Source organism: Sphingobacterium athyrii (genome assembly GCF_003071065.1).
GTDB lineage: Bacteria > Bacteroidota > Bacteroidia > Sphingobacteriales > Sphingobacteriaceae > Sphingobacterium > Sphingobacterium athyrii.
On record NZ_QCXX01000005.1, the window covers coordinates 173,014 to 403,699 of the forward strand.

196 protein-coding genes and 2 tRNA genes (2 of these 198 running past the window's edge) are annotated in these 230,686 nt (G+C 40.0%); 80 read left to right on the forward strand and 118 right to left on the reverse strand.

The genetic code is table 11. The features are described from left to right. From DCO56_RS18660 to DCO56_RS18825, 34 genes are all read right to left on the reverse strand, one after another. A protein-coding gene (locus DCO56_RS18660; RefSeq protein WP_108635276.1) for a glycosyltransferase family 4 protein crosses the window boundary here: on the reverse strand, positions 1-968 show its 5' portion. It extends 229 nt beyond the left edge of the window; the window shows 968 of its 1,197 coding nt (coding positions 1-968); it begins with the start codon at positions 966-968; its stop codon lies off the left edge, out of view. Then, positions 965-2,062, reverse strand: coding sequence for a glycosyltransferase family 4 protein (locus DCO56_RS18665; RefSeq protein ID WP_108635277.1), 1,098 nt, complete (start codon positions 2,060-2,062; stop codon positions 965-967). The genes DCO56_RS18660 and DCO56_RS18665 overlap by 4 nt, the downstream gene beginning before the upstream one ends. Next, positions 2,062-2,820, reverse strand: a complete 759-nt coding sequence (locus DCO56_RS18670) for a glycosyltransferase family A protein (RefSeq protein WP_181390615.1) — start codon at positions 2,818-2,820, stop codon at positions 2,062-2,064. Before DCO56_RS18670 ends, DCO56_RS18665 begins: the two co-directional genes overlap by 1 nt. Before the next feature lie 198 nt (positions 2,821-3,018). Then, a complete protein-coding gene (locus DCO56_RS18675) occupies positions 3,019-4,251 on the reverse strand; it encodes an EpsG family protein (RefSeq protein WP_108635279.1) in 1,233 nt (410 codons plus the stop codon). Positions 4,252-4,263: 12 nt separating this feature from the next. Beyond that, complete coding sequence (locus DCO56_RS18680) at positions 4,264-5,298, reverse strand: hypothetical protein (RefSeq protein ID WP_108635280.1); 1,035 nt, start codon at positions 5,296-5,298, stop codon at positions 4,264-4,266. A gap of 9 nt (positions 5,299-5,307) precedes the next feature. Next, a complete protein-coding gene (locus DCO56_RS18685) occupies positions 5,308-6,762 on the reverse strand; it encodes an asparagine synthase-related protein (RefSeq protein ID WP_108635281.1) in 1,455 nt (484 codons plus the stop codon). Between the two features lie 138 nt (positions 6,763-6,900). Next, a complete protein-coding gene (locus DCO56_RS18690; protein WP_108635282.1) occupies positions 6,901-7,734 on the reverse strand; it encodes a glycosyltransferase family 2 protein in 834 nt (277 codons plus the stop codon). Between the two features lie 5 nt (positions 7,735-7,739). Then, a complete protein-coding gene (locus tag DCO56_RS18695; protein ID WP_108635283.1) occupies positions 7,740-9,266 on the reverse strand; it encodes an MATE family efflux transporter in 1,527 nt (508 codons plus the stop codon). A 12-nt stretch (positions 9,267-9,278) separates the two neighbouring features. Next, positions 9,279-10,562 carry a nucleotide sugar dehydrogenase gene (locus tag DCO56_RS18700; RefSeq protein WP_108635284.1) on the reverse strand — a complete coding sequence of 428 codons (1,284 nt, stop codon included), beginning with the start codon at positions 10,560-10,562 and terminating at the stop codon, positions 9,279-9,281. Positions 10,563-10,575: 13 nt separating this feature from the next. Beyond that, on the reverse strand, positions 10,576-11,052 hold the full coding sequence (locus tag DCO56_RS18705; RefSeq protein ID WP_219929419.1) for a serine O-acetyltransferase: 477 nt from the start codon (positions 11,050-11,052) through the stop codon (positions 10,576-10,578). Between the two features lie 94 nt (positions 11,053-11,146). Next, complete coding sequence (locus DCO56_RS18710) at positions 11,147-12,115, reverse strand: SDR family oxidoreductase (protein ID WP_108635286.1); 969 nt, start codon at positions 12,113-12,115, stop codon at positions 11,147-11,149. Positions 12,116-12,132: 17 nt separating this feature from the next. After that, positions 12,133-13,515, reverse strand: coding sequence for a nucleotide sugar dehydrogenase (locus DCO56_RS18715; protein ID WP_108635287.1), 1,383 nt, complete (start codon positions 13,513-13,515; stop codon positions 12,133-12,135). Between the two features lie 6 nt (positions 13,516-13,521). After that, positions 13,522-14,091: an ArsR family transcriptional regulator gene (locus DCO56_RS18720; RefSeq protein ID WP_181390617.1), complete on the reverse strand. Its 570-nt coding sequence runs from the start codon at positions 14,089-14,091 to the stop codon at positions 13,522-13,524. Positions 14,092-14,295: 204 nt separating this feature from the next. After that, positions 14,296-14,778, reverse strand: a complete 483-nt coding sequence (locus DCO56_RS18725) for a hypothetical protein (protein WP_108635288.1) — start codon at positions 14,776-14,778, stop codon at positions 14,296-14,298. 355 nt (positions 14,779-15,133) lie between these two features. Further along, positions 15,134-15,607 (reverse strand): hypothetical protein, encoded by a 474-nt coding sequence (locus DCO56_RS18730; RefSeq protein ID WP_146191084.1) that lies wholly within the window; start codon positions 15,605-15,607, stop codon positions 15,134-15,136. Positions 15,608-15,870: 263 nt separating this feature from the next. Continuing rightward, positions 15,871-16,869, reverse strand: coding sequence for a mannose-1-phosphate guanylyltransferase (locus tag DCO56_RS18735; RefSeq protein ID WP_108635290.1), 999 nt, complete (start codon positions 16,867-16,869; stop codon positions 15,871-15,873). A 4-nt stretch (positions 16,870-16,873) separates the two neighbouring features. Next, complete coding sequence (locus DCO56_RS18740; protein WP_108635291.1) at positions 16,874-17,296, reverse strand: adenylyltransferase/cytidyltransferase family protein; 423 nt, start codon at positions 17,294-17,296, stop codon at positions 16,874-16,876. A gap of 12 nt (positions 17,297-17,308) precedes the next feature. After that, positions 17,309-17,788, reverse strand: coding sequence for an adenylyltransferase/cytidyltransferase family protein (locus DCO56_RS18745; protein ID WP_241254892.1), 480 nt, complete (start codon positions 17,786-17,788; stop codon positions 17,309-17,311). A gap of 130 nt (positions 17,789-17,918) precedes the next feature. Continuing rightward, positions 17,919-19,037: a non-hydrolyzing UDP-N-acetylglucosamine 2-epimerase gene (gene wecB / locus DCO56_RS18750; protein ID WP_108635292.1), complete on the reverse strand. Its 1,119-nt coding sequence runs from the start codon at positions 19,035-19,037 to the stop codon at positions 17,919-17,921. A gap of 95 nt (positions 19,038-19,132) precedes the next feature. Further along, positions 19,133-19,654 carry a 3'-5' exonuclease gene (locus tag DCO56_RS18755; protein WP_108635293.1) on the reverse strand — a complete coding sequence of 174 codons (522 nt, stop codon included), beginning with the start codon at positions 19,652-19,654 and terminating at the stop codon, positions 19,133-19,135. Positions 19,655-19,704: 50 nt separating this feature from the next. Next, on the reverse strand, positions 19,705-20,826 hold the full coding sequence (locus tag DCO56_RS18760) for an MraY family glycosyltransferase (protein WP_108635294.1): 1,122 nt from the start codon (positions 20,824-20,826) through the stop codon (positions 19,705-19,707). A 262-nt stretch (positions 20,827-21,088) separates the two neighbouring features. Next, the gene (locus DCO56_RS18765) at positions 21,089-22,183 is read right to left on the reverse strand and encodes a glycosyltransferase family 4 protein (RefSeq protein WP_108635295.1); all 1,095 of its coding nucleotides are present in this window, start codon (positions 22,181-22,183) and stop codon (positions 21,089-21,091) included. A 17-nt stretch (positions 22,184-22,200) separates the two neighbouring features. Then, complete coding sequence (locus DCO56_RS18770) at positions 22,201-23,292, reverse strand: glycosyltransferase (protein WP_108635296.1); 1,092 nt, start codon at positions 23,290-23,292, stop codon at positions 22,201-22,203. Continuing rightward, on the reverse strand, positions 23,289-24,428 hold the full coding sequence (locus tag DCO56_RS18775; RefSeq protein ID WP_181390618.1) for a right-handed parallel beta-helix repeat-containing protein: 1,140 nt from the start codon (positions 24,426-24,428) through the stop codon (positions 23,289-23,291). The genes DCO56_RS18770 and DCO56_RS18775 overlap by 4 nt, the downstream gene beginning before the upstream one ends. Further along, the gene (locus tag DCO56_RS18780; RefSeq protein WP_146191085.1) at positions 24,410-25,369 is read right to left on the reverse strand and encodes a hypothetical protein; all 960 of its coding nucleotides are present in this window, start codon (positions 25,367-25,369) and stop codon (positions 24,410-24,412) included. Before DCO56_RS18780 ends, DCO56_RS18775 begins: the two co-directional genes overlap by 19 nt. Before the next feature lie 307 nt (positions 25,370-25,676). Continuing rightward, positions 25,677-26,690: a glycosyltransferase family 2 protein gene (locus DCO56_RS18785; protein WP_108635299.1), complete on the reverse strand. Its 1,014-nt coding sequence runs from the start codon at positions 26,688-26,690 to the stop codon at positions 25,677-25,679. After that, entirely contained in the window at positions 26,687-27,715 is a 1,029-nt protein-coding gene (locus DCO56_RS18790) for a glycosyltransferase family protein (protein WP_108635300.1), read from the reverse strand. Before DCO56_RS18790 ends, DCO56_RS18785 begins: the two co-directional genes overlap by 4 nt. Before the next feature lie 28 nt (positions 27,716-27,743). Further along, positions 27,744-28,583, reverse strand: coding sequence for a glycosyltransferase family 2 protein (locus tag DCO56_RS18795; RefSeq protein ID WP_108635301.1), 840 nt, complete (start codon positions 28,581-28,583; stop codon positions 27,744-27,746). 5 nt (positions 28,584-28,588) lie between these two features. Continuing rightward, complete coding sequence (locus DCO56_RS18800; protein WP_108635302.1) at positions 28,589-29,674, reverse strand: glycosyltransferase; 1,086 nt, start codon at positions 29,672-29,674, stop codon at positions 28,589-28,591. Continuing rightward, the gene (locus DCO56_RS18805; protein WP_342749299.1) at positions 29,671-31,185 is read right to left on the reverse strand and encodes a lipid II flippase MurJ; all 1,515 of its coding nucleotides are present in this window, start codon (positions 31,183-31,185) and stop codon (positions 29,671-29,673) included. The genes DCO56_RS18800 and DCO56_RS18805 overlap by 4 nt, the downstream gene beginning before the upstream one ends. A gap of 9 nt (positions 31,186-31,194) precedes the next feature. Next, positions 31,195-32,160, reverse strand: coding sequence for a glycosyltransferase family protein (locus DCO56_RS18810; protein WP_108635304.1), 966 nt, complete (start codon positions 32,158-32,160; stop codon positions 31,195-31,197). Next, the gene (locus DCO56_RS18815) at positions 32,157-32,948 is read right to left on the reverse strand and encodes a hypothetical protein (RefSeq protein ID WP_146191086.1); all 792 of its coding nucleotides are present in this window, start codon (positions 32,946-32,948) and stop codon (positions 32,157-32,159) included. Before DCO56_RS18815 ends, DCO56_RS18810 begins: the two co-directional genes overlap by 4 nt. Before the next feature lie 11 nt (positions 32,949-32,959). Next, entirely contained in the window at positions 32,960-34,039 is a 1,080-nt protein-coding gene (locus tag DCO56_RS18820) for a lipopolysaccharide biosynthesis protein (protein ID WP_108635306.1), read from the reverse strand. Positions 34,040-34,043: 4 nt separating this feature from the next. Then, positions 34,044-36,572: an SLBB domain-containing protein gene (locus tag DCO56_RS18825; RefSeq protein ID WP_108635307.1), complete on the reverse strand. Its 2,529-nt coding sequence runs from the start codon at positions 36,570-36,572 to the stop codon at positions 34,044-34,046. A 304-nt stretch (positions 36,573-36,876) separates the two neighbouring features. On the opposite strand from DCO56_RS18825, the gene DCO56_RS18830 reads away from it, so the two are divergent. The 5 genes from DCO56_RS18830 to DCO56_RS18850 all read left to right on the forward strand — a co-directional run bounded on the left by DCO56_RS18830 (position 36,877) and on the right by DCO56_RS18850 (position 41,351). Beyond that, entirely contained in the window at positions 36,877-37,791 is a 915-nt protein-coding gene (locus DCO56_RS18830; RefSeq protein ID WP_108635308.1) for a DUF5106 domain-containing protein, read from the forward strand. 3 nt (positions 37,792-37,794) lie between these two features. Beyond that, the gene (locus tag DCO56_RS18835; RefSeq protein WP_108635309.1) at positions 37,795-38,265 is read left to right on the forward strand and encodes a S24 family peptidase; all 471 of its coding nucleotides are present in this window, start codon (positions 37,795-37,797) and stop codon (positions 38,263-38,265) included. A gap of 131 nt (positions 38,266-38,396) precedes the next feature. Further along, positions 38,397-38,666, forward strand: coding sequence for a PqqD family protein (locus tag DCO56_RS18840; protein ID WP_108635310.1), 270 nt, complete (start codon positions 38,397-38,399; stop codon positions 38,664-38,666). Between the two features lie 21 nt (positions 38,667-38,687). Continuing rightward, a complete protein-coding gene (locus DCO56_RS18845; RefSeq protein WP_108635311.1) occupies positions 38,688-40,316 on the forward strand; it encodes an ABC transporter ATP-binding protein in 1,629 nt (542 codons plus the stop codon). A 126-nt stretch (positions 40,317-40,442) separates the two neighbouring features. After that, positions 40,443-41,351, forward strand: coding sequence for a hypothetical protein (locus DCO56_RS18850; RefSeq protein ID WP_108635312.1), 909 nt, complete (start codon positions 40,443-40,445; stop codon positions 41,349-41,351). A gap of 130 nt (positions 41,352-41,481) precedes the next feature. On the opposite strand, the gene DCO56_RS18855 is transcribed toward DCO56_RS18850, so the two are convergent. The 3 genes from DCO56_RS18855 to DCO56_RS18865 all read right to left on the reverse strand — a co-directional run bounded on the left by DCO56_RS18855 (position 41,482) and on the right by DCO56_RS18865 (position 46,844). Continuing rightward, positions 41,482-43,047 carry a S41 family peptidase gene (locus DCO56_RS18855; RefSeq protein WP_108635313.1) on the reverse strand — a complete coding sequence of 522 codons (1,566 nt, stop codon included), beginning with the start codon at positions 43,045-43,047 and terminating at the stop codon, positions 41,482-41,484. A 156-nt stretch (positions 43,048-43,203) separates the two neighbouring features. Next, complete coding sequence (locus DCO56_RS18860) at positions 43,204-44,412, reverse strand: hypothetical protein (RefSeq protein WP_108635314.1); 1,209 nt, start codon at positions 44,410-44,412, stop codon at positions 43,204-43,206. 23 nt (positions 44,413-44,435) lie between these two features. After that, entirely contained in the window at positions 44,436-46,844 is a 2,409-nt protein-coding gene (locus tag DCO56_RS18865; RefSeq protein ID WP_108635315.1) for a TonB-dependent receptor, read from the reverse strand. 457 nt (positions 46,845-47,301) lie between these two features. On the opposite strand from DCO56_RS18865, the gene DCO56_RS18870 reads away from it, so the two are divergent. Genes DCO56_RS18870 through DCO56_RS18880 form a run of 3 tightly spaced genes read left to right on the forward strand, consistent with a single transcriptional unit; the run spans position 47,302 to position 49,766 of the window. After that, positions 47,302-47,634: a hypothetical protein gene (locus DCO56_RS18870; RefSeq protein WP_108635316.1), complete on the forward strand. Its 333-nt coding sequence runs from the start codon at positions 47,302-47,304 to the stop codon at positions 47,632-47,634. A 3-nt stretch (positions 47,635-47,637) separates the two neighbouring features. After that, on the forward strand, positions 47,638-47,913 hold the full coding sequence (locus tag DCO56_RS18875) for a hypothetical protein (RefSeq protein WP_108635317.1): 276 nt from the start codon (positions 47,638-47,640) through the stop codon (positions 47,911-47,913). An 11-nt stretch (positions 47,914-47,924) separates the two neighbouring features. After that, complete coding sequence (locus DCO56_RS18880) at positions 47,925-49,766, forward strand: PepSY-associated TM helix domain-containing protein (protein ID WP_108635318.1); 1,842 nt, start codon at positions 47,925-47,927, stop codon at positions 49,764-49,766. Positions 49,767-49,836: 70 nt separating this feature from the next. On the opposite strand, the gene DCO56_RS18885 is transcribed toward DCO56_RS18880, so the two are convergent. Then, the gene (locus DCO56_RS18885; protein ID WP_108635319.1) at positions 49,837-51,117 is read right to left on the reverse strand and encodes a replication-associated recombination protein A; all 1,281 of its coding nucleotides are present in this window, start codon (positions 51,115-51,117) and stop codon (positions 49,837-49,839) included. A gap of 331 nt (positions 51,118-51,448) precedes the next feature. Here DCO56_RS18885 and DCO56_RS18890 point away from each other — a divergent pair, with 331 nt between their 5' ends. The 3 genes from DCO56_RS18890 to DCO56_RS18900 all read left to right on the forward strand — a co-directional run bounded on the left by DCO56_RS18890 (position 51,449) and on the right by DCO56_RS18900 (position 55,933). Continuing rightward, entirely contained in the window at positions 51,449-52,546 is a 1,098-nt protein-coding gene (locus DCO56_RS18890) for a tetratricopeptide repeat protein (protein WP_108635320.1), read from the forward strand. Positions 52,547-52,751: 205 nt separating this feature from the next. Continuing rightward, positions 52,752-54,872: a carboxy terminal-processing peptidase gene (locus DCO56_RS18895; protein WP_108635497.1), complete on the forward strand. Its 2,121-nt coding sequence runs from the start codon at positions 52,752-52,754 to the stop codon at positions 54,870-54,872. Positions 54,873-55,102: 230 nt separating this feature from the next. Continuing rightward, the gene (locus tag DCO56_RS18900) at positions 55,103-55,933 is read left to right on the forward strand and encodes a universal stress protein (protein ID WP_108635321.1); all 831 of its coding nucleotides are present in this window, start codon (positions 55,103-55,105) and stop codon (positions 55,931-55,933) included. Between the two features lie 114 nt (positions 55,934-56,047). Here DCO56_RS18900 and DCO56_RS18905 read toward each other — a convergent pair whose 3' ends face one another. Continuing rightward, complete coding sequence (locus tag DCO56_RS18905; protein WP_108635322.1) at positions 56,048-56,455, reverse strand: DoxX family protein; 408 nt, start codon at positions 56,453-56,455, stop codon at positions 56,048-56,050. Positions 56,456-56,694: 239 nt separating this feature from the next. Between DCO56_RS18905 and DCO56_RS18910 the strand changes: the two genes are divergently transcribed. Beyond that, positions 56,695-57,525 carry a universal stress protein gene (locus DCO56_RS18910; RefSeq protein ID WP_108635323.1) on the forward strand — a complete coding sequence of 277 codons (831 nt, stop codon included), beginning with the start codon at positions 56,695-56,697 and terminating at the stop codon, positions 57,523-57,525. A gap of 68 nt (positions 57,526-57,593) precedes the next feature. Here the strand turns inward: DCO56_RS18910 and DCO56_RS18915 are convergent, their stop codons facing one another. Then, complete coding sequence (locus tag DCO56_RS18915) at positions 57,594-58,496, reverse strand: S66 peptidase family protein (RefSeq protein WP_108635498.1); 903 nt, start codon at positions 58,494-58,496, stop codon at positions 57,594-57,596. Between the two features lie 268 nt (positions 58,497-58,764). Here DCO56_RS18915 and metG point away from each other — a divergent pair, with 268 nt between their 5' ends. Then, on the forward strand, positions 58,765-60,834 hold the full coding sequence (gene metG, locus DCO56_RS18920; RefSeq protein WP_108635324.1) for a methionine--tRNA ligase: 2,070 nt from the start codon (positions 58,765-58,767) through the stop codon (positions 60,832-60,834). Between the two features lie 126 nt (positions 60,835-60,960). On the opposite strand, the gene DCO56_RS18925 is transcribed toward metG, so the two are convergent. The 6 genes from DCO56_RS18925 to DCO56_RS18950 all read right to left on the reverse strand — a co-directional run bounded on the left by DCO56_RS18925 (position 60,961) and on the right by DCO56_RS18950 (position 71,894). Beyond that, complete coding sequence (locus DCO56_RS18925) at positions 60,961-61,755, reverse strand: GLPGLI family protein (RefSeq protein WP_108635325.1); 795 nt, start codon at positions 61,753-61,755, stop codon at positions 60,961-60,963. Further along, positions 61,752-64,544: an outer membrane beta-barrel protein gene (locus DCO56_RS18930; protein ID WP_108635326.1), complete on the reverse strand. Its 2,793-nt coding sequence runs from the start codon at positions 64,542-64,544 to the stop codon at positions 61,752-61,754. Before DCO56_RS18930 ends, DCO56_RS18925 begins: the two co-directional genes overlap by 4 nt. 231 nt (positions 64,545-64,775) lie before the next feature. Continuing rightward, positions 64,776-65,216 carry an RrF2 family transcriptional regulator gene (locus tag DCO56_RS18935; protein WP_104384633.1) on the reverse strand — a complete coding sequence of 147 codons (441 nt, stop codon included), beginning with the start codon at positions 65,214-65,216 and terminating at the stop codon, positions 64,776-64,778. Positions 65,217-65,364: 148 nt separating this feature from the next. Further along, entirely contained in the window at positions 65,365-67,008 is a 1,644-nt protein-coding gene (pafA, locus tag DCO56_RS18940) for an alkaline phosphatase PafA (RefSeq protein WP_108635327.1), read from the reverse strand. Between the two features lie 282 nt (positions 67,009-67,290). Then, positions 67,291-70,092, reverse strand: a complete 2,802-nt coding sequence (gene uvrA / locus DCO56_RS18945) for an excinuclease ABC subunit UvrA (protein WP_108635328.1) — start codon at positions 70,090-70,092, stop codon at positions 67,291-67,293. Positions 70,093-70,202: 110 nt separating this feature from the next. Next, on the reverse strand, positions 70,203-71,894 hold the full coding sequence (locus tag DCO56_RS18950; RefSeq protein WP_108635329.1) for a GMC oxidoreductase: 1,692 nt from the start codon (positions 71,892-71,894) through the stop codon (positions 70,203-70,205). Between the two features lie 281 nt (positions 71,895-72,175). On the opposite strand from DCO56_RS18950, the gene DCO56_RS18955 reads away from it, so the two are divergent. From DCO56_RS18955 to DCO56_RS18965, 3 genes are all read left to right on the forward strand, one after another. Continuing rightward, a complete protein-coding gene (locus tag DCO56_RS18955; RefSeq protein WP_245935872.1) occupies positions 72,176-72,718 on the forward strand; it encodes an ecotin in 543 nt (180 codons plus the stop codon). Positions 72,719-73,024: 306 nt separating this feature from the next. Further along, positions 73,025-76,192, forward strand: coding sequence for a SusC/RagA family TonB-linked outer membrane protein (locus tag DCO56_RS18960; protein ID WP_108635499.1), 3,168 nt, complete (start codon positions 73,025-73,027; stop codon positions 76,190-76,192). A 30-nt stretch (positions 76,193-76,222) separates the two neighbouring features. Continuing rightward, positions 76,223-77,710 carry a SusD/RagB family nutrient-binding outer membrane lipoprotein gene (locus DCO56_RS18965; RefSeq protein WP_108635331.1) on the forward strand — a complete coding sequence of 496 codons (1,488 nt, stop codon included), beginning with the start codon at positions 76,223-76,225 and terminating at the stop codon, positions 77,708-77,710. Between the two features lie 190 nt (positions 77,711-77,900). On the opposite strand, the gene typA is transcribed toward DCO56_RS18965, so the two are convergent. The 4 genes from typA to DCO56_RS18985 form a co-directional block, all read right to left on the reverse strand. Then, positions 77,901-79,706 carry a translational GTPase TypA gene (gene typA, locus DCO56_RS18970; protein WP_108635332.1) on the reverse strand — a complete coding sequence of 602 codons (1,806 nt, stop codon included), beginning with the start codon at positions 79,704-79,706 and terminating at the stop codon, positions 77,901-77,903. 78 nt (positions 79,707-79,784) lie between these two features. Next, entirely contained in the window at positions 79,785-80,975 is a 1,191-nt protein-coding gene (kbl, locus tag DCO56_RS18975) for a glycine C-acetyltransferase (RefSeq protein WP_108635333.1), read from the reverse strand. Between the two features lie 290 nt (positions 80,976-81,265). Next, entirely contained in the window at positions 81,266-82,513 is a 1,248-nt protein-coding gene (locus DCO56_RS18980) for an ABC transporter permease (protein ID WP_108635334.1), read from the reverse strand. Between the two features lie 174 nt (positions 82,514-82,687). Further along, complete coding sequence (locus tag DCO56_RS18985; protein WP_108635335.1) at positions 82,688-83,113, reverse strand: DUF2147 domain-containing protein; 426 nt, start codon at positions 83,111-83,113, stop codon at positions 82,688-82,690. Positions 83,114-83,524: 411 nt separating this feature from the next. On the opposite strand from DCO56_RS18985, the gene DCO56_RS18990 reads away from it, so the two are divergent. Next, positions 83,525-83,866: a phage holin family protein gene (locus DCO56_RS18990; protein ID WP_108635500.1), complete on the forward strand. Its 342-nt coding sequence runs from the start codon at positions 83,525-83,527 to the stop codon at positions 83,864-83,866. A 193-nt stretch (positions 83,867-84,059) separates the two neighbouring features. Continuing rightward, positions 84,060-85,955 (forward strand): heavy metal translocating P-type ATPase, encoded by a 1,896-nt coding sequence (locus DCO56_RS18995; protein WP_108635336.1) that lies wholly within the window; start codon positions 84,060-84,062, stop codon positions 85,953-85,955. A 96-nt stretch (positions 85,956-86,051) separates the two neighbouring features. On the opposite strand, the gene pgi is transcribed toward DCO56_RS18995, so the two are convergent. Next, the gene (pgi, locus tag DCO56_RS19000) at positions 86,052-87,701 is read right to left on the reverse strand and encodes a glucose-6-phosphate isomerase (protein WP_108635501.1); all 1,650 of its coding nucleotides are present in this window, start codon (positions 87,699-87,701) and stop codon (positions 86,052-86,054) included. A gap of 206 nt (positions 87,702-87,907) precedes the next feature. Here pgi and prfB point away from each other — a divergent pair. The 5 genes from prfB (at position 87,908) to DCO56_RS19020 (ending at position 93,764) form a co-directional block, all read left to right on the forward strand. Then, positions 87,908-88,991, forward strand: a protein-coding gene (gene prfB / locus DCO56_RS19005) for a peptide chain release factor 2 (RefSeq protein WP_108635337.1) whose coding sequence is annotated in 2 segments (ribosomal slippage) — positions 87,908-87,967 and positions 87,969-88,991 — 1,083 coding nt in all. Because the reading frame shifts where the segments join, the coding sequence is not laid out codon by codon here. Positions 88,992-89,403: 412 nt separating this feature from the next. Beyond that, positions 89,404-90,849, forward strand: coding sequence for a glycosyltransferase family 2 protein (locus DCO56_RS19010; protein ID WP_219929421.1), 1,446 nt, complete (start codon positions 89,404-89,406; stop codon positions 90,847-90,849). 39 nt (positions 90,850-90,888) lie between these two features. After that, on the forward strand, positions 90,889-92,190 hold the full coding sequence (locus tag DCO56_RS19015; RefSeq protein ID WP_108635339.1) for a nucleotide sugar dehydrogenase: 1,302 nt from the start codon (positions 90,889-90,891) through the stop codon (positions 92,188-92,190). Positions 92,191-92,394: 204 nt separating this feature from the next. Next, positions 92,395-92,604, forward strand: coding sequence for a hypothetical protein (locus tag DCO56_RS29090; RefSeq protein WP_146191087.1), 210 nt, complete (start codon positions 92,395-92,397; stop codon positions 92,602-92,604). Positions 92,605-92,819: 215 nt separating this feature from the next. After that, on the forward strand, positions 92,820-93,764 hold the full coding sequence (locus DCO56_RS19020) for a class I SAM-dependent methyltransferase (RefSeq protein WP_108635340.1): 945 nt from the start codon (positions 92,820-92,822) through the stop codon (positions 93,762-93,764). A 297-nt stretch (positions 93,765-94,061) separates the two neighbouring features. Here the strand turns inward: DCO56_RS19020 and DCO56_RS19025 are convergent. Next, positions 94,062-94,133: transfer RNA gene (locus tag DCO56_RS19025), tRNA-Glu, on the reverse strand. 140 nt (positions 94,134-94,273) lie between these two features. On the opposite strand from DCO56_RS19025, the gene DCO56_RS19030 reads away from it, so the two are divergent. Continuing rightward, positions 94,274-96,790 carry a family 20 glycosylhydrolase gene (locus tag DCO56_RS19030; protein ID WP_108635341.1) on the forward strand — a complete coding sequence of 839 codons (2,517 nt, stop codon included), beginning with the start codon at positions 94,274-94,276 and terminating at the stop codon, positions 96,788-96,790. A 158-nt stretch (positions 96,791-96,948) separates the two neighbouring features. On the opposite strand, the gene DCO56_RS19035 is transcribed toward DCO56_RS19030, so the two are convergent. The 3 genes from DCO56_RS19035 to DCO56_RS19045 form a co-directional block, all read right to left on the reverse strand. Beyond that, positions 96,949-99,435, reverse strand: a complete 2,487-nt coding sequence (locus tag DCO56_RS19035) for a TonB-dependent siderophore receptor (protein ID WP_108635342.1) — start codon at positions 99,433-99,435, stop codon at positions 96,949-96,951. A gap of 143 nt (positions 99,436-99,578) precedes the next feature. Further along, positions 99,579-101,507 carry a glucosamine-6-phosphate deaminase gene (gene nagB, locus DCO56_RS19040; RefSeq protein ID WP_108635343.1) on the reverse strand — a complete coding sequence of 643 codons (1,929 nt, stop codon included), beginning with the start codon at positions 101,505-101,507 and terminating at the stop codon, positions 99,579-99,581. Positions 101,508-101,648: 141 nt separating this feature from the next. Further along, positions 101,649-102,797, reverse strand: coding sequence for a methionine aminotransferase (locus DCO56_RS19045; RefSeq protein ID WP_108635344.1), 1,149 nt, complete (start codon positions 102,795-102,797; stop codon positions 101,649-101,651). A gap of 72 nt (positions 102,798-102,869) precedes the next feature. Here DCO56_RS19045 and DCO56_RS19050 point away from each other — a divergent pair, with 72 nt between their 5' ends. Beyond that, positions 102,870-103,550: a peroxiredoxin family protein gene (locus DCO56_RS19050; protein WP_108635345.1), complete on the forward strand. Its 681-nt coding sequence runs from the start codon at positions 102,870-102,872 to the stop codon at positions 103,548-103,550. A gap of 136 nt (positions 103,551-103,686) precedes the next feature. Here the strand turns inward: DCO56_RS19050 and radA are convergent, their stop codons facing one another. From radA to DCO56_RS19065, 3 genes are read right to left on the reverse strand one after another with little or no spacing between them, the layout of a single operon-like run. Beyond that, positions 103,687-105,072 (reverse strand): DNA repair protein RadA, encoded by a 1,386-nt coding sequence (gene radA / locus DCO56_RS19055; RefSeq protein WP_108635346.1) that lies wholly within the window; start codon positions 105,070-105,072, stop codon positions 103,687-103,689. 31 nt (positions 105,073-105,103) lie between these two features. Next, positions 105,104-106,264, reverse strand: a complete 1,161-nt coding sequence (locus tag DCO56_RS19060) for a dipeptidase (protein WP_108635347.1) — start codon at positions 106,262-106,264, stop codon at positions 105,104-105,106. After that, complete coding sequence (locus tag DCO56_RS19065) at positions 106,261-107,985, reverse strand: serine hydrolase domain-containing protein (protein ID WP_108635348.1); 1,725 nt, start codon at positions 107,983-107,985, stop codon at positions 106,261-106,263. The genes DCO56_RS19060 and DCO56_RS19065 overlap by 4 nt, the downstream gene beginning before the upstream one ends. A 172-nt stretch (positions 107,986-108,157) precedes the next feature. Here DCO56_RS19065 and xseA point away from each other — a divergent pair, with 172 nt between their 5' ends. Next, complete coding sequence (gene xseA / locus DCO56_RS19070; protein ID WP_108635349.1) at positions 108,158-109,441, forward strand: exodeoxyribonuclease VII large subunit; 1,284 nt, start codon at positions 108,158-108,160, stop codon at positions 109,439-109,441. Between the two features lie 43 nt (positions 109,442-109,484). Next, entirely contained in the window at positions 109,485-109,712 is a 228-nt protein-coding gene (gene xseB, locus DCO56_RS19075) for an exodeoxyribonuclease VII small subunit (protein ID WP_108635350.1), read from the forward strand. Positions 109,713-109,823: 111 nt separating this feature from the next. Here xseB and DCO56_RS19080 read toward each other — a convergent pair whose 3' ends face one another. The 8 genes from DCO56_RS19080 to DCO56_RS19120 form a co-directional block, all read right to left on the reverse strand. Further along, positions 109,824-110,537, reverse strand: coding sequence for a pirin family protein (locus tag DCO56_RS19080; RefSeq protein ID WP_108635351.1), 714 nt, complete (start codon positions 110,535-110,537; stop codon positions 109,824-109,826). 100 nt (positions 110,538-110,637) lie between these two features. Beyond that, positions 110,638-111,384, reverse strand: coding sequence for an aspartate/glutamate racemase family protein (locus tag DCO56_RS19085; protein WP_108635352.1), 747 nt, complete (start codon positions 111,382-111,384; stop codon positions 110,638-110,640). Positions 111,385-111,442: 58 nt separating this feature from the next. Then, entirely contained in the window at positions 111,443-112,426 is a 984-nt protein-coding gene (locus DCO56_RS19090) for a DUF4973 domain-containing protein (RefSeq protein WP_108635353.1), read from the reverse strand. A gap of 15 nt (positions 112,427-112,441) precedes the next feature. Continuing rightward, positions 112,442-114,499, reverse strand: a complete 2,058-nt coding sequence (locus DCO56_RS19095) for a RagB/SusD family nutrient uptake outer membrane protein (protein WP_108635354.1) — start codon at positions 114,497-114,499, stop codon at positions 112,442-112,444. Between the two features lie 12 nt (positions 114,500-114,511). Continuing rightward, complete coding sequence (locus tag DCO56_RS19100) at positions 114,512-117,670, reverse strand: SusC/RagA family TonB-linked outer membrane protein (protein ID WP_245935873.1); 3,159 nt, start codon at positions 117,668-117,670, stop codon at positions 114,512-114,514. An 11-nt stretch (positions 117,671-117,681) separates the two neighbouring features. Further along, entirely contained in the window at positions 117,682-119,139 is a 1,458-nt protein-coding gene (locus DCO56_RS19105) for an IPT/TIG domain-containing protein (RefSeq protein ID WP_181390620.1), read from the reverse strand. A 923-nt stretch (positions 119,140-120,062) separates the two neighbouring features. After that, positions 120,063-120,386, reverse strand: a complete 324-nt coding sequence (locus tag DCO56_RS19115; protein ID WP_146191088.1) for a hypothetical protein — start codon at positions 120,384-120,386, stop codon at positions 120,063-120,065. 14 nt (positions 120,387-120,400) lie between these two features. Further along, on the reverse strand, positions 120,401-120,985 hold the full coding sequence (locus DCO56_RS19120) for an RNA polymerase sigma factor (protein WP_108635359.1): 585 nt from the start codon (positions 120,983-120,985) through the stop codon (positions 120,401-120,403). Between the two features lie 120 nt (positions 120,986-121,105). Here DCO56_RS19120 and DCO56_RS19125 point away from each other — a divergent pair, with 120 nt between their 5' ends. After that, positions 121,106-121,444: a DUF6249 domain-containing protein gene (locus tag DCO56_RS19125; RefSeq protein ID WP_108635360.1), complete on the forward strand. Its 339-nt coding sequence runs from the start codon at positions 121,106-121,108 to the stop codon at positions 121,442-121,444. Positions 121,445-121,494: 50 nt separating this feature from the next. Next, positions 121,495-123,138: a serine hydrolase gene (locus DCO56_RS19130; RefSeq protein WP_108635361.1), complete on the forward strand. Its 1,644-nt coding sequence runs from the start codon at positions 121,495-121,497 to the stop codon at positions 123,136-123,138. Positions 123,139-123,458: 320 nt separating this feature from the next. On the opposite strand, the gene DCO56_RS19135 is transcribed toward DCO56_RS19130, so the two are convergent. Further along, a tRNA-Glu gene (locus DCO56_RS19135) sits at positions 123,459-123,530 on the reverse strand. 90 nt (positions 123,531-123,620) lie between these two features. Further along, a complete protein-coding gene (gene purD / locus DCO56_RS19140) occupies positions 123,621-124,895 on the reverse strand; it encodes a phosphoribosylamine--glycine ligase (RefSeq protein WP_108635362.1) in 1,275 nt (424 codons plus the stop codon). A 195-nt stretch (positions 124,896-125,090) separates the two neighbouring features. On the opposite strand from purD, the gene DCO56_RS19145 reads away from it, so the two are divergent. From DCO56_RS19145 to idi, 7 genes are all read left to right on the forward strand, one after another. Then, complete coding sequence (locus DCO56_RS19145) at positions 125,091-127,775, forward strand: carboxypeptidase-like regulatory domain-containing protein (protein WP_108635363.1); 2,685 nt, start codon at positions 125,091-125,093, stop codon at positions 127,773-127,775. 39 nt (positions 127,776-127,814) lie between these two features. Next, complete coding sequence (locus DCO56_RS19150; protein ID WP_108635364.1) at positions 127,815-128,579, forward strand: enoyl-CoA hydratase/isomerase family protein; 765 nt, start codon at positions 127,815-127,817, stop codon at positions 128,577-128,579. A 21-nt stretch (positions 128,580-128,600) separates the two neighbouring features. Continuing rightward, positions 128,601-129,284 (forward strand): hypothetical protein, encoded by a 684-nt coding sequence (locus DCO56_RS19155; RefSeq protein ID WP_108635365.1) that lies wholly within the window; start codon positions 128,601-128,603, stop codon positions 129,282-129,284. 34 nt (positions 129,285-129,318) lie between these two features. After that, entirely contained in the window at positions 129,319-131,055 is a 1,737-nt protein-coding gene (locus tag DCO56_RS19160) for a phospho-sugar mutase (protein WP_108635366.1), read from the forward strand. Continuing rightward, positions 131,056-131,598 (forward strand): NUDIX hydrolase, encoded by a 543-nt coding sequence (locus DCO56_RS19165; RefSeq protein ID WP_108635367.1) that lies wholly within the window; start codon positions 131,056-131,058, stop codon positions 131,596-131,598. It abuts the gene before it with no gap. A gap of 78 nt (positions 131,599-131,676) precedes the next feature. After that, on the forward strand, positions 131,677-132,990 hold the full coding sequence (locus DCO56_RS19170; RefSeq protein ID WP_108635368.1) for a nicotinamide mononucleotide adenylyltransferase: 1,314 nt from the start codon (positions 131,677-131,679) through the stop codon (positions 132,988-132,990). A gap of 75 nt (positions 132,991-133,065) precedes the next feature. Beyond that, positions 133,066-133,599: an isopentenyl-diphosphate Delta-isomerase gene (gene idi, locus DCO56_RS19175; protein ID WP_108635369.1), complete on the forward strand. Its 534-nt coding sequence runs from the start codon at positions 133,066-133,068 to the stop codon at positions 133,597-133,599. Positions 133,600-133,722: 123 nt separating this feature from the next. Here the strand turns inward: idi and DCO56_RS19180 are convergent, their stop codons facing one another. Next, complete coding sequence (locus tag DCO56_RS19180) at positions 133,723-134,547, reverse strand: N-acetylmuramoyl-L-alanine amidase (RefSeq protein WP_108635370.1); 825 nt, start codon at positions 134,545-134,547, stop codon at positions 133,723-133,725. A 231-nt stretch (positions 134,548-134,778) separates the two neighbouring features. Continuing rightward, positions 134,779-137,652 carry an aminomethyl-transferring glycine dehydrogenase gene (gene gcvP / locus DCO56_RS19185; RefSeq protein ID WP_108635371.1) on the reverse strand — a complete coding sequence of 958 codons (2,874 nt, stop codon included), beginning with the start codon at positions 137,650-137,652 and terminating at the stop codon, positions 134,779-134,781. A 506-nt stretch (positions 137,653-138,158) separates the two neighbouring features. On the opposite strand from gcvP, the gene ctlX reads away from it, so the two are divergent. Next, positions 138,159-139,112, forward strand: coding sequence for a citrulline utilization hydrolase CtlX (gene ctlX, locus DCO56_RS19190; protein ID WP_108635372.1), 954 nt, complete (start codon positions 138,159-138,161; stop codon positions 139,110-139,112). A 196-nt stretch (positions 139,113-139,308) separates the two neighbouring features. Here ctlX and DCO56_RS19195 read toward each other — a convergent pair whose 3' ends face one another. The 7 genes from DCO56_RS19195 to rpmB form a co-directional block, all read right to left on the reverse strand. After that, a complete protein-coding gene (locus tag DCO56_RS19195; RefSeq protein ID WP_108635373.1) occupies positions 139,309-142,488 on the reverse strand; it encodes a TonB-dependent receptor in 3,180 nt (1,059 codons plus the stop codon). Between the two features lie 174 nt (positions 142,489-142,662). Then, entirely contained in the window at positions 142,663-144,252 is a 1,590-nt protein-coding gene (gene bshC / locus DCO56_RS19200; protein ID WP_108635374.1) for a bacillithiol biosynthesis cysteine-adding enzyme BshC, read from the reverse strand. A gap of 321 nt (positions 144,253-144,573) precedes the next feature. After that, positions 144,574-145,911, reverse strand: a complete 1,338-nt coding sequence (gene rimO / locus DCO56_RS19205; protein ID WP_108635375.1) for a 30S ribosomal protein S12 methylthiotransferase RimO — start codon at positions 145,909-145,911, stop codon at positions 144,574-144,576. 94 nt (positions 145,912-146,005) lie between these two features. Continuing rightward, entirely contained in the window at positions 146,006-146,968 is a 963-nt protein-coding gene (gene ftsY / locus DCO56_RS19210; protein ID WP_077436836.1) for a signal recognition particle-docking protein FtsY, read from the reverse strand. Positions 146,969-147,102: 134 nt separating this feature from the next. After that, positions 147,103-147,270 (reverse strand): DUF4295 domain-containing protein, encoded by a 168-nt coding sequence (locus DCO56_RS19215; protein WP_104384714.1) that lies wholly within the window; start codon positions 147,268-147,270, stop codon positions 147,103-147,105. A 55-nt stretch (positions 147,271-147,325) separates the two neighbouring features. After that, entirely contained in the window at positions 147,326-147,508 is a 183-nt protein-coding gene (rpmG, locus tag DCO56_RS19220; RefSeq protein ID WP_002998409.1) for a 50S ribosomal protein L33, read from the reverse strand. A gap of 77 nt (positions 147,509-147,585) precedes the next feature. Continuing rightward, on the reverse strand, positions 147,586-147,819 hold the full coding sequence (gene rpmB, locus DCO56_RS19225) for a 50S ribosomal protein L28 (protein WP_046672597.1): 234 nt from the start codon (positions 147,817-147,819) through the stop codon (positions 147,586-147,588). Positions 147,820-148,037: 218 nt separating this feature from the next. Between rpmB and DCO56_RS19230 the strand changes: the two genes are divergently transcribed. From DCO56_RS19230 to DCO56_RS19240, 3 genes are all read left to right on the forward strand, one after another. Further along, a complete protein-coding gene (locus DCO56_RS19230; RefSeq protein ID WP_108635376.1) occupies positions 148,038-148,304 on the forward strand; it encodes a signal peptidase in 267 nt (88 codons plus the stop codon). Then, positions 148,288-149,010, forward strand: coding sequence for a DNA repair protein RecO (gene recO / locus DCO56_RS19235; protein ID WP_108635377.1), 723 nt, complete (start codon positions 148,288-148,290; stop codon positions 149,008-149,010). Before DCO56_RS19230 ends, recO begins: the two co-directional genes overlap by 17 nt. Before the next feature lie 246 nt (positions 149,011-149,256). Further along, entirely contained in the window at positions 149,257-149,817 is a 561-nt protein-coding gene (locus DCO56_RS19240; RefSeq protein ID WP_108635378.1) for a DUF805 domain-containing protein, read from the forward strand. Positions 149,818-149,916: 99 nt separating this feature from the next. Here the strand turns inward: DCO56_RS19240 and DCO56_RS19245 are convergent, their stop codons facing one another. Both DCO56_RS19245 and DCO56_RS19250 read right to left on the reverse strand, forming a co-directional pair. Further along, positions 149,917-150,114, reverse strand: a complete 198-nt coding sequence (locus tag DCO56_RS19245) for a quinol oxidase subunit 4 (RefSeq protein ID WP_108635502.1) — start codon at positions 150,112-150,114, stop codon at positions 149,917-149,919. Positions 150,115-150,226: 112 nt separating this feature from the next. Beyond that, on the reverse strand, positions 150,227-150,418 hold the full coding sequence (locus tag DCO56_RS19250) for a cold-shock protein (protein WP_104384719.1): 192 nt from the start codon (positions 150,416-150,418) through the stop codon (positions 150,227-150,229). 162 nt (positions 150,419-150,580) lie between these two features. Here DCO56_RS19250 and DCO56_RS19255 point away from each other — a divergent pair, with 162 nt between their 5' ends. The 6 genes from DCO56_RS19255 to gcvT all read left to right on the forward strand — a co-directional run bounded on the left by DCO56_RS19255 (position 150,581) and on the right by gcvT (position 154,980). Continuing rightward, a complete protein-coding gene (locus DCO56_RS19255) occupies positions 150,581-151,297 on the forward strand; it encodes an SIMPL domain-containing protein (RefSeq protein WP_108635379.1) in 717 nt (238 codons plus the stop codon). Between the two features lie 2 nt (positions 151,298-151,299). Then, complete coding sequence (locus tag DCO56_RS19260) at positions 151,300-151,797, forward strand: DUF4112 domain-containing protein (RefSeq protein ID WP_108635380.1); 498 nt, start codon at positions 151,300-151,302, stop codon at positions 151,795-151,797. Positions 151,798-151,942: 145 nt separating this feature from the next. After that, on the forward strand, positions 151,943-152,311 hold the full coding sequence (locus tag DCO56_RS19265; protein WP_108635381.1) for a DUF4359 domain-containing protein: 369 nt from the start codon (positions 151,943-151,945) through the stop codon (positions 152,309-152,311). A 1-nt stretch (position 152,312) separates the two neighbouring features. Continuing rightward, the gene (locus DCO56_RS19270; RefSeq protein WP_108635382.1) at positions 152,313-152,999 is read left to right on the forward strand and encodes a pseudouridine synthase; all 687 of its coding nucleotides are present in this window, start codon (positions 152,313-152,315) and stop codon (positions 152,997-152,999) included. Further along, positions 152,996-153,817: a DUF6929 family protein gene (locus tag DCO56_RS19275; protein ID WP_146191089.1), complete on the forward strand. Its 822-nt coding sequence runs from the start codon at positions 152,996-152,998 to the stop codon at positions 153,815-153,817. The genes DCO56_RS19270 and DCO56_RS19275 overlap by 4 nt, the downstream gene beginning before the upstream one ends. Before the next feature lie 80 nt (positions 153,818-153,897). Beyond that, positions 153,898-154,980 carry a glycine cleavage system aminomethyltransferase GcvT gene (gene gcvT, locus DCO56_RS19280; RefSeq protein ID WP_108635384.1) on the forward strand — a complete coding sequence of 361 codons (1,083 nt, stop codon included), beginning with the start codon at positions 153,898-153,900 and terminating at the stop codon, positions 154,978-154,980. Positions 154,981-155,062: 82 nt separating this feature from the next. Here the strand turns inward: gcvT and DCO56_RS19285 are convergent, their stop codons facing one another. The 3 genes from DCO56_RS19285 to DCO56_RS19295 are packed head-to-tail and all read right to left on the reverse strand — an operon-like array spanning position 155,063 to position 155,922. Then, on the reverse strand, positions 155,063-155,305 hold the full coding sequence (locus DCO56_RS19285) for a DUF6358 family protein (RefSeq protein WP_108635385.1): 243 nt from the start codon (positions 155,303-155,305) through the stop codon (positions 155,063-155,065). Between the two features lies 1 nt (position 155,306). Beyond that, a complete protein-coding gene (locus DCO56_RS19290) occupies positions 155,307-155,606 on the reverse strand; it encodes a hypothetical protein (protein ID WP_108635386.1) in 300 nt (99 codons plus the stop codon). Position 155,607: 1 nt separating this feature from the next. Next, positions 155,608-155,922: a rhodanese-like domain-containing protein gene (locus DCO56_RS19295; RefSeq protein ID WP_070562591.1), complete on the reverse strand. Its 315-nt coding sequence runs from the start codon at positions 155,920-155,922 to the stop codon at positions 155,608-155,610. Between the two features lie 266 nt (positions 155,923-156,188). Here DCO56_RS19295 and DCO56_RS19300 point away from each other — a divergent pair, with 266 nt between their 5' ends. After that, the gene (locus DCO56_RS19300) at positions 156,189-157,493 is read left to right on the forward strand and encodes a M20/M25/M40 family metallo-hydrolase (protein ID WP_108635387.1); all 1,305 of its coding nucleotides are present in this window, start codon (positions 156,189-156,191) and stop codon (positions 157,491-157,493) included. On the opposite strand, the gene DCO56_RS19305 is transcribed toward DCO56_RS19300, so the two are convergent. From DCO56_RS19305 to DCO56_RS19360, 11 genes are all read right to left on the reverse strand, one after another. Beyond that, complete coding sequence (locus DCO56_RS19305; protein ID WP_108635388.1) at positions 157,490-157,990, reverse strand: GNAT family N-acetyltransferase; 501 nt, start codon at positions 157,988-157,990, stop codon at positions 157,490-157,492. The genes DCO56_RS19300 and DCO56_RS19305 overlap by 4 nt on opposite strands. Continuing rightward, the gene (locus DCO56_RS19310) at positions 157,987-158,559 is read right to left on the reverse strand and encodes a thiamine diphosphokinase (protein WP_108635389.1); all 573 of its coding nucleotides are present in this window, start codon (positions 158,557-158,559) and stop codon (positions 157,987-157,989) included. Before DCO56_RS19310 ends, DCO56_RS19305 begins: the two co-directional genes overlap by 4 nt. A 10-nt stretch (positions 158,560-158,569) precedes the next feature. Continuing rightward, positions 158,570-159,760, reverse strand: a complete 1,191-nt coding sequence (locus tag DCO56_RS19315) for a M20 metallopeptidase family protein (protein WP_108635503.1) — start codon at positions 159,758-159,760, stop codon at positions 158,570-158,572. Positions 159,761-159,773: 13 nt separating this feature from the next. Next, on the reverse strand, positions 159,774-160,232 hold the full coding sequence (locus tag DCO56_RS19320) for an SPOR domain-containing protein (RefSeq protein ID WP_108635390.1): 459 nt from the start codon (positions 160,230-160,232) through the stop codon (positions 159,774-159,776). Between the two features lie 20 nt (positions 160,233-160,252). Then, positions 160,253-163,540 carry a preprotein translocase subunit SecA gene (gene secA, locus DCO56_RS19325; RefSeq protein ID WP_108635391.1) on the reverse strand — a complete coding sequence of 1,096 codons (3,288 nt, stop codon included), beginning with the start codon at positions 163,538-163,540 and terminating at the stop codon, positions 160,253-160,255. Between the two features lie 230 nt (positions 163,541-163,770). Then, entirely contained in the window at positions 163,771-164,640 is an 870-nt protein-coding gene (locus DCO56_RS19330; protein ID WP_108635392.1) for a menaquinone biosynthesis family protein, read from the reverse strand. 82 nt (positions 164,641-164,722) lie between these two features. Further along, positions 164,723-164,983 (reverse strand): hypothetical protein, encoded by a 261-nt coding sequence (locus DCO56_RS19335; protein WP_108635393.1) that lies wholly within the window; start codon positions 164,981-164,983, stop codon positions 164,723-164,725. Then, a complete protein-coding gene (gene surE / locus DCO56_RS19340; RefSeq protein WP_108635394.1) occupies positions 164,973-165,782 on the reverse strand; it encodes a 5'/3'-nucleotidase SurE in 810 nt (269 codons plus the stop codon). The genes DCO56_RS19335 and surE overlap by 11 nt, the downstream gene beginning before the upstream one ends. A gap of 106 nt (positions 165,783-165,888) precedes the next feature. Continuing rightward, complete coding sequence (locus tag DCO56_RS19345; protein WP_108635395.1) at positions 165,889-166,596, reverse strand: hypothetical protein; 708 nt, start codon at positions 166,594-166,596, stop codon at positions 165,889-165,891. Positions 166,597-166,697: 101 nt separating this feature from the next. Continuing rightward, positions 166,698-167,318 (reverse strand): hypothetical protein, encoded by a 621-nt coding sequence (locus tag DCO56_RS19350; protein ID WP_108635396.1) that lies wholly within the window; start codon positions 167,316-167,318, stop codon positions 166,698-166,700. 738 nt (positions 167,319-168,056) lie between these two features. Further along, positions 168,057-169,052: an AraC family transcriptional regulator gene (locus DCO56_RS19360; RefSeq protein WP_108635398.1), complete on the reverse strand. Its 996-nt coding sequence runs from the start codon at positions 169,050-169,052 to the stop codon at positions 168,057-168,059. Positions 169,053-169,255: 203 nt separating this feature from the next. Here DCO56_RS19360 and DCO56_RS19365 point away from each other — a divergent pair, with 203 nt between their 5' ends. From DCO56_RS19365 to DCO56_RS19380, 4 genes are all read left to right on the forward strand, one after another. Further along, the gene (locus DCO56_RS19365; protein ID WP_108635399.1) at positions 169,256-170,413 is read left to right on the forward strand and encodes an ATP-binding protein; all 1,158 of its coding nucleotides are present in this window, start codon (positions 169,256-169,258) and stop codon (positions 170,411-170,413) included. 288 nt (positions 170,414-170,701) lie between these two features. Beyond that, complete coding sequence (kduI, locus tag DCO56_RS19370) at positions 170,702-171,547, forward strand: 5-dehydro-4-deoxy-D-glucuronate isomerase (protein WP_108635400.1); 846 nt, start codon at positions 170,702-170,704, stop codon at positions 171,545-171,547. A gap of 38 nt (positions 171,548-171,585) precedes the next feature. Next, positions 171,586-172,710 (forward strand): DUF4861 family protein, encoded by a 1,125-nt coding sequence (locus DCO56_RS19375; protein WP_108635401.1) that lies wholly within the window; start codon positions 171,586-171,588, stop codon positions 172,708-172,710. A gap of 5 nt (positions 172,711-172,715) precedes the next feature. Beyond that, positions 172,716-173,480 carry an SDR family oxidoreductase gene (locus DCO56_RS19380; RefSeq protein WP_181390622.1) on the forward strand — a complete coding sequence of 255 codons (765 nt, stop codon included), beginning with the start codon at positions 172,716-172,718 and terminating at the stop codon, positions 173,478-173,480. Positions 173,481-173,507: 27 nt separating this feature from the next. Here DCO56_RS19380 and DCO56_RS19385 read toward each other — a convergent pair whose 3' ends face one another. The 9 genes from DCO56_RS19385 to dnaN form a co-directional block, all read right to left on the reverse strand. Next, complete coding sequence (locus DCO56_RS19385) at positions 173,508-174,350, reverse strand: formylglycine-generating enzyme family protein (protein WP_219929422.1); 843 nt, start codon at positions 174,348-174,350, stop codon at positions 173,508-173,510. A gap of 33 nt (positions 174,351-174,383) precedes the next feature. Next, a complete protein-coding gene (locus tag DCO56_RS19390; RefSeq protein ID WP_108635403.1) occupies positions 174,384-175,139 on the reverse strand; it encodes a hypothetical protein in 756 nt (251 codons plus the stop codon). 213 nt (positions 175,140-175,352) lie between these two features. Then, complete coding sequence (nadD, locus tag DCO56_RS19395) at positions 175,353-175,928, reverse strand: nicotinate (nicotinamide) nucleotide adenylyltransferase (RefSeq protein ID WP_104384741.1); 576 nt, start codon at positions 175,926-175,928, stop codon at positions 175,353-175,355. Between the two features lie 8 nt (positions 175,929-175,936). Beyond that, positions 175,937-176,506: a guanylate kinase gene (gmk, locus tag DCO56_RS19400; RefSeq protein WP_108635404.1), complete on the reverse strand. Its 570-nt coding sequence runs from the start codon at positions 176,504-176,506 to the stop codon at positions 175,937-175,939. Positions 176,507-176,508: 2 nt separating this feature from the next. Continuing rightward, positions 176,509-177,384: a YicC/YloC family endoribonuclease gene (locus DCO56_RS19405; protein WP_108635405.1), complete on the reverse strand. Its 876-nt coding sequence runs from the start codon at positions 177,382-177,384 to the stop codon at positions 176,509-176,511. A 27-nt stretch (positions 177,385-177,411) separates the two neighbouring features. Further along, the gene (locus tag DCO56_RS19410; protein WP_108635406.1) at positions 177,412-177,984 is read right to left on the reverse strand and encodes a CAP domain-containing protein; all 573 of its coding nucleotides are present in this window, start codon (positions 177,982-177,984) and stop codon (positions 177,412-177,414) included. A 43-nt stretch (positions 177,985-178,027) separates the two neighbouring features. Continuing rightward, positions 178,028-178,675: a DedA family protein gene (locus tag DCO56_RS19415; protein ID WP_108635407.1), complete on the reverse strand. Its 648-nt coding sequence runs from the start codon at positions 178,673-178,675 to the stop codon at positions 178,028-178,030. Between the two features lie 24 nt (positions 178,676-178,699). After that, positions 178,700-179,362 (reverse strand): DedA family protein, encoded by a 663-nt coding sequence (locus tag DCO56_RS19420; protein ID WP_108635408.1) that lies wholly within the window; start codon positions 179,360-179,362, stop codon positions 178,700-178,702. 14 nt (positions 179,363-179,376) lie between these two features. Continuing rightward, entirely contained in the window at positions 179,377-180,498 is a 1,122-nt protein-coding gene (gene dnaN / locus DCO56_RS19425) for a DNA polymerase III subunit beta (protein WP_108635409.1), read from the reverse strand. Between the two features lie 209 nt (positions 180,499-180,707). On the opposite strand from dnaN, the gene DCO56_RS19430 reads away from it, so the two are divergent. From DCO56_RS19430 to DCO56_RS19460, 7 genes are all read left to right on the forward strand, one after another. Beyond that, the gene (locus tag DCO56_RS19430) at positions 180,708-181,850 is read left to right on the forward strand and encodes a DNA polymerase III subunit (protein WP_108635410.1); all 1,143 of its coding nucleotides are present in this window, start codon (positions 180,708-180,710) and stop codon (positions 181,848-181,850) included. Positions 181,851-181,860: 10 nt separating this feature from the next. Further along, positions 181,861-183,243 carry a PSP1 domain-containing protein gene (locus DCO56_RS19435; protein ID WP_181390621.1) on the forward strand — a complete coding sequence of 461 codons (1,383 nt, stop codon included), beginning with the start codon at positions 181,861-181,863 and terminating at the stop codon, positions 183,241-183,243. Positions 183,244-183,298: 55 nt separating this feature from the next. After that, positions 183,299-183,763 carry a gliding motility lipoprotein GldH gene (locus tag DCO56_RS19440; protein ID WP_165305123.1) on the forward strand — a complete coding sequence of 155 codons (465 nt, stop codon included), beginning with the start codon at positions 183,299-183,301 and terminating at the stop codon, positions 183,761-183,763. Beyond that, positions 183,763-184,812, forward strand: a complete 1,050-nt coding sequence (gene lpxK, locus DCO56_RS19445) for a tetraacyldisaccharide 4'-kinase (RefSeq protein WP_108635413.1) — start codon at positions 183,763-183,765, stop codon at positions 184,810-184,812. The genes DCO56_RS19440 and lpxK overlap by 1 nt, the downstream gene beginning before the upstream one ends. 81 nt (positions 184,813-184,893) lie before the next feature. Continuing rightward, the gene (locus tag DCO56_RS19450; protein ID WP_108635414.1) at positions 184,894-185,262 is read left to right on the forward strand and encodes a hypothetical protein; all 369 of its coding nucleotides are present in this window, start codon (positions 184,894-184,896) and stop codon (positions 185,260-185,262) included. Between the two features lie 387 nt (positions 185,263-185,649). Beyond that, positions 185,650-186,036, forward strand: a complete 387-nt coding sequence (locus DCO56_RS19455; RefSeq protein ID WP_108635415.1) for a hypothetical protein — start codon at positions 185,650-185,652, stop codon at positions 186,034-186,036. Positions 186,037-186,093: 57 nt separating this feature from the next. Next, positions 186,094-186,504: a hypothetical protein gene (locus DCO56_RS19460; protein ID WP_108635416.1), complete on the forward strand. Its 411-nt coding sequence runs from the start codon at positions 186,094-186,096 to the stop codon at positions 186,502-186,504. Between the two features lie 147 nt (positions 186,505-186,651). On the opposite strand, the gene dnaA is transcribed toward DCO56_RS19460, so the two are convergent. Both dnaA and dxs read right to left on the reverse strand, forming a co-directional pair. After that, entirely contained in the window at positions 186,652-188,076 is a 1,425-nt protein-coding gene (dnaA, locus tag DCO56_RS19465) for a chromosomal replication initiator protein DnaA (RefSeq protein ID WP_104384755.1), read from the reverse strand. Between the two features lie 559 nt (positions 188,077-188,635). Further along, positions 188,636-190,564, reverse strand: a complete 1,929-nt coding sequence (gene dxs, locus DCO56_RS19470; protein WP_108635417.1) for a 1-deoxy-D-xylulose-5-phosphate synthase — start codon at positions 190,562-190,564, stop codon at positions 188,636-188,638. A 160-nt stretch (positions 190,565-190,724) separates the two neighbouring features. Here dxs and DCO56_RS19475 point away from each other — a divergent pair, with 160 nt between their 5' ends. Continuing rightward, positions 190,725-191,513, forward strand: a complete 789-nt coding sequence (locus tag DCO56_RS19475) for a segregation and condensation protein A (RefSeq protein WP_108635418.1) — start codon at positions 190,725-190,727, stop codon at positions 191,511-191,513. Positions 191,514-191,628: 115 nt separating this feature from the next. On the opposite strand, the gene thiL is transcribed toward DCO56_RS19475, so the two are convergent. Next, positions 191,629-192,681 (reverse strand): thiamine-phosphate kinase, encoded by a 1,053-nt coding sequence (gene thiL / locus DCO56_RS19480; RefSeq protein WP_108635419.1) that lies wholly within the window; start codon positions 192,679-192,681, stop codon positions 191,629-191,631. A 155-nt stretch (positions 192,682-192,836) separates the two neighbouring features. Further along, positions 192,837-193,832: a quinolinate synthase NadA gene (gene nadA / locus DCO56_RS19485; RefSeq protein ID WP_108635420.1), complete on the reverse strand. Its 996-nt coding sequence runs from the start codon at positions 193,830-193,832 to the stop codon at positions 192,837-192,839. Between the two features lie 2,854 nt (positions 193,833-196,686). On the opposite strand from nadA, the gene nadB reads away from it, so the two are divergent. Both nadB and DCO56_RS19495 read left to right on the forward strand, forming a co-directional pair. Beyond that, complete coding sequence (gene nadB, locus DCO56_RS19490; protein WP_108635421.1) at positions 196,687-198,279, forward strand: L-aspartate oxidase; 1,593 nt, start codon at positions 196,687-196,689, stop codon at positions 198,277-198,279. Between the two features lie 5 nt (positions 198,280-198,284). Next, positions 198,285-198,791, forward strand: a complete 507-nt coding sequence (locus DCO56_RS19495) for a gamma carbonic anhydrase family protein (protein WP_108635422.1) — start codon at positions 198,285-198,287, stop codon at positions 198,789-198,791. A 54-nt stretch (positions 198,792-198,845) separates the two neighbouring features. On the opposite strand, the gene DCO56_RS19500 is transcribed toward DCO56_RS19495, so the two are convergent. The 4 genes from DCO56_RS19500 to apaG all read right to left on the reverse strand — a co-directional run bounded on the left by DCO56_RS19500 (position 198,846) and on the right by apaG (position 205,167). Further along, positions 198,846-200,444 carry an Ig-like domain-containing protein gene (locus tag DCO56_RS19500; RefSeq protein WP_245935874.1) on the reverse strand — a complete coding sequence of 533 codons (1,599 nt, stop codon included), beginning with the start codon at positions 200,442-200,444 and terminating at the stop codon, positions 198,846-198,848. Positions 200,445-200,602: 158 nt separating this feature from the next. After that, the gene (mnmG, locus tag DCO56_RS19505; protein WP_108635424.1) at positions 200,603-202,462 is read right to left on the reverse strand and encodes a tRNA uridine-5-carboxymethylaminomethyl(34) synthesis enzyme MnmG; all 1,860 of its coding nucleotides are present in this window, start codon (positions 202,460-202,462) and stop codon (positions 200,603-200,605) included. A 93-nt stretch (positions 202,463-202,555) separates the two neighbouring features. Then, complete coding sequence (locus tag DCO56_RS19510; protein ID WP_108635425.1) at positions 202,556-204,421, reverse strand: ABC-F family ATP-binding cassette domain-containing protein; 1,866 nt, start codon at positions 204,419-204,421, stop codon at positions 202,556-202,558. 359 nt (positions 204,422-204,780) lie between these two features. Continuing rightward, positions 204,781-205,167, reverse strand: a complete 387-nt coding sequence (apaG, locus tag DCO56_RS19515; RefSeq protein ID WP_104384765.1) for a Co2+/Mg2+ efflux protein ApaG — start codon at positions 205,165-205,167, stop codon at positions 204,781-204,783. A 148-nt stretch (positions 205,168-205,315) separates the two neighbouring features. Here apaG and DCO56_RS19520 point away from each other — a divergent pair, with 148 nt between their 5' ends. The 10 genes from DCO56_RS19520 (at position 205,316) to DCO56_RS19565 (ending at position 215,715) form a co-directional block, all read left to right on the forward strand. Beyond that, positions 205,316-206,026, forward strand: a complete 711-nt coding sequence (locus DCO56_RS19520) for an SAM-dependent methyltransferase (RefSeq protein ID WP_108635426.1) — start codon at positions 205,316-205,318, stop codon at positions 206,024-206,026. A 217-nt stretch (positions 206,027-206,243) separates the two neighbouring features. Next, positions 206,244-207,002, forward strand: a complete 759-nt coding sequence (locus DCO56_RS19525) for an alpha/beta hydrolase (protein WP_108635427.1) — start codon at positions 206,244-206,246, stop codon at positions 207,000-207,002. Positions 207,003-207,021: 19 nt separating this feature from the next. Beyond that, on the forward strand, positions 207,022-207,507 hold the full coding sequence (locus DCO56_RS19530) for a hypothetical protein (RefSeq protein WP_108635428.1): 486 nt from the start codon (positions 207,022-207,024) through the stop codon (positions 207,505-207,507). After that, the gene (locus DCO56_RS19535; RefSeq protein ID WP_108635429.1) at positions 207,497-208,597 is read left to right on the forward strand and encodes a Nif3-like dinuclear metal center hexameric protein; all 1,101 of its coding nucleotides are present in this window, start codon (positions 207,497-207,499) and stop codon (positions 208,595-208,597) included. Before DCO56_RS19530 ends, DCO56_RS19535 begins: the two co-directional genes overlap by 11 nt. Continuing rightward, positions 208,597-209,349 carry a zinc ribbon domain-containing protein gene (locus DCO56_RS19540; RefSeq protein ID WP_077436898.1) on the forward strand — a complete coding sequence of 251 codons (753 nt, stop codon included), beginning with the start codon at positions 208,597-208,599 and terminating at the stop codon, positions 209,347-209,349. Before DCO56_RS19535 ends, DCO56_RS19540 begins: the two co-directional genes overlap by 1 nt. Positions 209,350-209,565: 216 nt before the next feature. Further along, positions 209,566-212,886, forward strand: coding sequence for a S41 family peptidase (locus tag DCO56_RS19545; RefSeq protein ID WP_108635430.1), 3,321 nt, complete (start codon positions 209,566-209,568; stop codon positions 212,884-212,886). A gap of 240 nt (positions 212,887-213,126) precedes the next feature. Further along, positions 213,127-214,050 (forward strand): CPBP family intramembrane glutamic endopeptidase, encoded by a 924-nt coding sequence (locus DCO56_RS19550; RefSeq protein ID WP_108635431.1) that lies wholly within the window; start codon positions 213,127-213,129, stop codon positions 214,048-214,050. Further along, positions 214,025-214,234 carry a putative signal transducing protein gene (locus DCO56_RS19555; protein WP_108635432.1) on the forward strand — a complete coding sequence of 70 codons (210 nt, stop codon included), beginning with the start codon at positions 214,025-214,027 and terminating at the stop codon, positions 214,232-214,234. The genes DCO56_RS19550 and DCO56_RS19555 overlap by 26 nt, the downstream gene beginning before the upstream one ends. Position 214,235: 1 nt before the next feature. Next, positions 214,236-215,036, forward strand: coding sequence for a phosphatidate cytidylyltransferase (locus DCO56_RS19560; RefSeq protein WP_108635433.1), 801 nt, complete (start codon positions 214,236-214,238; stop codon positions 215,034-215,036). 7 nt (positions 215,037-215,043) lie between these two features. Then, complete coding sequence (locus tag DCO56_RS19565) at positions 215,044-215,715, forward strand: DUF2461 domain-containing protein (protein WP_108635434.1); 672 nt, start codon at positions 215,044-215,046, stop codon at positions 215,713-215,715. A gap of 1 nt (position 215,716) precedes the next feature. Here the strand turns inward: DCO56_RS19565 and DCO56_RS19570 are convergent, their stop codons facing one another. Continuing rightward, positions 215,717-216,913 carry an anhydro-N-acetylmuramic acid kinase gene (locus tag DCO56_RS19570; RefSeq protein ID WP_108635435.1) on the reverse strand — a complete coding sequence of 399 codons (1,197 nt, stop codon included), beginning with the start codon at positions 216,911-216,913 and terminating at the stop codon, positions 215,717-215,719. 100 nt (positions 216,914-217,013) lie between these two features. On the opposite strand from DCO56_RS19570, the gene gcvH reads away from it, so the two are divergent. Next, complete coding sequence (gcvH, locus tag DCO56_RS19575; protein WP_104384777.1) at positions 217,014-217,394, forward strand: glycine cleavage system protein GcvH; 381 nt, start codon at positions 217,014-217,016, stop codon at positions 217,392-217,394. Positions 217,395-217,543: 149 nt separating this feature from the next. Here gcvH and DCO56_RS19580 read toward each other — a convergent pair whose 3' ends face one another. The 4 genes from DCO56_RS19580 to mqnB form a co-directional block, all read right to left on the reverse strand. Beyond that, entirely contained in the window at positions 217,544-219,079 is a 1,536-nt protein-coding gene (locus DCO56_RS19580) for an IS1182 family transposase (protein ID WP_108634802.1), read from the reverse strand. A gap of 116 nt (positions 219,080-219,195) precedes the next feature. Further along, a complete protein-coding gene (locus tag DCO56_RS19585) occupies positions 219,196-219,951 on the reverse strand; it encodes a DUF6263 family protein (protein ID WP_108635436.1) in 756 nt (251 codons plus the stop codon). A gap of 103 nt (positions 219,952-220,054) precedes the next feature. Next, positions 220,055-221,041 (reverse strand): pyruvate dehydrogenase complex E1 component subunit beta, encoded by a 987-nt coding sequence (locus tag DCO56_RS19590; RefSeq protein WP_108635437.1) that lies wholly within the window; start codon positions 221,039-221,041, stop codon positions 220,055-220,057. A gap of 123 nt (positions 221,042-221,164) precedes the next feature. Continuing rightward, positions 221,165-221,806 carry a futalosine hydrolase gene (mqnB, locus tag DCO56_RS19595; RefSeq protein ID WP_108635438.1) on the reverse strand — a complete coding sequence of 214 codons (642 nt, stop codon included), beginning with the start codon at positions 221,804-221,806 and terminating at the stop codon, positions 221,165-221,167. A gap of 173 nt (positions 221,807-221,979) precedes the next feature. Between mqnB and DCO56_RS19600 the strand changes: the two genes are divergently transcribed. The 8 genes from DCO56_RS19600 (at position 221,980) to DCO56_RS19635 (ending at position 228,077) form a co-directional block, all read left to right on the forward strand. Then, positions 221,980-222,393, forward strand: a complete 414-nt coding sequence (locus DCO56_RS19600; protein WP_108635439.1) for a 6-pyruvoyl trahydropterin synthase family protein — start codon at positions 221,980-221,982, stop codon at positions 222,391-222,393. Between the two features lie 28 nt (positions 222,394-222,421). Next, positions 222,422-223,051: a GTP cyclohydrolase I FolE gene (gene folE, locus DCO56_RS19605; protein WP_108635440.1), complete on the forward strand. Its 630-nt coding sequence runs from the start codon at positions 222,422-222,424 to the stop codon at positions 223,049-223,051. Positions 223,052-223,292: 241 nt separating this feature from the next. Continuing rightward, entirely contained in the window at positions 223,293-223,928 is a 636-nt protein-coding gene (locus DCO56_RS19610; RefSeq protein ID WP_108635505.1) for an O-methyltransferase, read from the forward strand. 22 nt (positions 223,929-223,950) lie between these two features. Continuing rightward, a complete protein-coding gene (locus tag DCO56_RS19615; RefSeq protein WP_108635441.1) occupies positions 223,951-224,472 on the forward strand; it encodes a glucosaminidase domain-containing protein in 522 nt (173 codons plus the stop codon). Positions 224,473-224,487: 15 nt separating this feature from the next. Beyond that, the gene (locus tag DCO56_RS19620; RefSeq protein ID WP_108635442.1) at positions 224,488-225,321 is read left to right on the forward strand and encodes a glucosaminidase domain-containing protein; all 834 of its coding nucleotides are present in this window, start codon (positions 224,488-224,490) and stop codon (positions 225,319-225,321) included. Between the two features lie 61 nt (positions 225,322-225,382). After that, complete coding sequence (locus DCO56_RS19625; protein WP_108635443.1) at positions 225,383-226,144, forward strand: hypothetical protein; 762 nt, start codon at positions 225,383-225,385, stop codon at positions 226,142-226,144. Positions 226,145-226,167: 23 nt separating this feature from the next. After that, the gene (locus DCO56_RS19630; RefSeq protein WP_108635444.1) at positions 226,168-227,205 is read left to right on the forward strand and encodes a DUF3078 domain-containing protein; all 1,038 of its coding nucleotides are present in this window, start codon (positions 226,168-226,170) and stop codon (positions 227,203-227,205) included. Continuing rightward, the gene (locus DCO56_RS19635) at positions 227,205-228,077 is read left to right on the forward strand and encodes an N-acetylmuramoyl-L-alanine amidase (protein WP_108635445.1); all 873 of its coding nucleotides are present in this window, start codon (positions 227,205-227,207) and stop codon (positions 228,075-228,077) included. The genes DCO56_RS19630 and DCO56_RS19635 overlap by 1 nt, the downstream gene beginning before the upstream one ends. A 212-nt stretch (positions 228,078-228,289) precedes the next feature. Here DCO56_RS19635 and DCO56_RS19640 read toward each other — a convergent pair whose 3' ends face one another. The 3 genes from DCO56_RS19640 to DCO56_RS19650 form a co-directional block, all read right to left on the reverse strand. Continuing rightward, on the reverse strand, positions 228,290-230,005 hold the full coding sequence (locus tag DCO56_RS19640; RefSeq protein WP_108635446.1) for a sodium:solute symporter family protein: 1,716 nt from the start codon (positions 230,003-230,005) through the stop codon (positions 228,290-228,292). A gap of 96 nt (positions 230,006-230,101) precedes the next feature. Further along, on the reverse strand, positions 230,102-230,311 hold the full coding sequence (locus DCO56_RS19645; RefSeq protein WP_108635447.1) for a hypothetical protein: 210 nt from the start codon (positions 230,309-230,311) through the stop codon (positions 230,102-230,104). Between the two features lie 9 nt (positions 230,312-230,320). Further along, a protein-coding gene (locus DCO56_RS19650; protein WP_108635506.1) for a PIG-L family deacetylase crosses the window boundary here: on the reverse strand, positions 230,321-230,686 show its final stretch. 2,088 nt of this gene lie beyond the right edge of the window; only the last 366 of its 2,454 coding nucleotides appear in the window; its start codon lies beyond the right edge, outside the window — the gene reads right to left on this strand; its stop codon occupies positions 230,321-230,323.

Here is a 230,686-nt window from a genome sequence, read left to right on the forward strand (position 1 = left end):
ATAATTGGTTTTCCGGCAGATAATGAATCAAAAAGTTTATTTGGAGAATTCGTATATAAAATTGGCAAATCTAGAAAAGAGACAATAGATACATCCGAAAAGTTTACTATCTCTGATACATCTTTCATCGGAAATTTACCCAAAAATTTCACATTGTTCAAACCATATTCTATCACTTTCTCTTTTAATGTATGCTCCGTCGCCCCCCCTCCAACAAAGAGAAACTCAACGGTCGAGTCTTCGGCAAGTATCTTTGCAGATTCAATAATCGCATGTGCCCCATTGGCTAAGCCTAAAGAACCGAAATGCACAACTTTGAAAGTATCCATATCTAAACCTAGGTCTGATATTTTTTGTAAGTTCTTTTCCCTTGGCCAAAACTCATCTTTTTTTGACATGTTCGGAATCATGGACGTACGATCCTTGGATATATATTTTAAGACACCATCCTCCATACCCGGGGAAAGAGCAATTACATGTTTTGCATTTCTATAAATCGTTTTCTCTAAAATAACGGCTAATTTTCTAATAAATTTATTCTTCAATGCTCCCATTTGAATAGGAACTTCTGGCCAAAGATCTCTTACCTCAAATATGTATGGAATCCTTTTAAACCGTTTTAATAATAAAGCCGGAATTCCAACCGTAAGTGGTGTAGATGTGGCAAAGACCAAATCTATGTCTTTATGCTTTAAAGAATAAAGACTAGCTTTGTATATAAAAGCCATAAAGGATTTTAATCGCGCTAAAATAGACATGCTCTGGCTGTAGCGAATATTAAAATATTTTACTTTTATTCCATCTATAATTATTTCCTGCTCTTCATCGTATAATGAATCATCATCCCCCGCCGTAACAATAGTTACACAATGTCCGTTTTTGATCAGTTCTTGCGCCAACCAATACGACCGAGTTCCTCCGGGTTGTTTGGGGGTCTTAAAGTACTGATGGATGTATAATATGTTCATAATATAGCTTTAATTTCTCCTATTGACTTTTCTAAAGAAAATAATTCTCTAGATACCTTTAAGCATTCATTTGCCATTTCTAAGTAATCATTGTTAGCGTTAAAATCTAAAAGAGAATTTTTTAGCTCATCAAAATCATCATTAAAATAACGACCTAGCTTATAGGAATCGAACAAATCGTCTGGACTGGAATTTAGTGAATAGACAGGAACTCCCCTTAACCAAGACTGTATAAAAACGTTTGAGAAACCTTCGCTTTTACTTGTATTTAAGGTTAGGTATGCCTCCTTCTCCAAAAAATTATTTACAAAACTGTTCTCCTGCTCCCCGAGATATTCTACATTTTTTAATGATTCAATAGTTTCCATCAACTTAAATCCATATTCCCCCTCTTCGATACGACCAATAATATAAAACCTAAAATCTTTTAAATTCTCACATAATTTAGCAAGTTCGAGATATAGTTCCAATCTTTTGACAGGCCTAGAACTTCCAATCCAAACAATACTTTTAATTCGAGCTTGTATTTTGCTATTTAAACATTCATTATAGCTAAAATCCGGAACCGGATGCATATTATAAATCTGTAATACTGGGGCTATCTTTAAATTATTTAATAATTTTGTTTGTTCCCTATTTTGGGTAATAAATTTTGTTGTAGCCAGATTTAATCCATTGAAAAGATATTTCCTTATGTATGTAGAAAGATTTTTACCATCAAACAGTAAACTGTATTTATCTGCTACATGTATATAATGAGGAATTGACCTGTTGTTAGCATATTGCGACAAATGATATGAAAAAGAATTAAGAATTCTTTGGTAGATAGCATCTGGCCTCTCATTTTTCAAAATCCTATTGATTTCCCAAGCTAGCGGATAATAAAGCGTGGCTTTGTTTAATAGCAAGTTATAATTCAATTGATAAACTTTAAATTCATCATGATGAATTACTTCATTAGCTATATGATTATTACTAACTGATATAAAAAAAATATCGTGCTCTTTAGAAAGCTCTTCAGCAATCAATTTTGATTGATATTCCGCCCCCCCTTTTACAAATGGATAATATCCAATAAAAAAGCATAATTTCATTATTTGTTAACCTTTCTTTTACCTTCCACCATACATTTAATTTTCTGCCCGAATGTCAGCTCACTACCAAATTTTTTATAATTTTTGAGCAAAAATATCAAACTGTAAAACATACTAAAATTATTAAATAGAATATTGAAAAGGGCTCCCTTAGAAATAAAATAATCTTTGTTGAACCCTTTGAACCATGAACTTTCACTTAAATCAATATTTAATATTATTGCAGGATAATAGTAAACTTTCAAACCCTTGTCGAGGCAGTCCTTTAAGAATATATTTTCTTCTCCAGATGAAAAGCTCCCCGATCCAGAACCAAAGCGTTCATCAAAATATATATTATTATCTTTTATTGACTGAACTCTAAATGTTATCAAAACAGATGATACTTTTAATATATCAAAGAAACTAAGTCTTCGTGAATTTTTTCCGAAATCATGCAATTTTCTAACATTCGATCCAAAGGAATTCGCCTTAAATATTATTATGTCAGCATCTTGATTTTCGGCATAAGCTTTGTTAATAATCTCTTGATAGTTAGAAACATATGTCAAATCATCATCGGCGATTACACCGATATCACCACTTGCACATTGAATAGCCTTGTTTCTACTTCTACTAAGCCCCTTCTCGTTTAAGCTGACAAATATACTTGAATCTCTTTGATAATTAACAAGGCAATCCGTAGCTATCTGGTTAACTACAACATAATCATCTCCAACATTCATATTTTTTAAGAATGAATCATCAGATCTGTTCATCGTCGAGATTAAAGCTTGTATTTTCATAATTTTTGACATTCTCTCTAAATTCCTTACATTTTTGTCTAACCAAGGTTAAAAAAAACTGGATATTATAATAACCAATTACATAACCTTTTTATAGCATATTTTCCATTCAATCTTTCCTTTAAAACATATAACGGATAAGACACTAATCGTAATAAACTAATCTCAACCCTATGAAGACCAATAAGAAGAAGAATATACCTTTGTCTCAATTATCCCTGGTAAAGATTTATAAAAAATCACCGAATTATAGACTCTATACTCTCTTCCCATAATAAATGACGGAATGATGCTTAACAATACATAGATAATTATCAACCTATAAACGTCTCGAAGTGAACTCCTCACCCTGTATATAGAATAAATGATTAAAAAAGAAATCAAATATATGTAAAGCAAGTGGACTCGGGAAAAGATATATGTTGTTGAAGTAAATATCATGAATCCATGAAACATCAGAAAAAATCTTAAGAACATTCCCTCCCCATTTGAAATTTTCATCACATTTTTAAGCCGATAATTTAAAAAGAAACCCAACATTATTAAAGGGATGATCACCAAAAAAAAACGGAAACCCGCTCCTGAATAAATTGAAGTTTCAACTTCATTCATAATATATGATTCAATTTTTTCGTTGATCAAAAATCCAAATTTACCAAGCTTTGTAAAAGCCAAGGAAAGATTCAATATTATTAGCTTTGTAAAAGGAGAAATTATAACCAATCCCCAATAAATCTTGTTCAATTTGGGCAGCGCTAACATCTGTGATATAAAGTATATTACTACAAAGGGCAATAAAGAAAAATGAATGAATATAGGGATTACAAACAAAATCTTATAAAAAAGTGAAGAGTCTTTAAAATCCTTCAATGAAAGAAGATAAAAGAATACCATCAATGCTGTACCATTTCTTACACCACTAAAAGTCCATGGGACAGTCAGAGAAAAAGACATTAACAACAAAATAATTAAGCAATACCGCTGATATTTTACACCTATAAATCGAAATACCAGATTTTTCAGACTTAAAAATAAAAATAAATAAAAGGGGAAGGCTGAAATAAAGCCAACTATTTGATTATTAAATTTCAGTTTACTAAATAAAAAATACAAAAATTGATAAATATAATCAACACTTGTTTGCTTTGACAATAAGAATAAAAATTGGCCAAATGAATAATACTTGTATTGGTTAAATACCTCTAAATGCCTGATAAAATCAAACCCTTTACCCGGTATGAAAGTATAACCAAAAAATCCAAACCAAAGTGCAATAAAAAATAACAGTACCTCAACCTTTAACCCTTGCTGAAATATTAGCAAGAAACTAATAATACAGCACAAAAAAGGATTAATAAGGAAAATGAGACTTAAAATGATTATTAAAGGAAACTTTGCGTACATATGAACGAAGTTTTAACGGTTCAAATAATACTCATTCAAAGCCATATTGGACAGATATTGAGCTATATTTAGCTCACTTTTTGGTCTAAAGTTAACAAAATCATTTTGCAGTTCTTTATTAAATCGTCCATACATAATAAACCCATCGCTTATATTCATTGTTTTGCTTCCGCCCTGTAAGTACAAACTCATATGATCCTTGTGAAAGCTATTATCATAAAATGCAGTATAAAAGCTTCTTAAGACTTTATTTAGTTTCTTGTTGTATCTTTCTCTATGAAACATATACCCAACTAGAGCATTAGCATGTGGCAAATCTTGTTCAAGGTAATTAGGGGAATTAAGATTTGTATTAACCGACTTCGTACGATTTACATTACCTAATCTTTTAAGCAAAATATCATCAAAATTATCAAATACTATTTTATATTTATTTTTCTTTGTAATCAGATATAGATCGAAACAGATTCGTGCCCAATGAGAGCGCATATGCAAATTTGATCTATAAATATGATCTCTTCCTCTTGAGTACCACTTTTCAAAAATGTTTTTTTCCGTAAAATTCAGAATTAAATTGTAATCGTTTTTATATTTCCTCTTTAAACGAGCGTCATTATTTATTATTAATAAAATTTCGGTGACATATCTCCAGCAATATGACTCGAATAGTGGGTATTCCTTTCCGTCATTTCCACTTTCTGGATGAGAATGATTAGCCCAACCCAAATATTGATCCTTAAATTGACTTTTACCAAATTTATTAGAGGGGTCAGTATGCTGAATCAACTGTTTGATAAGTTTAAGATTGCAATCTAAATAATAATCATCTTTGGTTATCGAATAAATATTGTTTACTGAATTTATAAAGGGCCCTAAAATATATAAATTCCAACTATCCTTGGAACTTGCCAATTTATTTGCCGTAGAATAAAAACTGGTAAAATTATTTTTATATTCCTGCAAACTACTCTTTTGGCTGAGAACCTGAAAATGAAACGCGAATGTCAAACTCACCGTTAGTACTAATATCTTTTGAATTTGCTTCATAATGTACTACTAAAATTTATTAAGAATAAAACGCAATTTATATTTATAAATTTCTTTTAAGGAATTGAAGGAAAAAGTTGATAAGTTCTTATCAAGATCTATCTTCAAATCATTTATTTTAATGAAATCTAACAATAATGCTATCCACAACAACCTCTCTTCATAGCTTAAAGAAGTCTTTATGGGGTACTTTTTACAGTTCAATATAATTTTTTTTATATTTTTAAGATTAAAAATATATGCAGCTATATGTTTATGTTCTTCGATCTTTTCTTCAATGAACTTTAAATAATGACTGCGAATCATCTCCCCATAATCATGATGATTTTTATCATAGATATCAGGAGAACCTTCAGTTTCTGGGAATTTAAGTCCCGTTCTCGCCCATGGGACCTCCAATAGCTGAGGACAATACTTCTCCAACAGGTTTTGGTAAATCTTGTCTGTTCTGTACCTAGGATCGATAGACCAAATATATCCAAAAACTTCCGGTTTACTAAACATTTGATATAACGGAATTTTTTTATTGATAATACTCATGCATGGATTTAGCATTCTGCGCATATAATGCAATTGCATATCCTGTTCAAATTGCTGATAATTTTCAGATTCAGGAAATTTATTATGGTAAAACTCCACATCTTTATTGCAATCATCAAAAATAATCTTGCTAAAATCATCCCGCAACATCCCGCCAACGTTCTTGACTTTCTGTCTAAGATCACCTAAATTTCCCACTTTAATTCCAGAGTATTCCCCTCTTCCAATACTATCACCAAAACTACCAGCCAATACACAGTCAAGCTCTTCATCTCCCACTTTTGGCATAGCATGTAAATGTATTGGGGTAAATTCGCACCCATTTTCCAATGTTAGATTTATATTAATTTTCATTTGATCCAAATCAACGATAAGATGTTTCCATTCCCATTTTAATAGATCTGCTATTCGTTTCGCATATACTACATCCCTGCTTTTTGCAGCCCCCCATGTATAAGCCGTTATTTTCTTTTCACCAAGTCTTCCTTCTTGAATCAAGTTATGAAGAACAGCGGCGACTATCCTACTATCCATGCCACCGGTAAGTAGTATCCCAACATGTTGATGAGGCATCACATAGTCAATGAGTTCCTGCTCTAATAGCCTGTAAAATTCTTTTGAACTTTCCCGTTCATCAATATTTTTATTATTGTGTTTTGGTAAATCAAAAAAGTCCCAGTCTGTATTTTCTAAATTAGGCTTCGCCATCCACGGCGTTTTCTTTATCTCTTTTACTAAAGTGCGATCACCAAATGCATAACCCGTAGATAATATTTGAACAACTGCAGTAAAATCAAGGGTTTTATGGTGTGATGATTTTAGCATACTACTTAGTTCCTTATCTATAAACAAATGACCATCCTTAATTAAGTAATAGGGATTATGGAATCCCAAATTATTACTATTTTCGAATAAACCTTTCATTTTCTATTTCTTCAATTCAATTATATTTACCTCTATTTACTCTTAATTTTTTACGTAAACAAAAAACCTTGATATCAAATTGATTGGTTTTTTGTTTTTGCTTTTTCGAGTACTCTAAATACTCTATTAGAAGCTAATTTATTTGTAAGTCCCGCTATCTATTTTTTTAAAACTCATTAACACCAATCTATATATTGTTCTTAAGCAATTTTTCAAATCCCCCTTCTTTAAGAAAGATATTGATATATTCTTTAATGAGTTTATATGAAATCTTTTCTCTGAAACGGAGCTAAATGTTTGTATTCTCTCGTGAATATTACTCACTGTAGATTTATAATAATTATACTTTGCCTTAGTTAACTTATTCTCAGAATCCATTCTATATATAGCTGTAATAATATTTGATTTGATAAAACGATATTTTCTTCCTATCCTTTGCCATAATTCCACATCTTCCCCTCGGTTAAACCCCAATAGAAAGGTTCCTGACATCTCAAATACTGAACGATGAATACATGCAACAGATGTCCAAAAAAAATAGGTGTGCGCTTCTAAAAAGAAATCCTCAATTACTTTCACTGAATCATCTCGCTCAACAGGTATTTGCTGATTGCTCCTTATATAGGATGTACAAAACACCTTATCCAGAGGATGATATTCAATCATATTAAATAAAACATCTAAGTGATTTTCTAACCATAAATCATCAGCATCCAAAAAACATATAAAGGGACTTTGCGCATTATTAATTCCACGATTTCTAGCAGAAGAAACTCCTCCATTTATTTGGTCTATGATTTTAATTCGATCATCTTTAAATTGTTTAACGACGTGCAAACTCGAATCTGTTGAACCATCATTCACTATCAATAGCTCAAAATCTCTAAATGTTTGATTTAAAACTGACTCAATTGTACTTACAATAGATTGTTCTTTATTATATAATGGAATTACAATAGAAAAAAAACTCATATTAACTATTTTTTATAAACCAAATGAATTAGCTCATTTATTTGGCTTTTCTTCAAATTTATTTTAAGGGCAATAATTAAAAGTATGAGCGCAATAACAGCGATTAAAATCAAACATGGAATAATATGCATACCTATGAGCAAAGGCGTTATTAAATAGCCAATCAAATAAATAGCACAAATAGTGCCCCCTATCCTTAAGGCATTTAGCATCACTTTTCTAGCTGTACCTTTATAAAACTTTGCAAAATACAGACCATTTAAAAAATAACTCTGCAGCACGCCCATTATTAGTCCAACGACTAACATCCAATTAACTATATCTATATTTCCATGGGCATAATAGCCCAAACCATATAAAATCAAAGCATTTATCAGACCTAAAAAAATAGTCATCAAAGCAGGAAACCTCACTTTGTTCATTGCTCTACTACCATATGCAAAAACACCTGCAGATATGTAAAAAGGAGTTAGAGTCAATTTAATCATCAACCACGTATTATATTCAGCAAATCCTTCTCCAAGCCAAGCCTTTAATATAATAGGAGAAAATCCACCTAAAATACCAATCATCACAGCTACTAATACACCAACAGATAAGGAGCGGTCAATGGTTAATTTTTTTACTTGTTCTGTATCTTCATTTGCATATGCAATCAAAATAAGAGGCCCAAATAAACTACTGATAACCATAGCAATAGTTATTGTATAATTACCTAATTCCTCAAAAGCACCTAACACTCCAGACTCATTCGTTGACCAAAATTTATTTACCAGAATGTTATCTATTCGATACAATCCCATATCACCCATTTGCTGGACGATCACCCAGAAAGCCATTCCCCCGACCGCTATTAAAGCAGCTTTATTGAAATGCCTTATCCCTAAAACAACTTTGCCCTCAGAGAACCGATAAAACACAGTAATACTATAAATTAATAGTATTATTTCAGTTATCAAATTAGCTGCACCGACATATTTTACATTGACCTCCAAAGATGTAAACAAAAACAATACAAAGATTAATTTACCTGAAATACGAATGATCTTAACTATATTCAGCAAGTCCAAGCGATTGAAAGCATAAAGAGTAATATTAAATATACTTGAGAACAGAGAAAAAAACAGGCTTAAAATGGTTAACAAAAAGAGCGACTTCGAATCTTCCAATAAATCTGAAGGTATATTGAAAATAAACTCAATATTCTGAACAAAATACCAAAGGGGCAAAATTAAAGCTAAAATCAGCCCTATAAAGATAACGATCGATGTACTAAGATATTTTGAAGCCTCATCGCTTTTATTTTGCCTAAGAGCAATTGAATAAAAACGACTTAACGCACTAGTCAATGATCCTGTTACAACGTTCACATATTGATTAATGATAAGAGCTAGAGGCACTATTCCGTAAGCTGAAATGCCTAAGTTTTTTACTAAATACGGAGTATAAAATAAACCGACAGCTATATTCGCTAATAAACTTAATACATTAAAAATAAGGTTTTTTCTAACTTGCTTTGCCTCTAACTCCATAATAGATTATCCTTACAATCTGCTATCACAGTCTACCAAAATTCCCTTTACATCATAGGTAACCCCGCCCTCTTTAAGATATTGTTTCAAATCCAATTCTAAAAATTCTTGATGAGCGACGGTAAGAATAATTGCATCAAATTTAGTGTCATTAACTAATGACTGATAACTTTTAATTCCATATTCATGCAGTACCTCATTAGGATCAGCCCAAGGATCGAAGGCGACAACCTCCAAAGCGTATTCTTCCAATGCTTTAATAACATCTACGGCTTTTGTATTACGAACATCAGGGCAGTTTTCTTTAAATGTAATTCCCAAATTCAATACCTTTGCACCATTAATTTTAATATTTTTTTTAATCATTATCTTAACCAACTCTGAGGCAACGTATTGTCCCATAGAATCATTTAAGCGCCGTCCAGCCAAAATAATTTCAGGATGATATCCGTGTTCTTGAGCCTTTTGAGCAAGGTAATACGGATCTACACCAATACAGTGTCCGCCTACCAAACCCGGTTTAAAAGGCAAAAAATTCCATTTAGTACCTGCTGCCTCTAAGACCGCATGTGTATCGATATTTAAAATATTGAAGATCTTAGCTAATTCATTAACAAACGCAATATTAATATCTCGTTGGGAGTTTTCAATAACTTTAGCTGCTTCTGCAACTTTAATAGTAGGTGCCAGATGTGTTCCTGCAATAATAACAGATTGGTATACATCATCGACAATTTTGCCTATAGCCGCAGTCGATCCAGATGTTACTTTCAATATCTTTTCTACTGTATGTTCCTTATCACCTGGATTAATACGTTCAGGAGAATAACCTGCGAAAAAATCTTCATTAAATTTTAGTCCTGACACTTTTTCCAAAACCGGGATACATTCCTCTTCTGTAACACCTGGGTATACCGTCGATTCATAAACCACTATATCACCTTTTTTCAAAACTTTGCCAACTGTTTCGGAAGCCTTATACAAAGGTGTTAAGTCAGGGCGATTATTTTTATCCACTGGCGTAGGCACCGTAACAACATAGAAATTTGCATCTTCAATATCCTCTAGTTGATTGGATACATAAAGTCCTTTAGCATTTCCATTATATGGATTCTCTTTAACTAATACAGCCTGAAGGATATCGTCTTCAACCTCCAAGGTTAAATCTTTACCAGAACGCAGTTCGTCAATACGTTTTTGATTAATATCAAATCCCACAACAGGAAATTTTGTTGCGAACAATCTTGCTAATGGAAGGCCTACATACCCTAATCCAATGATAGCTATTTTTTTCATATAATATAAATGTTTAATTTTTTAAGTTCCACCGATTATTGATATACATTCCCAGTTTATCATAATTCAAAACCTTCGCTGGAACTCCTGCGACAGTAGAATTTTCGGGGACGTCTTTTATAACGACTGCTCCCGCTCCAATCGATGAATTACTCGAAACTTTGACATTATTAACGATACAAACAGAAGGGCCAATATATACATTATCCCCTATTTCAGCAGCTTTTCCATGTGCTCCAATGGTGGTAAACTGACTAATGTTAACATTATTTCCAATTATTGCTGTAGGATTAATTATTACTCCTACTCCATGTCCAATATAAAATCCATATCCTATATTCACGGCTAATGGTATCTGAATTCCATATTTTTTTGACATTCTCCAATGTTTATATCTAGCTATAGGAGACAAAAAACCTCTCACTTTAGCCATCCTCCACCAAAATGTATAAACAAAACAGTGATTTCGAACTAAGATTATCTCACTCATAATTTTCAGAAATGACGGAATTTTCCCATATCTTGTATAGTCACTTCTTATATAATCTAAACATTCCTTATAATTGGTATAGTAGGTCATAGTATCATCGTAAATTATCCCAATACCATTTTACTGCTTCTTTCAAACCATCACGAATAACATGAGTAGGCTCATATCCCAACAACTGACGGGCTTTATCTATTGATGCTAACGAATGCGGGATATCGCCTTGTCGATTAGGACCATGAATAATGTCTACATTAGCTATTTCAGAATCATATTCCGTCAAAAATTCTTTAAGATATCCTACTAATTGATTTAAAGTTGTACGATCTCCAACAGCAGTATTATAAACAGTATTGACAGCAGACAAATTATCTGTGATCATCGCTCGTTCATTCATCTGAATAACATTGTCGATATAAGTAAAATCTCGCGAGTAGTCCCCTGCTCCATTAATGACGGGACTTTCGTGTTTCATAAACATTTTAACAAATAAAGGTATCACAGCCGCATATGAACCATTGGGATCCTGACGGCGACCAAAAACATTAAAGTAGCGAAGTCCAATTGTTTCCAAACCATAAGTCTTTGAAAAGATATCGGCATACAGCTCATTTACATATTTAGTAATAGCATAGGGTGACAAAGGTTTACCAATAATATCTTCTACTTTTGGAAGGTTTTCTGAATCGCCATATGTTGAAGACGATGCTGCATATATAAAACGCTTTACACCAGCATCGCGAGCGGCAACCAGCATATTTAAAAAACCACTGACATTTACCTCATTGGTAGTTTGAGGATCTTTGATCGAACGTGGAACTGAGCCTAATGCCGCCTGATGCAACACATAATCTACACCTTCAACAGCGTTCTGACAATCGGCAGAATTACGAATATCCCCTTCAATCAGCTTAAAATCTGGATTATTAGTATGCTGCTCGATGTTATGCCGATGCCCAGTCGCAAAATTGTCTAAAACAACTATTTGGTGACCATTTCCTAAAAAATGTTCGACTAAATTGGACCCTATAAATCCGGCTCCACCAGTAATTAATATCTTGCTCATTATAATTTATAAAGTATTTATTCACCAATAGCATAATAATTAAACCCCAACATGCTCAATTTGTTACGATCTAATAATTTGCGCCCATCAAAAACGAATGCTGGCTTTTTCATATCTTCTTTAACTCTCGGCCAATCATAACATTTGAACTCATCCCACTCCGTCAATATAGCAATAGCATGCGAACCATGCATAGCCTCATAAGGATCGTTGACCACAGTTACCAAACGACGGTTATCTTCCGGAGACCGCGTACCTAAATAATCTAAGTCTTTATAAACTTGTTCTGCGGGAACCTTTGGATCATAAACGATGACTTGCGCCTCTTCTTCCAACAAATGATCTGCTACGTAAATAGCTGCAGATTCACGTGTGTCATTGGTATCCTTCTTAAATGCCCAACCTAAAAAAGCAATTTTTTTCCCATTCACCGTGTTATACATAGTTTGGATAATATTCTCCGCAAAACGTGCTTTTTGATGGTCATTTAAAATAATAACTTGTTCCCAATAATCTGCTACTTCTGTAAGATTGTAAGAACGTGCAATATATACCAGATTTAAGATATCTTTTTGAAAACAAGAGCCTCCAAAACCAACGGAAGCCTTTAAAAATTTGGAACCAATACGGCTATCATAACCGATAGCTCTGGACACTTCGTCTACATTAGCCCCAGTAACTTCACACAATTCTGAAATAGCATTTATTGAGGATACGCGTTGCGCTAAGAATGCGTTTGCAACTAACTTCGATAATTCAGATGACCATAGATTTGTTGTTAAGATACGCTCACGAGGCACCCATGCCTCATACACTTGCACCAAGGCTTCGATCGCATCTGCATCTTCGCCACCGATCAATACACGGTCAGGGTTGTGCAGATCTGTAACTGCGGTACCCTCAGCTAAAAATTCTGGATTAGATAAAATATGAAAATTGACGCCATTGCCGGTATTGTCTAAAATACTCTTTAAAGCAGCAGCCGTACGAACGGGTAAAGTAGACTTCTCCACAACAATCTTATCCGACTTAGCAACAGCAGCAATTTGGCGCGCACATAGCTCGATATATTTCAAATCAGCAGCTTGACCTTTACCTTTTCCATAGGTTTTAGTAGGTGTATTAACCGAAATAAAAATCATATCCGCCTCATCAATCGCTTGCTCTACATTAGTAGAAAAGAAAAGATTTCGTCCACGAGCTTCCGCCACGACGGCATCAAGACCGGGCTCGTACACAGGCAGCTTTTCTAGATCCGTATCATTCCAGGCATCGATACGCGCCTGATTTAAATCGACTACAGTAATAGTAACATTTGGATTTTTCTGTGCAATGACCGACATGGTAGGACCACCTACATAACCTGCACCGATACAAGTTATTTTTTTGATTTCTTTCATTTTATCCTATTCCAGTGAGTTTTTTATTATTTTCTTTTTGTGTTTTTCTTTTTTGTGCGGCAGACTGTCCATTTTTTGATAAAGAACAATCATTCCTTGTTTTTTTTCGACAACTTCCGTGTATACGGTCACGTTCTTACCAAGTATTGTGCCAGCTTTTATTGCCGCCTGGTTTAAATACGCTAAATTTAGATCCTGCCCCTGTACTAGGACTTCGATATGCCCCGAATCCAATCCTTGCGCATAGTCGCCCATCAACGCAACCTCTTCGACATCACCTGCACGCTCCAACACCTTATCAACGAACGCATCAATCCCAAGAAAATTATGGATCAGTCCTTGTAAAGATGTAAACAGTGAATGTTTAATATTTGCACGATAATAAATCTTATGTTCATTATCTTCACGGATCAGATAACCTGCATCGGTCAATTGATTAAGCTCTTTACGAATGGAATTGGTTGACTCTTTAAATTCATCAGCTAATCCACGTAAATAGCCACGATTGCTTGCTGAAACAAAAAATTTGATCAGCAACTTAAGTCTGGTTTTAGAAGTAATCAATGAGTCCAGCATTGGTATAGCATAGATTGAGTAACAAAAGTACTCAATCCAAACGACTCGTGCAAATCAACAAATTGTTATTTTTATCTTAAATATTTCTTAGATTGTCAAACCAAAGAAAATCCACGTGGAACACCTAATGTATATAAAACCAAATCAGTCTTTTAAGGAGCGTCTGCCGGATAGAATCAAAATAAGATTAGAGAACCATTCTGCCTAAATCTCCACGTTTTTATATAAATCAGAAATCAATAATACAGCCGTAAAGACCTCCTGGCGGCTCTGCTCAAAGTGAAGGACTCCAGAAATACGAACGCGTTCTCCTTTTAAATCTCCAATCAAGGCTTTCTTCCTAATCACTTTAAAACGTACCGATACATTAGATTTTGAATCTTCCTTATGCTCAAATGGAATAACTAAAATCTGTTCCAGATTGACATTGAGAGCAGCATGTAAAGGCCGAATCTTTCTGATAATAATATTTTTAAGTTTTTGATCATTGCGTTCGGCCTTGAACACAAAAACGCCACCTTTTGCGTTTCTATCGCCACTATATTGCCCAGGACGCTCCTGAAACATATATTTCACCGTCATGTCCACCACGCGATTAAAACGTTGTTTCTGTTGCTTTTTACGGATAAAAAAACAAATGGTAAATAATAATAATAATAAAATGCAGATTGTTAGGACAGGTGTCATATGGTGATTAGGTTTATGCTCAGCTGATTTTTATCGATTAGTCTTAAACAAATATAGCAATGCCAGGCTATTAACGATTCAAATGAGATACATATGTGATACATAAAAAACGAAATATTTTTACAGATAATTAATAACAATCCACAAACAACATGTTATTATATTATTAACAAATAGTTTTCTTAAAGATTTCGATAAGAAGAATTGTTCCAAATTAAAATATGACCGGGCAAAATCCTATCGGTGGTATTGACCATCGAGCTATTTAACATAGCTCTTTCTAATGATAGCAAAAAGTCTTTTTCTACTTGACAGAGTTATTTTTTCGAAGCCCAGTGCATCCGAGATCAACAGATCAGACCTCGGTCTTTTGATAAAGATCGGAAATAGGTAATGTTGCTATAAATGGCTCAGGTCTATTTTGTTCAAAATTCAAAACCCCAGAGATAGTTACCCGCCCACCGGTTAAGTTTTCAATCTTTGCTGTCCGTCTATTGATCTTAAAGCGAACGGATACATCCGATTTGGTATGATCCATCCGTTCAAATGGAATAACCAAAATTTGCTCCAAATTAACATCTAGAGCAGCATGTAAAGGTTTTACTTTTCGGATAACAATATTCTTCAGCCGTTCATCGTTCCTTTCTGCTTTAAAGACAAACACTCCACTTCGGACATTTCTATCCCCACTGTATTGTCCCGGTCGTTCCTGAAACATATAGCTCACAGTCATTCCGACAAGTCTATTAAATCTTTGCTCTTGTTGTCTTTTCTTCCAGAAAAGGTATCCTCCTAAAAATAAAACAATAAATACGGCTATGATCATCATATCAAATATGTTGGTTAAAATTAAATGACTTAAGTGCTGCACACAAAGGCGCTATTAACAAAACCAAATATCTGATATTACTATTAATTCAACATTAAATCGACCTGGGACAAATAGGGGACATTTAAGAATGCACTCGCAAACAGCCAGCTATGCAGATTAACTTTTTGTTAACAAAGCGCTTTAAGGAGATAGGTTTTAATAAATAGTACAATTCCGAAGCAAAAGAGCCGTTCATAATATGATCCGGCTCTTTCGTTAATCTAGTCAATCAGCTTGGACTGATGGCGTTCTAATGTATTATATATTTTTTTGACGTCCTGCGATTTCTCTTTTTGCAGCACCAAGATAGCGTCTTTGGTGTGAACAAGTATACTATCGCGCAAACCAACAAAGGCAGTATAGACATCCGTACCGATCACCATATTGCCATTTTCATCCACAGGATGCCCTGTCTGTTTTAGATAATCGTACATGGACTCAAAAGACCCAAGATCTGACCATTGAAAACTCGTCGCAACTACGCGAATTTTTTTTGAACGCTCCATTACGGCATAGTCAATGGAAATGGATGGTATCTCTTTTGACAAAGTTAAATCAAGCTCTCCATCCTGGCGATGCTGCCAGGCATTAAAGGCCGTTGCATATACTTTGGGTTCGAAATTCTGTAATTCGCTCAGGAAAGTATCTGCACGAAAACAGAACATCCCCGAATTCCACAGAAAATTGCCCCGCTCAATAAAATCCTCTGCCGTATCCTGATTCGGCTTTTCCCGGAAGGATAGGACCTTATCATCTTTATATTCAATATAACCGTAGCCCGTTTCAGGTCGCGTTGGCTGTATACCAAAGGTCACAATATAACCTTTGTTTGCTTTTTCAATTCCGGACTGAATAGCCTTTGCGTAAGCATCATCACCCACAATCACATGATCCGAGGGTGTAACAATCAGAATATCATCAGGCTGAGCCGCAAAGGCTGCAAAAGCAATTGCCGCGGCGGTATTACGTGGTGTAGCTTCGACAATATCAATGTAGTCTACCTTATTATTTTCCATCACCTCACGGCTCAGCCCATGATTGTCACGGTTGCCCACGACAATGACCTGACCACATAAGGACTGATTGCGCTTAATGGTCATCTCAAACAGAGATCCCTCTTTGAATAAGGAAAGATACTGTTTAGGATAACTCTTACGCGAAAGCGGCCAAAGCCGACTTCCTACTCCTCCCGTTAATACCACATGGATAACTGTACTCATAATATTATTTTTTCTCCGCTTCCTTATCTGCAACGACTTTACGCAAACCGGTACTCGAAAAACGATGTGTACGCTTATTGTAATAAATCTCAATATTTTCTTCGACACAATACAGGCGTCCAGAAAAATCTTTATCGCGGTACTCCTCACCGATAATACGCATATTGATCGGTAAAGCCTTGATCATATCAATCAGGTCCTGCTCGGTCTCGTAAGGGATAATCTCGTCCACATAGCGGCAACCTTCCAACTGAATATAGCGTTCAACAATGGTCTGTGTAGGCTTGGCTTTTTCCGGAGACACCTCCGAAGGATCTGTATTAAGTCCAACAATTAAATAATCACAGTGTCGCTTCGCCTCTTCCAACATCATAATATGGCCCGCGTGCAACAAATCAAATACACCAAAAGTAATTCCTATTTTCATGTCGTTATTTTCTTAAATTGTGGATGATAGATCTGATTTTAAAATGGATTCTTCTTCTAAATTGGCATTTGCCACAATCTTGCGCAAGCCTGAACTCGAGAATCGATGATCGCGGCTATTAAAATAAAGCTCAATCCCCTTTTCCTCACAATAGGCTCTACCGGTAAAGTTCTTTTCCCGGTATTCGTCACCGACAATGCGGACATCAATATTAAAAGAGCGCAGCACATCCTCCAGATCCTGTTCAGTTGCATAAGGAACAATCTGATCCACATATTTGCAGCCCTTAAGCTGGATGTAACGCTCCACAACAGTCTGTGCCGGTTTGTTTTTTTCCGGCCGATCCAACGTCGGGTCGGTCTGCAAACCACAGATCAAAAAGTCGCATTGGCGTTTAGCATCTTCAAGCATTTTGATATGCCCTGCGTGCAAGAGATCAAACGCACTGAATGTAATCCCGATACGCATGCCCTTAGCTGGAATAGTAATCATAATCAAATTGAATATTAAAAATTTATAATAAAACGGCAGTACACCTATACCAAAGATAAAAATTAAAATATGATGCTGCTTTCTGTGCAGGAAGATTTAACGAAAAAATCATGCCAAAGAAAATAGCTTATTACCCTATGTTCTTAATAAAATTTACTATTCTTTTAGATGCTTTGCCATCACCATACGGATTATGCAATTCACTCATTTCTTTATAAAGCTCGAAATTAGACAATAAGTCATTTGCCTCGAACACTATGCGCTCCTTTTCTGTCCCTACTAATATCACAGTACCTGCAACTACCGCTTCCGGGCGCTCTGTGGTGTCGCGCATAACTAACACGGGCTTACCTAAACTCGGCGCCTCTTCCTGTACACCCCCTGAATCAGTGATAATTAGATAGGATTGGCTCATTAGCCAGACAAATGCAGGATAGGTGAGCGGCTCGACCAAATAAATATTACTTATGCCGGAAAGTATATCATATACAGGCTTCCTGATGTTAGGATTTAAATGCACCGGATATATAATCTGTACATCGGTGTTAGTCACAGCAATCTCCTTGAGCGCTTCACAAATATTTATAAAACCCTGACCATGGTTTTCTCTTCGATGACCTGTGACTAAAATAGTTTTTCTTGAAGGATCAAGAATATTTTTAAGAGAGTGTATTTCTTTACTGTCATGATGTTGAACTCGTTCAACGCTATCAACAAGTGCATCAATGACGGTATTTCCAGTCACAAGAATATCACCTTCTGCGACATTCTCAAGCAATAAATTATTTTTAGCCGATTCAGTTGGCGCAAAATGATAATCGCAGATTCTCCCTGTCACTTGCCGGTTAACTTCTTCAGGAAAAGGTGAACTTCGATTATAAGTCCTCAAACCAGCTTCAACATGACAGACCTTTGCTCCTGCATAAAACGCCGCAATGGCTGAAGCCATTGTCGTCGTCGTATCGCCATGTACAAATACATAATCAGGTTTAAATTCTGCTAGAATGTCTTTTAACCCAGTGATAATATCTGCAGTAAGATTATAGAGATCTTGCCCCGGTCTCATTAGATTTAAATCAAAATCAGGTTTAATATCAAAAAAATTTAGTACTTGATCAAGCATTTCTCGATGTTGTGCGGTAACACAGACCTTCGTATCAAATGAACGATCAGATTGAAAGGCCTTCACTAGGGGAGCCATTTTTATAGCTTCCGGTCGGGTGCCAAATATGATTAGATTTTTTTTCATAAAACAAGTTTTCAAGTATCTAAAAATAGAAACTTTGTACAAAAGATGCTTGCCTACAGTCTATTGAGACCAGGACATCTACTATATTTTGGCATTTATACTACTGATGGAACATCAGCATGTCTAAGATACAGATGTGCACATCCGCGCGCATCTGAAAGTGCCTCATGGTGATTCAGTTCAATTCCCAACACTTCACAGCAGGCATTTAAACGGGCAGGCTTAAAACCTTTTTCCTGGTAAATCCTGAAAGTACATTCCCATTTTTCCATTAACCCCAGACTATCATAGGGTAGATTATAGTAATTCATGGTCTTGCGCAAAACGCCACGGTCAAATAGTTCATTATGTGCGACCATAACACGATTATTGATTAAAGGAAAAATACGCGGAAATAATTCTTTAAACGTAGGTGCTGTGGCGGTATCCCTTGCCCTAATACCATGCACACGCGTCGTCTGCCACATATATTGATTTTGAGGAGGCTGGATCAGTGAATAAAATTCCTCCACAATAATTCCCTGCTCCACCACCACCAACCCAATAGCACAGGCGGAATTTTGATTGGCTGTAGCCGTTTCGAAATCTATTGCTGTAAAACTTAATCCTGACTGCATGTTCACTCCTCTTAAAAGTCGAGGTAAAATTAGCTGTTTTTTAGATCATATCAAATGCCGGTATGCAATAAGTCTTCTCGCATCTCCTTTTTAGGCATTTCGATAATCTTGGCTTCCTGGACCAATTTGACTTCTGAAACCAGTTTTCGCGCAGTGTTTCTACGCGCTTTCAACCTGAGAATACGCCTATGACGGATAGCATACTTCTCCTCTCCTTTGATATAGTAATTATTGAAGATATACTGCTTTACGATCAGGTAAAATGCGCTCAGGCCTGAAAGTGTCGTGATAGCAAAAGACCACTGTACGGAAGCATCAAATTGGACAATATAAATTACAGATGCGCCAAGCGCTAATTGGACAAGACCATAGACAGTTGAGACCGATAGGCTGCTATGACCAACTTCATTACTTAACATATGCAGCAGAAATGTACGATGAGGCTCAAAAATATGATACCCTTGATACACCCGACGCGCAACTGACCAACCAATTTCAATGCCGTACACTCCAAGGAAGAGAACATACGTAAAATCACCCGTTTTAAGGATTAATTTTCCCAAGGCAAACAATAGCATAAACGATAATACTGCAGGCCCTACGTCTCCAGCAAAACAGACTGCCTTCTTACGAAAATTAAAAAATCCAAAAACAACTACACCCAACAAGGTATAAATCAAGAAATCCTGTTCGATATAGTTTATCTTCGTATTAACATAAAGTAAAAGCCCCCCCATGATCAACGTACAGAATGCTGTCATTCCGTTGATTCCATCCATAAAATTGTAAGCATTAATGACACCAATGGTGAATACAAATGCCAAAATAAGGTAGTACCAAGGGTAATTGAATACACCAAACTCATAAACCATGAGTAAAACTGATGCGAAATGAACTGTTAGTCTTGCTGTTGGATGTACTCCCCGAATATCATCCAAGAATGAAATATAGGTCAAAAGCGTAAGTCCCAAAAAGAACCAGGGGTACTCAAAATCATTATTAAAAAAATATATAATCGAAGCGACATAAAAAATAATTCCTGCTCCACGTATCGTGACCTTTGTATGGGAAGAACGCTCATTAGGTTTATCAACTATATTAAACCGATCTGCTATTTTTAAATAAAGAAACGCTAAGGCGAAAAGGAATATAAGGGTAAAAATATAAATCATAAAATGTAATTCGTGAGTCAAATAAAGCTGTGCAAATATAATAATTTTAAGTTTTATTTAACAAACGTTAACCACAGTATTTTCGCTACATTAAGAAAATATTTTTTTGTTTTTTTTGCGTGATGTTTGTATACAAAATATTGCTTGTGTTCAAGATTTTCCGCCATACGGGTGAATTAGCAACCTTTACTAGGTTAGGTTAATAGATAAAATACTAAAAAATAGATAGTTAAATAATTTTCAACAATCAAGAGTTTAAGTATCAGCTTAATACTTTTTTCTCGATCTCAACAAATAGCTCCTGTTCAGAGAAGCTATTTTTCACAAACGTAACACCATTATTACCATGCTCTTGTCGAAGTTGTGGGTTTTGATAATAGTATTCAATTGCTTCAGCGATCTGATTGGGTAAAATTTCAGTATATATGCCCGTTACGTCTTCTTGAATAGCATTAATACAGCCAGTACTTCGGGTAGTAATGACAGGAATTCCACTAGCTGAGGCCTCCAATACACCCACAGGAAAACCTTCTCGATACGACGGCAGAATAAAGACGTCCATAGTATTATAACATGGAGCAGTATCTTCCACAAAGTCCAAAAAACGAATCGAAGGACTGTTCTTTATTTTTTGGAGGGTATCTTCCGGAACAGCATCCCTCACTTCCGCGGGTCCAATAATATGAAGATAAACATGTGCTTTGCCAGCAGCAAATTGCAGCCAGCCTTCTACCAGTTCAACCACTCCTTTATCTTTAACTAATCGACCGACATATCCGACTACGAAATCACTATTTTGCTTTGGTCTATATTGAAAACGTTGTATATCTATTCCACTACAGGTTCCCTTTCCCAATACCTTACTTTTGGCCGGATTATTCAATTTGTAGTCGTTAGATAGCCTCTGTAGGGATTCGCTTACGATCACCACGTCTGTAGCTAATGCTCCTACAAATTTTTCAATCATGATCAATAATGCCCTTTTTAATCCTTTGGCTGTCTCAAAAACAACGCCATGTCTAAAAAAAACTCTCTTATCTACTCCCGCTAAATAAGCCGCTGTAATTCCAATAAGCCCTCCTTTTGGCGAGTGTGCCACAACAATCGGGAATTTCTCTTTCCTTATAAATCTTGTCAACCTTATGATGGAGAAAGCATCTTGAATTGGTGAAATAGCCTTTAGAATCGCAACTGGAAATACTTTAAAGCCTTTTTCCTTAGCCTGTTTATAAAGATATTCATCCTCTGTACAAGCCACTGTGAAATCATATCCTTTTTTGGAAAAATAAGAAAATTGATTTCCAAAAAAGTGGTTCACCACAAATGATACGTTAATTACATGCAATACTTTTTTCATTCCTTACGATTAATTTGTCATTTGTTATGATTTTGGCCTAACGTTTTATACAGCATCAGTAATTGATTTACTGTTGTTTTCAAATCATACTGCTTAGCCTTGTCCAGGCATTTTCTCTGAATATTACTATAATAGTCTTTTTCTTCCAACGAGACTATCTTTGACACCAGGTCGGTAATATTTCCCTTTTTAAACAATAACCCTCCGCCATCGACAACCTCAGAAAGGCCAGATACATTTGAAGCTACAATAGGTAATCCGGCAGCCATTGCCTCTACGGCAGCAATGCCGAAACCTTCCCAGTGAGAACTCAAAATGCCGATATCACAAGTCTTGAGCAGCCTGTCTATGTCATTTCGAACACCAATAAATTGAACCCTATTCTCCAATCCAAGATTTAATACCTCCTCCAGCACCTGATTTTTCTGATATCCCTCCCCCACAAGGAGAAGTTTATACCGATGATCTAATCTCGACAAAGCTTTTACAACAGAGCTATGATCCTTTTCTCGCCTAAAACCTGCCACCATAATCAGAATAATGTCACTAGGGAGGTATCCAAATGTAGCCCTATCATACCCTCTAGCCCTAGCAAACTTAACTATCTCAATTCCATTGTAAATCACACAAAGCTTACTCTTATTCACCCCTAAGCTAATCAGTATATCCTTAACCTCTGGGGTTATGCAGATGATTTTTGAATAATGAAGATAAATTATTCGATCTATTATTCTAAATAAAGATGATTTCAATCTTCTATTTCCTGTACTATGCTCAGTAAAAACTAACTTAACATTAGAAAAACTTAAAAATTTTGCTACAGCCGCAAAATACATCGCCGGAAATAGATGCACGTGAACCAACTCATATTTTCGAATAATCAAAATCAGTCGAAAGATATGAATTGGATTATAGATAGAACCTTTAGATAGCGATATAATATTAAGATGCTTGCTTTTTTTTAAATCTTGCAAAAAAGGAGTGTCTTGCCCGTCCAACAATACAATATCTATTTGTAGATTTTCCCGTAATAAAGGGATCATAGAAACCAATAAACTTTCAGCCCCTCCAACACCTAAATTATTGATCACATGAAGTACTTTCATCATTTTTTAAAACTATTATTCAATAATGAGAGACTAGTATTGCCTTTAATTGCGTTTGATTTATTATTGATGCTAGCATCTAATAAAAACTTATTATTTTCAATCTTATCTAATTTATCAATTGGTTTTTCACGAAGTATAACAATATATGCACGATCTTTATTTTTTAAAGCTACTTTATCCAAATAAGAACTGATAATGCTGGATCGAAAATAGTTAGACTGAATATTGACCGGCCGTTCGCTGTTATTGAGCCCGTTGGACCAAAGATAAAAAGATACCCTATTATCTAAAAATCTATTGCCCTTTAATGCGATATTGCCCAACGAATTTTCGATGTGAATCCCCCTATCATACCCACTTATAATATTGCCGTAGATAATGCCATTTTTTGTAAAATCTTCAACTACAATCCCCCCGCGCCCTAGACTTTCAGTATGTTTAAATCCATTGTTGATATTATTATTTAGGATAGCAAAATTATTGCAATCGGACAAGTAAATCCCGTCGCCATAGCTATCTGAAGGCGAATAACCCCATACATTAACAATATTGCAATTTCTAATTTCGACTTTTTGAAATCCTAGTTTACTTACCGCTCGAGATTCCTTATTGGAAATATCAACACCATTTCCATAGAATCCATTGACCTCTATTCCATCTATCTCAACATTTTTTATATTGCTAATACCTACCCCATACGAATGTCGGAGTGAGTTAAAAAACTTATTTTTTTTCCCCAATCCCAATGCAGGACCAATGATTTTAAAGTTTCGCAATAATATAGTCCCTTTTCCAAAACTCTTTACATCGCTCCTTATAAAAAAACCTCGATCTATATCTAAATTGTCAAAAAGGATGCGTGTGGCAACAGACTCTCCTTGAATTGTGACCTTATTATCAACCTTAAACTCCACATTTAATCGTCCATGGCAACGATAATTCCCCTTACCAAATACCACTATAGAATTACTGCATTGTAAAGCTGCCATAAAACAATTATTAATAGCTTCAGTATCATCAGATACTCCGTCCCCCTTAGCTCCAAAACTATTCACATAGAAATGATCTTGGGCAGTACAGCTTTTTAAAACTATTTCGAAGATTATTATTAAAAAAATTATTTTTTTTGAAGGCATCTTTGCGTCTTTAGCACGTAAAACCATAAAATCAAAAATAAAAAGTAATTGATATCTCCGATTCCTTTAAAATTTATTATCACCACAAATAAGCCCAAAAAAACACAAAATTTATCAATTAAAATATCATTTGCCATTTTCCTGATAAGGTATAAACTATAAAACTGCTGAAAGAAAAAAAAGAGTGAGCCTATAACGCCATAATAAAACCAAAGTCTCAGATAACCAATATCAGTGCCCATATAGTATCCACTTCCATCAGTAAATTTTCCGTCGCCTATAATCCACGTCTTGAAATTATCGGGGAAGATATACATTGATTTCATATGCTCAGTTGAACTAGTACTTCCTCCGTCGCCCAAAAAAATCTCAAAAGCATGTACGAAAGCACTCGACTCGGTCAGTTGTGCTATGCCGAGATATAATACCGGAATTAATAAAACTATCAAAAATAAGCACACCAATAGTATTCTATTTTGGGCTCTATATCTCCTTAAAACACCTTTAGAAACGTCAATAAAAGGTGTGTATAGGTAAAAAATAGCTAAGCCAAAACCAATCAAAGTTGTGCGTGCGATAAAAAGGCCAGTCAAAGCAATAAATGCAAAAATAAAAATTTGAAAAAAGGCTCTTTTTTTCGATTTCTCTTGAACAATAAGAACTGCAGAACATAATAGCCCTAATGATGAAACAACTCCGCCTGTAAAAAATGATCCTATTCCTAAACCTATAAATCTCGACTGAAATTCAATAATACTATTAATCACCAATTGCGTATTTTCATCTTGGTTCTGAATCATGTTAATAACGCTGCCAACGCCAGGGAAAACGAAGCCTAATGCCGTTATCAGATTATGAAAAGCAATGGCATAGACAATCAATTTTAAGATATCGATTATTGAAAAATCAGTACCCCAATAATAAAACAATAGCTTCATCATTCCATAGGAAGAAAGCAAGTAGATTAGTGTAAGGACGATATTCTGTACAAACCAAAAATCAAAATGTTTATTTATCAATGACGAAATCAAAATAGGGAAAATGGCTAATACTGTTAGGAGTATTAACTTTAATACTTTATAATTCAAAAATATCTTTCGTTTCCGCAGGATAAAATATACACCTATTAAAGCAATAATCAACCTTGTTCTCAGAACGTAAGGTAAAGGTTTAAAGGAAATATGAAATAGGTATAAAAACGTTAATATTATACTACTTATTTTAAACCATACTTTTGCTAAAGCGCTATTATACATATCTCATTATTCTGATCATCCGTTTGAAAACAGCTAATAAGGTAAATTTATGAAAAAATAATTTCCTAAGCTTTTTAAGCGCCCCACGTTTCATATGAAAAAGAATAATTTTCAAAAATTTCTCGCCAATTGAAGCTTTGAGTGACACCAATGCTATATTCTTATTAAATCTAGCTGTCTGAACCAAAAATCGACTATAATTCAATAAATCGTGAATCATACTGCTACTAATTTCGAGCCTCTCTATTTCTGACGATAATGATAGACTATAATGCAGCTTCGACCAGCTCTCATTCAACACTATTTTATAATCGTTTAAAATAATACGATGAATACCCGAAATTTTGATATATCTATCCATGGCATCATTTGATCCAATGCTAGTTTGACTGTAGGGAAGGACTCGATAATTTAGCAAAAACGTAGGGATGTTTTTTATCTTTCCATATCTGGATAAATCATAGAAAAATTTATAGTCTTCGCAAAATTTATAATCCTTATCGAATTTGATATTATTCTCCCTTACAATATCGCCAGAAAACATGGCTAATGGATGAACAACACTGCTATTGAATAATAATTCGCTTCGCATATCGGCATCCGTAAGTGGATAGTATCTTTTTTTTCGATATCCATCAGGCGAAAAAGCTATTATTCCGCCGGAACACAAAACGAGCTCTTCATCTTCTCTAAATGCATTTAATTGAATTTCAAATCTCTTTGGATGGGCAATGTCATCAGCATCCATACGAGCGATATATTTTCCTTTGCTTAGCTCTAATCCCATATTAAGCGTATCTATCAGCCCCCTGTTCGGCTGATCTATAAAGATGATTCTATCGTCTTTGAATTTCTTAATAACTTCCATGCTATTGTCAGTGGAACCATCATTGATAATAATCAACTCAAAATCGACAAAAGACTGATCCAGAATACTTTTTATAGATTCAAAAACAAATTCATCAGCATTATAGACGGGTAAAATAACGGAAAGCAACTTCATCATACAGCCAGATAATGTTTTAACTTTCCACGAATCATCTCAATATGTTTGACATCATCATAATATTGTTGAAATACCTTCTTAAAAGTCTGGAAGATAAGATTACAGTCGATAGACTTTTCCTCAAATTCCAACAATTTTGTCACTATGGAATCGACGTTCAACGAGTCAAACTTAAGCTCAAAGTTGCCCAGATCAATATTTCGGTCAAAATCTGCCACAGCAGTAGTATAGATAGGAATTACCCCTGCGCTCAGATAAGAATTCATTTTCGTTGGAGTGGATACTTTATTTACTATGTGATTCTTCCTAAGAATAAATCCATATTTATATTTACCTAATTCTTCTTGTAATGATTCAAGAGGCACAAATTTAACAAAGACACCACTAACGTCGACCTCCTTAATAAGTTTATTAGCCCTACCACTGTCTTTTGTCAAAATAGTGAATGTCGCTTTGGGACAATATTGTTTGAACGCTTTGTAAACCTCTAGAGATTCCCTTACACATTGCCAGTTAAGAATTCCTCCTGCATAAACGAAGCTTGCGGTACTATATTTGCCTTCAACCATAAATGAATCTATATTCAAAGGTATATTGTAACAGGGCATAATTGCGCTCCGCTCATTTAAATCTGTCTTATATTTTTTCGCATAATGCTCTTTCATTGCTTGACTAACAAAAAAGAAGAAAACTGGCTTTCTAAGCAAAATAAGTTCCATTAAAAAATATTTAGTTGCTGCAAATCGACTATATAAGCTTCCTTTCCCCATCATTATCCTTTCCTCCGGAGCAACACCTTGGAACCAATGTATAACCTTTCTACACTTACCTGAAACTATAAATGGATCATTAATTCGAATAGTCACGACAATATCTTCGCTATGAATTTCATCGATTGATTCAGCATATAAGACTTCATTAATCTCTTCAATGTTTTTGACCGCACTTTTTATTAAATCACAATAGTAAGCAGTCGCCTCAAAAAGAGCACCCTTTGGCAAATAAAATACAACCCGATTTTTCATTCGTATAAGTAATTAATATTAAAAAGCCTTATCGAACTCTAAGCTTTTGAATTAAGCTATCCCTGAGACAAATAAGAGCACTTAAGATATTTGATATCTCAAAACCAAATGTATTTGTTTTTCTAAAATATAATAGTTTGCTATCTCTCATCCAAACCTTTTTTTTATCACTTAATTCCTCTTGAGACCCGCCTTCCAAATGAATGATTTTACTTTGAGGAATGACATGTACTTCCTTTTTCGCTTTAAAAACTCTGTGCGTAAGCTCAGTCTCTTCGTAATACATAAAAAAATCCTCATCAAATCTGCCCACTTTCATAAACAGTTCCTTAGGAATACAGAGATCCGCTCCCGAAACGTATCCCTTTAATCGGAGTGAGCGATCCTCAAAATTGAACACTAGATTTTTACCAAATTGGAGCTTGGAGAGAAACATAAATAATAGGTTATCAAAATCTCGTAGAATACCTGGAAGACGTCTTTCAAATGAAACGCCAGGTCGTAAATCTACTTGGTATAAATTGCCGCCGCAAATTCCTACCCTGGGATTTCTTTCCATATATTTGTAAAATTCTTTAACAGCGTTATTTAAAAGAAGAGTATCCGAATTTAAGAATAATAAATATTTTCCTTTAGCTATTGTAGCCCCTAAATTATTTCCCGCACCAAATCCTTTATTATGCTGACTTAAAATAAGTTTTACTTTAGGAAAATCAATATTAAGTCGCTCAATAGCTCTATCAGGAGAGCAATTATCAACAACTATAATTTCAAATTCCAATCCGACAGTCTTCTCATAAATAGATTTAATACAATTTACAGTTAAAGTGTAGGTATTATAGTTTACAATTATAATAGAGATATCCATAACCGCTATTTTAAATTCAAATAAATATCATAAACAATTCGTCTCCAATTATATTTCTCGTTTGCATATATCGACATCTCTTGAGCGGCAGGAAGGCTAAAATCATTACGATCAAAACTTAAGATAAGTTTAGCTAATGTCTCATCGTCTTCCGCCTTAAAAAGTCTTCCATAACGCTCATTATCGGTAATATCTCTTGCAGCTGGGAAATCAGAAGAAATAATAAAACAACCATGCGATACTGCTTCAAGCAGAACTAGTGGAAACCCCTCATGTCTAGATGTTAATATAAAAAACTTACATCTCCGATAACAATTCATTAGCTCTTCTCGATCATTTACTTGCCCTTTAAACACTACTTTATCAATTAACCACGGATTTGCTTTAAAATATTCATCGATGGAAGATTGAAAACCATTTTCCAATTGACCAATTAGAAGTAATTTCAAATTTTTAGGATTTGCAGCTTTAAAGGCCTTTAATAAGGTTTCAGTATCCTTTTGATAACTACCTAGACGTCCGACAGTTAATAAGACGTTTTCTTTTTGAAAATGGTCACTGGCTGAAGGAATCAATCCATTTGGTATATGTTTAACGCTAAATTTTCCAAACTCCTGGAACTGCTTAAAATCGTCATAGGATTCTACGCTCAACAAATCTATTTCCCCCATGAGATAATTGAAAAGTTTCCGTTTCCACGACCTTTTGTAAAGTCCGGAAAAATCAAATGTACTATCAAGATCCATTTTAAAATAAAATTTTATTCGGTTGAAAGAGAGCTTCTTAATGAAATAGGCAATAGACAACGAAAAATAATTTGGATGAAACATCATTATGATATCAAACTGTCGAATTTGACATAACAAAAAGAATAGAATATTAGCATAGTTACTTCGAAATATCTTCTTTATCCTCGCATATTTTAATCCGTGGACTTCTGTATCGAGATAAGGAAGATCTTTCGGATCGGAATAAAACGCAATAGTGGATTCAAAATAACCTTGTTTAAACAAAAAGTATGGAATAAGTCCCACATCTTTGGTAAGGTGAACATTTTCTCCCTTAGGAAAAACACATACAATTTTTTTCATCTTACTCCCAGTTTTTTTAACATAAAATCCACCCCTAATTGAATGTCTTTAATATTAAAGACGAAACCCAAAACAACAAACAAAATAACTTCTATCAAACTAATTACAACCACGCGCATTATGTAGGAGTTTATAGAGAATTGATGAAATAAAAGCGAAGAAAGTAATGCTAATCCAATCGTTACTATACCGAGGTAAATGATAAATTTTATAAATAATCTAATTACTAGCGACTTATTATAAGGATAATACGTAAACATAAATATCGCAGCAAAAAGATGAGAAAATAGAATACTAAAAGGAAAAATTTCGACGCCAAACTTATTAACAAGAGTTACATTTAAAATAATAACTGTTAACTGGGTCATTGTACCTGATAATGCATTCATTTTGTTTTTACCAATAGCTAACATACAGGTCCCAAAAACAACGTAAAGAAAAACTGTAAAAGCCGCCAGGGAATAATATTTATTTAGTTTAATAATCTCAAGTAAGGAATCGTGGTCTACGGCAGATTTACCATAAAAAAACATCATTAAATCTCCTGACCCAACAAACATAAAAACACAAAAAAAACCGATTATCAGTAAGCCTAAGCCAAAAGAATCCAAAAAAGACTTATCAAATTCATTTTTATTGTTATTTACATATAAACGTGTTATTGTTGGTGTCAATACCGTTAATACAACACTAGAGATAATTACATTTATCATATCTGGAAATTTCTTTGCAAAATCTATGATAGAAACGGCACCTGTACCAACTGAAGATATCAACTTCTTTTCAACTATGCTATTAATCTGACCTATTAAATATGGCACGAACAGCGGCAAAGCAAACAGAAAAAAAATTCTGAAATATGTAAACTTAGGTCTAAACTTTTTGAAAAGCGGGATTTTTAATTTTTTTATTTTATAAAAGATAAAGAAAATAAGTATAAATAAACTGACCATCGAGGCTACCCATAAAACATATATTCCCAACCTATCTACAAAAAAGACCAATATAAGAATATTTATGATTTGGGAACAAAAACTGGCTATTTCTGGTACAATAAATGAATCAAAGGCATTCAAAATAGATATACCAATTAGAGACGCTTGATTAACAAGTAAAATTGGGGCAACTAAACGTAACATCTCAACCAACTGTTGCCTTCGTTCGACACTATACCCTGTTGATATGATGTCTACAAAGGAATCTGTAAACAAAAATAGTATAAATACTACCAAACATGAGAACAAAAACATGTAAAACAGCAACGACTGCGTAGCTGAAATAGCCTTTGCATAGCCATCTGTTTCTTTTATGGTGACAAATTTTGCTCGAAAAACGTCATTCAAAGGCCCCCAAATCGCAGCATCTAAAGTGAGCACAAGAGAAAAAGATAATAACCAAATATCCTTTTCCATAGATACACCAAAATATTTCGCAATCAAGGTATAAGAATACAGTGATATAGGTATTTTTAAAAGTTTAAGCAAAAACAGAAGAGTGGAAATACGTCTCAAAGTATGAATTTATGTAAGAAAAACTGTTTTAAACTTTTGCATCACATTAGCAGGAGAAAATTGTTGATATTTTTCTTTCGCAGATTTTTCCAAACTACCTGACGTCAAAATTGATTTCAATTCCCTCTCAGAACTATAATAATAAGCATCATCGCCTAAAATTTCAATGTGAGATCGTTCAGGCGAGTTTCTATACGTTATTATTGGAACATCGCGTATGGCGAATTCCCCTATAGCCATTCCAAATGTTTCTCCTCGCGAACGAGCATGTAACATTGCATAACATGTATTCACAAATCTTGCTTTATATTCCAAATTGGAGTTTGGTGGGAGAAAAAATATATTTTCGTATTTACGATTTCTTTGCCAAAAATATTTTGGTCTCGTAAAATCATCCACTCCCATAAAAATAAAATAAATATTGCTATTTTCTTTCGCAATGCGCTTAACCGATTTTTGAACAAAATCAATGTCGAAACTATCTGCTCCACCATAATAGCCAAAAACTCTTGCCGTCGCTGGAATGCCTAAATCTTGATGTAGACTTTTTTCTGTAAATGGGAGATCAATAATATGAGGGACATAAGAGGCTCCCCGGCCTACCTCTTTTGCCAACCAATCTGATACGTAAGCATAAACATCACCGTGAGGTTCATTCACTTTAAATACAGCATGTATACAACATTTACATTTGTCTGTGTAAATCCCATCTTTTTCACCACTCTTGATGGCATAAAATACATCAGGTGTTTCTTGCTGTATGATTACAGCTAGCTCTTCAACTGTCTCATATGATAAAACTTTGAATCTATTTTTAAACTTCGCAATTGCTGATGCTGAATTATATAAATTAGACCTATTAAATACGATGACGGACTCATTTCCAAGCAATTCAACGTTATAATGAGCATAATCATACAAAGCCACAGATGTCCCTCTATAACTTAACTGATTTTCGTGAAAAATAACTTTCATTTTTTTAATTTTTCTAATATGGTGGCAGCTTTACCTTTTAGTCGCTGGAAAGTTGAATATTTGATTAAATCTTCGTGTTTAAAAAGCCCCTCCCCATGAGCAACTTTAAAATGTTGCCGAGGCCACCAAAATGCTATTTTTTGCTCTAGATCAATAGAATCTCCTAAAAAATCTTTAGTGACTTCGATATAAAAATCCCTCTTGAACATACAGGGATTATTTGTCCAGTTACCATATCGCGAAGTAGTAATAAAATGTTCTTTATACTTCTTAATTTTATCAGGGAATACGACGGCTGGATCTAGCCAGTGTATTGAATCCAATAAATGCGGGCTGGTAATCTGATGCCATTCATCATAATAGTCTAATTCTCTACCCTTTAAACTAAAAGAATAGTGTGGATAACCTGGATGTTTACGGTGTCTATATCGAACCACATCAACCCCTTCGTTTAATAAAGAAACACCTTGATTTAATCGTGTAAAAACGACCTCTTTCGGCTCGATTAGCTTCCAATCATGTTCTAATAATATGATATGTTCATTTTTTGCTCTGGTCGCAAGCGTAGCAAAAGCTCTACCTATACCAATATTTTCTTCAAATCCTATATAATCAACCTTAAATTTTTCCGCTATTTTCAAATCTTCGTCCGAAATTTCTTGAAAGAGAACGATAATCTCATCACAAACATCAAATAGTCCATTTTTTTTGTAGGATTTTAGAACGTTTTTTAAGTTTCTATGGCTTTTCCAGGCCAAAATAGCTATGGTTATTTTTAGTTTATCCATACTTTGATGTCCTAATTGAGTTTTGAAGTCCACCAGACAACAGAAAAAACAAATACTAAAATAATGGAACAAACTAATCCTCCTATTATCGAATAGGAGAAAACTGAGAATGTTTTTTTATTGATTGGATATCTCGGCTCATCCAAAATCTCAATCAGCGGAGTTTCTTTCATAAGGCTCATTTTCGTTAACTCTAAATTTTGAACTAATTGGCTCAAAATAGCTTTATTAGTCTCAGCGGAAAATTGAGATCGTTGGGTTGGCGCAATTCGTTGTGACTGACGGGTTGGATTTAAGTTTGGTGTCGCATCCAAAACTGTTGCCATTGCGCCAATATTGGCATTCATTACAGCCTTTACAGAGTCAGTCTTATGTTGCAGTATGGAAATATTATCTAAAGACTTCTTTGTTTTTGTTCTTAAATAAAATTCGTTAACTTGTCTTACCAATGATTCATTAAATTCTTTAGAAAAGATTTCATCAGGAGACTGTATATCAATTTTAAAAATTGCCGACTTTTTATCTAACTTTCCAACGAGGAGATTGTTCTTATTAATATCCAAAACGACTTTTTGTAAAATACTATCTCTAGATCGCTGTTGGCTCGGATCTTCGTTAATCTTAAAGTTTATAGCTGTTCGTTTTGCCGATTTATCGTCTTCCTTATCTTTAGAGGCAAATAGATTTAGATATCTATCTATCAATAATAAAGAACTGTCGCTTGGAGATGGTAATAACAATGTCGCCTCGAGCATCTTTCTAGATTTATAAAGTTCTAGAAGATTATCCCCTTGAAAAATACCTTCATTTCCATTACCCAAATCTACCCCCATCATTGAGGCAATACCAGCGTATTGTCCCAAACCGTTCCCCTTATCCCCACCCTCCAATACAAAGGTTGTGGTAGCCGTATAAATTGCTTTTTGCTTAGTAGCGTAAAAAAACCCAATAGCTCCACCCAATATACCAACGATAATTATAATATACCATTTAGACAGTAAATATTTTAGCCAAGACTGAAATTTACCCAACAGTTCCTTTAACGAAATTTCATCAACTTGATTTTCCTGAATATTTTGTGAATTTTTCATTATTCTAGCGTAACAATGATACAATAATAGCCGCCAACGAAGCAATTCCGGTCCCTAGCCCAACCCACCCCTGCGCACTCATACGCTCTCTTGGGGCGCGCTTAGGGACAATGATCTCAGCACCAGGCCTTACATCGGGATAACCACCAGCTTTACCCTTTACGGAACCATTCGCATACTGTATAAAAACACGTTTTTTCAATGCATTGTCCGTAAATCCTCCAGCTTGATTAATATAATATTTCAGGTTTTTGCCTTTGACATACACCACATTATTGGGATTTAGGACCTCACCTACTACTTTCACCGTTTCCAGTTCTTTTGGCACGTTGATAATATCACCATCCAAAACTAGAAGATCACCCTTTTCATAAGGCTTTTCCAGAATTTTATTCAACTCAATTCCGACAAGGTTACTCGGCTCAACATCATCAGCCGACATCCCTTGCTGTGATACTTTGGCAAGTGCTTTATTTTTTGCCCGTGAACTGTTTCCATCCTCGTCGTTTTCTTGTTCTTGTTTGTTATTCTTTTCTTTTCCGTCCTGGTTCAGACTATCTTGCTCCAATTCTTTTTTCAAACGTTCTTTTTCTTTCCTTTCCTCTGCTTTTAATTTAGACATACCGGTACGTCTTAACGAAGCGCCTTCTGTATAAGCATAAGTAGTCAATCCGCCGGCCCGCTTGATGATATCGGAAATACGTTCGTCCTCGCGCGAAATGGTATAAATACCAGGGTATAATACCTCGCCCTCAATGGTCACCTGCCGTTGGGTACGAAAACCGGCATCTCCTAATACAGAAATCACGTCGTAAGGCTGTAAAGCTATTGTCGGATCGGTCAGCATGCCATCTTTGATATCAACTAAAATGGTTTGCGAAGAACTGTGATCCTCAGCATTGCGCCGTTTTAATCTTCGGGCAATCTCTACGCGTGCATTTTTTGCTGCTTCAGTCAGCCCGCCAGCTTTTTGAATCACATCCCCCAGAGTAGCATTACTGGCGAAAGGCAGATCCCCCGGAAAACGGACCTCACCCTGAACAGTAAATTTATACTCATCACGCAGATCAAAAATAGAAGCGATTTCAATTTTATCCTCACGCTTTAACGGAATATCCGCGGCTGTTCCGGCCAATACTTCACGTACATTAAAATTAATTAGTTCAGCGGTATTATTGCTCTGTAAGCGGTTGATAATACCACGTTCCAAAAAGGCATCCTCACGCACACCATCGGCCATTTCAAGAACTTGTTTCAATGTCAATCCCGGTTCCAGCCCAAAAATACCCGGACGGAATACTGCACCCAGGACAGATACGCGATTAGCATAACGCTCCAATATCGGCTCGACAATATATTGATCTCCGCCCTTGGGCGTGTAATTTGCAAATTGATCAGCATATACATCCTGTACACTACGCTCACGGCCTGTTGTTTGCAATACTTTAATCTTCGCTGTATAGGCATTCTCCGTGAAATCGCCTGCATACCGCAAGATATCGGCTAATGACTCCCCCGCGACCGTCTCAAAAATAGCTGGTCGTTTTACTTCACCTTCAAACTGCACCCGCGCACCATAGACAGGAATATGGATAATATCTTGATCCTGTAAACGAATATTGCCCTGTTGTATACCGTTGGCCAAAAAATCATAGACATCAATCGTACTAACGACGCGGTTGGCACGAATAACTTGGATCTGACGATAGGTACCATTTTTATTAGGACCACCCGAAGCGTAAAGTGCATTAAACACCGTGGCTAAAGACGGTAGGCTATAAGTACCCGGTTTTGTCACAGCACCAGTCAAAGTAACCCGGATTGTACGGATATTACCGATGGTAACACTGACATTGGTTCTTCCCGAACGGATCGCTGGATAGGTGTCACTCAAACGTTGTTCGATCTTGCTTTTTGCGGCAGCAATGGATAAGCCCGCAACATTAATCTGCCCCACATATTCCACCTTGATCATTCCATCTGGGCTGACAGGTAATTGATAAGAAGCCTCATTATCACCTGTGATGTCCAATAAGATCTCATCATCGGGTCCAATGATATAGGAGCTCGGTGTGGCCATCCGAAGATTGGGTTCGAAAGTAATGCTATTATTTTTAAACAGATCCGCGCCAAAAATCTTTAGTTTCCCATCGTCTTGCTGAACGGAGTCTTGATTATTGGTCCGTTTATTTTGTAGGGAATCAGCTGTGCTTGTTCCTCCCACCTGACGACCAACTGCGCGCCCTGTGGTAACGGTAGAATGATTTCGCTGCGATTGATCGGGTTGCTGCTTTTTACGTTTAATTTTCGCCAAACGATCTTTAAGCTTTTGCACTTCAACAGCAGCCACCCCCTGTGCACGTGCAAAGCCATCCAGTTGGCTTTCGTCATAACCCATTAAGGCAGCTTGTTTTACGTATTGCTCTATCTGTGCATCTGTCAGATTATCTACTTTGATATTGGCAGGATTGGTCTGTGCGCATACTGAGCCCACAAATCCGATCATGCAAAACCATAATACTATTTTTTTCATTCGATATATTGGCGTTTGCCGCAAAATTAGTAAAACTATTTAATTAAATCGTTTAAAATATTTACACCAGAGGGCTTAAACTGGCATGAAAGCGTTCTTTACGCTTTTCTTAAATCCTCCACTATTCAGGCTTCTAACGTAAAAGACGGTTCTTTTGCTACGTATGGTTCCCTGTTCAATTAAATATCATTGATTTAATCGTCTTTTAAAGCAACTCAGTGACCAGGAACACTTAATGCGGACAATTCTGCCAATGGAATCCTGAAAGTTTTATTAACTTAGCGAAGTTAAGCATTAAATTAGCATGAAAAGTTCAACTCTTGGTTTTTGGTTACCGATGGGCCTGATCATAGGCCAGCTGTGGGCCTGCAACGGAAGTAATAATTCAAAAAAGGAAAGTAACGAAACAACGCCGCAAAAGGCAAGTATAACAAGTACTGCTGACAGCAGTCTGCTGCATTTCTGGGACAAATTTGACATGAACGATACAACGCAGGTGAAGAATCCGGACATCGGCGAGCAACAACTGGCTAATTTTATCGATCTGTTGTCGAAAACACCTGATTCGACCATGCGGGATAAGGCGGTAGACCTGATGCTGGACAAAGCCAAATCCAATCGGCCGAGTTTTGACCATTTCATTAAACTCTATGAGCGTTACCTATATGATGGCAATTCACCCATGCGGAATGACATTGTCTATGAGTCGGTGCTACGCTATCTAATCAAAACGGATCTGCTGTCGGATCTGGAAAAAGAGGCTTATCGGCCGATCTACAAATTGATACTACGCAATAAAGTAGGACAGCCTGCAGAGGACTTCAATTACGAGCTGGCCAATGGCAAAAAACAGAAACTATCACAGACAAAAGCAAAATATACCTTTCTGATCTTTTACGACCCAGAGTGTTCACATTGCAAAGAAACCATCCATCAGCTCCGCGATACGCCAGAATTGGTCCAGCTGTTTGAACAACGACAGGTGCAGGTGCTGGCCATTGACCCTTGGGGCGACCGCAACAAATGGAAGGATTATATACCCGAAATTTCCGAAAAATGGATCAACGGTTTTGACAGCGAGAGCAAGATCTTATCGTTCAATCTATATGATCTCAAAGCTTCGCCAACCATCTATCTTCTGGATGAAAACAAGAAAGTGTTATTGAAAGACACTTACCTGCAACCGGTGATTCAATATTTTGTACAACCCAATCAATAGGATATGACCGAACATTCGGAGGACAATAAGACACGTATCATTTCCAATGCGCTTTATTTTAGCGAAGTACAACGTATGCTGGATGAAGGTAAGGAGGTCCGTATCCGTATCAAAGGGGGCAGCATGCGCCCATTTATTCAGGATGGCGATAGTATCTTGCTACAGGCTTACCGTGGCGGGGCTCTGCAGCCAGGCAGTAACCTACTGGCCAGGCATCAGGGAAAGTATGTTTTTCACCGCTATGTGGGGAAGAAAAATGGACAGATCGTCCTGGCCGGGGACGGCAATCTCGTGCTACGGGAGTATATAGATCCCATAGATATTATTGCTGTCGCTTTGGTTCACTTTCCGCAAAATTCACCGAAGGAAATAAATTTAAATCACAGCCGGGCAAGATTCCGCGGCCTAGCCTGGTATCATATCCGTCTGCTTCGACGGGTTGTGGCAAAATTGAACCGCATGGCACAGCCGTAAAACAAATTATGCTGATGAAAAATAATTATTAACTTTGGTTTTATTTATTCTATTTTGTCCTAACATATCCTTTTTCCATGAACATAACATCCGAAAACAGGATATGACCATTAAAAACAGATAATTTACATATGAAATTACGATCGGATTTAGTATTGAGAACAATTGGTTCAGATCATTTAATTGTTGACCCCAGTCAGGATAGCATTGACCTATCAACCGTGTACACGCTGAACAGTTCTGCGGCATGGCTTTGGGAACAACTTAAAGGAAAAGAGTTTGATCAGACAACAATCGTTGAGCTGCTCTGCGATAATTATGAAGTAGATGTGGAGCAAGCACAATCCGATGCCAAAGTACTACTTGGAGATTTCGAAAAACAGGGACTATTGGAAAAATAACCTTTCCATTGATCTATCCAAATGAACAATAACAGCCTGAAACAGCATGCGCGCTGGGCATGGTCGATCAGCGAGGGCTATCGCGGTAGATTGCTTCTTTACTTTGTATTGGAGCTGATATGCATCGGTCTCTCCCTTGTCTTTGTATACCTGTCCAAAAAAGCGGTAGATGTGGCTACCTCCCCAGGAGAATTGCCACTCAAATGGTTGTTGATCGGCATTATAGGCAGTATTACGCTCAATGTGGCTATTAAAGGTTATTCGGGCCGCCTGCTGGAACGGATCAAATTGATGCTGACACTCCAGTTACAACGTCATATGCTCGATGCGCAGATGTTATCGGTATGGCGCTTGATCAAAAACTGGCATACAGGTGATATCCAGATCCGGATTCAGACAGACTGTGAAGAAGTGGCCAACACCATCGCCAGTACCGTACTTTCTTTCGTATTGACGATTATCCAACTATTGGCTTCTGTGGGTTTCTTGTGGTATATGGACCCCATGCTGGCCCTGATGATCCTGGCCATCTCCCCCCTCTTTGTCTTTTCAAAAATTTACTTCCGTAAAATGCGCAAACTCAGCAAGGAGGTCAAAGAGGAGGAAAGTAATTTTTCAAAGGTCCTCCAGGAAAATCTGCGCTTCCGCCTGCTGATCCGTGCCATGGGTATTTTCCCCAAAAGGCGTGCGAAGTTGACCGAAACGCAACAGCAGCTCTTTATGCTAAAAATGCGTCAGATCAATTTTTCGACGTATACGCAAGGAGCGATGAAGGTGGCCATGAACGCGGGTTATTTGGTCGCATTTATCTGGGGGGTCTATCGGCTACAATCGGGGCAGATCACCTTCGGAACAATGACGGCTTTTTTGCAACTGGTGGCGCGCATTCAGAGCCCAATTCTTGCCTTGATCGGCTATATCCCCGGCTTCGTCCGCTTTCGTGTATCCGCAGACCGGCTCTTGGAATTACAGGAGGGTGAGATTGAACCTCAGGTAGAACAGGAGCGATTAAATGGGACGGAAGAGCTGCGTATCAGGGACCTGTCTTTTCGCTATGAGGATAAGTGGGTATTGCAGCAGCTAAACCTCTCACTAAAAGTGGGCGAGCCAACGGCAATTATCGGCCCGAGCGGAAAGGGAAAAACAACGTTAATCCGTCTATTGCTGGCATTGCTCAAAGCTGAAAAAGGAGACATCACAGTGGTTGACCGCGACGGTGAAAGATCGCTAGAAGCAAAACACCGTGTCAACTTTGCCTATATTCCGCAGGGTAATTCGCTTTTCAGCGGAACGATACGGGAAAACCTCATGCTTCATGTGAAAGAAGATAGCCCACTGGATATTGATAAAGCCCTTTGGCTGGCCTGTGCCGAATTTGTATATGATTTTCCAGATGGTGTCGACACGTTAGTGGGCGAATCAGGAATGGGCCTATCGGAGGGACAAGCCCAACGTATCGCCATTGCGCGTGCTCTGATGCATGACGGTGATATCTGGCTCTTTGATGAAGTTACCTCAGCGCTGGACCGGACAACCTCGGATACACTAACGCATCGCCTGCTGGAATATGGAAAACATAAAATATGTCTATTTGTAACACACGACCTGAATCTGGCGGATAAATGTCCGCATCGCATCTACCTCGATTGAGGAAGATCGGAATGGCAACATATCAACATCAATAAAAGAATCTGGATATTTCAACTAATATCAATAGATTAAAACAAACCGAGCTTGCAAGCTCATGAAGTAATTAATCAAAAGATGAACTAAATCATGGATATCACCAAATCACCTGAGTTCGCTCGAACCCGCTACCATATTGCGGAATTATTGCTGGAATTTAACCACCCTAAGGAATTTCCCTTATATCAACTTCTTCGCTCCTTCCAGGATTTTCACTGGGTAGGTACCTATAAAGCTGAAATTGTCATCAATATCAGTTTGGACAAGGCTCCGGTAACAGCCGATATGGGGACATTACGCACAGATGACTCGATCGCCTGGGGCGACCGATTCCGTTTTTATGAAAAGGGTGATACTTTTATTACGACCATTGTAAATGAGAAGGGCAATGGCACATGGTACCAATACAGTAACCGTAACTTTGAAGAATCGACGATCTATGTCCCTGAGAGTTCAGCGGATGAACAGAGTGCCGTGATCACCTGGATGTCCATGATGATATTTGGCCAGGCCAGCCTCCTGCATGATACCATTATGCTCCATGCTTCCGTGGTCAACCACAAAGGCGAAGGAGTTGCTTTTTTAGGTAAAAGTGGAACCGGAAAAAGCACGCACAGCCGGCTTTGGCTGACACATATCCCCAACACATCACTGCTGAATGACGACAACCCTGCTGTCCGCATCAGGGAAGAGGGTATTTTTATCTATGGGACGCCCTGGAGCGGCAAGACGCCCTGTTATAGAAATCAGCTGCTACCACTCAAAGCATTTGTACGGCTGGAACAGGCTCCGGCCAATACATTTACATGGCAGCCCGGAATCAAGGGCTTTATTGCGGTGCTCCCGAGCTGTACAGCAATCCGATGGAACAAAGATCTTTTTTCCGGGATGAATACAATTCTGGAAAAAATTGTAGGCGAAATACCGGTAGGTTATTTACAGTGCCTACCCGACGCTGCTGCTGCCAAACTGTGTCATTCATCAGTATTTAGTAGTTAGTAATTAGTATTGAGCCTTCTGTTAAATTAAAAGGTCACCGGATAACAATGATTATCCAGTGACCTTTCGATCTCTCCTTTAGTTATCATCATACAGTCAAGTGCTCTTAGCGCACTGTGCCAGCACTAACTTATTTGCTTCTTGTCTTGATCATACCCCGCTCTGGCCTAGTATGCATTTTGCCTTGATCCACGGTTTGGATCGCTCGGGAAGAAATACTGCGCAATGCTGCCCGGGTTTTGGTCGACGGAGCCGCATCCGCTAAAGCTGTTGCCAGCATTTTCTCCGCAGGATCTCCGACATCGGCTGAAACATCGTCACCGACGCCAGAAATATCAGGAACAAGGCCATCCCAATAATCACGCAGGTCTCGGTCAGTACCCTTGTTATATTTTTCGCCAAGATTTCCGCGTGCGTTCTTCAGGATAAATGAAGCTGGCCAATAAGATACTTTGTCGCGGACTTTCTGCTCGAAAAACCCAACGGGCTTACCATATGTTCTTGATTCGGTGGCAATGATCTCAACCGGAAGGTGCGGAGTAAGCACATTGATCAGCATCTCCGCGGCTGAAGCTGTCTCTTCACTCACCAAGAAATAAACTTTATTGAGATTTAAGGCACTTCGTCCGTCGAAGTAGGTATCATACATATTCAGTTGATCTCTTAAGCTCTTTGCTGCATCCGACTGCATGTACTTGTTCATTTCATAGGTCAGCATCAACTTACCTTTGGTTTTGGCACCACCGATCTTATCTGCAATATAAATAGCCGCGTCTACATAGCCCCCGCCATTGTAACGCAGATCAACAATCAGGCTTTTGATCTGTTTGGCCTCATATTCCGTAAAGGCCGCATCGATATTTCTCTGATTTTGATTGTTATTTTCAATTTCCTCAAAAGACGATAAGGCCAGATAACCGATATTATTGCCACTATTGAGGTAAATCGTATCCTTATAGACTGGATTGATGACGTACGAATTGTTATAGTTCATCGGCTTCTCGAACAGCTTATTATCAGCACGTTTGACCTGAAGAGTGAGGTTTGCTGCATCTAATGCGTTATTGATATTATTACGCAATCGGCTGTAGGCTGCAGGATCCTTTACCTCGCAGCTTCCACCCGGGTCCGGACAGCTGACTTCGATCGAATAATTTTCCTTGTCATTATTGACAGATGTGATAATATCGGCCCGTTTAAACCCAGCAACCTGTGCCGGAGAACCACCTTCCACAAAGGAAATAAAGGGTCGTGCGGTCTTGCTGTCTATCGAAAACCACTGCACAGATATGCCATAGCCCTCGTTGTTATCCATCTTGGTACTGGCCTTTTCGGCGATATTGTAACCGTTGATACCTTCCATAAAGGAAAAGCGGTCAAAAACCCCCGAGTAACCGGCCGCCACATGGACGGGTGTCAGCCTTTTGAGTGCATCAAGCACATTGCTCGCCGAACCATATTGATCGGTATATTGAGCCGGATCTTTTAAATAATCCGGAATAGATCCATCCGCCCATATGGAATAGAGTTTATAATATTTATAAATATCGTCTTTGATAAGCTGACCTTCGGTGCGGTCAGTTGGTTCGGGCTCCGGTTCGGGCTCAGGATTATCCTTTTTACAGGAGAGAATTAAAAGGCCGGAGAGCAATATCGTAGCCAGACGCCCTACTTGTTTTACACGCATTGTGTTCATACTTGAAACATTTGTAAAACAAACATAAATAATTTTAGCTGATCCGCAATGAAAAAAAACGCACTGACTTTGGGAGTGTCAGCGCGTTTACTACCTATTGAAAAACGTTATCAGAACAATCTTTCAAAGGAAAAGTTTTGAAAAATAAATAATTGTTTATTTCAATTTATTGATGTGGTAAACCTGTGTTACTCCAGGGTCAATCTCAGCACCTTTTTTAACCGTATTATTTTTAATATTATATTCGTAAATAAACCATTTTGCAGCTGGCGTTTTTACGGCTGTATAAAGATTGCCATCTTGAATCAGGTTGATGGTCGTCGTTGGATCTCCGCCCGTCATTTCCGCCAGGTTGGCCACAATTTTCTGATTGGCTATATCGATGACATAAGGTCTGATATAAGCCTTACCATCACCTAACCAAGCGAGGTCACCACCTTTTACCGCATAATCTTTTAGGTCGTATAAATAGCTCTTGTCAAATTCGTATTTTCCATTGTTGACACGCATTAGCGCAAAAGTTCCATCAGTTTTGCCGCGGGTTAACAGATAAAGGTTATTGTTGTCATCCAGGAACGAATAGTTTTCTCTTTGCCAGTGCCCTGCAACATAACTTGCACGATCGTCGCTCATGATATGCCCATTGGCCATGCTTGGGTAATCACAGATGTAAGCGTAAGCTTTCTTGCTGACCACATTGTAATCCGAGTCATAATAAAATAAGCCAAAATAAGCTTTACCGCCAGCAATACGCATACTTGTCACATTGAGAATGGTCGGATCGACTGTGCCATCTTTCTTATATACCGTGTAATCCAAGGTCGGAATCTGCGCTTTTAAGGTTTTATTGAGCGTCATATCCTTGGTATTCATAAAGTAAATGTCTTTCTCAAATATTTTTTTCTCCAGGTTGGCATCACTGGCACCTGTGGATGTGAAGACAATTTCGTCAGTGGTACTGAACTGGCTCGCCATCTTTCCAAGGTAGAACGCACTTGGGAATGCGTAATTATCGACCTCTTTAAATACAAGACCTTGAGGTGTTTCTACCAATTGGTGTTTACTGAAACGTGTACCATCGTTGGACAAGTAATAGAAACCATTAAAAATATAAGCATAACCGGCATAACGCGCTTGAGGTAAGTTGCCGGTGATGTCGACCCCTTTATTGTTGGCAGGCGATAATAAAGTATCTTTCATGATCTCATCAGTCGTTAAAAGATAAGATCCAGTTGCGGTGGCCACCCACACGGAATATTCAGACGCTTCAGGTGTTGTCACTTCTGGAACGCTCGGGCTATCTTTGCAGGATGATAGCATTAGTGCTGCTAATGCACAATAGCCAAATAATCTATTTTTTTTCATGATTATAAATGATGTTTGATTAATTATAGTAGGGAAACTCTAAATTTTACATAAAATGCCCGTCCGGGTTTTTGCAGACGGAAGTTGTCATAGGAGCGCTCATCAAAGATGTTGCGGGCCTCGCCGGAAATATTATAACGGTTGCGGTTCCAAGAGTAGCTAACCAACAAGTTGTGGACAAGTTGTGTGGGAATATAGTTCTTGGAAGCCAATGAACCCAGGTGGCTATCGCTTAAGTAAAACCATTTGGTGTACAACGTGGTCCAGTTGATCTGTGTACGGCTACCTTTGCTGAACCAATCGTTTTGTGCAAAGCCCAGATCCAAATTGCCATAAACCCATGGTCGGTTTGGAATCTGGTATCCATAAGTCAAACTTACCTGCTGGTTGGTCTCATCGGTATATTTCTGATTGTCGATGGCTCGGTCATAACTTCCATTTATTGCGGCCGTAATAATGTCTTTATAACCGTAGCGTGCTTCGAAACTTCCACCATAGATCTTGACGCCCGGAATATTGTAATACTGAAATTTGTCCTGACCATTATCGGATACAATGCGTGTATTTTGGTAATCTTTTGCCAGGCGATAAAAACCGGAAAGATCGACATTGATAAAATGGTTTTCGTTAAAGAAGGTATTGTAGTAAAAACCCCCGTTGAGATTGTCGCTCTTCTCAGGCTTTAAATCCCAATTGGGAAGAACATTAAAATTATCACCATATATGGCGGTCATCTCAGGTAGGTTATAAGCCCGTTCGGCCGAGAACTTTACACCACCATCCTTGAAAATACGATAGCGAGCAGCTGCACTATACCCTTTATACCCCAAATATCTTGTTTGTGTAACGATGTCACCACTCAAGTATTGATTGTTAGCGTCAAATTCCCGTTCATCAATCTTTTGGTAGGTATCGATGCCATAGTATTTAAAGGCCAGGTTGGCAACCAAGCGTTTGTCAAACCATTGACTTTGCCAAGCTAAGCCAGCAATATGTTTCACCAGATTCTTCGGTAATCCGGAAGTATTGTGATTTAAGATCTTATCATAGGTCTGACGGTCATTGGTACTGATATTATAATTTAGGTTTAAGCTCTGGTTGCGGCTCTCATCAAAATCGTAGTTTAAGTTTATTCGTCCGAGGACACTACTGGTATTATCTTTAATATATTTCTCCGGGTTGGGAGCATTTCCTGTCGTATTGGTTATTGGAACACCATCCCACTGATAGTTATATTTTGCTGTATCCCTGTTGCGGGTAACATTATAGCCATAATTGGCATAAATATCGGCATATAGACGCTCCACGAGAAAGTTTTGCTTTTTGAAGCTTAGGGTCGGCATCATGTAGACCGATTCGGTCCAGTTGCCACCATAGGGATTATTGATCGTTGCACCGAGTTGATTTTGTTTATTGTTGCCCGAATAGGTCAGTCCCACAAAAAACTGATCGGCCCAGCTTTTATCGCGTAGCCCCACCTCAATCTGACCCATGCTCGAATAGTAACGGTCATGAAATCGCCTAGCCTTGTCGATATTGACAAATTTGTTATTGACAACTTTTTGAACAAGTACGCCATACTTCTCCTCGGTATACATATTGTAATCGTTGTCCGAATAGTTGTAAAAAGCATTTGTACGAACCGATAGTTTACTTTTCGGATTGGTGTACATGCCCACTAAAGACGCTTGATGCGTATTGAAGGAGCCATAGCTATAGCTCAGATCAAGAAAATGCCTGTTGCGCTGTTTGGTGATAATGTTGACGGCACCACCCAAAGCGTCTGAACCTAAAAATGCGGGAACGACCCCTTTATAGATTTCGACACGGTCGACTAGATTGACAGGGATATTATTCAGGGACATGGCTGGTCCGAAATCATCCATGGGAACGCCGTCTATATAAATTTTTGCTGCGAGACCGTTGATACGAAACACGAAATTGGATCCCACGCCGCCATCTTCACGAATGGTGACGCCAGGCGCGGTACGTAAAATTTGATTGATATTGGCCGTTTGATTGGCATAGCGGTTCATATCGATCACACTGACATTAAAGCCTGATCGCTTGATTTCGTTCACACGGCGCTGATTGTCGGTTTGCCCCTTTACGTTGGCAACTTCAAGAACGCGTTCATCTTTTTTGAGCTGGAAGTCTTTGTAGGTTTCATTGCTTTTCAATACAGTACTTTGCGTGACATAACCTACCGAAGTCACTTCCAATTTTGGCTGCTGTTTGCCATCAGTTTGCAGTTTATAAAAACCGTCCACATCGGTAGAGGTGCGCAGATTGGTGCCGACAATAGTGACTGTAGCGCCTTCGACTCCTTTTCCGAACAGGTCTTTCACATAACCTGAAAGGGATGTTTGTGCCTGGGCTAGGCTCGTGACGAAAAATAGGGATATAAAAGAAATGTAGGTAGACTTAAGCATGGTAGTCGCGTTATTGAATTGTTTTTAATAGTGACATTTTCATTCGAATTTTTACCGCATGATAGTCTTGCCTTCCACTGTTCAAGGCAATACGTTTTTCAAAGCGGGACAAATATAGTTTTATTTAGATTAATTACAAATAATAATTTAACATTTTATAACATTTTCGCCTCTAACGCGCCTAGACCTAGTATACTGAACAACTTTATTAGTAGGCTTGGCAATTATTATGCTCATAGTCCACACGAACCATCGAAAAGTTTTCCAAGCGGCGTTCAAGGCACTTTTGTGTAGGAATTAGTTTTGAATGGCGGGCCCAAAAGGGCATCGAGGAATAAAATCAAGCAAAATGGGAAGGCATACTTGCAAAAAAAGATATTATTAATATCTTTGCATTGTTTAAAATCAATCTAAATAAATATAAAGGTTTGTTTTAGATCTAACAATTATCTAACACATGTATACTATATTACTTCTGCTCATTTTTGCTGGTAGTTTTTTCTGGTACAGTTCATCAGAAAAAGTCAAGATCAAGCATGCTCCAGCGCTCATACTCCCCCTGATGGGTGATAAGATCCGCGCGAAGATACTGAGTATCGTCCTGCTCGGCCTTTCCTGGGTACTGACCATGTATTTACAGGGGCTTCTTTCGGGAACATTAGCTTTTGGTGCTTATAGCATGGGATTTTTCAGTTTGATCGTGCTTTTATGGCCTTATCGATATTTTCAATGGAAACAGCTCGCGTTTGTATTTTTATTCTCTCTTTTTCTGGAAACAATTATTTTTTAAATCATGCCAGCCAATAAAAAATATTTGAGCAGCCCATTCCAGCGTTTCTTAAAATTGACCGCAGGATTTTTTGGGGGTTATTTTGTCATGCTCTACTTGCACCTTTGCCTGACCAAATTATTTGATAAAACGGATATATTGATTACAGCTTATGTGACGGGTTTTATCGCCTGGGGAATATTATTACTTGTCGCCTTTCTCTCCCGAAGCGGTTGGTTGATCTGGGGTATCTACTTGCTTTTGATTGCGCTATTCTACAGCATCTTTATTTACCTATAACCACCTAACCTATGAATTTAAGACGTTATAATATCTACTTCAATACGCATACCATCTCCGGGATAATCATCTGTGCGATCTTGTATGTGATCTTTTTTGCGGGATCTTTTTCATTTTTCAAAAATGAGATCAACGCCTGGCAAAAAAATGAGTCGGACAAAGGTGGGACCTACCGAAACATGGTTTTTGACCACCTCCTGGACTCTATTGGCCAAATCAAAGAGCTGAAAGGAAGGGATATTACATTTTATATGCAGCATAATGGCCATGCAAGTTATGTCAATATCGGAGCCTCACAGGATACCATAGTTGCGAATAAAGCGAAGGCGGTCGCTGCACAAAAAGAATTGGCCGAAAAGAAACGGCTCGCAGCGACAACTAAAGGTACAGCAGTAAAAGACGCAAATGCCAAAGATGAAAAAAAGAAAAGACGTGGTCGCGGTCGGCGTGGAAATGAAGATTCCATGTATTTTTCTTATGACCTGGCCACAAAAAAACCGTCAGATTACAGCGATGGTTATACGATGGGTGAATTTTTGTATCGCCTGCACTTTTTAGCACCGCTTAACCAAATCGGGATCAATATCGGCAGACCCTTCGGATATACCCTTGCGGGCCTGGTTTCATTTATCTTTCTATTTGCTCTGATATCTGGCCTGATGCTCCACTGGGACAAAATAAAATCAAACTTTTTTGTATTCAGGCCGGGAAACAAGTGGAAAACCGTCTGGACCGATATGCATACAGCACTCGGCGTGATCGGATTCCCGTACCAATTTATGTATGCACTGACAGGTATTGTTCTTATTGTTAATTCGGTCCTTATTATTCCCTTTAGCAAATACCTCTATGACGGGAAGGAGGATGAAGTATATGCTGCCCTTGGGTATAACGACAATACAAAATACACCTATCTGTACGAGCCCCTCACGACAACCTTTAAGATGGGGGATTTTTTGGATAAACTGGAAAACAAATGGCCCAACAGCCATATGAACCGCATCTTTATCAAAAATTATGGTGACAAAAGCATGCATGTGGTTGCGTTGTACGATGCTGATATCGATAAAAATTTTGCCGGCTCAGGTCGGATGGTCTATCGTGTAGCGGATAATAAAATACTTTTCGAGAAATCGGCTGCCGAAAATGGCTCCTACCTAGATTATATGAAAGGATTTATTTACCGCTTGCATCTTGCTGATTTTGGTGGCTATCCGATCAAAATCATCTACTTTGTTCTGGGTATTATGGGCTGTTTTGTAATTATTTCAGGTATTCTGATATGGCTGGTTGCACGTGATAAAAACAATATCCCGAAACGCAAGCGCATCTTCAATTTCTGGGCCGCCAATGTATTTATGGCTGCTTGTCTAACCATGTTTCCGGTTACCGCAGCAACCTTTATCGCTGTTAAATTGGCGACGAAGGTGGACCAATCTTTTATATTTCACGTTTATTTTTATAGCTGGCTGGCTTTGGGAGTCTTTTACATTATCCGTAGAAATATCGGAAAAACCAATCGGGAGACTCTTCTACTAGGCGCAGTGTTGTCATTAGCGGTACCAATTGTCAATGGTTTAAAAACCGGAAACTGGATTTGGGAAACGTTTCGTTCGGGCGCAAATGACATTTTACTGGTGGATCTCCTTTGGTTGTCTTTAGGGATCATCGGCTTGTTGATCTTCAAAAAGATGGCGCAAACAGCCAAAAAAGATGCCGCGAATGGTCAGGATACAGCTACGCCTAAAAGCAAAGAGCAGACTGTTGCTGACGACAGCGGCAATAGTCCAACAAAGCCTTTGTCTCCAAAAAGGTCATTTGTACCTAAAAATACCCGCACGACAGAAGCATAATTTCGTTGTTCATATTCGCAAATGGCGGGCCTACAAGCTCGCCTTTGTTATTTTATGCGACCTCCTGGCTTTAATATCGGTACTTCTCTTTCCACTTGTCGCGTAGACTCTGGCGGATCTTCTCTTCTTGCGGATTTTGTCCGGGTTCATATAATTTTACGCCACTGACTTCCTTTGGCAGAAATTCCTGTACCACAAAATTCCCGGGAAAGGCGTGTGCATATTTATATTCTGCTCCATAATTGAGTTCTTTCATCAACTTGGTTGGTGCATTGCGAATGTGCAGGGGCACAGACAAATCACCCGTTTGCTTCACCAGCGCCTGGGCCTTATTGATAGCTTCGTACGAGGCATTACTCTTAACTGAGGTGGCCAGATAAATAACGGTTTGCGACAGAATAATACGCGATTCGGGCCAGCCGATTACATTCACTGCCTGAAAACAGTTGTTGGCCAACAAGAGCGCATTGGGATTGGAGTTGCCAATATCCTCGGATGCTAAAATCAGTAATCTACGGGCGATAAATGAAGGGTCTTCTCCCCCCTCGATCATGCGCGCCAGCCAGTACACGGCAGCGTTGGGGTCGGACCCACGAATAGACTTAATAAAAGCTGAAATAATATCGTAATGTTGTTCGCCCGCCTTGTCGTATATCGCCATGTTCTGCTGCACCTGCCGCAGGACAAAAGCATTCGTAATCGGCTCCCTGTGGAGAACTGCCGCATTGACCACAAGCTCAAGCACATTCAATAGTTTGCGCGCGTCACCCCCTGAAAGCCGCAAGAGGGCTTCATATTCTTCGACGACAATATTTTGTTTGCTGAGGTATTCATCTTCGTGCAAAGCTTTCTGAACCAATCCGATCAGATCTTCTTCCGAGAGATGTTCAAGCACATAAACCTGACAACGGGAAAGCAATGCTGATATGACCTCAAATGAGGGGTTTTCGGTGGTGGCACCGATCAGTGTAACCAAGCCCCTTTCGACAGCGCCCAATAACGAGTCCTGTTGGGATTTGGAAAAACGGTGGATCTCATCAATAAACAGAATGGGCTGATCTTGATTGAAATTCATCAGCCGCTCCGCTTTGTCAATGACCTCACGGATATCTTTTACACCCGCCTGTATGGCGCTCAAGGAGAAAAAGGGTCTATCCAGCTCTTTCGCAATTAACAGCGCCAGGCTTGTTTTTCCCACCCCTGGAGGGCCCCATAAGATCATCGAAGGGATATTTTTTTGTTGAATCGCATGATACAGGACTGCATCAGGGCCGACAATATGTTGCTGTCCCACATAATCAGTCAATTGATGTGGACGCAGTCTTTCTGCAAGCGGGATACGTGTTGCCATAACACAAAATTAGTATTTAGTATTGAGATATAGGTATTGAGATATCTTTAACATTTTTTCACATAATTTTTCGTCATATTTGCTCTAATATGTTCTTTATGGTTGAGCAGAGAACGATAAATTGCTTTTCGCTATACAATTTATCTGAGTTTGCTCTTGTATAAGTTCTTTATAGCAGAAAATAATAAAGTTTGCTCTATTGTATTTAAAATGCTTGTGGAAGCAGACCTGAGCTTGCCAGCTTATTGAAGATAAAACGATAAATTGCTTTTGGCATGCAATTTATCTAAGTTTGTAATACACGTTTATGACGACGTAATCATTTTAAAGGATGACAAAATACTGGACCCGACTTCTGACTGCCCTAATCCTGACCCTTGGAATGAGCGGTAAGGTGGCGGCACAGCAAGCCCCAAAGGATTATACGGGGGCGATAAAAAAATATGATGTTTCTTTTAAAGGTGTAGGCCCGGAGGTATATTTCCTGCCTCCTCCAAAGACTGAAAACGAAATTATTGAAGATAATTATAGTGATAAAAAGGGCTTTAGCAAGGAAATTGCCAGACAGCTGCTCTTCCAACGCCTGTTACTGCAATTGAAAAGCACCAATAACATGGGGCATTTTCAATACCTGATAAACCCCGTTCCTGTCGATGCCGCAGCATGGAATAATGCCATCGAGAACCAAAAGAAATCTGAAAACTGGATTGCGGGTTACGCCCTGGCGAATGAGGCTGCGCTATTTGCCATTAAAAATAACGACAGCAGCAATGCCTCAAAATTCCTTTATGATGCCCTGTCATTGGCCAACCGTACCGACAATAAAGATGACATTGCTACAATCAATCTGAATCTGAGTAATTTTCAATTGTACAATGGAGACTTTATCAAAGCGGAAGAAAGTGCCCAAAAATACCATAACCATGCGACAGTCAGCAAAAGCTATCTCGAACAGGCTAATGCTTGGTTATTAATTGCCATGGCACGTGCAGGACAAGGAAACTTTAAAGCCGCGGAAAATAACATTATCCGAAGTGCCATTCCCCTATTCAATAAATCAAAAGCCTATGAAGGCAAAATATTCGCCTGGGAAATGCTTGCGGAGATTTACTTTAAACAAAATAAATACACACAGGCACAGTGGTTTTTGCTGCAGGCACGCGATCTGGCCAATGCAAAAAAACTGAGCGGCGAACTTGCGGAGATCGAATATTTACTTGCGGCCTCCAAACAAAAGGACGGTAATTACAAGGTCGCCATCAAAGAATTTATTCAGGCCGCTGAACTGGCCTCCAATGAGAATAACAAACAGCTCTCATTGGCGATATTGGACAAATTGGGCGAAGTATACCTGGTTCTGGAGGATTATCCATCAGCAGACCAGACTTACAAAGCGTATACCCAGCTGAAAAATGAATTGTATAATTAATCGGCTGTGATCAGATCATAGCAACCGTAGGAATAAAAAAGTAAGAAATAAATTGTATTTTAAGCTTTTTGTAAATATTAAAGGATAAATCAAATAAATTTTTAGAATCTATGTCAATGTGCTATGAATTTCACTAAATTTAGCACGCTTATCAATAAGAGCTGAAAATTTTTTTTATAAAATGATTATTAAAACTGTCGAAAATATGTTTAGGAAACTCATATTTGCACTTTTTGTGGTATCTATTGTCTCCTGTGGATCAAAACCGCGGGTGGCGCTTCCAGATGATGGCGGCCTCAAGCCGAGTACCCAGCATCAGATCATCGCGAAAGAAGTGATTGGATTATTGGAAAATGCGAGCTACAAAAAGGTCAAAATGAATGATTCGGTATCTGGAATTATCTACGATAATCTGATCAAAGGATTAGACCAAAGCAAGAATTACTTGATCCAGTCGGATATCGATGAATTTCAGGCTTACAAGAGTAATCTGGCTCAGGATATGAAAGATGGCGATCTTTCTGCTGCTTTCCATATCTTCAATATCTACAAAAAAAGATATTTGGAAAGAATGCAATATGCGCTTTCTGAAATAGACAAAACACATGACTTCACCAAAGATGAATTCTATCAACCCAACCGGGAAAAATTAGGCTGGTTCAAAACTGATGCCGAGGCGAACGACCAATGGCGTAAACGGGTGAAGTATGACTTATTGAACCTGGAAACAGCGAGTGGAAAATCTACGGACAGTGCCAAAACCAAACAGGTGGAAACATTGAAGAAACGTTATGTGAATTTAATTTCGCAGACAAAAAAATACAATTCCAATGACGCCTTCCAGATTATTATGCAGGCGCTTACGGATGCCGTGGATCCGCACACATCTTATTTCAACCCATCCTATGCACAGGCTTTCAATGAAGGCATGGCAAATACTTTTGAAGGCATTGGCGCAAGACTCATGATTGACAACGAGGCCGTAAGCATCAACGAAATCATTCCCGGCGGGCCGATCTTTAAGGATAAAACCATTCAGGTGAATGACAAGATCATCGCTGTCGCACAAGGTAAAGATGGCGAATTTGAAGATATCATCGGCTGGAGACTGGATGCAGCAGTAGCCAAAATAAAAGGACCTAAAGGAACCATCGTAAGGCTTAAGATTATTCCGGCCGGACAACCAATGAACTCGCATCCGCGCATTGTTTCCTTGGTCCGTGAGAAAATCGTCGTTGAGGAGGAATCCGCGAAAAAAGAAATCATGAACATCAAAGGTTCCGATGGCAAGATGTATAAAGTCGGGGTGATCAATATTCCTAAATTTTACATGGATTTTGATGCCTACAGAAGACGTGATCCAAACTATAAAAGTACAACACGGGATGTAAGATTAATCTTAGACACCCTGAAACAGGCGAAAGTCGATGCCGTACTAATTGATTTACGTTTCAATGGCGGGGGATCACTTCCGGAAGCAATCGACCTGACAGGATTGTTTATCGACAAAGGACCTGTGGTACAGGTACGAGATACCAAAAACAATATTGATGTCGAAGAAGACAAAAATGCCGGTGTGACCTGGGACGGTCCACTAGGTGTGATGATCAACCGCTTCTCGGCCTCAGCTTCTGAAATCTTCGCCGGTGCAATTCAGGATTATGGCAGAGGGGTAATCCTTGGCTCACAAAGTTATGGTAAGGGAACCGTTCAATCGGCTATAGACATGTCACGTGTCATTAGTCCAACAAGCCGCCTGTTACTGAAAGCTTCTGGAGAGAAAGATCCTGATACCCCCGAAGGTGCGCCACAATATGGACAGATCAACATTACACTGGGTAAATTCTACCGTGTCAATGGCAGCAGTACGCAACATAAAGGGGTAACACCTGATATTACATTTCCATCACAATTCTCCGCAGAGAAATTTGGTGAAAGTTCAGAAAAATCTGCGCTTCCTTGGGATCAGATCCAGTCCAGCAACTTCAAAAAAGTCGCTGATATGACCGGTGTGGACAAACAGCTCGAAACCCTGCATGAGACACGTATCAAAAATTCACTTGAATACAAGTACCTAAAAGAGGATATTGAAGAGGCTCAAAAAGATGAGGACGTGAAAATTTCACTGGAATTGAATAAATTCAAGAAAGAAAAAGATGACAACCTTAAGAAAAATAGAGACCGTATCAATGCTTTATTGAAATTACAGGGCAAACCAGCATGGGAAGAGGGCAAACCGCAACCGAAAATGGATCTTGACTTTGTAAAAGATGAAAGTGCAAAAGTAATGACGGATTACATCATCAATTTTGCGAACAAAAAATAACCGGGACAACCCCATAAAAAAAGGCAATCGCGTAACAACGGTTGCCTTTTTTTATGATACTCATCACAATACTAAGCCTTTAACAGCGAATTCATCTTTTCTTCGTACCTTGTCATAACGCGATAATCGCATAGATTTTAGAATGATGGCCCGGGCGTGTAAACTTTAAGCGGCTTAAACTGTTTACATACTAAACATCGACTTGACATAAATTTCTAACTTATAGCACAATGAAACGTATCCTGCTTTTAACCGACTTTTCAGAAAATGCACTCTTAGCGGCGAAACAAGTCGCCCTCTGTGCAGCGGCCTGGAAAACTGAACAAGTTATTGTTTACCATACGTATAACAGCGTAACAATTGTAAACAACGAACCTATAGTTGTGGTCAATGACGAAGTGAAAGAGGCCAAAGAGAAAGAGCTAAATAGCTGGCTGGAACTGATCAAGCCTCTTTTTCCACCACAGGTGACCTTGTCACACAGGATGGAAGATGTCGACTTGCCGATAGGAGTGAATGACCTCTGTAAATCGGAGTCCATCGATCTGGTGGCACTGGGCATCACCGGACAGACTGGCTTTGCGAAAATATTGGTGGGCAGCAATGCCATTACCTTAATGGATATCTGCAATAAGCCAATGCTGATTGTCTCCCACAAGGTCGATCCGGCAGTTCCAAAGCATGTACTGGCAACCACCGACCTGAAAGAAGTGGACCGGAAATTAAGTCTGTTTAACCTGGATCAGGTCCTCGATGCTTTTTCCGCACAGTTATACGTACTGAATGTTGCGAAGCGCGAGAGTTCGGCTGCAGATCTGGCACAGGAATTAAAACATTTACATGAACGGCTGGACAAGTATAAACCCATCTATGATTACATCAGCCATGACGATATCACGATGGGAATAGCGGAATATGCGAAAGAGAAGCATATTGACCTCATCCTGTCCTTTCATAAGAAACAAGGTCTATTGGCGAGTCTATTTAAAACGAGTATATCCAAAAAGATGGCCTGGAACGGTGCGGCCAACTTATTGGTTATTCCAATGGACAAGTCCTAAATAGGCACTAACACCAAGGGGCTCGGTGCATCAAATTTGATTCACCGAGCCCCTTGGTGTACATGTCAATATGAGGAAAGACCGGCAGGGCGATTGTTTTCCGCCAAAACCCTGTTATTTCTTGTCCACGGAATGCTTCCCGGGTCCGATGAATACAAGCCCGAGAAACACGAAAAATAGTTCGATCGCATGGGATGCACCAGAGATACCGTCGCCTTTGGACAGGTGCATCAATCCGGCAACCACCATCGTAAAGGCAAGCAACAGTGCTGAGGGCCTAAAGAATAGCCCTAAAAGTAGAAAAAGACCACCAATGGTTTCTGCTGCTGCAGCCATAAAACCCCAAAATGCCGGCATAAAATTAATACCCATATTGCCCATTGCTTTACCCACACCGGCCCAAAGTTCTGGCCCTCCCTGCAACTTAGGCAAACCATGCATAATCATCATGACGCCTAATCCGATACGAAGAACTAGTAAGCCTGTATCTCTATATTTACCCAGTGAATTCCAAATTGCCATAAATAAAAATTATAATTTAAAATGTTAATGACTGATAGACTCTCCTAAAATAACCAAAATTTTTCATTGCTCGGTGTTCAAATTCTCCTTTTGATACCGCAAAATTAAACTGGTATGGAATATCTTCCCTTGATATAGATTAAGAAATTTCATAAAATAAACTGATCTGAACAGAAAAATATTGCATTTATGCTGCTAAATATGTAATTTAATGGACATAGACCCGATTATAAAATAAAATGAAGAATCTCCTCTTGTTAACGGATTTCTCTGACAATGCTTATGCTGCCGCCCAATACGCAGCAAAGTTAGCTCCGCTTTGGGGAATAGAAAAGGTTGTGCTTTACCATACCTATGAGGTTGTCCCTACAGTAGGAACAGAGCCTGTCGTCATCAGTAATTCGGATATTCTGGAAGAAAAACAAAAAGATCTCAATGTATGGCAGGAGGATCTGATGCAGCTGTTTCCACAGGGTATCGCATGGAAAGTGACCCTGGAAGAGTATGAGTTAAGCTATGGTGTCAACCGCACCTGCGCCGAAGAAGATATTGATCTTGTGGTGGTGGGAACGGCCGGTAAAAGTGGTTTCAAAAAACTGCTTCTGGGAAGCAATACCTTAAAATTGATTGAAAACTGTCATACCCCACTATTAGTTGTACCGGCCAAAGCGGAATTTAGGATTCCCAAAAAAATGCTGATCGCAACGAATCTCAAAGAGGTGAAAATCAAACTGGACCGCCTGCTGGTCAATGCTGCGGAAGTACTCCGCAAAAGCGAAGTTTATGTGGTCCATGTGACCAAGGAAGATCCTGCGAGTAAAGCGCTAAGTACAGAAATTAATATCATGACCGATCTGCTGGCCTCTTACCATCCGATCTACAGCTATATCCTGCAATCGGATATTGCCGTTGGCATTAATCAATACATCAATGAGAATCATATCGATATGATGGTCACGTTCCATCGCGACAAAGGATTACTCAGCCGGATTTTCAACACCAGTATTGCACAAAAAATGGCCTGGAAAAGCCAGGCCGCAATGATGGTTATCCCTGTCCATTCAGGATAATATATAAAATATCGACAATCAAACAGTATCATCTCGGACAAACTATTTAATTGTCGATATGGTTAACCCTATAAATAGATAAGCTCCGTTTTATTGGCACTCGTTATTAATCTTACTTTCCGGCCCAATACTAGTGCATGGTTATCATCAATATGCCCCGCAGGATAAGCAAAGGCAACCGGAAAGTCGTATTCTTTAACTTTGTCCCAGATAATTTCCTCTACTGTCTGTCCAAATGCGGGGTCATTGTCTTTCATGGACGAAAAACCACCGACGATAAGGCCTTTCAGTTTTTTAAATTTACCCGCGCGCTTCAACGCCCAGAGCATCCGGTCCACGGAATAATAGGCCTCGCCCACATCTTCAATAAAGAGAATTTTATTGGCATACTTAACATCGGAATCCGAAGCTAAGACGGATAATAGTATAGCCAAATTTCCACCAATCAGCTTCCCTTCGGCCTCACCCGGACGATTGGGAAATACAGACTGCTCGTAGGCAAAGTCCATGGGTTCCCCAAAAAGCGCATTTTTCAGCGTCTCCAGTGAAGCTTTTGTTCCCGATTCAAAAGACTTGGGCATCTGCCCATGGATGGTTGCAATTTTATAGTTACGCTGAATATGACTGTGCAGGACAGTGATATCGCTAAAGCCGATCAACCACTTGGGATGCTGCTCAAACTCCGAAAAATCAATCTCATCCACAATACGGACACAACCGTAGCCTCCCCGGGCCGCAAACACGGCTTTAATGGATGGATCATCCAAGGCCCATTGCAGATCTGCGGCGCGCAGCTGATCATCGCCGGCAAATTGGTGGTAAGATGTCCCTACTGTCTCCCCTACCAGAACCTCCAGTCCCCAGCTCTTCAATGTTTCAATCCCAATATCAATCGTGCCGCGAATGAAACTGGCCGGACAAACGATCGCAACTTTGTCGCCTTCTTTAAGAAAATCAGGTATTTTAGACATATTCATTATGTTTCATGAATGATTTGATTCTTTATGGCTATGAAGCTATCATAAGCCAAGGTGCTTTATTTTAACTCAAATTATTTTGTTCTTGCCCATGATGGTTTCCCCTATTAAAATTTTCAACGGATGAGGAGAAAACGATAAATTTGGTCGTCCATAAAGCTCTCTAAGCGCCAAATTAACACAAATTTATCTTAGTTTTATACCGTAAATTGAATTATCTTTGTGAAGAAAATAAGTAAAAACTTTAATATACTTTCAAGCATTGAGTATTCTAGATAAAAAACGTTATACAATTACTTCGGCATTACCCTATGCCAATGGTCCTTTACATATCGGACACCTCGCCGGTGCTTATATTCCCGGTGATATATTTGTTCGTTATCTGCGTTTAAATCAAAAGGATGTAGTCTATGTATGTGGATCGGACGAGCATGGCGCAGCCATTACCATCCGCGCAAAAAAAGAGGGCATTACGCCACAGCAGATCATAGATAAATACAACAAACAGATCAAAGAGAGCTTTGAGGAGTTTGGCATTTCTTTCGATATCTACCACCGTACTTCCGAGCCGATTCACCATCAATTGTCACAGGATTTTTTTCTGAATTTATACAACAAAGGTGAATTTGTCGAGAAATTTTCGGAGCAATACTATGATGAGGAATACCATCAGTTTTTGGCAGACCGTTATATCACAGGAACCTGTCCAAACTGTAAATCCGAAGGTGCTTATGGCGACCAATGTGAAAAATGTGGCACCTCACTTAGTCCAACAGACCTGATTAACCCCATTTCTACACTGAGTGGGAAAACACCGGTATTGAAAGAGACGAAACATTGGTATCTGCCATTGGATAAATATCAGCCCTGGCTTGAAAAATGGTTAATCGAAGGCAAGAAAAATATTCTTAAATCCAATGTTTTTGGCCAATGTCAGTCCTGGCTAAAATCGGGTCTGCAACCTCGGTCCATGACCAGAGATCTGGACTGGGGAGTGGATGTACCTTTGGAAGAAGCACAAGGAAAAAAACTATACGTATGGCTGGATGCGCCAATAGGTTATATTTCCGCGACGAAACAATGGGCAATTGACCACGGAAAAAATTGGGAAGACTATTGGAAAACCCATGAAAATCCAGCGGATGATGCCACATTGATCCATTTTATCGGAAAAGATAACATTGTATTCCACTGCATTATATTTCCGGCGATTCTTCATGCACATGGGGACTATATCTTACCGGAAAATATTCCTGCGAATGAATTCCTCAACCTGGAGGGGGACAAGTTGTCAACTTCCAGAAACCATGCGGTCTGGTTACATGAATATCTACAAGAATTCCCGGGCAAACAGGATGAGTTACGTTATGTATTGACCTCGATATTACCGGAGACCTCGGATGCTGAATTTACTTGGAAGGATTTCCAGGCACGGATCAACAACGAGCTGGTAGCCATCTTCGGGAACTTTGTCAACCGTGTGATGGTACTTTCCCATAAATATTTCGATGGCAAAGTATTAAATGGTTCTCCGCTGACAGCAGTGGATCAATCGGTACTGGACGAGTTAAAATCCTACCCAGCAACGATCAAGTCATCCCTGGAGCAGTTCCGTTTCCGTGAAGCATTGGCCGAATTTATGAATGTTGCACGTCTTGGTAACAAGTATTTAGCAGATGAAGAGCCATGGAAAGTAATCAAAACAGACGAGGAACGCGTAAAAACGATTCTGAATGTGGCGTCTCAGATTGTTGCCAACCTGGCTATACTGGCACAGCCTTTCTTGCCAAAAACAGCAACGAAGTTATTTGAAATGCTCAATTTCCCACAGGGGAACTGGAGTGATGCGGGCAACGAAGGACTAATTGAGAATGGCCATCAACTGGGTGAAGTCCAGTTGTTGTTTGATAAGATCACTGACGAACAAGTAGAGTTCCAATTAAACAAACTTGCGGAGGCCAAATTGAAAAATCTAGCAGATAATGCTAAGGTCGCTCCTGCAAAAGAAAATATCAGTTTTGACGATTTTGTGAAAATGGATATCCGTGTGGGAACAATTTTAGCGGCTGAGAAAGTTGCGAAAACAAAGAAATTACTAAAACTAACGATAGATACGGGTATTGACAACCGCACCGTCGTATCTGGTATTGCGGAATTCTTCAGTCCTGAAGAAATTGTAGGACGCCAGGTATCTATATTGGTGAATTTGGAGCCGCGCGAAATCAAAGGTATTACCTCTCAAGGGATGATCCTAATGGCTGAAGATGCTGATGGCCGGCTGGATTTTGTCAGACCGGATACTGCAATCAAAGTAGGTAGCACAGTACGCTAGTTAGCTATAAACGATACCATAAAAAAGCCTGTTCAAGAGACAGGCTTTTTTATTAAAGGTGATCAATACTATTTCAAGTCCCTTCGTGCTTTACTCGCACTAATGATGTAAAATCATATGAAAATCTTAGAATAATACGCTCTGTAAACGTTTTTTAAAATCTTTGTCATCCATCCAATCGTAGACCGTATCTTTCAATTTTTTTATGATCTCTGCCTTAGATTCCGCAACAACCTTTTTCTTTTTGGTAAGCACATTGGAGACCGGGGCATTGGTAAGTTCAATTTTGGTTGCAAACATATTGATATTCATGCTAGGGACGGATATCCCCAAGATCAATCCGGGCAAGCCATGGATTAATTCAGGTCCACCCGCTATCGGAATCTGTCCCGCAAAAAATGCGACAACATAGATAGAATCTTGTATGATCCCATTTGCCCGTCGACAATCATATCCGGCTATGTTGCGATATTCGTCGGTATACTTCCATTTCACCGCCGGCAGAGAATCTTTCATCAACAGCTGCTCATCACCAAAGGGCAGTAACTTGATAAACTCGCCGTTTTTAAAATTCATATAAGTCTTTGAATCCGTCAATGCGGGGTTGTACCATGAAACATTTCGATAATTCGCGGGATAATCTTCCTCTACTGTTTCAAACAATGTTTCCTGATCGTAAAATTTTAATGTATGATGTGTGATCACTTCCACAGGCCCATTTTTGACCGCATTGTCTACCCCCAGCTTATCCCAGGTATCCAGGTCGGGCTTACTGAGATACGTCCGTTTCAGATAGTTCTGCACATGGAATTTCCGTTCGAACGTCACCGTGCCGCTGCTTGGAAAAAATGCGTTCTGGGCTTGTATCGTCGTGACGGATAAGCACAATAGCCACAGCATTGATATCAATTGCTTACTCATTTATCACCTCCCTTCATTGTTGTAAAATTGTAGATCACTTTTAACATTCCATAACGACGCAACACATCATTACTGGTCTGGACAAATGCAGTACCGTCCTGATAACGACGTACGCCAATATTCTTATTTAATATATCATTGACAAATAGCTGCGCTTCGAGGGATTTATCTTTCAAGAATTTTTTGGAAATATAACCATTCATATTCAACATATTAATGGACTGCAAAGTCTTAGTCGCAGCCTGATAATTCTGCTGCATGGAGACAGAAATCTTAAAGTCTTTGGGTAAGTAATAGGTTGCCTGTGCATACGAATTGAATTTAAATGTGGTCTGGTTCAATTCGGGCTGCAGATAAGAATCCATCTGTTCAACACCAGGACTTAAGCTAATATAAAAATCCATTTTATTGGCTTTATATCGGTTAAAGCCAATCTCTGGTCCGATACTCCAGGTCTTATTACGATTGAGCCTAGGTTCTTCATTAAGCAGCGATAGATAGCTATATTGGCTATTGTATTCCGCATTCATACCCATATTCATTTTCAAACCCCATTTTTTCTTTAACATAAAATTATATGATCCACTTCCGTAGAAACGCCAGTTGTCTTTATCAATATTGACAAAAGAGATCTGTCGGGTACCGTCTTCTAGATTATAACGAACACTGCTGTTAATGTTTCGTTTCCCCTGATTGGCGCTGATGTAAAAGTAGAAGCTCTGATCTTTGATCTGTTTGTAAGAATTATAATTGAGGGAATAGGAATTATTAAAACCGGCTTTCAGGTCCGGATTATCCAAATATTCGACAAGCGGCTGACTATTTTGTTTGAGCGGTTCAATCTGTGTGAGCGAAGGCTGAACAGTCTGCCCATTATAATTGAATCCTATATTCTTCGTTTTTGAAATCTTATAGTTCACATTCAATGAGGGTCTAATGGATGTCTGATCGCGTTGCAATACAGTATTCAAGTTGTTGTAGGTCCGTTTCACAGCCTCAAAATCAGTACGGTTGCTTAGATTGACCGTCCATGTATTTGTTTTATAATTCAATGCCGTATTAACACTATTTTTTAAACTGGAAAAATTAAAGTCATTCAATACACTTTCGTCCAGCACAGTATATTGATGCGTGATAGAATCTCTATTGAAGGATTGATTAAGTGTTTCTGATTTATTGCTGGAAAAAGAGTACCCGATTGATCCAGTGATCCTTTTTGACAGCGGCTCGATATAGGTAAGAGAGGCTCCATATGTATTATTGCGAAGTTTATCTTTTTTAAGTTGATCAATTGTATCAGTACGATTGTCATTGAAAAAAATGTTTTCGGAAAAATACTTTGTATCTGAATTATTTTGGTCCGTATTTGCATTCACATTAAATGTAATGGAGCGCCGTTCCTTTTTAAAACGTCGGGTCAACATTGCATTCACGTTGAATTTATCCTGATCACTATTCAGATCCGTACGCGATTTAGTTCTGGTAATATCTTTTCCATCAAGGGTTTTCTGATAAGCTTCAGCCTCGGATAGATTATCTCTGCTGGATTTATTGAAGCCCATGTTCACCGTCAGATCGGCAAGTGAATCTAGTTTATAATCGTATCTAAGATTGGCAACATTGGCTCTGTTCTCATTTTCTGATCTGGTGATATTACTGTCTATCTGCGCGCGCTCCGGCAAGTTATTCTGCGCATTATAAGTACTTGTATTATTTACATCGATCTGGCTGCGCTTGTAGTTGACATTGATTTTATGTTTATCGTCTTTGCTTTTATCGGAATAACTTATCCCCATATTTAGAGCCTTAGGTACGCCGCCACCCCGATATCGCCCATCCCATCCACCTTCCGTTTCATCTCCGCCCGAAGAGATCATAATGCCTCCCCCATCCATCATCTGGACATTGCCACTTCCCCCGACACCATATTTTTGACTATCTTCAAACCCCAGTCCCACCATACCATCGTTGGCCAGGATACCGTAAGCCGCAATTTTCTGCGATCCTTTAAATTTATTGAGCATGACTTTCCCGCCATAGTATTTATCCGTTCCGGCCCCAGCGATTGCCTGGCCGAACATCCCTTTCTTCTTATCCTCTTTGAGCTTAATATCAATGGTCTGTGTACGCTCCCCATCGTCCACGCCCGTACGTACAGCCAGATCTGATTTCTTTTCGTACACCTGTACCTTGCTCACCATATCCGATCGGATATTTTTGGTAATCAGGGTGGGGTCATCTCCAAAAAATTCCTCTCCATCAAGCAATACCCTCTTTACCTCTTTTCCCTGCGCCGTAATCTTACCTGTCCCATCGATCGTAATGCCCGGCAACACCCTGAGCAGATCATCTACTTTGGCATCTTTCTCCACCTTAAAACTACCAGCATCGTACTCTATAGTATCACCCTTGATGACAACGGGAATTCTGCCATTGACCTGCACCTCTTCCAAGAGCAAAGCCGCCTTTGACAGCGCTATCAACCCGATGTCGTAATCTTTAGCTGTAATATGGATATCTTTTACAAGATCTGCATATTGTGGGTAAGACACCACGATCTTATAAACTCCAGTATCCAGATTGGCAATTTGGAAAGTTCCATTTTCTTTCGTTCGGTCGAACTTAATTAAAATGGAATCTCTGGGATTAAGTAACGCAACAGACGCTTGATGAAGTTTAGCTTGGTCTTTCCCGTCAACCACAGTCCCCACAAGCCTATGTTGGGCATAGGAAATAGAGCTAAAGGCTGAGAGTATAAGAAACAAAACTAAGGAATAGGTTAGTTTCATAAATTTTCCGTTTATATAGTATTGATATAAAGATATTAATGTTACTACGGAAAATTCGTAAAATAATGTTAAATAATTACGAAGTTAAAAACATAAACAACAAACAATAAAAACCGTGGATAGACAAGGGAAACAAAACACTGCTTATCAGCATTTTATTAAAACAAAAAAGGAGATGCAACTTATCTGTTACATCTCCTTTTTTGTTTTTGATGACTCAATTTATTTTACCTAATCTACATTTAGGTTCAACTCTTTTTCTTTATTGATTAAATGTGCAATGCTGGTGTCATTCAAAATTTGCAACATCGCATTCCGCACTTCCACAAATGTATCACGGATGCCACAGGCATGCTCTTCGGTACACTCTTCACAGGAACGATAGAAATTGAGACTGACACAAGGGAGCAAAGCAATCGGCCCATCGATCAGACGCATTACCTGAGATAAAAATACGTCTTCTGGAGCTTTATTGAGACTATAGCCACCACCTGCACCTTTTTTACTGTAGAGAATCCCCGCATTTCGCATTTCAAGGAGAATCTGTTCCAAGAATTTCTTTGGAATATTTTCTTCCTGCGCAATCTTAACGATCTGCATAGGTTCATTTCCGTAGTTACGACCGAGCACCATAAGTGCTTTAATTGCATATTTTGTCTTTTTGGAAAGCATAATTTGTTAACCCCCTGTTGAATTGCAAATTTACGTTTTTTATTCAATAGAATAAAACCTATATCATTAGCAGGTAAAAAGAACCCTTAGCACAATTTCATCTGGTTGGATATCCTTATGCTAAGGGCTATCGTATTAGAACTTAACGTTATTGGCCCAAAACTGCCGTAATTGGTTTACCGATACTTCCATTTGGTTCGGTAATATGCAACAGCGATGAAATGGTAGGCGCAATATCCACAATATGCACTTCGGTATTGGATACGCCCGGTTTAATGCCCCAGCCCATAAATACCAATGGAATATGAGAATCGTATCCCGACCAGGTGCCATGTGTCGTTCCTGTAGAACGCGGCGTTCCATCATACCATTGTGGTTCACAAACGATTTGGATAACACCGCTCCGTTTGAAATTATAGCCGTTGATCATTTTTTCACGGACAGGCTCCGGGATCATGAGGCTTTCACCTTTTTCCATATCCGCAACATAAGCAACACCTTCAGTCTGGCGCAACTCGCGAATAATGGTCTCTTTGATTTTATCCCGGTCCAATTGAAGCGAGTCAATCATCTGATTGTTCAGATGGACCTGGTAATTCATTAGGCTTTTGACAATTTTTTCCTGTCCGAATTTCTCTTTCAGTTTTTTATTGAGATCCGAGATAATCTGACGGGAATAGAAATAGCCGCCATTTCCTTTCATATCCATATAGAATCTGGAGTTGTAGGAAGCACCGTGATCAGCTGTCAGGAAGAAGGTATAATTGCCCTTTCCAACCGTATTGTCCAAGTAAGCGAAAAAATCCGCCAGCTGTTTATCTAACTGCAGGTAAATATCTTCGATCTCCACAGCGGTCAATGAGTAACGGTGTCCAACATAATCCGTAGCGGAAAGACTGACACAGAGGAAATCGGTGTTTTTGGTCGGATTATTTCCCATCTGCTCGTTTTTGATCGCTTCCATGGCTAGATCCAAGGTGAACTGATTTCCCATCGGTGTTGTTTTGATCAGTTCAAGACCTTCATCTTTCATCAGCTTGGATGTCGCCCGCGGTAAGGTCGGCTTTTCTTCACCGGGATATTTTCCTTCATAAATATTATCGTCAGCAATGCTATTATCCGCATAAGTTTGTACATCGTACATTGGCTTCCAGTCTGCTTTAAGATACTTTTCAGCTAATTTTTTCTTGTTGAAGTCTACCACCCATTTTGGCAATTTATCCATATAAAAATTGGAGGTAATCCAATTGCCTGATTTTGCCTCAAACCAATAAGCCGCATCGGCAAAATGGCCAGCAGGCAATATTCCGCCACGATCTTTGATCGCTATACCAATGACCTTGGATTTAAAATTTGAAGCCAGTTTCAACTGATCCGTTACGGTAGATGCCAGCAAGTTCCGTGGAGATTGTTTACCTTCTTTTTCAGCTGTCCCTACTCCAGTGACATTGTCATCTTGTGTACAGTACATATTCTTGCCTGTAAGCTCTTCGATCCAGTCATTGCCAGCAATACCGTGTATGGAAGGTACAGAACCGGTATATACCGAACTGTGTCCAATAGCCGTATAGGTCGGAATGTAATTGATCAGGGTATTCTCACAGGAGAAGCCTTCTTTCAAAAGTCGCTTGAAGCCATCATTGCCATATCGATCCGCAAAACGATATAGATAATCCCAGCGCATCTGATCCACCATCAGACCGACGACCAGTTTGGGTCTGTCCGGTTGTTGTGCCATGGTGGAGAGTGCAGCTATTCCAAATACGACACTTAAAAAAAATCTTTTAATCATTGTTGTTAGATATTAGTATTGAGATATTAGATTTGAGATTCTGGGTTGTGCCAGTCTACGGCTTATGCTCCTTATTCTTTAATCTTTATACCAGCCTGAGGCTTACCAGCTGTTCCCATTTTTGACTTTTTAATATTAATATTGAGTAATTAGTATTTAGATTTTAGTCCGGCAAACCTTCGGTTTACGAACATGATCTATCATTCTAGCGCTTTAATTTTCGTCTTAATTCCAGCAGGCTCTGCATTAGCCGGTTATTTAATAACAGGTACTAAAGTAGGCTTAATCTTTTAAATGTGTTTTTAAAAACTGTCCTGTATAAGAATCTTTACAATGCACAAGATCTTCCGGAAGCCCTGCAAAAACGAGCTTTCCCCCTTTATTTCCCCCTTCAGGTCCGATATCAATGACCCAGTCTGCCGACTTGATCATATCCATATTATGCTCGATAACCAGTATACTATTGCCTAGATTGATCAGTGCATCAAAAGACTTCAGCAGCTTTTTAATATCCTGAAAATGTAAGCCGGTCGTCGGTTCGTCGAAGATAAACAGGGTTTTCTTACTGTTATTACCTTTGATCAGAAAGGATGCAAGTTTAATCCGCTGTGCCTCTCCGCCGGAGAGTGTACTAGAAGATTGCCCGAGCTTAACATAGCCCAGTCCAACATCTTGCAATGGCTGCAGCTTGGCCAATATCTTAGGCTGATCACCAAAGAATACGATGGCTTCATCCACACTCAATTCAAGGATATCGGCCACGGATTTGCCTTTGTATTGCACATCAAGGACAAACTGTTTGAACCGTTTGCCACCGCAGGCCTCACAGGGCAGCACGATATCTGCCATAAACTGCATCTCGATCTTCACTTCTCCCTCGCCCTGACAGACATCACAGCGCCCGCCTTCAACATTAAAAGAAAATGCAGCAGGTTTCAGTCCCGCAGCTTTGGATGCAGCCTGATTAGCATACAAAGCTCTGATCTCATCCCAGGCTTTCACATAAGTCACCGGATTCGAACGTGAAGAACGACCAATAGGATTCTGGTCCACCATCTCGATCTGCTCTACCTGCGCAATATCGCCTTCGATGGAATCATAAACACCAGTTTGCTCGCCAGAATAATTACCAATTGATTTCTGCAACGCTGGGTACAGGATTCGTTTCACCAAGGAGGTCTTTCCGGAACCCGATACTCCGGATACAACCGTAAATATATTTAACGGGAACTGCACATCTATTCCCTGGAGATTATTCTCATGTGCTCCTTTAACGGTAATGCCATGAGACCATTTGCGTCTTTTCTTGGGTACTTCAATCTGGCTTTTTCCGCTCAGGTATTGTCCGGTTAAGCTCTTGTCATCTTTTAAGATCTCGCTATATGTTCCGGCAAATACCATCTCACCGCCATTGATCCCGGCTTCGGGGCCAATATCAATCAGGTAATCCGCAGCTTCCATCATCTCCTGTTCGTGTTCAACCACAACAACAGTATTACCGACATCACGAAGGGATTTCAGCACCGAAATCAACCGTTGTGTATCACGTGGATGTAAGCCGATACTGGGTTCATCCAAGACATAAATCGAACCTACGAGCGAACTTCCGAGCGATGTTGCCAAATTGATCCGTTGGGATTCTCCTCCGGAAAGGGTATTGGACAAGCGATTTAAAGTAAGGTAACTTAAACCCACATCGCATAAAAACTGTAGTCGATTATTAATTTCGGCCAATAAGCGCTTCGCGATCATCTGTTCATTTCCTACCAAAGGTAAATTGGTAAAAAATGCTAAGGCTTCTTCCAAAGGCATTAATACGACATCGGTGATTGACTTCCCACCCACCTTGACATAAGTTGCATCTTTGCGCAATCTTGTGCCGCGGCAGTCCGGACAGTCCGTCTTACCCCGGTAACGTGATAACATCACACGATATTGAATTTTATAGGTCTGCTCCTCCAATTCCTCAAAGAACTGATTAAGTCCGGTGAAATAATTATTTCCCGTCCATAATACCTCCTTTTGCTCCACTGTCAGGTCGGCATAGGCACGATGGATGGGGAAATCAAACTTTAGGGAATTTTTGACCAGCACCTGTAACCATTCCCCCATTTTCTCTCCCCGCCAAGGTGCAATTGCTCCGTCGTATACCGAGCGGCTCTTGTCGGGGATAACCAGATCCGGATCTATACCGATAATTTTCCCATAGCCCTCGCATCGCCGACAGGCACCATAAGGATTATTGAAACTGAAGAAATTGGGACTAGGCTCTTCAAAAGTTATTCCATCTAGTTCAAACTTATGCGAGAAATGATGTCTTTTCCCATTTTCCTCCATATACAGTTCTCCTTTTCCCTCAAAAAATCCGGTCTGAATAGAATCGGACAATCGGTTTACGGTATCATCATCCTGCTCAATACGTACGCGATCGACTACGATCAATACCTCAGCATCCTGAATCGTTGCATTGGCCATGCTTTTATCATCAATAATGCTTTCGATTTTTTGCATTTTATCCTGATACACGACGCGGACGAATCCTTTCTGCAGTAAAAGCGAAAGTTCTTCTTTGAGCTTGCGTCCGTGAGAAGGCACCAACGGAGCCAAGAGCGTGACGGACTCCCCCTCGTCAAACTTCAGGGCGAAATCCACCACCGAGCTCACACTGTCCTTTGTCACTTCCCGACCGGAAACGGGAGAAATTGTTTTGCCGATCCTGGCGTAGAGCAATTTCAGGTAGTCGTAGATCTCGGTTGAAGTCCCTACGGTAGAACGCGGGTTGCTCGTGATCACCCGCTGCTCGATGGCGATCGCCGGCGCGATACCTTTGATGTAATCGACCTCGGGTTTATTCATCCGCCCCATAAACTGTCGTGCATAGGAAGAAAGACTCTCCACATAGCGCCTTTGCCCCTCCGCATACAGCGTATCAAAAGCAAGGGAAGATTTTCCCGAACCCGACATTCCTGTAATGACAACTAATTTATTTTTGGGAATATCAACATCAATATTTTTTAAATTGTTGACTCTTGCCCCTTTTATCTGAATATATTCTTTTGGAGTATGCTCCACTTTTTTACGCATAATAATCCTTATCTCACACAAAGTTACGCAATCTTGGCTGATTATAGACCCATTGTATCAAAAGCTGACACGAAAAAATCCCTCTGCTATAGCGGATATTTTCCACAGACTTAGAGGTTGCCTTTTTTCAGTTCGCCAATAGCATAATCCACGGCTCTCGCAGTTAAAGCCATATAGGTCAATGATGGATTTTGTGTTCCGGTTGAGGTCATGCAGGCACCATCAGTAACAAAGACATTTTTGACCAGATGCAGCTGATTCCACTTATTCAACAGGGAGGTTTTTGGATCCAGCCCCATACGTGCTCCACCCATTTCATGGATATCCAGGCCCGGGTTCTGGTGGCTGTCACTGATCCTAAGATTTTTCACTCCGGCGACTTCCAGCATCTCTTGCCCCTGCTGAAAGAAGTCATCTCTTGATCTATAGTCATTATCTTCGTACCCAACCGAAGTAATAAGCTGCGGCATACCATAGGGATCTTTTTGATCTGTGCTCAACCGGACGTGATTATGCTCCTGAGGAATCGTTTCCCCCTGCATCATCATCGAAACGCCCCAGCCGCCTAATTCCGCTAAACTGTCCTTATAAGCTCCCCCAACCTGCTCGCCTTCAAAATTACCACCCCTCGAACGGTAGGCTCCAAAGAATGACGCATAGCCTCTTAAAAAATCCGTTTCCTGCCGCTGTACATTTCTAAAATTGGGGATAATCGGCTGAGTTGGCCTACGACCATAATAATATTTGTCTTCATACCCCTCCATTGTGCCCGAAATGGTGCCCAGATAATTGTGAAAGGCCACATATTTTCCCAACAGCCCACTATCGTTTCCAAGTCCATTCGGGAAACGTCCGGATGTGGAATTCAACAAGATGAGGTTTGTCGCTAATGCGGAGGCATTGACAAAGATGACCTTCGCAAAAAACTCCTGACTCACTTTTGTTTCGGCGTCGATAATACGGACTCCGACTGCTCTTTGCTTTTTATCGTCATAGCGTATGGATTCGACAATCGCCTGTGGGCGAATGGTGAGGTTACCTGTTTTGGCAGCCCAGGGCAACGTAGATGCATTGGAACTAAAGTACCCACCGAATGGGCATCCACGATGGCATAAACTACGGGCCTGGCACTGGCTGCGCCCCTGATCAATATGGATCTGTCGGGGCTGGGTCAGATGGGCACAACGTCCCTGAATCACCGGACGATCCTTATACTGTTGCTGTATGCGTTGCTGTATTGCTTTCTCCACCACATTCATCTCCCATGCTGGAAGAAAATCTCCGTCCGGCGTGGCATCAATTCCATCTTTATTACCCGAAATGCCTGCAAAATGCTCAACATACGAATACCAGGGAGCGATATCATCATACCGGATGGGCCAATCTACGGCAAAGCCATCCCGTGCGGGCCCCTCAAAATCATACTTAGACCATCTTTGCGTCTGACGTGCCCAGAGCAGCGATTTACCACCGACTTGATCCCCCCGAATCCAATCAAAAGGTTTTTCCTGGATATAGGGCTGTGCGGCATCCGGCAAAAAGAAATGTTTGGCATCTTCCCGATAGGCATAACATTTTGACGCGACGGGATTTTCGTCTTTGATGAGCCTTTCCACTTGCCCCCCATGTCTGAACTGCCAGGGATCCATATAGGCTGTCGGATAATCCTGAATATGTCTGACATCTTTTCCCCGATCCAAGACAAGTGTTTTCAATCCCTTTTCGCAAAATTCTTTGGCGGCCCAGCCGCCAGATATGCCCGAACCGATCACAATAGCATCAAAATGGTTTTCCTTATTCATCATTATATTTAGGTCATTTTTGAAAAGGTAATATACTGTAAATAATACTATTGCAACAAATATTCCTGATAGTTCAGCTAATTTTGTTACAAAATGGAATCTAAGCGATCCTCGAAATTAACATCGTGGTCAACACCTTTCAGCATCAAATGCTTAAGCTTTTATCCTAGTTTTTTAAACAATTATTTTAAATATTCAGCCATTCACAATTAATCCTTCTGCATTTTCGGCTGTCTTAGAAATATAGTTACATAAACAACAAAATGGCAATACAGCAATAATTGCGTTTAAAAGAACAAAATAAAAAAATAGTTATGAGAAAAAATGTATTAAATGTTATGGTCATGATGCTATTCGTTTTAGTCGCATCCACAACAGTAAGCAAAGCACAGATGGTAATTGATAAAATAGATTTAAGTATTTTTCCGGCAGCGGAAAAAGGGTACAAAAAAATGGTGATTGAAGTGCCACATTCAGAAAATGACAAGAATAAAAAAATTGAGTTTTCCGTTGGTAAATGGATGGAAGTAGATGGCTGTAATACCTTTAATTTAGCCGGCACTTTTGAAAAGAAAGATCTTCAAGGATGGGGTTATGATTACTATGTATTCAAAACAAACGGAAATGTAGCGAGTACCATGATGGCCTGCCCCGATAAAGCAAAAAGAAATCTTTTTGTAAGTGCTCAACCAGAAACAGTACGTTATAATGGTCGAATGCCTATTGTTATTTATATCCCTGAAGGTTATGAAGCTCAATTCAAAATCTTCACGACGGATGGGGATACCTACCGTGCTGCCGAAGTCAGAGAAAAGAAAAAATAACAGCAGTAAAATTTAATTTAGTTATTTAATCAATAGCAAGCAAATGCAGCTTGCAGTTAAAAGTCTCCAACAAAAATTGGAGACTTTTCTTTTTTATATGCCCCCCATAAAGAAAACGATTCGCATTAGACCTCTCCCGTTACAATCCTTCTGAAAACCGCCCGACAACCTTTTTCAAAGACGTGATTCACATCGCATTACAGCAGGCAAAAAATCCAAATACCATAAACTTAACATTTGATTAGTTTAGTATTAATACACAAAGTTTAATATTGCTTACGTTTTCAGACATAAGTATAAATGATCATGTTTAATCAACCTTCATTACATCTACCAAAAATTGCGGTCCTCACATGTTTCTTAACAACATTGGCTGCAAAGGGCTTTGGCCAATCCCAATTATTTCAGGGAAAGCTGATTGATTCATTAAGTCAGGACGCTATTCAGGGCGCAACCATTCGAAATTCCCATCTGGGCAAATTAGTTTCATCAGACCAGACAGGAAAATTTACCATTCAGGCGCAAATCGGTGATACCCTGCGTATAGGTTTCATGGGGTACCTTCCCAAAAATTTCGTTATTTCGGATCAGGGTCCTCTGCTGATCGCCTTATCCGCCAATCAGCAATCACTCAATGAGGTCGTGGTAACTGCGTTGGGCATAAAAAAAGAAAAGCAAGCCATAGGTTATTCCGTACAGGAGGTCAAGGGTAAAGATCTTGTCAAAGCCCGCGAACCAAACGCAATCTCCAGTCTCGCAGGCCGTGTATCCGGCTTAACCATTACACCAAGTACGAATTTATTTGGCGACCCCGGCATCACCCTGCGCGGAAGAAGTAATATTCTTATTGTCGTGGACGGGATGCCGATCAATACCGACTCCTGGAACCTGAGTCCAGATGATATCGAATCCTATTCTGTACTGAAAGGAGCCAATGCTGCAGCCTTATACGGAAATCGCGGACAAAATGGTGCTATTGTCATTACCACCAAACGAGCCAAGAATGAGGACAAGGGGTTTCAAGTTGAGTTCAACTCGAGCACGCAGCTGCAAACCGGATACAATGCGATCCCTAAGATCCACACGGAATATGGTCCCGGTTCAAATTTTCAATATGCTTTCAAGGATGGACGTGGCGGCGGAATAAACGACAACGACTATAATATCTGGGGCCCGCGCTTTGAAGGACAGCTCATCCCGCAGTACAACAGCCCCGTAGATCCTACAACCGGCGCCTTGACCCCGCTTCCATGGGAAGCCCGCGGGAAGGATAATTTGAAAAAATTTCTGCAAAATGGATTGTTGAGCACCAACAATATTGCTATTTCAAGTAAAACAGAGCGTGGGGACATCCGGCTTTCGGCTTCTCAGATGTTCCAACGCGGGACAACACCAAACACAAAACTCGGCGGCACAAATATTAATCTTACAGGAGGAATCAATGCCGGAAGCAAATTGAGGATTGATGCGAGCATCAACTACAACAAGCAATATTCGCCTAACTACCCCAATATCGCTTATGGGCCGAACAGTCCCATTTATATTCTGACCCTATGGGGTGGCGCGGATTATGATATCAACGATCTCCAGAATTACTGGCAACCGGGTAAAGAAAATGTGCAACAGTATAATCGCGAATATACGATATATGACAACCCCTGGATGACCGCCTATGAGAATCTGCGCACCTACGATAAAGATGACATTTACGGCTATGTTTCTGCCAATTACAAATGGAACAGCCATCTTTCATTAAGCGCCCGTACGAGCGCAAGCACCTGGAGCAGGAACCGAACCATCAAAATTCCGATCTCCGCCAATCTATACAATTACAATATTGGCGGGAGCCGTGTCGGCGGTTACCAAGAAACCTACGATACCTTCTGGGAAAATAATACCGAAGTATCATTAAAATATCAAAACCACATTTCTGAGGATATCGGTTTCACGGGTTCGATATTTGGAAACCTACGAACAGTAAGCGCAAAATCCTTGTTTGCCCGCACCGACCGGGGCCTGACGGTCCCTGGTGTATATGATCTCAGCAACTCGGTCATGCCAACTGTAGCCACCAACGACCGTGCCCTGCGTCAGGTCGGGAGTGTCTATGGCTTTGTCGATCTCGACTACAAAAATATGTTATTCCTGAACCTGACCGGCCGGTTTGATAAATCATCAACCATGCCCATAAAAAACAACACCTATTTTTATCCTTCAGCATCCCTAAGTGCCGTCATATCGCAGATGGTCTCTCTACCCAGCGTGATTTCCTCACTTAAGGTGCGTGGTGCCTATGCCAATGTAGCCAGTGATTTTGTCAATGAAACAGCTCAATATGATATTTACAAACTCCTGCCGGCCTATAGTAATTATGGTCGCTGGGCAAATTCCATGACCGGTGTCACTTATACAGATGTTTTACCGAACCCAGACCTAGTTGCGGAGCGGGTGAAAACGGCGGAAATCGGTCTAGAAACCCGCCTCTTCAACAACCGAATTGGCATAGATCTCGCGGTATTCCGAAATCTGGAAGGCCCACGAATTATTGAACTGGCCACATCTGTAACTTCAGGTGTAAAGGCAAGACAAACCAACGGGTTGACTTTATTGCGAAAAGGGATCGAGCTGAGCATCGATGCGACAGCCATCCAACGTGAACACTTCAGCTGGAATGTATCGGTCAACGCCTCGACCAATCACGCCTGGCTACATGATATCGATGGCCATCAGACCCGCTCAGGCGACGTCCGTATCGGGGAACGCTGGGACAGCTTCTATGTCAATGACTTTCAGCGCGATGAAAAAGGAAACATGATTGTAGGAACCAACGGTCTTCCGGCCTATAATCCCTATGTCAGCAAGATCGGATACAGCGACAATAAGTTTACAGCGAGCATCAGCAACAGCTTCCGCTACCGCGATTTCAACTTTAGCTTTCTTGTTGACGGCCGTTTTGGAGGACTGATCAAAAATGTGCAGGATGCCAAACAATGGGGGTCAGGAACTCATCCCGAATCGGCCAGCGCCTATCGCCTAAAAGATTGGGAAAACAGAGACAACAAGGATTACAAAGGTTCGGTTATGACCGAGGGATTAAAAATTGTCAAAGGGCAATTGAGCACAGACCAAGATGGCAAAATAATTTCCGACACACGGGAGTTTGCATCAAATGATATCCCCGTTTTATGGCAAAACTGGGCCACCAACTATTATCAGTCCGGACCCATCACGGCAAAAGACCGGACATTTGTCAAATTACGGGAAATTGTCCTCAGCTACAACCTGCCGGCCGGTTTACTGAAAAACTCTGGCTTTTTGCGTAGTGCAAGCGTATCCTTAGTAGGTCGAAATCTACTGTACTTTACCGGAAAAGGTACGCGAAACATGGATCTGGATCAATTTACCGCCGCCAGTTCTGATTACCAGACTCCATCGGTAAAGAGCTTTGGTCTAAATTTTAATGCAACTTTTTAAAGGTTTTAACACATCAAGATATTTTTCAATATGAAATACTTTAAATCAGTCTTACTCTTACTTCTCTTCGGTAGCACAATGAGCTCCTGTAAAAAAATCGAAGACCTACAAAAGGATCCTGCAGCCGTCTATGATCCTGCGCCAAAGCTGCTGTTTACAGGTATATTGATGCGGTCGCATGATGCTCCCTGGAGCGAAGACCACCGCTATAACCAGTACATGACCCAAAATGAAGCCTATTATACCGGACAGCCATATAGCTGGACGACAGGTTCTTTTGACACACCTTATGGCGTGCTGCGGGATGTCTATCGGATGGAAATCGAAGCAGCCAAAACACCTGAACCGGGAGCTGTTTACCTCACGTTAGCTAAATTCTTCAAGGCCTACTTCTTTGCCCGGACGACCGAAATGTTTGGCGATATCCCAATGGCAGATGCCTTGCAGGGTGAGACCGGCAACAACTTTGCTCCCCGGTACAATACGCAGCTGGAAGTATATCAGCAAATACTATCCTGGCTAGAGGAAGCCAATACCGAACTGGCCGGTTTCAAGGAAAAAGGCACCCTAATCGACGGTGATTTCTTTTACAACGGAAAGACGGAACAATGGCAAAAGCTAGTCAACTCCCTGAAATTGCGCATCCTGATAGGCCTGAGCAAACGTGCAGAGGATAGCCCCGCATTACGCATTAAGGAGCGGTTCGCAGAACTGTTGGCCAATCCTTCCAAGTTTCCGCTGATCCTGGATAATCGGGACAATTTCCAGCTGCAATACAATTCCATCAATACATATCCGCTCTGGCCGACTGACGGTGTAGTTATCAAAAAAGATGTGCGCAATACACTGGGTGCAACTTATCTGGACATCTTAAAAACAACCCGGGACCCACGGTTGTTGATTCAGGCGCTTCCGGCCTCTGCTTTACCTTTGGATCCGGCAAAACCTTTCGAGGCCTATCAGGGCGGCAAGACGGGCGATCTACAAAGCACACTCTTGAAACAAGCAACGGAGGGACAACTTTCCATGATCAATTTTGACTTTTGGCTCGCTTCACCTTCAGGATTACCATCCATTCAGCTCGGCGCCTCCGAAGTGCAGTTTGCGCTTGCAGAAGGGATCAACCGCGGCTGGAGCAATGCAGATGCCAAGATCCGATTTGAAGCCGGCATAACGCAGTCCATGCAGTTTTATGGTGTTTCCTCAGAAAAGATTGAAGCCTTTTTAAAAGGTTATCCTTACAAAGGGAATAATTCCGAAGGCCTGAAACAGATCCTCACACAGAAGTATGTTGCTTTCTTTGAGAATTCGGGCAAACAGGCCTTCTTTGAGCAACGACGTACCGGTATCCCTGAGTTTGATGTAGGTCCGGCAAATGCCAACAACAACCAGATCCCCAAACGGTGGGCCTATCCCAAAAATGAATATAGCACCAACGAAAACAATTTAAAAGAGGCCCTGCAACGTCAGTTTAACGGATCGGATACACAGAATGATGTCATCTGGTCTATCAAATAAACAAAATCAATACGATCGATTGTCCCATTCAATTTATTCAGCTTCTTCCCCCCTAGCCTTTTCCAGCTTAGAAGCCTTTACAAAGAAGAAATTAAGAAATGGTGAGGACCTGAAAAGTAGTATAAGCTGATATAAAAAAAGCCCTCGAAATAGTATTTCGAGGGCTTTTTTTATAATCTTTAGTTACCTACTATTGGAATTTTTTCGCGTTTACTTTACGCTCATTTTCTGTCAAGTAGATTTTACGCAAACGGATAGATTGTGGTGTAACCTCAATGTATTCGTCGGCTTGGATATATTCCATAGATTCTTCCAGAGAGAATTTAATTGCCGGTGCGATACGAGTGTTATCATCTGTACCAGATGCACGCATATTTGTCAATTGTTTACCTTTAACGATGTTAATCGTTAAGTCATTGTCACGGATGTGCTCTCCTAAGATTTGTCCTTCATAAATATCCACACCTGGATCAACGAAGAACTTACCTCTATCTTGTAACTTATCAATAGAGTAAGCAGTTGTTGTACCTTTATCCAAAGAGATCAATACACCATGCAAACGTCCAGGAATTGTTCCTCTCCAAGGCTCGTATCCTTTCAGACGGTGTGCCATAACAGCCTCTCCAGCTGTAGCAGTCAATACGTTGTTACGCAGACCGATGATACCACGAGAAGGAATTTCGAACTCAAGATGCTGCATTTCACCTTTCGTTTCCATCACTAAAAGCTCACCCTTACGTTGTGTTACCAACTCAATTACTTTACCAGAAACTTCTGCAGGAACATCAACAACCAACACCTCGATAGGCTCACATTTCTTACCGTCGATCTCTTTCAAGATTACTTGAGGTTGACCTACTTGTAATTCGTAACCTTCGCGACGCATTGTTTCAATCAATACAGATAAGTGAAGGATACCACGTCCATAGACCAACCAAGCGTCCGGAGATTCAGTAGGAACGACACGTAATGCCAAGTTCTTCTCTAATTCTTTTTGTAAACGATCGTGAATATGTCTAGAAGTAACCAATTTACCTTCTTTACCAAAGAATGGGGAGTTATTGATTGTGAACAACATGTTCATCGTCGGCTCATCAATGCTGATAACTTCCAATTGTTCCGGGTTGTCAAAATCTGCGATTGTATCACCGATATCGAAACCTTCGATACCAACAACAGCACAAATATCACCACATTTAACTTCCTGTACACGGCGACGGCCCAAACCTTCAAACGTGTGCAGTTCTTTTACACGTGATTTTACGATCTTACCATCACGTTTTACCAACGAGATTGGCTGACCTTCTTTAATCGTACCACGAGCTACACGACCGATAGCAATACGTCCTACGAACGTAGAGTAATCCAACGATGTAATCTGCATTTGTAATGTACCTTCAACAAATGGCGAAGGCGGGAAGTGATTGATGATCGCATCTAATAGTTCAGACACATCTTCTTTCTTTTCTTTCCAATCTGTTGACATCCAACCATGTTTGGAAGAACCATATAATACTGGAAATGCTAATTGCTCCTCTGTCGCATCAAGGCTAAAGAATAAGTCAAATACATTTTCGTATACCTCTTCTGGGCGACAGTTTTCTTTGTCCACTTTATTGACAACAACCAAAGGTTTCAAACCTAAGGATAATGCTTTTTGTGTAACGAAACGTGTTTGCGGCATTGGGCCTTCGAAAGCATCCACCAGCAATACAACACCATCAGCCATTTTCAATACACGCTCAACCTCACCACCGAAATCGGCGTGACCAGGTGTATCAATAACGTTAATTTTTACTCCTTTATATTCAACAGAAACGTTTTTAGCGACAATAGTAATACCGCGTTCACGTTCTAAATCGTTATTATCCAGAATTAAATCACCTGTACCATCATTGTCTCTAAAAAGATTTGTGAAGTGTAAGATTTTGTCTACCAACGTAGTTTTACCGTGATCGACGTGAGCGATAATCGCTATGTTTCTAATATTTTGCATCTAGCAAGTAAATTTGTTTTTAAATTCAGGGTGCAAAGATAAACATTTTGCACCACAAAATTTATAACTATGTGTATTTTATTTAATTACACCTAATTCTTTGCCTACTTTGGTAAAGGCAGTAATCGCTTTATCCAAGTGTGCAAGCTCATGTCCTGCCGAAATCTGCACACGGATACGGGCTTTTCCCTGAGGTACAACAGGATAGTAGAAACCGATCACATAGATACCTTCGTCCAACATTTTAGCCGCAAACTCTTGTGCAAGTTTCGCGTCATAGAGCATCACAGGGACGATCGGATGGAAACCCGGCTTGATATCAAATCCTGCTTCCGTCATTTTTTCACGGAAATATTTCGTGTTGGATTCCAGTTTGTCACGCAAGGTTGTCGTCTCACTCAACATATCTAATACCGCAACAGAAGCGCCTGCAATCGCCGGTGCCAAGGTATTTGAAAATAAATATGGGCGCGAACGCTGACGTAACAAATCAATGATCTCTTTTTTACCGGACGTGAAACCACCAGAGGCGCCACCAAGGGCTTTACCGAGGGTTCCGGTAATGATATCTACACGATCTATTACATTGAAAAGTTCGTGTGTACCACGGCCGGTAGCACCGATGAAACCTGTACAATGGGATTCATCGATCATCACCAAAGCCTGGTATTTGTCCGCTAGATCACAGATCTTGTCCAATGGCGCTACTGATCCGTCCATGGAGAATGCACCATCGGTAACGATGATTTTGTGTCTTGCTCCTGAGGCTGCCTGCAACTGTGCTTCTAAATCTGCCATATCCGCATTTTTATAGCGGAAACGTTGTGCTTTACACAAACGTACACCATCGATGATCGAAGCGTGGTTCAGCTCATCAGAGATAATTGCATCCTCCGCACCGAACAAAGGTTCGAAAACACCACCATTTGCGTCGAATGCCGCCGCATATAAAATCGTATCTTCCGTTCCTAAGAACTGGGAAATTTTTGCTTCTAATTCTTTATGTACATCTTGTGTTCCACAGATAAAACGTACCGAAGACATTCCATATCCGTAAGTGTCAATCGCTTTCTTCGCAGCTTCGATTACTTTTGGGTGCGAGGACAGGCCCAAATAATTGTTTGCGCAGAAATTGACCACTTCTTGTCCTGTGCTCACTTTAATGTCAGCTCCCTGAGGAGTAACGATCACTCGTTCTTGTTTATACAATCCCGCTTCTTTGATTGCATCCAATTCCTTTTGTAAAACTGGTTGTAATGTATTGTACATAATTCGAATTTATTTTTTTATACAATATTACAGTTTTTTCACTGGAATAAATTGCATTCCTTCCCGGGATAGGGGTTATTCACGGAGAATTCACCTCAAATCAATGTTTTGATAACATTAAACCGTTTGCACAAATTTGCGTTCCGCAGTGATTTCTTTCCTTTTGCAACGAATAATGGAACAATCAAGAAGGAGATAACAGACAAACTGCATTGGATTTCCGGCAGCATGACTGTGGAGCAACTACCGGAGCGATACAGGTCACAACTGTTATTTAATGCAGATTCGGTTTATTCGTAACGCAGGGCATCCACCGGATCTAATTTTGAAGCTTTTGATGCCGGATAATAACCAGACAACATCCCCACAAGACCACATACTGCAAATCCGAGAATAATAGCAGCCCAAGGGATAATAAAGGATGTCCCCAGTTGAAGGGCCAACAAATTACCGATCAGGATGCCGATAAATATACCCGCGACACCGCCCATCATACAGATGACAATGGCTTCCATCAAAAACTGCTTGCGTATCACACTGGGCGTAGCACCTATTGCCTTCCGAATGCCGATCTCCCTTGTCCGTTCAGTAACCGACACCAGCATGATATTCATCAGTCCGATGGATGCACCAACAAGAGTGATAAAGGCAATCACGACTGCCCCTAAGGTCACCATCGCCATATTCTGCATCAGCATTTGTGCTACTGCATCGGATTTGGTAATCTCAAAATCATTGGACTGTCTTGCAGATAGCCCGCGAATATTCCGAAATACAATAGAGGCCTCACCGATCGCTGCTTCCAAACGCATTGGGTCATTGGAGGATACCGTGATCACATAGGATGGCTCTACGACCTGCATGACCGATCTTGCTTTTACCAGGGGAATAAAACAGGCTCTATCACCGCCCATACCTGCAGAGGAACCTTTGCTTTTTAGCACTCCGATGACCTGGTATCGGATATTATTGACCGTAATAAATTGTCCAATCGGGTCAATGATTTCGCCAAAGAGCATTTTACTGACCTCACTACCGATGATAATCACGGCCCCACCGGTCTCTACATCCCGGACGGAGAAATTACGCCCTTCATTGACGATGTAGCCCGAGGTCTGAAGATAATTTTCATCGGTACCAATAAGGCCGATATTAGGGTTTGTCTTTTTCGATTGAAATTTTGCGGTCGAATTCCAGGTTACATTGGCACTGATGGATGTCGTCGCATTAAAATGAAAGTTCTGTTTGAACCTTGCCGCTTGGGCATAGGTAATATTGGCAAATACCTTAGACCGTGTACCTCCCGTACCGATCTGCACATTGATCCCCCTATTCCGTATATTGAATGAATTGGATCCCATGGAAGAAAAGGAATCCGTTAAGGAGTTTTTCATGGCATCAATAGATGTCAATACACCGATCAGGGCCATCATCCCTATCGCTATGATCAATGCCGTTAAAAATGTCCGCAACTTGTTGCCTACAATGGATTGCAGTGCAAGTTTTACGTTTTCAACATAAGACATTTTTACGGACATACGGCGATTTTTATTATTTGCAGATGAAAATACTGTTATTCCTCCACAAAACCAAAAGGCAATTTATTTCATTAGAATAAATTGCCTTTTTTATACCAGATCAACGCCGACAAGAAGATGGCCATTAACTTGGTAAGATCTTACTTTCAACTACTTTAAACTATAACACAACGATTAATTGATCCTTTTCCAGGTCTCCGTCCGGCCGAGTAAACTAACCCCTACATAACCACGTATGTCGAGTTTGTCCCCTTTTAAAGTCATTTTACAGCTATAGGTTTTCCCTGTTTTGGGATCATAGATCTTCCCATCTTCATAGGTATTTCCATCTTTTTCAAAATTGGTCAAGATCTCCAATCCCTGAACTGCCCGGCCCTGAAGCGCCTTGTCTGGGTTTTTAATATCTTTCTTGGGCTGTCCGGCTTCATTATTTGGAAATTTAAGCCAATAAAGCTTACCAAAAAATTTGTCCCCTTTTTTATAAATCTCCACACGGCCCTCGCCGCTTGGGTTTTCCCACTTTCCGATAATCGGATCTGTTTGCGCAAACAATGTTACTGTAACAAGCAACATGATGAATGACATCATAATTTTCTTCATTGGTCTATATTTTTATGAATTTATTTTACCATTTTTTTGCCTATCTCTCAAATCGCCTATCTCCAAAAGATTCTAGAGAAAAAATAAAACCGTCTAACCAATTCCAATGGAGTCCAGCGAATTAAAGCGTGTGGACTTATAAGTTAAATATACAAAATATTTACTATGCTTGCATATATTTATTTTCCATATTCCCTACTGATTTAAATAGAAAAATGAGTTGATTCCTGTTTGCCCCAATATCGGCAGATAAAAGAGAGACTCGATTTTCCATGTATAAAGCCAGCTTGGGGTTCGAAGGTTGTTTGGTATGAGAAAAAGGCGAAGAAAGGGACCGAAACTTTGGCATTGCGTTTGCACGATAGTTATTATATTATTACTTTATTCACTGTTTATAAATTAGCACATATTATGAAATTTATTATTAGTCTTCTACTTACCGGCGTAGTCGTCGCAGTTGCTTGTTGGATTGTTCCAGGTGCACATGTCGCAGGATTCGGCTGGGCTATTGTCGCGGGGTTGGTCATCGGATTTGTCAATGCAACCGTAGGTTCAATTTTGAGATTGTTCACTTTTCCATTAAACTGGCTTACGCTTGGGCTGGTTTCCTTTATTATCACCGTTTTAATGGTATTACTTTCAGACTCGCTCCTTGGATCCAAATTTGATGTCGATGGATTTTGGACAGCAGCATTGTTCGCCATCGTCGTTGCCGTATTGGAAATGATCGTCGGAAGCACTTCAAAAGACTAAAATTATATAATTATATATATAAAAGGCTGTTTTCCGATTGGGGGAGGCAGCCTTTTTCGATATCAACAGGAATGATGATCTCCAGACAGAAAGGCTATTTCTAAAGCTGTTTATGCGCTATTTTAATTCCCCTTCCCTCGCTTTTTAAGCTTAAAATAGCTAAATTTAAATTATTTAACAGATCCTCCGATATATGTGCGAACACAACCACGAGCATAGCCATACAGAAAAAGAGACTCCCTGGTGGATATCACAACGCAAACTTCTTATTGCACTTATCCTATTGATCACACTGCTGATCCTCAAATATGCCTTTAAGATCACGCTTCCTTTTTATGCTTCTTTATTTTTAAATGGTACGGCATACCTATTAGCAGGTATACCTGTTCTGCAAATGGCTTTGCGAAAGGCCAAACGCGGTGATTTCTTCAATGAATTCTTTTTGATGAGTGTTGCAACCTTAGGGGCTTTTGCCATCCGGGAATTTGAAGAAGGGGTTGCCGTCATGGTCTTTTACCAGATCGGCGAATGGTTTCAGGATATAGCTGTAGATAACGCCAAAAAATCCATAAAATCGCTTTTGGACATCCGTCCGGATAAAGTCACGGTCTTGCGTGATGGAAAACAACTGGATGTAGATCCCAAAACCGTCAATATCGGTGAAGTGATTGTTGTTAAAGCAGGTGAAAAAGTTGCACTGGACGGGAAACTGCTGAATGAACGGGCTGCATTCAATACTGCGGCGCTCACCGGAGAAAGCAAGCCCGACACGAAATATAAGGGCGAGGCCATCTTTGCGGGCATGATCAATTTAGAATCAGTTTGTGAAATCAGCGTAAACAGTCTGTTCAAAGACAGCAAACTGAGCAAGATATTAGCAATGGTGCAGGATGCTACGGCACGCAAATCCAAAACACAGCTATTTATCTCCAAGTTTGCAAAGATCTATGTCCCTATTATCTTCGCGCTTGCTGTTCTTGTCCTTATCGTCCCGTTATTTATTGTCAGTGACTATAGCTTTAAAGAATGGTTTTATCGTAGTCTGGTATTTCTTGTGATCAGCTGTCCCTGTGCCCTGGTTGTCTCGATCCCATTAGGTTACTTCGGCGGAATAGGCCTAGCTTCCAGAAACGGGATTTTGTTCAAAGGCGGTAATTTCCTGGATGCCATCACTGCTGTCGATACCATTGTCATGGATAAAACGGGTACCCTGACCGAAGGTGTTTTTGAAGTCAAAGAGGTCATTGCTGTCAATGGACAGTTGGTGGAACTATTGGATTATGCCAAAGCCATTGAGTCCAATTCGACCCATCCAATTGCAAAAGCGATCGCGCGCTACCATCCGGGAGATCCGACTTTTATTACCAAAGAAATCATGGAAGTAGCCGGCCATGGACTCAAAGCGACGATCAACGATAAGCTTGTCCTTGCCGGCAACAGCAAACTGCTGGACAAGTTTGGCGTCTCCTATCCGGAAGAAATAAAGCTAATTGTTCATTCCATCGTACTGATTGCAATAGACAAGCAATATGCAGGCTACATTACGGTTGCAGACCGAAATAAACCGGACGCTAAAGCGGTAATTTCGACCATGCGGGCACAAGGCCTATACACGGTCATGCTGTCCGGTGATAAGAAAGCGGTAGTGGATGAGGTGGCAAGGGAACTGGGGATAGATAAAGCTTACGGCGACCTGCTGCCAGAAGATAAAGTAAGTCAGGTCCAAAGATTGATCGACGAAGGGCGAAGTGTAGCTTTCGCTGGCGATGGTGTCAACGATGCTCCTGTGGTTGCTTTGGCCCAAGTAGGCATCGCAATGGGCGGATTAGGTGCAGATGCGACTATCGAAACGGCTGACGTCGTGATACAGAATGATGAACCCCATAAAATTTTGTCTGCCATCAAAATCGGTAAGATCACCCGTAATATTGTCTGGCAGAACGTCATCCTGGCAATGAGTATCAAAATTATTGTGCTGATTCTCGGGGCCGGCGGGGTTGCCACACTCTGGGAAGCTGTGATCGCTGACGTTGGCGTGGCGCTATTGGCGATTTTAAATGCCATCCGGATTCAGCATAAAACGGTATAATACAGTCCAGAAAGAGCCGTTTAAAAAAAAATAAAACCTGTAAAATACATTCGGCCAACCTTGTTGAAGATCAGCCGAATGTACGATAAGGAAGTATTAATCGCGCCAGGATTTATAGGCATTGATCAATCCATTGGTGGAAGAATCGTGACTTGTGATCGGATTATCGTCGCTCAGCTCCGGTAGGATCTTATTGGCAAGCTGTTTACCAAGTTCAACACCCCATTGGTCAAAACTGTAGACGTTCCAAATTACCCCCTGTACAAATATCTTGTGTTCGTACAGCGCGATAAGTCTGCCCAATGTCCGTGGAGTCATTTTTTTCAATAAAATGGAGTTTGTTGGCCGATTGCCCTCAAATACTTTATAGGCTTTTAACTCTTCGATCTCAGCATTGGATTTACCTGCTTTTTGGAATTCAGCAACAACTTCTTCCTCGGTTTTACCATTCATCAGGGCCTCTGTCTGTGCAAAGAAATTAGACAATAAAAGTTGATGGTGGTTGCCGATCGGGTTAAGGCTATTTGCTGGCGCAATAAAATCACATGGGATCAATTTCGTCCCCTGATGAATCAACTGGTAAAAAGCATGTTGACCGTTTGTTCCGGGTTCGCCCCAAATGATCGGCCCGGTCTGGTAGTCGACGCGTTCACCATTGCGGTCAATGTATTTTCCGTTGCTCTCCATATCTCCCTGTTGAAAATACGCTGCAAAGCGATGCAGGTATTGATCGTAAGGAAGGATGGCATGGCTTTCAGCCTCAAAAAAATTATTATACCATATACCGAGCAAAGCCAATATTACCGGAATATTTTCCTCAAAGGCGCTGGTTCTGAAATGCTCATCAGCTTCATAGGCACCTTTTAAGAGTTCCTCGAAATTATCAAATCCGATCGCCAGGCTAATGGAAAGCCCAATGGCAGACCATAGTGAATAACGTCCACCAACCCAATCCCAAAATACAAACATATTTTGAGGATCTATACCAAAAGCCGTTACAGCCTCCGTGTTGGTACTCAATGCCGCAAAATGTTTGGCGACATCTTTCTGTCCGGCTCCCCTACTCAGAAACCAATCTTTTGCCGTATGTGCATTGGCCATTGTCTCCTGGGTAGTGAATGTTTTGGACGCAATCAGAAACAAGGTTGTCTCCGGATCTACTTCTTTTAAAGTTTCGGCAATATGTGTTCCGTCTACATTGGACACAAAATGCACGTTCAGTCTGGTTTTATATGCCTTTAAAGCCTCGGTCACCATCACCGGTCCCAGATCAGAACCGCCAATACCGATATTGACAACATCGGTAATCACTTTTCCGGTATAACCCTTCCATTCACCGGAAAGAATCTTCTCTGTAAAAGCTTTTACCTGCACCAATACATTTCTAACCGCAGGCATCACGTCCTTGCCATCCACAAAGACAGACTGATCGGACTGATTCCGCAAGGCCGTATGCAAGACGGGTCTATTTTCGGTCACATTGATCCGCTCGCCGGCAAACATCGCCGCTATCGCTTCGGACAGATGACACTCCTTGGCCAGCTGGATCAACAATGCGATGGTCTCATCGTTGACACGATTTTTGGAATAATCTAAAAGAATATCCTCAAAGAGAATCGAAAATTTCTCAAATCGCTGTGGATCTGCCGCAAAAAGCTCGCGTAAGTCCTGCTGATTGATATCGATATAATGATCTACCAAATATTGGTAGGCTTTGGTCGTTGTAAAATTAATTTTTGGAAACATACTGTTTTTATTTGAAATTATTTGCTTTAAGCCGGCATAAGAACCTTCCATATTTTTTATTACACTTCGTGTAGCTCTCTAAACAAAGGTTTATGTGCCTGCGCTATCAAAACTAAAAAAAAAAGGTGAGATACAAACCGACGGTTTCCGATCCTCCCTATTTTTTATTTTTTATTTTTTGATTTTGAATATCTACATTAGCGGGTATGACAAAAGAACAAATTCAAGACTTGAGGGATCGTGTTACTTCCCTAAGGAGGCATCTTTGACATTGATGTCCGTAAAAATGAAATAGAAAGAGACCAGGCCATAACCCTGGAAGCAAACTTCTGGGACGATTCCAAAGCTGCAGAGAAAATACTCCAGGCCATTAAAAATCAGAAGGTATGGACAGATCATTTTGATGAAGTAGCTTCGGCAGTTGAAGACACCTATGTCATGTATGAGTTTTTTCAATCCGGGGACGCAACAGATAAAGAACTGGATGATCAGTATAAACTTGCACTGGAAAAGGTTGAAGAGCTGGAGTTCAAAAATATGCTCAGCGCCGAGGAGGATCAATTGGATGCTATCCTACAGATCACAGCGGGCGCCGGAGGTACCGAAAGTTGCGACTGGGCGGCTATGCTGATGCGCATGTATATTATGTGGGGTGAGAAAAACGGGTATAAAGTGACCGAGCAGGACTCCCAAGAAGGCGATGTCGCGGGGATCAAAAGTGTCACCCTTCAATTATCCGGAGCATTTGCTTATGGTTACCTTAAAGGTGAAAATGGGGTCCACCGACTAGTCCGCATCTCGCCTTTTGACTCCAACGCCAAACGACACACCTCATTTGCATCGGTGTATGTCTACCCATTGATTGATGACAACATAGAAATAGACGTTAAAGATTCGGAAATCGAATGGGACACTTTCCGTTCGGGAGGTGCCGGTGGCCAGAATGTGAACAAAGTGGAGACAGCTGTCCGGCTACACCATAAACCCACGGGCATCATTATCAAAAATCAGGAGACGAGATCACAATTGCAGAATAAGGAAAATGCGCTGCGCTTATTGAAATCGCAACTGTATGAGATTGAAATGCGCAAACGGCAAGAAGCCTCCGCTGCAATCGAAGGAAACAAAAAGAAAATCGAATGGGGATCCCAAATTCGTAATTATGTCTTGCATCCTTATAAATTAATCAAGGATTTACGGACAAACTACGAAACATCAAATACCCAAGCGGTACTGGATGGAGACTTAAACGATTTCCTGAAAAATTATTTAATGGAATTTGGCGGTTAATCTACCATAAAAAAACTACAAAATTGAAGACGCTCCATTGATGGGCGTCTTTTTTTTGTCACGGCAATCACTGCCTTCTTTCATACACAGTCTGTCACTGTAACTGTCAATTACGCATTAAAAAAATCTTAAAAACGTTAAAAAACCTTAAATGTCGACTGTATGCATAGGGTAGCAAATTATTGATTAAACAGACAAGCAATCACACTTAAACAATTAAAAAACAATGATTTACGACACATAAAAATGTATCAAGAACGTTACAAAGCGCAAGTTTTTTCAATTTTTGGCACAAAATAAAGGCATGTATTTTGCGTTTATGCATTCGTAATATTTTCATTACAAACGACACTATACTTGGGGTCAACAAAGAAAATAAAAAGAAGAATGTATATCTAAAAATAGAACGGTTATGAATTACATGAAAGAAAACTCAATCGTATCAAAGCAGATGACCAAACAATGGAAACCTGCCGTGTACGACGTCAATGAAGAACAGCAACAATCTGAGACAACAGTAAACAAAGTCGAGGAAAGCAATTTTGGAACGAAAGAATACGTTATTTTTGGAGCGACTTTTTTCGTGCTATTTGCATCAGTCTTTGGTGTATATATGCTTCAGCCAGATTTTGATGCATTACGTTTTCAACGTTTAGACAGTATCGGCGGAATATTTTTAATTGGCTTGGGAATATTTTTAGCCGTTGTCGCCCTAAGTTTTTTAATCTTTTTGATTGTACTTCACCGTAAATACAAACCCATTGCGTCTGTTTCGGATGAAGAACTGCCGACCTGTACAATTATTGTTCCGGCTTATAATGAAGGACAACTGGTATACGATACGCTCCATAGTTTGGCAAGCAGCGACTATCCGGAGAAAAAACTTCAGATCATCGCTATTGACGACGGAAGTAAGGACAATACTTTTGCCTGGATACAACGTGCGAAGATGGAATTGGGTGATCGTATTGAAATTTATCAACAACCCAAAAACATGGGCAAGCGCCATGCATTGTACCGTGGATTTAAATTGGGGACAGGCGAAGTCTTTATAACAGTAGATAGTGACTCTGTGGTCAATAAAGACACCATTCGCAATATGGCCAGTCCATTTGTGACCAACCCAGAATGTGGGGCAGTAGCAGGTAATGTGCGTGTACTGAATAATAAAAAGGCAATCATCCCTCGTATGTTAAATGTGAGTTTTGTCTTCAGTTTTGAGTTTGTACGTTCGGCTCAAAGTATGCTAGGAACAGTAATGTGTACCCCTGGAGCATTATCCGGGTACCGCAGAGAAGCCGTTATGCACTGCTTGGAAGATTGGGTCAACCAAACTTTTATGGGACAACCTTCTGATATTGGAGAAGATCGCGCCATGACAAATATGATATTGAAACAGGGATATCATGTATTGTTCCAATCGAATGCTTACGTATACACCGATACGCCTGTACGTTATAAAAATTTATATAAGATGTTTATCCGTTGGGAAAGAAGTAATGTGCGTGAAAATATTATGATGAGCCAGTTTGCCTTTAAGAATTTCCGTAAAGGGCCGAAATGGGGTGCACGTATCCTATTGATCATGCAATGGAAAAAAGTACTGCTTTCTTATCCAATGATGTTATTAATGCTTTGGACCGTATTTCATTATCCATTGATGTTTTTGAGCTCAACCTTAGTCGGAATCCTTATATTTTCAAGTATTCAGGCTTATTTCTTTGCATCCAAAAATTCAGACGCAAAAGAAGCTTTCTGGGCTTATAGTTACAGTATATTTTACGCTTTCAGCTTATTTTGGATCACACCTTATGCCATTGCTACGGCTGGGCGTAAAGGTTGGTTGACAAGAGGCTAGTTTCGACGGAAAGAACGTATCTTTACTTTAAATATAAATATGACAGATTTTCAGATTAAAAAAATTGCCATTATTGGTCAGGGTTATGTGGGATTGCCTTTAGCGATAGCTTTCTCTGAATTCTTTCCGGTGATTGGCTTCGATATAAACAAAACGCGTATTGACGAACTTAAAGCTGGTATAGACCGTACACTTGAAGCAGATGGTGATGAGCTATTGCATGCACGGAATCTATATACCGCATCGGAACAGCGCAGGGGCTACGACGCAAGTTCAACCGTTCATGATATCGCAGATGCCAATGTGTATATCGTCACGGTCCCGACACCGATAGATCGTTATAACTCGCCTGACTTATCACCGCTCTTGGCTGCATCTAAAATGATTGGAGAACTGCTAAAAGCGGGGGATTTAGTTATCTATGAATCCACGGTCTATCCGGGATGTACCGAAGAAGAATGTATCCCCGTTTTGGAAAAAAATTCGGGTTTGAAATTTAATCAAGACTTCTTTGTTGGCTACTCTCCAGAGCGTATAAACCCTGGCGATAAGGTGAATTCATTGCAAAAAGTGATGAAAGTAACTTCCGGAAGTACTGCCGAAGCGGGACTTGTGGTTGATGGGCTCTATAAAAAAATTATTCATGCCGGTACTCATCTAGCTCCTTCCATCAAGGTAGCAGAAGCAGCAAAAGTGATTGAAAACGCGCAGCGGGATGTCAATATTTCTTTTATGAACGAATTGGCCCTGATCTTTGACCGCGTTGGTATAGATACACAGGATGTGCTCGATGCTGCCGGAACAAAATATAATTTTCTTCGGTTCAAACCGGGATTAGTTGGGGGACATTGCATTTCAGTAGATCCTTATTACTTAGCGCAAAAGGCGACCCAGCTGGGTTACCATCCGCATGTGATCTTGTCTGGCCGCGAGGTTAATGATCAAGTAGCTTCTTTTATTGCGTCCAAGGTCGTCAAACTGATGATACAGAAAAACATCAAATTTGACGGAGCCAAAGCATTGGTATTGGGGGTAACGTTTAAGGAAAACTGTCCAGATATCCGTAATAGCAAAGTTATTGACATGATCCACGACCTTAAAGAATTTGGTCTTGAGGTCGATATCTATGACCCTTGGGTAAATCCAGATGAATTAAGGAAGCATTTTGGTTTAGAATTACTAGAAACTCTTCCGCAGTCAGGAAATTACGACAGCATCATTCTAGCTGTGGGGCATCGGGAGTTTTTACACCTGGATCTCAAGAATTTAAAAAAGGATCCTTCTGTCGTATTTGACATCAAGGGAATACTTGACCGAAAATTGGTAGATGCCCGCTTGTAGTCTCATTTATTTGATACTATTTTTAGGTAGCATTCTTTTAAAACCTTTAGTTTTCACCTCCAAATATGGTGAAAACTGAAGGTTTTTTCCATATTTGGAGGCAATGTAATCATTTGATTAAAAAAACCATCATCAAATCTCTCGTTTGGTAATATTAACTTAACACCACAAGTATAAATCTGACCTCATTAAATTAAGCGCTATTTGGCACCAATTGCGGCACCTATGAAACAGTTAAGCGACACCGAGCTATTCACTAGCATTCAAACGGATGATTGTTATACTTTTCCTGAAGTAATCAATCGCTATTCAGAGATCTTTTTCCGCTTTATCCAGCGCCGGGTTTGTTGTGATTCTATTCTATCTAAAAAATGGGCTCAAATGGCGGGAATTGATCAACAAATCATCCAATAATTATCCAGATAAATAGCGATCTAACTAAGCATACATCTAAAAATACAACCCTATATATCCATGGTTATCAATTCTATATCATTTTTTTTGTTTATGTGTAGCGTTTACCAATAATTATCCGTAGTATTAATAAACCAAAAACAAGTTAAAGGCCAGAAGAGAAATGCGCCTTTGTCTGATCAATATCAGGTGATGTAACTACTATAAACTAAATCATGGAAAATAATTTGCGAAAATCAGATCAATTCAATGACCACAGCTACGGCCTCCATGCCAATTGGTACAATACCCTCTATCCAGAAAAAGAACAAAAAATTAAGGTAATCAAATCCTTAAATAGCTACAATGGAAGTATCAACCATTGGTTACAGAACCTTTTTTTCAATTGTCTGAATCCTTTTACCAATAATAAAAATGCGAAATGGCTTACCCTTGGTGATGCTTATGGACATGACGCGCGATATCTGCTTGACCAGAATATTCAGGATGTAACCGCAAGTGATCTGGATGACAGTTTCCTGAAAGTTTCCCATGAAGAAGAATTTATCAAGGATTTCTCCGCCCAAAACGCTGAATCATTAACGTTGGAAGATGAGAGCGTGGATTATATACTCTGTAAGGAAAGCTACCATCATTTTCCACGTCCTTACGCCGCGCTCTACGAAATGATCCGGGTAGCCAGAAAAGCTATTATAATTATTGAGCCACAGGATCCGATATCAAAAATGCCTTCCTTATTGTATTTGGCCAATTTACTGGGAAGAATCAACGACAGGACGATCAATAAGATCTGGAAAAATAGGTTCTCCTATGAAAAGGTGGGAAATTTTGTCTACAAGGTTTCAGAACGGGAATTTGAAAAATTTGCTGCTGGCCTCAACCTTCCTATGATTGCAATAAAAAAAATCAACCCAAACTTTTGGTTTCCGGGCAGTGAACATATCAAAGCTGATAGAAAGGAGAAGGTTTTCAGGCGTATTCTTTTCAGAAAGAAAATACGTGATCTTTTTTCCAATTGGGGGGTATTGCCGAGCCAGACACTTTCCATTGCTGTCTTTAAGAATATGCCCGATGATTCCCTAAAGAAATCCCTTATCGAAGAAGGATACAGATTGGTCGAGATCCCGAAAAATCCACATATCCAAAAGTCATCGTACTAATCCCACAGCGAAAGCTGGTATGAAAAATTATTCGATTACTTTTATTGTTCCTGATCTTTGTTTCCGCGAGTGCATGTAAAAAGGAGAAGATCATTTGCGGGCAATAGGACAAGTTGGTACAGACCAGAATTAACCATCTGAACGCAGTCAGAAAGGAGTTTCTTTTCGGAGGAATTCAATTCTGAGTTATTTTCTGCAGTTTAAATGAAATAGAACAAATGCTATAGTATCGTTCTCGACGAGATTAAACCATTTTAATCGCATAAAAAAAAGCGACTCTTTTGAAGTCGCTTTTCGTAGCCCGTAGGGGAATCGAACCCCTGTTTCAAGAATGAAAATCTTGCGTCCTAACCCCTAGACGAACGGGCCGTTTTCTGTTTCGGTGTGCAAATATAGAAAGTTTTCTAAATCTGTCAAAATTTTATCGGGATTTTTATTCATTTTTTTCTAAATAGATCGCAAAACCCTCTAAAATAGCTATATTTAGACTCATTGAAAAAGTAACCAACATGACTAATTTAAAAAAAATTAAAAACCCACTACTCTATGCTGGCCTTGGCATGGCACTTTTGAGCCAAGCAGCATATGCTCAAAAATCGAGCTCAATTGCAGATCAGCTGCAACTCACCTGGCAAGTCAAGGATGGCCAGAATATCCGTAAAAACCCTGTCTCAACAATCATTCTGAAAAATACGGGCAAAAGCGCAATACAGCTTAATGATTGGAGCCTCTGGTTTAATTTTATCCGATCTATTGATCCAGATAAAGTAGATAATAGATTTGCCATTGACCACAGGAATGGCGACCTATTTCAGGTTAGTTTTAAGAAAAACAATTTTTTATTAAATGCACAGGACACCATCCATATTGATTTTACAACAACCGGATTAGTCAATTATACCGACGGACCAATCGGTTTATACATAAAAAATAGCAAAACCGGGCTTTCAACAGATATTCGGAACTATACAGCAGTGAAAACCGCTCCTCAATCCGAGGCCGAAAAAAATAATTACTGGTCCTATAAATATGACCTAAACCAACTTACCAAAGGGGTCGAAGCACAGCGCATTATCCCCCTACCGAGTCATATTAACATCAACGATAACACAAAATTTAATGTAGCGACCGGTACAAAAATATTTGTTGCCAGCGAATTTTCTTCAGAAGGGAATTTTCTGACAGATTTTCTGAACAAATACACGGGAATCAAGCTGTCCCCTTCCTCGGCAAAAGAGGATGGAATTGTTATCGTCAAAGCAAATGATCTAAAACCTGAATCCTATCGGTTAAATATTGATGCAAAGGGTATACACATAGAGGCATCGGATAAAGCAGGTGCATTTTATGCCATACAATCTTTAAAATCACTGATCAATCATCAACAATGGATTAAAACCACGAAATCAATTGCCTTACCACACGCGAGCATAGAAGATAGCCCGCGCTATGGATACCGTGGTTTTATGCTGGATGCGGCCCGTAATTTTCATAGCAAGGCAGAAGTGCTACGTATTTTGGATCTGATGGCGGCCTACAAATTGAATAAGTTCCATTTCCACTTTATCGACGACGAAGGTTGGCGACTGGAAATCCCTTCTCTGCCCGAACTAACCGCTGTAGGAGCAAACCGTACTGCTAATTTTGAGGATGGTAAAGGAATTCAACCTGCATACGGTTCTGGGGCAACGGCAAAAGCGCATCAATTCTACACCGTAGCTGATTATATCGAAATCTTACAATATGCACAGGCAAGACATATTGACGTAATTCCTGAAGTCGAAACTCCGGGGCATGCCCGCGCGGCGATCAAAGCCATGCGTGCCCGGTATGCTCACTACACCAAAGCGGGTGACAAACAGAAAGCTGAAGAGTTTCTATTGGATGATGCAGACGACAAATCGGTTTATAACTCTGCGCAGAACTGGAACGACAATGTGATGAACCCTGCCCTGCCTTCAACGTATCATTTCCTGAGCAAAGTAGTCGATGAAATCAAAGCTATCCATGAAAAAGCCGGAGTACCGTTGAAAATGATCGATTTGGGAGGTGACGAAACACCGAGTGGTGTCTGGGAAAAATCACCCAAAATCCTTGCTTTCATGAAAGAGAATAATATCAGCAATGTCCTGGATGTATGGCCACTATACATTGCCAAAATAAATCAACTTGTCCAAAGTAAAGATCTGACTATGTCGGGATGGGAAGAGATGGGTATGCGTAACAAAGGGAAAGGAATGGAAGTTAACGCTGAATTGGGTAAATCCGGCATCCATCTCAATGTATGGAATAACCTACCAGGACAGGGACAAGAAGATTTAGCTTACCGCTTAGCAAATGCAGGCTATAAAGTTGTGTATACAAGTGCGGCTAACAACTACCTGGATATGTCATGGGATCGTGATTTTGCGGATCCGGGTCATAGCTGGGTGGGTACTGTAAACTTGAACAGAACCTATTCTTTCTCACCGGAAAACTTCTTCATCAACCTTCGTAAAGATGACACCGGAAAAGATCTCGTAAAAGAAGCTTATACCAACAAGGAGCAACTCACGGCTGAAGGAAAGAAAAACCTGCTCGGCATTAAGGGTGCACTCTGGGCAGAAAAAGTATCGACAGATCAACGGCTTGAGGAGATGATATTCCCTCGGCTTATCGCCATTGCCGATCGTGCCTGGGCGCAGGAACAAGCTTGGGAAAAAGGCAATGCTTATGATGAAGCAACCTATCGTAAGTCGTATACAGCTTTTATTAAGAAATTAGGCGAGGATGAATTGAAGAAACTGGATATTATTAATGGGGGCTATACCTATCGCCTTCCAAAACTTGGAATTAAAAAAGAGGGCAACCAGTTGTATATCAATACAGATTATCCCGGATTCAAAGTCTATTATACAGAGAATGGAAGCACGCCGACATTGAAGTCAAAAGAAGTAAATGGCACAATTCCTTTTCAAGTGGGCAAGAAATATCTATTCAAGGTCTTTGATGCCAAAGGTAGATCAGGAGACGTTATTGCATATTAACAACTGAACTGGATTATTACAATAAAATAGTGATATCCGATGTACTTAAGCTCGTCGGTGAAATAGCACAGGCCAATAGCAATTCTAAAACTGAAAAAGGGGATGATTTCTATTCGAAATCATCCCCTTTTGTGTATTAACAATTAAATGCTATCCGCTTAAAACTTATAGCTTAACGAAACAGCCGCATTTCTCGGGTCAATCTGATTGATAAAACCACCTCGGAAATACGAGTTCAAGCCAATCTCATTGGTGATATTGTTAACAAAAACTCTTGCATCAAACCTACGCCATTTGTACCCCACCTGTGCATTTAATGTTGTATAAGCTGGCATATTGAATGGTTCGGTTCCATAGTATTCACCATGACCATTGGGCGTCAAGCTATATTCGTTCACTGGACGATCGCCTACATAATAAACTCCGGCACTCAAACTCAGATTTCTTAAGGCCCCTTGATTGAATACATATTGCACCCAGGCATTAGCTGTATGTTTTGGCGCATTCATGGGAGCAGAGCCATTTACGTAAGAAGGAGAATCTTCATATCTTGCATTGAGGTATGCATAACCCAGCATCACCGTTAGATTTTCCAATATACGACCATTTAATTCCGCTTCGATACCATCTCTTAAGAGCGAGCCCGCCTTGAAATAAAATGTTTCTTCAATAGAACTCCCAGGTTTATAGGCTTGATTAGTCAAATTAGAGGTATAAATATGGAAGTACGTCAAATTGAACCGTAAACGATTTTCTAACCAATCTGACTTGATTCCACCTTCAAATTGCTCTGTTCGGGATGGGCCTGCAGTCGTACCGTCTTCTAAACGATTTGCAGCACTTCGGAGATTGGTTGAATTCGTATAGGATCCGAAAATGTTAAAGTTTTCAAACGGAGTAACAATAAATCCAGCCATTGGATTCCATGCGGATTCTTTTTTATTCCCGGTGGAAACAAAATCTTTCGTAATAATCTCCGAATATCTCAGACCTAAAACAGCTTTAATATATTTATTGAATTCAATAACGTCCTGTGCCATAAAACCTATGCTCGAATAATATGAGCGCACACCTTCACCAGCGGTAAATTTTACCGTTTTTCCTTTTTGCTTAACCCCATTCTTGTCGATATACTCAACCGCCGACAAATCATTGGTCCAATCTCCCAATACATCTATCTGATCAATACCAACACCTTTTCTCTCATTAATATCGTATGAATCGATACCTTTCCCTGAAACAGTCGCTGTATAATTTGTAGTGGTAGCGTCGGCAATCCTATAGTCTACACCCGCTTGTACCAAATGTTTCACTCCGCCCGTGTAAAGATCCTTTCCGATCAAATCAAATTGAAAAGTCTTATTTTTATCATCCCGTGTATTTCTGCCGACATATCTATTAAACGTATTAAACTTGAACTCTTTATCCTTAATTAAACCGACAGATGAAGATTGATTATCGACCTGATAAGACGATGTCGCAAATGACGCCCGTACACTCCACCGATCAGTCAGTTCGTGATTGATCTGCCCCATAAAGCTCTTCATTTCGGTGTTATTATTATCCGAATTAAATCCAAGAAAACGATTATTGGGTATTACATAAAGCGCATTAACTGATTGCGAAGTATCTCTATTTACTGCCGAATTGACCGGTGTGCGGTTATCATTAAAGTAATCTCCTTCTAAAGTGATCGTTGTTCTGTCTGTCGGTTTCCAAGCCAATGAGGGATTCAGATACACACGGTTGGCCGAAAGTCCTTTTCTGAAACTATCGCTTCTTTCATAGGCGCCGTCCATACGAAAAGCAACGGTCTCCTTTTTATCCAACACAGTCTGAAAATCAAATGTCGGACGAAATTGCCCCCAGCTTCCTACGCGTACTCCAACTTCGCCAGCGTTGGTAAAATTAGGCGTTTTGGTCACCACATTGATCACCCCTCCGGCATTCCCAAGGTCAGTAATAACACCCTGTGTTACCGCTGCGGATCCTTTGATCATCTGGATAGACTCTACCCCTTGCATGTCCACAACGCCGGAAGCGGTCTGAAACTGAGAATCCATACGTACTCCATTTTTCAAAACTGGCACACCTCTGAAACCCCGTGTAGATAGCGATTCTTTAACGCCGCCATATGAACCGAAAAGCGTAACACCCGGAATATTTCTTACAGCATCTGTCAACGTTAATATCCCCTGATCTTGAATTACTTTATTTGATATCACCGATATACTCTGAATCTGATCGGAAGGTTTTAAAGGCATACGGGTGATCATCTCAAGTCCCTTTGGCTTTTTATTCCGCTCACCAAACACCTCCACTTCATCGATAGCCTGCTCATTGCTCACCAACACCACCGGTTTTATGACCACCTCACGGCTAGCGGAGCTAAATACATAATCAACCGAAGTTGTTTGATATCCTAAATAGGTAAAACGGATTACCGCATTCTGATCGACACCTTGAAGTCTAAAATGACCTCTGTGATCTGTCCGTACGGTTTTATCGCCAATTGAAACGGTTACTGAGCTTAATGGATTGTTGTTTGCATCAACAACCTTTCCTTTTACGATCCCTGAAGTTTGACCATATACAGCGCTTCCGATTAAAAATGTAGAGGCAAGAGCAAGTAAGTGTTTGTCCATGTTAATAATTTTGGGTAATTATTTTTAATTATTCTAAATAACGAAGCAAAGATATAAAAACTTGCTTATTTAGAATAATTAAAAATAAAAAAGCTCTGAACCATCTATGATTCAGAGCTTTCCTAATATTAACTCAGATTATTTTAGTCAAATTTCCATCGTACAAAAGCTTCTATCGCTTCGTAGTTAGCTAAACCTAATCTATCATATAATGACGCGGTATCACTCGTACGGTCTTCAGCACGCACCCAAAATTCACGTGGATCATCACCTGGGAATACAGGTAGATCTTTTTGGGATTGGTGTTTGAAGATCGCTAAACGCTTGCGATATACCTCTTGTGGGGATAATGGAACAGCCATTTCAATCTCATGGATTGGGTATTCATGCCATGCGCCTCTGTACAACCACAACCAACAGTCTTTTGTCCACTCGTCAGTTTTGCTCAATCTTTTCAAAGCTTCGAACAAAATATCGAAACATACTTTATGTGTACCATGTGGGTCGGCAAAATCTCCCGCTGCAAATACTTGGTGCGGTTTTACCTGACGCAACAATTCCATTGTTTGTTGAATATCATCTTCAAACGATACTTCCTTCGCAAATTTTTGTCTATCATAGAATGGAAGATCCTGGAAGTGAATATTTTCATCTGGCAATCCGACTAAACGAGCTCCGGCAATGGCTTCTCCTTTACGGATCAATGCCTTTATTTTGCGAACAAGTTCGGTATCGATCTGATTTGGTTTTTTCGTTGCAAAGATTGCTCTTTCTTCATCATAAATCTGATTGATCTGAGCGGCCTCCGCTTTCGCACCGATTTGATTTGCCAGATCCTCCGCAAACTCCAGGTAACGTACTACATCATCATCCCATACAGCCGTATTACCACAAGTCTGATATGCAACATGCACATTGTGCCCTTGATCTGCCAAACGGATAAATGTTCCGCCCATGGAGATGACATCGTCATCTGGGTGTGGAGAAAATACAATCACATTCTTCTTAGCCGGATTGGCACGCTCCGGACGCTGTGAATCGTCTACATTAGGTTTACCTCCCGGCCATCCTGTAATCGTGTGCTGAAGTTCATTAAAAATACGGATATTGATGTTATAAGCAGGCCCGGTTTCAGTCACCAGTTTTGCCATGCCATGGGCATTATAGTCTTCGTCAGTAAGTTTCAAAATCGGCTTATTGATCTCTAAGGCCAACCAAACAACTGCCTTTTTAATCAAAGAAGGTGTCCAGGTAACATCTTCGGCTAACCATGGAAGATCAAAACGTGTCAGCAACGACGCTGCTGCCTCGTCCAAAATGAACTCGACATTATCCGACAGTTGAAGATATGTAGCCGGAATCTCTGCTGAAATCTCGCCTTCAACAGCTTTTTTGATGATCTCCGCTTTCGTTTCAGTCCATGCCATCAGAATGATCTCACGTGCTTTGAAAATTGTACCCACCCCCATTGTAATGGCTTTTCTTGGCACATTTTCTTTTCCACCAAAAGCGCGAGAGGCATCACGACGTGTCAGATCATCTAAGGTTACAATACGAGTACCGGAGTTGGGCGCAGAACCCGGTTCGTTAAAACCAATGTGTCCGGTACGACCAATACCTAGCAATTGAATATCTAAACCTCCAGCAGCTGTAATCTTTTGCTCGTATGCCTCACAAAATGCATTGACTTGATCAGGTGCCAGGGTACCATCAGGAATATTTACATTCGCCTTATCAATATCCACGTGATCGAACAAGTTTTTGTTCATAAAGGTCACATAGCTCTGATCGGCGTCAGGTTGCATGGGGTAATATTCGTCAAGATTGAAGGTAATCACGTTCTTAAAGCTTAAACCTTCTTCTTTGTGCAAGCGAATCAGTTCTTGATAGACCTTCACCGGTGTGGCACCAGTGGCAAGACCCAGAACAGCTTTTTCACCTTTCTCTTGCTTTGCACGAATAATGTCAGCAATACGATTTGCAACGTTTTTCGAAGCTGAATTTTGATCTGGATAGACGCTTACGGGGACTTTCTCGAAGCGTGTTTCTTCCAATAAATTTAATCTAGCCATTTTATGGATATATTGATAAACGTGAATTACAAATTTATGAAATTAGTGAGTTAAGTTGAAGTAAAATTTTAATAAAGTGCCCTGTTCTTAACAATATTTTAAATAAAACCTTTTAGCCCTAAATTTAGCATCTAAAACAGGCTAAATTTTATTCAAAATAGCTACTGCTTCCAATAAAGTAACGTCCTGTTTGGCGAAACAAACGCGCAAAACTTGTTGATCTGTAGCCTGTTTATAGAATGCAGAGAGCGGGATTGTCGCTATTTTATGATGCGCTGTCAAATAACGGGCAAAATCAAATTCTTTCTCCTGGCTGATTGCACTATAATCCAGATTCAGAAAATAGGTACCTTCACAGGGCAGTACTTTAAAACGGGATTCCTTCAAACCATTTTTGAGCAAGTCTCTTTTTTTCTCAAAAAAACCAGCGAGACCTTCGACGTAGGCAATATCTTTTAAATATTCCGCAATCGCAATTTGCATTGGTGTATTGACGCTGAACACGTTAAACTGATGGATCTTTCGAAATTCTCGTGTCAGCATGGCCGGAGCTACACAGTACCCAATCTTCCAGCCTGTCGTATGCAACAGCTTTCCGAAAGAAGCAACAACAAAACTCCGTTCGCGCAAGGTCGGAATACTCAAAACTGATTGCGGCTCAACTCCATCAAAGACAAGATGTTCATAGACTTCATCGCTGAGCAGCAGCGTGTCCGTACCTTGCAGAAGTTTGCCAAGTTTATTCAATTCTTCATTTCCGAGAACTTTCCCTGTAGGATTATTCGGATTATTGATAATCACCAGTCGTGTTTTTTCGTTGATCAACGTAGCCACATAATCCCAGTCAATCTGAAAATCCGGTGCCAATAATCGAACCGGAATAACCTTACCTCCAAACAATTCGATCGTTGGGGCATAACTATCGTATGCCGGCTCGAATATAATCACTTCATCTCCAGCCCCGACCACTGTTGCTATCGCTGTAAAGATGGCCTGGGTTCCCCCGGCTGTTATCGTGAGTTCCTCTGAAGGATCTATATCCACGTCATATACAGCCTTGTATTTATTTACGATCGTCTCTCGCAGACTTTGTGTGCCTATCATCGGCGCATACTGATTATGTCCTTTTTCCATCGCCGCAGCAACCAATTGGGTAAGCCTGGGATCCGTTTCAAAGTCCGGGAATCCCTGTGAAAGGTTGAGGGCCTGCTCCGCATTGGCAAGCGCGGTCATCTGGGTAAAGATCGATGTACCGACATGTGGAAGTTTAGCTATTAGGTTGAAGTTCATTTTTTGACATTTTATTAATCTACTAAATTAGTGGATTTTCTTATATTTGTAAATATATAGAAGAATAGCAACATGATAAAATACATCACACTACTTTTTTTGGTTCTTCCGCTCTTTGGTTCAGCTCAGAAAAAAGAATTGACCAAACAGGAATACATTGCCCGTGTTAAAGCAGCACCGGATTCTATTTCAACCTTAGTTGATTTGCGTCGTGTAGGCGGATACGACCCTGTTTATACAGAGCTGCAGGAGCTTTATAATACTTTGAGTGCCAATGTCAAAAACTCCAACGAAGGAAAAGAATTTCAGGAATATTTAAATGCGCTGGAGACGGTTCAGATCGGAAAAGTCGCACCTGCTTTTACACAAAATGATACAACAGGCAACCCTGTACAGCTATCCGATTTTAAAGGCAAGTATGTACTGCTTGATTTTTGGGCTTCCTGGTGTCCAGACTGTCGCGTTGAAAGTCCTGATCTCGTAAAAACTTACCAGCAGTTCAAAGGAGACAACTTTGAAATCCTGGGTATATCCTTTGACAAGGACCGCAACTCCTGGATCAAGGCCATTCACGCAGATAAATTACACTGGAGACATGTTTCTGACTTAAAACGCTGGCAAAATGATGTCGGCACATTATACGCAGTAAAGTCTATCCCTCAAAATGTACTGATTGACCCCAATGGAAAAATCATTGCAAAGAACTTGCATGGCGATGCTTTACGTGAAAAGCTAAAAGAAGTATTGAAGTAGGTTTTCGATATACATGGTTACTATCACCTTCTAAGTGAGCATCAGAAATGAGGCTATAAGGGAATAAGAACCATATTAAAAAGAATAGGTGCCTGATTTTTGGGCACCTATTCTTTTTCTTCAAGGTTTTAGCAAATCAACCAAATAAAGCGCTAAAAATATCCTCCAATTTAGCTACTGGCCTAATGGCAATATTATATTTTTTGGCATCCAGTCCTTTGGTATTAAACTTAGAAATAAAGATTCCATCAAAACCCAGCTTCTCAGCTTCCTGGATACGTTGTTCAATCCGGTTGACGGCTCTGATTTCTCCCGACAAGCCCACCTCGCCGGCAAAAGTCAGGTTGCTCCGTATCGGAATATCTTGCTGAGATGAGATAATCGCAACGACAACTGCCAGATCAATAGCGGGATCTTCGACCCGCAGCCCGCCGGCAATGTTCAAAAATACATCCTGTGCACTTAAACGAAAACCAAATCGCTTTTCTAATACGGCTAACAGCATGTTTAATCGCTTTGTATCGTAACCTGTAGATGAGCGTTGGGCTGTACCAAATGCCGAATTGCTCACCAAAGCCTGCACCTCGATCATCATAGGCCGCATCCCCTCCAGCATGGCTGCAATAGAAACCCCACTCACGGGCTCATCACGTTGTGAAATCATGATTTCGGACGGATTGGAAACCTCCCGCAATCCGGAACCCTGCATTTCATATATACCCAATTCCGAAGCGGAGCCAAACCTATTTTTGACAGCACGCAAAATACGATAGACATGATGACGATCGCCCTCAAATTGGAGTACGGTATCAACCATATGTTCCAATACTTTAGGTCCGGCTATGGAACCATCCTTGGTAATATGCCCTACAATAAATACGGGAGTACTGGTTTCTTTGGCGAACCGGAGTAATTCGGCGGTACATTCCCGTACCTGGGAAACCGAACCCGGTGCCGATTCAATCTGTGATGAATGCAGCGTTTGGATGGAATCGATGACGATAACATTGGGCTGTACGGTCTCAATCTGCTTGAAAATATTTTGTGTGGATGTCTCCGTCAGAATATAACAATTGGCTTTAGAGGACTGTGACAACCTTTCTGCCCGCATCTTGATCTGTTGTTCGCTCTCCTCTCCGGAAATATAGAGCGTTTTGACCTGTGGAATGGACAAAGCCAGCTGCAGCATCAAGGTGGACTTTCCTATTCCGGGCTCACCACCGATCAACACCAGGGAGCCCGGAACTATGCCACCGCCTAATACACGGTTGAACTCCTGATCGGGGGTAAGAATACGGGATTCATCCTGATACACAATCTCATGGATGATTGCCGCCTTATTTGTCCTTTTTGTGTTTCCGGTTGTTGTTGTGCTTCGCCATTCAGGGACTTTTGAGCTACTTTTTTCAACTACTTCCTCAACAAAACTATTCCATTGTTTGCACGAAGGACACTGTCCCATCCATTTGGGAGCCTCATAACCACAGTTTTGACAGAAATATGCGGATTTTGTTTTTGCCATTCTACGAAATTACAAATTTCCATCCATTACCCTATTCTTCATTTTCTTTTAAAATCCGTAAGAAATTCAGTCCCATAATCTTCGCAACATCTGCTTTGTTGTAACCTCTTTCCAAAAGTCCCTTTGTCAATAAAGGAAACTTAGAAACATCTTCTAAGCCCTGAGGTGACGATTCGATGCCGTCAAAATCCGACCCAACTGCAACATGATCAATACCCACTTTCCTGACCAGATAATCAATATGATCCAATAATTTGGATAATGGTGCGTCGGCTCCGCGCTTGGCCTCCTTTGACAACTGATCATACATGCTCCAGGTACTCTGCGTTGTATCCGCATTCTTCCCAACCTGTTTTTTGTAGATCTTCTTTAACCTTGTTTCATAGGTCGGGTCTAAAAAACCAGAGTAAAAGTTCACACCGATCACACCGCCGTTTTTCTTCAACGCTTCCAATTGTTCATCTTTCAGGTTTCGGAAATGTGGACATAAACGATAGGCATTGCTATGCGACACCAATATTGGCTTATGGGAAACCGCAAGGACATCATAAAAAGTCTGTTCGCCACCGTGGGAGAGATCGACTAGCATGCCAAGTTCATTCATTTTTTTTATGATTGCTTTCCCATGATTCGTTAATCCTTTTGCTTTCGAATCCATCTTACCGGACTCTATCGCAGCACAGCTTGCCCAGGGTAGATTATAGTTCCAGGTCAAGGTCAAATATTTCGCGCCACGTTCATGGAGTCTGACCAAATTATCAATACTCCCCTCAATCATATTACCGCCCTCCACACCGATAATTGCAGCAATTTTTCCAGTTTTTAGAATTGCGTCGATATCACCCACTGATTTAGCCAAGGCAATAGCTCCCGCATTACTCGCTACCATTTTCTCCAGCGCATCTATCTGAGCATTGGCATGCTCAAATGCTCCCGTCTTCCATTTCGCATCATCGGACCAAACAGCAAATACTTGTACATCTACTCCACCTTCCTTTAGCCGTGGTAAATCCGTGGCACCGGAATTCAGACGCTGACCGATATCTTTTCCCGGAAAAATAGATTCATAGATCACATCATTATGCCCATCAACAACAACCATGTCTGCATGAATTTGCTTATAATCCTGACTATGGGCCAAGTGGTTTAAGGGCAAGATGCATAAGCCCATAAGCACTAATTTTTTTGTCATTTTTTCACCTCATTGATTGTTTCGTAAATCGCATCCTGAATCCGGCTGCGGATATTGAGATCCAACAATTTGGTACTGACCTGCGGGTGTACCCGATTGGATAGAAAGATATAGACCAGCTGGTTTTGCGGATCTATCCAGATACAGGTACCTGTGTACCCCGTGTGTCCGAAGACAGTGCTATTGGCTAATTTAGATGGATATTCATTTTTCGGATTTGGATCCCAGCGGTCGAACCCCAGTCCCCTCCGACTTGAGGAGGACTGCTTACTGGTAAACTGATCTATCGTTTCAGTCTTAAAATAACGTTCTCCGCCATATTCACCCCGATTCAGCAACAGCTGTCCATATATCGCCAGATCATTGGCGGTGGCAAATAACCCCGCATGCCCAGCGACTCCCTCCGCCATAGCTGCTCCTTGATCGTGCACATACCCTTCCAATAATGTCCTGCGAAATGAAGTATCCTGCTCCGTAGGTACAATCTGCTCTCTTGAAAATCGTTCCCTGGGAAGATACCCCGCGTGTGTCATTCCTAATGGTCGATAGAAATTTTCCTGAACATAATCCTGCAAGGGTACTGCCGTCTGATGTTCGGCAACTTCCTTCATCACATACATGCTTATGTCGCTATACACATAGTTTCCTGTTGGCTTAACTGGAGACTTTAACATTTCGGGCCACATCACATCCCGATAGTAATGGTTGAGAATATAACTATTGTCAGCCATCTTAACCTGATGCTGTTGATCTGGACTGGCAACAACATCCCCAGCTTTCAAATATTTATAAAATGGGATAAATGGCGTAAAACCAGCTTCATGCAGCATTACGGAGCGCAATTTGATATCTTTTTTATTCGTATACTTCGCTTGCCACAGATAGTGCCCCATGGTACTGTCCAGATTAATGATATTACGTTCAGTCAGACGCATAATAACAGGAGTAGTACCCGCGATTTTACTGACTGAGGCCAGATCAAAAATATCACTTGTTTTTGTTGGAATAGCCTTCAAATAGGTATGATAACCGTAAGATTTTTCCAATAACACCTGCCCGTCTTTGATAACCATCACGACCGCGCCCGGAGTTGCCTGCTTCTCAATTGCTTCTTGTGCAATGGCATCAATTTTTTTGGTCAATTTACCCAAGTTCAGACTTGAGTTTTCACCAAAACTGTATTGAAGTCGCGTTTGAGCCGTCTTGGCGTTTCCTTCAGTAATGGCCGCTCCACCAAAAATTGACATCGCGGCATTGCGTTGACCGACAGCAGTAAAAGGTGCCAGTAGTTCAATCAAATCGGATTGTGGATGCTCAGACACAGCCTTTTTGCTGCGCTCATGCTCAAAGAAATGGCAGAGCACAACCTTTTTATTGTTCAGGACTGCCTGCTTAAGCTGCGCCAAACAATCTGCATCCAAATCATCTTCCTTGCCAGCTACAATAATCGTATTATAATACTTGATATCTTCGTCAAATTTACTGAAATCAAAAAGAGCTGTATTCGCATAACGCGTCAGCTGATTTATAAACGCAGCATATTTGTCTACATTTGGAACGACGACGGCAATACGCCGTTGATCCAACCCTGTGAGTGGCAGCAGCTGATCTACATTATTAAAAAGTATGGTTTCGTTCTTTATAGTCGACTTATATTGAGCGAACAGGGGGGCAATACAGAATAAACCTGCAAATAATACCCCGAAAAATCGTTTTTTCATTCTGTTTTTATCGTTTTTTAGGTTCTATCAAATAAAAATACGAATAAAATAAAAAAGCCAAGTTCATTCCTGTAAAAAAATCAATTTTGTTACGCTTGTTTTCTAAATCCCCCGGTTAGGGATTTTCGGGATGAGCAAGCATAAATCTTTTTTTTTTCTGTAAATTTGGTTAATGCCGGAATTGATTCAAGATAAAACAATATTCTCCCTGTTAGAGGTGAGCAAAAGTATCCAAAAAACGCTTGCTGAGCGTTACAAGAGCTTATATTGGATCAAGGCGGAGATGAATAAACTCAACCACTATACACATTCAGGACATTGTTACCCCGAACTCGTTGAAAAACAGGATGGCAAAATCGTTGCAGAGATCAGATCAACTCTGTGGAAAGCAGATTTCACCCGAATCAACAACAATTTTCTGAAAATTGCCCAAGAACCCTTAAGGGAAGGCATTACGATGTTATTTCAGGCGAGCATTTCCTATGATCCGATGTATGGTTTAAGCTTAAGGATTGTTGATATTGATCCGACTTTTACCTTAGGGGAGCTGGAGAAAGAAAAACTGGACAGCATTAGAAAGCTCAAAGAAGAGGGCATTTACGAGGCCAATAAATCTATTCCGTTCCCAATGCTTCCAAAAAGGCTAGCAATTATTTCGGTGGAGACGAGCAAAGGTCTTTCAGATTTTTACAAAATTATAAATCAAAACCCATGGGGCTACAAGTTGGAATGCACACTATTTCCAGCGCTCTTACAGGGTGATAAATCCATTCCCTCCATTATCAATCAACTCGCGGTGATCGCCGATAAAATAGCTGAATTTGACGTGGTCGCCATTATTCGTGGTGGTGGCGGTGAAGTTGGTCTATCAAGCTACAATAATTATTTGCTGGCAAAGGCAATAGCGATCTTTCCCATTCCTGTATTGACCGGCATTGGCCATTCTACCAACTATACTGTGAGTGAGATGGTCGCCTATAAAAATGCGATCACACCGAGTGAGCTGGCTGATTTCCTTATTCAAAAATTCCATAATTTTTCTGTCCCAATCGAAAAGGCGGCAGAAGGGATCCAACAGCTGATCTTTACACGGTTTAAGGAGGAGAGAAACTTCCTGTCTCAAATGGCAACGCATATCCAATGGGTCGGAAAACGAGAACTTCAGACTGCGCGCACCAATATTCAGCATATGCAGCACGAGCTGGGTGCGTTGATCAAACTACGCTTTTATGAACATAAAACAGCGTTGGCGCACACCGAACGGATTATCCAGCTTTCTGATCCGCGGCGACTGCTCAAACGGGGATTTTCCATCACAAAAGTCAATGGCAAATTACTTCAATCTCTTGATCAGCTATCTCCTGGCGACCTGATCCAAACGATGGTGGTAGATGGCGAAATTATAAGTACCGTAACGGATAAGAAAGCGCTTAGCGACAGTTCCGAAAACAGCTAACCGGAACTATATTAAACTGAAAAATTTAAAGAGATAGTATACAATGGAACAAAAATATACGTATACCGATGCCTTCAATGAATTACAAACGATTGTAAAAGAAATTGAAAACGGCACAACAAATATTGATGAGCTTGCTGAGAAAATCAAACGCGCATCCGAGCTTATTGAAGTATGTCGGGCAAAATTGACCGCAACCGAAGACGAAGTGAATCAGTTGTTGCAAAAGATAGCTCCGGCACAGGATGCAGATCCTGATTACCCCTCCTAATATTGATAAGCAACTACTTGTTTATCTCTTCGCAAAACCTCCATGAATTCTCGGTGTTGTCTTGTGTTTCCAGTCAAGCGCCAGCTAAATCATAATAAGATATGAGCTGTATTAAAACATGGGAACTTCAATCAGTAGCAATTTTGCATTGTAATCTGCCGTGATCTCCATTTTTTTCGAATCGTAGATGCCGATAGCATCTCTTCGGGATAATGTTTCGCTGGCCACCTTTACCTTTCCTTCAAGCACAAAAAGGTACATACCATTTCTTTCAGAATGAACAGTATACGAAACTGTATTCCCTTCATCCAGATCCGCAAGACTGAAATACGCATCCTGATGAATATGAACGGTGTCCGGATCAGAACTATCAGGAGATACAATGGTCGCAAACCTATTATGGCGATCTAAATGCAGGTAAGATTTTTGATCATAACCGGGTGTTAGATTCATTTCATTGGGTATAACCCATATTTGCAGAAATTTGACAAGATCTTTCTGATCACCATTAAACTCTGAGTGCTTCACCCCTTTACCCGCGGACATAATTTGGACTTCTCCTGTTTCAATATTACGGACATTGCCCATACTGTCCTGATGGGAAAGCATTCCCTCCAAAGGTATGCTCACGATTTCCATATTGTCATGGCCATGACGACCAAAACCCTGACCGCCCTCCACCTGATCATCGTTTAATACACGTAATGCTCCAAAGTTTATTTTTTCAGGATCAAAATATTGCCCAAAGCTAAATGAATGGGCACTTTTCAACCAACCAAAATCAACATGGCCGCGATCGTTTTCTCGGTGTATGATCTTTTGCATCTGTTTCTCCCTGTTACATAAATAACTACTAATCAGAGGACAAAACTCATACCAACAAGCTTTTTAGTAAAAAATCTGCCAATTTGACAAAAAAACACCCCTAAAGTACTTTGAGTTTACCCGGAGCAACAGCCTGAATAAGTGCCCGGGCGAGGATCCGGTTGGGGTCCACTACGGTCATTCCATTATGATCTCTTTCGGGAATGGCCAATGGCAATTCGGCACATCCCAAAATAATCACCTGTGCACCCTGTTTTTTCAAATCATCCATAGCCATTAACAAATCTTCTCTTGCCTTATTGGCTATTGGTGCTGGTTGTGCCTTAATCCCATATTCTTTATCGTAAATCGCATTGTTTACCTTTTCTTTTTGTGCACCTTCAGGTTCTACGATAGGAAATCCTTTTTTCATAAAAGCTTCCCGGTACTGGCTGTAAGCCTGCTCACCTGCTGTCGATAAAACTCCTATTGTACTCTCTGGATAGTTTTCATGAACAAAGCGTACCGTCTCATGAACAATATGAAGCAACTTCAGTTCATTTCCTAAACGGGCCATTTCATCCTGAATAACTGAAAAAATCGGTTCTGCATGCGCTGTATTCGACGGAATTGCCGCAATCGTTGCGCCAGCCTGCTCCAGTTGTTTTAAAACCACGGCTATTGCCTTTCCGGGATTCTCCTTCGATTTATCCAATAAATATGCGGAACGATCCGGAATCAAATTAGGGCAGGAAAACAACAACAGTGGCAAGTGTTCCTGATCGGAACTTGCCACTGTCTCATCTATAATTTTCTTGGCTATATCCAAGCCTGCATAAGGACCAAGCCCTCCTACTATACCAATCATAACACTATTTTTTTATACCTTAGATATAACCAATAGCTCGCGGAATGGTTTGAACAAATTACCATTCGATGGACTGATCCTCGTCCGGAATCTGTGTATTGAGCTGACGCTCCAAAATCAATGAGCCCGAGACCTTGAATTTGATCGCTGTAGTAGAAACGAGGGTATAATCTGTAAATTCGTAATCCACATTATTTATCGTGATATAACGATGCAATAAATAAGGACGGACGGCATCCATCTGTTCAGTAATGGTATAACTTGCATCTTTTTTGACAACGAACTTCATATTTGGATTTACGGCACGAAAGCTTACCCCACCCTTGTCATTGAATGTTGCAAAAACTTGATAATTCTTCCGGTCCCTTCGCTCTTCATCTATATTACCAGCATAAAAGAAGATCGTATTCTCATCGACAACATAACTTTTGATTTGACTTTTTACGATCGGGGTTTCATTTTCATGTCCTTCCATAACAACCTTCAAGGCCGTCCCGCTATAGGTTCCGGAGTAATTGTTAAAAGGGTTGACACGTAATAGTGCTTTTTTATAATGCTTCCGGGGATTGATCTTATATTTAGCCCCCGGATCATCCAAAATGGTCAAGGGAAGCACCCATTTTTCGGTCATATCAATACCTTTCAGTGTAAAATCAATGGCCATTAATCCGGTATTTTCTCCTGACTTGATATCCACCGCTGATGGAATCGAAAAATAGTTAGCACTGAGCTGTTTGTAATAAAAATCCGTCCTCGTCTGGAATCGTTCGTAATTCAGGATACCCAATGTATCAGCATCCACCCCAACCTTGACCGAAAGATTATTATCGTTGGTTGTCGACCCGCTCACTTCCAACGGTTGCATGAAGGTGGTCTTTTGCCCATCCTTGTAACGAACATAGATATTCGTGACGCCTTCACTTTCCAAGGGAGCTTTAAAAGAAATGTAATGTTCGAACTGTTCCTCTTTCCATTCATCATTACAAGAGCTGCAGACAGCGAGTAAAGTGAGAAACAACAACTGTATATATGACTTGTTCATAAAATGCATATTTGGTTAATCATTATAAGTCCATCCAGGATTTTGAGTCAGATTCTTATTGCGCTTAAGTTCGGTATGGCTAATCGGCCAAAACCACATTTTGTCAGCAAAGGTTGTTTTCAAGGTCCAAATTGCGACGGGCTGATAGAAAAGGTCACGTTCCTCTACGTTCATCAAAACGTTACAGCCATAGACCGGCAATGCTTCTTCCACTGGCGCATCCATCCAACGGCGCAGATCATAGTAACGCTGTCCTTCCCCCATCAGCTCAATAAAGCGCTCTCGTTTCAATGTTTTGCGCAACTCGTTCTTACTCCCATAAATATTAGCCGAATAATCAGGCACACCACCTCGGATACGAACTGGGTGGACACCCTTTTTAATTTCAGCAATGTCGCGGCTGATGGTATAACTTGATCCGCGCCAAGACGGAACCGTATACGAACCGCTTAACTCATTTAGCGCCTCTGCATACATCAGCAATACATCTGCATAACGGATGGCTGGCTCCGCCTTAGGAATAATACGTGAGCCAACTCCACCTTCATAAGTATCACTGGGATGAACAAACTTCTTAACCCCGAAACCCGTACGCAACCAATAGCCATTCGCTGAATTAAAGCCGTTTCCTTTTGGGTCAGCGCTATAATAGAAAATTTGTTTATTGCGATTTTCCTCTTTTGATTCATTAAGCAATGTCCAAAAACTTCCACTATAAGCCACCGAAGCATAGAATCTCGGTTCTCGGTTTGCATATTGCAACGACACTCCGGGACGCAATGGCCTGTATTTTTTGTTGTCATAATCCTCCTGAGACACAAAACCACCGATACGATTTGAACCATTTCCACGGCCAATTTCCTTATCCTTACCCGGTACATCCGTGCCATCATTCATATAATAAGCATCCACCAGCTTCTGTGTTAGTCCGTGCGTATTCCATCCCGTTGCTGAACGCGGTAGTTGGTGGATGACCATTTGGTCGATACCCTCATTCGGTTGGTTGTTACCCCGGGTAAATATTAACTCCGGATTACCCGAAGCAGTCAATGTCCCATTAAAGACTTCTGCATATGATTTAGCAGGATCAATATCTGCCCAACCTGCTGGCCAGCTTTTATCCGAAAAATTATGATCCTGAGGAGGTCTGACTGTTGCCTCATCACCCGTTTCCTGAAAAGGGGCCGTGTAAAGCCGATATACCCCCAGTTCGATGACATCACGTGCAGCGGCTGCAGCCTTTGCCCATTTCTCTTCTTTATAATCGGCAGACAACAGGCGTTTCATCTGCTTGTCTACCAACCGCGCAGCGTAACCTGAATTATTCCCATTGGCCAATGGACTTGCAGCATACAGGAGTACCTTAGCCCTCGCAGCCAATGCTGCCCCTACAGAAGGACGGGCAGAACCATCCTGTCCACGTCTCATTCCAAGGGCTTCCATTTCTTTCGCGGCCGTTAATAGTTCGTTGCTGATGAATTCAGCACACTCATCATAGGTATTTCGCGCAATGGCCAGTTCTTCGTAACTATCCGTATAATCCAAGCCTTCATCGGGCAGTATCGGAATTGGTCCATATTTACGAAGCAATAACCAGTAGAGGTAAGCTCGCGCAAAACGCGCCTGGCCCCGATAATCAACGATTTCGGCCTCAGACATCTCGGTATTCATGTAGATATTATGGATAAAGGTTGAAGCATTCCGAATCCCGCGATACGATTGAGTCCATGTCCCCTGTTTATCAGTTTCGGTATACAAACCCATTTTAAACATATTATAGGACAGTTCATTTTTTGATGGATCATAATCCTTGTCCCGATCACCATAATACATATCATCCGCGAAACAGTGCGGTGTCAGGCCTTTACTGGCGACATCGGCATTTTCACCTTTAAACTCCTCAAACACATGAGCCAGCCATTTTTCCGAATACAGCTTGCTTTTAAATGTTTTTTCCAAGGTGATCCGATCTTTAAAATATTGATCGGACTTTAAATAATCCTTTTTACAGGATGAGATCAAATTTGTGCCCAAAGCGAGCATCAACGCAATATATAATGTCTTTCTTTGCATCTTTTTCTAATTTTATAGGTTAACATTGATGCCAAATGTAAATGACTTGGGCAGGGGATAATCCTCACCCCTTGGTGTTGCCAGCTCCGGATCCCAAAGTTTGAATTTTGACCAGGTCAATAAATTTGAGCCGACGAGGAACAGGCGAATGCTATTGGCCTTAATCCGATTGGTGAGGTGTTTTGGCAGTGTATAACCAATATCCAGAGTTTTCAAACGAAGATATTGTCCGTTTTTCAACCAAAATGTTGACTCTCTGAAATTATTAATATTGTCTCCAAAACTTAAACGTGGATAAGATGCATTTGGATTCTCGGTTGATGGATCGCCTGATATGTCGGCAGAAATCCAACGATTATCACCCATGACACCTTTCATCACCTGGCCCCATTCTCCTTCACGAAAGGCTTGCACCGTTTTTCCATAAATCGAAAAAGTAGACTTCCCTGATCCCTGAAAATGGACACTAAGGTCAAATCCCCGCCAGCTTGCCGAAGCACCTATACCATAAACCAAATTAGGTCTCCGCGTTGCTCCTATGGCCACCCGATCCCCATCATCCACTATGCCATCTCCATTGACATCTTTATATTTTATATCTCCGGGCTGATAATTTGGTGGATTATTATCAAACTGTTGTTTCGGGCTATTGCGAATATCATCGTAATCTTTAAACAAGCCTAAAGCGATCAATCCTATAGACTGATCCACACGATAGCCTTTTTGATTTTGATAACCATATACATTATTTTCCTCATCGATTGCCGTAATTTCGTTCTTACTATAGGTGATATTGCTACGTGCTGTAAGGTTCAATTCACCAATCTTCTGTTTATATTCCAAGCGTCCGTCGAAACCCCGTGATTTTACTCCGCCCACATTCGCTCTTGGAATACTTTCCAAGCCAACCATGCTTGGCAAAAATCTTCGTTCCATATAAATGCCGGTACGTTTCTCATCAAAGAAATCGAAGTTGGCGACAATTTTATCCCGAAATAAAGCGATATCCAAACCCAGGTTATTTTTGGTAGCCATTTCCCATGTTACGTAGGGCGAAGCCACCTGACTATACCGAATACCACCATAATAACGATCCAGGCCATAGTCAGCCCATTGATACCCCCCTTCGGGAATCCTCTGACCGCCGTCCAGTATAAGGTTCCCATTATTATCTCTACGCCAGATTTCATCAATCGTATATAAGTACGGGAAGCGTTCGTTGTTGTTGCCTATTTTAAGTTGGTCATTTCCCACCTTACCCCAGGAGTAACGTACTTTAAGCAAATTCAGCCAAGGAACATTATTTTTGACAAAAGGCTCCTCGGAGATATTCCACGCTGCTGCGACAGCGGGAAAGAAGCCATATTGTTGTCCCATGGCAAAGTTTTCCGAACCCGTATAACCAAAATTAAAATCAGCAACATAACGCGACTTCCAATTATAGGTTAATCTTCCCGCTAATGCCTGGTTACGTCGGGATACACCATTTTTTATGTCATTGCCCAAATTAACTGTTTTGGTAAAAGCATCCCGGGTAAAACGTGCCACTGCACCTATATTATGGTCGCCAATTTTGCGGTCATAATTTAACATTACATCATAAAATTCACGTCTATTTCCCTCGGAATATCCCCCCTGCTCCATTTCTCTCGGATCAGCCATATGCGTAAAAATCAAATTTCCATTCTCATCACGTGCGCGTTCAGCATGCCATAATTCAGGCAGTTTAATACGCGTGATATTGTTATTATTATAGGTATCAAAGCCGACAATCCCTCTAAGCCTAAGACCTTTGGTAATAAAATCAAAATTTTGTTCGACTGTGACATCGGTTTGGACTTTGTTTTGCCAATTTTCGTTGAATCCAGACTGCGTTGACATGACCCATGGATTGACTCTATTGCCATCTCCTATTGTTGGTACACGGCCGTTGGAATACAGTACCGGTGTACTGATCGGAGAATAACCAAAAAAAGAGCCCCAAAGGTCTTGGTCTCCCAGACCCGGACTATTTCTTTTATCTAGTGATCCGGCAACACCGACTTTCAATATGGTGCTCTTGGTCACGTTTATATCCGTATTCAGGCGGTAATTCCAACGCTTATAATTGGCATTTGTATTATAATCATTGCGCAAAGTTTCGTCCGTTTTATACATACCGCCTTCATCCACATAACTTCCCGACACGAAATAACGCGTTGTAGCCCCACCTCCAGTCATGTTGAGGTTTGCCCGGTAGGTCATGGCACCATCTTTCAACAACAGATCTTTCCAGTTAACATTGGGATAAAGATCCGGATCCAGTCCCAGACGCAATATTTCCAATTCTTCCGGCCGATAAATAGGCTCAAAATTCCGTGTAACCCGGGCCTCATTCAGCAGATTAGCGTAAGTGACTCCATCTTCAAATTCAGGTGTAATGGTACGCGTATTATAAATCGTCTCGTCCTTAAAATTGATATTGATTTTGCCCTCTTTACCGCGCTTGGTCGTAATCAAGATAACACCATTTGCTCCTCTGGAACCATAAATCGCCGTCATAGCTGCATCTTTAAGCACGGTAAATGTCTCTATATCTTCGATATTTATATCATTGATATCGCGTTCGACATTATCCACCAAAACTAAAGCAGCGCTACCGCCACCGAAGGTAGAAATACCACGTATCCAAAATTCGGAAATGTTTCTACCCGGCTGACCAGACTGCATCATCGCCATTACACCGGGTACATTTCCAGCAAGTGCATTCGTTATACTTGAAGTCGGATTACCTTTCATTGTCTCGACATCTACAGTACTAGCGGCGCCAGTCAATGTCAACTTCTTTTGAGTTCCCGTGCCTGTTACCACAACCTCATCCAATACGCTAGTCTCTGATTCTTTTAAGGTCACATCAATGTTATGGGAATCTTTTACGAGTATCTCTTGTTTCTGATAACCAATAGAAGAGAATACGAGTGTTTTGTAACGCTCCACCTTTATTTTATAGCTACCCTTACTATCCGTGGTAGTCCCTAAGCCAGGGGCATCTTTCACAGAGATGCTGACTCCGATCAGCGGAGTTTTTTGGGTATCGACAATGACACCCGTTACTTCAACAATTTCCTGTGCGAACACAGTCAAGGTGAAACTTAGAAGCAACATACATGTTATTAATATTTTATTCATCATCTTATCACAGGTTAATCTTGGTCATTTTCATCCATTTCCTCCAGAGCGATCTTACGAATTCGCCTATTTTCCCGGTCTCCGATGTAAAAAGCCTGTTCTTTTTCATTATAAGCGATACCTGATGGTCGGTCAAAACGGGCATCCGCTCTTAAGTCCCCATTAACATAACCGTAAGGATTAGTATTCAGGCTTGAACTGCCTCTGCCTGCAAAAGTTGTTACGGCGCCCTCAGGCGTAAGCATACGAATGGCATGATTCATAAGGTCTGTAAAATAAAAATCATAGATATCAGGTTTCCCCGCTTCCACATAGGCTTGATTTTTGACAAATACCCCTTGGTAGGGCTGATTGACCCGGGCTGAGGATCCGACCCCGTCTTTATAGCCAGATTCACGGACTTTGCCGCAAACTAAGTAGGGTTGGTTAAACCGTTTTTTATCCCAATTGTAATCCGCACGCATAATATAACCCTGATTAATCACCAAAATATATGCATAGTTTCCAGTTGGATGAATCAAAGCCCGATATTCCCACTCCGGATCCTGAATCACATATAGTTGCTCGGCTTTTACCGTTTTATCCGTGAAATACTGATTGAGATCGAACCGGAAGAATTCTCCCTTCGCATAACTATTGAAATACATTTCCCCATTGACCGGGTGAATGGAGGCTCCGTTACATTGTCTACTTTTGGTTAATACCTCTTTATCGAGGAAGCTCTTTGCACGGGACAACAATAGGGTAGATTCATCGTTCTCTCCGCCCCGATCCTGCGCCACAATCATATATTTCTCATCTACCGAAAAATCTACACTACGTGGACGATTAAAATCCGAACGCTTTTTGGTAATCGTGCTATCTTCAAAATTAACCAGATAAAGGCCATTATTATCGTCAAATGTAACCCATAGATGTTTGGGGTTCATGGGGTCAAACCTCATAAAGGAGGAGAGCCAAAAACCACTGGCCATTTTGTTTTGGTCATCATCTTTAAACTTACCATCTTTCCAGGGTTCATCACCGCGGGCATTCCTGTAACCGGCGAGTGTCGATACAACCAGCTTACGTTTGTAGTCAAACTTTCCTTCGGCCCGGCCGATGACAGGTTTCTCTACTCCGCCAACCCGGACCTCAATATCCCCTTTAAAGGCCTGTTTGGGAACAAGGCAGTACAATGATTCGCCTAAAGCATTAATAACGACTGCTTGCTGTCCACCTATAAGTACAGTAACATTCTTCGGATCATTTCCAAAATTTTGTCCATAAATAATTAAACGTTGCCCCATACCTCCCGATTTTGGACTAAAATCAGATACGACCACCGGTTTAGTAGGATCAAAAGGCATGGCTTCGCCAATAACGGCGGCTGTATCATTCTTGCAGGCCCAAAGACCAAAGGCGAGAATCATAAAGACCCAGAGTCTACCACAAAGGCACAAGCCTCTACGCGCTACTTGTTTTGTTCTCATAAGTTATTAATTGGTTAGAAATTATTTCAAATACTTTTTTCTGTGGCCAAACAAAGCTTCCGGATACCATCTTTAGGTTTACCGTATAAAAGGCTTGTTTGGAGCTAAATTAATTTTCCTAGCATCAAAAATTTAGGACGAACGAATGGATGCCCGCCCTTTCGAAGGGCAAACTCTTTTTAAAAATTTACACATAATTGATTATTTAAAATTAAAGCTAAATGGTATTAGCTTTTTACAGCTAAAAAAGACTTTATTGCATCAGCTTCAAAGTCCTCCTTGTTTTATTAAATTACTTTTCTATCATTTTTGGCTTTCATTTTCAAATCCCAAACATGGTACAGCTTGATGTCATGTTAGGGACTCTCTGTTCGTTTTTAAATGGTAGCTTCGTGCCATGCTACTGATCATTCGCATTGTACTTTGTGTTTCGTTCAAAAAAAATTATTGGATATCTCTTAAATTTTGGCTTCTAATATTTCTCTAAGATGTTCTCTTTTATAATTGATTACTCAAAAGTAGAAATTGTAATTTTTTTGAGACTATCGAATTATCTCAATATTCTGCGTATTTGTATCAACACTAGCGACCTATAAATTAATCTGTTAATAGAAAAAAAGTAGCTAGTGAATTGAATATCTCGTTTTTTAAGGGGATGCACTTTTTACACGTGAGCGGAGCCCTTAAAAGCAAGAATAATGCAATGGTGTTAGGGATAATGATACAGCAAGCATAAGGACAGTGTAGACACAGTGGCAGGAGCGATTCAAGTGCTTGGTACTACAAATAGTGAAAGAAGCAATTGTTACGCTTAAAACCGAAACATATGGAGAAAATTGGGCATTCGGAACTGCCTTTAACGATCACTATTCGATTATTGGGTTTAACAGTTTGCAATATTTACGCTCATTCCAACAATCCGCCTACGAATGCTGAGATGTATGACGCGGATGCCGAGTCAAATAATGCATACTATACCCAAATATAGCTATCACAGCGGCCAGAATGCCGATCAGTAATGCGGAGTCACTCCCAAACGGTTTTAACTTTACTAGTAACATCAGGTTAAAAAATATCAGAATAGCACTGATCACTTTTCCCAGCCGCTCTTCTTTTTGATACCTCTTACCGTAACTAACCCGATAACTATTCATGGATGCCTGTAGCAGCTGGTCGGAAAACTTTGCTGAAGGTGTATCCAAAATCTCCTGTTTCAGTAAATCTGCAAGTGGATCACCCTTTTTCATTTTCTCACGGTTTATCATAAATCTTTCATTTCATTCCCTAATAAACTTCTTAGCGATTGTTCTAGTTTTTCCCGTCCTCTCATCAGCCTCATTTTGACGGCTGACTTTCCAATGTCCAGGATTTTCGCTATTTCTGACGTGCTTTTCTCTCCCAGATAATGAAGTGTAATCGCCGACCTTTCTTCTTCTCCAAGTCTAGAAAGCGCCAGGTCAATATATCTTTTCCTATCTGACTGAATCAGGCCGCCAATTTCTCTCTTTTCGTCGAGCAGATAGCTTTTGGATTCGGAATTTTCAGCCAGTTCTGTTGTTTCTATTCGTTTACTACTTTTTCTAGTCAAAGCTGTATAGTAAACGATTTGATATAGCCAAGTGGAAAACTTAGCCGCACTTCTAAATTTATCCAATGCCCGGAAGGCTTTCATAAACGAATCCTGCACCACTTCTTCAGCATCTTCATTATTTCCGCAAATTTTAATTGCCAACGTATAAGCCAGCTTTTGATAAGTTGACACCAAATAATCAAAGCCCTCACGCTCACCATCCAAGGCTTTTTTTAAGTAATAGTCTTCACCTTTACGGTTTTTTCCGAACAGCATGCGTGTGGCCAAATTATTTATAAGTACTATTACTTAGACTATCAGAAAAAAATATTGGTCACATTGTGACCACTTATCCCTAAATTCAGTCCTATCAGGAAATTAACAAAAACAATTGAAATGGAAACTACATCAGCGGCATTATTTATATCCATCTCCCTTGTCGTATTTGGGATTAGCTATTATTACTTTACCACCAGACATAAAGAACGCATGGAAATCATAGAAAGGGGGCTTTCGCCGGATTATTTTAAAAATCAATCCAAATTTTTGCCGATGCTGCTGGTACTTGGCTTCAGCAGCGTCGGAGTTGCTCTTGGATTGGCCGCGGGCCTAGCCCTAGGTGATCTCTTTCCCACCCAAAAATTTCTGGCTGTCGGGATTTGCATTTTTATGGGGCTCGGCCTCGCACTTATCACGTCTTACTTCGCACTGAAAAACACTCCGAAAAAAGAATAAAACCACTTTTTTTACAATTAACATTCAGATTTAACAATAACTTATAAAAAATGAAAACATCATTACTGGTATTGCTATGCCTTATTTTTTCGCTGCTTGTCCAAGTTATAGCACTCGCACAGACCAACCAGCAGCAGTTTGATTCTCTCACCAGTGCCCAATTTGCTAAAGATGGCGCAGGTACAGTTGTGTACCTAAGCAGAGGTGACCAGGTGCTTTATCAGAAGGCATTTGGTAAAGCCAACATCGAGCTTGATGTGGCGATGACGCCGGAACACGTATTTCGCCTTGCATCAGTGACCAAGCAGTTTACTGCAGTACTGATCTTGATGCTGCAGGAACAAGGCAAGTTGTCGATCCAAGATGACATCCGCAAATACATCCCGGATTTCCCGGAGAAAAAGAAAGTAATCACGATTGAAGCCTTGTTAACCCATACCTCAGGAGTCGTTAACTATACTGGACTGCCAAGCTTTACTGATGAAATCAAACTAAAGGGCCTAAGTCCTAGACTGCTGGTGGATTTAGTCAAATCGGAACCATTGGACTATGATCCCGGTTCAGACTACAAATATTCCAATTCCGGATATATTTTGCTGGGCTATATTATAGAACAAATAACAGGAAAAAGCTATGCGGAATTTATCGAAGAAACGATATTCAAGCCTTTAGGAATGACTCATTCTTATTATGATACCCCGACTAGGATCATATTTGGTAGAGTGTCAGGATATGTCCAGCGAAATGGTGTATACCGTAATGCAGACTATCTGAGCATGAGCCTTCCCTATGCCGCCGGTTCGCTGATGTCAACCGCTGGGGATTTGCAAAAATGGTACAATGGCTTGCATAACTGCAAATTGCTGAAATCAGAGATAATCAGGAAAGCACAAACATCCTTTAAACTGAATGACGGACGTTTGACAGGCTATGGTTACGGATGGGAAACAGGAAACGTCCAAGGAAGTCCTAGCGTTAAGCATGTAGGCGTGGTTAATGGTTTTTTTACTTATGCAGCTTATCTGCCACTGGAAAATCTTTCTATTACGATACTACGGAATTGCGATACCCCCTATGAACCTGATATCCTGGCATCCAAGCTCCTCGCTGTGGCTTTAGGAAAACCATACGACTATAAACCCATTACACTAAAATCATCTGAACTGGAAGTGTTTCAGGGTGTATATAACATTAAAAATGGTAGAAAACATTCTGTACGGTTGCAAGATGGAAATCTGATGTATTATTATCTGGGTGGGCCAAAAACTCGTTTGGTTCCCAATGGAAAGGATCAGTTTTTGGTGGAAAATAGTCTAAACACGTTCAAATTTACCAGAGATGAAAAAGGTATCGTGGATGGGTTTACGGCAAGTGGTACGGGTATGCCTAGCTCGGCTGTCAGAGAAAACACTGTCTTGGAAGCTCAACCAAAAATCAACGTTTCCACGACACAATTAGCGAAATACACCGGAAAGTACCAATTTAATCCCGGGCCAGTATTTGAAGTGGTCCTGGAAAACAACATCCTTTATGGACAAGTGGGGAACGACAGAAAGGAACTAGTGCCGTTTGACAAACACAAGTTCTACGCCCGGGACTTGGATGCGACTATTGTTTTTAACGTAGATAATAAAGGAACAGCCATTGGTCTGACCAAAATCCAGAACAGTAATATGGTCTCTAAGAAACTCTAACAGCATTATAATTAGACGATACAATTACCGTTTAGACGCCAAACTGCCCAACTTCAAAGATAAGCCACTTGTAAAAATTGGAACTAGATAAGCTGTAGATAAGATAATTGCTTGTTTAACAAAACTCGATGAACTTTTCATAAATACAGGTGTTGATGATAAACGCTATATTGTTGGCACTTATACCCTTAAAAATTATAGCTTGATGGATTGACTTATCGAACATCCCTACATGATGAATTAGAAGTTATTCTCCTGGTTAACAAAGTGCTAAAAACAAAAAAACCTGCAAATTTAACATCTGCAGGTTTTATCTTTTGTAGCCCGTAGGGGAATCGAACCCCTGTTTCAAGAATGAAAATCTTGCGTCCTAACCCCTAGACGAACGGGCCATTTTTATGCAACTCCAAAAGTTTTGTTGTTTTTGGAGTTGCAAATATAGGCCTTAAAATCATTTATACAAAAATAATTTTAAATATTTTTTAGATGAGGTCAAAACCGATATCACGACGGAAATACTTTCCTTCAAAATAGATCCTTCCGGCATCAGCTGTAGCCTGTTGAAGCGCTTCAAAAAGCGAATCCTGTAATGTGGTTACCGCAATCACACGTCCGCCGGCAGTAACAACCTTGCCATCCTGTTCCTTCGTTCCCGCCTGGAATACAATCGACTCCTTAACATTCTCTATATTCGCGATCTCCTTTCCAGATTCATACGCTCCTGGATAACCTCCTGCCACTAACATAACTGTAACCGCGGTCTTTGGAGAAACGGTATAAGAGCGTTGATCCAAATTTCCCTGTGCGACGCCTTCCAACAGATCCAACAGATCAGATTCGATACGAGGCAATACGGATTCTGTTTCAGGGTCTCCCATACGCACATTATATTCAATTACATAGGGTTCACCATCAACATTCATCAAACCGATGAAAATAAAACCCTTGTAGGGAATACCATCTTTCTTCAGCCCTTCAACAGTTGGTTTGATGATACGTTCTTCTACTTTATTCAAAAATGTTTCGTCGGCAAAAGGCACCGGAGAAATGGAGCCCATTCCACCTGTATTTAGACCTGTATCACCTTCTCCAATACGTTTGTAATCTTTTGCAGAAGGAAGTACCTTATAAGAGTTTCCATCCGTTAGGACAAATACCGAGAGTTCAATTCCTTTTAAAAATTCCTCCACCACCACTACGCGACTTGCCTCTCCAAATTTGGAATCTGCAATCATTGCTTTCAGTTCGGCTTTCGCATCTTCAAGTGTTTCACAGATCAACACACCTTTTCCGGCTGCTAAACCATCGGCCTTAAGCACAATCGGTAACTTCTGGCTCTCCAGATAAACCAATCCTTCAGCAAGCGAGTCTGCATCAAAAGAACGGGAAGCGGCGGTAGGCACGCCATGGCGGTCCATAAACTGCTTCGAAAAATCTTTCGAACCTTCTAATTGTGCACCTTCCTGCTGTGGGCCTATAACAGGAATATTTTTTAAATCTTCCCGGTTCAAAAAATAATCATGAATACCTTTTACCAAAGGCTCTTCTGGTCCCACCAACACCATTTGTATAGCATTTTCCAAAACAAAGGATGCGATAGCTTCAAAATCAGTAACTTTAATATTTACATTTTGGCCATATGCTCCGGTACCAGCGTTTCCTGGAGCAATAAACAATTGATCTAAACGTGGACTTTTCGACAGTTTATAGGCGAAGGCGGATTCACGACCTCCTGAACCGATTATTAGGATATTCATAGCACAAAGATATTTTTTTTATGCTAATTTTCAGACATAAGATCGTTCAAAAACGGATTTTATATTTATTTTCCAACCCAAAAGCGTCCCCATCCCAGTAATAGAAATTGCCGGATCTCTTTCATGCGATAATATTTTGATTTATAAGTTGATTAAAGGGAAAATATTTTCTAATTTTCAAGAAACATTAGTCATATGTATGCTCGCTTATTGCTGTTAATCAATTGCCTTCTGCTTCCTTTTCTGGCCTCCGCTCAAATTGATCAGACCATACAGAAATTGGATACCTATCACGAAAGTCATGTTACGGAAAAAATTTATCTGCATCTGGACAAAAATGACTATTCAGCAGGTGAAAATATCTGGTTCAAACTGTATTGTACCACGGCACCATTTAATTACCTGAGCAATATCAGCAAGATTGCGAATATCGAATTGATCTCGCCGACAAATAGCATTATCAAAAGCATTAAAATCCCCCTCACATTGGGCCTTGGCATCGGTGATTTTAGTCTATCGGACACACTCGTGGAGGGCTCGTACCGGATCAGAGCATACACCCGCTGGATGCAAAACGATTCCATCTCCAATTTCTATGAGCGGATTGTACCGATTACCAATGGTCGGGCAGACAATGTCATTACTCAAAGCACTCTCCTTCAAAATGGAACTGAAAATCTCTTCCAGATCAACTTAAAGACAATTCAGGGCGCGCCGCTAATAAACAGCAGCGTGAGCTATACCCTCCAACAGGATGGCCTAAAAGAAAAAACCGGGCGCTTAAAATCCAATGAAAATGGAACAATAGCTCTTGAGCTCAAAGATAATTTTAAGGGCGGAACATTATCCTTACAATTTTTATCATCAGATAAAAGACGCGTATTAAAGAATTTTACAATCCCAGATCCCAACCTACGGAACAGTATCCAGATTTTCCCTGAAAGTGGTGAGCTCGTAAACAATATTCTGAGCAAAACCGGGGTTAAAGTACTTACACCCGCCGGACTGGGCCTGAAGTCCAAAATCAAAATCGGAGAGGAAAACCAGGCTCCCATCATCGAATTTGAAACAAATGACCTCGGCATGGGCAGTATGCCGCTTATTTTAAGCACAGGAAAAAAATATATTGCCACGGCGGTATTCCCGGACGGAAATTCGGTGAGCACCTCTCTGCCTCAGGTAGCTGCCTCAGGCTACGTACTCACTGTCAACTCAGGTTTAAAAGATAAAATCGCCGCGCAATTATCGGCGACAGATGACCTCGTAACGGGTAAAGAAGTCTACCTCATTGCACAATACAATGGATTTGTTTTACATGCTGTTAAACAAAAGTTAAACGGGCCGGAAATATTATTCAACATTCCCAAACAGGACCTTCCTTCGGGAGTAATCCAATTATCAGTTCTGAATGAACACCTGGTTCCGATCATCGAAAGGCTCGTATTTAGTTACAATGCTCCAAAAACAATATTGCCAATAACCTTACAATTGAACAAGCCAACATTTACAACACGGGATCAGGTAATCGCAAATCTTTCGGTTAAGGAAGGTAGCAGTGATACTTCAAAAATAGCCGCACTCTCAGCTTCGGTAATCAACCTCAATAAGTCCGATTCTGCTACAGCGCAATATCATTCTTCGATTGTCTCCGAGCTGCTCTTGAAATCCGATCTCAGGGGCTTTATAGAACGTCCAAATTATTACTTTGAAGATCTGAACAATATTAAGTTCAATGAACTTGACAACCTTATGCTGATCCAGGGCTGGCGTAAGCTAGATTGGAAAAATTATCTTAATACGACGAATAATGCGTACCTTCCGGAGAAGAGCCTCGCAGTCTCGGGCACTGTTAAAAAAACCGGACGAAAGGCACTTGTTCCGAATGCAAAAGTTACTTTAGTCCCCACGAGCAATATGATGCTAAGTATAGATACGCTGACAGATAGTGATGGTAGATTTGCCTTTGATAACCTATTTTTTGCGGATAGTATCAAGTTTATTGTCACCGGGAATGGTCAAAAAGAGAAGAATAGAGTCGATATACTTGTTGACAATCCCCCTTCTCCTGCTGTCAAGGAAAGTAAAGACAAGCCACTGATGCAGAATGACATCAACACCAAGCTAATCAACCAGCTCAAGGATAATCAGCAATTTCTGGCCGAACTTGAAGCTGCCGGTATTATTCAAAAAAGCATCAAACTGGAAGAAGTTCAGGTCAACAGGGTCAGAGCCAATAAAGCAGATAAAAATTCAAGAAACCTCAATGGCCCCGGCAATGCAGATCAGGTGATTACGGCCGAGGACCTATCTACCTGTGCGACCCTAGAGCAATGCCTTGCGGGGAGATTAGTGGGAGTTATTTTCCAAAACGGAGTTCCTTACAGTACCCGATCGATGGGATTAAATGGCGGCAGTCCCATGCAGGTAGTACTAGACGGCATGTATATTGAGCCTGACCAGATTAGTATGATCAACGTCCCGGATATCGCGAGCATCGAAGTGCTGAGAAGCGCTGGAAACACCGCCATTTATGGGATGTATGGCGGCAACGGTGTATTGGTAATCACCAGTAAATCTGGCGATGCGATGTTATCCACCTATACGCCAACAGGAATAATTACCATTTTACCCAAAGGTCTGCATGTTAATCGCAACTTTTTCAAACCACAATATAATAGCACACAGAAACAGGTGCTTAATCGTGACCTGAGAACAACAATCGCCTGGGAACCAAATCTGGTAACAGCTAAAAACGGAGAAGCCAAATTTGATTTCTATACTTCGGATGAACCCGGAACATATAAAATCACGATTGAAGGAATTGACATGGAGGGAAAAATTGCACACCTAGAATATTTAATGGAAGTAAAGCCACAATAGCAAGCCGAACAAACCGTTATACATTTAAATAAACTCATTATGGAGCATATCAAAACCCAAGTAGAAGACCATATTTTAAGCATTTTTCTGGATCGAGGAAAGTCAAACGCTATCGATACGCTATTACTGAAAGAGCTGATAGAGACGTTGGAGATAAATCGGGAAAACGACGCCGTTCACGGCGCAATTCTTATTGGTAAAGAGAACTTTTTCAGTGCGGGGCTTGATCTCATCACCTTATTTGGCTATAATGAGGATCAAATCAGGGAATTTTGGAATCTTTTTTTGGAGGCTACCTCGCTATTGGCGTCATTTCCAAAACCAATCGCTGCGGCCATATCCGGTCATAGTCCTGCCGGAGGCTGCGTATTTGCCCTATGCTGCGATTATAGGATCATGGCCGAGGGTAATTTTGTCATCGGGCTCAATGAAATACCCGTTGGGTTGATTGTTCCCGAAAGCATTTTTCAACTGTATGCTTTTTGGATTGGAAAACGGACTGCGTATCAAAACCTGCTTGAGGGAAAACTCTTAACTCCAGATGAAGCAAAAGCACAAGGTTTAGTGGATGATGTCGTTCCGGCAAACATGCTTTTTAATACCGCAGCAAAGAAAATAAAACAGATCTCACAGTTTAATCAAAAGACCTGGCAGACCTCCAAACTGAACTTCAGAAAAGAAATAATTCTTAAATTGCGCGAGAATAGAGAAGAAACTATTCAAGAAATCCTCGTCCAATGGTGGCTGCCATCGACAAGGTCAATATTAAAGTCGATCATAGATAACTTGACTTCAAAAAAATAGTATTAAAAAAATAAAAACAACATGAGAAATCTCTTTTTCTTTGTTCTGGTCTGTATCTCGATAGGTGTATTCTCCTGTAGAAACAATAAAAAGGAAGACAAGGCCGTAAAAATTGCCCAAGATTCTATCCCCTTAGATACGATAAGCAAACCCGACACACTCGAAAAGGAAGTCAAAAAAGAGGATACAGAAACATTAGAGCAAGTTTTGGAAAAAATAGCCAAAGCGTATATTGATCAAGACAGCAAAACAATCAATAATTATATACATCCCAAATTAGGTATCTATATCATCTATCGCCCGGGGGCACTGGACTCGTATGTGCACCAAAACAATTTTAGCTTTGCCAAACCGGTGCCAGAGTATCACTCGTATGAAAAACTGAGTTACAAAGGACCTTTAAAAGCTGGAAAGCTTCCCGTTTTTGACTGCGGCACAATGAAATGGGATAAACTCGGTTTTTTTTATGACAAAAAATCCCGCCCAAATGAACTGTCACAAACAGCCAAGTTTATGAATGAGATTTTAGACGCAAAAATTACGGGTAACGAATTAAAACGATTAAGAAATATAGAAATCAGAAGTTATCGCGCGATAATGACCTCCAATGAAAGCGAAGAACCATTTGTTTTTCACGTTACAAAAGAAGGAGAAAAATGGTACATTACAGTTATTGATCGTGCATATGCGGGTTGCGATGCCTAAAAGATTTTTTTACATTTAGCCATATTTAATGATAATGGGAAATTTAGATAAAGACATACAAAAGAAAATTGATGACTGGTTGACCTCAAGTTATGATGTGGAAACAAGAGGTGCGGTTCAGAAGTTAATAGATGATCAGGCAGAAACGGAACTGATCGATTCATTCTACAAGGATCTCGAGTTTGGAACTGGAGGATTAAGAGGAATTATGGGCGTTGGCTCCAATCGCATGAATAAATATACGATTGGAAAAGCGACACAGGGCTTATCGAACTATCTTAAAAAGCAATTTCCTGATCAGGAAATCAAGGTAGCGGTAGCATACGATAGCCGTAACAACTCGCAATCTTTTGGTCACCTTGTAGCCCAGGTATTTGCTGCAAATGGAATCAAGGTTTATCTCTTTGACGAATTACGTCCTACACCAATGTTATCTTTTGCCATCCGCCATTTTGATTGCCAGAGCGGCGTCATGTTAACGGCTTCACATAACCCGAAGGAATACAATGGTTATAAAGCCTATTGGAACGACGGCTCGCAATTGACTGCCCCACATGATGAAAATGTGATCGATGAAGTCAATGCAATCGCCTCCGTAAAGGATATTCAGTTCGAAGGAAATAGCCAAAATATTATCCCTGTCGGTGAAGAAATTGACCAGATTTATATTGATGCCAATAAGGCATTGAGCATACACCCCGAGGCGGTGCGGGCACAGAAAGACTTAAAAATAGTCTATTCTCCGATCCATGGTACAGGAATTACAATTGTACCCAAAATGCTCGCATCATGGGGTTTTGAAAACGTTACGGTAGTCACCGAGCAGGCAACACCGGATGGAAATTTCCCAACGGTGATCTATCCAAATCCGGAGGAGGAGGACGCCATGGCCTTGGCGAAGAAAAAAGGCGAAGAGATTGACGCGGATCTCGTTTTGGCCACTGACCCCGATGCTGACCGTGTCGGAATCGCCGTTAAAAACAGCCGGGGACAATTTCAGTTACTCAATGGTAATCAGATCGGCAGTTTGCTAATCTACTATGTATTGAGTGCAAAGAGTGACCTACAACAATTGGGACAAAACCCATATATCGTTAAAACAATTGTAACCAGCAACCTTCAGGCAGATATTGCCGATCATTATCATGTAGCGCATTATGAAACCCTTACTGGCTTTAAATATATTGGCGAACTGATCACAAAATTAGGGGATTCGGCCCAATATCTAGCCGGTGGAGAGGAAAGTTATGGCTACCTCGTCGGTGACCTGGTCAGAGATAAAGATGCACCTAATTCCTGTGCTTTCCTGGCTGAAATGACCGCATATTTTAAATCAAAAGGCAAGACTGTCTATGACGTATTGTTGGAGATCTATCAGGAATTTGGCTGCTATCAGGAAAAACTGATTTCCTTAACGAAAAAAGGAAAAGCCGGAGCCGAGGAAATTCAGGCCATGATGGCCGGGTTGCGTCAAAATTTACCAACGAAACTCGGCGGAATCGAAGTCAAGGAAATTCGGGACTATCAACTTTCCCAAGCTACTGACATGAAGACAGGAAATAAGAAAGAGATTACACTTCCCAAGTCGGACGTCCTGCAATTCATTACGACCGATGGTGACGTGATTTCGGCAAGACCTTCAGGTACGGAACCCAAAATCAAATTTTATTGCTCCGTTAAGGGGATACTTCAGGATAAAAAGGACTATCTGAATCTTCAACATATATTGGAAGAAAAAGTGGACCGCATGATGAAAGATATTGTTGGTTAAATGGAGAAGTGGAAACTACTATCATCTGAATATATCTGCAAAGAGCCCTGGGCAACATTACGGCGGGATACATGCGAACTGCCCGATGGACGCATCAACGACCATTATTACGTGCTGGAATATCCAGATTGGGTCAACATGGTCGGGATTACGGCACAAAACGAGTTATTGGTAATCAGGCAATACCGTCACGGAGCAGGGATCCTTTCTTTAGAAATTCCGGCGGGCACAATGGAGCCGGGTGAAAATCCCCAAGAAGCCGCTATACGGGAAATGCTCGAAGAAACAGGGTATCAGTTTGAAAAAATCGAAGAGATCGCTACGCTCTATGCCAATCCGGCAACAAGCGGTAATGTTACGTATACCTATCTCATGACCGGAGGACAGAAAGTTCAGGAACAGGAACTGGATGAACACGAGGAGATCGACGTTTTCCTTATCCCGCTTAAGGAAGCAAAAGCCATGCTGCTGGACAACAAATTTAGCCAAGCCCTGCATAGCAGTGCATTGTTCTATGCTTTTAATAAATTAGGCTTGTTTTAAAACAAGCCTAATTTTATTCTGTTTTTTCCTTTCATACTTTAATTTTCACTAGACTTTTGATTTTTGTACCTTTGTGCCATGGCAAGAGAAATTTTTGAAACCAAGCGAAAGGCCCTGAAGATAAATCTAAACCCCGAGATTTACGGAACCTTCGCCGAGATCGGTGCTGGACAGGAAGTCGCACGTAACTTTTTCAATGCAGGCGCTGCATCAGGTACCATTGCGAAAACAATGTCAGCTTATGACATGGCATTCAGCGATGCCATATACGGTGAAGAAGAAGACGGCAGATATGTCAGCAGAACTCGTTTACAGAAGATGCTTTCCCATGAATTTGACTTGCTGACCCAACGATTGCACGGTGATAAATATTGCAATAAAAAATTCTTTGCCTTTGCGGACACTGTCACCACGCTGAATTTCACCAAAACAAATGAACCCCATGGATGGATTGGTCTCCGTTTTCAGCACGAGGTCGGCGGACCTACAAACGATATTATTGTTCACATCAGACTCTTGGATAGCGACAATCAGCTGCAACAAAAGGTATTGGGCATTATCGGTGTGAATTTGTTGTTTGCAGCCTACTATTATGCAGAAGATGTGCAGACCATGATTGAATCCCTGGTCGATAACTTATCCATAGGATCTGTCGAAATTGATCTGGTTAAATTAAATGGCCCTCTTTTTGAAAATGTCAACCAACGCTTGATTAATTTATATCTCATTGCCAAAGGCTTCGCTAAGGCGGCTATTTTCCAACCCGATGGTAAAGCGGTACAGATCAAGGATTATTTATACAAAAAGAACATCATCTTACTCCGCACAAAATACCGTCAGAAATCACTTCCTAACTTCGACCTGTTTAACCTTGCCGTCGAACAGTTTAAGAAAAACACAGGGGCTACGGATAGTGACACCATTGTTTTGATCGAGGTTTTGATGGGAAATGTGCTGGAGGATACGCATGAAATTACAGATGAAGATCTCCAAGAATTCGCATCAAGAGCAGATGAGTTATGTGCCACAGGCAACAACATTATCGTCAGCAACTTCCGTAGAAATAATCATCTCGCTGAGTTTATAAGCAACTTTAAACCTAAGAATATCGGAATTGCGACAAACGTTTATAACTTAAAGAACATCTTTAATTCGGACAACTATAATAAAGAGCTGTACACCAATGAGCTACTATCGTACATATCCGGCATGTTCAATAAAAATGTAAAGCTTTACGCGTATCCTTACCTATTGAAAAAGGAAAATAAAATCATCACCACGCAAAATATGCCTGTTTCCGAAGAGGCAAAACCTCTATTTGATTTTTTGATCAAGAACGGATACATCATTGATATTGAAAATTACGACGAGAAATTTGTAAAAACCGTATAATATACGCTTCGTTAAAAATTAATTTATTATATAGTCCAATTTAGTTAAATTGGACTATATTTATTTCCAGTCCTTATGAAGCAAGAAAATGTAATACTCGTTGATACTAATGATGCCGTGATTGGCAGCATGGAAAAATTTGAAGCCCATGAAAAGGGCTTGTTGCATCGGGCATTTAGTGTTTTTTTATTTAATGATCGGGATCAGCTTCTCCTACAGCAAAGGGCCCTGGATAAATACCATTGTGGCGGGCTTTGGACAAACAGCTGCTGTTCGCATCAACGCCTCGGAGAGAGCAATCTGGATGCTGCAGCGAGACGCCTGACAGAAGAGCTCCAGATTGAGGCAACAGCGCTATATGATGCCTTTTCATTTGTATACAGTGCCCGATTTGACAATGGCCTTACCGAACATGAATTTGATCATGTCCTGATTGGAAAATTCAGTGGAGCGCCTGATTTTAATCCGGCAGAAGTCGCCGCCGTACAGTATATGGGTCAACAGGAGATCGAAGACGAAATCACGCACTTCCCGGAGAAATTTACACCTTGGTTCAAGCTAATCTATCAACGTGTATTTGAAACCTATTTGGACAAATACAAGAAGTAAGATAACGCCCATACTCCATCAACGGCACGATAATAGTAGCGCTAGGGGCTGCTAGCCCTGCAAATAAAAAAGAGCAATTCTATCAAAAATTGCTCCCCTCATTTTATACTGTTCAAGAGATCACTATAGGTATTTCTTATAGATGGAATACATAATCTTTAGATCGTTTTCACCCAAAAATGCGGTATTCACATCCTGTTGGATATAGTGAATCTTAAATGCCTTTATTGCCGCGTCTAGATTACTGACATCATAACCAATAATACGTAAAGCCATTTTTGGGTTAAAGTCAACAGGAGGTGTTTCCAAAAATTCTTCATACCAATAGCCAAACCCCTGATCGGCCAGCCTTTTCCAAGGGAATCGTGACGGATCATTTTTACGTGTAGGGGCAAGATCCATATGACCGATGAAATTTGCCTGCGGAATGCTATAGGTATTCTTTAGATAAGTCAATAGCTGTATCAACGCATTTACCTGCGCATCCGTCCAGGGATCCGTTGTCCCATTATTATCCAGTTCAATACCTATGGACGAAGAATTCAGATCGGTATTATTTCCCCATTTACCCAGACCGGCATGATGCGCACGGTACAGATCATTCACCATCTGCACCACCTTACCGTCCCTACCGACAACATAATGTGAACTTACTCCTGCTTTTGCAGAATGAAAGGTTCGAATGGTCTGCCCGAGAGAATCCTGAGCCGTGTGATGAATTACCACAAAATTAGGCTTCCGGATACCAAAATTGATGGAGGCAATCCACTGCTGATCTTTGACATTTACTTTTTCCAGCTGTCCCGTTACGGGAGAGGCGCGATATAAATTAGAGAACTCCTTCGCTTGATTTTTATATACTTTCTCGGTCTTCGCATATTTATTGCCCGCACAAGAAGTAATCAATGCCGCAGCAACAAAAAGATTGAATGTTAATGTTATCCTCATATCGAAATGTTTCAACACAAATATACTTCCAAAATACGACTCTAGGGTAATTGTAACTTAAATTGGTACAATAACTTTCCGTTCCTGTAGTACTTTTCACGAAATCATTCCTTATTCACACCCGGTTTGTTTCTACCATAATCTGATCATCAAAAAAGTCCGGACGGGATGTCCGGACTTTCTGCGATCTATAGAACTATTTGTTCTTTATTTTATATTTTTTTAAGACGGTTACGCCTCAGCATATTCTTCGATCGAAGGACATGAGCAGATCAATGTGCGGTCTCCCTGAGAATCGTTTACACGACCTACTGAAGGCCAGAACTTACGCTCTCTCACATATTCCAAAGGATAAGCAGCCGTTTGACGACTGTAAGGTCTATCCCACTCATCTGCGGTAACCACTGCCGCTGTATGTGGAGCATGCTTCAACACGTTGTTTGACTGTTCAGCTTCTCCAGCCTCCACTGCAGCAATTTCCTGACGAATAGCAACTAATGCATCACAGAAACGATCCAATTCAGCTTTAGATTCTGACTCCGTTGGCTCAACCATCAATGTGCCTGCAACAGGGAAAGAAACTGTTGGCGCATGGAAACCGTAGTCCATCAAACGTTTTGCGATATCAGCAACTTCGATACCTACATTTTTGAACCCCCGGCAATCAAGGATCATCTCGTGTGCACAACGTCCATTGCTACCTGAATAAAGTACTGGATAAGCATTTTCCAAACGCGCCTTAATATAGTTTGCATTTAGAATTGCCGTGCGTGTAGCATTGGTCAGGCCTTCACCACCCATCATCGAAATATAGGCATGGGAAATGATCAAGATTGACGCTGAACCAAATGGCGCAGCAGAAACTGCCGTAATTCCTTCTTCTCCGGATGTTGAAACAACTTGGTGATTAGGCAAGAAAGGCACTAAGTGTTTAGCAACACCGATCGGTCCCATACCAGGGCCACCACCACCGTGAGGAATACAGAATGTTTTATGCAAGTTTAAGTGACAGACGTCAGCACCAATGTGGCCCGGGCTTGTCAAACCTACCTGCGCATTCATATTTGCGCCATCCATATATACTTGGCCACCATTGGCATGGATGATTTCACAAACTTCAATGATTGATTCTTCAAATACACCGTGCGTAGATGGATAAGTCACCATTAAGGAGTTCAGATGAGCAGCATGCTCTTCCGCTTTTGCTCTTAGATCTGGAATATCAATGTTTCCAAGTTCATCACATTTTACCACGACCACTTTCAAACCAGCCATTGAAGCCGATGCAGGGTTAGTACCGTGTGCAGAAGCTGGAATCAAACAGATGTTACGACCATGATCGCCACGGCTCTCATGATAAGCACGGATAACCATTAGCCCTGCGTATTCACCCTGTGCTCCTGAATTCGGCTGGAAGCTCATTTTAGCAAAACCTGTGATCTCAGACAACCAATCGTTCAATTCACCGATCATCTGCATATAACCTGAAGTTTGGTCTGCTGGTGCAAATGGATGTAATCCACCAAATCGCGCCCAGGTAACAGGGGTCATTTCAGCTGTGGCATTTAATTTCATGGTACATGAACCCAATGGGATCATCGAATGGCACAGCGATAAATCTTTTGCTTCCAATGATTTAATATAGCGTAACATTTCATGTTCAGAATGGTAGCTATTAAAGTTTGGATGAGTTAAGTACGCTGAGGTACGAACCAATTCAGCAGGGATCGAGGAACCTAAGTTTTCTTCTAAGGTATCGAAATCTACATCGTTCAATGTTTTGCCCTGAATTTTTGCAAACACTTTTACGATTGTTTTGATATCTTCATAAGTTGTTGTCTCATCGATAGCAATGGAAACCTGTGAACCTTTGTAGTAGAAGTTCAACTCATTGTTCAACGCCTCAGATTTTAATGCGCCCGCATGTGCACCTAAATCCACACGGAGGGTATCAAAGTACGCTTTATTCAATTGGGCATAACCCAATGATTGTAATGCTTGATCCAATAAACTTGCTAAAGCATTGATACGGGATGCAATATTTTTAATTCCTTCGGGACCATGGTAAACAGCGTAGAAAGAGGCCATAATAGCCAATAAAGCCTGCGCCGTACAGATATTGGAAGAAGCTTTATCACGACGGATATGTTGCTCACGTGTCTGTAAAGCCATACGTAAGGCATACTTTCCATTGGAATCAGAAGTTACACCAATGATACGTCCGGGAATATTACGTTTGAAGCTATCACGTGTAGCAAAGAATGCCGCGTGTGGACCTCCGAATCCCATCGGCACACCAAAACGTTGTGAGTTACCGACAACAACATCTGCCCCCCATTCTCCCGGAGGAGTCAACAGCGCCAAGCTCATTAGATCGGCGGCAGCACATACCGTAATGTTTTTACCGTGTGCTGCGTCAGCAAATGATTTGTAATCAACGATTGAACCGTCTGCCGCTGGATATTGCACGAATGCAGCAAAAACGTCGTCTGTCAATTCCGATTCTTGAATAGCTGTGATTTTCAGCTCGATACCGAAAGATAAGGCACGCGTTTTCAATACATCTATCGTCTGTGGATAGGCATTTTCAGAAACCAAGAATACATTTGCTTCTTTGTTTTTACGCGCTGAGTAAAGCATAAACATAGCTTCAGCTGCAGCCGTAGCTTCATCCAATAATGAAGCGTTTGCAATTTCCAATCCAGTAAAATCAGAAATAACGGTCTGGAAGTTTAACAGTGCCTGTAAACGACCTTGTGCAATTTCCGCCTGGTAAGGAGTATATTGCGTATACCATCCCGGATTTTCAAACACATTGCGTTGAATTACACCCGGAAGGATCACGTCATAGTATCCTTGACCAATAAAAGATTTAAAAACTTTATTTTTCTCTGCAATTTCCGCTATCCGCTTTAAATAGGCAACCTCAGACAATGCTTTTGGAAGATTTAAAGGTTTTGGGGCACGGATTTGAGAAGGGACCGTTTGGTCGATTAGCTGGTCAATTGACGTTACGCCCAATTTGGCCAACATTTCATTCGCTTCAACTGGACTTGGGCCATTGTGGCGACTTTCGAATTTTTCTTGGAAGTGTATATTGCTCATGTGTGCAAAAAGTTAACGCTTATAGACAGTTAGCGACATAATAATTAGGTAATTAACTCTCTTATAAACAGTCGTTTTTTGGATGAGCAAAGATAGCAAAATAAATGACTGAAAACGAAGCAAAAAAGTGTATAAAAAGTCAGTTTTAACAACGCGCAGATATGCAATCGATTGTCCTATATGCATTAAAATTCAAATAAAAACAAACAACCAAAGTTCATGTTGAAAATATACCAAATAAATCAAAGATAACTTAACAGAATAATAAAAAATGAAAGATTGAAGATATTCTTTTGCAATGGCGCCGATTTTTCAATACATTAGTATAAGTACCAATTGTAAAGTGATTTCTGACACTGTTCAATGATTCAAAGGGATTTCACGCATAGTGCAGCATTGCTGAAAATCGAAAAGAGAAATCGGGCTTTTACTGCAATGGGACTCATAAAAACAAGCATATCATTCTTTTTAACAAATATAAACCAGCGAAGTAACGATTATAAATCATGAGAAAACAGGTAACAGACAGTGTACTCCTAGTAAGACCCTCTGTCTTCCGCAAAAATGAGCAGACCGCAGTCAATAATTTTTTTCAAAGGGACATTGAAAACTTAAGCGGTGAAGATGTAAATAGGGAGGCACAAAGTGAATTTGATGCCCTTGTCAATGAATTAAAATCACACGGCATTTTAGTGACGGTCATTCAGGACGATGAAAAATCGGAAAGCCCGGACAGCATATTTCCGAACAATATTGTCTCTTTCCACCAGGATGGCAAAATTATCTTTTATCCGATGTTTGCCCCCAACCGTCGAAAAGAGCATTTATTGGATTTTGAGGGTCCATTGAAACAAAACGGTTACTATGTAAAGTTGATTAAAGACTTAAGTGAGGCCGAAAATAACAGACAATATTTAGAAGGAACCGGGGCCCTTGTACTGGACCGAACACACCGTATTGCTTATTGTGCGCTGTCGGAACGCGCGGACCGCACCATGTTGGACGAATACTGCAGAACGGAAAATTACACTCCGATCGTCTTTCATGCATTTCAGACAGTCAATGGCGAACGCAGACCTATCTATCATACCAATGTGGTATTGGCGGTGGGAGAAGATTTTGCAATCTTATGTCCGGCTGCGATTGACAATCAATCCGAACGGGAGGAGTTGTTCAAGAAATTAAAAGAAACTGGAAAAGAAATCATCGAGATCAACGAAAACCAACTGGAAAATTTTGCGGCAAACTGCCTCCAGGTCAGAAATAAATATGGCAACCGTTTTATCGTATTAAGCGATAAAGCATTATCCTCATTGACCCTTTATCAAACGGCACAATTGGAAAAGCATGGAAAAATCATCCATCAGGATTTACATGTTATTGAAACCTGTGGCGGAGGTAGTGTCCGCCATATGATGGCAGAAGTATTCCTTCCAAAAGAAAAAGTGATGAATGCTTAAGGCATTCATCACTTTTTGAAACTCAAATTCCATCAGGATACAGCTAATGAATCTCTTTTTTTTCTAATTTGTTGATCTTTCTTGTATCTGAACCTGATATTACATCAGACTTTTGCCCCTTTATTGTTATTTTTGATTCAATTTTAAAAGGCGCGGCTATCTAGTCAGACAGCCGTGTCCTGCTTTTCTAAACTATTTAGAAAGAATAACGTAAGCCCAGCTGGAATTGGTATGGGTTGCCGGAGGGGGTAACGATACCTGAATTGTTTACATTGTAATTAAACTGCTGCTTGGCAACATCAAAAGGAATCAGCTTTTCTCCGGCAGCATCTTTGCCGCCTAACGCATATAGATTTTGATTGCCTAGAGACTCATTTATGCCCCAAGTTTTCTTAAACAAGTTGGCAACGTTGAAAAGATCGCCCGATATCTCCAATGCGTGGTTCTTATATAAATTGAATTTTTTAGCAATTCGGAGATCGATCAAACCATAAAAACCATTCACCCCACCATTACGTTCTGCTATTTTACCCTGATATTCCTTGATATAATCTTTAAGACTCTGACTCGCTTCTGGGTTATTCAACAGATTGTTGAGTCCGGTAACCAGCTGTTTTGAAGTATTCGGGTTATTCGGGTCAAAGATAAAGGCCAAATCATTATCTCCGGCGACAAAGTCTCCATTGATGTTACCGCCTGCGAGTAAACTATACCGTGTCCCGCCGATACCTGAGTAGCGAACGCCGACACTAACCCCGTAAAATGTGGGTAAAGTTCCGTAAATAACAATCTTATTACGGAATTGATTGTTCGAATAGCTCATTTTGCTCAAATCGCGAGGATCATCTTTCACCGCTAGGGATAAGGTAGCCGTATTGGCCACATTCCCGTTGAAGGAAGTATTGTCTTTTGCATCGTTCCAGGTATAACTAACCGAGATCGTTCCATCCTTGTAATACTGATAGCTTGCATCCAGGACGACAGCAAACTGATTGACTTTCCCCTCAGAATTCAATTCCAAAACTCGGCCAAATTTATCTGAAATCCGTCCTTTTTTCCAATCCGGAGCTCCATCAACGATGGATGCCGCAGGAACGAATACGCCTCTATTATCCTCATTAGCTAATCTAAAGAAAGGATCCTGTACCATATTTCGATCTACGTACATATAGTTATTGCGTCCCAAATTCATATATCCTGAAAGACTCGCTTTCAGCTTCTCCGTAAAAAAGTGGGTGTAGGAAATATTTGCTTTATACACGACCGGGATTTTGGCATCGGGACCATAGGTATTGATGGTCGGGACCTGAAACTGGGCCAAAGTGGGCGTGGATGATGGATCGTTTCTATAGCCGACAAAATTTGGTGTAGGTACATCAGCCCCACGAACATCAACAGTAGCAAAGTGTTTACCATCGAAAGTAAGGTTATTGATCGTCATATAGTTATTGATATCCGAGGCAAAAATACCCCCGCCCACACGGAAAAAGTCTTTACGCTCCTCATTCACATCCCAGGTCATCTGAAAACGCGGTTGTACCACAAAAGACTTCAGTTTATGATCTGTACGTACTCCGACCTCTTTTAGCAATTCTTCGTTTAATGGAGAGGTTGGATAATGACCATAATCCAGTCGCAATCCAGCTACCAAATCCAATCCTTGTGCTAATTTAGTTTGTAATTGCCCGTACACACCGGCATTGAATATCTTACCGACCACTGCTGGATCACTCATCAAAGGAACTTCACGATAGTAAGCATATGGCTTCATGTCGTCAAAGTTCTGCATAGCCGTTTTTCCATCACTTGGTCTAAAATGGAAGCGGCCATTGACCTCACTTCCGTAAATGGAATTTGCATGGGTATACATCAGGTCCACACCAAAGGTGTAATTGATATTGTCGGTGCTGTAATAGATATTATCGACAAGCTGAAATACATTATTTTTAAAGGATTCCTGCGCAAAACGATGCCCGCCCAATTGCAATGTGGTCTTTTTATCTTCCCCGGCAACTTTGGAGATCGCATCTTCTACAATTGCACGTGGAATATTCTGGCCGGGTAAAAGGTCTCCCGGACTACTTTTCTGATAGGTATAAAGATGTTGTACTTTTAACTCATTGGTTACCTTAGGGGAAATGGTGGTACGCAATGTAGCCAGTAGGCTGTTGTCGATATTCTTGTCATTCCCGTAAGATTCATATAAAGTAATTGGTTTGTTGTCTTGAAGCCCAAGCTTATTGTTGTCACTTGTAAAGTTATTACGGATTGTCAATAAGTTATTATCATTGATTTGCCAGTCAATACGTCCAAAAATCGCATCGGAGCCTCTTTTCTTGTCAAAAGCACCATATTGGCGTTCGTTTCCCAATCCGTACTTTTTCCGCCCGATATTGACAAATTCATCCAATGTCGCGTTTGTAACATTAAATCTTTTTTCATCGGCTTCAGAGTTGATATCAGCAATAATCAAGGGACGGGAGTCTTGCTGATGATCCCAGGCAACAAAATAATGGAGTTTGTCTTTTATAATGGGACCACCCAATGTAAAGCCATATTGATAAGTGGAAAAATCGTTGCTTCGTTTGTTTCCCCGAATATCATAAGGACTCGACAACCAGTCTGCTCGCGAATATAACCAGGCACTACCCTGTGTCTTATTTGTTCCTTGTTTTGTCACGGCACTGACCGTACCCCCTCCGGCTCTCCCATAAGTCACATCATATTGATTGGTCACAACTTTAAACTCCCGTACTGCTTCAATAGAGATCGAAAAAGGAGCACCACTCCGGCTTGTTGTCGAACCCGCAGAAGTCGGGTTTTTCGCGTTCATACCATCAATGGTAAAATTGGTAGAAGACCCGAGCTGACCACCGATATTATCGCCCTTGCTCAACGGAGATAGATCCATTAAAGACGTAAAATTACGGCCATTGACGGGTAGTTTCGCAATATCCCGGGCTGTAACCGCTGTTGCGGCACCCAAGTTCTCTATTTTATTCTTGAGGGTGCTTACACCAGTCAATTCAACTGTTTCCAGTACATTTGAAGCATTCTGAATCGGAATGTTTAACCGGATCATATCCCCTTGGTTTAGCGTAAAGCCGGAACGAACCTGCTCTCCGTAACCGATATAAGTCACTTTAATGATGTACGGGCCTCCCAATGGAAGCTCCTTGAAATTGAAATCGCCATTGGCATTGGTAGATGTTTTGGTGGTAAAACCTGTAGATTCGTTACGAACCTCTACTGAAGCCCCATGAACGCCTTTGTTATTCTCGTCCGTAATTTTTCCGGAAAATCCTGCTTGGGTTGTTTGCGCATACAAACCTGTTCCTATCGCAATGGCACAAGTCGTAAGTAATATTTCTTTCATTTAGTTGTTGGTTGTAATATGGCAACAAAACTACTCTGACAGTATTAACAGAAGCTAAACGAAATATTATGAAATTATAAACAAAGCACGACAAAACGAATTAAGGAAAAATAACGAAGCAAAAAGAAAAGACAGAGGGGATTAATCATAAAAAAAGTCAGTGAAACACTGACTTTAATATAAGATTGTAAATTTAAAATCCAGGGGATTAAAATACTTATAAAGATCTCTAAAGAGGTTATCACCATATTTTACATACAACAAGGCGAAGTTTTCCGATCGCTCCTGTAGTCCCCCTCCGGGAAAGAGCTTTTCTTTTACATTGTCTATATCTGCCAATGCATGCTGATGGTTTCGTTTTTCTGCTTTCATCAACTTTTTTTCCAGGTTGTTCATCGCCTTTTTCAAGCGAGCTTTTATCGCCTCGGTGCTGGGGCCCAGACTTGGATCGATTTTGTGAGTGCGCAACCTTATCTTTCCAAAGATCGCATTCAGTTCCATCCATTCATCATTAAGGTTTAATCTTTCCTTGGTATGACGGCGTACATACTCCTTCTTCAAAACCTCTGCTGGCCGAAAGATGCTTTTGAAGGTTAGATCAACACGAAAAAGCTTCGCGGCCACATTATCTTCGGTAATCATCGCTGAATTTCGCGGAATCAGGATGGGAAAATCTATTTTGTACTGATCAAAATTAGATTTCAGTTGCATCCAATAGACCATTTCAGCTCCACCGCCGATATAGGCTAAATTGGGAAGGATAACTTCCTGATACACTGGACGCATCACTACATTTGGACTAAAACGCTCAGGATGGGCATCTATTTCTTTTTCCAGCTCTTCCTTGGTAAAATATATATTTTGATGCAGCACCTCATATCGGCCGTCTGCAGTCAGAACCAAGCGTTCTCTAAATTCATCGGTCAGATAAAAGAAGTTGATTTCCCGCGCATGCACCTGTGTAGAAAAACCCTTTGACTCCAGTTCTTTAGACCTCTCCGTGATGGCTTTAAAGCTATTTTCGGATAAAATATCCGTTTTGATAATCGGCTTAAATAACTCCTTCAGTGCTTTATCATCTGCATCAATAATCAAAAGACCATAGGCTTTAAAAAGTTCGTTTACCATATAACGTGTTGCGTCAGCCAACCTCGAGTGTTTCAGGTATGCTTGCTCCACAATAGCTGTGAGCTTAGCAGAATTGTCAGAAAGACCAAGGATGTTAGTGTATTGCTTTACTGCATCGACAATTGAACTAGTATCCATCCGTCCTGTAGCCGATACCGCAGGTATTTCCCAGGCAATTTTCTTTCCGTAGACTTTCGTATGATTAATTTCTTCAAAATCATGATCCTCAGTAGCCATCCAATATACCGGTACAAAGTTTTTGTCCGGATGTTTGGCATGTAAGTCTTCGGACAGACGTATTGCCGTCATGATCTTAAATATAAAGTACAAGGGCCCCGTAAAGATATTCAGTTGGTGGCCCGTGGTAATCGTATAGGTATTCTCCTGCAACAACAAATCTATATTTTTGGCGACGGCGGGAGAACCCGGCAACAATGTCGCATATTGAGCTTTTAGGCGCTCCACGAGAATGCCACGGTGGTCAAAATGTTTTTTTTCGTGCAATTGCTTTTCAAAACCGTCAAATGTAGGCCAGTGTCCAACAAACGGTTTCAGCGCCTCGTCATGAGCCAGATAGGCCAACAATGTTTTGGAGAAACTATTTGTCTCACTATATTCGATATAAGTTGCTTTCATATATGCTGATTGTACGATATACAAATGTATTTAGTTTGAGCGGACAAAATACTGATTTTTAATAAAAAGCTCATTCCACTTTTAAATTATATCATTCTATTGACAAATGTCCAAATAAAACCCTGATACTTTCTCCGGCATCAACAGCGATATACATCCACAGAAGATTCTCCCTAACCAATAATCCAAGCCTAGCAAGCTCATTGACGCCCCAATGAAAAATTACGAGTCAAAAAAAAGACTGTTCAAAAAAAGAGCCTCCCTTGTATTTCGGGAGGCTCCAGCATATATTCTTAATGACCTTTATCGGTCAACCGAGTATTATTTTTTGACAATTTCGCCATAGAGATCGAAATCTTCCGCACGGTCGATTTTTACCTGAACAAAATCACCGATCCGCGCATAGGAATCCGCCGCTGAAATCAAGACCTCATTGTCCACTTCCGGAGAATCATATTCTGTTCGCCCGATAAAATAATCTCCGTCCACACGATCGACTAATACCTTATATGTATTGCCCACTTTCGATTGATTAATATCGTAAGAAATTCCTTGTTGAACCTCCATAATAGCCTCAACACGTTCTTCTTTTATTTCTTGTGGAACATTGTCCTCCAAGGTATGCGCATGCGTCTTTTCCTCATGGGAATAGGTAAAACAGCCCAAACGGTCAAAACGAGTTTCCTCCACCCATTCCAACATCTCTTGAAAATCCTGCTCCGTCTCCTCGGGGTATCCACAGATTAATGTCGTACGCAACGCGATGTCAGGCACTTTATCCCGGATCGCATTGACAAGGTCGATCTGTTTCTGTTTGGTTGTCCCTCTACGCATAGACTTCAACATTGGGTCTGAGATATGCTGCAATGGCATATCCAGGTAATTACAGATATTTGAACGCTCATTCATTGCATCCAAAATATCCATTGGAAAACCAGAAGGATAGGCATACTGTAAACGGATCCACTCAATACCATCTACATCGGACAAATGACGCATCAGGTCTGAAAGATTACGTTTCCCATAGATATCCAATCCATAATAGGTTAAATCTTGCGCTATTAAAATTAATTCCTTAGTTCCATTTGATGCCAAAAATTTCGCTTCCTTAACCAAGTCATCAATTGATTTGGAAACATGCTTACCGCGCATTAATGGGATTGCACAGAATGAACAAGGGCGGTTACAACCTTCTGCGATCTTAAAATAAGAAAAGTGGGAAGGAGTCGTCAATAAGCGTTCGCCCAATAATTCATGGCGATAGTCCGCTCCGATAGAAGCGAGTAAATCAGGCAAATCATTTGTCCCGAAATAGGCATCCACACTCGGAATTTCAGCTTGCAGTTCGGGTTTATAACGTTCCGAAAGACATCCGGTAACAATCACCTTATTGATCTTACCTTGGTCCTTTAATTCTGAATATTGTAAGATTGCATCAATAGACTCCTGTTTAGCATTGTCAATAAAGCCACAGGTATTGATGACAACAATGTCATTCTCCTGTATATTGGAGGCCTCATGGACAACTTCCATCTGATTACCTTTCAGTTGTCCCATCAGCACTTCACTATCGTGAATATTTTTCGAACAGCCCAAAGTAACGACGTTGACACGTGGTTTATTGATCAAAGGGACAGATTTCGTATATTTTGTCTTCATATGATTAGAAGGGTTTGTCGAGAAAAAAAAAGGGCTGATCAATCATTCCTAAGCAAAGAATGACAACCTTATTTCTGACAATAATTTTAATTTTCTATTTGAAAAGGGAGTCTACAAATTCCTTTTTATTAAATAATTGGAGATCGCCAATTTTTTCGCCTACACCAATGTATTTCACAGGAATCTTAAATTGATCAGATATCCCAATGACGACACCGCCTTTCGCTGTTCCGTCCAATTTCGTCAGCGCCAAAGCGTTTACGTCTGTCGCTTGTGTGAATTGGGTACATTGCTCTATGGCATTCTGACCTGTAGAAGCATCTAAGACCAACAAAATTTCATGTGGAGCGCCGGGAACGACTTTTTGCATGACATTTTTAATCTTGGTCAATTCATTCATTAGACCAACCTTATTATGTAAACGGCCTGCGGTATCAATAATACAGACATCTTCCCCATTAGCAACAGCAGACTTAACCGTATCATAAGCGACAGAAGCGGGATCCGAACCCATTGCCTGTGCCACAACGCGCACTCCAACACGCTCGCCCCACAACTTAAGCTGATCCACAGCTGCGGCACGAAATGTATCTGCGGCGCCTAACACGACTTTACTTCCAGCTTGTTTGAGCTGGTGGGCAAGTTTGCCTATTGTTGTCGTCTTACCAACACCATTCACTCCGACGACCATAATGACATAAGGTTTATGATCTCCGTAATTGAAGTTTTCAAAATCTGAGCTGTTATTTTCGGCAAGTAAGGTCTGAATCTCTTCTTTCAGTAAATTGTTTAGCTCTGAAGTGGAGACATATTTATCTCGGGCAACACGCGCTTGAATGCGGTCTATGATTTTTAAAGTCGTCGTAACCCCCACATCAGAAGTAACCAAAACCTCTTCCAAATTATCAAGCACATCGTCATCTACAGTAGATTTACCCACTACAGCTTTCGTTATCTTGGAAAGAAATCCTTCTTTGGTTTTTTCCAACCCCTTGTCTAAGGCTTGCTCTTCTTCTTGTGTTTGCGGTTTTTTCTTAAAAAAATCAAATAATCCCATGGAGTGTTTAGTGAAAATTGATGTCCAAATATAAACAAATGTCCTCAACAAAAAAAGCCCTTTCGGTAGGATACCAAAACGGCTATTTTTATCGAATTCTTTTTAAAGAAAAACTTTAAAAAAGGAAAATGTTACTAGTTATTTTTTTGAGCTTCTGCAAGCACGTCTTTCACTTTATCGTTGTGAACCATACCTTCTTTGAAAGTATACGCGCCAGTTTTTGCAGATTTAGTAGTAACAATAACCTTTGTAAATTCTTTACCGCCACCTTTTTGTAACGATGCAACTGCTTTCTTTGCCATGGTATTTAAATATTTTTACTCAGCCCGCTATTTGCAAGTGCTAAGAATGGGTGAATTACTTAATTTCTTTATGAACAGTAACTTTTCTCAATACTGGATTGAATTTTTTCAACTCCAAACGCTCAGTTGTGTTCTTTTTGTTTTTAGTAGTGATGTAACGAGACATTCCCGGAAGACCACTTTCTTTGTGTTCAGTACATTCTAAGATAACTTGTACTCTATTTCCTTTTTTAGCCATTGTTTTACTTTATTTTGAATCCTAATATAGGATTGAAATTCATGAATAATCTTAATGTAACAGGCGATAAATCAATATTAAATTGATCCTTTAACGATAAATTTATTGATCGCAGCTGTAATGCCGTTCTTGTTGATGGTCTTGATAGCAGAAGTAGATACTTTCAACGTAATCCAACGATCTTCTTCTGGAATGTAAAAACGTTTAGTTTGTAAATTTGGATAGAATTTACGTTTAGTTTTAACGTTTGAGTGAGAAACGTTATTTCCTGTTAACGCCGCTTTGCCTGTTAAATCACAAATTCTTGACATGATATTATCTTTTTTGTTGTCTTTATTACAATATGTTAATCCTTTGCACTCTCTGCAAAGAGTTTGCAAATATCTATATTTTTTTTTAGATAAGCAACAACATTATGGGAATTATTTTTAAAAATAGTTCTACACAGGAACGGTATGGGCAAAAATAAAGCATTTTATTGTATTATATTTGCTCTGTAAACAAAAATAGTTTTCAACAATTCACATTTATGAACAAATATCTTCGCAAGGGCCTAAGAGAAATAATCATCGGCACGTTGTTCGTTATCCTAGGTTATTACCTCATGGAGCAACGATCTAACTGGTACAAGTTAGCCATGATCATCGGAGTTATTACATTCGGTATTGGTATCCTGACATTAATCTATCGAATGATTCGGAAAGTGGACCGCGATGCACTTATTGAAATGCGTGAAGAGGCTCATAAGGAGGAAATTCATAAAAAAGAAAAGGAAGGGGATGCTGAACAAAACTAGAGGTATCGTCTTAAAAACAACGAATTATTCGGAAAGCAGCCTCGTTGCACAGATATATACCGAATCCTTTGGTATGCAATCATACCTTATTGCCGGCGCACGTAAGCCAAAGGCCAAAATCAAAGCCAATATCTTACAGCCTCTGCATCTACTTGAAATTATAGCAACGCATAAGGACAATGGCTCACTACAGCGTATTTCCGAAGCCCGGCAGACACCAGTATTACAGGAAATACCTTACGATATTATAAAAAGTTCATTAGCTCTTTTCTTAAATGAAATATTGTACAAAATATTGAAAGAACAGGAAAGTGATCCTTATCTATTTGAATTCATCCATCAGTCTGTCCGCTGGTTAGACGAAACACATCTCAACCTGGCCAATTTTCACTTGGTATTTTTAATCAAACTAACGCGATTCCTTGGATTTTATCCAACGGTTTCCAAACGAGCTCTTCCTTATTTTAACCTACATGAAGCAACGTTTTCAAATCTACTGCCGGAACATCCATTCGTGCTTCAGGAACCCCACACATCAATTTTTCGGAGCCTGACTGAAGCTGAATATTCAAATTGTGACCGTATCAGAATGTCCAGTACAGACAGGCAGTTTTTATTGGAAAAATTATTGGATTTCTACCGCCTTCATCGCACAAATTTCAAGGAGATAAAATCGCTGTATATTTTGGAAGAGATTTTTAGATAAAACATCTGTCCTATTAGATCCTTTTTCAAAAGATTGTCTATTTCCTACTCAGAACCAATTAACAGGCTTTTCACCTAAATAAATACTTGTTGCTTGTTCAAGTTTCGGCAAAGACGCTATTTTCAGACACTTATATATCTATAATAATTGTTTTCCCAGATAAATTCTTGGTACATTTATTGTAACAGAATTATATTAACATTTTGATTTACTAACATATTTTTCACCTAAAAATCTTAAAATTATATGGAAATTAAAGAAGCCTTTTTAAAAGTTGTCCGAGACAACTACGCAAATTTTGAAGGTAGAGCCCGCAGAAAAGAATATTGGATGTTCGTGCTCGCTGTATTTGTATTATTCTTTGCACTTGGTATTGTCGGTGGCATTTTATCTGTGATCAGTGATACATTAGGCAGTCTGTTTTACGGCATTATGGGCCTTGCCTATTTGGCCATACTGGTACCTGCCTTAGCTGTTACCGTAAGAAGACTTCATGATACCAACAAATCCGGCTGGTTTATATTTGTATCATTAATCCCATTTGTAGGTGGAATCTACCTATTCTATTTAGAGATTTTAGAAGGTGACAAAGGTCCCAATCAATATGGTCCGGATCCAAAGGCCGTTGAAAGCGGGACAAACCATCCATTCAATCAGCCACAAGATCCATTTGGTTCTTCACAACCGAATAACTCCTTTGGAAGTTCACAGCCAGCACAAAATACGGGGAACAATGATCCGTTTGGAAATTCACAAACGCCTCCTGCACCTTCAACACCTCCTGCAGATAAAGATCCATTTGCATAGGTCGTTCTAACGGAACAAAAAAAGAGCTTTCATGGTAATGAAAGCTCTTTTTTTGTCTTGTGATTGCGAAATTTTCAGCGAAAGTGAAATTCAGCGAGATCAATGTCTATGTTTCTTTTTCTTCTGTTGTCCCGGAGCAAAATCTTTAGCTGATTGTTCTCCATAATATTTTTTTGCCTGACCTGGAGGCATGCCTTTTGGTCCACGCCCATGTCTATGCCCATGATGGGTGGAATAACATGCGGACATTGAAATTGCCATCACCACAGAAAGGATTACTATTAAAGTACGTTTCATGTTAAACATCTATTTGAAACATTTATGCAATTATCAGTCCAAATTTTATTTCAATAAAAAAGCCCATGCTTATCGCATGGGCCTTTTCACAATAAATATATCTTGAATCTAATTAGATAACTCTTACATTTACCGCATTAAGACCTTTACGGCCTTGTTCAACTTCGTAAGATACATTGTCATTCTCACGAACTTTGTCAATTAATCCAGAAACGTGAACAAAAATCTCGCTCTCGCCTGAATTAGGGATGATGAAACCGAAACCTTTGGTCTCATTAAAGAATTTTACTTTACCTTCTTGCATGGCACTATTTTATTAATTTCCCTAAAGGTATAGAAATAAAATCAAAAATCTTAACGTTTTTATTTTTTTTATCCGTTAAACTTTTTTGTCTACTTTGGCTCCAATCTTGTAGCAATGCGACAATAGCAATCGTATTATTATAAAACTTTAAGATAGTAAAACATGAAAAAAATATTATTAGGACTGGCTTTTTTAGGTTTGATGACAAAACTAAACGCTCAACAAATGGTAAATAAAGAATTTGTATCCACAGTGGGTCGCGCAGAAGAAGAAGTAACCCCGGACATCATCTATATAGATGTTACACTGAAGGAATTTTATGACAATGGAAACACCAAGAAAAAGGTTGCCATAGACAAGTTAGAAAAAGATCTCTTCGACTCTGCAACAAAAGCCGGTGTTAAAAAAGAAGATTTTACGATCCAGAATATCTGGAGTTACAATACACCTGAAAAAAAGAAAAAGGATACCGATATTCTGCTTTCCAGACAATACCGCATTAAGGTCACTAACCTAAACAATTTAGACCAATTGTTGGATGGTGTTGACAGAGCAGGCATTCAGAACACTTACATCAGTGAATACGATTACTCGAAGAAAAAAGAACTTGAAAAGACCTTAAAAACGAAAGCTGTATTGGATGCGAAGGCGAATGCGCAGATTCTTGCCGAAGCAGCTGGACAAAAAATCGGTAAAGCGATCGTACTTTCGGAAACACCGCAACAGATTATCTTTAGCGCCCAGCCTATGATGCGTAATGCAATGTATAAAGGTGCCATGGCCGAAGCAGCCGATGTTGCCAGTGATGGTGGTCTTGATCTCAATATCAGACCAATGAAAGTAACGAGCGAAATCAGCGCCTCATTCGAGTTATTATAATCATGCAGCGGGAATTATCTCCAGAAGATAAAAAGAAACAAATTGACCAGGATTTCGGTTGGATAGATCGAATATCCTGGCTAATGGATAATCAATTCAAGATTGGTAACTTTCGTTTCGGACTAGACCCTATTTTGAACCTGATTCCTTTGGGCGGAGCTATTGCCGGTTTCGGCACCTCATTAGTCCTGGTCATCGCCATGTGGCGAAATGGGGCTAGCCCCAAATTAGTTATCCGTATGCTACTTAATATCAGCCTCGACGCAATATTAGGGAGCATCCCTTTCCTTGGTAATATTTTCGACTTTTACAGTAAAGCCAATGAAAAGAACATCAAACTGCTGCGTGAGCACTATTACGAGGGTCGACACAAAGGTTCGGGAATCGGTATTATCTTAACAATCGTATTGATCCTATTTATCTTAATAGCTGCTACTTGTTACCTGATCTGGACTTTCTTCTCCTGGGCATTTTCACTGTTCAATGGGATTTCTTTCTAAGATCAAGCCCTTTTTATCCCACCTTTCTTTTGCAGCACAACTTTGATATAAAACAATTGTGCATATCTAATATCTATTTAATAATTTTGATAGCGGTAGATCCAGTTGTGACACGGTCTCTCAACACTAATTTAAGCATTAAAAAATGAGCAAAAAAAGAATATTTGCCCTGCTTCTGATTGTCATCATGCTGGCGGCTATACTGACAAACCCGAGCAAAGAGGAACATGAAAAAATTGTCCGTGCAAAGGCTGAGCAATTACTAAAAAGTCAGCTTCATGCAAAAGACCAAGCTTTTTTCCGATTGGGAATGCAACTTTTCGGCAACAAATTAGTGGACAATTTTGTCCAGAATTCCGTTGTTATAGACAATTATTATCTTTTTTCCCTTACCAAGATCAAATGGCAAGGCACAGAACAGATTATCGGTGGTGGCGCGTTTAAACAGATTTGGCTGAGCCCCAAGATTGATGAAAAAGCAGATGAAATTATTGCTGCATTGAAAAAAATCTAATATGTCCTTAGAAATTCTTTACGAAGATGAATCCATTGTGGCGATCAATAAGCCGCATGGTCTTTTGGTACATCGTTCATCCATTGCGCGTGACACGTCCGAATTTGCCCTTCAACTACTACGTGACCAGCTGGGCAAAACCGTATACCCTGCTCATCGCCTGGACCGTAAAACTGGCGGGGTTCTTTTGTTTTCGCTGAACAAAGAAACGGATCAATACCTGCAAAAAAGCTTTCAGGAACATCAAATTGATAAAAAATACCTTGCCGTGCTCCGAGGATTTGCGCCTGAGGAAGGGGTTATCGATTATCCTTTGAAAAAGGAAAATGGCACATTACAAGATGCACAGACATCGTTCCGATTATTAGCAAAGAGTGAACTCGATATTCCTTTCGGGAAATTTCCAACGTCAAGGTACAGTCTTGTTGAAGCCAATCCACTTACAGGTCGCATGCATCAATTACGGCGTCACTTTGCACATATCTTTTACCCCATTATCGGCGATCGTCCGCATGGCTGCAATAAACAAAACAAATTCTGGAAAGAGAACTACCAGATGGATACCATGCTATTGCATGCCTCGGAAGTGACCTTCAAACACCCTTTGTCGGGCGAGACCATCCATGTAACCGCTCCGGTCCAATCCGATTTCCAGAAAGTACTTGGAATCTTAAACATACACGAATGATGTTAAAATTAATTCTTGAAGCATTTATTAGCATATCTGGTATCACGGCGGCATCTGGTATTGTCTACCATAATGATGAGCTTCATATTGTCTCGGACAACAGCAATTACCTGTATAGCTACAACCTCGCTCAGCAACGCTTATCCAAAACAGCCTTATTGGAAGCTGAGCCCATGGAAAATATCAGCAAAGCGAATAAAATGGATCTTGAATCCATTACTTTCGATGGCAACCGTTACTACCTCTATGGATCGGGATCCACTGAAAAAAGAAACAATCGTTTTATTTGGGATGGAAACGAGGTTATAAAGGAAGACTACAGCAAAATCTATGCGCATTTAATGCAGAAATTTAAGATCAGTAAAGATGACTTTAACATCGAGGGGGTGGTTCATATTGATGACCGGATATTGTTGTTTAATCGGGGCAATGGCCCACAAGGAATCAATGCAATTTTAGAATACAACGGTAAAGCTGAAGATAAATCGCGGTGTATTCCAGTCGAATTACCGACGATAAAGGGAATCAGTACCGGTTTTTCGGATGCCGCACTGGTCGGTGAAGACATTTATTTCATCGCGACCGCGGAGGATGCGAAATCGACCTATCTTGACGGCGAGATCGCGGGGTCATTACTTGGAAAAATATCAGCTGATCTGTCTTCCGGGCCGGAAGTATTCCAGATCCCCGGAAATCATAAATTTGAGGGCATTACCTTCAAGGAGAAAACTGATAAGGGTTTAATTTTCCTGCTATGCGAAGATACGGATACAGAAGACGCTGAACTGACTGTTTATTCGTTGAATGTAACGAATTAAATCGTTTGTTCTAAAATAGATTCAAAGCTAGGAATCACGTATATTTTATTAAATTTGCAACTGATTAAAACTTAATTTTTATGTTAAAAAATACTGCCCTTTCGGAGACGCACATTGCTTTAGGAGCAAAGATGGTTCCCTTCGCAGGCTTCAACATGCCAGTACAATATACCGGTATCAATGATGAGCACGAAACAGTTCGTACAGGTGTGGGAGTTTTTGATGTAAGCCACATGGGTGAATTCATCCTCAAAGGTGAAAAGGCCCTGGACCTTCTTCAAAAAATCTCTTCAAACGACGTGTCGAAATTATATGACGGTAAAGTCCAATATGCTTATATTCCAAACGAAACTGGCGGTGTAGTAGACGATTTTCTAACATACCGAATCGACGATAATACCTATTTTTTGGTTGTCAATGCGTCCAATATTGAGAAAGACTGGAACTGGATTTCCAAATACAATACCGATGGTGTGGAAATGAAAAATATTTCTGACCAGACTTCTTTATTTGCCGTTCAGGGCCCTAAAGCAGCGGATGCCTTACAATCGCTGACAGATATCGAGCTTGCGCCAATGGAATACTATACTTTTGCCAAAGGTACTTTTGCCGGGGTAGATAACGTATTGGTATCCGCTACAGGATATACCGGTGCCGGTGGTTTCGAGATTTACGTGGCCAATGAAGATGCACAAAAAGTTTGGGACGCTATTTTTGAAGCCGGAAAAGCTTACGGAATCAAACCGATCGGATTGGGTGCCCGCGATACTTTACGGTTAGAAATGGGTTTCTGCCTTTATGGAAATGACATCGACGACAATACTTCGCCTTTAGAGGCTGGGTTAGGTTGGGTAACGAAGTTCACGAAAGACTTTGTAAACTCCGCTGCACTTAAAGCCGAAAAAGAAGCCGGACTTAAAAAGAAACTGGTTGGCTTTGAAATGATCGACAGAGGTATCCCGCGTCACGATTATGAGATCGTAGATGCTGATGGCAATGTGATTGGCCGTGTTACTTCCGGAACGCAATCTCCGACGTTGAAAAAATCGGTTGGTCTGGGTTACGTAGATACAGCCTTCGCAAAAGACGGTGCAGATATTTTTATCCATATCCGTAATCAAAAAGTAAAAGCTAAAGTAACAAAACCACCGTTTGTAAAATAATAGTAGAGACTAATAAATAAAAAAGAGCAGAAAACGATCGTTTTCTGCTCTTTTTTATGTGTTATAAGTAAGAAACTCGCTCCTATTTACTTTTCCCCTTCGTCTGCTTAGCTGCATATTGCTGCTTTTTCTCGCGATCTTTCTCCTGAATCACAACTTTTATGCGTTTGCTTAAGACAACTTTAAGGTAAATAAGTACCACCAAAAATGCAATAGACAATCCCGTCACCAGCATATTTCCGGCTTTATATCCTTCAAATCCACAATACGCCAAAAATACAATGGCCAAGTTCAATACAATATTCAGTATAAAATATTTTGTCATATTATTTTTTTGTTAATCCTAATACCCGTTGTCTCCATCCACCAAAGAAATAGAAAGCTCCACCGATAATATTGAGCAGTACGATAGCCAGTGCCATCAACATCCGCTCACTATTGGGAATTGTCCTGGAAAGCATAATTTCCCGTAAGACCAATATCACCCACAAAAGGGATAATAGAATAGAAAGACTGCCTAATATGGGGAAAATACCTAAGCTAAATAGCCGGGCGAATAGGGCTACGATATAAAAAGCAAGACTAAACAAGAAAGCCTGTTTAGTCTGATGCTCCAAATTTTTCATATTAATAAACGTCTAACTCTGGATCGATTTCCTCTTTCCAGGCCAAAATGCCGCCTTTTAAATTTGCAAGATTATCAAAACCTTGTTGTTCCAATAACATAATTGCCTGCGCTGAACGTTTTCCAGAACGACATTGAACGATAACAGGTTTGTCTTTGGCGATTTTATCTGCCTCGATCAGGATTCCTGATAGTGGAATATTCAAACCGTTCAAATTTGAAACCTCATATTCAAATGACTCACGCACATCAATCAATTGAAAATCTTCATTGTTATCGATCTTATTCTTTAATTCCTGTACAGATACTTCTTTCATTGTCAAAAAATTTATAATCAAATATACTACATTTTTTTCTGAATTGTCTGTCTTCAAAGGCCATCAGGAACATTCGTATCTGTTGCTCATTCAAGGGAACCACGAAAGCGCTATTGAATGCATCTTTTTACTAAAAGACATGACAACTTCATTTCAACTTTTATCGTCCTAAGGGTAAAGATAATAAGCCTTAGTTGGCGGATAGCACGAATTTCCACAAAAATTACGGGCGAAATCAGTATCTTCATCCGAACATTACTAACGTTATGAATTCAGTACCCAAAATATTTCTAACATTCGCATTAGTTGCCTTATCTTCCATTGCTTTTGGACAGCAAGTAATTTCTGAACAACAGCGTCTCGATGTGGGCCGTATCTTAAATACCTTGGCATCGGATGATATGCGTGGACGATCGGCTCTGACAAAGGACATTGAGCCAGCGGCAGATTTTATCGCAGGGGAGATGCAAAAAATAGGTCTCAAGCCTTATGCCGAAACGTCTTTCAGACAAACATTCGAGCTGGACAAGCTCTCGCCCAAAAGCAACGTCGCGACGATCAATAAAAAGGCTGTTCCCGCTGAGCATATCATATCATTGGGTAACCACGTCGCGCTCAAATGGGATGAAAAAAGTCCTGTAAAAGTGGTTTATATTGCATCCGGCGCAGATTTCTCCCAAGCCTTTCGGGAGCATTCCCTATCCAAAGAAAACACGCTTGTACTGGTAGACCCTTCTTTTGAAGCCTCTTTTGTCCGTTTTGGGCAAATGCTCAACAAGCCTAAATTTATTGAAGATCCGAACATACAAAAACCTTCGATAGTCTATCTGTTAAGCGCAGAAACACCAAAAACATTTCAAGTCCATATCGAACGGGATCTTGAGCACTTCCCGCTTTTTAACATTGCCGGTGTTATCCCCGGAAAGAGCAAACCCGATGAGTACGTCATCTTTTCCGGGCATTATGACCATATTGGTATATTGCCTGCCGTAGGACAAGATTCAATCGCCAACGGAGCCGATGACGATGCATCCGGAGTAACGGCGATGTTGACCCTCGCAGACTACTATAAAAAGAAAAACAGCAATGAAAGGACACTTATTTTTGTGGCATTTACAGCCGAAGAACTCGGCATGTATGGTTCAAAATATTTTTCTAACCATATCAATGCGGATCAGGTCGTGGCGATGATCAACATGGAAATGATCGGAAAAGATTCAAAATTTGGTCCGAATACGGTCTATATAACGGGATATGATCAATCCGACTTGGGTAAATTAATGCAGGAAAACCTAAAGAATACAACCTTCAAATTTTATCCTGATCCGTATACAAAACAAAATTTATTCTATCGCAGTGACAATGCTGTGTTAGCGGCAAAGGGTGTGCCCGCACATTCATTTTCTACATCCCAAATGGACAAGGATGAATATTACCATACGGTAAAGGATGAAGTCGCCACGTTAAACGTTCAAAATATTATTTCCAGCATCGAGGCAATCGCTATCGGCACTTCGGGCATTGTGGAAGGCAAACAAACGCCTTCACGTGTGGAAAAATTAAAAGATTAAGAAGCGGCTGTACGATCTATTGCCCGTTGCATGACATAGTCATTCAATACGAAGTCATAATAGGGAATATCAACAGTTTCGACAACCTGAAAGCCCTGCTTTAAATAGAAATGATAAGCAGGGTTATTTCTATTGACATTGAGTTCCAAAATATCCTTGCCTTTGTTTTTTGCTTTGTCCATGGCAAAATCAATCAACGCCTTCCCGAAACCTTTCCCCTGTACATTGGGCATCAAATAGAGCTTTTCAATCCGGAGTTTATCTGCAAAAGTTTTCAGTGCAATAAAACCCTGACCGATACCATCTTCCTTCAAAATATAAAAAAACTGCCCATTTACCATTCCCTCAGCTAATCCCTCAACGGTATAGCTTTTCTCCAGCATAAAATCAATCTGTTCTTTTGAAAGTATTTCTCCATAAGCGTCCGGCCATATGATATAGGCCATATTGGAAATACTACGGATGTCTGTCTGTTCGGCCAATTCTATCGTTATCATGCGATCGTCTCTCCTATTAAAATATATTTTGATTCTGAAAATCCGAGCTTAAATAAGCCGTCTTTCTCGGTTTCATAAAGATCTTCATCTATTTTCCGAAGTCCTTCTGTCACAATTTCTTCGCCTTGGCTGTCTATTTTTAGCTGCTCCCCGCCCACTTTCCATTTTGTAAAACTGGTAGTAACAAAATAGTAGCGCATTCCTCGGGCCAATAATACCACATTGATCAGATCCAGGTAGCGCTGGTAGTGTGCAAGACTTATTTGATCCGTAATAATATTGACCGCCTTATACTGATGTTCAACAAGATATTCGATGGCGGACTGTAAAAAATTATCACGATACGGGATGACTTTTAAATTTTCCTGGAGCGGCTCTATATGATTCTGCGCAAAAACAACATCAAACTTGTATCCTCTCGCATCCAGCTGATCAACCAGATTATTTTCGATGACAATAGATGGGCTCCATTCCAGCAGTTGCCCCAAATTCTCTTCGTCGATCAGAAAAAGATCTTCAATCAGCAGAGCAGGTTCCTGGTTCTCTCGAACGATATGATGTGATGACATTTCGAAAGATTTAAAAACCTAATCTGCGCAAGGTGATGTAAGCCATCAACCCCGTACTGATTTCCAATGCGGATTCATCGACATCGAATGTAGGCGTATGCACCGCAGAAGCTATTCCTTTCGCCTTATTTCCTGTACCTAATCGGTAGAAACAAGCATTGATCTCCTGCGAGTAGTACGAGAAATCTTCCGCAGCCGGCCAAAGGTCCAAATCAACGACATTTTCCTTTCCGAGATACTCCTCCGCAAAAGCACGTGCATTCTTGGTGAGTTCAGGGGCGTTAATCAAAAATGGATAGCCTTTACGCACTTCAAAGTCACAGGTAGCCCCCATACTTTCGGCGATTCCGACAGCCATTTTCACCATCGCCTCATGTGCTTCTGTGCGCCATTGCTCATCGAATGTCCGGAATGTACCCTCGAGATAAACCTGGTCAGGAATAATATTTGTCGCACCATTAGCAATGATTTTGCCAAAAGACAGAACAGTCGGTGTACGCGGATCCGCAAAACGGCTTGCTATCTGCTGTAAAGCGGTAATAATATGCGCTGTGATCACAATCGGATCAATATTCTGATGCGGATGTGCTCCATGCCCCCCTCTTCCTTTTACGGTCATAAACAACTCATCACAGGAAGCCATGTATTTACCTTCACGAAATCCGACTTTGCCCGTTTCGATAAACGGCATTACATGTTGACCTATGATAGCGGAAGGTGCCGGATTTTGTAGTGCTCCTTCTTTGATCATAATGGACGCTCCGCCGGGCAAACGCTCTTCCCCGGGCTGAAAGATTAATTTCACCGTGCCACCAAATTCAGCTTTCAGGCTATGTAATATCTTTGCGGTTCCCAACAACGAGGACGTGTGTACATCATGGCCACAAGCATGCATGACCCCCGGAGTATTGGATCCATAAGGTCGGCCTTCAACTTCTTGAATAGGCAATGCATCCATATCCGCACGCAAGGCGATTACTTCATCCGAAGGGAGTTCACCCTGAATTAAGGCCACAATACCTGTGTCTGCTTTTGCTTCGTAAGGGATTCCTAATTGATCCAGCTGTACCTTTACAAATGCCGAGGTATTATATTCTTCAAAGGAAAGTTCAGGATTTTGATGAAGATGTCTGCGGTTAGCAACTGTATCTTCAAAATATTGATGGGCTAAGGCCAGGACTTTTTCTTTCGTACTTGCCATGAGGTTGTTTGATTTATTGATAAACAAAAACGCTTTCTGAAAATACGAAAACGTTACTAAAATATTGCCGCAGCTCACGCATAAACGCATTTGCTTCGGAACGACTTCTAAAGTCGCCCACCTTCACCCGATAATTGGGTTCATCATAAGTGATATAGGTATCAACATCTTTATACATTCCCCGAAAACGAGTTTGCTCCGAAAAAGCTTGGTTTCGACTGGCTCCGGCAAAGATCTGCACGCGAAAACCTCTCACCTTGACGCGTGTTGCAGCAGATCGTACAACAGGTTTCGAAGGGACTGTTGTGGTTTTGCTTTCGACAGGATTGATTCCCATTGCTGCCCTAAAATTTTGAAGCTGTGTAATCAAAGAATCTTTGGTTACAATAACTCCACCCTTTTCCTGTGCTTTTACATGAACGATCGTAAATAGCACAAATGCATGTATGAAAATCAATCCTCTCTTCAGCATAGTTTAACCTTTCTTATCGATTAGTTATTTGCGCCGTGGCAATTTTTATATTTTTTACCGGAACCACAAGGACATTCGTCATTGCGTCCCACTGTATTCTCGTTACGAACAGGTTCTTTTGGACCATCATTCATATCCTCTTCACTGACACCTGTTGGGGAAGCCAACTCTGCTTTTGTTTCAACCGTTTTTACAGGTGCTTGGGTTACTTGTCTAGCCTGTAATGAGGTTGTTTCCTGCCCTGGGATCTCACCTTTGAAAATAAAGCTCACGACGTCCTTGTTCATAGAAGCCAACATAGACTTGAACAAATTAAAGGCTTCCATTTTATAGATAATGATTGGATCCTTTTGTTCATAAACAGCATTTTGAACAGATTGTTTTAGATCATCCATTTCACGTAAATGCTCTTTCCATGCTTCGTCGATCAAAGCCAATACAATGCCTTTTTCAAAGGATTTGAAAACCTCTTTACCATTGCTATCAATCGCTTTCTTCAGATTCGCAGAAACTTGAATACCACGGATACCATCTGTAAATGGAATTACCACGTTTTCAACAATCTGTCCTCGTTCAGCATACACATTATTCAATACAGGAACTGTTAATGCACCAATCGCTTCTATTTTATGATGATATGCTCTGCTTGCTTGATCAAAAAGACGATCTGTCAACCCTTCGATCTTTCCTTGGGCAAATTCTTCTGCCGTGATTTCTGGTGTGATGGCAAAAATACGGATGACCTCAATTTGAAAGTCTTCGTAATTTCCTTGCTCCTTCGCTTCAGCGACAATCTCCTCAGCAACGTCAAAGATCATATTATTCAAATCCACATCCAAACGTTCACCAAACAATGCATTTTTACGCTTCGTATAGATTACAGTACGTTGTGAGTTCATTACGTCATCGTATTCCAATAGACGCTTACGAATTCCAAAGTTGTTCTCCTCAACCTTACGTTGTGCTCGTTCGATAGATTTGGTCAACATGCTATGTTGCATCACTTCACCCTCTTCGACCCCCATTTTCACCATGATATTGGAGATTCTTTCAGAAGCAAACAAACGCATTAAGTTGTCTTCTAACGATACGAAGAATTGTGATGATCCCGGATCTCCCTGACGACCAGCACGACCACGTAGCTGACGGTCGACACGACGGGATTCATGTCTTTCAGTACCGATAATTGCAAGACCACCAGCATTTTTTACTTCTTCAGTCAATTTAATATCCGTACCACGACCCGCCATATTCGTCGCGATAGTCACTTGTCCGGGACGTCCGGCTTCAGCAACGATATCGGCTTCTTTTTGGTGAAGCTTTGCATTCAATACATTATGTCTGATCTTACGTAATTGAAGCATACGGCTCAATAGCTCGGAAATTTCTACCGATGTTGTACCGACTAGCACAGGGCGTCCCTGATCTGTCAACCGTTGAATTTCTTCGGCTACTGCGTTGTATTTTTCGCGTGCAGTACGGTAAATCAGATCCTGACGGTCTTCCCGTTGGGCAACACGATTGGTAGGAATTTCTACTACATCCAATTTATAAATTTCCCAAAGCTCTCCGGCTTCTGTTGAAGCAGTACCTGTCATACCCGAAAGTTTATGGTACATACGGAAGTAGTTCTGCAAGGTAATCGTCGCGTAAGTTTGTGTCGCATCTTCGACTTTCACATTCTCTTTTGCTTCGATCGCTTGGTGCAAACCGTCTGAGTAGCGACGACCATCCATGATACGGCCTGTTTGCTCATCGACAATTTTCACTTTACCCTCATCCACGATATATTCCACATCGTTCTCAAACAGGGTATATGCTTTCAATAGTTGATTAATGGAGTGGATACGATCTGCTTTAATCGAGTAATCACGCAATAGATCTTCTTTCTGAGCAGCTTTTTCTTCCAAGGTCAACGAAGACTTTTCAATTTCCGCAATTTCAGTACCTACATCAGGTAGAATAAAGAATGACGGATCCTCTCCTGTCGCTGTGATTAATTCAATACCTTTTTCAGTCAGTTCGACCTGATTGTTCTTCTCATCAATGACAAAATAAAGCTCTGCATCAACTTTAGGCATATTTTTATTTTGCTCTTGCATATAGTAGTTTTCTACTTTTTGCAAGATAGAACGATTGGCACCTTCACTCAAGAATTTGATCAAGGCTTTATTTTTAGGTAAACCCCTGTACGCTCTCAATAAAGCTAGACCACCACCTTCTACATCAGAATCACCTGCAGCCAATGCCTTTTTAGCATCATTTAATACGGTATTGATATAAGCTTTTTGAACATGTACCAAACGCTCAATACGTGGTTTTAATTGATAGAATTCATGTTGATCGCCACGCGGGATCGGACCTGAAATAATCAATGGCGTACGGGCATCGTCAATTAAAACGGAGTCAACCTCATCGACCATGGCAAAATGCAATTTACCTTGCACCAATGCATCAGGCGTCTGAACCATATTATCACGTAAATAGTCGAAACCAAATTCGTTGTTCGTACCATATACGATATCCGATTGGTAAGCCTTACGACGTTGTGGCGAGTTTGGTTGGTGTTTATCAATACAATCTACGGATAGGCCATGGAATTCAAATAAAGGTGCGTTCCATTCGGAGTCACGACGGGCAAGATAGTCATTGACCGTCACGATATGTACCCCTTGTCCGGAAAGTGCGTTTAGATAAGTTGGCAAGGTTCCGACCAATGTCTTACCCTCACCGGTCGCCATCTCAGCAATCTTTCCACTATGCAGAACAATACCACCGATCAACTGTACATCATAATGTATCATATTCCAGGTTACCTCAGTACCTGCTGCCATCCACTTGTTTTTCCAGATCGCTTTATCACCATTGATAATAACGTTTGGCTTGTAGACAGCAAGTTCTCGGTCAAAATCGCTGGCAGTAACTTCCAATTCTTCGTTTTCTGTCAAACGTCTTGAAGTTTCCTTCACCACAGCAAACGCCTCGGGCAAAATATCCTTCAACACCTCTTCCAACTTCTTATCACGATCTTTCGACAATTTGTCCACTTGTTCGTAAATAGAAGTCTTTTTAGCCATATCGTCCTCATCTTGATCCGCTTCAGCTTTTAGCGTATCTATTTCTTGGTCAATATCTGCGAGGTAATTTTTAATTCTTTCTTTGAAGTCAGCGGTCTTGGCACGTAACTCGTCATTGGTTAGATTTGAAAGTTTATCATATTCAGCTTTGATTTGCTCTACAACCGGCTGAATCCCCTTGATATCTCTTTCGGATTTACTTCCAAATAATTTACTTAAAAACTTTAACATAATTTTTTTTCTATCTCAACTAAAGATTTTGTACAATAATGACTCCAAAGTAAAATTGCAGACAATTTGACACTAATCGGGCAAATTTAGTTATTAGATATGATATCTAACAGCTTACCACTATTTTTTTTGCGTTATTTTTTTCAATCGGATGCGCATCTTATTTTACCAACCGGTAGCGCTGCTGCACGAGCCTCCGGCTATTGCGGCCACCAAATCGTAAAACGGTGTTATGAAAGAAACAATTTTTTATCCGAATGCGGGATAAAGCCCATCTCCTGTGCCTTTTGAAACATTTTAGTAATTGCATTCCGTCCTTCAATGCCCAATTCAACTGAATATTTATTGACATAAAGTTCAATATGCTTATACATCACTTCCTCACTCATCTCCTGCGCATGGCTACGGATAAATTCCAATCCGGACTTTGGATTTGCAAAGGCAAACTCGACACTCTCTTTTAAAATTGCATTAAGCGTTTCTTTCACATCCTTCGGCAATGAACGTTTTACGACAATACCACCCAGCGGAATCGGAAATTTTGTCGTACTTTCCCAATATTCGCCCAAATCGACGACTTTATACAGCCCTTTTTCTGCATAGGTAAACCGATTTTCATGAATAATAAGCCCCAAATCAATTGAACCATCCAATAGTGCGCCTTCTATATCAGAAAAAACCAGTTCTATTTTATTGGTTAATTCCGGAAATGCCAAGCCCAACAGAAAATTTGCAGTCGTAAACTTCCCTGGATATCCCACCTTTAACTTATCAAATTCGCCTAGACCGTCAGCATTTTTTAGCTTCTCCTGGAGCACATCTGCCAAAGCAGCATCTTTAGTAATCAGCATCGGCCCTACGCCAAATCCCAAGGCGCTGCCCGCATCCAACAGTTCGTAATCTTCAACGGCATAAGCAAAAGCATGATAACTCAATTTGGTGATATCCAGTTCTCCCTGAAAAGCCTTTAAATTCAATGTCTCAACGTCCTGATAAGCTACGTCAAAATCCAACCCTTTGGTATCTATTTTATGATGGATCAAGGCATCAAAAATAAATGTATCGTTCGGACAGGGAGAAAACCCCAATGTTAATTTCATTTTATTCTTCTTTAAAAAATGGACAGATAAAACATTTTAGACAATCGCTGTGGTATAGCCACAGTGAATTTACATTTTTGTTTTATACAGTCACTTTATGTGTAATTAAATATAATATCATGGCCAAAAATGTCATGATGATAATTCCTTTCCCTATGTGATCATTTCCTGAGCGATACGCAAACCTTAAAAAAATCAAATTGATCAATACGGCAATGGTATATGTTGCCATTGGCTTCTCGGGCAGAAAATGAAGTTCAAGATCGGTGAAACGCACCAGCAAAAATGCGATTAAGGGAAATATAAGGCCTATGCCCAGGCCTATCCAAAGATTATTTTTCACTCTTGCTGTATTTGGTCATACCATCCAAATGATCAAAACTCCATGAATTCAGTTCCGGAATAGCATGATGTGCGGTCATGTCAAATTGTGTAGGAACAACGGATACATAGCCATTTGCTAATGCAAAACTATCCGTATCTTCTCCACGGTCTTGCAAGACAAATTTTCCTGTCGTCCAATAATAGTCACGGTTATGCGGATCAATACGTTCATCAAATTCCTCTACCCAGTGCCCTCCAGCCTGTCTGCAAATTTTAATACCTTTAAATCCTTGTGTTTGCGGAAAATTGACATTGAGCAATGTATTTTTGGGTAGGCCGTTGGCCAAAACTTGTTCCGTTATGGAAATCACATAAGGTCTACAGTAACTAAAGTCCGCATCATGGGAAAAATTGTCCAGCGAAAAACCTACAGAAGGAATTCCTTCGATAGCTCCTTCGACCGCAGCAGACATTGTTCCAGAGTATAAAACATTAATTGAATTATTGAGCCCGTGATTAATACCGGACACACAGATATCCGGTCTTTGCCCTTTGAAAACTTTATTTACGGCAAGCTTGACACAATCTACCGGTGTTCCCGAACATTGATACATTTCAACCCCTTCATAAAGATTGATCTTATCTAATCGCAGCGGCCTACCGAGCGTGATCGCATGTCCCATCCCCGATTGAGCGGAGTCCGGTGCCACGACAACGACATTTCCGATTTTTTGCATTTCCTCCAACAGCACCTTAATTCCCGGAGCTGTAATACCATCGTCATTAACAACTAAAATATTCGGTTTTTTCTTTACCATATACGAAGTTAATAAATCTAAAACCGAGAAGTAAAAAATATGATAATTACTGCGAGACCAGCTCGCTTATCTGAGCAGCGGTGCCCGGATCTCAGGAAGGAAAGAATCAGGTATGAGCTTCCCAGAATGGCCGGAGTACCTGAGCCGATTTTGTAAGTGCTGCCATTTTATGAACTGTCTCTCCATAGCCCTTATGTAGCTCATGGTACGCTACAAAATATTTTTCCAGTAGGTCATATACACTTGATAATACAGATAAAAAATCCTCCAGATCGATACTTAGCGATTCTATATCAACATTCATATCACTAGAAAATTCAAATACATCATCCAGCACGTTAAATTTTAACGGGTCGAGTGGTTTGTCATACCTATAATACGTATCTACGATATCATTATACTCTTGTTCGCGCAGCGCGATACGATCATAGAATTTTACGGTATTGCGATGTGCTGCCTCGATCTTGAGGTAACAGTCGCGCAGTTCGATCTGTAATTTGATATCCACCTCGACCAAAGGCAATTCCTTGTTCAAAGCACCTTTATCGCTGTACCAATCTAACATAGCTACTAATTCGGTAATCTCGGCGTCTAGATCTGACAGCGCTATGGATTCCAGTAGGGCATTTCCCCGCTCCTGTTCAAAGCGGATTTTCATAAACCAAGCTTGGTCGTGTGCTTTCCGGTAATTCAATAAAGCCTGTTCTTCCAGATTACTTGGAAAACCAATATCTTTTGTCAGGTAATTTATACTCCGCAGTGGATGATTGATTGTGATGCTCTTAAGATCCATGGTTATGCTTAAATTGGTCATTGTTTTTTAAAGCTAATAAAGAAAAAAATATTTTCCGTAAAAAAGAGCGGTAATTTTCCGTGCCTTTGATCTTAGCTCCGGAAAATCACCGCTCCTATAGGTTACACGATATAACAGCGAACAACGTCACTGTAGACCGGTGTCGGATCAGGCCCCAGGTAGGTTACACGAAACTCGTACTCTTTGAGGTGCTCCAAGTCCTTAATCGTTATCTTTGATTTTGGACTAATGACCGTGGTCCAAGGAACCGTACCGACCGCGCGGTATTCAAATTGATAGAATCGAGCTCCTTTCCACGATTTGACCGTCATTTCGGCGATCAGCAATCCTTGCACAGCCAGCTGTACAACCAGTCCGTTTGGCTTCGGAGAAAGTCCATAGTAGCTACCGCTTACCTTGGTCTTCGATGGGATAAATCCCGCTGCCAAAATCAGATTGGCGTCTCCATTTGCTACAAGTTCCACGTGTAGAGAAAGATGGTATAAGGCCTGTTTTAGCCGGGATCCATATTGATTTTTGATCACGACCTGACGTTTGTCGCGATAATTCGCTTCGGTAATACCGTCCCGGAAAAGCTCGAGCACGACACCGAGTTCTGCCAAAAGTGCTGTGGCTTCTGGAAATAGATTGGCGTTTTCAGTAGATTTTTTGAAAACATTTTCAGCATACTTAAGCAATGTTGCTTCTGTCTTGATTTGGTTTGATAATGTTGGCTTTGCCATAATTGAAATAATTAAAAATGTAACTAATTTTGTTAATGGCTCAAATCTACGACAGCGGGCTGACGAACTAGGGGGCAAAATCGGCCAACTTTCCGGCAGGACAGGACTTTTTGTTGCCGATTTTGACACCTTAATACTAAATTTAGACAAAAATCATCGTCTACACCCGTTTAAACATAGATTTTAGGGGTAAGCAAACACTTACCGTTGCTAAGGAGAGATGAACAAAACGTCCTTGACATTTCATCAAACGTCCTTAGCATTTTACCAAATGTCCTTAGCATTTTACCAAACGTCCTTAACATTTCATCAAATGTCCTTAACATTTCATCAAATGTCCTTAGCGTTTTACCAAACGTCCTTAGCATTTCACTAAATGTCCTTGACATTTTACCAAACGTCCTTAACATTTCATCAAATGTCCTTATCATTTAACCAAACGTCCTTAGCATTTCACTAAATATCCTTAGCATTTCACCAAACGTCCTTAACATTTTACTAAACGTCCTTAACATTTCATCAAATGTCCTTAACAATACGCCGCCGCCGAGCTCATTTATACAAATGATTGGCGTATTACAGTTGACGCTGATCTTTCAGAACCCAAATTTTTCAAGCAATACACAAGCACAGCGCTACTTGTCACCATAAGTTGACAGCAGAGCGCCGAACTGAACATCGTCTAAATGAATATGGATTAAAGGCTGTCGGCTAGGTAATGAAAAATGTGATTACGCGTTAAGACTGGGGATATGATCGCTTAACAAAGGATTCCTTTTTACGACGTTGCGCTCTAAACTCATTGGGACCAATTCCAAACCGCTTTTTAAACGCCCGGGCAAAATGTTTGGGACAAGCAAAATTCAATGCGAAAGCTATCCCTGCCAGAGAATCATCCGAATGAATTAGGTATTCCCTCGCATCCATCAATCTATATTCGAGTATCATACCAACAACCGTGAACGACTTTCCCTGAAAACTACGGGACAACTTACGGGGGCTGACGTTCATTGCTTCCGCAATTTTTGCGACAGACATATCTTCGTCGTCATAATGCCGACGGATATACATGACAGCTTTCTGATAGAGCAACGTATCACTGTGATCTCCGGCAGGCTGCTGATTAGGTTTTAGATCCTGAAATAGCTGCTGGAATAAGCGCAAGTTCCAATTTGCGAGTTGAAAGGCTGTTCCAAAAGAACGAAATTCAAAGCGTCGCAGCGATTCCAAAACATTATAGAGCTTACTCTGAATCGGCGTATATCCGAGATAAGATTGCGGACGCTGATTACCGTCGGCCATCAACTCCTTCAATTTCGGATAGTCAACCATTAAACTGTCCAGATGTTTTCCCGCAACCCCAAGGATCAGAAACCATGATTTTCCTTCATCGAGGAGCAATTCTGGCTCCCCTTCATTTAAATGGTAGCAATGGGCCTGCCCCGAAGACATCAGCAATGATTCGGTCAGCTTCAGTTTTCCCTGTCCAATGAAATGGAGATGAACCCAAAGCGAATAATCCCCTATCTTAATGGTCGTGGAACGTGGTGTATCGATACCATTTTCCTTACATTCGATCCATACGAAATCACTTGTCTGGAATATGCGCTGACTTGCCAGTGCTACGGGAAACAACTGCCGCTCGCCCTCGGGCAAAAATGCCAGATAGCCGTCGTATTGCCTAGGGGTATTTGATCGTGTATATAGCGATTGAACAAAATTGGTTTTGAGCATGCTAATAATTGGTGTATTGTTTTAAAGTTAATAACTTTATTGCTAATAACAAAGCATGGGTGGTCCTATTGCGGTCGCAATAACTTTCCATTCTATTGGTAATATACCAACCATCAACTACGCAAATTTCAAATTTACTTTGAGATTTGCATAGTTTCCAATCAATTTTGTATCTTTGTTATTTATAGAAATAATGATCTAAAATGTTTTTACCTCGGATAAACGGACAGGATATACTTGATGCGATACGGCATTTTCCGGTAACAGCAATTATTGGTCCTCGCCAATGTGGCAAATCCACATTGGTAAAGCATTTAATGGCGGATTATCCATCCGAAACCCTATATCTGGATTTGGAGCGTCCTTCGGATCTAGAAAAGCTGAATGATGCGGAATGGTTTCTTTCAAATCAGAAAGACAAGCTAATTTGCATTGATGAAATTCAGCGAAAGCCAGAACTTTTTCCCCTTCTCAGGAGTTTGGTCGACGAATGGAATAAGCCAAGCTGCTTTGTAGTTTTAGGGTCGGCTTCTCGGGACTTATTAATGCAGAGTTCTGAATCACTTGCAGGACGGATTATTTACAAGCAATTAACACCTCTTTTATGGTCTGAATTACCGGATATTCCTATCGAAAAATATTTTGAAAGAGGAGGTTTCCCCCGAAGTATGCTAGCAATAAGTGATCGCGTTTCTTTTGAGTGGCTTAATAGTTTTATTGCTACTTTTTTGGAGCGCGACCTGTTGCAATGGGTCAATTTCACTCCTGCCACAATGAGGCGTTTGTGGCAGATGCTTGCACACGTAAATGGACAGACCGTCAATTATTCCACTTTGGGCAATTCATTGGGAGTAAGCAATCAAACTGTAAAAAATTATATTGACTTGCTGAAAAGTACCTATATGGTGGATGTAGTAGAACCATATATTTCAAATATGGGTAAGCGCTTGGTAAAAGCACCAAAAGTATATATTTCTGATTCAGGTATTGTATCGGCACTTCTGAGTATTCGTTCTTTTGAAGAGCTTTCAGGACATCCGGCTTTTGGTGCTATTTGGGAAACGATTGTACTCGCCAATTTACGAGGTACATTTCCCGAAGCGGAAATCTGTTTTTACCGAACAGCAGGCGGTGCCGAGATTGATTTTGTGATACAGCTCAATCGCCAAATTATTGCCATTGAATGTAAAGCTTCCTATTCGCCAACCTTGTCCAAAGGCAATCATATAGCTATTAAAGATATTCAACCCAAGCATACTTTTGTGGTAATTCCTTCATCCGAAAGCTGGGCTATGAGCAAGGGCATCGAGGTAGTTTCTTTAAGTGTTTTAATCAAAAATTTAAATAAATACGTCGATTAATAACTATGCAAATTTCAAATTTACTTTGAGATTTGCTTCCCAATATGCCCACAAAGTAAGTTCAGTTCTTAGAATGATAGGCGGATTTAAAATAAAGTAATGAAGATCCTACATAACTTTGATAACTAATATAACTTTAAAATCCAACTAATGTATCTGGTTTTCATTAAACCGATGTATTTAACATTCTACCGAAATTCAATTACGACATCGATTGCGTAAGATTATCTCGTTATTGACAAATATTAGCCCTAAATTTAACATTCAAACAAAGAAAATAATTCAGTTATGAGCATCAATTTTGAATCCCGCTATGCTATCGGGCCTAAAGAATACAAAACCTTAGATACACAAGGGCTAAGAGATAATTTTCTCATTGAAAAAGTTTTTGAAACCGACAAAATCAATTTTGTCTACACGCACTATGACCGTTATATGGCCGGTGGTGCAATGCCAGTAAATACAAAAATCAAACTAGATACCATTCCGGAGCTACTAAAAGAACCTTACTTCCTTTCGAGAAGAGAATTGGGTATCATCAATGTCGGCGGCAACGGCCAGGTCGAAGTGGATGGTGTTACTTACGACCTAAATACCAAAGAAGCACTCTATATTGGACAGGGGGCTCAAGAAGTTTATTTTGCAAGCAAAGACGCCGCCAATCCGGCAAAATTTTATTTAAACTCAACCCCGGCTCACCATAGTTATCCGACTAAAAAGGTGACCAAGGAAGATGCCAATAAAATAGAATTAGGATCACTGGAAACAGCCAACCATCGTACCATTAACCAAATGCTGCTGAATAAGGTTGTACAAACCTGTCAATTACAAATGGGAATGACGGAACTAAAGCCAGGATCGGTATGGAACACCATGCCTTCGCATACACATGATCGTCGTATGGAAGTTTATTTTTACTTTGAATTGCCGGAAGGTCAGGCGGTATCTCATTTTATGGGACCAATAGATGAAACACGTCATCTCTGGATGCATAATGATCAAGCGGTCATTTCTCCGCCTTGGTCAATTCACTCGGGGGCAGGAACGTCCAATTATACATTTATCTGGGGTATGGCGGGTGAAAACCTGGACTATGATGACATGGACAAATGTGCTATCACCGAGCTTAAGTAGTATTTTGGAGATTGGAGATTCTATAACAAAAATACCAAATGAAAAAAACATTCATATTAAGTTTGACGCTCGGGCTTTCAAGTATCGCCTTTGCCCAAAACAATAAGACGATCACAATAAATAATCCCTCAGCGGTAACCAGAACGGAGCTGATCAGTATTCCTTATACAAGGTTCGAAAAACATTTCGAACTGAAGAAAAATGTCTTTACGATTGTCAGTAGCAAGGATAACGCTGAACTGGCTTACCAATTGGAGAAATTGGGACAGCCGAAACCGCAAAATGTACTGATACAGGTATCTATTGCCCCTAAAAGCTCGCTAACTTTTGGCGTAACCGGAAACAATCCCCAAGCCGTTACTCCAAAGGCTTATGCACGTTATGTCCCTGAACGTAAGGATGACTTTGCCTGGGAAAATGACATTGCCGCATTCAGAGCTTATGGAAAAGCTTTGGAAGGTAGCTCCGAGGATGCTCAGGGATTTGATTTTTGGGCTAAACGTAGTAACGACCTTGTTATTGACGAATGGTATAAAACAGGAGATTACCATGCCGATCACGGTAAAGGTTTAGATTATTATTCGGTAGGTCAGACCCTAGGAGTAGGAGATGCAACTCCATTTATTGACCAGCAAGTCGTCTATCATAAACATTATCGTCAATATGAAGTATTGGACAATGGTCCTTTACGCACTACATTTAAACTTACTTATGAACCGGAAAATGTAAAAGGACAACAGTTACAAGTCGAAAAGACAATTTCTCTGGATGCTGGAAGTCAGCTCAACAAAATAAGTTATGCAGTCAAAAATACAAGTGCAAGCAGTACCCCTATAGTCGTTGGTCTTGCCAAACGAAAAGAGGACCAACCGCAACTCTTAAACGACCCCAAAAATGGTGTTTTGGCATATTGGGAGCCTGCTGAAGGAGATAAAATCACCGGAACAGCCCTGATCTTACCGAAAGTAAACTATGTATTCAAAGATAGTCCAAAACAGTTTTTATTGGCGACTACAGTAAAAAACAACCAACCTTTGGTTTATTTTGCCGGAGCAGCATTTAATAAGGCGGGTAAAATAACCAGTTTTGATCAATGGCAATCCTACATCAAAGAATTCAGAAATAACTTAAATCAACCATTAACGATAAAATACGCAAAATAATGTCTATACTGCAATCTTTTGATCTGACCGGAAAGGTCGCTTTGGTAACCGGCTGTAAAAGGGGAATAGGTAAGGCTATAGCCGAAGCATTAGCGGAAGCGGGAGCGGATATCATCGGTGTTTCGGCATCGTTGGAGGCCACGGGCTCCGCAGTGGAAAGATCTATCCAGGCATTAGGCCGCAACTTTTATGCGTACCAATGTGATTTTTCAAAAAGACCGGAATTATATAAGTTTATTGAAAAAGTAAAATCAGAGCATCCAACAATAGACATCCTATTCAACAATGCCGGAAATATCCTTCGTAAACCGGCCGCAGAACACCCCGATGAATACTGGGATGAAATCATTGAAATCAATCAGAATGCACAATTCATTCTGACAAGGGAAATTGGAAAAGATATGATTTCACGTGGAACTGGTAAGATTGTATTCACGGCATCGTTATTGACTTTTCAAGGCGGTATCAATGTTCCGGGATATGCAGCATCCAAAGGTGCGATAGGATCATTGGTCAAGGCTTTTGCCAACGAATGGGCCTCCAAAGGCGTGAATGTAAATGGTTTTGCGCCAGGTTATATCGCAACGGATAATACGGAAGCACTGCGAGATGATCCGGAACGCTCGAAATCCATCTTGGACCGTATTCCCGCAGGACGCTGGGGTACTCCGGAAGACTTTAAAGGACCGGCAGTATTCCTTGCCTCAAAAGCGGCAGATTATGTACACGGCACTATCCTTACTGTCGATGGTGGCTGGATGGGAAGATAAAAAATCAATCTTTTAACATTTCTTGTTTTAAAAGTCTTTATCCTTTGGGGTAAAGGCTTTTTTTACGACCCTAAATCCAAGATTGCTGAAGGACGCGTTCGGGCTGACAGAACCGATATAAACCGTATTGAAGGCCGAACAGCTCCTTTTGCTGCACCACCATGAGCCACCTCTTGCATGAGCCACAGCGCGCTCCCCATCCCTATTTAGTTTGCCCGAACAGAATTCAAATACATTACCAAATACATCGTAAAGCCCCCATGGATTTGGTTTAAAAGTCCCTACCGGAGAAGTATACATATGCCCATCCGAATAGTCTGCTTTAAGATGATCGATACCATGCCATATATTCGCGTATTGCCCTATATTTTCTTTATTCACCCCTTCAAAATAGCGACCGTCATCACCTGCTCGCGCAGCGACTTCCCACTCCTCCAAAGTAGGTAATCTGCAATCCGCCCAAGCACAATAGGCCAATACATCTTTAAAAGATAGACAGGTAACGGGATGATCCATTTTGTCCTGTATACCGCCACGGTTGATGCCATTCGGAAAACGCCAATAAGCGGTGCTGTCCTGCAGCCACCTGAACTCCGCAAGCCCCGGCTCAAATACCATGGCATTATGATAGCGTTCGGCCAAAGTCCGGTAATTCGTCACCTGTACAAATTTTTCAAATTCGGCATTGGTCAGTTCGTATTGAGCAATCCAAAAAGGTTCAATTTGTACTGTTCTTTTCGGATTATCCAGACTCATCGTGTCCCCCACTTGATAATCCCCCCCGGGGATTAAAACATATCCCTTCTCCTGCCCTACTAATGATATATAGCTCAAAAGAAACAAGATCAATATGGATAATGCTTTCCTCACTGATTTTGACGTTTTTTATAGCAGACCCCTAATTTATCTACCTTTTTTCTCATTGTAATATCCCATTGCTCTACGATATATTAACGCTTCATTCTCCTTATTATAATCTAAATAGGAGTAGTAATTACTCGTCTCTCCATATAGCTTTTTGAAGGATGTGGACTTCATAAATTCGCTATACTCGCCACGTTTCATTAGTAACAGCAACAAAGTCAACGCATCCTTATCTTTCGGGGTTTTCTTTGCATATTCAATGATAAATGGAATCATTTGCCAGCCATTGATCTGTTCGATCGCCTCTTTATAATTCACGCCCATTCGTTTGCTTCTCAAAACAGATTCCTGGATCAGTTTCATGACCGAATCCCTGTTTTCCTCCAGAAAATCAGTCTGTCTTTCTGACCACCAGGCTTCATTGAACCCACCTAATAACTTACCGAATATCTTCTTATCTATAGCCTTCTGATTTTCTGGTATATCGCAATTCTGGGCATATACCTCAGCATGAATCATGGTATACGTAAATTTTTCACGTAAAGTTAAATTCTTAAAATCCGTCGCTGAGAGTGCCAGTAACCCAGTATCTGAACCGTCATTATCTTCCACCGGTGCCAACTTGGCGATCATTGCTTTCACCTTTGCCAAACCATATGGAGGTATTGTCATCTTTGTTCTGAATTCAATGGCAGCGGGGTCCATGATATAATCACTTCCCGTCTCATCTCCTGTCTGTGCAAAGCCACAGGTCCAATGGCTTAGGCAGATAAATAATAAAATTAAACTCCTCATATCGTATACATAATGCTATTTAAAAGTAAAGAAATTATTCTTACCAAAAACAATTCCATTTGTTAAATCCAAAACAACAGATTTTATTAAGCCTGATGTATAGCTATTCAAAATCAGGGCCTCTCCAATAAGCTTTCCAACCGCAGGAAAACAAAAAATCCCTTAATCTCTTATGAAATCCAGGGAGTAAACTCTTCTTAAGAATATGGCCTTTTAGGAATAAAGGCCCTTTTTGTCTATAAAATCAATCACTTTTTGCGGTGTGAAAAACTGAATATTCTTATTTTCTTTGATTGCCTTTCGTAAAAACGTTGAAGAAAGCTCCATTAATGGCGTATCAGTCATGGTTATAGCCGGATGATCCTTTAGTTTCCCTCCGTCGTAGCCCGGCCGAGGATACACATAAATATGATAATCACGCAAAATAATCTCGGCATTCTTCCATTTTTCCAATGATTCTAAGATATCCTCCCCCATCAGAAGCACAAATTCTCTAGTTGGATATTTTTCCTTCAGATGCGTTAAGGTGTCTATGGTATAGGATGGTACCGGCAAATGGAATTCAATATCGCTCACGCGCAAATGTTCGCAATCCTCAACTGCTAGATTGAGCATTTCCAAACGATCATAGGGATCCGCTAAAGTTGATTTTTTCTTAAATGGATTCTGTGGAGATACCACAAACCATACTTCATCCAGCCCGGTAAAATTGGCCATGTAATTTGCTATAATCAAATGCCCGACATGCACCGGATTAAAAGAACCAAAGAACAAACCAATCTTTTTCATTTAGCTTTTTATTTATTGATGAAACCCATTACAATTTCTTCTGCTTCAGCGCAAGCTGTCGCTAGATCAAAATTATTCAAGATCACATCAAACTTATTCGCATAGGTAAGCTCCAGTTCCGCTTTGGCAAATCTTTCCTGCAACTTTTCTTCCGAATCTGTGCCACGTCCGGTAAGGCGTTCTTTCAGCACTTCTAATGAAGGTGGCTGTACAAATATAGAGATTGCCTGATCCGGAAATTTAGATTTCAGGCGTAATCCTCCGACGACATCAATATCGAAAATAACATTTTTACCCTCTTTCCAGATACGTTCGATCTCGGAACGCAACGTACCATAAAATGTACCCGAATAGACTTCTTCAAATTCGATAAACTCCTGTTTGGCAACTTTATGCAAAAATTCTTCTTTGGACATAAAGTAGTAGTCTTTTCCATCGACCTCCTGCCCCCTTGGATCGCGGGTACTCGCAGAAATAGAAAATTCTATTTTATCCCCATGTTTACTTAAAAGGTCTCTTACTATAGTTGTTTTTCCCGCTCCTGATGGTGCCGAGAAAATAATTAATTTACCGCTCATCCTTATAATACGTTGAGCAACTGCTCTTTTATTTTTTCTAGTTCTTCTTTCATTCTAACCACGATCTGTTGTATACCGGCATGATTAGCTTTGGATCCCAAGGTATTGATTTCACGACCCATCTCTTGGGAGATAAACCCTAATTTCTTACCATTGGAATCGGCAGAATCAAAGGCTTTCAGGAAATAATTGCAGTGGGAACGCAACCTAACTTTCTCTTCAGTGACATCTAATTTATCGATATAATAAACAAGCTCCTGTTCAAAACGATTCTGATCCACGTTCTCTTTACCCACACTATCATTGAGAAATTGTTCTATACGCTGTCTGATCAATGGGATACGCTCAACTTCCAGACCTTCGACCTCACTCAAATAAATCAAAATCAGCTCAGCTCGCTTTTTTAGATCTTGAGCCAATACATTTCCTTCGTCCTCACGGAATGTATTGAAATGTTGGACCGCATCATAAAAAGCATCCATCAGTACGCTTGATTCTTCATCATCAACGGTATCGTCGTTGTTGGTGACAACTTCGGGCATATTTAACGCCAATTCAAATAGATTGACATGGGTATCATTTAGCTCATTTGCGATCTGCTGCAATTGACCGTAATATTTTTTCAGTAAATCAGCGTTGATAGATGAGGCCTTGGCTGTTTGATCAGTATATTCTACGGTTACGTTCAGATTAACTTTGCCGCGTTCAAGAAGCTTACTGCACTCTGTGCGCAAGGTCAGTTCTTTGTCCGAAACTACTTTGGGCAGACGAAGATTTAATTCAAGAAATTTTGAATTTAAGGACTTTATTTCGACACTATATTTGACTTTACCGTTCTCTTTGGAAGCCGTGCCATATCCTGTCATGGATTTTATCATATGCAAAGGTATGATTTTTCATTTTCTTTACCAATCATGCTTTGCAATAATAACAACGAGATAGCTTTCATAAGGTTTGGCCCCCTTACACTTAACATAACCGATTCCAATATCATACAGCGATGCGTTCCAACGATCCATCCCTAGCAGATGCGTACGGTGATGATAACCGGGTGCTTCTTTTCCAATGATTAACGCTTTTATCGCATCAGTCGCACTGGCGCGATTAGCAGCAATGGATTCAAAGTTATTGGCGCTCCTTTTTTTTAGCCAAGACTGATTTAACTCGTATCCGGCTTCTTCAATAAAATAATTGGGTCCATAGCCCTCCGGAGAAACATGATCAAAATAAGACCGTTTAGCCATATCCTTGGCCCGGTATTCCGCTACCTCGGCAAGCTGTTTATTCCAATTAAGCTTTGTTCGGGTAATCTTATGTAAATTAAAAAGCTTCAGTTCCTTTTTATATCGCTCTGGATTTGTTCGAATTTTATTCAACAGATCAAAGGCTTCTTTTGCCTGATGACGATCGACTTTGACACGTTGTGCCAATGTAAGCTGCGCGACAAATAAGGTAAACGCTAAAATGAAATATTTCATACCAATCTTTTAACCTTAAAAGACTGAATTTAGTATTTAACGTTTAATCTTTTTTTGACCTTTTAACGGCTAAAAACTGTATCAACATGGGTATTAGACTGATAAATATGATCGCTAATACAACCCAGGAAAAGTTATTCCTGAAAAAAGGAATCTGTCCAAAAAGGTAACCCGCCAGAATAAATAAGGATACCCACACTATGCCTCCTAGTATATTATATTTACCAAAAATGCTGTATGGCATCTTGCCAATACCCGCTACAAAAGGGGCAAAGGTCCGGACAATGGGGACAAAACGCGCATAAACAATGGTCTTAGTACCATATTTAGCATAGAAATCCTGCGTTTTTTGAAGATAGGATGGTTTAAAAATTTTTGAGTCAGGTTTAAAAACTCGGATTCCAAAATATTTGCCGATCTCATAATTAACAAAATCGCCAGAAATCGCCGCACAGATAAGAATAAATAAGAAAAGGGACAGTGAAAGATTGCTTTCCGGTCGCGCAATAATGGCACCTAAAGCGAATAAAACTGAATCTCCCGGAAGGAACGGTGTAACAACAAATCCTGTTTCAGCAAAGATAATCAAGAATAGAATGAAATAAGTCCATCCTGCATAGGTATTGACGATCTGCAACAAGTGTTGATCAATATGCAGGATAAAATCGACCAGTTGAGAAACGACTTCCATAGGCAATAAATTAAAAAGGGAATCCTATTGGATCCCCTTCTTTGTTTTTATTTTCTCTTTTACCAACTCAAATATAATAGGTAATACCGATAGGAAAATGATCAGCAGTACCACCTTCGAAAAGTTATCTCTAATAATTGGGATATTGCCTAAAAAATAGCCCGCTAAAGTAATACCTCCTACCCATAATATTGCTCCAACAACATTGTATGTAATGAAAGTACCATAATTCATCTTTCCGATACCACCAACAAATGGTGCTAACGTGCGTACAATAGGTACAAAACGAGCAATTACAATTGTTTTACTACCATACTTTTCATAAAAAGCGTGTGTTTTGGCAATCTGCTCATCTTTGACAACCTGTTTGCCAAAAAGCTTGAATTTGGTCAATCGCATTCCGAAATGCTTTCCGATGGAGTAGTTGAGTGAATCACCGGTTACCGCAGCAATCAATAAAATCAATATCATTAACCAGACATTCAATTCATTTGGCTGTGCGGCTAGCATTCCCGCAGCAAACAATAAGGAATCTCCGGGTAAGAAGGGCATGACAACCACTCCTGTTTCAACAAAAATGATCAGAAACAGAATAAGGTATGTCCATAACTGATAGTCATTGACAATCTCAACCAAATGTTTATCAATATGGAGAATAAAGTCAAGAAGATGTGTAATTAGTTCCAAAGCTGATCAGAAGATTAAGCGTTATTCAACATTACAGGCATAACCAGCATCAAAATATCTTCATGATCCTCTGAAGTAGCAGGAATCAACAAGCCTGCACGATTTGGCGTACTCATTTCGATAACGACCTCTTCACTTTCAAGGTTATTTAACATCTCAACCAAAAACTTGGCATTAAAACCTATTTCCATATCATCCCCTTCAAACTGACAGGACAAACGCTCATGTGCTTCGTTGGAGAAATCCAGATCTTCAGCCGAGATATTCAATTCACTACCTGATATCTTCAATCGTACCTGGTGTGTGGTTTTATTGGCGAAAATAACAACCCTTCTTAATGTATTTAAGAAAAGCAATCTATCAACCGTCAGTTTGTTCGGATTGAGCTGGGGAATCACCGCAGCATAATCAGGATAGCGCTCATCGATCAAACGGCAGATCAAATTGATATTGCCAAAACTAAAAAATGCATTGGTCTGATTATACTCAATAGATACCTTTGTATCATCCGAAGGCAATGACGATTTTAGTAAAGAAAGTGCCTTCTTAGGTAAAATAAGTGAAGCCGGTTTTTCAGCACTGATATCCGATCTGGTGTAACGTACCAGTTTATGTGCATCTGTCGAGACAAAAGTCACATTTTTCTCAGCCAATTGAACCAAAACCCCAGACATGGCTGGTCTTAATTCATCATTACTTACCGCAAAGATGGTCTTACTGATTGCTTCAGAAAGTACTGGAGCTGGCATCTGGATAATAGATCCATTGTCAATCGAAGGAATTTTAGGAAAATCATCTGCATTTTCTCCGCTCAATTTATATTTACCATCACCTGCACTGATCTCAATAGCCAATGTATTCATGTCTACCGAAAAAGCAACAGGCTGATCGGGAAGAGTTTTTAATGTTTCTATCAAGATCTTTGAAGGCATAGCTACTCTTCCTTCTTCTTTTGCCTCAATCGGTAAAGAAGTAACCATACTTGTCTGTAGATCCGTAGCAGAAATAGTCAAGTTATTGTCTTTTATTTCAAAAAGAAAGTTTTCCAGAATTGGTAAAACAGTACTTGTACTAGATGCTCCATTGATAGCTTGTAACTGCTTTAATAAAATTGATGTTGATACAATGAATCTCATTTCCTAATTACTAATTATTATGTGCAATAATACACAAATTAATCAATATTTTTCCGTTTTGTAAACGCCTTTCTTTCCACAAACACAGATTTAGAGCACTTAATTAAGCAATTGTATTTCAATTAATAAGCACGCTTTCAAAAGTATAGAAAACAAATACGCCCTGATAAATCACAATATTTATTACATTTGTATAATAGCAGTAGTGTATGCAGTTTAAAGATATCATTGGGCATAAAGACATCAAAGAACATCTTGTTCATACGGTTCATGAAAACCGTGTGAGCCATGCGCAATTATTTTTAGGCCCAGAGGGTTCAGGAAGCCTTGCACTGGCCTATGCCTATGCTCAATTTTTAAACTGTGAAAATAAACACGCTACGGATAGTTGCGGCGAATGTCCATCTTGTCGAAAATATAGCAAGTTGATTCATCCGGATTTGCATATGTCTTATCCGTTTATTGCCAAACACAAAGAAGATACAGCAGCTGATTACGCTGAAAACTGGCGAAAGTCCTTTTTGACCAATCCTTACATGGGATTGGAATACTGGCGCAATCAACTGGATGCAGACAATAAGCAGGTCAATATCAATATTGCCGAAGCACATGGTATCATCAAGAAATTGAGCCTTAAAGCATTTGAGGCTGAATATAAAGTGTTGATCATGTGGTTGCCTGAATACTTGGATACCCAAGGCAATGCCTTATTGAAATTGATTGAAGAACCGCCCGAAAAAACGTTGTTTATTCTGGTGGCTGAAAACCAGGATAAAATTTTAAACACCATTATCTCACGGACACAGCTGGTCAAAATAAAAAAACTGGACCATGCCGAAGTCGCACAATATTTGAAAACAACGCATCACCTGTCCGATCAGGAAGCCTCCGAAATAGCTTTTATAGCAGATGGCAACTTGCAGGAAGCACTTAATCAGTTGAATACACAAACCAATAATCATTTTGGTATTTTGGTAAACTGGCTGCGATTTATCGTATCGGATGCTGGCACAAATATGATCTCTTTAGTGGAAGAGGATTTATCCAAAATGAGCCGTGAAAATCAAAAGACCTTTCTTTTTTATGCCATCAACATGATGCGCCAGATTATTTTGATTAAGGAAGGCCTCTCCAGTCTTGTCTTTTTACCTGCAAAAGAATTGGATTTCGTCCAAAAATTTGCAGTACATTACACAGTAGAACAAATTGAAGCAACAATAAATCTATTTGAGGAAACGCATTATTTTGTAGAAAGAAATGCAAATCCCAAAATATTATTTTTAGATTTATCTTTGCAGTTAACATTAATATACAAATACAAAACGTTTCCGAAAGGAACTCAATATATATAAATAGAAAACTATGGGATGTGGCAGTTGCTCATCCGGCGGAGGTTGCGGTACGACCACAGCAAGTGGAACACCGGCAGGATGCCAAAATAATGGCTCTTGCATGACTAGCGGATGTAATAAATTAGATGTATATGACTGGCTTTCCGATATGGATATGCCATCAAACTATAAACCATTCAATATCGTAGAAATACGATTTAAGGGATCTCGAAAAGATTTCTTTATTAATGTAGACAACTTATACCTTGAAATGGGAGAGATGGTCGTTGTAGAGCCCTCAACGGGAGGGTATGACGTTGGCCACGTTTCTTTGACGGGTGAATTGGTCAGGCTGCAATTGAAAAAGAACAATGTTACCGCAGAATCGGTCACAAAAAAGATCTATCGGAAGCCAAATGAAGTGGATGTAGAAAAGTATAATGCCGCAAAAGATCTGGAATGGGAAACCATGCATAAGGCACGTAAGCTTGCTTTGGATCTGGGCTTATCCATGAAAATTTCTGATGTAGACTATCAGGGCGATAAAACAAAAGCGACGTTTTATTATACTGCCGAAGGCCGTGTGGATTTTCGTGAATTGATCAAGAAGATGGCCGAAGCATTCCGTATACGGATAGAAATGCGCCAGATCGGAATGCGCCAGGAGGCAAGCCGCCTTGGCGGTATCGGATCCTGTGGCCGTGAACTTTGTTGCTCTACCTGGCTAACGGATTTTAAAACCGTATCCACTTCAGCAGCGCGCTATCAGAATCTATCGTTAAATACGTTAAAGCTAGCCGGGCAATGCGGTAAATTGAAATGCTGTCTCAATTATGAATTGGACAGCTATATGGATGCGCTGAAAGACATTCCTAACAATATTGACCGTATTGAAACTCTAAAAGGTGTGGCTTATCTACAGAAAACCGATATCTTCAAAAAAATGATGTGGTTTTCTTTCCCCGGAGCAGAAAACTGGATTGCAATGCCAGTTCAACAAGTCAAAGAACTTGTCGAAATGAATAAGCAGGGTATCAAACCAGAGGCCATATCAAGCGCAATAGAGACCGAAGATATCCGGGAGGAGAAGATTGTCAACTACGATTACGAAAATGTAGTCGGCCAGGATAGCTTAACACGCCTGGATGACCGTAACAAGAGAAAGAAAAAGCGGAAAACTAAAAGCAATAGTAACGCTAAACCGGAAAATAAGAATGGTCAGAAAAGCGATAAAGCTGAGCAAAATCCACCAAAACAGGCCGTAGCTAAACAGCAGAACAATCCGGATAGTGCTGTTACGGCAACGGGTGGCAAAGAGAATAAAGAAGGGCAAAATAATAGACCTAAAAAACGCTTTAATCGGCATAGAAATAAAAACAGAGGCAATAACAACACTTCCTCAAAAACAGAATAAAACAAATATGCCTAATCTTAAAATGTTAGGCATATTCTATTTTTATAGATTTAAAATGAAACTAAAGGCTTTTCTTTTTGGAACTTTAAGTATTGGTTTATGGGCATCTTGTGACCAAACTGCCATTCTAAATGAAAATAAACCCATCGAAAATAAAACATGGCTGTATACCTCACATCCTAGTTTTCAATTCCATATTAGTGACAATACGAAGAAATACGATGTATATATGGATGTACGTCATACACCAGAATATGCTTTTTCCAATCTCTTTGTGTTGATTTACCAACAGGGTCCCAATAAGAAAACATATACCTTCCGTAAGGAAGTTAAATTGGCAAAATCCGATGGAAAGTGGACCGGAAAATCATCGGGTAGTCTTTACAATCAGCAGGCTATTCTCCATAAAGATTACATATTTCCGGACACCGGATTATATACAATATCCATTGAACAGAATATGCGAGATAATCCTTTAAAAGAAATTACAGATATTGGATTGACAGTAATACCAAAATAATGTGGCTTTTTCTACGATATCTTCTTTTTCCTTTTTCGCTGATCTATGGGTCAGTCGTATGGTTACGAAATCGGCTTTATGATTTTCAGTTGCTACCGGCTCGATCTTTCCAAATTCCTACCATCGTAATCGGTAATTTAGCTGTTGGCGGTACCGGTAAAAGCCCCATGACCGAATTTGTTGTCTCCTATCTTAGCAAGCAATACACTGTAGCTATCCTCAGCAGAGGTTATGGTCGAAAAACAAAAGGATTCCGGATGGTGCAAATAGATTCTTTGGCGACAGATGTAGGTGATGAACCTTTACAGTTCAAAAACAAGCTTCCAAATGTCACTGTAGCAGTATGCGAAGATCGTTGTACGGGCATAGAAAAACTTCAGGGGGATCATCAGCTTATTATTTTGGATGATGCTTATCAACATCGAAAATTATCGCCTTTATTTAGTATCCTCTTATTCGATTTCCGGTCCTTTTCACAACCGATGTTTGTATTTCCCGCCGGAAATTTCAGAGACTTACTTATGGAATCCAAACGGGCGCAAATCATAGTCATTACAAAATGTCCCGCCAATATTTCTAGTGAAGACAAAATACGTATAGAAAAAAAACTGCGCCGTTATAACAGAACAGCCCCGATCACATTTAGCCATATAACTTATTTTGAACCAGTGAATGCCAATGGAAAACAGATTGATATCGAAAATAAAGATGTCGTCCTGGTGACAGGGATTGCCAAACCACAACCGTTAGTAGACCATATTACCCAAAAAGCGAAATCAGTCAATCATATTTCTTTTGGGGATCACCATGCATTTGACGAGGCAGACATTGACCGCATCTTAAAAACATTCCAATCCCTACATAGTGAAAATAAAATCATATTGACCACGGAGAAGGACTATCAACGGCTGAAACCGTATAAAGCGCTATTTGATACGGTAGAACTTGTTTATCTGCCGATAGGGATTAAATTTAATGACTCAGGGCAAAGTACCCAGTTTTGTAATATTTTAAGTGATACAGTCGCTTCAAGTGTTAATCAACCTTAAATTTTGTTAAGGGCTAATATTTTAGTAAACTTTTTCGTCAAATTTATATTCAAAATAGAAGTAAACTTAAAATATAAGGCGATGAAAAAGAAAACTTTAATGGCAATAAGTGGCCTACTTTTGGCTACAACCGTAGCTTTTGCGCAGCAGCGTCAACAACGGAGTCCAGAAGAACATGCGAAGATGCGTGTAGAACATCTGGACAAACTACTTACACTTAATCAAGTGCAAAAAGATTCCATCTATAACCTTACATTAGCCAATGCCCAACAGCGTGCAGCGCTAAAAAATGATGGTGGAGACCGCAAAGCCAATATGGAAAAATTCAAACAGCTCCAAGAAGCGCAGTCGACCAAAATAAAGTCTTGGCTCACTCCTGATCAAGTCAAATTATTTGATGAGCAGCAAGAAAAAATGAAGGATAGGATGTCTAAACGTTCTTCAAACTAATTTGCATAGAAAGGTCGGTTATTTATAATCGACCTTTTTTATAGTGTTAATATATGACATAAACACAGTTATTATTTTCTGTTATTCAATTGCCCCTATTACTTAGCTATACATACCATTATAAAGCCTTCCAGCATTATTTATCTATCCAAGCAAACATTTGCTCAAGTTTACACTGAACGTCTTTCCTAGCCCTTTATTTGAACAAAACAATAGCAGGGCTATGTTATACTACGCCAAAAACACCTATTAAACTGATAATAAACACCATACACCCACATTTAGCGTTAAAAATTTGTTAAAGTAACATACTTGATACAATATAAATTGACTTTGATAGTTTTTATAGCAAGACATCATAGTTGTAACTTTTTAAATACAATAGATATGAAAAAGCTAATTTTAACAGGTATAGGGATGTGTCTGGCACTTAGCCTAACATTTGCCCAACAGGTCACACCAGAAGAAACTGCGGCAAAAGCCACTACCGAGCTGGTACAGAAGCTGAATCTGAACGATGAGCAGAAGACTGCCATATCCTCCATTCTATTGGATCAAGCAAAAGCAGAAGAAACAATTTTAAAAGACAGTACTTCCACTGCGGCTGCGAAAGGTGAAACCCTCCATAAACTTCAAACAGAAGTAGACGGCAAAGTGAGTCAATTACTGACGGAAGATCAAAAAACCATCTATCAGAAGGTAATTGCCGAACGCCCGGCAAAAGCTGTCCCTACGCCTACTGAACCTTCTAAAACAGAATCCAGTACGAATTAAACAAAAAAAACAGACGTTAATAAATTCATTGAATAATTTCATTTAAAATTAAACATCATGAAAAAGTTATTTTTAACCGGTCTAGGATTTTTCCTGGCAATGAGTCTAACCTTCGCACAGCAAGCGACTCCAGAAGAAAATGCAACCAAAGTTGTGACCGAATTGGTCACCAAGCTTACGCTGAATGACGAACAAAAAACAGCCGTATCAACAATTGTATTGGATCAAGAAAAGGCAGTAGCGGCGCTTATACAGGATTCTACCACAACTCCTGAGGTAAAAAAAGAAAGCATTACAAAACTCCAGGGTGAATCAGATAGCAAGATTGCACTATTATTGACTGATGAGCAAAAAGCAGCCTTTCAAAAATATATTGAAGAGCGGCCAGCGGTAGAAATTCCCGCAACCCCAACACCAGCAACAGAACAAAAGGAAAATAATAACGAAAACAGCAATCAACAACAATAATCATTCTACTCAATTAGAGGAATGTATTAAACCTCTGGATATGCTTAGGCATATTCAGAGGTTTTTTTATTATATCGTATTCCATGGGTACAAAAAAAGGCTGTCTAGATAGACAACCTTTTTACTTTAACTCGATATCAAGCTACATTAAGATTTCAATTTCTTCATAATGTCGCTGACATAAGTTTTAAATTTCTTGTCAGTTTCAATTAAATCCTCAACGGTTTGACAGGCATAGATGACTGTTGAATGATCTCTTCCTCCGAAGAATGCACCGATTGATTTAAGTGAAGATTTTGTGTGGGCTTTTGCTAAGTACATCGAAATTTGCCTGGCCTGCACGATTTCACGTTTTCTGACCTTTGACTTTACCATATCCACAGGAACTTCAAAGTATTCACAAACTAATTTCTGAATAAAATCCATTGAAATTTCCTTATGTGTATTTTTCACAAAATTCTTCAACATCGATTTTGCCAGTCCCAAATCAATTTCCTTTTTGTTCAATGTTGATTGAGCCAATAGCGAAACCATTGCCCCTTCCAATTCACGAACACTGTTATCGATCTGTGTGGCTACATACTCCACGACATTTTCAGGTAACTCAATGCCGTCAGAATACATTTTTTTCTTCAAAATCGCCATTCTTGTTTCAAGATCCGGAATTTGAATATCTGCAGATAATCCCCATTTAAAACGACTGAGCAAACGTTCCTCTAAACCAGCTAAATCTTTAGGTGCCTTATCGGAAGTTAAAATGATTTGCTTTCCAGATTGATGCAAATGATTGAATATATGGAAGAAGATATCCTGTGTTTTCTCTTTACCGGCAAAATTGTGCACATCATCCATGATGATTACATCCATTGCCTGATAAAAATTTACGAAATCATTGATGGTGTTATTTTTCAATGAATCCACAAACTGCTGACAGAATTTCTCACAGGACACATAAATGACCAACTTATCGGGAAGATTTCTTTTGATTTCATTACCGATAGCCTGGGCAAGGTGTGTCTTTCCCAAACCTACATCACCATAGATCATTAAAGGGTTGAATGAAGTACCTCCTGGTTTGTTTGCTACGGCATAACCTGCAGAACGAGCAAGACGGTTACATTCACCTTCAATAAAATTCTCAAATGTGTAGTTTTGATTCAATTGCGGGTCAACCTGCAATTTCTTTAATCCAGGAATAACAAATGGATTTTTGATATCTCTATTCAAAGATACCGGCACAGGAATGGATTGTCTCTTACCCTCTGCCCCATTGCCATTCGATGGAAGATTAGTCGTATAGGGATGAGAAGCCGATGACTTCTCAACTACAATATTGTATTCCAATCTACCTTGCTCTCCCAGAAACTTCTTTACGGTCTTGCGAAGAATACCTACATAGTGTTCTTCCAACCACTCGTAAAAAAATAAGCTAGGAACTTGAATAGTCAAAACGTCACCCTCCAAACGGACTGCTTTCACAGGTTCAAACCAGGTCTTGAAACTTTGCGCTGGTATATTATCTTTGATAATCGAAAGACAATTATTCCAGACACTTGAATACGTTTTTTCCATTCTAAAATTGTTAATAAGTTGATTTACAATACGCGACAAAAAATATGTTGATAACTTTCTCTGAGAACGAAGATGACAAAAAAAAATCAGCTAAAAAACTAAAATATAAAATAATTAATAAAAACCTATATATCAGTTATTTACCTTGTAAAATTGTGGAAAACTTGCGCTAAAATTGATCTCTAAAAATAATTATTAACATTCCAAATTTATTTCAAAAAAAAGAACAAAAAAAGTAGTAAACATACTACAGATCAGTCTTAAAGGTCTAGAACTAAATTAACCAAAATAAAAGCGAAATACAACCTTTAGTTCATATATTTTTAATATTAAATTTATAAGAATTTAAAGTCTACTTAACAACATTACTCCATATCTTTCTAACCAATTCTGGAGCCATTGGAAAATAAAAAAATCTCATATCAACAAGCGATCGGAAAATCATTTTGTAACATAGCCGACAGGAAAATTTTAAAAAAGGACTTGGTTTTATATCATAAAAAAAGGAAACCCGTTTAAAGAATTTCCTTTTTTTATGATATAATATAAGTAGTCCTATCTATCCAACCATCGTATGGGTAAATTTTCCATCACACATTTTCTTTCCCTCCTTCACAATTGCAGCTGCATCGTAATGAGAATTTCGCCATTGGGCGCTCTGCTCGGCATGCTCTACAATTCGGTCAGGAATACCTAATCGTACAATCTGACTGTTGTAGCCATGGTCTGCCATAAATTCCAATACAGCAGAACCTATACCACCTTGTAGACAGCCATCTTCAACTGTGATTATCTTTTTAAATTTTTTAAAGACCTGATGCAATAGGGCTTCATCCAAAGGCTTGGCAAATCGCAGATCATAATGTGCAGGATGTATTCCCAATTCATTCAATTGCTGTACGGCTTTGACGGCTTCATTACCGATAGCGCCGAAGCTTAGAATAGCAAGTTCTTCACCTTCGGTAATCAAACGCCCCTTCCCGATTTCTATTTCCGTAAATGGACGGCGCCAATCGGGCATTACGCCATTTCCTCTTGGATAACGAATGACGAAAGGCCCTTTATTAGGCAATTGGGCGGTATACATTAAGTTTCTGAGCTCTTCCTCGTTCATCGGAGCAGAAACGGTCATATTGGGGACACAACGCATAAATGCGATATCATAAGCTCCGTGATGTGTGGCTCCGTCCGCTCCAACTACCCCCGCACGATCCAGACAAAAAACAACATTCAAATTTTGTAGCGCGACGTCATGGATAACCTGATCATAGGCACGTTGCATAAACGACGAGTAAATATTACAAAAAGGTAATAGCCCCTGTGTCGCCAGACCGGCACTAAATGTGACGGCATGTTGCTCCGCAATACCGACATCAAAGGCCCGGTCAGGCATTGCGTTCATCATGATATTCATTGAAGAGCCTGAAGGCATAGCCGGTGTGATACCAACAATTTTTTTGTTAGCTTCAGCAAGCTCAACCATCGTATGTCCAAAGACATCCTGGTATTTTGGTGCTACCGGTTTTTCACTGGAAGATTTTTTTATCTCTCCGGTAATTTTATCAAATAAGCCCGGCGCATGCCATTTCGTCTGATCCTTTTCGGCAAGCGCGAATCCTTTTCCTTTAATTGTTACAACATGCAGCAATTTTGGACCGGGTATATGTTTAAGATCTTCAAGCGTCTTGGCTAATTTCTTTACGTCATGTCCGTCCACCGGACCAAAATATCTAAAGTTCAATGACTCAAAAAGATTAGCATTCTTTAATAAAGTCCCTTTGATACTTTTCTCCAGTTTTTTAGCAATACCGAGTGCATTTGGTCCTACTTCAGAAATTTTTGTCAGCACCGCAGCGATATCATCCCTGAATCTATTGTATCGTTTTGATGTCGTAATGCTTGTCAAATATTCTTTCAGCGCGCCGACATTAGGATCTATCGACATACAATTGTCATTCAAAATCACCAATAGGTTAGATTTGGAGATACCAGCATGGTTCAATGCTTCAAAAGACATTCCACCGGTCAAAGCACCGTCTCCAATAACCGCAATATGCTGACGATCTTTTTCTCCCTTTATTTGGGAAGCAACAGCCATACCCAAAGCTGCTGAAATTGAGGTAGAAGAATGGCCTACCCCAAATGCGTCATATTCCGATTCAAAACGGTTCGGAAAACCCGAAATTCCATTTTCAATACGATTCGTATGAAATACCTCGCGACGTCCAGTCAGAATTTTATGACCATAAGCCTGATGGCCTACATCCCATATCAATTGATCATAGGGTGTATTCATTACGTAATGTAACGCCACCGTTAACTCAACGACTCCCAAACTTGCTGCAAAGTGACCACCATTCACCGAAACCTGATCAATAATAAATTGACGTAATTCCTGGCTTAGTTGTTCTAATTGGTCTTCCTTTAGCTTTTTAAGATCAGAGGGATCGTTTATTTTACTTAATAGTTCTCCAGCCTCAAATTGCATAGTACTGCTATTTACATTAAATGTTTACACAAAGTAACGACAATTTTATTTAATCTTTAAAATAAATCGCATTTCCATATTGAGCTACAACAAATAAAAACAGCAATAGTTTTCATATGAACAATTGCAACAGATTTTATTATGTAAATTTGTATAAGATATGCAAGTAGAAGAAGGTTACGAAATCAAGCTTCCTCAATTTGAGGGACCTTTTGATTTATTACTATTTTTTATCGAGCGGGACGAACTGAACATTCATGATATCCCTATTTCGAAAATTACCGATGATTTTTTGTCTTACGTAAGTCAGATGCAGGCACTCAATATGGAGATGGCCAGCGAATTTATTTTTGTAGCCTCTACATTGATGCGTATAAAAGCAAAGATGCTACTGCCGAGACCGGATCTGGATGAAAATGAAAACGAAATAGATCTGAGAGAAGACCTCGTTCAGAAACTTATTCTCTATAAGCAGTTCAAAGAGGTCTGCGAAGGCCTCCGGGTGATGGAAGAAAACCGTCTGCAGTTGTATAGCAGAGGCAATATCCATTATGATATACGCCAACAACTTCAATTGGATGCTACAGGTGAAAACCTGGATAGCTTTGATCTATACGGCCTGATGATGATCTATGAACAAATGATGTATCAATTTCGCAATAGGCCACCCGAGGTAACACATACTGTTGTGAAGTATCCCTATACGATTGAACAACAGAAAAAAGCGATAGCTGAACTTATTGAAATTAATAAGAAATTAGATTTTCAGGAACTATTGAAAAACTCCGAAAATAAGGTTCAATTTGTCTATAATTTCCTGGCAATTTTAGAAATGCTCCAACAGCGTCTTCTACAGATTGAAGTAGGATTAGGCTACAATAATTTTAATGTCGAAGAGCGGGATCCGAAACAGGAGGATCTGGTACTCGAAGAAGAATTAGAACAATAAAAAAGGTTGTCCGCCAAGCTGGACAACCTTTTTTATTATCGTCTGAATATTTCAATATCTAACTTCTTCCATATTCATTCATTGAAAACTTGCTGTTCTCTTTAGCTATCTTAATTTAATCCTTCTTTTTGAAAGCATTCCAGCCCTGCGCCGTAATTGGATAAAGATTTCCGGATTTAGAAATCATTTCACAGCCTTCTGATGCAGCCGTCATGTAGCCTATAATACTGATATCAGGCAAATTCTTGATCTTATCGTGATCTGCCTGTGCTATTGTAAACAACAGTTCATAATCCTCACCCCCATTTAATGCTGCTACCGTCGGGTCAATACCGAATTCACGTCCGGTATCGTAGGTCATCTGGTCCAATGGAATTTTTTCTTCATACAATCTACAACCTTTATAAGATTGTCGACAGATGTGAAGTATTTCGGAAGCCAAGCCGTCAGAAATATCCATCATTGATGTAGGTAGGATATCTAATTTTGCAAATAACTCCACAATATCCTTTCGTGCTTCCGGTTTTAACTGACGTTCAACAATATAGTCTTTACCTTCCAGATCCGGCTGCACATTGGGGTTTTCCAAATAAATGTCTTTTTCTCTTTCCAATAGTTGCAGTCCCATATATGCTGCCCCCAAATCGCCGGATACACACAATAAGTCGCCTTCCTTAGCGCCGTTGCGATAGACAATCTTATCCGCGTCGGCATAACCTATACTCGTAACGGATAGAACAAGACCTTGTGCCGAAGCCGAAGTGTCCCCCCCAACCAAATCGACGTTATACTTCTTACAGGCGATCAAAGCTCCCTGATAGATCTCTTCTACGGCTTCCAGTGGAAATTTGGAAGATAACCCGATAGAAAACGTAATCTGGGAAGCTATTCCGTTCATCGCATAGATATCGCTCAAATTGACCTGTACGGCCTTATATCCCAAATGCTTTAAAGGGACATACCGCAGATCAAAATGAATACCTTCCAAAAGCAAATCGGTAGAAATCAAGGTTTTCTTTCCTTCAAAATCCAATACCGCTGCGTCATCACCAATTCCCTTAACGGTAGATTTTTCGGTCAGCTCAACTGCTTTACTGATATAGTCAATTAAACCGAACTCCCCCATTTCCTCCAAATTGGTGCGTTCAGTATTATCAAAATCAAACATGTTAAAAAATTTAAAATTTTAAACTATCATATATTGCTCAAACAGGTATCTCATACCGCTATGGTTTAGCTCCGTTAATAGCACTATAAAAATAATAATCGATATGAAAACCAACCTGTTATCATATCGATTATCATCAAAAATTATACAATTTATTACAATCCCAAACTTGCTGATATCTCCAACATACGCTCAATAGGCCGTTGTGCGCGGAGTATGACGTCTTCAGGAAGTAAAATTTCAGGCGATTCATATTTCAAACAATTATAAAGCTTCTCAAGCGTATTAAGCTTCATGTGAGGGCAATCATTACATGCACAGGCATTGTTTGGTGGTGCAGGAATAAAAGTCTTCCCTGGGCTTGCTTTCTGCATCTGATAAAGAATTCCAGATTCTGTGGCTACAATATAAACCTGCGCATTATCTGTTTGCGTAAACTTAAGCATCCCCGATGTGGAACCCACATAATCCGCTTTAGCCAAAATATGGTCTTCACATTCAGGATGGGCAATAAACTTAGCTTCAGGATATTCACTCTTCAGGCGATCAATTTTATCTTGAGAAAAAATTTCATGGACCATACAAGCACCGTTCCATAACACGAGATCACGGCCCGTTTTTTTCTTTACATAAGCTCCAAGATTACGATCGGGTCCAAAAATGATCTTCTGATCTTTCGGGAGACTCTCCACAATTTGGACTGCATTACTCGACGTACATACAATATCCGAAAGTGCCTTTAATTCGGCAGTACAATTGACATAGGTAATGACCAAATGGTCTGGATACTGTTCCTTAAATTTAGCAAACAAGTGTGGTGGACATGAATCCGACAACGAACAACCAGCTTTAGCATCCGGCAAGATCACCTTCTTTGTGGGCGAAAGTATCTTCGCTGTCTCCGCCATAAAATGTACTCCGGCAAAAACAATTAAATCGGCATCTGTCTTTGCAGCTTCCTGGGACAAGCCTAAACTATCTCCAATATAGTCTGCAATATCTTGAATTTCAGATTCCTGGTAGTAATGTGCCAAAATTACAGCATTCTTTTCTTTCTTCAATCGTTGGATTTCAGCTACCAAATCCAATGAGGGGTCAATCGGAGCATCGTTATATCCTTTTGCCTGAAGCTCATAATTTACAATTTCCATGCGGGTACTTTCAACAGTTTATGAACAGCAAAAATACGCATTGTTACATATATAAAAGTCAATAAAAAGCAAATTAATCAAATATGTAGCTGAGCAATAGTGGGAAGATATTGTAAATTTTAAATTAAATTATTATCATTAAAATAAATATACAAAGATATCACCCAATTTAAACCCTTTTAGAGTCGGATATTCAGAAAACTGCCGGGCAATATACCCTATATAAAAAGCTCAGCGGGCTTGCAGCAAAATCTTTCCCACGTAGAAAATGACTTTCTCTCCATTTTCCGCCTATTGAACGTTCTTAGGCATGATACAAAACAAGCAAAAATATAGCACAAACGGAAGCTTTATTTATTAACATTTCACATGCTGTTATCGTTTTGTGCCCGCCAGAATTTAAAATTTGCCACGAGAAAAAAAAAGAAAAAATATATGAAAAGCTCAAAGGCTTTAATAGGAAAGGTGCAGTCCCTGTTTCAAACGGGTAAAAGCACATATTACCATAGCATATCTAACGACAACGAATGAGCCGCAACAGCATTATGGCTGCTTACACTATAAACTCGTTCAGAATTGAATATTTACATACAATATCCTAATGGGATGCTTTTAAGAAAACCTAAAAGGCTTTATTTCGATAAAATTTACAATTTGAGTCCATAAAATTGGAAGGAAATACATTAGGTCTAATTTTTCAATTATCAGATCTCAATTAAAGTCCATGAGAATCGGATATTTTTAATAAATTATAGTATCATATCGTACAATTGATTGTGAGAGGCCTCAAATTGAAAAACAGTACGACACATACTTTAACATATTAAAAGCGAAATTATTCGCGATAGCCAGGCAAAGACAGCTATCTGGGCTAGGATAGTTTCGAGCAGCTTTGAATAGCCAAGATTAGTTTAACAGATTATTCGGTGCTTTCGTGCTTCAAAGTCGTTTAGGATACGATTATTCTGTAAAAATTGAAAATAAAAAATTATAGCGCAAACTGGCGGGGTTTATTTTATCTATGAAATCATAATAAGCAAAGTTAACGCCCATAGAATGCGATATTTGCGCTGTTATTGGCTGAATAAAATTTTATGAAAATCTAAACCAGCTTGTATGAAGAGCTTTAAACACATTATTTTTCGGTTCAATAGATTTTGAATGAATACGTTGAAAAAAATCTCAACTAGCCAATGCTAGTGATATCCTACATGAATAGAGAATAGTACACCTTATATTTTATTTTATTAATTTATAAAATAATAAAATTACAATAAGGTTATAAAAATTATTAATATCTATTTTCAATAGTAAAAATAGGGCTTTACAATCCATTAAATCCAATAAAGCATTTAAAATAAAAATCTATCGCAATCAGGAGGACTTTATTTTTAAATTAAGCCCCTTGACATTCGTCTAAAAAATTTATTATAGCTGATAATGGTAATTATCAAAATCTAAAAGACTAAATTATATTTTTTTTATGCTCCCAATCGATACTGGGGTCGCAAATATAGTAAGAATCTTCATTCCACAATAATTTTTTAAAAATAATCTCCACGAATTTGATCCATTTGGCATTTGCTAATGGAGGCGATTCAAAGATTTATTGCAAAATCTTTTATCAAGCCGCTTAAAATCCAATAATCAATCAAAACGGCATTTACAAAAAAAATATTCAATTCTAATTGAGTTTAATTGTATTAAAATTGATAACAAACCCTCCAGAAATCGCATAATTGCCGAAAATCCTACAAAATTTCAAATATTGCAAAGAAATCGACTATAAACTGATCTCCGAACAGATTTGCCAGATTTTATGCCCATAAATACACATTTTGAAATCTCCAGTGACAAAAATTAATTCCAATTGATCCAAAGTCACTTAAAATGCTATAAAATCATAAAAATTTATAAAAAAATCTAATATGCAAATCTAAATCGCTTTAGAGAAACGAAAACAGTATATCGATAAAATTCAAATTTAAATATTCCATAAAAATTCATCGAAAACGCTCCCTACACGGCATATTTTCAATTTTTTTTAAAAAAAAATCAAATATCCAAATCTAAACGGCTCAAAATGCATATTTTTTTTAATCTCGAAAATTTCAAAGCCTTTCAGACTTTGATAAAATTAAAATAAAGCTACCAAAGTCTAAATAATTTAGTCTAAACGGTTCAAAAACCAATTTCTAGGCTTAAAGACATAAAAATACCGATACAAACCCTTTTATAATTCCATAAAAAGTTGTTTAAAAAGTTTTAAAAAAAATATTCCATTCTAAAAAGGTCTAAAATACTTCAAGAATCCAGTTATCGAAAATAAAGCCGTTTAGAATTGAATATTTCAAAAGGGGAGTTTATCCCTTTCCAAATATCGTAACCTAAATGGGTTTGATTCGATATTGACAAAGCTAAACAAAGATTCTCGAACGTATTCCACAATCTTTTTTTTCAATAAATACTAATATTTTAAATTAAAGATTCTCTTATTGTTTATTAGGGTGTGGAAAAGTGGTATAAATTGATCTGAATCGATTTTGATTTACGGTTTTTATAGAGTTTTCAACAATTTTTCAACAGAATTTTCGCTTTAAAGAGCTGATTTTTAAAAATCTAATTTTTGCCGTTTTTTATTTTCCATAATTTTTTGTTGAATAGTCGCTGTCGAGAAAATGTGGAAATCTATCAAATTTTATGCGGAAAAATAATTGGAATTCGCGCTGTGAATAGGGGATCTGTGGAATGTTAAATACTTTTCATTTTTATTTAACCTTTTATTTACACGTTTTCCACATTTTTCGTTAATTTCAACCATCACTTTTGGGGATAGTTTGTGAATTTAAAATATATGGCAGATAGAAAGGTAGATTTTTTGGTCATTGGATCAGGTATTGCCGGATTGAGCTTTGCGTTAAAGGCTTCAAAATTTGGTAAAGTGTTGATAGTCACGAAGTCCAATGAGGATGAGTCTAATACAAAATATGCGCAGGGGGGAGTGGCTGCCGTTGTGGATAAGTCTGATAGCTTCGAAAAGCATATCATTGATACTCAGATAGCTGGGGATGGATTATGTGATGTGGAAATTGTGGAAAACGTCGTTAGGGAAGCACCGGATCGAATTGCTGAACTTATTTCCTACGGAACCTCATTTGACAAGGAAGAATCGGGGGTATATGACCTGGCTAAAGAGGGCGGGCATTCGGCTCACCGTATTCTTCATTATAAGGATATAACAGGTTACGAAATAGAAAGAGCGCTGTTGGAACAGGCCCATAGCGATCCCAATATTGAAATTGTGACACATTATTTTGCCATTGATCTGATTACCCAACATCATATGGGGGAATACGTGGATAAGAATAGGGAGGATATTACCTGTTATGGTATCTATGCTTTCAATACTTCATCCCACCTCGTGGACAAAATTTTAAGTAGGGTGACCGTCATGGCTTCCGGTGGAGCTGGTCACGTGTACTCGAGTACAACTAACCCGACTATTGCTACCGGTGACGGTATAGCCATGGTTTACCGGGCTAAGGGCAAGGTGCGCAATATGGAATTTATGCAGTTTCATCCCACTTCATTATATAATCCTAAGGATTCTCCGGCATTTTTGGTGTCTGAAGCCGTTCGCGGTTTCGGAGGGATTCTTAGACGGGTGGATGGTGAGTCTTTTATGGAGGAATATGACGAGCGGGCATCATTGGCTCCCAGGGATATTGTGGCACGCGCTATAGATGCCGAGATGAAAAAGTCGGGTATAGATTATGTGTATTTGGATATTACCCATAGGGATAAGGAGGATATCATTAAGCATTTTCCAAATATTTATGAGAAGTGTCTCTCCATCGGATTGGATATGGCGACAGACTTTATACCGGTCACTCCGGCAGCACATTATTTATGCGGAGGAATTTATGTGGATGATTTCGGAAGAAGCAGTATACGCAATCTGTACGCTTGTGGGGAGTGTTCGTCAACCGGACTACATGGGGCAAATCGTTTAGCTTCGAATTCTTTGCTGGAAGCCCTTGTATATGCGCATCGCATCTTTTTGGATGCGACCAAAGCGATTGAATCCATACATTATGTTACTAATGTCCCGGATTGGGATGACTCCAAGACTTCACTTTCTAACGAGGACATTTTGGTTAGCCATAACTTGCGTGAATGTCAAAAAATTATGAGTGACTACGTAGGTATTGTCCGGTCAGATTTTAGATTGGAAAGAGCCCTAAAGCGTCTACATTTATTATATGCGGAAACGGAGGACTTTTATCGTAACACGAGGCTCTCTGTGAAGCTTTGTGAACTGCGTAATGTGATCCAGGTAGCTTATATTGTCACCAAGTCGGCTATGTTGCGGAAAGAGAGTAGGGGCCTGCATTATACGACGGATTATCCACAACACTCAACTGTATTACAAGACACAATATTTTAGGACATATGGCACTTATTTTACCCGTTCTGGACAAGTCTCCATTGATCGCAGAAGAATGCTTTTTAGCACCCAATTCGACTATTGTTGGCGATGTGGAGATTGGGCACCATTGCTCGGTATGGTTCAATGCAGTGATCCGCGGAGACGTTAATTATATTCGTATAGGCCATTATACGAATATCCAGGATGGCGCTGTTATTCACTGTACTTATCAAAAGTGCGGGACTACCATTGGTAATTATGTGAATATCGGGCATCAGGCAATGGTGCACGGATGTATCGTGGAGGATTACGTGTTGATCGGAATGGGCGCTATCGTCATGGATAATGCAGTGGTGGAATCCAATGTAATTATTGCAGCGGGGGCTGTTGTTTTGGAGAATACGCGTTGCGAGTCCGGTTTTTTATATGCCGGCGTTCCGGCTAAAAAGGTAAAAGCGCTGACTGAAGAGCAGAAAGCGCTTTTGCAGCAGTTGCCGCACAACTACGTATTATATAGTTCCTGGTTTTAGCTTAAACGTATTAGCAATACAATTTTGCCTTTATTTTTGGCCGTGACCTTGACTTTATTCCTTTTTGAGGGCACTTATTGAAAAGCTATCTTTTTGTTCCCAGTTTGCACGTATCGTGAAAACCTTGTTTAAATAAACAACGGGTTCTGGAAAAGTCTTCTTTTCAACATCTCCGGTATCCCATATGCCGTTGTCATTGTCATCCCGAATGACACGTATGGTATATTTTCCCCCTGGAAATTGTTTATAAACTACTGAAGCATTATTGCTGTTGATTTTATCAACTCTATATATTTTATCTTTTTTCTCGTTGATCAGTTCGACGAGGTAGGTTGTGTTGCTATCCAGATCGGTAAAATCAAATGTTAGATCCCCATAGTTTTCGCTATCGTCGTATGTCAGATCGAATTTTTTCTCTTTATTTTGCTCCCCGAAATATCCTGTTATGGCACCTTCGGTAAATTCTATTTGATATTTTTTATCCTTTTTCCAATTATAACGGATATGGTAAATATTGGAATCATTTGTATCCACTGCCAATTGATAATTTGTTCTTACAAGCGAGTCTTCTTTGAATTTTAGCTTTGCCTTATCTATATTTTTTATCGGTGTAAAGGCTGATACCTGAAGGTGATTGATTCTGTCCACTTTTCCATTATTTGGTGTAAATTGCGGATCAATGACCTGTTCAATTTTTACGTTTCCCTTTCTGACGAGAATGGTATCCAAAGGTTTTTCATTTTCCGTTAGAACGAGTTTTAGAGAGTCTATTTTTAGGTTTGGCAGAAACAAGGTCGCGGAATCAGAGCTCTTCGAGAACCGTACTATTTTATCCTTGTTGTTGACTTCATCATTCAGAATATTCAGTTTGGGTTTATCCACTCTTCTATTGAAAATGAGCAGTACACTACCATTTTTTTCAAACTTCTTTTCCTGGGTGCGGAATTTCTTTGGAATTGCTTTAAATATTTCGAGATTGATATTGCTAAGATCTTGCTCCAATACGATGGAATCTTTTAGAAAACCTATTTCTTCATCAGGTGCATTATAGATTCGGTCATTGTTCTTTTCCTGGAGCGCATAGATACGATATGTCCCTTCGCGGAGATTATTGAGTTTATAATTTCCGGCAGTATCCGTTGTTGTAAAAATATTTGCTTTCTTTTTTCCGAAAATTGAATCTTGACTGATGGGGATTAGAAGGACTTTAACCTCTTTCAGGACTTCTTTGGTCATTGCACTCTTTACATTGCCCGATATACTGAGCGAGTCAATTTTATCACCCGTTGCAAATACATAAGCATAATTTACCAATGCATTTCCTGCATTATAATCTACCAATCCTTTACCAAAATAAATGCTATAGGTTGTATTTTTTTCCAGGGAATCAGGTAAGGTGATTTCCAGATTTTTTTTCTTGATTTTGAACTGGGGGGTACTTCCCATATCAGGTGTGACACTGAATTCCTTTTGCTGATTGGCCAACTTGACATACTCATCAAATGTGATGACTATTTTTTTCTCCGTAAAATTCTTCGAAAAGTTCGTAGGACTTTCCTGTAGAATTTTTGGTGGAATGGAATCTTTGGGCCCCCCTGTCGGCTGTTGTATACTCGCACATTGTATTGACAAGCCAATGAGCATTATAAACATGCTTAAAATAAGTAATCTCGTTTTTAAGCTACTTTTTAGCCTCTCTGAACTACTTTTATTATTTTTTAAGGAAGTTGTCATAAAAAATAGAATCTTGTCTTAAATCGCTTATTTTAAGCTTGTTTATTTTTATTTATAATTACCTGATAATCAATTAATTAACTCATATGTACCATCAAAACGCTGATATCTGACGGTGATACGCCTGAAATTCGGGAAGCCTGCCCCAATGTTCTGGGTTTTACTTTCGCTAATTTCTGCCTGGCTTCTATGGACAGTGAAGTTAACAAACTATAATCGAAATCAGGATTAATTTCTCTATCTTCCATCTTCTTCATGCGGTTGACGATCTCGATTTCCTTTTCGAAATAGCTTTCGTACTTGAGATTAATTTCAGCCTGCTCTATGGTTTCGTTGTCAAATTGAGAAACGTATTGAGCAAAGCCTTCGTCCCCTTTGACGATGTCCTGTATATTAACCTGCGGTCGGGCAAGTACGTTACTTAAACGAGTTTTTTGTGCAAGTGCACTTGAACCCACTTCGGCCATTACGGTATTCATCTTCTCGAGATCGGTTGAATTCTGCTTGAGATATTCAATGATGTTATTCGAATTTTCTATTTTAGCCTCTACCTTCTTTAGTCTTTCCTCACTCACCAATCCCAGTTTGTAAGCTAATGGTGTAAGGCGGATATCGGCATTATCCTGACGTAATAACAGCCGGTGTTCTGCTCTCGAAGTAAACATACGGTAGGGTTCCTCGGTTCCTTTTGTGACAAGGTCATCTACTAGCACACCGATATAGGACTCGGATCTTTTTAGAATAAGTTCTTTATCGTCATTGACACGTTGATGTGCATTTATACCAGCAAGGAAACCTTGTGCTGCTGCTTCTTCGTACCCTGTTGTTCCATTGATCTGTCCGGCGAAGAAAAGGTGTTTCACCAATTGAGTTTCCAATGTTAGGTCAAGCTGCATCGGTGGAAAGTAATCGTATTCTATTGCATATCCAGGACGGTACATCTTGGCATTTTCAAAACCCGGAATGAGTTGAAGAGCTTTTAGCTGTACATCTTCTGGAAGCGAAGTCGAGAAACCATTTACATATATTTCCACGGTTTTGAATCCTTCCGGTTCCACAAAAATCTGATGTCGCTCACGCTCCGCAAAGCGATTGATTTTATCTTCTATGGATGGACAATAGCGTGGTCCTAACCCTTTGATCCGTCCTGTAAACATGGGTGATTTTTCAAAGCCGGTGCGGAGCATTTCATGTACCTTGTCGTTGGTATATGTAATCCAGCAACAGCGTTGTTCGGTGGGCATCTCTACATCTGTATAGGAGAAACGTCCCTTCTTTTCATCGCCCCATTGTTCTTCCATGAGCGCATAGTTGAGACTGCGACCATCAATTCTCGGTGGAGTACCGGTTTTCATTCTGCCCGATTCGAAGCCCAGTGAAACGAGCTGTTCGGTTAATCCTGTAGCAGCCTTCTCTCCTGTCCTACCGCCGCCAAATTTTTTATCACCGATGTGGATCACACCGTTTAGGAATGTTCCATTTGTAAGGACAACAGCATCCGATTCAATTTCTATTCCCATGGAAGTGATTACGCCGCATGCTCTTCCGTTTTTAACGATGACCTCTTTTACGGTGTCTTGCCACATATCGAGGTTAGGTAAAGATTCTAATTGTAATCTCCACTCTTCCGCAAATCGCATACGGTCATTTTGTGTACGTGGGCTCCACATTGCAGGACCTTTTGAAAGGTTAAGCATGCGGAATTGAATCGTTGATTTGTCTGCAATGATTCCGGTGTATCCACCCATTGCATCTATCTCTCTTACGATTTGTCCTTTGGCTACACCACCTATAGCTGGGTTGCAACTCATCTGAGCTATCACACCCATATTCATTGTAATAAGTAAAGTGGAAGAACCGAGATTGGCTGCTGCTGCTGCTGCTTCACATCCGGCATGTCCGGCACCTACTACAATTACATTATATTTTTTAAACATTTTTATATCCTTGTTCCACGTGAAACGTGGCTTTTTATTTGTCTACAAATTTACTCTTTTCTTTAGGTTCCACGTGAAACCCAAGGAAAATTTTTACATAAAATCGGCAAGATATAACCAGCGCTCGGACTTTTGATCTATTTGTTCTTGCATCGTTTTTATCTCTTCTGCCAGTGTTGAAAGTTTGGTATGATCTGTCAGTTGGTTTAGTTCCTCAGTCTTGGCTTTCACCTGTAGTTCGAGGCTTTCTATTTCTGATTCGAGTTTATTGTATTCGAGTTGCTCCTTATAAGAAAGCTTTTTCTTTTCATCTTTTATCTGAGGTTTCGCTATTTCCTGGATATTCTTTTTTTGCTTTTCCTTTTCTAACTTTTGAAGCTCGTCTTGTTCTATTTTAAAGTCGGCATAGTTTCCATTATAGATACGGATCTTGCCTGTCCCTTCAAATATGAAAAGTTGGTCAGTCAACTTATCCAATAGATACCTGTCGTGGGATACCAATATCAGTACGCCCCTGTAGTTGTCGAGAAACTCTTCAAGTACATTTAGGGTATCGATGTCCAAATCATTGGAAGGCTCATCCAGTATAAGAAAATTTGGATTCTTCATTAATACCCGCATCAGCTGGAGACGTTTTCGCTCCCCGCCGCTAAGTTTGTTGACAAAGCCAAACTGCTTCTCCGGAGGAAATAAAAAGTGCGTGAGTAATTGAGATGCCGTAATTACTTCTCCGTTTGCCATCTCAATATAGTCCGCAATATTTTTTACAACATCAAGTACGCGGTCATTTTCGTTTACTTCGAGTCCTCCTTGTTTATAGTATCCATATACGGTGGTCTCTCCTACTGCTATGGTTCCGGCATCTGGGGTTTCTTCTTTTGTGATAAGATTTAGAAAGGTCGATTTACCTGTTCCATTCTTTCCAGCCAGACCTATGCGGTCTCCTTTTTTGAAGGTGTAAGAAAAATCCGTAATGATTTCTTTTGGTCCATAATGTTTGGATACATGTTCCAGTTCAAGAATTTTAGATCCCTGTCTACTTACTTTTACACTAAGTTGAACGGAGTCGTTTCCCTTTATTGATTTTGACTTTTCCTCCAGATCGTAAAACGCTTCGATACGGGATTTCGATTTGGTACCCCGAGCCTGAGGCTGGCGCCGCATCCATTCCAACTCTTTACGAAGTAGATTTCTGCTCTTTTCGACCATGACTGCATCTATCGTTTCACGATCCGACTTCTTCTCCAAAAAATAAGCATAGCTACCTTTATAAATATATAGATTGCCCCTGTCCAGCTCCCGGATTTCCGTACAGATATTATCGAGAAAATAGCGGTCGTGTGTGACCAAAAGTACCGTTTTATTTCCGGTGGTAAGCAGCTTCTCTAACCATTCAATGGTCTCTATATCCAGGTGGTTGGTTGGTTCATCGAGGATATATACGTCTGGTTCATCTATCAAAAGCTTGGCTAGTGCCAGCCTTTTGCGTTGGCCCCCGGAGAGACTTTTTATATCCTGTTGAAAGTCCATAATATTTAGGCGATTTAAAATCGTCTTGATATTATGCTCATATTCCCAGGCGTTCAGTGAGCTTATTTTTTCAGTAAGATCTTCTAATTTTTTCTGGTCGATATCACTGCTTTCGAGAAGTTCTTCATATTCCCTGATTAGACGCTGCTGATCGTTGTCCGCACTATATATAAAATCGTTGATTGATTTTAATCCTGTGAAATCAGGATCTTGTTCGAGAAAACCAATTTTTATACCTTTTTCCTTGACAACTTTTCCTGATGTTGGCAAGGTACGGTCTGCTAAAATAGAAAGCAATGTTGATTTGCCTGTACCATTTATTCCGACCAAAGCCACCCGCTCTCCTTTTTGGAGTCCGAAGTGTAAATCTCTAAAAAGCCACCTATCGTGGAAGGAATGGCTTACTTGTTCTGTAGCTAAAATACTCACGTTATATCACCCAAAAATTAATTTTAGTCATTTTTAATACAATAAAATTTCCTTCAAGAGTCCATTACCCTTGATGGTTTTTTAATGTTTTGAAAATCAAATAGTTATATATCTTTTTGATTTTCAATTATTTATATATTGAATCAATAATCTGTTTTGATTGCTGACTAATTAAATCTGTTGGGTGGCTTTCTATACGATGTTAACCGCTGCATGACGGGTAAATTGCCTTCGCGCAGCATGGTCTCAGTAACAGTTGATTTAGAATGCACGCAAAAATAAAGAAATAGTTTCTTATTCGATGCGAAAAAAGCTTCGTTGTGTGATAAATCGGCAATAATGATATTACCTTGATAAATTTAATTCAATGCATAATCCGCAATCAGATTGAAGCGTGGTATTTCAACCTGAAAACTGCTATTATCCAAAGAACGGATCATGTTGTAATGACCTTCCATGAAACCAAATTCACTGTTAAGATTACATCCCGAAGTATATTGATGTATCTGGCCCGGTTCGATGACAGGCTGCTCGCCTACAACACCTTCGCCCGATACTTCCCTATAGTCGCCTTTTGCATCAAAAATTTTCCAGTAACGACTTAGCAATTGTACCGTGTAATCACTCAGATTTTCTATGCTAATGTGATAAGCAAACATAAAATGTTCACGGTCGGGATTAGAATACTCCGATTGATAGATGGTTTCAACCGAGATTTTTACGCCTTCTGTAATTTGTGTGATCATTTGGATGATGTTTATTGTTGCAACAAATACTTATGCTAAAATACTAATAATGAGTTTAAAATTTGCAAACTTAATCATTTTTAAAGGTTAAATTATGCTAAGTATAAAATTACTACAATCAAATGATCGTTAATTAGTAGGTTTGTATATGGCAAATGGTATATTATATTTAATTCCCGTTCCTCTGAGCGATGATGCTGCATTCCAGTCTTTTACTCCTTATTTGGTTGAAACAATCAATATATTGGACGAATATATTGTGGAAAATGAAAAGACTGCAAGAAAGTTTCTAAAGCTAGCAGGTTTAAAAATACCCCAAAGTGAATTGAAAATACGTGATTATGGGAAACATGCACGGGACAAAGGAAATATTAATGATTTTTTTGAGGGCTTGAAGCAAGGTAAAAATGTGGGCCTCATGTCGGAGGCTGGCTGTCCGGGAGTAGCGGATCCGGGCGCTTCTGTTGTGGCCCGCGCGCATCAGCTCGGGATTAAAGTGGTGCCATTGGTTGGTCCCAGCTCCATCTTATTAGCACTTATGGCTTCAGGATTTAGTGGACAGAAGTTCGCTTTCCAAGGTTATTTGCCCATTGACAAAAACGAACGTACGAAGAAGATTAAAGATCTTGAGCTACAATCCATGCGTGAGAAGCAAACCCAGATTTTTATTGAAACACCTTTCCGTAACAATCACCTGCTGGAGGATCTTCTGAAAACCTGCAAACCGAATACTCAGCTCTGTGTAGCCTGCAATGTGACCTCAGCCGATGAATCTATACGGAGTCTGACCATTGCGGAATGGAAAAAACAAAAAGTGGATTATCATAAAAAACCAACCATATTTTTATTGTATGTCTGACTTTTTTTGTTGCGTTCTCCCCTACCCTGCTTGATCTGATAAGGCGATTTTTATATGAAATAGGTATTTAAACAGTAATTAAGGGAGGTTTATTTAATAAGTGAGCACTCACGTTTACCTTTTTCGGTAACAAAACGGTAAATGCATGTTGGAACATAGCAAATTGTTGAGTAGATTTAGAAATAGTGATAAGATTATTTGATGTAAATATAATGCAATGATATTTAGTAGATTAGGTTATTTTATATTGTTTTTTTCATTAGCTGTAGGCTTAAAATCTACTTATGCACAGCAAACTACTTATGTTATTGTGCATGGTGCCTGGGGCGGTGCCTGGCAATTTAAAAAGACAGCAAATGAATTGGAGAAAGAAGGACATAAAATCTATCGCCCCACACTAACGGGCCTGGGAGAACGTTATCATTTAGCGGACACTTCTATTGGTTTACAGAACCACATCAACGATGTTATCAATACGATATTATTTGAAGATCTTCGGGATATTGTATTGGTTGGACATAGCTATGGTGGAATGATAATAACCGGTGTAGCAGACAGTCTTCCGGATCGGATAAAAAAGTTGGTCTATTTAGATGCCATCCTTCCGGATGATCAGGAGTCCGTCCTGAGTTTGATGGTAAAGCCTGATGGGGACAATGGTCTTTTAAAACTTGAGAAGGACGGATTTATTATTCCATTTTGGGTAAAGGACGAAGGCAAGTTTCCGCGGGATGTCCCCCACCCTTTGAAAACGATGACTGATAAAATCAGTTTAAGAAATCCGAAACGGGAGACAATTCCGGCAACTTACATCCTGACTTACGAAGATAATAAGGCAATGGACAAAGATGACTTTTATCCATTTTATGCAAAAGCAAAGCAGCGTCATTTTAAAACCGTTGAATTGATCAGCGATCACAATCCGCAAATAAAAAAGCTGAAAGAATTAGTAGATTTGTTATTACAGGAAAAATAAATAAGAGTAAGATATTTCAATGACGCAAGAAGAATTAGTAAAAGAATTAAGTAAACCCGAAGTACTGTATGCAGCCTTAGCCCTGGTCGTTATACGGATTATTATCTGGTTGTTATTTGCGAATACAATTCGCCGGACATTAAACTTGATAGCGGTGGAAAATAGATTGATGACACCCGGTCAGTCTTGGTTGGTCGCCATTCCATTGATCAATATTTACTGGAATTTTCAGGTTGCTTCCCGTCTGCGGGATTCGCTCATCAATGAGTTTTATGATCGCAAGATTGCTGTTGAGGAGAATCCGACCTTTCGGAAAGGATCGTTATATGCATGGATCTATTTGGCTACAAATATTCCCCTGCCATTTTCTATTTCAGGTGTGCTGGTGATCATGCACTTTGTCACATTGGCTAACTATTGGTTTAATATCAATGCAAATCGTAGAATTTTGGAAGAACATGATAAATTTCGAGAAAAGGAGGTCATTATAAACGATGAAAATTAAAGCAGTTATTCAATACCTGGAGCAGCTGGCTCCATTGGATTTGCAGGAATCTTACGATAATGCCGGACTTATTGTCGGCCATGCAGATCAAGAGATTACCAAAGTGTTAATTTCGTTGGATTGTACGGAGGAAGTTGTACAGGAAGCGATCGAAAAAGGGTGCAACTTAATTATTTCGCATCATCCCATTGTTTTCAAAGGATTAAAAAAGTTCAACGGAAAGAATTATGTTGAGCGTACTGTCATAAAAGCTATAGAAAACAAAATTGCCCTGTATGCAATACATACCAATCTGGATAATGTTATTGGCGGAGTTAATTCAAAAATCGCGGATAAGCTGGGCTTAGTTAATCAGGCGATATTGGAATCAAAACCCAATGTACTGCGCAAGATGGTTGTATTTGTGCCAAGGAGCCATGTAGAAGAAGTCAGGACAGCCCTATTTGAAGCCGGAGCGGGCCAGATCGGTAAGCATTATGACCAATGCAGTTTTAATACGGCCGGTTATGGAAGTTTCAGGCCGTTGGCCGGATCTGCACCTACGATCGGCGAAATTGGAACACAGGAACGTGTTGAAGAAACGCGGATTGAAGTGATCTATACCCGTTCAATTGAAAGAAAACTTCTTTTGGCACTTTATGAGGCCCATCCCTATGAGGAGGTCGCTTATGATCTTTTTGATTTGCAGAATACCGCGACAGCAATTGGAGCTGGAATGATCGGCAACTTAGCGGAGCCTATGGATGAACGGGAGTTTTTGGCTTATCTGAAAGAGAATCTCAAACTGAATGTTATTCGTCATACCGCGCTTTTAGGGAAAAAGGTTAGCAGGGTTGCTGTTTGCGGTGGTGCAGGTGGTTTCTTATTAGGGGCGGCAAAGCGCTCAGGAGCTGATTTTTTTGTTACGGCTGATTATAAATACCATGAATTTTTTGATGCGGAGGGTGAAATTGTCATTGCGGATACGGGACATTTTGAGAGCGAACAATTTACGCAAGAATTATTGTACGACATTATTACGAAAAAATTTCCTAACTTTGCAACCTTAACAACAGAAATAGATACAAATCCTATAAAATACTACAGTTGATGGAACAAACCGTAGAACAAAAATTGAAAGCACTATGGCTTTTGCAAGCCATACATACTAAAATAGACAAAATTCGCCAGGTTCGTGGTGAGTTGCCTATGGAAGTTGCAGATCTTGAAGATGAGATTGCGGGTTTAGAGACTCGTATTGAGAAGATCAGAACAGACTTAGACGATTTAGAAGATTCGATCGTTAAGCGTAAAAACATGATTAAGGATGCCCAGGCTGCCATCAAAAAATATGAGTCGCAGTTAAATGAGGTAAAAAACAATCGTGAGTACGACGCTATTTCGAAAGAAATTGAAATCCAGGGTCTTGAGATTCAGGTTTGTGAAAAGAGAATCAAAGAAGCAGAATTCGAGATTCGTAACAAAACAGAAAACTACGATGCTACTGTAGGTAACCTGGAATACAGCAAAAATGAACTTGAGGGTAAAAAGAAAGAATTAGAAACAATTACTTCAGAAACTCAAAAGGAAGAAGATGCTTTATTGGCTAAAGCTGCAGAAGCGGAAGCGAATATCGAAGAGCGTTTGGTAAAAGTTTACTACCGTTTACGTAATTCTTTCAAAAATGGTTTGGCGGTCGTTTCTATCGATCGTGATAGCTGTTCAGGATGTCACAATAAAATCCCTGCTCAGATGCAATCTGAGATTCGTCAACGTAAAAAAATCATTATCTGCGAACATTGCGGTCGCGTTTTGGTAGACGAAGGTATCGTATTGGAAATTGAGCAAGAATACGGTTTTTAATCGTTAATAAAAGGATAAAGCCCTGCCCATAAAGCAGGGCTTTTTTTTTTACGGTATATTTTATGCAACTTTGTTGATATACGAGATGATTTATTGGACAAAATAGTAGCTTTGTAGAGTAAGTTGTAACCTTTATATTTTTATGAATATGATATGCCGAGCATTGTACTGAACAAAATATTAGCTTTGCATATTAATTTTAACCATTGAGCATTTATGAATAAAACTCATTTTAAGTTTATTGCTGCATTTTTGATCGGGACTTCATTTCTACAGGTCAAAGCCCAGGAAACTTTATTACTCCGAAATCCAAGTATCAGCGCCAGTAATATTGCTTTTGTGTATGGTGGAGATATCTGGATTGCAGACAAGAACGGTGCAAATCCGAGACGTCTGACAACAAATCCCGGTGTCGAACAAAACCCGATGTTCTCTCCTGATGGCAAGAAAGTTGCTTTTACGGGCAATTATGACGGTAATACAGATGTGTATGTTCTTCCTATTGAAGGAGGGGAACCGCAACGCATTACTTATCATCCTTCTTCGGATGTATTGCGTGGCTGGCTGAACAATGATGAAGTTTATTATACGACATCCCGTGATTTTACCTATGCACTAAGCCCACGATTATACAGTTCTAATATTCAGCGACTGGGTATGGATAAGGCTTTATTGATGCCTGAAGCAACACAGGGTAGCCCCTCCATGGACGGACGCTATTGGGCCTATATCAAAAATACCGATCCCACAGAGCGGGATCGCGTGGCTTTCAAGCGCTATAGAGGTGGCGGTACACCTACCATCTGGATTTTTGATACAAAAACCAAGGAAATAGAAGCAATTCCCCAGGTAAAAAGTAACGATGTGAAGCCACTTTGGTTAGGTAATAAGGTTTATTTCCTGTCGGATCGCGATAAAATAGTCAACATCTTCAGCTACGATACCAAGTCAAAGAAAGTTGAAAAGCTGACTGATTTCAAAGATTACGATGTGCGCTCGCTAAATGGAAACGGCAATGAATTGATTTTTGAATACGCGGGTGTATTGAATACATTAAACTTAACAAACAATAATAAGGTAACCGCCCTTCACATTAGTGTCAATACGGATGCTATGTTTAAGCGTCCTTTCTATAAAAATATCAAGGACGACATTCGTTATGCGACCCTGTCTCCCACAGGTCAACGTGCGTTATTTGAATCTAGGGGCGAGATCTTCACCGTACCCAAGGAGAAAGGTGAAGCGCGCAATTTATCGAATTCGCCGGGGTCACACGAACGTTTTCCCGATTGGTCGCCCAACGGAAAATGGGTTTCTTATATCTCAGATAAGAACGGTTCTTATCAGCTCGTTTTAGTGGATCAGTTTGGAAAGGATCAGCCGCTATATTTCAATCTGGGCGAGACCAATTTTTATTTTGAACCTACATGGTCTCCGGATTCAAAGAAGCTGTTTTATAACGACGCTCATCTCAATCTGTACTATATTGATATCGCATCTAAAGCTATAGTGAAGGTTGCGGACGATAAACTGAGCGGCCAAACCGGCAGAGTTTCGAATCATTTTCAACCGAGCTGGTCTCCGGATTCCAAATGGATTTCATTTACACGTACCTTAGAAAACGGCGTACCGGCTGTGTTTATGTACAATCTGGATACCAAGAAAACGCAGCAGATTACAGATGGCATGAGTTCTGTTCGCAGCACTGCTTTTTCACAGGATGGGAAATATCTTTTCTTTACAGCAAGTACCAATACAGGATTGACCAATTCTGGTCTGCACATGTCGGCTACACAACGTAATGTTGACTATGCCGTGTATGCCTTCATCCTGTCAAGTAAAACCCCTTCTTTCTTTAAGAACGAAAGTGACGAAGAGCAGATCCGTGAAGATAAAGCGGACAAACCTGCGGAAAAAGAAAGCAGCAAAACAGCACGCGTAAAAGAAAACGATAAAAAGGCACCGAAAAAGGATAAAAAAGAAGAAACTCCGGCCAGTAAGCCTGAGGACAAAACCATTCCGGTAGATTTTGACCGTATTGAGAATCGCATTGTCGCTTTACCTTTGCCGGTAGGTACTTATTGGAATCTGAACGGGCTGGTTCCAAACCAGTTGACGTATCAGCGTGGAGGTACCATCGGAGCCTATGATTTCAAAGATCTGGAAAATAAAACATTGGTGGAGAATGCCCGTAGTTTTGTGATCAGTGCCGACGGCAAGAAGATGTTATATCAGACAGCCAACGGTTATAATATTGTGACGGCCGGACAGAAAGTTGCCTCCCCGACTGCAGGTGTTATCAAATTGGATGGTATTCAACAATTGGTGGATCCTGTCGCAGAATGGAAACAGGTCTTTAATGAAGTCTGGGCAATGCAGAAAGATTATTTCTATGTGGAGAATATGCATGGAGCTGACTGGAAAGCCATGAAGGCCAAATATGAGAAGTTTCTCCCTTTTGTTAACCATCGTTCTGATTTGGGGTATTTATTGAATGAAATGATGGGCGAAATGGTTGTTGGACACAATTATATTTATCCGGGTGACCAGCCTTCTACCCCATCCGTGTCGGTGGGCGTATTAGGAGCCGACTATACGATCAAAAATGGCTATTACCAGATCGCGAAGGTATTCACACGCCTGGAATGGAATCCTTCTTTTAAAGCACCGTTGGCAGAACCGGGATTGAATATCAAAGAGGGCGACTACATTGTCGCTGTAAATGGTATTGAATTAACGGAAGACAAGGATATCTATAGTTTATTTGATAATACAGTAGGCAGACAAGTGACGTTAAGAATTAATTCCAAACCATCGCTGGTTGGGGCCCGCGAAGTCGTTATAAAACCGATTTCTTTTGCAGACGAAATGAGTTTGCGCAGCATGGAATGGGTAGAACGTAACCGCAAGAAAGTGGACCAGCTAAGCAATGGACAAATAGCTTACGTATACATGCCAAATACCGGTCCGGAGGGATACACCTACTTCAACCGTTATTATTTCTCTCAGATGGATAAAAAGGCCCTTCTGATGGACGAAAGAAACAATGGTGGTGGCTGGGTAGCCGATTACGTCATTGACTTACTTTCCCGTGAATTAATTGCTGGGTGGGGGATCCGTGATGGCAAAGGATTTACAACGCCGGGCAATGGTATCTACGGGCCAAAAGCGATGATTATTAATGAAAATGCGGGTTCAGGAGGTGATATGATGCCTTATATGTTCCGCTTCAAAGGTTTGGGTAAGCTGGTTGGCCGCACTACGATGGGTATTCTGGTTGGTATCAGCGGATATCCGCCGTTGTTGGATGGTGGACGTATTACCTCGCCAAACTTTGGGGTATACGACCTGAAAGGCAACTGGATTATAGAAAATGAGGGTGTCGCTCCGGATATATTTGTAGAGCAATTGCCGAAGGATCTCTTAGAAGGACGTGACCCACAATTGGAAAGAACGGTGAAGATTTTATTGGAAGAAATGAAAACCTACCCTTACAAAAATCTACAAAAACCAGCAGATCCGATACGGGTAAATTAATAGATCAATATCAATATTGTATAAAAAGGTTCCGGAAATAATTTCGGAACCTTTTTTATATACCGTCCAGCGCTATTTACTGGATTTTGATACTTATTTTTTGGGTGTTTCCAACTGATCCGGAGCCTTTCATAATACCATTTTTTCCACTGATCCGGTCAGGGATGTCTTATTGAATTGCAGCGAAATGTATAAAGTGGCATGCTTTTATTGTTATCTTTAAAACATATTTAAAATTTTATGTATCCCGAGCAAACTACTTCCCCATTTCAATCATTATTGCGTCTGGTCCTGTTGGTCATCGGATTTACCTTTCTCTCGCAGGTCATCGGTATCCTTGTGCTCTTTTTCTATTACAAATTTACAGGACAGGTATTTTCATTGGCTGCCCTCATGCAAGGTTCCGCAAATGAAATGCGTTTTTTGTTGTTGATGAGTAGTTTGGGGTCCTTTGTTGTACCGGCATATCTGATGCATACACGTGAGGGGTATGGAATCATTTATTTTAAACAAGAATACGCGCCACAGGCAAAGCAGTTTGCCTATATCTTTTTTGCCATGCTTGCTTTTATGCCGCTGATGAGTCTAATCGGACATTGGAACGAATCATTACAGCTGCCGGATAATATGAGGTCCGTGCAGGTTTGGATGGAGCGCAGTGAGCGAGAATCAGGAGATCTAATCAAAGGAATTATCGTGGAAACCAGCTTTTTCGGATTTCTGTTTAATCTGGTGGTTTTGGCGCTGATACCGGCCATAGGCGAAGAACTTTTATTCCGCGGTGTCCTCCAGAATATCGTCGGCAGGTGGATTTCCAATCCTCATGTTGTCATTTGGATTGTTGCAATCGTCTTCAGCGCCATACACCTGCAGTTTTTTGGTTTTATACCACGGATGCTGCTGGGGGCATTTTTCGGTTATCTCTATGTCTGGAGCAAAAATATTCTGTTACCTATTTTTGGTCATTTTGTCAATAACGCCGGAGCGACGGTGATGTCTTTTTATTACACACGAAATGGTAAAAGTTATGAAGAAATCAATGCATTTGAGCTGCAATCTTGGTGGATATATGTTGTAGGCTTCATTTTTACTGCTATTTTTGTATTCTTATTTTATCTGTCAACACAAAAAGGAAATCATGGAGAACGATTGGAAGAAAATTAAAACATATACAAATGCTATTCAGGCTGAAATAGTAAAACAGATGCTGGAAGAGAATGGTATCCCGGCCGTGGCATTAAATAAACAGGATTCTTCCTATTTGTTTGGAAAAATAGAACTATATGTTAGTGAAAACTCGGTTGAAACTGCCGAAAGATTGATTGAAGAAGCAGAGGGAGCGAATTAAGATGAAGACAAGAGCGATAACCGGTGCTATTTTTGTAGTTGTCATGGTGGCATCCACTTTATTCGGGCCATACCTATACAGTATCTTTTTTACGCTGTTAAGTGCATGGTGTCTGTATGAGTTTTATGGTATCGTGTCGTCCGAAGAGCGTGCGCCCAATAAGGCCTTGGGGATCATTTTGGCCATTACAGGATTTGCTATAGGATCTATGGTGGCTATGGATCTTTTGGAACCTAAATTTCTTTGGCTCATTACGCCATTGATCGGTTTAACCTATATTATTTCACTTTTTCAAAAGCGAAGTTTTCCCTTTAATGATATCGCCTATACTTTTTTGGGTATCTGCTATGTCACATTTCCCTTCTTTCTTTTTGCAAAGCTGGGTTTTATCAATGGCGTTTATAACCATTATATTCCCCTTGGTTTTTTAATATTGCTCTGGACCAATGATACCGGAGCATATCTTGCCGGCCGGAGCTTTGGTAAACATAAACTTTTTGAGCGTATCTCTCCAAAGAAGACCTGGGAAGGTTTTTTTGGCGGCTTCATTTTGGCTATTGTAGTCGCTATAAATCTGGAGAAATATTTTGGAAGTCTGCCCTTATGGCAATGGATCACTGTTGCCATGATCATCAGTATTGTTGGAACATTGGGAGATCTGGTTGAATCAATGTTAAAAAGGAGCTTACACGTCAAGGATTCGGGTAGTATCTTACCGGGGCACGGTGGCTTCCTGGACCGTTTTGACGGTTTATTATTGGCTGCGCCCATGGTCTACGTTTTCTTAATTTTAATCAGTTAACAGCATTATGAGTCACATTCAAAAATCTACCTTTGATTTTTTGACAGAATTAAAGGAAAATAATTCAAGGGAATGGTTTGCGGAGAACCGCGAGAAATATGAGTCTGCATTAGCGGATGTCCGGAGTTTTCTAACCGATTTAATAGCTGCGCTGAGTGAATTTGACCCCAAAATAAATACCTCCATTCAAGCCAACAAATGTCTGTTCCGTATCTATAGAGATACGCGTTTTTCAAATGATAAAACCCCTTATAAGACTTGGTTTGGGGCTGGGATATCTGTTGACGGAAGGAAGTTGCACGGTCCTGAATACTATATTCATATCGGTGCTGAAAATTCATTTATTGCCTGTGGTTACTGGCGGCCGGAGAAACCTCATCTGGAAGCGATAAGACAGGAAATTGACTATAATGGTGAGCATTTGGCAAAAATTCTCAACGGAGCCTTGAATGATGGAAAAATAACGCTTTTCAAAGAAGATCTGCTTAAGCGTGCTCCTGCCGGTTATGGTGAAGACAATCCCCATATTGATTTTATCAAGCTAAAAAGCTTTGTTCTGGATCAGCCCCTGACCATTAAAGACCTGTCAAACAAAAATGCGCTGGATAATATTATCGCCTCTTATAAAAAGATGTTACCGTTCAAGGAGTTTTTACAAGAGGCGATAGAAAGTGAGTAGTTTACTCTGGCAGGCTAATTTTGCCCATACAAACCGCCGGAGAGTTTTTAATGTGTTCAACATTAGATCTTGTTCCAGCGAGGGTTTCATTCGCCAATAAAGCAAAGAGAACAGCCTCCTTGGCATCTGGGTCAATCCCCAGGTTGGCGAAACTTTCTACTTTGCAGTCGGGCAGATTGGCTTTGATACTGTCAAAAAGCAAAGGATTATGTAATCCTCCGCCACTGATATATACCGAGACGTTCGGTAATCCTGCTGCTTGCCGGCGTATGCCGTTGATCATGGCCTGAGCCGAAAAGCGATTGAGTGTAGCCATGACATCCTCATGCGGAAGCGCTACTGTATCTGAACGTTTTTGAGCCTCTTTTAGGTAAGTTAGGTTGAACAGTTCCGGTCCTGTAGTTTTGGGAAACGGCAAGGCTAAGAATTCTTCGGCCAAGAGCTGTTCCAACAAGTCCTTATTGACACTTCCTTTTTTTGCGATCGTGGCGTTTTGATCCATCTCTAGGTCAAAATGCGCTTTCATATACTGGTTCATCATGGTATTTCCCGGGCCCAGATCCGTTGCATAAGCCTCCAGTTGACTTTGATGACTTGGTATGAAGGTAAAATTAGAAATGCCGCCTATATTTAGCAAGAACCTGTTTTCAGTAGGGTGAGAAAAAAGCAGGTAGTCGCCATAGGCTGCCAATGGCGCGCCCTCTCCTCCGGCAGCGATGTGTTTCTGCCTAAAATCTGAGAGCGTAATTATGTCCGTATGTATGGCGATATGATCTCCATCACCGATCTGTAATGTACTGTTAGGCCAATTAAGGTCTTTTGTCAGCGATTGCGGTGCATGGTAGACCGTTTGTCCATGACTGGCGATACAGTCGATTTCAGCAGCTGAAATGTTCCAGCTTTTGAGTGCTTGATTAATCAAATTCGCATGGGTGATACCTATGTATGCATTAAGGCCCGAAAATAGCTGCTGGTCGATGGTTCTTTTTGCGAATATTTCACGGACTTTGGTTCTAAAAATATCCTCGTAGTCCATTGTGATAAACTTTTCCAAACTGATTTTGGTCGTATTTCCGGCATTTTCAATACGGCATAATGCGATATCAAGGCCGTCTAATGAGGTTCCGGACATCAGACCAATAATAAAGCGCTCTTTTTTTAGGCCGATCTGATAAAGTTTTTCGATTTGAGGATTCATAGCTTAAAAATAAACACAAAAATGATATTCATTATAACATTTTTGACAATTGAAGATATTTTGTAACTTCACGGCATTAAAAATCAAAAAATTAGATACAATGAATTTTCCAGCAGAATTGAAATACACCAAAGATCACGAATGGATTCGTGTTGAAGGTGATGAAGCAGTTGTAGGGATTACCGATTTCGCTCAACGTGAATTGGGTGACATCGTTTTTGTTGACATTAATACTGTAGGTGAAGAAGTTGCCGCAAATGAAGTTTTCGGTACAATCGAAGCTGTAAAAACGGTTTCTGATCTGTTTTTACCTGTAGCAGCTACAATTTTATCGGTTAATGATGCAATTGATGCTTCTCCTGAATTGGTGAATTCTGATCCTTATGGTGAAGGCTGGATTGTTCGTATTAAATTGAATAATGCAGCTGATGTAGATGCATTATTATCTGCGGATCAATACAAAGAAGAAATCAACGCTTAATATCGGTGTAATTAAAAAAGAGGCTGTCTCAAATTTATTTGGGACAGTTTTTTTGTTTAAAAAGTCTATGAGATAGATCTGTGTGTTGTTTGTTGGTTATTTTGGAAAAAGACTCATATGAAAGAGAAAAATGAACAAAAAGTAGCTTTTTAGGCCGCTTTTTTTCTTAGATTTTGCGCTATTGCCAATAATCCCCATTCTATGGACACTTTTTCTTTACCCCGGAGCATAAATCTTCGGAACCCATGGTTCTGTTTAATGTTTGCAAAGACAGGTTCGACATCATGGCACCTCTGTTTTCGTTTGGCTACACCTACATCGCTGTTGAGCAATTCGTATGCCCTGTCCCTGTACATCTCAAGTTGCTTATTCACCCCGATGATCCTATTTCCCTGTGATTTGTGACAGGCGCCATTCAACGGGCAGTTTGTGCAGTTTTTTGCCTGATACTTTTTGATTTCCTGCCGGAAGCCTGCGGAGGTCTTTTGGTTAAATGTACCTATACAATGCATTTCCTGTCCCATTGGACAGATATAGCAATCCTGTGAAGGATTATAATGTAATTTATCTGCAGAAAATGGTTTCTTATCCCGACAGCTCTTTTTCTGCCCTTTGTCAAACATACCATATTTCACATAGCCCTCAATATTTTTTGCTGCCAGTAATGCATAGTTTTCTTCACTGCCATAACCGGCATCCGCGGTAAGGGTTCCCGGTGTTTTTCCAAAGCTGTCCTCATGTTGTTGCAAATGACCGGATAATGTTCTGGTATCTGTGGGATTGGAATGTATGGTATAATTGACAATGTATTGATTGGACGTGGATATCTGGATATTATATCCTGGTCTGAGCTGGCCATTTTTCATATGATCCTCTTTCATCCGCATAAAGGTGGCATCGGGATCTGTTTTGCTATAACTGTTTCTGTCTCCCAGGGTAGCTTCCTGCTCTTCATATTGTGCGATCTTCTCCGGATAGTTTTTGGTTACATAACGCAACTTTGCTTTCATCTTCTTATTTACCGAAGCTTTGTCGGATAAGACCCTGTTCAGCTTATCGACCGTAGCCCGGACTTTTTCGCTGTCAATTGTCGTCAGATCGGGAGGATCCGGAAGGTTGTCCTCCGACTTGGCGATACTTTGGGCGTAGTCCCATATATCTTTTAAAGCAGCTTTCATCTTTTCCTTATTGGTATGGATAGCTTTTTTCCAAACGAAAGTGTATCTGTTTGCATTAGCCTCTATCTTGGTGCCATCGGTGTAGACATCTTCTATGCTTAACAACCCTTCTTCGGCCAGGAGCTTAACAACTTCTTCAAATACACTGCGAAGTGCTTCCTTTAAGCGGACACCACGAAATCTGTTGATAGTATTATGATCGGGGTAGCTCATGCCGCTCAGCCACATGAAGTTGATGTTCTCCCGGCAGGCTGTTTCCAGTTTCCGACTGCTGTAGACATTGCTTACATAGCCAAACACCAGAACCTTCAACAGCATTTGCGGATGATAACTGGAACAGCCTTTTATCTTGTAGGCATCCAAAAGACCCTGTATGTTGATACGGTTGATCACATCGTTAACAATACGTACCGGATGTCCTTTGGAGACCAATTCGTCCAAAGTTGGAGGAATTGCCATAATCTGGTCCTGATAGTAAGGCTTAAAAGTAGGTCTTTGAGATGACATATATCTTTTTTTACACTTTAAATATATGAAAATCAGTTAATTGAACCAAATTAAACATAATGAAATAATATAAAAAAGAGGCTGTCTCAAAAAGACAGCCTCTTTTTTATTGCCATCTACTGGCATTTTATGACCGTCTTGATCTTTGCCTCCGGCATATCGACATCACTTGTCATCTCTGTTATTTTAGTCAGACAGCTCTTTTTATCCAATACATAAAATCCCTGAATACTACCCACCTGCTTTGCGTCCGATCCAAACATTTTTCCTTCCACATTTACTTTATATCCCTGCTCATTCACTTCGGCGAGTGTCATTTTGTTTTCGATTAGTAAGCCTGATTCTTCCGACTCGGTTTTTGAACTCCATGATTCGCCAACAGCAATGGCCTGTTCAGGTAATACGGTGCTGATATTTTCAAACATACTTCGATCGAAAGGCAGATTGACACCTTCAGGCAATTGTATATCCGAAGATTTCCCCAATTGATCTATTGAAAAGCCTATTTTACTATCCACTAGCTTGCCTACAGTAGCATGCATCTGTTTTGAAAATTCATTGGCTTCGGGATTTTTGGAATCATAGGTCATTTCCATGGCTTCTCCGCTCATTTTCATGTTGATGCCTGTGTAGACAAGCTCAAATAGAAAGGAGTTGTCTTTCTTGGCTGTGTTTGTAATATCAAACCCCATCGTCAAATCGGTCACAATCTTCTGTTCCCCGGTTTCGATGTCCATTGCCATAATCACATTTTGCGCTATTTTCTTGCCCTCGTCCGGATTTACCCGTAGGGTGTATTTTTTTTGTGCGGATACAGATAGGGCTATAAACGCAAATAGAGCAGTCAAAGCCATTGTTTTTAGTGTTTTCATCTATTGGATTTTAGTGTTATTGAATAACAGGACAAATAAATATATAAAAAAACCCTTTTACATCAGTAAAAGGGTTTTTTATTTGCTTCGAAAAGTAACTGAATTACTTTTTGATATAAGATACTTCTTTCACGGCTTTGACCACTTTTTCTACACTAGGTAAAGCAGCTTCGATTAAGGTTGGCGCATAAGGAAGAGGTACGTCAGCACAGTTCACACGGATAACAGGAGCATCCAAATAATCAAACGCATTGCGTTGCACATTAAATGCCAAATCCGTAGAGATTGATGCCAAAGGCCAAGCTTCTTCTACGATAACCAGACGGTTTGTTTTCTTAACAGATTCGATAAGTGTAGGGTAATCAATTGGGCGCACAGAACGCAAATCGATCAATTCTACACTGATGCCTTCTTTTTTCAATTCTTCAACAGCAGGGATTACAACACGAGGAAGCATTTTACCGAAAGAAACAACAGTAACATCAGTACCTTCCTGGATGATATTTGCTTTTCCGATTTCGAGGTAGTACTCTTCTTCAGGAACTTGGCCTTTATCGCCGTACATGACCTCAGATTCCATAAAAATAACCGGATCTGGATCAATAATTGAAGATTTCAATAAACCTTTAGCTTCGTAAGGATTTGAAGGAACAACCACTTTCAATCCTGGTGTATTTGCAAACCAGTTTTCAAAGTTTTGAGAGTGTTGTGCTGCTAGCTGACCTGCATTTCCTGTCGGGCCACGGAAGACTATAGGGATAGAAAATTGTCCACCGCTCATGGAGTGGATTTTTGCAGCAGCATTGATAACTTGGTCAATCGCAACAAGTGAAAAGTTAAATGTCATGAACTCAACGATCGGTTTTAGACCGTTCATTGCCGCACCAACAGCGATACCAGCAAAACCAAGTTCAGCAATAGGTGTATCAATGATACGTTTTGCACCGAATTCATCGAGCATACCTTGGCTTACTTTATAAGCACCGTTATACTCAGCAACTTCTTCACCTAATAAAAATATTTTGTCGTCTTTACGCATTTCTTCGTTCATCGCTTCACGAAGTGCTTCTCTGAATTGTATTTCTCTCATCAGTTGTAAAATAGTGTCAATTTTTAGATTACAAATCTACTATTTAAAATTGATATTTTGAAGATTTGACCAGCCTAATTGTATAGTTTTATGTCATTTTTTAATAAGTAAATGACTTTTGTATTAAATTTTGGAAAATAAGTCCGACAAGAAATCCAATGTTTGGATAAGTGCCTTATTACTATTCATTATTGCCAGCGGAATGTTCCACGTGGCACGGTTTCTTTTTTCCACATAATTGGAGATGCCCCGAAGCTCGATCACTGGAAGATCCATTTTATCCGCTGCAAAGAAAACTGCAGCGCCTTCCATGCTCTCGATACAGCTTTCGGGGTGGAACTGTTGAAGTTTTGCAATTGTATCTGCATTCCCGTGTACCTTATTTACTGTGATGCCTTGCTCCTGGGGTAAAAACGGAAGCACTATATTTTCACCATGAAGCAAAGACGATTGAAATTTGGATTTTCCGTAACCCAATTGTTCGATCGGAATAAATTGTTGGTCATCCTCCGCCCCCAATTCGACCAACGATTCTGAGATGACCTGTACAACCGTGCCTATTTTCAGGTTGCGGTCCAAGCAGCCCGCAATACCTATATTTATAAGGAGGTCATATTTATTCTCGTGCAGCACCCTTCCTAATTCAAATGCTGTTGCCACCATTCCTACACCTGTGATTATTGTGTCGCAGTCGGGATAATTTGCGGCAACCTCCAGAAAAGGCTGAATTTCGAACTGCGTGGCGGAAACGATTAATATTTTCATGATGAACTTCTTTTTATAGTATGCGAAAATTACGAATTATCGAGCAGGTCTCGGGTACTTTGATATAAAAATCAGCGGAGGATCTTTCTCCGTTAATTATATTACCCTATTCTGACGGCATTACTAAAATAGAAATGTTAAAATTGGCCTTAAAGCCGTATCTTTGTATTATTATGATATTTATAACTCGTCGTGAACGTTTTTGTGCAGCACATAAGCTGTATCGTGAAGATTGGAGCAATGAACAAAACGAACAGGTGTTTGGGCTTTGTTCTAATCCAAATTGGCATGGGCACAATTATGACCTTTTTGTCACGGTCAAGGGGGAAGTAAATCCCGAAACTGGTTTTTTGATCGATTTAAAGATCATGAAAGAAATTATCAACCGCAACATTATTGACAAAGTGGATCATCGTAATTTCAATTTGGATGTTGATTTTATGAAAGACGTCATGGCTTCTACAGAAAATATCGCTATTGAGATATTCAAAATCCTCAAACCGCTTTTTGAGGAAGAAGGAGTTGCATTGCATAGTGTACGTTTGCATGAAACCGAAAATAACTACGTCGAATATTTTGGCGATTAATCTTTAATACATTTAAATAGTAGAAACTATGAGTCAACACTCATTTGACAGCGAAGAGTTGGATGGATATATTAAGATCGACAAATACAATACTGAAAAAGTAGATCGCATCGCTTCTCATTATACAGATATATTGGAATGTTTGGGCGAAGATCCCAAGCGTGAAGGTCTGGTAAAGACTCCTGAGCGTGTCGCTAAAGCCCTGCAATTTTTAACGCATGGATATGATATTGATGCTGCAGAAGTGCTTAGAGGAGCCATGTTTGAGGAAGATTATAGCCAGATGGTGGTTGTAAAGGATATTGAAGTGTACTCCTTGTGTGAGCATCATATGTTACCATTCTTTGGCAAGGCACACATTGCCTATATTCCAAACGGTCATATTGTAGGCTTGAGTAAAATTCCTCGTGTCGTGGACATCTTTGCCCGTCGTCTGCAGGTACAGGAACGTCTTACCAATGAGATCAGAGATTGTATTCAGGAAACCTTGGGCGCCCGTGGAGTCGCTGTGGTGATGGAGTGCAAACACATGTGTATGGCTATGCGTGGGGTACAAAAACAGAACTCCGTTACGACGACTTCCGCATTTACAGGCGCATTTCAAAATGACGTAACACGCTCCGAATTTTTACGCCTGATCACAGCCGATCTTGCTTAGTATTTTTATCGCTAAATAATAAAAATAAGCCCTCGCGAAGCACGCCTTCACGAGGGCTTATTTTTTGATGAAATCGGGAAAGAAATACAAAAATCAAAAAATGGGGATAGTGCGTTTTTGGGCTTTTAAGGCTAGTCGCTAAAAAATCTCTTTACAAACCGATAATTATATCGTGCTGTTTATCAGGTTTTTATAAAAAAATATTTTTATCATAAAAATGTTTTTTGGTACCTTTGTGGTTATGGAAATTGTTGCCAACGATTTAGAGTCCTATTTGGAACATACTACAGACGAAGAAAATTCGTTACTGAAAAGGGTAAATCGGGAGACATATTTGAAGGAAACAATGCCCCATATGTTATCTGGTCATTACCAGGGAAGAGTTCTTTCTTTATTGAGTAAATTGGTTGCTCCAAAACGTATTTTGGAGATCGGAACTTTTACGGGATATGCAACATTATGTCTCGCGGAGGGTCTTCAACAGGATGGGATATTACATACCATTGATATCAATGAAGAGCAACAGGAAAGAGTCCAAGGGTATTTTGATGGGTCTGAATTCGCAGATAAGATCCGATATCATATTGGTGACGCAGCAGAGATTATACCCACATTGAACGAAACATTCGATCTGGTATTTATTGACGCTGATAAAAAGAGAAATTTATATTATTTCGAAACGATAATAAATCAAGTTCCGTCTGGGGGACTTATTTTGATTGACAACGTCTTATGGAAAGGTAAGGTGTTGGATTCAAAACCAGACAACCAAACAAAGCAGATCATTGATTTGAATGCACGTTTAGCTCAGGACAAGCGCGTAGAAAAGGTAATACTACCGATTCGAGACGGACTTTTTGCGTTGCGCAAGAAGTAATTTGTGAACTAAAACATTCTTCATGAATTTAAAACAATTAAAAAGCTTTGTACTGTTACTGGCTTTAGCAACTTTTGGGATTTCAAAAGTTTCAGCTCAAAGTGCGGCATATGTCGATAAGTACAGTCCAATAGCAAAAGAAATGATGGAGGAACATGGCGTTCCGGCATCGGTTATCCTAGCCATCGCTATGCATGAAAGCGGAAATGGGCGTAGCAGGATAGCAAAGAATTTGAATAACCATTTTGGTGTCAAAGGAAGAAACAATAGTACCGTTATTCGGTCAGCTTACAAAGGTTATCGGTCTGTATTGGACTCATATGATGACTTTGTAGGAATAGTAAAAAGAAAAAAGACTACTCAAAGCCTTTTTGAAAAACATCCGGGAGAAAAATATGAAGCTTGGGTAAAGGCAATTGCTCGTTCGGGGTATTCTACAAGTAGAGACTGGACAGCGAAGGTACTTAAGACGATTAAACTATATCATCTTGATGTATTTGATAATGATTCCAAGCAAAATAAATTCTCGTCTACAAAAAAATAAGCACGAAAGTATTGCATGAAGAAGTTTTTTTATGGCATGATTGTATTCATGATGTTGATTACATCATGTTCAAGCCGGAGAGGCACATTATCATCTGCTAAATCCGGCTCCAATTCAAAAACTTCTTCATCTTCTTCTTCAGGTCGGCCTTCCATGGCAGGGAATGACTACATTGCTCATTATAAAGATATCGCAATTGCAGAAATGAACAAATATGGTATTCCGGCCAGTATCAAACTTGCGCAGGCCCTGTTGGAGTCTGGTAATGGTAACAGCTACCTGGCGCGTGAAGCAAATAATCATTTCGGTATTAAGTGCGGTGGTGTATGGAAAGGTAAATCCGTGACCCGCCCCGACGATAATATCAACGACTGCTTCCGTGTATACGATAATCCCGAGCAATCGTTTAAGGATCATTCCGAATTCCTGCTACGTCCCCGTTATTCAGGTTTGTTCAAGTTGGACAAAAATGACTACAAAGGCTGGGCCAAAGGGCTTAAAGCTGCGGGATATGCAACCAATCCCCGTTACCCGGATTTATTGATAGAAATGATCGAGCGATATCATCTTGATCAGTACGACCGGGGAGAGACGCCGAAGGAGAAGGTGGTACGTGAAGAGACCGTGCAAGAGGAAATCGTGCAACAGGTTCAGGAGGCCCCTCCTGCTGTGGTCAAGACCGAAGAAATCAAAAGCCCCGTGGCTATGCGTATTCACGAGGTAAAAGCACAGGATACCCTTTATTCGCTGAGCAAACGCTATAATGTCTCTGTCGAACAGATCAAATCACTAAATGACTTAACAGATGAAGCATTGTCCTTAGGACAGCTATTGGTTATATCTAAATAGTTACGCTTTAAAAGATGTTAAATATTTCAGTTTTGTATGGCGATATAGTAGTTTTACGAAAGTGAAGCTATTACGATATATTTTTTTATTTTCGGCCATCCTCGGCTGTATCCCGCTACTTTTTTGTCAGGAAAAAAGAGTTGAAGGTATCGTATTTGACAAAAACACCAAACAACGTATCGGAAATGTGAAGCTCGCCAATCTCCGCACAGGCGAAGTAATCTATAATAATATTAAAGGCGAATTTGACTTTTCTGCCCGGATAGGTGATCAGGTTGTCGCTATGAGCAAAGGCTATTTTTCAGACACCCTTTCCGTTGACAATAAAGGTTTGTTGCTGTTTCATTTATTGCGTGAATCAATCTACATTGATGAGGTTCAGGTGTCCGCACGAAAGAGCCCCGAAGAAATTCTGAGGAAAGCAAAAGAAGATTATGAGAAAGCCTACCGCCTGGCGGGGTATGGAGATGTCTTTTCCGTCGGTCCTACCGGAGCAGGACTGAGTATAAACTCCATTTATAGTTTATTTAGCAAAGAGGCTAAAAGAGCGCGTAGGCTAACTAAAACCATAGAAAACGATTATAAGGAGAATGTGATTGATTATAAATTTACGAAGGAACTCATCAGTAAAGTTACAGGACTCAGTTTTGAGGAAGCCGAAAAATTTAGACGAATATTTAGACCGTCCTATTTTTTCATTCTGGCGGCGAGTGATTACGAAGTAACAAATTACATCAAAGACTGCTATTCACGTTACCGATTGAACCCTTCGCAATATTTTATAGAGCCTTTTCCAACAATTAATTATAAATTAGTACCGTAAACAAAAAAATAGACGTTTTCAGAATGAAATTATTCAATTTTGTGGGCATGGCTATGCTTTGCCTTTCTTTTACGAGCATAAGGGCACAGGATCTGAAGGATCTTAGAGCAAAACCAGATACCATAATTTCTGTACAAAAAGAGCAACCTTTAAATATCAAAACCATTCGTCCGGTGGTACCCAAGCTCAATCTTGAAGTAGATTACTGGAAGCATTGGACCAAGTTTGGTATCAATTTAAACCAGGCATCCTTTAATGATAACTGGAAAGGTGGTGGTGTCGGTTCCATCGCTGTTGGCCTCAACGCCAATCATAAATCAGACTATACGCGGGACAACTTTAATTTTGTGACCGAGGTAGACCTTCGTTACGGTAAGATCAAGAATACGAATAATATCGCTAAAAAGAACAATGACCGGATATTTTGGGATAACAAGTTATCCTATAAATTGTCGGCAAACTGGGCTTTGTTTACATCGGTTACCTTTGAATCGCAATTTGATGCGGGTTATAAGTATAAAACCGTGAATGGCAAAGACACTATAGATTACATTGAAAATGCCTTTATGGCGCCCGCCTATCTAACGGAATCATTCGGTCTTGAATATAAGCCGAGCAATGAGTTTTCGTTACGTTTTGGTACAGGTACCGCGCGGCAGACCTTTATTTTGGATGAGCGAGTAAAACCTCGTTCCGGAGAAGGTTTTTTTCAGAAGTACGGTTATTATAGAGACCCTAACAACCCTACGGTAGGAACAGGGGAACGATTTGGTGTCAAAGAAGACCGTTCTTTTGCGAATGCGCTCGCTTTCCAGCTTACGGGCAACCTGGATAAGAACTTTACGGATAAATTGAATGTGAAGGCACGTTACAATCTCTTCGCGGACTATGAGAAGATTTCGGATCCGACCCATCGTCTGGATGTTACCGTAACAGCAAAAGTGACCCGGGTAATCAACGTCAATCTAAACGGCATTATGATCTATGATCCGGATGTTATTTCAAGAGTTCAGTTGAGCCAGTCGTTGGCCATGGGAATTGTATATAGTTTACCAAAATAATGTTTAGACCAGTGTCAATTGGGATCATACTTGCTGTGTTGATGTCTTTGGCGAGCTGTAAGTCCAAGGGACATGCCGCTGTGTCCAAACCGTTGGTCGCTTCTTTTGCCCCGGCAGTTGTCCTGGAGGAAAAAGTTGTTGAGGTCAAGCCCGATACAAATCAATTGACACCCCAGGAGAGAAAGGTAATCTTCCTGCAGAAAACCGGGGTTCACCCCGAATGGCGTCAAGCAGAAGCTATTCACTATGATGTTCGCAAGCCAAACTTTGTGATTATCCACCATACGGCACAAGATAGCGTCGCTCAGACCATCAAGACATTCCAGGTTCCACGGACCAAGGTGAGTTCACATTATGTGATCGGCCGCAACGGTGAGATTATCCAGATGCTGAATGACTATGTCCGCTCGTGGCATGCCGGTGTTGCAAAGTGGGGATCCATTGTGGACATGAATTCCTGCTCTATCGGAATAGAATTGGACAATAATGGCAGGGAGCCTTTTCCAGATGCCCAGATCAATTCGCTGATGACGGTGTTGGATACTTTAAAATCACGCTATCTGATCCCTGACAATAACTTTATCGGTCATGCAGATATCGCTCCCTCGCGCAAGAATGACCCCAGTGTATTCTTCCCCTGGAAGAAGCTTGCGGAAAGAGGATTTGGTATCTGGTATGATGAAGGCCAACTAATTAGCCCTCCTGATAATTTTAATGCCAGTGATGCGCTTAAAATCATCGGGTATGATACCTCTAACCTAAAGGCAGCGATCGTCGCATTTAAGCGGAAATTTATCGTGCGGGACACAACACCCGAGCTGACGGTGTATGATAAGAGCGTACTTTACAATATTTATAAAAAATACCAATAGGCTTTCTAAAAGCGAATCATGATCCATGCTATCAAATAAGAGGTTGGTATCTCGGTTTATTACATGAAAAGTCCGGATTCATTGCGAATCCGGACTTTTCATATACTATTCGCGGGCCGATTAAAATACGCGCTTTAAATAAAATGCTGATTCGTAATCAGGGTCTTTGTTTACGGGCCGTTTACCGCTACCCTATTTTTTATGGATTGTTGCTATGGATTACTGCTCCTATTTGATGCCGTGGTATCATTTCTGAGCGAAAGCTGTATAAAATACGCGATTATCATTACCGCCACACAGCCGATGAGATTCAGCCATAGAAAAGGGATTTTATCGAGATACCAGATGCCAATAACCATGATCTCAGAGAGGATCGCAGCGATAAAAACGGCTTTCCCCTGAATTTTTTTTAGATAGAAAGCGACGATAAATATTCCGAGTATCGTGCCGTAGAATAAAGACCCTAGAATATTTACCGCTTCCAAAAGATTGCCCAGTCTGTTTGCATAAAGCGCGATAACGACGGTAAAAATTCCCCAGATCAAGGTAAATATACGTGACCAGAAGAGATCCTGCCTTTCGGTTGCGTTGCGGTTTATAAAACGTTTGTAGATATCTATGGTTGTGGTTGAAGCCAGGGAATTAATTGCACTGGCCGTAGAGCCCATGGATGCCAGGAAAATAACGGCGATCAGTAAACCGATCAGGCCTTTCGGAAATGCTTTGGTTACAAACGAAAGGAATACATAGTTATTATCGTTTGTTTCGGCTGCCGGATTGTTCTTCTTGATCAGTGTCAGTGTACTGTCTTTCACTTGCTGCATCTGTGCATTCAGTTGATGCAATGCCGAGCGTGAGGCCTCGATGCCCCCCTGATCTTCCTGATCTAGCGCAGTACTGAGGCCATTGACGAGAGATTCACGCTGTTGGAATAGCTGCGTATGTTTTTGTTCAAGCTCTTGATAGGACGCCGCATATTGACTTTCTTTCAACTTCTGTACTTCGACCTGGTTAAAGAAAATCGGTGGTTGATGGTATTGATAGTAGGTAAATACCAGGACACCGATCAGTAGGATGGCAAATTGCATGGGGACTTTCAAAAGTCCGTTCATAATTAGTCCCATTCTACTCTCTTTTATGGATGAACCGGTGAGATAACGGCCTACTTGGCTCTGGTCGGTTCCGAAATAAGAAAGCTGCAGAAAAAAACCTCCGATCAGCCCCGTCCACAGCGTATAGTTGTTATTCAGGTCAAAAGTGAAGTCCAGTGCATTGGTTTTACCCGATTTACCGGCGATATGAAGCGCTTTAGAAAGACCGATATCTGCCGGGAGCAAATGGATGACGAGCATACCTGCGATAAGCAATGATCCAAAGATAATGCTCATCTGGAGCAACTGTGTATGGGATACAGCTTTTGTCCCTCCATAGGTGGTGTAGATAACCACAAAGCTTCCGATGATCAGGGTCGTTAGTGTCAGGTCGATATGAAGGATAGTGGAAATGATCAGCGACGGTGCAAAGATGGTGATGCCAGTGGAGATACCCCGTTGGATCAAAAATAGCAATGCGGTAAGCCCACGGGTTTTGACATCGAAGCGTTTCTCCAGGAATTCATAAGCCGTGAAGACTTTAAGTCTGTGAAATATCGGGATAAAAGTGATACAGAGTACAATCATGGCCAGCGGAAGACCAAAATAGAACTGTACAAAACTCATTCCCGAAGAGTAAGCCAATCCGGGAGCGGAAAGAAAAGTAATGGCACTCGCCTGAGTGGCCATTACCGAAAGCCCTACATGGTACCAGGGCAAAGAACGATTGCCCAAAAGATAACCATCAATATTTTTTATACCTCTACTTTTATAGATGCCATAAGCGACAATCGACAGAAGTGTTAGTAATAAAACGGCCCAGTCTACTGTACTCATGAATAATGTTTCGTAAAAAAGTACAGAAAAAGGATAAATATAAATAGCCAGATAACGACCATCCAGTAGTAACGTTTCCAGCTATTCATCCTATTTTTATCTATCTGAGGGCTTTTGAGGATAGATAACACTGTTAAAAAAAGCAGCGATAATCAATCCGATAACCGCACCGCCGATGATACTTAAAAATGTTTCATTTGCAGTGAATCCAATTAATGCACCAAATATTACAGCGACCAAAAGGATGATTCCTTTTGCTTTTCCGGCATCTATCGTTGTGCAATTGTTGTCAATCTGATTTTCCATTGTGATATTCTATTTTGATTTTGATAACAAATTTACAAATAATCTGTAAGCTCCGGGAATTCCTGCGGGTAATTGTCTAAAAAAAGATAGTGATGTATAGACAAATTTTCCTTTCCCATAGTCTGCGATCAACAGAGCCCCTTTATGCAACGGTTCACCCGGATCTTGCATGGCGAGGGGTGTACGGTATCTTTTGTCGACATTTTCAGCGAAATACAAACCTCTTTCCTGCACCCAATTGTCAAAGTCGACTTTTGTAATTTTATTGGGATAATTGAAAATCGGATCTTTTTCGTCAAAATGAACGGCGGCAAGTTCATCGGTGACCCGGCTTCTCCCAAGGCTGAATGCATAGGGACCGAAATTTTTTGAAAC

What these genes read in the sequence shown, in the direction of transcription:
- DCO56_RS18815 (WP_146191086.1), bottom strand. Translation starts at nt 32,948, where the DNA reads ATGGATAAACTAAAAATAACCATAGCTATTTTGGCCTGGAAAAGCCAT.
- wecB (WP_108635292.1), bottom strand. Translation starts at nt 19,037, where the DNA reads ATGAAAAAAAATCTAATCATATTTGGCACCCGACCGGAAGCTATAAAA.
- DCO56_RS19300 (WP_108635387.1), top strand. Translation starts at nt 156,189, where the DNA reads ATGAATTCAGTACCCAAAATATTTCTAACATTCGCATTAGTTGCCTTA.
- dnaN (WP_108635409.1), bottom strand. Translation starts at nt 180,498, where the DNA reads ATGAGATTCATTGTATCAACATCAATTTTATTAAAGCAGTTACAAGCT.
- DCO56_RS18740 (WP_108635291.1), bottom strand. Translation starts at nt 17,296, where the DNA reads ATGAAAATAGGAATTACTTTTGGTGTATTTGATTTGTTGCACGCGGGC.
- DCO56_RS18810 (WP_108635304.1), bottom strand. Translation starts at nt 32,160, where the DNA reads ATGAAAGTTATTTTTCACGAAAATCAGTTAAGTTATAGAGGGACATCT.
- DCO56_RS18845 (WP_108635311.1), top strand. Translation starts at nt 38,688, where the DNA reads ATGAACAATAACAGCCTGAAACAGCATGCGCGCTGGGCATGGTCGATC.
- pafA (WP_108635327.1), bottom strand. Translation starts at nt 67,008, where the DNA reads ATGATTAAAAGATTTTTTTTAAGTGTCGTATTTGGAATAGCTGCACTC.
- DCO56_RS19345 (WP_108635395.1), bottom strand. Translation starts at nt 166,596, where the DNA reads ATGACCAATTTAAGCATAACCATGGATCTTAAGAGCATCACAATCAAT.
- DCO56_RS18755 (WP_108635293.1), bottom strand. Translation starts at nt 19,654, where the DNA reads ATGCAGTCAGGATTAAGTTTTACAGCAATAGATTTCGAAACGGCTACA.
- DCO56_RS18990 (WP_108635500.1), top strand. Translation starts at nt 83,525, where the DNA reads ATGAAATTTATTATTAGTCTTCTACTTACCGGCGTAGTCGTCGCAGTT.
- DCO56_RS19360 (WP_108635398.1), bottom strand. Translation starts at nt 169,052, where the DNA reads ATGCTCAAAACCAATTTTGTTCAATCGCTATATACACGATCAAATACC.
- DCO56_RS18705 (WP_219929419.1), bottom strand. Translation starts at nt 11,052, where the DNA reads ATGAGTGAGATAATCTTAGTTCGAAATCACTGTTTTGTTTATACATTT.
- DCO56_RS18735 (WP_108635290.1), bottom strand. Translation starts at nt 16,869, where the DNA reads ATGAGTACAGTTATCCATGTGGTATTAACGGGAGGAGTAGGAAGTCGG.
- DCO56_RS18665 (WP_108635277.1), bottom strand. Translation starts at nt 2,062, where the DNA reads ATGAAATTATGCTTTTTTATTGGATATTATCCATTTGTAAAAGGGGGG.
- DCO56_RS19095 (WP_108635354.1), bottom strand. Translation starts at nt 114,499, where the DNA reads ATGCAAAGAAAGACATTATATATTGCGTTGATGCTCGCTTTGGGCACA.
- DCO56_RS19085 (WP_108635352.1), bottom strand. Translation starts at nt 111,384, where the DNA reads ATGATTGGTATAGTAGGAGGGCTTGGTCCTTATGCAGGCTTGGATATA.
- DCO56_RS18710 (WP_108635286.1), bottom strand. Translation starts at nt 12,115, where the DNA reads ATGAGCAAGATATTAATTACTGGTGGAGCCGGATTTATAGGGTCCAAT.
- DCO56_RS19495 (WP_108635422.1), top strand. Translation starts at nt 198,285, where the DNA reads ATGGCACTTATTTTACCCGTTCTGGACAAGTCTCCATTGATCGCAGAA.
- DCO56_RS19640 (WP_108635446.1), bottom strand. Translation starts at nt 230,005, where the DNA reads ATGAGTACAGTAGACTGGGCCGTTTTATTACTAACACTTCTGTCGATT.
- DCO56_RS19120 (WP_108635359.1), bottom strand. Translation starts at nt 120,985, where the DNA reads ATGCTGTTCGGAAAAAACCGTAAAGGTGAAGACTATTACTTAAAAAAA.
- DCO56_RS19080 (WP_108635351.1), bottom strand. Translation starts at nt 110,537, where the DNA reads ATGCAAAAGATCATACACCGAGAAAACGATCGCGGCCATGTTGATTTT.
- DCO56_RS19415 (WP_108635407.1), bottom strand. Translation starts at nt 178,675, where the DNA reads ATGGAAGTCGTTTCTCAACTGGTCGATTTTATCCTGCATATTGATCAA.
- DCO56_RS18880 (WP_108635318.1), top strand. Translation starts at nt 47,925, where the DNA reads ATGAATTTAAGACGTTATAATATCTACTTCAATACGCATACCATCTCC.
- DCO56_RS19230 (WP_108635376.1), top strand. Translation starts at nt 148,038, where the DNA reads ATGAACAAATATCTTCGCAAGGGCCTAAGAGAAATAATCATCGGCACG.
- DCO56_RS19180 (WP_108635370.1), bottom strand. Translation starts at nt 134,547, where the DNA reads ATGAGGATAACATTAACATTCAATCTTTTTGTTGCTGCGGCATTGATT.
- DCO56_RS19165 (WP_108635367.1), top strand. Translation starts at nt 131,056, where the DNA reads ATGGAGAAGTGGAAACTACTATCATCTGAATATATCTGCAAAGAGCCC.
- thiL (WP_108635419.1), bottom strand. Translation starts at nt 192,681, where the DNA reads ATGTTTGATTTTGATAATACTGAACGCACCAATTTGGAGGAAATGGGG.
- DCO56_RS18850 (WP_108635312.1), top strand. Translation starts at nt 40,443, where the DNA reads ATGGATATCACCAAATCACCTGAGTTCGCTCGAACCCGCTACCATATT.
- DCO56_RS19440 (WP_165305123.1), top strand. Translation starts at nt 183,299, where the DNA reads ATGAAACTAAAGGCTTTTCTTTTTGGAACTTTAAGTATTGGTTTATGG.
- kduI (WP_108635400.1), top strand. Translation starts at nt 170,702, where the DNA reads ATGAGCATCAATTTTGAATCCCGCTATGCTATCGGGCCTAAAGAATAC.
- DCO56_RS19285 (WP_108635385.1), bottom strand. Translation starts at nt 155,305, where the DNA reads ATGACAAAATATTTTATACTGAATATTGTATTGAACTTGGCCATTGTA.
- DCO56_RS18725 (WP_108635288.1), bottom strand. Translation starts at nt 14,778, where the DNA reads ATGACACCTGTCCTAACAATCTGCATTTTATTATTATTATTATTTACC.
- DCO56_RS18790 (WP_108635300.1), bottom strand. Translation starts at nt 27,715, where the DNA reads ATGAAAAATCGGGTTGTATTTTATTTGCCAAAGGGTGCTCTTTTTGAG.
- recO (WP_108635377.1), top strand. Translation starts at nt 148,288, where the DNA reads ATGCTGAACAAAACTAGAGGTATCGTCTTAAAAACAACGAATTATTCG.
- DCO56_RS19100 (WP_245935873.1), bottom strand. Translation starts at nt 117,670, where the DNA reads ATGATGAATAAAATATTAATAACATGTATGTTGCTTCTAAGTTTCACC.
- DCO56_RS18670 (WP_181390615.1), bottom strand. Translation starts at nt 2,820, where the DNA reads ATGAACAGATCTGATGATTCATTCTTAAAAAATATGAATGTTGGAGAT.
- DCO56_RS18830 (WP_108635308.1), top strand. Translation starts at nt 36,877, where the DNA reads ATGAAAAGTTCAACTCTTGGTTTTTGGTTACCGATGGGCCTGATCATA.
- purD (WP_108635362.1), bottom strand. Translation starts at nt 124,895, where the DNA reads ATGAATATCCTAATAATCGGTTCAGGAGGTCGTGAATCCGCCTTCGCC.
- DCO56_RS18690 (WP_108635282.1), bottom strand. Translation starts at nt 7,734, where the DNA reads ATGAGTTTTTTTTCTATTGTAATTCCATTATATAATAAAGAACAATCT.
- rimO (WP_108635375.1), bottom strand. Translation starts at nt 145,911, where the DNA reads ATGAAGACAAAATATACGAAATCTGTCCCTTTGATCAATAAACCACGT.
- gcvT (WP_108635384.1), top strand. Translation starts at nt 153,898, where the DNA reads ATGTTAAAAAATACTGCCCTTTCGGAGACGCACATTGCTTTAGGAGCA.
- lpxK (WP_108635413.1), top strand. Translation starts at nt 183,763, where the DNA reads ATGTGGCTTTTTCTACGATATCTTCTTTTTCCTTTTTCGCTGATCTAT.
- DCO56_RS18765 (WP_108635295.1), bottom strand. Translation starts at nt 22,183, where the DNA reads ATGAAAAAAGTATTGCATGTAATTAACGTATCATTTGTGGTGAACCAC.
- DCO56_RS19410 (WP_108635406.1), bottom strand. Translation starts at nt 177,984, where the DNA reads ATGAAATATTTCATTTTAGCGTTTACCTTATTTGTCGCGCAGCTTACA.
- DCO56_RS19255 (WP_108635379.1), top strand. Translation starts at nt 150,581, where the DNA reads ATGAAAAAAATATTATTAGGACTGGCTTTTTTAGGTTTGATGACAAAA.
- DCO56_RS19195 (WP_108635373.1), bottom strand. Translation starts at nt 142,488, where the DNA reads ATGAAAGAAATATTACTTACGACTTGTGCCATTGCGATAGGAACAGGT.
- DCO56_RS18950 (WP_108635329.1), bottom strand. Translation starts at nt 71,894, where the DNA reads ATGAATAAGGAAAACCATTTTGATGCTATTGTGATCGGTTCGGGCATA.
- DCO56_RS18860 (WP_108635314.1), bottom strand. Translation starts at nt 44,412, where the DNA reads ATGAAAAAAAATAGATTATTTGGCTATTGTGCATTAGCAGCACTAATG.
- DCO56_RS19615 (WP_108635441.1), top strand. Translation starts at nt 223,951, where the DNA reads ATGAATTTAAAACAATTAAAAAGCTTTGTACTGTTACTGGCTTTAGCA.
- DCO56_RS18835 (WP_108635309.1), top strand. Translation starts at nt 37,795, where the DNA reads ATGACCGAACATTCGGAGGACAATAAGACACGTATCATTTCCAATGCG.
- xseA (WP_108635349.1), top strand. Translation starts at nt 108,158, where the DNA reads ATGCCGGAATTGATTCAAGATAAAACAATATTCTCCCTGTTAGAGGTG.
- DCO56_RS19010 (WP_219929421.1), top strand. Translation starts at nt 89,404, where the DNA reads ATGAATTACATGAAAGAAAACTCAATCGTATCAAAGCAGATGACCAAA.
- DCO56_RS18865 (WP_108635315.1), bottom strand. Translation starts at nt 46,844, where the DNA reads ATGCTTAAGTCTACCTACATTTCTTTTATATCCCTATTTTTCGTCACG.
- DCO56_RS19375 (WP_108635401.1), top strand. Translation starts at nt 171,586, where the DNA reads ATGAAAAAAACATTCATATTAAGTTTGACGCTCGGGCTTTCAAGTATC.
- folE (WP_108635440.1), top strand. Translation starts at nt 222,422, where the DNA reads ATGAGTCAACACTCATTTGACAGCGAAGAGTTGGATGGATATATTAAG.
- DCO56_RS18960 (WP_108635499.1), top strand. Translation starts at nt 73,025, where the DNA reads ATGTTTAATCAACCTTCATTACATCTACCAAAAATTGCGGTCCTCACA.
- nadA (WP_108635420.1), bottom strand. Translation starts at nt 193,832, where the DNA reads ATGGAAATTGTAAATTATGAGCTTCAGGCAAAAGGATATAACGATGCT.
- DCO56_RS18900 (WP_108635321.1), top strand. Translation starts at nt 55,103, where the DNA reads ATGAAACGTATCCTGCTTTTAACCGACTTTTCAGAAAATGCACTCTTA.
- uvrA (WP_108635328.1), bottom strand. Translation starts at nt 70,092, where the DNA reads ATGCGTAAAAAAGTGGAGCATACTCCAAAAGAATATATTCAGATAAAA.
- DCO56_RS19590 (WP_108635437.1), bottom strand. Translation starts at nt 221,041, where the DNA reads ATGAGAGAAATACAATTCAGAGAAGCACTTCGTGAAGCGATGAACGAA.
- DCO56_RS18820 (WP_108635306.1), bottom strand. Translation starts at nt 34,039, where the DNA reads ATGAAAAATTCACAAAATATTCAGGAAAATCAAGTTGATGAAATTTCG.
- DCO56_RS19350 (WP_108635396.1), bottom strand. Translation starts at nt 167,318, where the DNA reads ATGGCAAAGCCAACATTATCAAACCAAATCAAGACAGAAGCAACATTG.
- DCO56_RS19545 (WP_108635430.1), top strand. Translation starts at nt 209,566, where the DNA reads ATGAATAAAACTCATTTTAAGTTTATTGCTGCATTTTTGATCGGGACT.
- DCO56_RS18985 (WP_108635335.1), bottom strand. Translation starts at nt 83,113, where the DNA reads ATGAAGAAAATTATGATGTCATTCATCATGTTGCTTGTTACAGTAACA.
- DCO56_RS18875 (WP_108635317.1), top strand. Translation starts at nt 47,638, where the DNA reads ATGCCAGCCAATAAAAAATATTTGAGCAGCCCATTCCAGCGTTTCTTA.
- DCO56_RS19450 (WP_108635414.1), top strand. Translation starts at nt 184,894, where the DNA reads ATGAAAAAGAAAACTTTAATGGCAATAAGTGGCCTACTTTTGGCTACA.
- dxs (WP_108635417.1), bottom strand. Translation starts at nt 190,564, where the DNA reads ATGCAATTTGAGGCTGGAGAACTATTAAGTAAAATAAACGATCCCTCT.
- DCO56_RS18825 (WP_108635307.1), bottom strand. Translation starts at nt 36,572, where the DNA reads ATGAAAAAAATAGTATTATGGTTTTGCATGATCGGATTTGTGGGCTCA.
- idi (WP_108635369.1), top strand. Translation starts at nt 133,066, where the DNA reads ATGAAGCAAGAAAATGTAATACTCGTTGATACTAATGATGCCGTGATT.
- gcvH (WP_104384777.1), top strand. Translation starts at nt 217,014, where the DNA reads ATGAATTTTCCAGCAGAATTGAAATACACCAAAGATCACGAATGGATT.
- DCO56_RS19635 (WP_108635445.1), top strand. Translation starts at nt 227,205, where the DNA reads ATGTTTAGACCAGTGTCAATTGGGATCATACTTGCTGTGTTGATGTCT.
- DCO56_RS18715 (WP_108635287.1), bottom strand. Translation starts at nt 13,515, where the DNA reads ATGAAAGAAATCAAAAAAATAACTTGTATCGGTGCAGGTTATGTAGGT.
- DCO56_RS18925 (WP_108635325.1), bottom strand. Translation starts at nt 61,755, where the DNA reads ATGAGTAAGCAATTGATATCAATGCTGTGGCTATTGTGCTTATCCGTC.
- DCO56_RS19020 (WP_108635340.1), top strand. Translation starts at nt 92,820, where the DNA reads ATGGAAAATAATTTGCGAAAATCAGATCAATTCAATGACCACAGCTAC.
- DCO56_RS19390 (WP_108635403.1), bottom strand. Translation starts at nt 175,139, where the DNA reads ATGAGGAGTTTAATTTTATTATTTATCTGCCTAAGCCATTGGACCTGT.
- DCO56_RS19435 (WP_181390621.1), top strand. Translation starts at nt 181,861, where the DNA reads ATGGGATGTGGCAGTTGCTCATCCGGCGGAGGTTGCGGTACGACCACA.
- DCO56_RS19620 (WP_108635442.1), top strand. Translation starts at nt 224,488, where the DNA reads ATGAAGAAGTTTTTTTATGGCATGATTGTATTCATGATGTTGATTACA.
- DCO56_RS19170 (WP_108635368.1), top strand. Translation starts at nt 131,677, where the DNA reads ATGGCAAGAGAAATTTTTGAAACCAAGCGAAAGGCCCTGAAGATAAAT.
- DCO56_RS18890 (WP_108635320.1), top strand. Translation starts at nt 51,449, where the DNA reads ATGACAAAATACTGGACCCGACTTCTGACTGCCCTAATCCTGACCCTT.
- DCO56_RS18785 (WP_108635299.1), bottom strand. Translation starts at nt 26,690, where the DNA reads ATGATGAAGTTGCTTTCCGTTATTTTACCCGTCTATAATGCTGATGAA.
- mnmG (WP_108635424.1), bottom strand. Translation starts at nt 202,462, where the DNA reads ATGTTTAAAAAATATAATGTAATTGTAGTAGGTGCCGGACATGCCGGA.
- DCO56_RS18935 (WP_104384633.1), bottom strand. Translation starts at nt 65,216, where the DNA reads ATGCTTTCCAAAAAGACAAAATATGCAATTAAAGCACTTATGGTGCTC.
- ftsY (WP_077436836.1), bottom strand. Translation starts at nt 146,968, where the DNA reads ATGGGATTATTTGATTTTTTTAAGAAAAAACCGCAAACACAAGAAGAA.
- DCO56_RS18870 (WP_108635316.1), top strand. Translation starts at nt 47,302, where the DNA reads ATGTATACTATATTACTTCTGCTCATTTTTGCTGGTAGTTTTTTCTGG.
- DCO56_RS18695 (WP_108635283.1), bottom strand. Translation starts at nt 9,266, where the DNA reads ATGGAGTTAGAGGCAAAGCAAGTTAGAAAAAACCTTATTTTTAATGTA.
- DCO56_RS18800 (WP_108635302.1), bottom strand. Translation starts at nt 29,674, where the DNA reads ATGAAAAAAATTGTATGTGTTTTTCCTAAGGGAGAAAATGTTCACCTT.
- DCO56_RS19045 (WP_108635344.1), bottom strand. Translation starts at nt 102,797, where the DNA reads ATGAACTTCAACCTAATAGCTAAACTTCCACATGTCGGTACATCGATC.
- DCO56_RS18930 (WP_108635326.1), bottom strand. Translation starts at nt 64,544, where the DNA reads ATGAAACTAACCTATTCCTTAGTTTTGTTTCTTATACTCTCAGCCTTT.
- DCO56_RS19305 (WP_108635388.1), bottom strand. Translation starts at nt 157,990, where the DNA reads ATGATAACGATAGAATTGGCCGAACAGACAGACATCCGTAGTATTTCC.
- DCO56_RS18915 (WP_108635498.1), bottom strand. Translation starts at nt 58,496, where the DNA reads ATGTCTAAAATACCTGATTTTCTTAAAGAAGGCGACAAAGTTGCGATC.
- DCO56_RS19250 (WP_104384719.1), bottom strand. Translation starts at nt 150,418, where the DNA reads ATGCAAGAAGGTAAAGTAAAATTCTTTAATGAGACCAAAGGTTTCGGT.
- DCO56_RS19105 (WP_181390620.1), bottom strand. Translation starts at nt 119,139, where the DNA reads ATGAGAACAAAACAAGTAGCGCGTAGAGGCTTGTGCCTTTGTGGTAGA.
- DCO56_RS18905 (WP_108635322.1), bottom strand. Translation starts at nt 56,455, where the DNA reads ATGGCAATTTGGAATTCACTGGGTAAATATAGAGATACAGGCTTACTA.
- DCO56_RS19240 (WP_108635378.1), top strand. Translation starts at nt 149,257, where the DNA reads ATGGAAATTAAAGAAGCCTTTTTAAAAGTTGTCCGAGACAACTACGCA.
- DCO56_RS19540 (WP_077436898.1), top strand. Translation starts at nt 208,597, where the DNA reads ATGGAACAAACCGTAGAACAAAAATTGAAAGCACTATGGCTTTTGCAA.
- DCO56_RS19270 (WP_108635382.1), top strand. Translation starts at nt 152,313, where the DNA reads ATGTCCTTAGAAATTCTTTACGAAGATGAATCCATTGTGGCGATCAAT.
- kbl (WP_108635333.1), bottom strand. Translation starts at nt 80,975, where the DNA reads ATGTACAATACATTACAACCAGTTTTACAAAAGGAATTGGATGCAATC.
- DCO56_RS19520 (WP_108635426.1), top strand. Translation starts at nt 205,316, where the DNA reads ATGGCAAATGGTATATTATATTTAATTCCCGTTCCTCTGAGCGATGAT.
- DCO56_RS19555 (WP_108635432.1), top strand. Translation starts at nt 214,025, where the DNA reads ATGGAGAACGATTGGAAGAAAATTAAAACATATACAAATGCTATTCAG.
- DCO56_RS18720 (WP_181390617.1), bottom strand. Translation starts at nt 14,091, where the DNA reads ATGCTGGACTCATTGATTACTTCTAAAACCAGACTTAAGTTGCTGATC.
- mqnB (WP_108635438.1), bottom strand. Translation starts at nt 221,806, where the DNA reads ATGAAAATATTAATCGTTTCCGCCACGCAGTTCGAAATTCAGCCTTTT.
- DCO56_RS19565 (WP_108635434.1), top strand. Translation starts at nt 215,044, where the DNA reads ATGAGTCACATTCAAAAATCTACCTTTGATTTTTTGACAGAATTAAAG.
- DCO56_RS18770 (WP_108635296.1), bottom strand. Translation starts at nt 23,292, where the DNA reads ATGATGAAAGTACTTCATGTGATCAATAATTTAGGTGTTGGAGGGGCT.
- DCO56_RS18795 (WP_108635301.1), bottom strand. Translation starts at nt 28,583, where the DNA reads ATGGATATCTCTATTATAATTGTAAACTATAATACCTACACTTTAACT.
- DCO56_RS19570 (WP_108635435.1), bottom strand. Translation starts at nt 216,913, where the DNA reads ATGAATCCTCAAATCGAAAAACTTTATCAGATCGGCCTAAAAAAAGAG.
- DCO56_RS19155 (WP_108635365.1), top strand. Translation starts at nt 128,601, where the DNA reads ATGAGAAATCTCTTTTTCTTTGTTCTGGTCTGTATCTCGATAGGTGTA.
- dnaA (WP_104384755.1), bottom strand. Translation starts at nt 188,076, where the DNA reads ATGGAAAAAACGTATTCAAGTGTCTGGAATAATTGTCTTTCGATTATC.
- DCO56_RS18840 (WP_108635310.1), top strand. Translation starts at nt 38,397, where the DNA reads ATGAAATTACGATCGGATTTAGTATTGAGAACAATTGGTTCAGATCAT.
- DCO56_RS19460 (WP_108635416.1), top strand. Translation starts at nt 186,094, where the DNA reads ATGAAAAAGTTATTTTTAACCGGTCTAGGATTTTTCCTGGCAATGAGT.
- pgi (WP_108635501.1), bottom strand. Translation starts at nt 87,701, where the DNA reads ATGTTTCCAAAAATTAATTTTACAACGACCAAAGCCTACCAATATTTG.
- DCO56_RS19060 (WP_108635347.1), bottom strand. Translation starts at nt 106,264, where the DNA reads ATGACAAAAAAATTAGTGCTTATGGGCTTATGCATCTTGCCCTTAAAC.
- DCO56_RS19430 (WP_108635410.1), top strand. Translation starts at nt 180,708, where the DNA reads ATGCAGTTTAAAGATATCATTGGGCATAAAGACATCAAAGAACATCTT.
- DCO56_RS19365 (WP_108635399.1), top strand. Translation starts at nt 169,256, where the DNA reads ATGTTTTTACCTCGGATAAACGGACAGGATATACTTGATGCGATACGG.
- DCO56_RS18680 (WP_108635280.1), bottom strand. Translation starts at nt 5,298, where the DNA reads ATGAAGCAAATTCAAAAGATATTAGTACTAACGGTGAGTTTGACATTC.
- DCO56_RS19530 (WP_108635428.1), top strand. Translation starts at nt 207,022, where the DNA reads ATGACGCAAGAAGAATTAGTAAAAGAATTAAGTAAACCCGAAGTACTG.
- apaG (WP_104384765.1), bottom strand. Translation starts at nt 205,167, where the DNA reads ATGATCACACAAATTACAGAAGGCGTAAAAATCTCGGTTGAAACCATC.
- DCO56_RS19630 (WP_108635444.1), top strand. Translation starts at nt 226,168, where the DNA reads ATGAAATTATTCAATTTTGTGGGCATGGCTATGCTTTGCCTTTCTTTT.
- DCO56_RS19580 (WP_108634802.1), bottom strand. Translation starts at nt 219,079, where the DNA reads ATGTCATCTCAAAGACCTACTTTTAAGCCTTACTATCAGGACCAGATT.
- DCO56_RS19215 (WP_104384714.1), bottom strand. Translation starts at nt 147,270, where the DNA reads ATGGCAAAGAAAGCAGTTGCATCGTTACAAAAAGGTGGCGGTAAAGAA.
- DCO56_RS19290 (WP_108635386.1), bottom strand. Translation starts at nt 155,606, where the DNA reads ATGAAAAATTTGGAGCATCAGACTAAACAGGCTTTCTTGTTTAGTCTT.
- DCO56_RS19585 (WP_108635436.1), bottom strand. Translation starts at nt 219,951, where the DNA reads ATGAAAACACTAAAAACAATGGCTTTGACTGCTCTATTTGCGTTTATA.
- DCO56_RS18780 (WP_146191085.1), bottom strand. Translation starts at nt 25,369, where the DNA reads ATGATGAAGCTATTGTTTTATTATTGGGGTACTGATTTTTCAATAATC.
- DCO56_RS19260 (WP_108635380.1), top strand. Translation starts at nt 151,300, where the DNA reads ATGCAGCGGGAATTATCTCCAGAAGATAAAAAGAAACAAATTGACCAG.
- typA (WP_108635332.1), bottom strand. Translation starts at nt 79,706, where the DNA reads ATGCAAAATATTAGAAACATAGCGATTATCGCTCACGTCGATCACGGT.
- DCO56_RS19150 (WP_108635364.1), top strand. Translation starts at nt 127,815, where the DNA reads ATGGAGCATATCAAAACCCAAGTAGAAGACCATATTTTAAGCATTTTT.
- DCO56_RS19265 (WP_108635381.1), top strand. Translation starts at nt 151,943, where the DNA reads ATGAGCAAAAAAAGAATATTTGCCCTGCTTCTGATTGTCATCATGCTG.
- secA (WP_108635391.1), bottom strand. Translation starts at nt 163,540, where the DNA reads ATGTTAAAGTTTTTAAGTAAATTATTTGGAAGTAAATCCGAAAGAGAT.
- DCO56_RS19115 (WP_146191088.1), bottom strand. Translation starts at nt 120,386, where the DNA reads ATGAAAAAGGGTGATCCACTTGCAGATTTACTGAAACAGGAGATTTTG.
- DCO56_RS19245 (WP_108635502.1), bottom strand. Translation starts at nt 150,114, where the DNA reads ATGAAACGTACTTTAATAGTAATCCTTTCTGTGGTGATGGCAATTTCA.
- DCO56_RS18995 (WP_108635336.1), top strand. Translation starts at nt 84,060, where the DNA reads ATGTGCGAACACAACCACGAGCATAGCCATACAGAAAAAGAGACTCCC.
- rpmG (WP_002998409.1), bottom strand. Translation starts at nt 147,508, where the DNA reads ATGGCTAAAAAAGGAAATAGAGTACAAGTTATCTTAGAATGTACTGAA.
- nagB (WP_108635343.1), bottom strand. Translation starts at nt 101,507, where the DNA reads ATGGCTAGATTAAATTTATTGGAAGAAACACGCTTCGAGAAAGTCCCC.
- DCO56_RS18775 (WP_181390618.1), bottom strand. Translation starts at nt 24,428, where the DNA reads ATGCCTTCAAAAAAAATAATTTTTTTAATAATAATCTTCGAAATAGTT.
- DCO56_RS19600 (WP_108635439.1), top strand. Translation starts at nt 221,980, where the DNA reads ATGATATTTATAACTCGTCGTGAACGTTTTTGTGCAGCACATAAGCTG.
- bshC (WP_108635374.1), bottom strand. Translation starts at nt 144,252, where the DNA reads ATGAAAGCAACTTATATCGAATATAGTGAGACAAATAGTTTCTCCAAA.
- DCO56_RS19015 (WP_108635339.1), top strand. Translation starts at nt 90,889, where the DNA reads ATGACAGATTTTCAGATTAAAAAAATTGCCATTATTGGTCAGGGTTAT.
- DCO56_RS18895 (WP_108635497.1), top strand. Translation starts at nt 52,752, where the DNA reads ATGTTTAGGAAACTCATATTTGCACTTTTTGTGGTATCTATTGTCTCC.
- DCO56_RS19145 (WP_108635363.1), top strand. Translation starts at nt 125,091, where the DNA reads ATGTATGCTCGCTTATTGCTGTTAATCAATTGCCTTCTGCTTCCTTTT.
- DCO56_RS19330 (WP_108635392.1), bottom strand. Translation starts at nt 164,640, where the DNA reads ATGAAATTAACATTGGGGTTTTCTCCCTGTCCGAACGATACATTTATT.
- DCO56_RS18730 (WP_146191084.1), bottom strand. Translation starts at nt 15,607, where the DNA reads ATGATGATCATAGCCGTATTTATTGTTTTATTTTTAGGAGGATACCTT.
- DCO56_RS19610 (WP_108635505.1), top strand. Translation starts at nt 223,293, where the DNA reads ATGGAAATTGTTGCCAACGATTTAGAGTCCTATTTGGAACATACTACA.
- DCO56_RS19405 (WP_108635405.1), bottom strand. Translation starts at nt 177,384, where the DNA reads ATGATAAAATCCATGACAGGATATGGCACGGCTTCCAAAGAGAACGGT.
- DCO56_RS19455 (WP_108635415.1), top strand. Translation starts at nt 185,650, where the DNA reads ATGAAAAAGCTAATTTTAACAGGTATAGGGATGTGTCTGGCACTTAGC.
- rpmB (WP_046672597.1), bottom strand. Translation starts at nt 147,819, where the DNA reads ATGTCAAGAATTTGTGATTTAACAGGCAAAGCGGCGTTAACAGGAAAT.
- DCO56_RS18855 (WP_108635313.1), bottom strand. Translation starts at nt 43,047, where the DNA reads ATGAACACAATGCGTGTAAAACAAGTAGGGCGTCTGGCTACGATATTG.
- DCO56_RS18745 (WP_241254892.1), bottom strand. Translation starts at nt 17,788, where the DNA reads ATGATTACTATTCCAGCTAAGGGCATGCGTATCGGGATTACATTCAGT.
- DCO56_RS19645 (WP_108635447.1), bottom strand. Translation starts at nt 230,311, where the DNA reads ATGGAAAATCAGATTGACAACAATTGCACAACGATAGATGCCGGAAAA.
- radA (WP_108635346.1), bottom strand. Translation starts at nt 105,072, where the DNA reads ATGGCAAAAACAAAATCCGCATATTTCTGTCAAAACTGTGGTTATGAG.
- ctlX (WP_108635372.1), top strand. Translation starts at nt 138,159, where the DNA reads ATGAGAAAACAGGTAACAGACAGTGTACTCCTAGTAAGACCCTCTGTC.
- DCO56_RS19295 (WP_070562591.1), bottom strand. Translation starts at nt 155,922, where the DNA reads ATGAAAGAAGTATCTGTACAGGAATTAAAGAATAAGATCGATAACAAT.
- DCO56_RS19475 (WP_108635418.1), top strand. Translation starts at nt 190,725, where the DNA reads ATGCAAGTAGAAGAAGGTTACGAAATCAAGCTTCCTCAATTTGAGGGA.
- DCO56_RS19125 (WP_108635360.1), top strand. Translation starts at nt 121,106, where the DNA reads ATGGAAACTACATCAGCGGCATTATTTATATCCATCTCCCTTGTCGTA.
- DCO56_RS19050 (WP_108635345.1), top strand. Translation starts at nt 102,870, where the DNA reads ATGATAAAATACATCACACTACTTTTTTTGGTTCTTCCGCTCTTTGGT.
- DCO56_RS19030 (WP_108635341.1), top strand. Translation starts at nt 94,274, where the DNA reads ATGACTAATTTAAAAAAAATTAAAAACCCACTACTCTATGCTGGCCTT.
- DCO56_RS19320 (WP_108635390.1), bottom strand. Translation starts at nt 160,232, where the DNA reads ATGCTGAAGAGAGGATTGATTTTCATACATGCATTTGTGCTATTTACG.
- xseB (WP_108635350.1), top strand. Translation starts at nt 109,485, where the DNA reads ATGGAACAAAAATATACGTATACCGATGCCTTCAATGAATTACAAACG.
- DCO56_RS19310 (WP_108635389.1), bottom strand. Translation starts at nt 158,559, where the DNA reads ATGTCATCACATCATATCGTTCGAGAGAACCAGGAACCTGCTCTGCTG.
- DCO56_RS18980 (WP_108635334.1), bottom strand. Translation starts at nt 82,513, where the DNA reads ATGTCCGTAAAAATGTCTTATGTTGAAAACGTAAAACTTGCACTGCAA.
- DCO56_RS19525 (WP_108635427.1), top strand. Translation starts at nt 206,244, where the DNA reads ATGATATTTAGTAGATTAGGTTATTTTATATTGTTTTTTTCATTAGCT.
- DCO56_RS18965 (WP_108635331.1), top strand. Translation starts at nt 76,223, where the DNA reads ATGAAATACTTTAAATCAGTCTTACTCTTACTTCTCTTCGGTAGCACA.
- gmk (WP_108635404.1), bottom strand. Translation starts at nt 176,506, where the DNA reads ATGAGCGGTAAATTAATTATTTTCTCGGCACCATCAGGAGCGGGAAAA.
- DCO56_RS18685 (WP_108635281.1), bottom strand. Translation starts at nt 6,762, where the DNA reads ATGAAAGGTTTATTCGAAAATAGTAATAATTTGGGATTCCATAATCCC.
- DCO56_RS18910 (WP_108635323.1), top strand. Translation starts at nt 56,695, where the DNA reads ATGAAGAATCTCCTCTTGTTAACGGATTTCTCTGACAATGCTTATGCT.
- DCO56_RS19160 (WP_108635366.1), top strand. Translation starts at nt 129,319, where the DNA reads ATGGGAAATTTAGATAAAGACATACAAAAGAAAATTGATGACTGGTTG.
- DCO56_RS18885 (WP_108635319.1), bottom strand. Translation starts at nt 51,117, where the DNA reads ATGGCAACACGTATCCCGCTTGCAGAAAGACTGCGTCCACATCAATTG.
- DCO56_RS19130 (WP_108635361.1), top strand. Translation starts at nt 121,495, where the DNA reads ATGAAAACATCATTACTGGTATTGCTATGCCTTATTTTTTCGCTGCTT.
- DCO56_RS19035 (WP_108635342.1), bottom strand. Translation starts at nt 99,435, where the DNA reads ATGGACAAACACTTACTTGCTCTTGCCTCTACATTTTTAATCGGAAGC.
- DCO56_RS18675 (WP_108635279.1), bottom strand. Translation starts at nt 4,251, where the DNA reads ATGTACGCAAAGTTTCCTTTAATAATCATTTTAAGTCTCATTTTCCTT.
- gcvP (WP_108635371.1), bottom strand. Translation starts at nt 137,652, where the DNA reads ATGAGCAATATACACTTCCAAGAAAAATTCGAAAGTCGCCACAATGGC.
- DCO56_RS18700 (WP_108635284.1), bottom strand. Translation starts at nt 10,562, where the DNA reads ATGAAAAAAATAGCTATCATTGGATTAGGGTATGTAGGCCTTCCATTA.
- DCO56_RS19550 (WP_108635431.1), top strand. Translation starts at nt 213,127, where the DNA reads ATGTATCCCGAGCAAACTACTTCCCCATTTCAATCATTATTGCGTCTG.
- DCO56_RS19560 (WP_108635433.1), top strand. Translation starts at nt 214,236, where the DNA reads ATGAAGACAAGAGCGATAACCGGTGCTATTTTTGTAGTTGTCATGGTG.
- surE (WP_108635394.1), bottom strand. Translation starts at nt 165,782, where the DNA reads ATGGTAAAGAAAAAACCGAATATTTTAGTTGTTAATGACGATGGTATT.
- DCO56_RS19090 (WP_108635353.1), bottom strand. Translation starts at nt 112,426, where the DNA reads ATGAACAAGTCATATATACAGTTGTTGTTTCTCACTTTACTCGCTGTC.
- DCO56_RS19315 (WP_108635503.1), bottom strand. Translation starts at nt 159,760, where the DNA reads ATGGCAAGTACGAAAGAAAAAGTCCTGGCCTTAGCCCATCAATATTTT.
- DCO56_RS19535 (WP_108635429.1), top strand. Translation starts at nt 207,497, where the DNA reads ATGAAAATTAAAGCAGTTATTCAATACCTGGAGCAGCTGGCTCCATTG.
- DCO56_RS19500 (WP_245935874.1), bottom strand. Translation starts at nt 200,444, where the DNA reads ATGTTTATAATGCTCATTGGCTTGTCAATACAATGTGCGAGTATACAA.
- nadB (WP_108635421.1), top strand. Translation starts at nt 196,687, where the DNA reads ATGGCAGATAGAAAGGTAGATTTTTTGGTCATTGGATCAGGTATTGCC.
- nadD (WP_104384741.1), bottom strand. Translation starts at nt 175,928, where the DNA reads ATGAAAAAGATTGGTTTGTTCTTTGGTTCTTTTAATCCGGTGCATGTC.
- DCO56_RS19065 (WP_108635348.1), bottom strand. Translation starts at nt 107,985, where the DNA reads ATGAAAAAACGATTTTTCGGGGTATTATTTGCAGGTTTATTCTGTATT.
- DCO56_RS19275 (WP_146191089.1), top strand. Translation starts at nt 152,996, where the DNA reads ATGATGTTAAAATTAATTCTTGAAGCATTTATTAGCATATCTGGTATC.
- DCO56_RS18760 (WP_108635294.1), bottom strand. Translation starts at nt 20,826, where the DNA reads ATGATTTATATTTTTACCCTTATATTCCTTTTCGCCTTAGCGTTTCTT.